Origin of the sequence: Pollutimonas rozaliensis, from assembly GCF_048751585.1 — a bacterium.
GTDB lineage: Bacteria > Pseudomonadota > Gammaproteobacteria > Burkholderiales > Burkholderiaceae_B.
This window is the reverse complement of sequence record NZ_JAZHOB010000005.1, coordinates 1-226580: the sequence shown is the minus strand read 5'-3', so window position 1 is coordinate 226580 and position 226580 is coordinate 1. Positions and strand designations below refer to the sequence as shown.

The window sequence follows — 226580 nt, the reverse complement described above, 5'->3', positions numbered from 1 at the left end:
TCATTTGAGCATAGGCTTCGGGGTCGCTTCTTCATGGACCAATCTCCTGGTGGCGGCGCTCGGCTCCTTTTTCGGCACGCTGGTTGGCGTATTGCCCGGCCTGGGTCCGATCAATGGCGTGGCGATGCTGATTCCCATCGCCTTCGCCATGAATTTGCCCCCCGAGACGGCGCTCATCCTGCTGGCGGCCGTCTATGTCGGCGCGGAGTATGGCGGGCGGATCACGTCCATTCTGATCAACGTCCCTGGCGAGGCCAGCGCCATCATGACCACGCTGGACGGCTATCCTCTGGCTCGTCAGGGACTGGCCAATGTGGCGCTGTCCCTGTCGGCCTGGTCGGCCTTCTTCGGCTCCATCGTTTCGGTGGTCGGCATCATTCTTCTGGCTCCTTTGCTGGCCAAGTGGGCGCTGGCTTTCGGGCCGGCCGAGTACTTCGTGCTGATGATCTTCGCTTTCTGCTGCCTGACCAGCCTGCTGAGCGACCAGCCGGTCAAGGGCGTGCTGTCCGCGATGATAGGGCTGGCGATTGCGACCGTGGGCGTGGACGCCAATTCGGGCGTCTATCGCTATACCTTCGACTCCGTGCACCTGTTCGATGGCATCCAGTTCGTGGTGGTCGTCATCGCGCTGTTTGCCGTGTCCGAGTTGCTGGAGATGCTGGAAAGAGTCATGGGCGGCCACAAGGTCGAAGTCCAGTCCAGCGGCCGCAAGATCTTCAACCTGAAGGAAATGGCCTATACATGGTGGAGCGTGGTGCGCAGCGCGTTCCTGGGTTTCGGCGTCGGCGTGCTGCCCGGCGCCGGCGCCAGTGTGGCGGCGGCGGTGGCTTATTCCAACGAGAAACGCATCTGCGAAGAGAAAGATCCGGACGCCAAGTTCGGCCGGGGCGATATGCGCGGGTTGGTTGCGCCGGAAGCGGCCGCCACCTCGTCGGCCATCGGTTCCTTTGTTCCGATGCTGACCTTGGGCGTGCCCGGTTCGGGCACGACGGCGGTCATGATGGGGGCGTTGACCTTATACAACATCACACCGGGCCCGGTGCTGTTCGAGTCCAAGCCCGAACTGGTCTGGGGCTTGATCGCCTCGCTGTTCATTGCCAATGTCATGTTGTTCATCATGAACGTGCCCATGGTGCGCATATTCTCCAAGGTGCTCTCCGTGCCGGGTTGGTTGATGGTGCCGGGCATCCTGGCCGTCAGCTACATAGGCGTTTACGCCATCAATGCGGGCAGCTTCGATCTGCTGATGGTGGCGTGCATCGGCGGACTGGGCTACCTGATGCGCAAAGGAGGCCTTCCCATGGCACCCTTGGTGCTGGGCGTGGTGCTGGGCGACATGATGGAACAGAACCTGCGGCGCGCTTTGTCCATAACCAACGGCGAATTGCATGTGCTGTACGACAGCAATATCTCCAAAGGCCTGTGGCTGGTATCGATTTCGATAGTGCTTGTTCCACCGCTATTGCGGTACGTGAAGCGGCGCAAGAGACAGGCTGCCGCAGCGTAAGGTCCGACAGTTCGCGCAATACGGAAAGGGGCTGCCGACATTGAAGGCAGCCCTTTTTTATAGCCAGCTGGCGGGACTGCTGCCAAGCGCACGTGCGGGATGATCCCAGTGCATCGCGGCGCCTTCGACATCGCAAGGCGGCTTGAGCCGATGCGCCGGCCCCCATTGAGTCTGCTCCAGCGCTTCCGTCCAGTCGTCTTCGCTTTCGGGTGCCAGTGTGTCCGATGCGTCCCCCGTTAGCGTCATCAGCAGATTGGCGGTTCGGGCCAGGGACAGGCGGGTGCATGATCCGCGCCCTTCCCGCCAGCGAGTGGAGAGCCCGTCCAGCGCCGCCGCCGCCATCAGGTAGCCGGTAGCCTGATCCAGGGCCTGCACCGGCAGTGGCGTGGGACGGGATGCGCCGAAATGCCTCATGCCGGCTTCCGCGATGCCGCAACTCATCTGGACAAGACTGTCGAAGCCGCGCCGGGTGTTCCATGGGCCCGTCCAGCCATAGGCGTCCAGGCACACATCGACGAGGCCGGGCCGGATGCGCTGGCGCGCGCTTGGGTCCAGCCCGATACGTTCCAGGGCATCGGCGCGATAGCCATGCACCAGGATGTCGGCGCCCGCCATCAGCGATTTGAGTTGCTCCAACTGATCGCTTGCACGCAGGTCCAGTTGTGCGCAGCGTTTTCCCAATGTGACTTCGGGCACCATGCCGGGTTCGGTCCAGAACGGAGGGTCTATGCGCAGGACTTGCGCACCGTAGCCGGCAAGATAGCGGGTCGATACCGGCCCCGCCAGCACCCGGGTCAGGTCCAGCACTTTGATGCCGGCAAGAGGGCGTTCCGGCCGGGCGGCGGCATGGTCGGAGGGGCCGGAATCGCCCTTGGCGTAGTGAAACAGCGGTTCGGTTTGCAGTGCCCGGCCTTGCGGATGTTGCTCCCAGGCGGCCCGGCTGCGCATGGCGGCCGCGCAGCCGCCGGCGGCCACGATGGCGTCTTCCAGCTCGCCGGCATGCCAGCCCGCTATGGCCCGCTCGACGCTGTCATGCGACGCGGGACAGCCCAGCACGGCCAGCGCGGCAGCGCGATGATGCGGCGCATTGGCGTGCAGGCGTATCCATCCATCGCCGGCAGCATAATCGCCGGTGACCGGATCGCGTACCGATGGAAGCTGCCAGCCCACAGGCCTTAAGGACGTGGCGAACCACATGGAAGCCAGACGGCGATCGACTGAAATGGAGGGCCGCGAGGCGAAGCGCAGTTCCATGTAGCGGCTCAGCGCCAGCGCCGCCGTGCCTATCGATGCGGCGGCCAGCTCGGTAACCGGAAAAGCCGCGGGCAAGCTGCCGCTGCCGATCAAGTCGGGAAGGTCGCCGCCGGTGACGGCGGGGCTCGCCGATGAGGCCGGAGGCTGCATGGCTCGCAGGAAGGCGGCATAGGAGCAAGTATTAATCATCGAAGGGTCCGGCTGCTGAAAATTCAATGTTTTCATCATACTTTCTTGCTCGGAGTACAGCCACTTTCGGCGCCTTGATCATCGCCTTATTGGTAACCGCTGTGGACTTGTCGCGCACACAGTACTACAATGCAAGGCTTGCGCTGCCTGGATAAGCAGCCGCGCCAGAGGCTTCTGGCGGGTTTCCAGGCAGAAATTTCAGGAAGCTATTTTCCTATCACATGGCCGCTACGCGGTGGCCCGGCTGGTTTAGCCGAAACAAATATACCCGGCCGGATTCGGCCGCGGAACAACACGTCGACCTGCATGGTCGACACCGCAGCTTACAGGCGCTTGCAACCTTTGCCGATACTCGGCGTTTCGCCATTGCCTGTTGATGCTGCAACAAGGCACCTGATTTGTGTCTTTCAACCAGTCCGCTCTGGGGCCTAGGCGTTCCCGGCGCGGGCGGGATTGACTGCGCGCGTCGATATCGGGGGCCACGCACATAAGGATTGCTACACAGATGCAAGAAGCTGATTTTTTCAAACTGTCGACATCCACGGCGTTGATGCTGCTGGTCGGTTTTTACGGACTGACGTTCCTGCTGTCCCTGCTGATCGGTAAAAAGAAAGAGAACGTCGATGGCTATATGGTGTCGAACAACGCCATAGGCTTCGGCCTGTCGGCCGCCAGCATGATCGCCACCTGGATATGGGCGGCATCGTTCTATGCCAGCGCGACATCGGGATATCGCTACGGTCTTTCCGGTCCGCTGCATTACGGCTTGTGGGGCGCCTTGATGATACTGTTCATCTACCCCTTCGGCCGGCGATTCCGCCAGTTGGCGCCCAAGGCGCATACGCTGGCCGAAGTGATACAGGCGCGCCATGGGACATCAAGCCAGCTCATCATGGCGGTCTCCAACCTGATCGGCAGTTGCATCAGCCTTATGGTCAACTTCACCGCGGCCGGCGCGCTGGTTTCCATACTGAGCCCGCTCAGCTTCATACAAGGGGTGCTCATTGCGGGCCTGGGCGTGCTGTCTTACACCCTGTGGTCGGGTTTCCGCGCTTCGGTCATGACGGATTTTGCCCAGTTGATCGCGATGATACTGGCGGCAGTGGTGATTATTCCCCTGATTTTCTTCAATGCCGGCGGCACCGATATGCTGATGGCGAACTTGGGAAATCTAAGCGCCCAGCAAGCCGATTTTTTCTCGACCAAGGCCATACTTGAACAGGGTGCTCCCTACTTCGTTGCGGTCCTGGCCTATGCGATCGGCAACCAGACTATTGCGCAGCGCTTGTTTGCCGTGCGTGAAGACTTGATCAAGTCCACTTTCCTGACGGCGACCATCGGCTATGGCGCGGTGGTCATCGGCCTGGGCATGCTGGGGCTGCTGGCACTGCTGGTTGGATTGGAGCCGGCCAACGGCAACATGAACAACATCATTCCCCAGATGGCATCGACCTATTTGCCGCCATTCGGCATAGCGCTGTTTTTCATACTGGTGGTCGGTTCGCTGTCATCCACGGCGGATTCCGATCTGTCGGCCCTGTCGGCCATCATGATGACCGACGTCTATGGCAAGAACCTGGCGCGCGGCAAGCCTTGTCCCAAGCGCATGCTGTGGTGGGGACGCGCCACCATGGTGGTCGCCACGATGCTGGGCGTGGTATTTGCCAGCCTGCGGCTGGACATCCTGGTCATGCTGGTATTTGTGGGCGCGCTGTGGGGAGCCATCGTCTTTCCCGTGATCGTCAGCTTCTATTGGAACAGGGTCACCAACAAGGCCTTTACCTCATCCGTCGTCGCCGCGGTTCTGCTGTTCACAACGGCGCGTTTTGAACTGGTGCCGCTTGAAGGCATCGTAGCCGTGTTCTTCGAGTTGTGCGCGTCGTTGGGTGCGGGCGTGGTGATCGGCCTGATGGCCTTCGCTTTCTTCAACCGCCGCATCGCAATCGCGGTGGGCGTCGGGGCGGCCCTGGTATCCATGCCTTTTACTGTCGGATTCCTGCGCGACTATGTCGTGCTGCTCAGTTCGCTGACCGCTTATGGCGTAAGCGCCGCGGTATGCGTGGCCATGAGCCTGCGCAGCAACGAGCGTTTCGATTTCAGTCTGTTGGCGGAGCGGGTTACCTCGTTCCATCAGGACGACGAAGCGGCCGCGGCGGAACCCGGCCTTGTATCAACCGGCGGCGGCCGTATCGCGGCCGTCCGCGCTTAAAAGGAGAAAAAATGACAAGTATGCTTTTGACCGGCTATATCCTGATTTGGCCCGTTGCCTCGGCCGCTGTCCTGCTGGCATTGATTGTCGCGCTGATCCGCGACATGCGTGCCGCCGGCAGAGACGGCGACAGCATGATCTAACCTGAGTTCCTGAGCCCGGCCGCAATGCCATTGATGGTCATGTGTATGGCCCGCTGGCTGCGGCTTTCTTCACCGCCCGCCTTGGCGGGCTTTTCATCCGCCTGGCGATGGCGCCGCAATAGTTCGACCTGCAGGTGATTGAGCGGGTCGATATAGGCGAAGCGCTCGCTCAGCGCCGCGCCTAGCAAGGGATCGTTGGCCAGCAGCTCGTGGCCGCTGACGCGCTTGAACATTTCCAGCGTCAGTTCGAATTCGGCCTGGATGCGGCCGAATATTTCTTCACGCAATTTCCGGCTGGGCACCAGCCCCGCGTAACGCCGGGCGATATCCAGATCGGTCTTGGCCAGGACCTGCTCCATATTGGATAGCAGCGTCTTGAAGAAAGGCCATACCGCCGCCATTTCACGCAATTGCGCCAAGCGGTCGGCCGCCTTGGCGGGACTCTTCTTGCAGCCTTGCTCCACATAGGCATGCAACGCCGTGCCGACGCCATACCAGCCGGTCAGCATAAGCCGGCATTGCGCCCAGGAGAATCCCCAGGGAATCGCCCGCAGATCTTCGATTTTTTGACTGGCTTTGCGCGAAGCGGGGCGCGAACCGATGTTCAGGCCGGCGATTTCCAGTATGGGAGTGGAGGCGAAGAAATAATCGTTGAAGCCCGGGGTACCGTAGACCAGGTCGCGGTAGCTTTGCTGGGCGGCGTCCGACATGAAGTCCAGGATGGCGCCGAAGCGAGCCATGTTTTCGTCCTCGGACTGCGATATCGAGGTATTGGCCGCCAGGCTGGTCTCGAGCGTGGCCGCCACGAAATTTTCCAAGTGCCAACGGCCCACTTCGGCGTCTTTATATTTGCCCTGTATGACCTCGCCCTGTTCGGTCAGGCGGATTTGTCCATTGACCGTTCCTGGAGGCTGGGCCAGGATGGCATCGAAGCTGGAGCCGCCGCCGCGTGCCACCGACCCGCCCCGGCCATGGAAAAGACGCAGGCGCACCTTGCGCTTCTTGAACTCCTGCACCAATTGCCGCTCGGCGCAGTACAGCGACCAGTTCGAGGTCAGGTAGCCGCCGTCCTTGTTACTGTCGGAGTAGCCCAGCATGACTTCCTGTATCCCGTCCTGCGCATGCCGCACGCGTTGCGCGACTTCGGGAAGATCGAGCCAGGCGGCCATGATCTGCGGCCCGCGCACCAGGTCGGGGATGGTTTCGAACAGGGGCACCACCATCAGGCCCGCGCCGGCCTTCCGGTCCTGGGGCGAGATCAGGCCCGTTTCCTGTTGCAGCACCAGGATCTCCAGCAGGTCGCTAAGCGTTTCGGTATGCGACACAATGGCTTGCTTGATGGCGGCCGATCCATATTTTTTTCGGCAGGCGGCGGCCATGCGCAAGATAGCCAGTTCCTTCTCGGTTTCGGGCGAATAGTGCAGCCATGGGGACACCAGGGGACGGACCTGCTGGATTTCCTGGCGCAGCAATTCGATGCGGTCTTCCTCGGACAACTTCCGATAGTCCACCGGCTTGCCTTTGAATAGGGTCTTGGCCGCCTTGAACAGCTCGGCCAGCACGCGTTCGTGCACATCGGAGCTTTGGCGCAAGTCGACCGTGGCCAGGTGGAAGCCGAAAATGCTGACGGCCTGCAGCAGCCCGGACAGGCGCAATTGGCCGATAAGGCTGCCGTGATGCTTGTCCAGCGATTCGGCAATGATCCGCAGGTCGCGCTGGAATTCCTGAGGGTCGGCGTAGGCGAGAGCCGGGTAGGTGGGGCGCTGGGCCAGCTGGCGGCCCGTCAGGGCCACGGAAGTGGCGGCCAGGCGCGCATACAGATGTATGAATGCGCGGCGATAGGGCTCATCGATCCGGTGCTCGGACGTGTCCTGGCTGGCCATCGACAAGGCAAGCAGATCGGGGCTGGCCGCGCTCAGGGTATGCGACAGCGATATTTCGGTGCCCAGGGATTTGACCTCTTGCAGATAGTGCCGCAGCACGTGTGCGGATTGGCGCAGCAGGGCCTGTTCCAGTGTGGAAGCATCGACATTCGGGTTGCCGTCGCGGTCGCCGCCTATCCAGCTGCCCATCTGCAGGAAGGGCGGCAGGGGCCGGGCGTTCACCTCGAACAGCGTGCGCCCGGGCGGCTGCAGGCGTATGGCCAGGTCTTGGTACAGGCGCGGGATGGCGGTCAGGAAAGTGCTGGTGTAGTAGGTCAGCGCATTGTCGATTTCATCGTGTACCGTCAATTTCTGGCGGCGCAGCATGCGGGTTTGCCAAAGCGTGGCCACCAGCCCGGCCAGCGTGCGCTGCAACTGCATTTTTTCGCCAGGGGTTTGCGTGGCATCGGAGAGCGCCATCTGCCGCGCGATCTCGCGATGCAGATCCAGTGTGCTTTTGCGCTGGACTTCGGTGGGATGGGCGGTCAGAACCGGCACAATGCAAGCCTGCTCCAGGTAGCGCAATATCTTGCGATTGCCCACGCCTTTGCTTTGCAGCAGATCCAGCGCATGCTGAAGGCTGCCGCGCATGGGTGTATCGGCGTGCAGTTCGTGCTGGCGTTGGCGCCTGTTCTGGTCGCGGTCTTCGGCAATGTTCGACAGATGCAGAAAATAACTGAAGGCGCGTGCCACCGAAGACGCTTCCTCGTCTTGCAGGCGGGCGATCTGCCGTTCCAGTATGCGGCTGTCCTTGATATTGCCTTCGCGGCGGAACTTCACGGCGGCGCGGCGCAGTTTTTCGATGACATCGTAAATGGCCTTGCCTTCGCATTCCTTGATGACATCGCCCAGCGTTTTGCCAAGGGTGCGGATGTCGTTGCGCAGGGCGCCGGGTTCCAGGTTTGAAGGCAGGGCTTGATTCACGAAGTCTCCGAAAAAAATGTTTGGTTTGAATTGTCTGTATTTGGACTGCGGACTGCCACGTCCCGCCCCGGCATTGCCGCGCAGTCCTTTTTGCTTGCGGTCAGGCCGGTTCGGTCTTGCCTTCCGGCCACCAGAATATGGATTGATCCGCCTCGGTCACCTTCAGGGCGGAAAGCTTGCTGGGCTGGCACGGTCCGCCGGTGCATTCGCCGGTGTCGGGCTTGAAGGTGGCGCCGTGCCGCGCGCACATCAGTTGATCGCCGGCGCGCGTGAATACATGGCCTTCCCAGTCCAGTTGCGAACCCATGTGCGGGCAGCGGTTCAGGTAGCCGTAGGCGCGTCCCTGATAGCGGACGAAGAAAGCGGTGGTCGTTTCGCCGCCGTGCCGTACCGGCAGCTTGCGGGCCAGGCCGCCGTCCACGAGATCGGTGGACGGACAGACCTTGACGGAGGATGTGATCATGCGTTCTGGAAAAGAGATGTGCCAACCGCCAGTTTAGGGCCTGTCGGCGTTAAAAGGGAAGCCGCGCCGCCCTGTAACGAGCAGGCCGCGTTGTGCTGCACGTTTCTCGCGCGCGCATGCAGGGCCGTCTCGCTTACGCCTGGGGCCTGCGCATTACAGGCCTCCCGCGCATTGGACCACGGTGCCGGTTATGTATGAAGCCGCCGGCGACAGCAGCCAGACCACGGTTTCGGCGACTTCTTCGGGCCTGGCCAGCCTGCCCATGGGTATCTTCGGCGCGACCCGTTCGGGGCGGCCGGGCTCGCCCGCCGTGGCGTGGATCTCCGTCAGCGTCGAGCCGGGCGAGACGGTGCATACCCGCACGCCCGAGGTGGCGACTTCACGCGCCAGCCCCAGGGAAAAGGCCTCCAGTGCGGCCTTGCTTGCCGCATAGTGGATGTATTCGCCGGGGCTGCCGGTACGGGCTGCGACCGAAGATACATTGACAATGACTCCGCCATTCCCGCTACGCTCGAAGCAGGCCAGCGCGGCACGCGCGCATTGGATGGCTCCGAATACATTCACCTGGAAGACGCGCTCTATGGTGGCGTCGGTGGTTTTCGAAAACGGTCCGATGGGTCCGGTGATGCCGGTGTTGTTGACCAGAGCCGTCAGGGGGCCCAGCTGCCGCTCGGCTTCCTGGAACAGGCGGGGGATGTCTTCCGGCTTGCCAATGTCGGCCTGGATGATGGCGGCCTTGCGGCCATGCTGCGCAACGGCTTGGGCCACGCGGCTGGCCGCGTCCGCATTTTTCACATAATTGATGGCGACATTGAAGCCGTCGCGCGCGGCCGCGATGGCGGTGGCGGCACCGATTCCCCGGCTGGCGCCGGTAATAAGTACAGTGGGCGTGTTTGCTGTCATGCATGCACCTGGCTGGTTTATGTCCAGGTGCATTATGCGTCAAATCAGAACGCGTAGCGCAGTCCAGCGGTGTGCGCCACGCAGCAGGCCGGGAGCCGGAAATGCCGCCAGGCGGGCGCGCAAGACTCGGTAATAGCGATTTTCAATTGCACATGGCCGCGCTATTTTCCATCTGTTTTCCATGATCCGCATCAAGTTTTGGAAGATATCCATCCCCGGCGGTGGCGACTCCAAGCAGCGAAGGAGGTAAACTGCTTTCAAAAATAAATGCTTGGCCCCTCAATATCCGGGCTACGAATTCATGAAAGGAAGAAAATGAGTACACCCAAACGCCTGCGTTCCGCCAACATCACCCAGGGTCCGGCCCGCGCGCCGAACCGCTCCATGTATTACGCGCTGGGCTACAAGGAAGAAGACTTCGACAAGCCCATGATCGGGGTGGCCAACGGACACAGCACCATCACGCCTTGCAACAGCGGGCTGCAAAAGCTGGCCGACGCGGCGATCGAAGCCATTGAGGCATCGGGCGGCAACGCGCAGGTGTTCGGCACGCCGACGATTTCCGACGGCATGGCCATGGGCACGGAAGGCATGAAGTATTCCCTGGTCTCGCGCGAGGTCATCGCCGATTGCGTCGAAACCTGTGTGCAAGGGCAATGGATGGACGGCGTCGTGGTCATCGGCGGCTGCGACAAGAACATGCCCGGCGGCATGATGGGCATGCTGCGCGCCAATGTGCCGGCCATCTACGTCTACGGCGGAACGATTCTTCCGGGGCGCCTGCACGGCAAGGATTTGAATATCGTCAGCGTGTTCGAGGCGGTCGGTGAAAACGCCGCCGGACGCATGAGCGACCACGAACTGAAGCAGATCGAGCTGCACGCCATCCCCGGACCCGGCTCTTGCGGCGGCATGTATACGGCCAACACCATGAGCTCGGCGTTCGAAGCCCTGGGCATGAGCCTGCCGTACTCATCAACCATGGCCAACGTGCACGACGAAAAAACCCAATCGGCGGCCGAGTCGGCCCGCGTATTGCTGAAGGCCGTCGAACTGGACCTGAAGCCGCGCGATATCGTGACCCGCAAGTCCATCGAAAATGCCGTCAGCGTGGTCATGGCCACGGGCGGTTCGACCAATGCCGTCCTGCACATACTGGCCATCGCCCATGCCGCCGGCGTCGAATGGACGATCGACGACTTCGAGCGCGTGCGTCAGCGCGTGCCGGTCATCTGCGATCTGAAGCCCAGCGGCCATTTCCTGGCGGTGGATTTCCATAAGGCCGGCGGCGTGCCGCAAGTCATGAAGTTGCTGCTGAACGCGGGACTCATCAACGGCGATTGCATGACCATTACCGGAAAGACGATTGCCGAGCAGTTGAAAGACATACCCGATGTGCCCAGCGCGGACCAGAACGTCATCTTCCCGCTGGACAAGGCGCTGTACAAGCAGGGCCACCTGGCCATCCTGAAGGGCAACCTGTCGCCGGAAGGTGCCGTTGCCAAGATCACCGGCCTGAAGAATCCCGTCATCACCGGACCCGCGCGCGTCTTCGACGACGAGCAATCGGCGCTCAAGGCCATCCTGGACGGCAAGATCAAGGCCGGCGACGTCATGGTGCTGCGCTACCTGGGTCCCAAGGGCGGTCCGGGCATGCCCGAGATGCTGGCCCCCACCGGCGCTCTCATCGGCGCGGGCCTGGGCGATTCCGTGGGCCTGATTACCGATGGCCGGTTTTCGGGCGGCACCTGGGGCATGGTGGTGGGTCACGTGGCGCCCGAGGCCGCTGTGGGCGGCACCATAGGCCTGGTGCACGAGGGCGATTCCATCACCATCGACGCTCACCAACTGCTGCTGCAACTGCATGTTGACGAGGCCGAGCTGGCCAAGCGCCGCCAGGCATGGAAGGCGCCTGCCCCGCGTTATACGCGCGGCGTGCAGGCCAAATTCGCCTTCAATGCCTCGACGGCCAGCACCGGCGCCGTGCTGGACAACTTTTAAGGCAGGTCGAACACCAGTACTTCGGCGTCCTTGCCGTCGGCCAGCGTCAGCAGCGACTCATCCGCGATCTTGACGCCGTCGCCGGCGGACAGCGGCTGGCCATTAAGCGTCAATTGGCCGCGGGCGACATGCACATAGGCATGCCGGCCCGCCGCCAAAGGCTGCTCGATCTTTTCATCCCCGTCCAGCAGCCCGGCGAACATGCGCGCATCCTGCACGATGGTCAGCGAGCCGTCCTGGCCGTCGGGTGAAACGACCAGGCGCAGCTTGCCGCGCTTGTCTTCCTCGGGATAGCGCTTTTCCTGGTAGTTGGGCTTCACGCCCGAAAACTTGGGCACGATCCAGATTTGCAGGAAATGCACCGGATCGGTACGCGAATGATTGAATTCGCTGTGCTGGACACCAGTACCCGCACTCATCAATTGCACATCCCCCGGGCGTATGACCGAGCCCGAACCCATCGAATCCTTGTGTTCCAGTGCGCCTTCCAGCACATAGGAAATAATCTCCATGTCGCGGTGGCCATGGGTGCCGAAGCCTTCGCCTGCCTGGACTGTGTCGTCATTGATGACGCGCAGGGCGCTCCAGCCCATCTGCTGGCGATCGTAGTATTCGGCAAAGGAAAACGTGTGGTGGCTGTTCAGCCAGCCGTGCTGGGCGTGGCCGCGATCGGCGGCGTTCCGGATTTCAAGCATGTTTCGCTCCTGTCTATGATGAAGCCATGGCTTCGATGTAATCCATTCTATGATTTATTTTTTCTATAAAAAAGCGCAAAATACTACTAATTAATATCTAATTATTAGATGTATTAAAGAAGAATGAGCGCCACGGCGCAGCAGTGCGCACATCAGGCAGAAAAGCAATGCACACATTGAAAACCACCTTGGAACAATGGCGCGTCCTGCAAGCCATCGTCGAACACGGCGGCTATGCCCAGGCGGCGGAGGCCCTGCATCGCAGCCAATCGTCCGTCAGCTACATGGCGGCTCGCCTGCAGCAGCAGGTCGGGGTGCCGCTGTTGACGATAGAAGGGCGCAAGGCCAGATTGACCGAGAGCGGGAAGGCATTGTTGGCGCAAGCGTCGGACCTGCTCAGCGATGCTTCCAAGCTTGAGCAAAGGGCGGCTCAGCTGGAACGCGGCTGGGAGGCCGAGCTTAGGCTGGTGGTCGACGCCGCGTTGCCCACTCCCTTGCTATTGCAAGCCTTGACGCAATTCACGCAGGTGGCGGGCCAGACGCGCCTGCAACTGACCGAGGTGGTGCTTTCGGGCGCCGAGGAAGCCCTGGCCGGGCAGCGCGCCGATATTCTGGTCGGCACGCGCGTCCCCGCCGGCTATTTGGGCGATCTTTTGCTGGACGTGGATTTCATCGCCGTGGCGCATCCGTCGCATGCGCTGCACCGCTTGGGGCGCGAATTGACCGGCGATGACCTGAGGCGCGAGATGCAAGTGGTGCTGCGCGATTCGGGCACGATAAGGCCGCGCGATGAAGGCTGGCTGGGTTCCACCCAGCGCTGGACGGTAAGCAGCCTGGAGACCTCGGCGGCCATGGTGGCCGACGGCCTGGGTTTTGCCTGGTTGCCGCGCCACCTGATACAACGACGCCTGGACGAAGGCGCTCTTTGGCCGTTGCCATTGACCGAAGGCCAGGTGCGCCGGGTGTCGCTATACCTGACCTTCGGCAATCAAGAACAGGCCGGGCCGGCTGCCCGTCACCTAGCGCAAGTTCTGAGCCAGGCAGCGCGCCATCATGCGGCGTCGGCCGAAAACGCCTTGCGATAGCGCCACAGCAGCCATAGGCAGATGCCGGCGGGCACGATCAACGATGCGAAGGCAAGGCCGTAGCTGCCGAAAGCGCTGGCTATCAAGCCGAATATCGGAGGCCCGATGACGATGCCCAGAAAGGTCATGGACAGCGTTCCGCCGGTGGCGATGCTGGCTTGCCCGGGCGGCGCCTGGCGCGCGACTTCGGCCAGATAGACGCCATTCCAGCCTACGGCGCTGCTGCCGAAGAGCGACAGCACGATCAGGGTCAGAGCTTGCGAGTCGAAATACTGCAGGAAAGGCGTCGCCAGGGAACATATGGCTATCAGTACGGCCAGCAGGCCCAGCATGGCGATAGGGCCCAGGTAGCGGTCCGATAGATAACCCCACAGCAGCCGCCCGGCCACACCCGCCGCCTGAGCGACGGCCAGTGTGAATCCGGCCACGATCAATCCCATGCCCAGGTCATCGTGCAGGAACGTCACCATATAGGTGATCAAAGACAACTGGGTAATTGAAAACATGAAGGATACAGCCGCCAGGACTGCCAGGCTGCGCTGGCTGAATACCAGGCGCAACGGAGCCGCCAGCCCATTGCCGAATGACACGGCTTGGGTTCTGTCCTTGTCGGCATCCAGGTCCGCGCACAAGGGCTGGATCGCCACGGCGCACAGCAGGGTGACGGCGGCGATGGTCAGAAAGGCCGCTTGCCAACCGGCGATGTCGGCCAGGCCCGGCACGATGACGCCGGCCAGCACCCCGCCCAGCGGCACGCCGGTCTGCTTGATGGAAAACACAAAGGACATGCGGTGGGCCGGTGTGCTGCGCGCCAGTAAATGCGAGCTTGCCGGCGTAATGGGACCATAGCCCAAGCCCACGAATACCGCCCCGAGCGCCGTGGCGACGGGCGATTCGATGGCGCATAGCGCCACGCCCGTGGCACACAGTATCAGGCCCAGTTGGCTGGCACGTATGGCGCCGTAGCGGCGTACGACCCCGCCCGACAGCAAGCTGGCCGCCATGGCGCCGGCATAAGCGAAGGCAATATACAAGCCCAGATACACCGTCGAGATCCCCAGCGCCTGGGCAACGGTCGGGGCCACCACCGGCAAGGTCAGCAGGCACATGGCCACCAGGGACTGCACCGTCAGGGTGGCGACGAGTACCACGGTCGCCGATATGGGTTTGCTCATGCGGGAGGGAGATCCTTCTTGCTTTTTGACCAGAGGCGGCCGGATGCCATATACGGAGGCGACACCTGTCGTATCATAATCCTTCAAGGCCAAGGCGGCTTTCCGCCAGGCTCGTCAATGGATTTCAACCGGAAGGAATAGATCGTGCTAACACCGGAACAGCGCGCCACGCAGCGCGACATCATCAAGGAACTGGGCGTGGATACCGATTTCGATGCCGAGCGCGAGATCGAAAGACGGGTCAAATTCCTGGCTGATTACCTGGTGGAAACCGGCAGCAGCGCGCTGGTACTTGGCATCAGCGGGGGCGTCGACTCGCTGGTCGGGGGCTGCCTGTCGCAGCGCGCCGCCGTCCTGGCCCGCAACCGGGGGCGCGAAGCCAGCTTTATCGCCATGCGCCTGCCATACGGCGAGCAGCGCGACGAGCACGATGCGCAAGCCTCGCTGGATGTCATCCAGCCGGACAAGCAGCTTGCCGTCAACGTCAAGCCGGCCAGCGACGCCATGCTGGCCGCCCTGCTGCAGGGCGGAGCGGAATTTCGCGACGACAGGCAGCAGGACTTCCTGTTGGGCAACATCAAGGCCCGTCAGCGGATGATCGCGCAATACGCGGTTGCCGGGGCGCATCGCGGACTGGTCGTGGGAACCGACCATGCCGCCGAAGCGTTGATGGGCTTCTTCACCAAATTCGGCGATGGGGCGGCCGACCTTACGCCGCTTGCGGGCCTGAGCAAGCGGCGCGTCCGCGCTCTGGCCAGCGCCATGGGCGCTCCCGAGGCCCTGGTCATGAAAATCCCCACAGCCGACCTGGAATCGCTTTCGCCGTTGAAGCCCGATGAAGATGCATTCGGAGTGACTTACGGTGAAATCGACGATTTCCTGGAAGGGAAGGACGTTTCCCCGGAAGCCTTCGAGATCATTGTGCGCACGCATCGGAATTCGGCGCATAAAAGAGCCTTGCCTTATTCTCCTTCTTGAAATTAGTTGATTTAGGCAACTAAAAGTTTGACAATGGCATTCATTCAGGAGAATGCCATGTCGCCGGAATCCGATGTCCTTGAACGGCAAATTGCCGCTGTCCGTGGTTTCAGCCGCTTCTATACGCGCCAATTGGGACTGCTCAACAAAGGCTTGTACAAAACGCGGTATTCCTTGACCGAGGCGCGGGTCATCTTCGAGCTGGCGCAACGGGACGGCCTGACCGCCAGCGACCTGGCGCGCGGGCTCAGCCTGGATGCCGGCTACCTAAGCCGGCTGCTCAAGAAATTCCACACCATGGGCTTGCTGGAGCGCAGCGCCTCGCCGCAAGACGGGCGGCAGGCCGTGCTGTCCCTGACGGCTCAGGGACATGGTCTTTTTCAGGAGTTGAACCGGTATTCCCACGACGAGGTGGCGGGCATGCTGGCGGAGCTGTCCGAGGACGAACGCCAGTCGCTGGCCGACGCCATGCGCAAAGTGCAAGGCCTGCTGGGGGATGGGGATGCCTGCGAAGTGCCATGCATTATCCGTTCGCTTGAACCGGGGGATATAGGCTGGATCACGCGCCAGCAAGGCCTGCTTTATCATCGGGAATACGGCTGGGACATCCGCTTCGAAGCGCTGGTGGCTGAAATACTTTCCCATTTCGTCAGTTCGTTCGACGAGCGCCGGGAACGCGCCTGGGTGGTCGAAAAAGAAGGCATGGTGGTCGGCTCGGTCTTTGTCGTGCAGGAGTCGGAAACCGTTGCCAAGCTGCGCCTGCTGTATGTGGACCAGGCGGCGCGCGGCCTGGGCCTGGGCCGCCGCCTGGTGGACGAATGCATAGATTTCGCGCGCTCCAGGCATTACAGCAAACTCACCTTGTGGACCAACGATGTGCTGGCTTCGGCGCGGCGCATTTATCAGGCGGCGGGCTTCAGGCTTGTCCGGGAAGAGCAGCACCATTCCTTTGGAAAAGACCTGGTCGGCCAGCACTGGGACCTGGACTTGTGATACCGCCGCGCGAAGCGCTGGCGCTGGCCGCCGCCGCGGCAACCGGCGTGCAGGTGGGCGCCGCCATGGTGGCGACACGCTATGTGGTCAACGACATCGGCCCGCTGTCGCTGGGCCTGCTGCGCTATGCCATTGCCTTGTTGTGCCTTTTGCCTTTCGCGGTAATGCGCCGGCGCGTGAGCTACGCCGGGCGCGATCTGCTGGCCATCATCGGGCTGGGCATCGTTCAGTTCGCCGTCCTTATCATCTTGATCAATCTGGGCTTGCAGTACATCAGCTCTACCCGCGCGGCCTTGCTGTTTGCCACGATGCCGCTGTTGACCATGGTGGTCGCCGCCGCGGTCGGGAGCGAAAGCCTGAGCGTGCCCAAGACGGTGGGCGCCGTGCTTGCCCTGGCGGGCGTTGCCGCCACGCTGGGCGAGAATCTGCTTGCGGGGTCGGGGCGCAATGAATGGACGGGCATTGCGATGGTGCTGGGCGCGGCGCTTTGCGGAGCTGCCTGTTCCGTCTGCTACCGTCCTTACCTTGCCCGATACCCGACCTTGTCCCTGGCCACCGTTGCCATGCTGGCTTCGGTCGTGTTCCTGGCCGTGCTGGCGCAGACCGAAGGCTTTTTCACGCAATGGCCTTCCCTGCATGCCAAGGGATGGGCCGCCGTGGTGTTTATCGGCATCTCCAGCGGCTCGGGCTACATGCTGCTGCTGTGGGCGCTCAAGCATGCCAGCCCCACGCGCGTCACCGTTTTTCTGTCGCTCAGTCCCGTAACCGCCGCTTGGCTGGGTGTGGCGTTCCTGGGTGAATCGATCACGCCCGGCATTGTGCTGGGCATGCTTGGTGTCGCCGGCGGCTTGTGGGCCGCGACCCGTTAAAGCGGGCCGCGCGGCATGGCGGCGCTGGGCTTGTCACACAATAGTCATATAATCTGGCGCTATCTTCTTCGCGCAACCCGGTAAGTAATCTTGCAAATCGCTCTCCTGTCCATATTGGCTGTCTCGGTGTTGGGCACATCGTTCGTCTCCGGCGTATTCGGGATGGCGGGCGGCATGATACTCATGGGCATCCTGATCGCCTACCTGCCGGTTTCCGCCGCCATGGTGCTGCATGGCACGGCGCAAATGACGTCCAATGGATGGCGAGCGCTGCTGTGGCGGCGCCATACGCATTACGGAATTTTCGGCCGCTACATTCTGGGGCTGCTGACGGCGGGGCTGCTGTTCGCCTTCGTCGGCTTCGTGCCCGATCGGGCCATGGTCCTGATCGCCCTGGGCATCATTCCTTTTCTGGCTGTGCTGATCCCCGCCCGATTCGTACCGCAGGCCAACAGCCGCTTTGGCGCGGAGGCTTGCGGCTTCATGAACACCTGCATGCAGTTCATTGCCGGCGTGTCGGGGCCTTTGCTGGATGTGTTCTTCGTGCGCTGCCATATGGACAGGCGCAGCGTAGTGGCGACCAAGGCCGCCTGCCAGACTTTCTCGCATCTGGCCAAGCTTATCTACTTCACCCACATCATGGGCGGCGACAGCGAGGTCGAGCGCTGGGCGATGGCGGTGGCCATCGCGATGGCCATCCTGGGCACCAGCTTGAGCAAGTTCGTATTGGAAAAGCTGACCGATCATCAGTTCCGGCGCTGGACTCAGGCCCTGGTGATGACGATAGGCGTGGTCTATCTCTCGCAGGGCGCCTACGTTCTCCTTACCCGCTGACGCATCAACCCGATCGCGGGTCGGCCGCGCTCTTGGCCTGGATCAGAAAATAATGAGGGATGCGTTCCAGCGCATACCGGGCAGCGGCGGTCCGAATTTCCGTCCTGTCCCCCGCGAACCGGCGCGTTTCGCTGAAAAGGGCCGATCGCGACGGCTGCCCGCTGGCCTCCGCCTTGAAAGCCCAAGCAAAGCATTGCGTCCCGGCCGGAATATCGCGGTCGGTGCCATCGACGACTCCCGTATTCGAAACCGCGACATTTGCCCGGCTGTTCTTCAAGGCGCCCACGGCCATTTCCCGGGCAACCGCTTCGCTGGTCAGGTTGCAGCTCTCCAGCGTTTCGGGCTTGACCGACAGGCAGCGTTTCTTCGCCTCGGGCGAGTAGGTGACGAAAGCGCAATCCAGAAGCTGGCCCGCGCCGGGCATATCGGCCAGCGTGGCGGCGATCAGCCCGCCGGTGCAGGATTCGGCCGTTACCAGCATCAGGGAGCGATCGCACATGAAACTGGCGACGTCCTCGATGCCGGGCTGCGGGTCAGCCACGCTCCTTTCCTTCTTGCGCGGCCTTTTCCAGATCCTGCTCGCTCAGCATCCTTATGTCCGGGTCGGCCGTATTGTTGTCTCCGGGTGTGAATCGCAAGCCCTGCATATAAGGCGTGGGCTTCTTGCGGCGGTAGTCGGCAAATTCCTTGGCGTAATAGCTTCGCGCCTGCTCCACGTCCTTTACGCCGGTGGCGATGTCGTGCATCAGGTTCAGCGCCAGGAAGTTCGCTTCCTCATCGTGGCAGCGCGCCGAGACTTCGCCCTTTGTGCGATTGATGACGACACTGCCGTCGAACAGGCAGGCCTCGGTCGCCTTGTCGGGCGGGAAGCGATAATCGATAACGGATTCCACCGAGTCATAGTGGGGTGCCGGAAAATCGTGTTGAGTGACTGTCCGGGATGCGACGATCCGTTTCCAGGGACCTGGCCGATGCCAAGTGATCAGCGTATCGGTAATTTCATCCGGTTCGCCGTATTTATCGACGACCAATTGCGCGGCCTCCTGGGCGTCTTCGGGCCAGTCCGCTATGCTGGGTGACAGGTGTTGTGCTTGCATGGGTTTTCCTCCGGGCTGTGGCAAGTGACTTCCGCCAGCAATCTGCGTGCCGTTTGCGCGGAACTAGCCGCTACAATCGCTCGTATGGAAATCCGTCAACTTCGTTACTTCACCTGCGTGGTCGAAGCGGGCAGCATGGGCAAGGCGGCCCGCGAACTGGGTGTGGTCACTTCCGCGCTCAGTCAGCAGATCAGCCGCCTGGAGTCCGAGCTGGCCACCCGCCTGCTCCAGCGCACCGGCACAGGCGTCGTGCCCACCGATGCCGGCCTGGCATTCTTCAGGCAAGCGCAGTTGGCCCTGCGCCATGTTGACGAAGCGGCTCGCGCGGCGCAGCAGGCCCGGCTTTCGGGGCATGTCAGCGTAGGCATGGCGCCCACGACTTCGGCGGTCATGGGGCTGCCGCTCATGCTGGCGATGCGCGAGCGCTATCCCGATGTGCGTTTCCATCTGGTCGAATCCCTGTCCGGGCATTTGATGAATATGCTCAATGCGCGGCAACTGGACCTGGCCATAGTGTTCAACAGCGAAGCCGGCCGAAGGTGGTCGGTCATGCCCTTGCTGGACGAGCGCTTGTTTGTGATCGCCGTCAAGGGCTTCAAGGGATTCCCCAGGCAGAAGAAGGTCCGCTTGGCCGGCCTGACCGGACTGCCTCTGGTCATGCCCACCAACATGCACGGATTGCGCTCCCTACTGGCGGGGGCCATAGGTCAGCAGGATCTCAGCATCAACATTGCCATGGAAATCGATTCGCTGGCGATGCTGATGGATGCCGTCGGCGCGGGGCTGGTGGCGACCATACAGCCCGGCGCCGCCATAGCGCGCTTGCCCGACCAGGCTTTTCTGATGTCCGAGATATCTGATCCGGGCCTGGTGCGCCGCAATCTGCTGGTCAGCCTGTCCGACGACGAGCTTTCGCCGGCGGGGCTGGCGACAAGGGTCGTGATGCGCGACGTCGCCTTGCGGCTGGTGCGCGAAGGACGCTGGGTGGGGGCCTCCGTTCACGAATCATGAAGGGCTGTTGCGATACATCCCACTAGCGGGCAGGGCATATTGTTTCTATTCTTGTCGCTTCGGCACGCGACCCCAGCGAATGGGGCCTGCCTTCGACTATCCCTGGAAAGTGAACGATGCTGGATGTACTCGTAATCGGCGGCGGAAATGCCGCCTTGTGCGCCGCCCTGATGGCGCGCGAAGCGGGCGCAAGCGTCATGATCCTGGAATCCGCCCCCAAGGAATGGCGCGGCGGCAATTCCCAGCACACGCGCAATCTGCGCTGCATGCATGACGCGCCCCAGGATGTGCTGGTGGACGCCTACCCCGAAGAAGAATTCTGGCAGGACCTGCTCAAGGTAACGGGGGGCATCACGAACGAGAAGCTCGCCCGGATGGTGATACGCGCCTCATCCTCCTGTCGCGATTGGATGCGCAAGCACGGCGTGCGCTTCCAGCCCTCGCTGTCGGGAACCTTGCATGTCGCCCGCACCAATGCCTTTTTCATGGGAGGAGGCAAAGCGCTCGTCAACGCCTACTACCGCAGCGCCGAAAACCTGGGCGTGCAGATACGCTACGACGCACCGGTCGATGCGCTGGAGCTGGACGGCGACCGTTTCGTCGCGGCCCGCATCGGCGATGAGCGCATCGAGGCGCGTGCCTGCGTGGTGGCCAGCGGGGGGTTCGAGTCGAATCGGGAATGGCTGCGCGAGGCTTGGGGACAGAACGAGGCGGGCGAATGGCCGGCCGATAATTTCCTGATACGCGGCACCCGCTTCAACATGGGCGTGCTGCTCAAGTTTCTGCTTGATGCGGGCGCCGATTCCATCGGCGATCCGACGCAGTCCCACTCGGTGGCCATCGACGCGCGGGCGCCGCTGTACGATGGCGGAATCTGTACGCGAGTCGATTGCGTATCGTTGGGCATTGTGGTCAACCGCGATGCGCAACGCTTTTACGACGAGGGCGAAGACTTCTGGCCCAAGCGCTACGCCATCTGGGGCCGGCTGGTTGCCAAGCAGCCCGGCCAGATCGCCTATTCCATCATCGATGCAAAAGCCGTGGGCCGCTTCATGCCGCCGGTATTCCCGGGCGAGAAGGCCGACACCCTGCCGGAACTAGCGCGGCAGCTGGGTCTGGACGAGCAAACATTCATGGAAACGGTCAACAGCTATAACGCGTCCTGCCGCATGGGCCAGTTCAACCACGAAGTCCTGGACGATTGCCATACCGAAGGCCTGACGCCGGCCAAGACGCACTGGGCTCGCCCGCTGGATACCGCGCCGTACTATGCCTATGCCTTGCGGCCCGGAATTACGTTTACCTATCTTGGCGTCAAGGTGGACGAGAACGCCGCCGTGCATTTCAACGGCCGTCCCAGCGGCAATCTGTTCGCCGCGGGCGAAGTGATGGCCGGCAATGTGCTGGGGCAGGGCTATACCGCTGGCGTGGGCATGAGCATAGGCACAGCCTTCGGCCGCATCGCCGGAACGCAGGCCGCCGCCGCGGCTCTCGAAGCCGGCCAAACGCTGGACGCAACATCGGTAAACGCAGGAAAAGAACATGCAGCAGCTTGAAGCACTGACCCGGGAAGCGGTATCGCTGGCCCAGCCCGGCATTCCCCCCCTGACCGCCGACGAAGCGGAAGTCGACCGCATCATGACCATCTGCAATGCCTGTCGCTATTGCGAAGGTTTTTGCGCCGTCTTTCCCGCCATGACGCGCCTGCTTGAATTCAACAAGGCCGATATCCATTACCTGGCAAACTTGTGCCACAACTGCGGCGCCTGTTTGCATTCCTGTCAGTACGCGCCGCCCCACGAGTTCGCCGTCAATGTGCCCAAGGCCATGGCCACCGTGCGGGTGCAGACCTACTCCGACTATGCCTGGCCGCCTGCCCTGGGAGCACTTTACAAGCGCGCCGGGCTGACCTTGTCGCTGGCCGTCGCGGGCGGCTTGTCCTTGTTCCTGATCCTGACGCTGCTGGTGAATGGCTCCCTGTTCCACGAGCCGCTGGCGGGCAATTTTTACGCCATCTTTCCCCACAACACGCTGGCGTTGATGTTCGGCCTGGTTTTCCTGTATTCGGTTGTTGCCCTGGGCATAGGCGTTGCGCGGTTCTGGCGCCGGGTTTCGCCCCCGACGCCGGTTCAGGGCGGGAAGACCGAAGTAGCGGTCGAGGCCACGCGCAATGCGCTGACCCTTAAGTACCTGGACGGCGGGCACGGCGATGGCTGCAACGATGAAGACGACCGGTTTTCGCTGTGGCGGCGGCGCTTCCATCACTTGACGTTCTACGGTTTCCTGCTTTGTTTTGCGGCCACGTCGGTGGCCACGCTGTATCACTATCTGCTTGGCTATCAGGCGCCGTATCCGGTGTTCAGCCTGCCTGTTCAGTTAGGAATATTCGGCGGCATCGGCCTGCTGATCGGCCCGGCTGGCTTGCTGTGGCTGAACATCAGGCGCCACCCGCTGCATGGCGATGCGGCGCAGCGGCCCATGGATCGCGGATTCATCGCCTTGCTGTTCCTGACCAGCCTTAGCGGCCTGGCCCTGCTGGCTTGGCGCGACACCGGCGCTATGGCACTATTGCTGGCGGTGCATCTGGGCATTGTCATGGCTTTCTTTTTAACCATGCCTTACGGTAAATTCGCTCACGGCATTTTCAGGTGCGCGGCGTTGCTGAAAAGCTCAATAGAAAAGCGGCAGCCCAACCGCCTGGGCCTGGGCGACTGACCCAGACCCATTTTTACTCTTTAGACACTGGAGACAAAATGATCAGATCACGCTTTTTTGCGGGACTGTGCGCCGCCGGACTCATCGCGGCACTGGCCGGTACGTCCGTGTCGGCACAGGAATTCCCCAAGGACAGGCCCATTACCTTGATGGTCGGATTCGCGGCGGGGGGCGGCACCGATACGGCCGCACGCATCATCGCCAAGAAACTGTCCGAGAACCTTGGCATGTCGGTTGTGGTGGAGAACAAGCCGGGCGCCGGCGGCAATATCGCCCACCAATTGATGACCAACGCCAAGCCGGACGGCAGCACGATCCTGCTGGGTTCCATCGGCCCCTTGTCGATCGCTCCCCACCTGATGAAGCTGCCCTACGATCCGGTGAAAGACCTGGCGCCGATCACCATGGGCGTCAACTTCCCCAACGTGTTGGTGGTCAACCCCACGCTGAAGGTCAAGACCTTGGCCGAGTACATCGCATTGGCAAAATCCAAGCCCGGCGGCCTGGATTATGCGTCGACCGGCGTCGGATCGGCCTCGCATATGGCGGGCGAATTGTTCAACCAGCGTGCAGGCGTTGACATCCTTCACGTACCCTATAAGGGCGGCAATCCCGCCCTGGTAGACGTGGTGGGAGGCCGGGTGGGCGCTTATTACTCCACGCCGTCGTCGGCCGCGCCCCATATCGCCACCGGCAAGGTCATCGCACTGGCCACCACCGGTCTGGAACGCTCCGAAGCCCTGCCCGATGTACCGACGATTGCCGAATCCGGCTTTCCGGGCTTCAACGCCACGAACTGGTACGCTTTCGTCGCGCCCGGCAAGACGCCCGAAAACATACTGGAGCGCTGGAATCAGGAATTGGTCAAAGTTCTGAAATCGCCTGATGTGCACGACGAACTCGTCAAGATAGGCCTCACGCCCATGCCCGGCACGCGCCAGGAGCTCAAGGACTACATCGCCAGCGAATCGGCGACATGGGCCAAGGTTATAAAAGAGCGTAATATCACCATAGAATAAACCGGGCGGCGAACTCTGTTCATCCCCCGACCGGCAAGCTTGCGGGTCTTCAGCCCGCGGGCTTTTTTAGGTCGGGCAGGAGCAAAGTCAAGAAAGGTAAAGTCGCGGTTTTTCAGCTTGTGTCCCGCCTGCTTTGGTTTCAATATACAGGCGCCGATTTGCCACTTATCCGAGGTGATGACATGAAAGTTTTAAGCCGGTTTTTGATAAGCGCCGCTGTTCTGGGTAGTATGGCCGCAATGCCCGCCTACTCGGCGGAAACCGCCGCTCCTTCCAAGGCCAAGACCGCGCAGCAGGAACGCATGGTCAGCTGCAATAAAGACGCGAAGGGCAAAACCGGGGACGAGCGCAAGGCGTTCATGAGCAGTTGCCTGAAGGGCGAGGCTCCGGGGCAGAAGAAAGAGCTCAGCGCTTCGCAGCAGCGCATGAAGTCGTGCAATGCCGAAGCGTCCGCAAAGAGCCTGAAGGGCGACAAGCGCAGTGCTTTCATGAGCACCTGCCTGAAAGCCAAATAAGCGGCTTCTTTCCCGTTGTCGCCAACCCCGTGCGTGTTTTCACGCCGGGGTTTTTCTTGCTTGATCCTAAATGCCGCCGTATGCCAGGCGCGCCGCCAGCCACGCCATTACAAAGGCGATGACGCCATCCAGAATCCGCCAGGCCCGTGGGTTGGAAAACGCCGGCGCGAACAAGCGCGAGCCCGCTCCCAGCACGGCCAGCCAGATGATGCTGGCCGACAGCGCGCCCGCCGCAAACCACAGGCGGGATTCGGCGAAGCCGTAAGCCAGCGATCCCACCACCATCATGTCCAGCCAGAAATGGGGATTCAGCAAAGTAAAGCCCACTGCCCCCAGCAGCGCGGCCCGGCGCGACGGCACCGCATGGCGCGCCGCGGCCAAGCCGCTTTCGGACCGCAGGGCGCGCCTTGCCGAGGCAAGCGCGTACCAGGCAAGAAAGGCGACGCCGAACCACAAGATGACACCGGTCAACCAGGGGAACTTGTCGGCCAGGGTTTGCAGGCCCCAAACGCTGGCGAAGATGAAGACCGCGTCGATCAGCGCGCAGATCAGCAGGATGCTGAGCAGATGGGCGCGCATCAGGCCTTGCCGCAGGATGAAGGCGCTTTGCGCGCCCACCACGGCGAACAACCCAAGCCCGGTGGCGGCGCCGCTGGCCCAGGCGGCAAGCGATGGAAGGGAAACGAGAGAAAGCATGGCCGAAATTCCAGTTGAAGGGAGTATCCATACGCCCGTAGGCGTTAAGGTACCGGGGGCCATTCTGGCTTGTATTCCTTATAAAATAAAGCTAAATTAATTTAACTATATTAAGTAAAGCTAATTTAAATACGGTATGAAGATCGATCATGGCAATCTAAGAGCATTGGCCGCCGTGGTGCGCGAAGGCAGCTTCGAACGCGCGGCCGCTTCGCTTAGCGTGACGCCGTCGGCCATTTCGCAACGCATCAAGGCGTTGGAGGAACGCATGGGGCGCTTGCTGGTTCAGCGCGGCGTGCCTGCCGAAGCCACGCCTGACGGGCGGGTCCTGGTGCAGCTTGCCGAACAGACCGCACTGCTGGAGCATGACGCCCTGGGCCGCCTGGGCCTGGATGACGCCGCCACAGCGGCCAGCATTGCGGTGGCGGTCAATCACGACAGCCTGGAAACCTGGTTCATGCGGGCGGCGGAATTGTTCGCGGCGGGGACGAGGGCGACGCTGGACCTGCAGTCCGAAGACCAGGACCACACGGCCGCGCTGCTGCGCAACGGCGCCGTGCTTGGCGCGGTAACCACCTTGGCCGATCCGGTGCAGGGCTGCCGTATTCATGCGCTGGGCAGCATGCGTTATATCGCCACATGCTCGCCGCAGTTCCACGAAAGGTATTTTGCCCAAGGGGTCAATGCGCGTACCCTGGCCGCGGCGCCCGTGCTGGTGTTCAATCGCAAGGACGCCATGCAGGCGCGGTTTGCCCGCAGAGTCATGGGCGGCGCATCGTGGCAGCCCCCGGTCTGGTGGCTGCCGTCATCGCGGGCTTTCGTCCACGCCACATTGGGCGGCCTGGGCTGGACCATGAATCCCTTGCCGCTGGTGCAGCGGGAACTGGACGAAGGCCGCCTGGTGCCCCTGCGCACCCGGGCGACGGAAGATGTCCCGCTGTATTGGCAGCATTGGCGGGTACACTCGCAAGCCATGGATGTTCTGACCGATTCAATATTGGAGGCCGCCGGGGGCCTGGTGAAGAAAGGCGGAAAACATGCTTAGATGGCTTTTGGGCCGGGGCGCCACGCAACGGCGTGTGGAGCGTGAATTGGCGCTTATCAATGCGGATGAATGGCAAGACGCGGTGCAGCGCCATGCCTTCCTGGCGGGCCTGGACCCGGAAGAAGACCAGGCCCTGCGTCAGCGTGCGGCCTGGCTATTGGCCAGCAAGGCATTCAGCGGGGCACACGGCCTGGAGGTCACCGACGAGATCATGCTTTCCATTGCCATCCAGGCCGCGTTGCCCATATTGAAACTGGATCCGGTCCTGTACGAAGGCTGGACGGAAATCATCGTGTACCCAGGCGGTTTTCTCATACCCCGCAACGATGTCGATGAAAGCGGCGTCGTCCACGAATATATACAAGAGGCATCCGGCGAAGCCTGGGAGGGCGGCCCCCTTATCCTGTCCTGGGAGGACGCCGCGCCCGGCGGATCGCCGGGGATGAATGTCGTCATACACGAGTTCGCGCACAAAATCGATCTTTACGCCGGTTCGGCCGACGGCATGCCCAGCCTGTCGGCGCATCCCGAACTTCGGCCCGGGCATTGGCAACGAGTGCTGAACGAATCCTTCGATGATTTCAATGCGGCGCTGGATGCGGTCGAAGGGGCGATTCCCAGGGATGTCGATCCCGAGTCCGAGGACGCGGCGGCCTGGTACGAGACCTTGCCGATGGATCCATACGCCGCCACCGACACGGCCGAATTCTTCGCCGTCAGCACCGAGGCCTTCTTCATCGCTCCCGGGCCGCTGGCCCGATCTCTGCCTGAATGGTATGAGTTGCTTGCACGGTTTTACCGGCAAGACCCGCTGTCTCGCCTGCCTCGTGCCGCTCATCTTGGCGGGCGTTAGCCTGCTTCAAAGTCAGCACTTATTTCAAGCCGGCTGGCAAAAAGGCGCTGCTACATTGATGAGCGGATCTGCGCCGCGGCATTCCTCAAGGAACCAAGGTAGCGCGCAACCGCCTGCTCTTCGTCGATCTGTCCGGCGGGAAGGCTCACATTGACGGCGCCGATGGCTTTTCCTTCCAGGTTCTTCACCGCGATAGCCAGGCCGCAAATGGACTCGTCCAGTTCCCCTTTTACCCATGCATAGCCTTTTGCACGGACCGCATGGATTTCATCCCGTAGGGCGTCCTTGCTTACGATGGTCTGGTTCGTCAGGCGATGCAGCGGCGCTGCCTCAAGATACTGCTCCAGCTCCGTCTCGGATTGCTCTGCCAGCAGGATGCGGCCCATGGAAACGGCATTGGCCGGCAGCCTGCTTCCCAATGTCGGGCTGGCGCGAAGAATTTTGTATTTGGGTATACGCACGACATAGATGATGTCGGTGTGATCAAGTATGGACATCGCGCAGGACTGCTCAATAGCTTGTGACAGCTCTTCCAGCGCGAACTGAGCATGCCGCCAGTATGGAAGCGAATACAGATACGACAACCCAAGGCTCAGCACCTTGGGTGTAAGCGAATGGGTTTTTCCGTCGCTTTCCATATACCCGATCTCGATCAGGGTCAGAAGATAACGCTTGACCACCGACCTGCTCAAGCCTGTGGATTCGGCAAGTTCGGCAATCGTCATGCCTTGCTTGCTCTTGCCCAAGGTTTCGATAATCAGGAGGCCTCGGGCAAAGGTCCGCACAAAACTTTCACTGTCAGAAGACGCCATTATTCTTTTTCCATACACGTTGACACATACGCTTAGCACGCATAAAATGTTCGTACAGCGGTTGTTAATAACCGCACAGCGGTCATTTTAGGGCTTTAGGGATGGCTTTGTAAAGCCTCCCCCGTTTACAACTGGAGAGTATGCATGAGCTACAAGTACGAAAAGGATTTCTGGGCGGATAATGCCGCTCGAAAAATCTGGGACGACATCGTCCCGGGTGAACCTAGAAAAACTATACCTTACACATTGACCAAAGAAGATATCTACAAGCTTTGCCATGCGGTGGACGATATGAATCCGCTATACATCGACGAAGAGTACGCGAAGACCACCGTTCACGGCGGCATCATCGCTCCACCGTCGATCCATGTGTTGTTGATGTTTTCCTGCACACCGAACGACGACTGGATGAGAAGCCCGGGCACCATCAACGCCGGACAGTCATGGAGCTATAACAAGCCCGCCCGTCCGGGCGACGTTATTACCTTGCACGCCAGGGCGTTGGACAAGTTCATCAAGGGCGATCGCTTGTTCGCCATCCATGACAATGTATTTTTCAATCAGAACAATGAAGTGATCTGTTCCGGCCGAGGCTGGACCATCCGTCCCGTGTGAGGAAAGAAATGGAAAACAAGTTTGATGTAAAAGAAGGTCTGGTCATTGAAGGCAAGGCATTCAGCCCCACTCGCGAAACGATCTGGGAATTCTGCGAAGCATCGCTGGACTACAACCCGCTGCATTGGGACGATGAGTACATGAAGTCCGATTTCGGTAAAACGAACTTTGGAGGGATCATCATGCATGGCATGTCCAACTTCAGCCTGATCACGAAAATGCTGACCGATTGGGCATACCCTCAGGGCGGCAATCACCGGCGCCTGGAAACGCGATGGAAGTCGCCCGTGAAACCAGGCGATACGATACGGCCGACCGGCGTCGTCAAAAAAATAAAGAAAACTGAAAAGGCCAACTGGATAGTTGTTGCGGTGCAGGTTAAGAACCAAAGCGACAGCCTGGTTGCCGAAGGCGAGGCATTGCTCGAATTTCCCTTATAAGAAATAACGGCGGGCTCCCAGGCGGGGCCCGTACGACAGTGTGTATTCACTATCATACGGAGACTTTAATGAAGAAAATATTCCAAGTATTGACGGGACTGACTTTAAGTGTGGTTGCGGCGGCTTCGCTCGCTGCGGGCTTTCCCGATCGCAGCGTAACGGTTGTTGTCCCGTTTCCTGCGGGCGGAACCACCGACGTCCTGGCCAGGCAACTGGGAAAAGGGCTGTCGGATAAATGGGGCGTTCCCGTCGTGATCGACAACAAGAGCGGCGCCAGCGGCACCATCGGTTCGGCGTACGTGGCGCGCAGCAAGGATGACGGCTACACCTTGCTGCTGACGGCAACCCACCATGTCATCAACCCCACATTGCTGAAAGACACTATCGCCTACGACACCAAGTCTTCGTTTACTTCGCTGGCATTGGTCGCGACTGTCCCGAACGTATTGGTGGTGAACAAGAATTTTGCGCCCAAGACTGTAAGCGAGCTGATTGAGCTGGCCAAGAGCAAGCCAGGCGAAATCAACTTCGGTTCAGCCGGAATAGGCGGTGCAAACCACTTGTCGGGCGAGCTGTTCGCACACGAAGCGGGCATAAAGCTGACGCATATTCCCTATCGCGGCGCGGCGCCATCGCTTAGCGACCTGTTGGCGGGCCAGATACCCATGATGTTCGATTCGCTTCCCGGCGTCATGGCGCACATTGAATCGGGCCAGCTTAGGGCACTGGGCGTAACGACCTCGTCGCGGGTTGCACAGCTTCCCAATGTGCCGACCATAGCAGAGGAAGGTCTGAAGGGATTCGAGGCCACGGCGTGGTTCGGTCTCTATGGCCCGAAGGGCATGTCGGCTGACGTCATCACGAAAATCTCCAAGGACGTCGATCAGGTGCTGGCCTCTGATGAACTCAAGAAGAGCTTCGCCAGCCTGGGCGCTACGCCGGGCCAGATGACACAGTTGGAGTTCGCCAAGTTCGTCGATGCGGAAATCGCCAAGTGGGGCAACGTCATAGAAGCGGCGAACATTTCAGTGAAATAAAGTGTTGCAGGCAACGTCTTGCGTTAAGGATATTTTGTGGCAGAAAAAGCATTATCCAACTTGCGTGTCCTGGACATGTCGCGCATTTTGGCCGGACCTTGGTGTACGCAGAACCTTGCGGACATGGGCGCCGAGGTCATCAAAGTGGAGCGCCCGGGCGTTGGTGACGATACCCGCGCCTGGGGACCTCCCTGGCTGCCAATGGCAGACGGTACGCCAGCCGCGGACTCGTCTTACTACTCGTCGGCCAACCGGGGCAAGAAGTCGGTCACCATCGACTTCACCACGAAACAAGGTCAAGCCCTTATCAAGGAGCTCGCCCGGACCAGCGACGTGTTCATCGAGAATTTCAAGGTCGGCAACCTGAAAAAATATGGCCTTGATTATGAGTCAATCAAGCAAGTGAAGCCCGACATCATCTATTGTTCGATAACTGGCTTTGGTCAGGACGGGCCGTATGCCGATCGCCCGGGTTACGACTTTGTCTTCCAGGGGATGGGCGGCATGATGAGCATAACGGGAGAGCGCGACGACCTTGAAGGAGGCGGTCCCCAAAAGGTGGGCATTGCCCTGGCCGACCTCATTACCGGCATGTACTCGACCATCGCCATACTTTCCGCAGTCAATCATCGACACAAATCCGGCGAAGGCCAGCATATCGATATGGCCCTGTTGGACTGCATAGTTGCGCTGGGCAGCAACCAGGTCACCAGCTACTTTGCCAGCGGCAAGGTTCCGGGCCGGATGGGCAACGCCCATATGAGCCTAGTTCCTTATGGCGTCTATCCCACGCGGGATGGACACGTCATCATTGCTGTGGGCAACGATGAACAGTGGCGCCGGTACTGCAAGGTGATGGGACGCGAGGACCTGCTGGCCAACGAGGATTACAGCAAAGTGACGGGGCGGATCGTCAATCGCGACACACTGGACGTTGAGCTTAAACGGACCATGAAAACCCGCGATACCCAGGAATGGCTGGAAATCCTGGAGAAGAATGGCGTGCCCTGCGGCCCGATCAACGACTACGGACAGGTATTTGAAGACGCGCAGGTAAAGCACCGGGGACTTCGCGTCGACCTGCAACGCAAGGACGGCACTCGGATAGGAACCGCGGCTTCGCCTTTGCGGCTCGGCATCACGCCCCCGCACTATGAGCTGGCGCCGCCTTCCGTGGGCGAGCACACCCAAGAGGTGCTCAGATCATTGCCTGGCGTGGACGACGATATGCTTTCGATCCTGCGCGGCAAGGGAATCATCTAGGCGTGTTACGGCCGTCCGCGGGCCGCGCGGTCGGGACACGTCAATCATACGGAACACATATGGAAAATGCATACATTTGCGATGGAGTTCGCACACCATTCGGCCGGTATGGCGGAGCATTGTCGTCGGTACGCACTGACGACCTGGCGGCCATGCCTATTCGTGAACTGGTTCGCCGGTATGCGTCGGTCGATTGGGACCAGGTCGACGACGTCATCTACGGTTGCGCCAACCAGGCGGGCGAGGACAATCGCAACGTGGCCCGCATGGCAACGCTGCTTGCAGGGTTGCCGGTCGGCGTTCCCGCGTCGACCATAAACCGTTTGTGTGCGTCCGGGCTGGACGCGATCGGCACTGCGGCAAGGGCCATCAAGAGCGGTGAAGCCGGCTTGATGATCGCAGGAGGCGTGGAAAGCATGTCCCGCTCGCCCTATGTAATGGGCAAGGCGGCTGAGCCGTTTTCCCGTAAGACCGAAATGTTTGATACGACGCTGGGCTGGCGCTTCGTCAATCCTCTCATGCAAAAAACCTTCGGCATAGATTCCATGCCCGAAACGGCGGAAAACGTGGCCGAACAGTTCAATATCAGCCGCGCCGATCAGGACGCCTTTGCTTTGCGCAGCCAGCAGCGCACGGCCCGTGCGATGTCCGAGGGCCTGTTCAGCCCCGAAATCATCGACGTGCACGTGCCGCAGAAACGTGGTGAACCCGCCATCGTGAACACCGATGAGCATCCGCGCGCTACGGATTCCGCAAGCCTGGCCCGCCTCAAACCCGTGGTGCATGCGCAGGGCACGGTTACGGCGGGCAATGCGTCGGGGGTCAACGATGGGGCTTGCGCTGTGCTGGTGGCGTCCGAGCAGGCAATGAGGCTGCACGGGCTGCAACCCCGCGCGCGTGTTGTGGGCATGGCTTTTGCGGGAATCGAACCTCGCATCATGGGCTTTGGGCCGGCCCCCGCAGTAAGAAAAGTCCTGCAGCAGACTGGACTGTCGCTGCAGCAGATGGATGTCATTGAACTGAATGAAGCTTTTGCCGCACAAGCCCTGGCGGTGCTGCGTGACCTGGGGCTGCCGGATGATGCCGAAAACGTGAATCCCAATGGCGGGGCCATTGCCCTGGGCCATCCATTGGGTGCGTCGGGGACCCGCTTGGCCATTACCGCCATCAATCAGCTGCATCGGACCAAGGGCCGCTATGCACTGTGCACGATGTGCATAGGCGTGGGGCAAGGTGTCGCCCTCATCCTGGAGCGAGTCTGAGACGCAGTGCATCTACATGGGGATGGCAATGGACAAGCGATGGAATAGTGCCGAGGAAGCGGTCAGCGATGTCGTCGACGGCGCGACGCTTCTTGTCGGCGGCTTCAGTGGCGCCGGCGTACCGGAAATGCTAATCGACGCCCTTTTGCGCCAGGGAGCAAAGGATCTCACTCTGGTGCACAACAACGCGGGGAACGCGCATTTGGGGGTGGCAAAGCTGCTGGCCGCTAATCGTGTCAGGAAAGTCATTTGTTCTTTTCCCCGCTCATGGGAATCGCATATATTCGAAGGCTTGTACAACACCGGCAAGGTGGAACTCGAATGTGTCCCGCAGGGAACGCTGGCCGAGCGCTTGCGCGCAGGAGGTGCCGGCTTGGGCGGCTTCTTCACCCCCACAGGATTCGGCACTCCGCTTGCCGAAGGAAAAGAGACCCGGGTTGTGGATGGTCGTGGCTATGTGCTCGAGCAGCCGCTGAAAGGGGATTTTGCCCTGGTCAAGGCCAAGCGGGCCGATCGATGGGGAAATCTGCAGTACCGGATGACCGCCCGGAACTTCGGACCGGTCATGTGCATGGCGGCCGGCACGGCCATCGTCGAAGTGGACGAGATCATGCCGCTGGGCACGCTGGATCCTGAAAACATCGTGACCTCGGGGGTTTTCGTCCAGCGTGTGGTGCAAGTGATGCAGCGGAGCGATCGCAATGTTTGAAACGATAAACAGGATATCGCGCCCGGGCATGGCCCGGCGCGTTGCGCAGGATATCAAGCCCGCATGGGTCGTCAACCTTGGCATAGGCATGCCCGAACTTGTCGGCAACTACATTCCGCCTCAGGATGAGGTGGTGATTCACACCGAGAACGGAATCATCGGAGCGGGGCCAACGGTTGACGGCAGCCAGGTGGACTTCGATTTGATAAACGCCGGCCGAAAGCCGGTCAGCCTTAGGCAGGGCGGGCACTTTGTAGACCATGCGGATTCATTCGCACTGGTACGCGGGGGGCATCTGGACGTCACGGTGCTGGGGGCATTCCAAGTGTCCATGCGTGGCGATCTTGCCAATTGGTCTACGGGTGCTAGAGATGGCATTCCGTCGCCAGGAGGCGCCATGGATCTGGCCGTGGGCGCCCGCCAGGTGTTTGTCATGATGGAACTGTTCGGACGCAATGGGCAGGCCAAGCTAGTGGCTGACTGCACTCTGCCACTAACCGGGGCCAGGGTCGTCAAGCGCCTGTATACCGATATGGCGGTATTCGATCTGTCCGGCGGCAATGTGGAAGTCGTGGATCTGGTTCCAGGCTTGACGCTTAGCAGTTTGCAGGACGCGCTGAAAATGCCGCTGACGACGGCCAGTTCAGGTACAGGCATATACGCTGATTGAGCGCAGGCTGGCTACGCATCAGTTGTGCTAGCATTTCGTCCATGTTTTCCGGACGCACAACCTCCCGCTCCTCGGTTGGCCGGCAGCTTTTGCTGTGGCTGACGGTTGCGGCATTTGTGTGCCGGGCATTCCTGCCTGTGGGGTTCATGCCCGACGCCAAGGCATTGCAGGACGGCAAGCTGGTCCTGACACTGTGTACGGCGGGCGGCGGCACAGCATTCACCACGCTTGACCTGTCCGATGATTCGGACAGCCCCGCCGGGCAGAAGCTTTCCCCTGCGGACAACTGCCCCTTTGGGCTGCTTGCCGCTCAAGCCATGATCCCCGCCATGCTGGTGCTTGTCCTGCCGGGCGCCATGCCGCGGGAATTGCCTTCCACGGTTTATTTCACGGCCTTGCCGCCGTTGGCGGCGCATGGCCCGCCGTTGGGGTCGCGCGCTCCTCCCGCAAACCTCGGTTGATTCGTCTTTATGGTGCCGGCATCAGGCGATGCCGGTGATCACTATCGAAAATCCCGAGGTTTTTTCATGCTTCGCAAACCTGCACATCTCGTGCGCGCCGCGGCGCGCGCTCTGCCGTTTTTTCTGGTATCCGCTTCCTTGCACGCCGCCGAATCCGTACCCGTGCTTCCGGCCATTTCCATCACCGCGGGCGGCGCGGGCGAACTGGCCACGGAAACATCCACCGGTTCGGGACTCGACCTTACCGTGCTTCAAACACCGGCCAGCGTCGGCGTCATCACCCGCGAACAATTAGACGAGAAGGGCGATGCCAGCCTTGCGGACGCCATCAGCCGCTCGCCGGGGATAAGCGCCGTCGGCCATCCGGGCAATGGCGGCCAGGCACTATCCGCGCGCGGTTTCACCGGCTCGTCTTCCGTCATGCAGCTATACGACGGCAAACGCCAGTATGGCGGCATCGGCATCACCTATCCCTTCGATACCTGGGCGGTCGAACGCATCGAAGTGCTGCGCGGGCCGGCCTCGGTCATCTATGGAGAGGGGGCCATAGGCGGTGTGGTCAACGTCATACCCAAGAAGCCCAGCCGCGGTCCGATCGAGAATGAGATTCAAGGGACGATAGGCAGCGACAATACGCAGCGGCTGGGTTTGGGCAGCGGCGGCGCCATCGACGACAAATGGTCCTACCGTTTCGATGCCAGCGGCAATCATTCGGATGGATGGGTCGACATGGGCAGGTCCCGCAATCTCTCGCTGTCGGGCGCCTTGCGGCTGGATGTGTCGCCGGAGTTCAGCCTGACGTTCAGCCTGGCCCAGGGATGGCAAAAGCCCCAGCGGTATTTCGGCACGCCGTTGATAAACGGAGAGCTGGACGACTCGTTGCGCAAGAAGAACTACAACGTCGGCGACGCATCCATAGACTACAAGGACCAATGGGCCGAGCTGTCGGCGCTTTGGACTCCCAACGACAAGACCACGGTGCAAAGCCGCCTTTATCATATAGAAAGCAATCGCCACTGGCGCAATGCCGAGTATTACGATTACCTGCCCGCCAGCCGGCAGATCCGGCGCAGCAGCTACACCGACATACGCCACGAGCAAACGCAGCTCGGAAACACCACCGACCTGACATTCGATACGCATGTTTTTGGGCTGCCCAGCCAGATGTCTATAGGCTTCGACGTAAGTCAAAGCGCCTTCAAGCACTCCAATAATTCGCCGTATTCGGGTTCCAGCCTCGTCGATCCTTACGATTTCGACCGGGGCGAATTCCTGGACATTGTCACGGCGGCGCCGAAGTATCGCAACAAGGCCGTCCAGTATTCGCTGTTCGCGGAGAACCGGCTGGAACTGACCGACAAGTGGTCCATTCTGGGCGGCCTGCGCTACGACCATGCCGATATCAAGCGGCGCGACCTGACGCTGGGGCAAGAGGTGCTGGACAAGCGATTCTCCAATGTGGGATGGCGAGTGGGAACCGTCTACGAAATTGTGCCGGACCTGGCCGTCTACGCCCAGTATTCCGAGGCGGCCGATCCTGTCAGCGGCTTGCTGATGTTGTCGCCGGCGAATCAGGATTTCGACCTGTCCACCGGCCGGCAGATCGAGATCGGCGCCAAACAGGCATTCTGGGACGGCAAGGGCGAATGGACACTGGCAGCCTACCGCATTGTCAAGAACGGCCTGGTAAGCCGCGACGTGTCCGATCCGACCAAGAGCGTGCAGGTCGGCGAGCAGTCGTCGCAAGGCATAGAAGCCACGGTGGGGTTTGAATTTGCATCCGACTGGCGCATCGATGCCAACGTGGCCATGCTGCGCGCCCGCTACGACGATTTTTCAGATTCGGTGAACGGCGCGGCGGTTTCGCGCAACGGCAACGTGCCGACCGATATCCCCGAGCGCCTGGCCAATGCGTGGCTAAGCTGGCGCTTCCTGCCCGGCTGGACCGCCAGCGCGGGACTGCGCTATGTCGGCAAGCGCTACGGCGACCGCGCCAATACGCTGGAACTGCCGGCCTACACCACCACCGATCTGGCATTGCAATGGAAGCCCAGGCGCGACCTGACCTTGTCGCTGCGCGGCTTCAATGTGTTCGACAAGCATTACGTCGAAACGGTGTACTACAACCAGACTCAATGGTTCCAGGGGCCGGGGCGCCGCGTCGAACTGACCGCCGCCTACCGATTCTAAGGCCGGGATGCAATCATGAGCACATTCTGGATGCGCTTCAAGCGCATGGTTTACCTGGTCCATCGATGGACGGGCGTGGCCGCGTGCGCGCTGATGGCGCTTTGGTTCCTTAGCGGCATCGTCATGCTGTTTGTCGGCTATCCCAAACTGATGCCCCTGGAGCGGCTGCACTCGCTGCCGGCGCTGCATGCCGGCGCTTGCTGCATATCGGTGGAGCAAGCGCTGCAACAGGCCGACAAGCCCGACGCCGTCCAGGAAATCGTGCTGACCTCGATCGCGGGCAAGCCCCACTATCGCCTGCGCCAGGGCAATGGCCGCTACTTGACCGTCGATGCCGCTACGGGCCGGTCCGAGGGGCTCGTCGACGGGCAGCGGGCCCTGCTGGCGGCAAGCGCCTACCTTCCCGGCGATGAACCGTCGTATCGGGGAATGGTGGCGGAAGACCGCTGGACCCACTCGGGATCGTTGAATGCCCATCGGCCCTTGCATCGCATTCAGATGAGCGATCCCGCCCACACGCTGCTTTATGTGTCATCCACGACGGGCCAGATCGTCATGGATGCGCCGCGCGCCGAGCGGCTCTGGAACTATGTCGGGGCCTGGCTGCACTGGTTGTATATGTTTCGCGATCGCCCCGCCGACCCCGTCTGGTCCTGGATAGTCATTATCCTGTCCGCGGCAGGGGTGGTCGCGGCGGCAACCGGCACGCTGGCGGGATTATGGCGCTGGCGTTTCAGCCAGCCTTATAAATCCGGTTCCCATTCACCCTATCGAGCGGGGTATCTGCGCTGGCACCATCTGCTGGGCCTGGCTTTCGCCGCCATCACCTGCACCTGGATCTTCAGCGGCTTGATGTCGATGAATCCCCTTGCCGTCTTCGATGCCAAAGTACGGCCCAGTTTGGCGGCGTATCAGGGCGGTGCGCCAGGCGCCGAGCGGGTGGCGCTGGATGTACCCACGGCACTGTCCTTGCTGGAGCGGCAAGGCTTTCATGCGGTGGAAATCGAATGGCGCGTCCTGGCCGGAACGCCTTTCCTGCTGGCACGCGACGGCGGCAATTCGACCCGGCTGATTATCCAGGATGGAAATTCCGGCAAGGTCCTTGAGCAGTGGCCCGAAAATCTGCTGCTGAGGGCGGGCCGGCGTGCGATCGAAGCCCCGATGGCGTCGGCGCGATGGTTCTTTCAGTACGACCGGTATTATTTTCATCGCGATCAGGCATCGATGTACGGCGGCGCCGAGCGGCGCCTGCCGGTGCTGCGCATTGCATTCGAGAACAGCGACCGGACCTGGCTTTATCTGGACCCGCACACCGGCGGGATCGAACTGGCTTCCAGCGGGGCTCAGCGAACCGGCCGCTGGCTGTTCAATTTCCTGCACAGCTGGGACATGCCGTCCATGCTGCGGGCGGATGCGGCACGCAAGATTGCGTTGATCCTGTTCAGCATGGGTGGAGTGGCGTTAAGCGTGACCAGTATGGTGATCGCTTATGCACGCTTGAAGATATGGGCATCGCGCCTGCGCCGCAAGCGCGATGCCGCGGCGGCCGGATAAGAAGCCGGCCGCCCGCCGTGAATTAGTCTTCGCGGCTGGTGACTTCCACCAGGTGGTAGCCGAATTGCGTCTTGACGGGACCTTGCACCACATTGACGGGGGCGCTGAACACCACTTCGTCGAACTCCCTGACCATCTGGCCGGGGCCGAAAGTGCCCAGGTTGCCGCCATCGCGGCTGGAGGGGCAGCTGGAATTATCTTTTGCCACTTGGGCGAAATCCGCGCCGCCTTCAATTGCGGCTTTCAGTTCACTGCACTTTTCTTCGGTGGATACGAGGATGTGCCGGGCCGAGGCTTGTGCCATAAATAAGTACTCCTTCTTGAAAGAACCAACAGAGTAACCCAGGCTGATTATGGCTTCAAATCGATTTCCAGCCGTATGCCATCGCCCCGGTAGACGACTTCAGCGTAGTACAGGATGGTGTCGTCGGGCGCTTTGAACGTCCGCGTTACGTTGGCGATCGGAGCATCGACCGGTATGCCCAGCAAGGAGGCGGTCTCGGCATCCGCGGTCCCGATGCTGAGTGTTTGCCGGGCCTGCGCAATGTGCACCGAGGGGCTGGCCAGCATCAGCGGAATAACGGCCTGGTTGCGAAATTTTTCCGGTGCCAGATTGAATACATGCTGGACGATGTACAGCGAAATCACGCAGTAAGGGCGGCCATTCAGGGAATGCAGCCGGCGCATGTGGATATAGTCGGGAGCCTGTCCCGGCGCTATGGGCAGCGCGCAGGGCGCGTCGTTGATCTGCAGGATGCGTGGCACCAGGGACCGGTAGGTCTGGGCAAGCGCCGACAACGATGTTTCCAGCGGTGTGGTCTTGATCGGCGTGGCCGCTTGGGTAACGAATGTTCCTTGGCCCCGCTGACTGGACAGCAAGCCTTCCTGTACGAGCAATTGCACGGCCTGCCTGGCAGTGGGGCGGGCGACTCCAAATTCCTCTGCCAGGCTGTGCAGCGACGGCAGCAGCTCGCCGGCAGGCCAGATGCCGCTTTCGACGCGTTGGCGCAGGCGGTCCGCAATCATGACATAGCGCGGAATCGGTCCCGCAGGCAGACGCTTGTGGTCGCCGCTGGCGGGAGAAGGAGGGCTTGGTTCCAAACTGGACACTTCCGTATCGGTCATGTGTGGCGAAGGAGCCTTGTCGCGCAAGGCGGCAATTTTTTATATGCGGGCTAGTGTAAGCCACATTGGGCAGCGGCTGAATTAACTTATGGTCATAAAGTATAGTATTATTTACTTATGTACTTTAAAATGTGATTCCTGTGCCGGCATCCATTTATGGATGCGAAGCGCGGCAGCCAGAGGTTCACATAACAACCGCCATTCTCCAGGAGGGCCAAGCGTGCGGCAGGAGCAAGAAACAGAGACTTCATTTGAAATAGCCAGGATCGAGGCATTTGTCTTTCGCGCTCCCGCGGACCCGCCTGTACGCACTTCTTTCGGCATCATGCATAACCGGCCGGCACTCCTTATACGCCTGACCGACCGCGATGGTGTGACGGGCTGGGGGGAAGTCTGGTGCAACTTTCCCTCGGTCGGCGCGGATCACCGGGCCAGGCTGGTGGCCAGCACCTTGGCCCCCTTGCTATGCGGGCAGGCGTGGCCTTCTCCGCGGGCATGCTTCGATGCGTTGACCGCCCGCTTGCGCATCCTTGCCATCCAGTCCGGCGAACCCGGTCCCTTGGCTCAGATCATTGCGGGTGTGGATATCGCGGTGTGGGACATTCTGGGAAAGCGGGCTGGCCAGCCTTTATGGCGCCTGTTCGGTGGACGTCCCCGCGTCGCCGTCTATGCCTCCGGCATTAATCCGGACGATCCGCTGCGCATGGTGGAAGCGAAAGCCCGGGAAGGCTATGACGCGTTCAAGCTGAAAGTCGGATTCGACCCGAGGCAGGATATCGAAAATGTAAATACCGTGCGGTCCGTGCTGGGGGCGGGCGGGACCTTGATGGTCGATGCCAATCAGGGCTGGAGCCCGGAGCAGGCCGGCGAAATGCTTGCCCGGCTGGAACCCTGCGACTTGACCTGGATAGAAGAGCCGGTCTCCGCCGATACGCCTTGGGCGGCTTGGAAATCGCTGTCCGAAGGCACATCCACCCGGCTGGCCGGAGGGGAAAACCTGCGCGGCGAAGACAGCTTCCGGGCAGCCGGCGATGAAGGCGGCTTGCGGGTAATACAGCCGGACCTGGGCAAATGGGGCGGCTTCAGCGGCTGCTTGCCGGTGGGGCGTTATGCGCAGCAGTCCGGGTTGTGGTTCTGTCCGCACTGGCTTGGGGCCGGTATCGGCTTGATGGCTTCCATGCATCTGAAGGCGGCGCTGGGCGGCGCGGGCTATGTGGAAATCGATTCCAATCCGAATCCGTTGCGCGACATGCTGGCTCAGCCGGCTTTTGTCGTGGAAGGCGGAAGCGTTACCTTGTCCGATCGGCCGGGCCTGGGTGTGGAGCCCTTGCTGGACGAGGCGGGAAAGTATCTTGTTGCTGTGCCTTTGGACTGAAATCATGCGCAATAGAATCGTTATCTCCGAATTCATGGATCAGGCCGCCGTCGACTGGCTGGGCGAGCGCTTCAGTGTGCATTATCAGCCCGACCTGCATGAGCGGCGCGACGCCCTGATCGAACTGCTGGCCGATGCCGACGCGCTGATTGTGCGCAACCGGACTCGCGTGGATGCGGATTTGCTTCAGCGGCAGACGCGGCTGAAGGCGGTGGGCCGTCTCGGTGTGGGTCTGGAAAACATCGACCTGGACGTCTGCCATAGCCAAGGGCTCGCCGTCATCCCCGCGATCGGCGCCAATGCGGCGGCCGTCGCTGAATACGTGGTGTGCTGCGCCATGCAATTGCTGCGTCCGGCCTACTGCTCTTCGCCGGAAGTGGCGAGCGGCGCCTGGCCGCGCGACCGGCTTGCGACGGGGCGCGAGATAGGCGGAAAGGTCCTGGGTATCGTGGGGCTGGGTTCTGTGGGGCGCATAACCGCAAACCTTGCGCAGGCGATGGGCATGCGCGTCATCGCCTACGACCCGACACTGGACGGCGCGAACCCGGCGTGGAGCACGGTAAAGCGCATTGACGAGCTGGACGACGTTTTTCGCGATGCCGATGTCGTATCGCTGCATGTGCCCCTGACCGCAAACACCAGAAACCTGGCCGATGCGCGGCGCCTTGGGCTGATGCGCCAAGGCGGCATATTGATCAATGTGGCGCGCGGCGGCGTTGTCGATGAAGCAGCGTTGGCCAGGGCGCTGTCCAGTGGCCAACTGGGCGGCGCCGCGCTGGATGTCTATGACCAGGAACCCCTGCCTCCCGATTCGGTATTCGCGGGAGTGCCCAACCTGATACTTACCCCCCACATAGCGGGCGTCACCGCGGAATCGAACGTGCGCGTGTCTTTCTTCATTGCGCAGCACATTGCCGACCGTATTCACCAAATCCAAAACGAGGAGAAATGAGGATGAAGCTGAAAAAATTTGCCATGGCTGGACTGCTCATCGCGGGCAGCATGACGGGTGCCCAAGCGGCGCAATGGCCGGACAAGCCGGTAACGATCGTGGTGCCGTATTCGGCAGGCGGAGGCACCGACTCGGTGGCCCGGCTGTTGGCGGAAAAGCTGACCCAACGCTGGGACCAGACGGTCGTGGTCACCAACAAGGATGGAGCCAGCGGAACGATAGGAGCCGCCTACGTCGCCAGGGCCAAGCCGGACGGCTACACCATCATGCTCTCGGCGACGGCGGAAGTCGTCATCAGCCAGCACATGATGGACAAGATGCCCTACGACCCCGAGACCGACCTGAAGCCGGTCACCTTGGCGGTAAAGCTGCCTTTCCTGCTGGTTTCCAATCCCAGCAAGCCCTATAAGACCACGGAAGAACTGGTGGCCTACGCCGCCAAGAATCCTGAAACGGTAACCTATGCCTCATCGGGTTCGGGCACGCCCCAGCATTTGGCCGCGGCGCTTCTGGAGCAGCTAAGCGGTACCAAGATGATGCATATCCCCTATAAAGGGGTCGCCCCGTCCATCAGCGCGTTGCTGGCGGATCAGATCGACATTGGCTTCGTAGGCCTGCCCATCGGCTTGACCCATGTCAAGGCGGGCAAGCTGCACCCCATAGCGATATCTTCGAAGACGGCGTCGCCCACTGTGCCGGATGTTCCACCGGTTTCCAAAACCAAGGGCCTGGAAGCCTTCGACCTGACGCAATGGTTCGGCATTTTTGTGCCGGGCGGCACACCTGACGACATCGTGCAGAAGATACAGCAGGATATTGCCGCGGTGCTGCAATTGCCTGACCTGCGCGCCACGCTGGAAGGGCAGGGCGCGGAACCCAGCGGCATGCCGACGGCGGAGTTTGTGAAATTCGTACAGGCCGAGCGCGAGAAATTCGGCCGCATCGTCAAGGCGGCGAATCTGTAGCAAGGCGGTACACGCGAGCCCGCCCTCAGGCGGGCTCCGATATCTCGATCAGATTCAGGTCGGGATCGCGCAGATAAATCGAACGGATCGGGCCGGTAGCCCCAGTGCGCATGACCGGTCCTTCGATGATTTCAACGCCCTTGTTGCGTAGCGCGGCCAGCACCTCGTCCAGGGGACGGCTGGCAATAAAACATAAATCGAGCGCGCCCGGGACCGGCGTATGCGCTTTCGGTTCGAACTCGCGCCCTTTTACATGCAAGTTTATTTTCTGCCGGCCGAAACGGAAGGCTTTCCGGCCGTGGCCGAATGTCTCCAGCTGCATGCCCAGCAGATCGACGTAGAAGTGGACGCAGGCCTGTTCGTCCACTGTGGTTAAAACGAGATGGTCCAGATGGTCAATCATGAATGGGTCTCCTTTTTGAAAGGATAACGCGCCCGCATGGATTCCGCGGGTCCAATGCAAGCGGCAACCCTTTGCGTTCCATGTCATGGTTTTCCCCTAATCTTTATGAGTGGAAAATTAGCGAACGGCATTTCTTCCCTATGTACTCATAGACAGATGCCGAAAAGCGAACGCAACTTCGCAATAATTCAATAGACACCCATGGCGGCTTAAGTAAGACTGATTCAAACGAGGAGCCGCATTAGATGAGTGCGAAAAAAGAAACATGAACTACGGATTCGATTTCAGTTTTGTCGAGGAGTTCTGGCATAGCCTGCTGGTGGGGGCCTGGTTGACCACAAAGATGGCCGTGGTTTCCCTGTTGCTTGGGTTCCTGCTTGGAGTTGCATTGGCCATCGCCCGGACGGAGGGCGGCGCGGTGCCTAGAAAGCTTGCCGCCGCCTTTGTCGATCTGACGCGCAATACGCCCCTAATCGTGCAGACCTTCTGGCTGTTCTTTGGTCTGGCATCCATCGATATCCGGGTGCCCGCATTCTATGCGGCCATTGCCGCACTTACCATCAACACCTCGGGCTATACCTGCGAAATCATTCGTGCCGGCATGGAGTCCGTCCATCGGGGTCAGAAAGAAGCGGCCGCGTGCCTTAGCTTCAACAAGGCCCAGGTCCTGGCTTACATCGTGCTGCCGCAGGCCATCGAGAAGATGTATCCGGCCCTCGTCAGCCAGTTCGTGCTGATGATGCTGGCCACGTCCATCATGTCCGAAATATCAGCCGAGGAATTGACCGCCGTCGGCTATCAGATCCAGAGCCAGACCTTCCGGGGATTCGAAGTCTATCTGGTGATCGCCGTGATTTATCTCTTCCTTTCCTGGCTGCTGCGCATAGTGATGAATGCCTGCTACGACATGGCATTTCCCCGAAGCAGGGACATCCGCAAGGGCGGCAGGAAAACACCGCAGGGGTGCAAGTCATGATTTTCGGAGTCAGCTATAGCCAGTGGCAGTTCGTCCTGATCGGCGCGGGCTGGACGATTGTTCTTTCGTTGTTGGGGTTCATCGGAGGCACCTTGCTGGGCCTGCCGATTGCCATTGCACGCGCTTCCAGGAGCCGCATACTCCGCATCCTGTCGGGCTTGTTCGTCAAACTGATACAAGGCATTCCGCTGCCCGTAGTGATGTTCATTGTGTACTTCGGGATCAGCATAGCGGGATACGACGTGCCGGCGTTGATAGCGGCCGGGGTCGCCATGACCCTGTATTCCAGCGCCTTCCTGGGTGAGATATGGCGAGGCTGCATCGAGTCCATCCCAAGGACGCAGTGGGAGGCCTCGGATTGCCTGGCGTTCAACAAGGCGCAGACGCTGGCCTACATTATTCTGCCGCAGGCTTTCAGGGTGGCCATTCCGCCCACCGTGGGCTTCCTGGTGCAGATCGTCAAGAATTCGTCCTATGCGGTCGTCATCGGTTTCTTCGACCTTACCTACTCGGCCCGGGTCATCAACAACTCCACCTTCAAGCCCTTTGCCGTCTTCACCGTGGCCGCGCTGATTTACTTTGCCATGTGCTATCCGCTGTCCATCCTGTCGTACCGGCTGGAAAAGAAATTGAAAGACAAGACCAACCCATGAGCGTCGCCATGAATCCAGTTGTCAGTTTCAAGAATGTCAAGAAATCCTATGGGGATGATCCCGTCCTGAAGGGCATCTCATTTGACGTGTGCAAGGGCAATGTCGTTGCCCTGATCGGCCAGAGCGGGTCGGGCAAGAGCACGGCCTTGCGGTGCATAAACGGCCTGGAGCCGATCAACGAGGGCGAACTTCACGTATGCGGGCGCATGCTGCATGACAAGGCTTGCGATATTCCCGCCTTGCGCAAGGAAGTCGGCATCGTGTTCCAAAGCTACAACCTCTTTCCCCATTTGAGCGTCGAGCAGAACATAACGATCGCGCCGCGCAAGGTCAAGAAGATCAAGGCGAAAGAGGCGCGGGAGCTGGCGCTGCATGTGCTGAACCAGGTTGGACTGGCTGACAAGGCCAGTGCCTATCCCGACCAGTTGTCGGGCGGCCAGCAGCAGCGCGTGGCGATTGCCCGGTCGCTGGCCATGCAGCCTCAGTTGATGTTGTTCGATGAAGTCACCTCCGCGCTGGATCCCCAGATTACCGGCGAGGTTTTGAAGGTTATCGAAAATCTTGCCAAGGGCGGCATGACCATGGTTTTGGTCACGCATGAAATGGCATTCGCCCAGGCGGTGGCCGATCAGATTCTCTACGTCCGGGACGGGGTGATCTGGGAAGCGGGCAGCGGCGATCTTCTAAAGAATCCTCAGACGGCCGAATTGCGGCAGTTTGTCGGTAATGGCCTATAGGGCCCATGAACTATTAATGATTATCCGGAGATGACTATGATTGCTAAAAAGATTGCCTTGCTTACCGTGGCTGGCGCGGCGATGATGACCGCGGCGGGCGCTCAGGCCAACGCCCTGGAAGACATTCAGAAGCGCGGCACCTTGCTTGTCGGTGTCGATATCGGTGCGCCGCCATATGGCATGGTCGACAGCAATGCCAAGCAGACGGGCTTCGACATCGATTCCGCCCAGTCGCTGGCTAAGCACCTTGGCGTGAAGCTGCAGGTGGTCCCGGTGACCGGACCCACTCGCGTCCAGTTCTTGCGCACCAACAAGGTCGACGCAATCATGGCGTCGTTCTCGATTACCGACGAGCGCAAGAAGGTCATTGATTTCTCCGAGCCCTATGGCGTTGTTCCCGTGGTGGTCGGCGGCCCCAAGGCCGCCAAGGTTGAATCGGCCAAGGACCTTGCCGGCAAGGCCATTGCGGTAACGCGTGGCACGACCAGCGACCAGGCCATCACGAAAAGCACTAAAGATGTGTCCGGCGTGTCGATAGTCCGCTACCAGGACGACGCGACGACGAACACGGCGGTACTGACCGGCCAGCAAGACTACATCGTTGCCGCCGCCAGTGTGCTGCCTGAAATCGTCAAGTCGGACCCCAAGCGGGACGTCGTCTATAAGTACACAGCCATCAGCTTTCCCATGGGAGTCGGCCTTCGCCAGGGCGAGCCGGAGTTGAAGGCGAAGGTGAACGAATGGGTTTCCAAGAACCTGAAGAACGGCAGCCTGAACGATATTTACAAGAAGTACTTCATCGGCCAGTCCTTGCCGGCGGAGATGCTGAAATAAAAGCTCAGGTAGGGGCTTTGGCCCCTTTCTGGCATTGAAGAGATGGCGGTCATGTTGAAGAAAGCACAGTTTTTACTTCTGAACCCTCAGGACGATGTAGTGGTGGCTCTTGAGCAATTGATCAGCGGCGCGCAGCTGGTCGATGGCGTGCAGGTATCGGGACTGATACCCGCGGGCCACAAGGCGGCTATCCGGCCGATAGCCCAAGGCCAGCCCATCAGGCGTTATGGCCAGATAATCGGCTTCGCCAAGAAGGCCATATCGGCGGGGCAGCATGTCCATACCCATAACCTGGCGGTAGGCGAATTCGAGAAGGACTATCGGTTCTCCGAAGACTATGTGCCCACTGCCATGGCCCAGGCCGGAGACACTTTCCAGGGCATCGTGCGTGAGGATGGCCAGGTCGCCACGCGCAACTACATAGGCATACTGACGTCGGTGAACTGCTCCGCGACCGTCGCCCGCGCCATTGCCGACCATTTCCGGCGCGACCTGCGCCCCGACGTCCTGGAGCCGTTTCCCCATGTCGATGGCGTGGTGGCGTTGACGCATGGCGCCGGCTGCGCGGTCGATGCGCAAGGCGAAGGCCTGGCCGTCCTGCAAAGAACCCTGGCGGGCTATGCGCGGCATCCCAACTTTTCCAGTTTGCTCATCATCGGACTGGGTTGCGAAACAAACCAGATCGCGACCCTGATGAAATCGCAAAACCTGGCCGAAGGCGGACGGCTTCGGACATTCAATATTCAGGACAGCGGCGGAACGCCCAAAAGCATTGCAAAGGGAATACAGCTTATTGAAGACATGCTGCCCGCCGCCAATCAGGTTTCGCGCGTGGCTGTGCCGGTCAGCCACCTGAAAGTCGGCCTTCAATGCGGCGGCTCGGACAGCTATTCCGGCATCACCGCCAATCCGGTGCTTGGTGCGGCGGTCGATCTGCTGGTGCGCAACGGGGGCACCGCCATCCTTTCGGAAACTCCCGAAATCTATGGGGCGGAGCATTTGCTGACCAGCCGTGCCGTGACCCCCCGGATCGGCCGCAAGCTGGTCGATGTCATCGATTGGTGGAAGGAACTGTGCGAGCGCAATAACGCGGCTCTCGACAACAACCCCTCGGCCGGCAACAAGGCCGGCGGTCTGACCACCGTATTCGAAAAATCCCTGGGCGGCATTGCCAAAGGCGGAACGACCGGCTTGATGGAGGTCTATCAGTATGCCGAGCCGGTTGAACAGACTGGTTTGGTTTTCATGAATACGCCCGGCTACGATCCCATCTCCGCCACCGGACAAGTCGCCGGCGGCGCGAATCTGATCTGTTTCACGACTGGCCGGGGGTCGGCATACGGGTGTGCGCCCTCGCCCTCGCTGAAGCTGGCCACCAATACGATATTGTGGAACCGCCAGCAAGATGACATGGACATCAACTGCGGATCGGTGATCGACGAGGGCGTCGACATTGCGCAGTTGGGCCGCGAGTTCTACCAAATGATGCTTGACTGCGCGTCGGGGCAGCGCTCCAAAAGCGAAATCCACGGTTACGGCCAGAACGAATTCGTGCCGTGGCAATTAAGCGTTATCACGTGAGCCCCCTGGGCTTGTTTCCTATCGTTTATTTCCTGATCTGAATCTCTTATGAATACAAACTACAGCAAGGCCCGCTACAAGGGCGTGTACCCGGTCGTCCCGACGATCTTCCACGACAACGGCGAACTGGACCTGGAAGGGCAGATGCGCTGCGTCGACTTCATGATCGACGCGGGCTCCGATGGGTTGAGCATCTTGGCCAACTTCTCCGAGCAATTCGCCATCAGCGATGAAGAGCGGCGAGTCTTGACCGAAGCCATCCTGAAGCGGGTAGCCGGCCGCATTCCCGTCATTGTGACCACCTCGCACTACAGCACCGATATCTGCAAGGCGCGCAATCAGCATGCGCTGGATCATGGCGCCGCCATGGTCATGCTCTTGCCGCCGTATCACGGCGCAACGATACGCTGCGGCGAAAGCATGATCTTCGAATTCTTCGATCGCCTGTCCTCGTCCGTGAATATTCCCATCATGATTCAGGACGCGCCCATGAGCGGCGCCAACCTGACAGCCCCCTTCCTTGCCCGGATGGCGCGCGAGATCGAGCATGTTTCCTATTTCAAGATCGAGATGCCCGGCACGGCCAACAAGTTAAGAGAGCTGATACGCCTGGGCGGCGATGCCATCGAGGGTCCCTGGGACGGTGAGGAAGCCATTACGCTGCTGCCCGACCTGGACGCGGGCGCCACCGGCGCCATGACGGGCGGTGCCTATCCCGATGGCATCAAGCTGATCTTCGACGCCTATTTTTCGGGCGACCGCGAGCGGGCCGTGCATCTTTACCAGCAATGGCTGCTGCTGATCAACTACGAGAACCGCCAAGGCGGCATCCTGACCAGCAAGGCGCTCATGCAGGAAGGCGGCATCATCAAGTCAGCCGTCGGCCGGCACCCCTTCCCGGCCATGACGGAAGAAACCCGCGTCGGACTGATTGAAACCGCCAAAAGGCTGGATCCGCTCGTGTTGCGTTGGGGCAAGTAAGACCCGGCCTATGTCCTTGCGTCCTGCATCACGGGCGCCGCCCGTGATGCAAGAATGGCCTCGATCAGCAGTTTCGCCGCGCGCGACAGATTATCCTGCTTGCGGGTAATCAAGCCGAACGGTTGCGAGCGTGACGGCAGCCGTATGGGCAGTATGGTGACGGCGCCATGGGCGGCAAAGAAAGCCGCGACGTCCGTGGGAATCAGCGCGACAAAGTCATCGCTGCCGCTGAGCATCGTGATGGTGACGAATGTGGATGCCGTTTCGATCGGGCTCGTGAAAGTATTGATGTCGGCGCGTTCCAGTTCCTGCTTCAGCAGGATATTAAGCGGCGAGCGGTGCGGATAGGCCAGCCAGCGCGCATCCTTAAGGTCGGAAAGCGCCAGCTCCTTCTTTCGGGCCAGAGGATTGCTGTTCCCGGCCACGATCGAAACGTTCTCTTCAGCCAGATGGACATAGTCGTAGTTGTCGGCGTGCTGGCTTACGCTGGTCCGTCCAATGACGATGTCCAGCTTGTCGCTGTTCAGCATGCCCAGCATCGTGGCGCTGGTGCTTTCATGGATCTCAACCACGATATCCTTGTTCAGGCCGCATACCTTGGTGACGGCGTCCCGCAGTATTTTCGGGACGCCGCCCATTATGACGCCCACCCGTATCCTGCCGCCCTGTCCCGTCTTGATCTCCGTCAGTTCGTCGGACAGCGCAATGACGTCCTTGCGGATGATGTGGGCGTAATTGATGGCGCATTCGCCGAACCGGTTCGCATACAGGCCGTCGCGCCGTCGTTCAAATAGAGGGTCGCCCAGGATCAGCTCCGCTTCCCGCAAGGCCTTGCTGGCGGCGGATTGCGTCATGGACAGTTCCGCCGCTGCCTTGCGCAGCGAATTATGCTTGCCGATGGCGATGATCAAATTAAGCTGCTTGAGCCGCAGGCGCCCAAACAGTGTATTTATATTTCCGTTCATCCAAGAGCCTTGTGGATTTCGATGGGGATAGCGGTAAATGATACTCACGCAATGGCGAGGCCGTTTCACTCCATGCGCGGCGCAACGCTGTGCTAGCATTTAACACCATGAAGAACAACGATGATTCGACATTGGCCACTCCTGCGCTTGCTCCCGCTCCCCAGGGGGCGCGGAACGCTTTTCAAGGCGATCTGTTCGCCCATCTGGCAGCGCTGCCGAAAAATTGGCGGGATGCCTTTTCGGGCGAGCGCGAGCAACAAACGCTGCGCGATCTGAACAGCTTTCTGGATGAGCGCCTTGCCGTCGGCGTTCAGATATTTCCCTTGCGCCCCTTCCGGGCCCTGCTGGAAATTGCTCCGCAGGATGTGCAGGTGGTCATTCTGGGACAGGATCCCTACCATGGACCCAACCAGGCGCAAGGGCTGGCGTTTTCGGTGCCCGATTTCTGCCCTATCCCGCCCAGTTTGCGAAATATGTTCGCCGAACTGGCCAAGGAATACCCCGATACGTTCGTAAAGCAGCGCCACAGTCTTTTGCGCTGGGCCAGGCGCGGCGTGCTGCTGCTCAATACCTCGTTGACCGTCGAAGCCCACACGCCCGCATCGCATGCCAAGCGGGGCTGGGAAACCATAACCGACGCCATCATCGAATGCGTCCTGCGCGAGCCTCGCCCCAAGGTGTTTTTATTGTGGGGCGCGCATGCCCAATCCAAAGAGGCCTTGTTGCGCTCGCACCCGCCCGTCGGCCCGGTTCTTGTGCTCAAGGCCAACCATCCTTCGCCGCTTTCGGCCTTGCGTCCGCCACGGCCGTTCATAGGTTGCGGGCATTTCCGCAAAGCGAACGAATGGCTGGTGGAGCACGGCGAATCCGGCGTTGATTGGCTGGAAGGCAGTACCCCTGGAAGCGCCGGAAAATCGCCGCAGGCATAGCTGAAAAACGTTTATTTGGCTGGAATGGCGCTTGCCAAATATATGACGATCATCATAAATCGGATCGGCCTTTGATGAAATCCCAGGGAGAGGGGTTAAAAATTTATTGACTCCGAATTTTGCGTCTTATATTATGAGAACAAATCCCGATTAATGAGATATACGGGATTGCCAAAGGATCAGCCATCAGGGTGAATTCTTTGGCTTATTAATAAAAAACAGACGCAGACAGAAGGAGACATCATGAGCCGTATACGACGCGCCCTTACCGCCATCGCTGGCGCCCTGGCCTTGACCGCTGGGTTCCCAGCGCTTGCAAGCGCCGCGAATTATCCCGAAAGGCCCATCAAGATCGTCATTCCCTATTCGGCCGGAGGCGGAACGGATCAGTTCATACGCATCGTGGCCAAGCGGGCTTCGGAAACCCTGGGCCAGCCCATCACCATCATCAACAAGCCGGGCGGCAGCACTGTCATCGGAATGAAAAGCGTGATTGCCGCCGAGCCCGATGGATACACGCTGCTGGTATCGACCAATACCAGCTATACCCTTATTCCCTACGTCATGACGCCCAAGCCCTATTCGCCGGAGGAATCGCTGGACTATATCGGCGTGGTGGGCGAGACGGCCATGGTGATCACCGCCCATTCCTCCATGCCCGATACGCTCGCCCAGGTCATGGCCAATGCCAAGAAAGATCCAGGGGGCTATACCTACGCCACATACGGCGTGGGTTCGTCGACGCACCTGGCGGGTGAAATGTTCATGAACGACACTGGCGTCAGCTTTCAGCATATTCCGTACAAGGGCGTCGAAGCGGTAGCGGCGCTGGCGGGCGGGCAAGTCAACCTGATGGTGGATGGCGTGAATGCGGCCAGCGCCATGATCAAGGCCGGCAAGACGAAGCCCTTGGTGGTTCTGCAGCACAAGCGGTCGGAATTCCTGCCGGACACGCCCACCTTGACCGAAGCGGGTTATCCATCGGTCAACGCCAGCACGATCTCATACGTAATGTCCGCGCCCAAGGGCACACCCGTTCCCATCATCAACAAGCTTCATGCGACGTTTTCCGAGGCGCTACGCGACCCCGATGTCCTGAAACAAATCCGTAGCGTGCAGACTTCTCCGGCCTATCTGGGCCCCGAGGAAGCAAAGCTCTTTGTAGCTCGGCAATCGGAGGCGTTCATCGATCTGGTGAAAAAGAAGGGTATCGCCTTTTAAATGGATAAGGATATGAAGCTAGTGGATATCTACGCCGCCAACAGTACCTGGTCCGACGCCATACTGGGCCATGCCTTGAACTTTCCCGACCGCCCGGCCCTGGCGTTCAAGGACACCTCGATCAACTACGGCCAATTGAACGCCATGGTCGAGGAGTGCGCGGGGTATTTAAGCCGGATGGGCTTGGGCAAGGGGGATTGCATGGCGCTGCTTTCCCCGCCCAGGCAAGAGGCGATGATCACTTTCCTGGCCGCCGCCAGGCTGGGCGCGCTGTGGGTTGGCTTGAATCCGCGTTATCAGGTGCGCGAACTGAACTATGTCATCCAGCACGCCAGGCCCAAGCTGGTGCTGTCGGTATCCGGCTTTGAGGGCCGAGATTATCGGGTCGACATCCAGGCATCCCTGCATGGCGTGGATGACGGCGCCGTCCCGGAAATCGTTTTCTACGATGCGGCCGAGCCCACGGCGGACGCCTTGTTCGATGCTTTGGCGCGGCATGCCGAACGGAAGGGACCGTTGGCGGGCGCGGTCCCTTGCCTTGGCAAGGCCATGGACCCCTGCATGTTGGTATATACCTCGGGCACCACGGGTAAGCCCAAGGGCGTGCTGCTGCGCCAACGCGACCTGGTGTTCCGGTCGACGGTGCAGGCCCGCATGTTCAAGACGTCAAACTATCCGGTCGTCATCAATTTCGCCCCCATCAATCATATCGGCGGCATGCATTTCCGGGGGCTCAGCCAGATTCTGGCCGGCGGCACCATTGTTTATCAAGATCGATACCGGACCGCCGATGTCATGGGACTGATCGCCAGGCATCGGGTCAACATGCTGATGCTGGGATCCACGATGTTGCAGATGCTGCTGGCGGAGCCGACTTTCGACATTCAGGTGCTTAAGAAAATGGAATGGTTCATTTTCTCGGGCTCGGCCATTCCCATGCCCATCCTCAAGGCCATCAGGCAATATTGCCCGAACACGGGCTCCACCTACGGCCTGACCGAATCCTGCGGGTCGGTCAGTTATATCGACGGATCCGACTCCATCGAAGACACGGCCTACACCGTGGGGCGCCCCATACCAGACGGTGAACTGCGCGTTGCCGATGAGCAGGGAATGCCGCTCGCCGATGGGGAGCAGGGCGAACTGCAAGTCCGGATGGAGCATTGCATGGCCGGCTATCTGCGCGACGAGGCGGCCACGCACGCCGCGTTCACGGCGGACGGATGGTTGAAGACGGGCGATATGGCGGTCCGCCAAGGCAATGGCTATTACAAGCTGGTGGGCCGGATCAAGGAAATGTACAAGTCGGGCGGCTATAACGTGTATCCGCGGGAAGTTGAGCTGGTGCTGGAGCAGCACCCCTCTGTCTTGCTGTCGGCGGTCATCGCCGTGGATGACCCTTTGTACCAGCAGGTCGGACACGCCTATCTGATCATCAAGCCCGACACGAATGTCTCGGAAGGCGAACTGGCGGGCTGGTGCCGCGAACGCATGGCTAACTATAAACTGCCCAAGAAAATACACATCCGGTCATCGCTTCCCATGTTGTCCATCGGCAAGGTAGACAAGATCGCTCTTCGTTCCTCATGTTAATGGCGCTGCCCCATGTCCAATCCACTCCATCGTTACCATTTCATCCTGCACGCGATCGCTTCAAGCCTGAGCGGACTGTCCCTGCCTGAGCTGGCCACGGCGACGGGCCTGCCTCGCAGCACGGCCCACCGCATGGCGGCGTCGCTGCGCGAGATCGAATACGTCGATCTGGATCCCGCTTCCGGCAACTACGTGCTGGGCAAGGCCATCGTGCGGTTGATGCGCCAAAGCCTCGTGCAGGACAAGAAACTGTCGTCTTTCAGGCCCGCGCTCAGCTTCATCGTCAACAACCTGTCGGAGACGGCCTTCTTTGCGCGCTTTACGGGTACGGAGGTGGACCTGGTCGAGGCCATGACCCCCGTCGGCAAAGACCGCCTGTACATCTATCCCGGCGTCGGCAGCAGGCCGTTGGATAAATGTTCCTCCAGCAAGGCCATCCTGGCCTATCTGGATAGCGAAAGCCTGAATGCGGTGCTGCGCCCGGGCAATGCCCTCCACGAGGGCTCGTCCATGGATGCTGTCATACGGGAACTGGAGCAGGTCAACAAGCAGGGATTCGCCGTGTGCGATGGCGAGATCGAAGAAGGCGTCTACAGCGTGGCCTGTCCGGTGGTGCTGGGCAAGGTGGGGCCTTTGTACAGCATCGGGATCGTCGGCCCCGCGGCGCGCATGAAAGAACGCGGCATGGACGAGATCGTTGACGTGCTGCGCGCGGGCGCCGATATGGCAATGGAAGCACTGCTTCAGGACGACTGAGCGGTTTCGACTCTTTCACGAAGACAAGGATTACATGAACGACATCATTTCAGTGGAACGGCAAGGAGCCGTCGCGACGGTCCGGATAGATCGGGGCGAAAAGCGCAATGCGCTTACCCAGGATATGGTGCTTTCGCTTACGCGGATCGCCATGGAGTTCCAGGATGACACCCGGACCGCTTGTGTGGTGCTCACCGGCAACGCCAACGAGTTCTCCGCCGGGATCGACCTTGGCGATCCGGCGCGTTGGGATCTGAACGACAAGAGCTTCATTGAGCGCAGAGCCATCGCCCAGCGGGGCGCCAGGATGTGCCGCGCCTGGGAAGAGATGCCTCAGCTGACCATTGCCGCCACCGAAGGTTTGAATGTCGGCGGAGGCATCGCCTTGACGCTGGCTTGCGACTGGCGCGTGATGGCCGAATCCGCCTTTCTGTACGTTCCCGAGGTGCAGATCGGCATTCCGCTGGGATGGCAGACCATTCCCCGCCTGGTCAATCTGGTCGGGCCGTCGCGCGCCAAGCAGATTGTCCTTCTGGGCGACAAGATGAGCGCCGCCCAGGCCCGGGAATGGGGCATTGTCGATTTTGTGGTGCCCGACGGCAGCGCGCGGGACTATGCGCACGAGCTGGCCGAACGCATCGCCCGCATGCCCGACGTGGCGGTAAGGATGACCAAGCAAAGCATCAACAGCTATGTGAATGCGCTGAACCACTTGTCATCCCATATGGATGTGGACCAGGCCATGCTGTGCGGACTCAGTTCCGAAGCGGCGGACAGCCGGACGAAGTTCAAGAAGTAACGTTTTTATCGACCAACCTTGTTAACTGAATTGGAAAAGGTGTTTTTATGTTGAATTGGGAAGAATATCGCACTCAGCTCATGGGACAAATCGGCAACATTGCCGAACTGAGCCCCGATACGGTGAAAGGCTACAGCACGCTTTCGGGCGCCGGAGCCAAGACCAACCGGCTTGACGCCAAGGTGCGCGAACTTATCGCCATCGCCGTGGCGGTGACCACGCGTTGCGACGGCTGCATCGCGGTGCATTCTAAAAGGGCGCTCGAAAATGGAGCCACGCGGGAAGAGATCGCCGAGGCGCTGGGTGTCGCCGTGTCCCTCAATGCCGGCGCGGCACTGGTGTATTCGGCGCGTGTCATGGATGCCATAGCCGCCGGCGACGCGAGCTAGATAAAGCCAAACTCAAAGGAGACGGGAATGTTCCGATCGCTTTTTCTTGCTGTAGCGAGTATCTGTACTTTATGGCTGGCATCATCCGTCCATGCGCAAGGCTGGCCGGAAAAACCGGTGACATTCATCGTCCCTTTTCCGGCGGGCGGATCCATGGATACCTTTGCCCGGCCCGTGGCCCGCAAGCTGGGGGAAAGCCTGGGCGTGCCGGTAATTGTTTCCAACCGCGCCGGCGCGGGTGGGAGCGTGGGCTTGTCCTCGCTGGCCCGCGCAACGCCCGACGGCTACACAATCGGCCTGAGCAGCGTTGGCAACCTGGCCATCAACCCGCATATCTACCCCGATCTTCCTTACGATTCCCTGAAGGACTTCACCCCTATCGGCCTGGCCGGGAAATTCGTCAACGTGCTGGTGGCCAATCCAGGCGTCCCCGCCCACAGCGTAAAGGAACTGGTTGCTCTGGCCAACAAGAAACCGGGCTCCATTACCTACGCCTCGGCAGGCAATGGGTCCACCAATCACATGTCGGGCGAAGTGCTGCGCCAGCTTACTGGCGCCAGCCTGCTCCATATACCTTATCGCGGTAGCGGCCCTGCGCTGATCGATGTCCTGGGCGGCACGGTCAGCTTTATGTTCGATACCCTTAATACCTCGCTGCCTCACATCCAGGCCGGCAAGTTGCGCGCCCTGGCAGTGGCCAGTCCGCAACGCAGCCCATTCGCGCCCGATATCCCCACCATGGACGAGGCGGGTGTAAAAGGCTATGCGGGCGCCGGGGAGGACCTGTGGTGGGGCGTAATCGCGCCCGCCCAGATCCCGGACGATGTCAGGCAAAAACTGAATGCCGCCCTGGTCAAGGCGCTGACCTCGCCGGATCTCGTGCAGCAAGTCAAGGCTCAGTATGTTGAAACGCTTACGTCCACGCCCGAGGAATTCGCCGCGGTCCTGAAGCGGGATCACGCCCGCTGGGGCGAAATTGTAAAAAGGGCCGATATCAATCTGAAATAGGTACACGCCTGCGGCGGCAGGGCAAGTACAATACCGTCGCATGAATCCATCCACCCTGATCGGTATTGTCGGTAGCGTTCTTCTCCTGGCCGCGGTATTGGCCTTCTCGGCGGAAGACGCTGCCTTATTCGTCGATTTTCCCAGCCTGGGCATCGTCGTGCTGGGCACGCTGGCGGCCACGTTCATCAGCTACCCATTAAGCGAAGTGCTGCGCATCTTCCGGCTGATCGGCACGGTGCTGCGCAACGAGCGCATGTACACCGAACAGGACATCGACGACCTTATCGCCATTTCCCGGCTCTGGATGAAGGGCGATATACGCAAGGTCGAAAGCGCGCTCGAAAACGTGTCCAACCCTTTCCTGAAGACAGGGGTGCAACTGGTCATCGACATGACGCCGGAACAGGATATCGTCGATCTGCTCCAGTGGCGCATTTCGCGGCTGCGCGCCAAGGAGCGCGCCGAGGCCCAGCTGTTCCGCACCATGGCGGGGTTTGCGCCCGCATTCGGCATGGTGGGAACGCTGGTCGGCCTGGTAAACCTGCTGTTCCTGCTGGGCGATGGCGACATGACCGCCATCGGCCAGCAGATGGCGCTTGCGCTGATGACGACGTTCTACGGCATTCTGTTCGCCAACCTGCTGCTCAAGCCCGTGGCCGTCAAGCTCGAGCGGCGCACCGAACAGCGCATGATCGTGATGAACATGATCATGCAGGGCATTTCCATGATGTGCCAGAAGCGCAGCCCCGCCCTGATGCGCGAAACACTGAATTCCTTCATGCACCAGCACGAAGACGAAATCAACGACCACGCGGGCCGCCGCGCCCAGGCGCAAGCCAAGTCGCCATGAATCCCGCCATTCATAACAAATGGTATGTAGAGCCCGAGCCTCAGGAAGAGACCGAGAGCTGGCTGCTTACTTACCTGGACATGATCACCTTGCTGCTGGTGCTGCTGGTCGCCATGCTGACCCTGTCGGGGCAGGTGCCCAAGAATGCATCGCTGCCGACGACCACCGGTTTGCTGCCCGCCCACAGCGGCTTGTTTCCCGGCCAGTCGGAGCTGGCGGCGGCGCCCGCGGCGCTGCCGCCCGGGGCATTGCCGGCGCCGCCTCTTGCGCAGCCGCCCGCGGAATCCATCAGTCAGCCGGAAATGAAAGCGGGGCAAGCGCCCCCGGCCGACGAGCCTGACGCCGATATGTTTTCCAATGTGCCGGACTATGTGTTGGGCCAGACCGATCCGGATGCCATTCTGGGGCATGTCTTGGCCCAGTCCGCTGGGCCGGAGGATGAAGCCGCCGCGGTCGCCGAGCCCGAGAGCCATTTACCGGACCCGGAGCCCATGGCGCTGGCCCGATCCGCATTGCCCGAGCTGGGCGACGATATCGAGATCATCCGCAACAAGGAATCGATCAGCTTCCGTATCAATAGCGAGATTCTGTACAGTTCCGCCAAAGCCGATCTTAGCCTGGCCGGCCTGGCTGTCTTGCGGCGCCTCGTTCCCGTGTTCAAGGACAGCGCCTACGCCATCACGGTGGAAGGCCATACCGACTCGGTGCCGGTGCGCGCGGGGCGCTATGCCTCCAATTGGGAGCTATCGGGCGCGCGCGCCGGAAGCGTGGTGCGCTACCTGGAAGCCAATGGCATAGACAGCACGCGCCTGCGCGCCATCGGCTATGCGGATACCCGCCCTCTGGCTGGCAACGACACCGACCGGGGGCGCGCCGCCAATCGCCGGGTGGAGCTTATTCTGGATCAGCCTGCGGCTGCCGAGGGGCGCTGACGCGCCCTGGCGAGGTCTTGAAGGCCCGCCGCCAATCCCTATTGAAATACCGGGTTTTCCATGCTTCACATTGTGTGAACACCCGTTGCCGTGCCGTGCACTAGTACGGCGCGGTAATGCGCTTTAGTCTTCAAAGATTCGCCGTTGGCACGAATGCGGGCGGCCGCGCTTTCGCGCAGGCGTTCGGATCGGATATCGTTCGCGGATGGCCGTCAAGATACATAAAACAGGAGACAGCAATGAGCGGTTTGGAAATCGCTTCGATGCGATCGAAGTGTTCCCCGGAGGAATGGCAGGCGCGCATCGATTTGGCCGCCTGTTACCGGCTTGTTGAGCTTTACGGCATGGCCGATATGATGGCGAATCATATTTCGATGCGGGTGCCCGGAGGCGAAGAGGCTTTTCTCATCAATCCCTACGGCATGATGTACGAGGAAATCACCGCTTCCAGTCTCATCAAGATCGACCTGGCCGGCAACATTCTTTCTTCACCCGACTTCGGCGAATTCAATTACGGCATCAACCGGGCGGGCTATGTCATACACAGCGCCATCCACGAGGCCCGGCCTGACGTTGCCTGCATCATCCATACGCACAGTTGGGCTTCCATGGCCGTGTCGGCGCTGGAGTGCGGCCTGCTTCCCATTACTCAAACGGCAATGCGTTTCCTGAAGATCCGCTATCACGATTATGTCGGCGTGGTGCTCAAGGATGATGAAAAGAAATCCCTGGTAAGCGACCTGGGCGACGGCGAAGCGATGATCCTGCGCAATCACGGCGCGCTGGTCGCGGGCCGCAGCGTGGGTGAAACCTTCAATTGGATGCACAGGCTGGAACTGGCCTGCCGTTCGCAGGTGGCGGCGATGTCATGCAATACGCCGCTGCGCGGCGTCGCACCCGAAATACTTGAGGAAACCTGGAACAACTACCAACCCGGTACGCGTCGCCCCTATGGCCTGATGGAATGGCCGGCACTGTTGCGCAAGCTCGACCGCCTGGACCCTTCCTACAAGACCTGAGCGGCAAACCCCATAATCCAAAACCACAATAAATCAGTTCGGAGACAATCCATGCAAGACAAGAACAAGATCAACGCTCCATTTTTCCGGATCAAGGCCATGCTGCGCAGTTCGCTGGCCGCTTGCGCGATGCTGGCTGCCGGCCTGGCTTTGGCGGCATCGCCCGCAAGCGCCGCGTATCCCGAGCAGCCGGTGCGCATCGTTGTGGCTTTTTCCGCCGGGGGAACCACCGACATCCTCGCGCGCCTCGTCGCCGATCACATGAGCAAGGAGTTCGGCAAGGCCTTCGTGGTCGAGAACAAGCCGGGCGCCGGCGGCAATATAGGCACCGCCTATGTGGTCAACGCCAAGCCCGACGGCTACACCCTCATCATCGATTCCGTCGGCCCTATCGCCATCAATCCCACGCTGACCAAGCTTCCCTACGATCCGCTGACCGACCTGATTGCGGTTGCCCAGGTCGCCGATGTGCCCAATGTGCTGGTCGTTGCTCCCGAGCACCTGAAAATCGACAGCATCGCCGAGCTGACCAAGCAGATCAAGAAGAAGCCCGGCGAGTTCAACTACAGTTCCACCGGTGTCGGCACGTCGTCCCATCTGTCGGGCTACCTGATGGGCAAGCTCCAGAACCTGGACATCACCCATATCCCGTATAAAGGCGCCGAGGCGCTTAACGATTTGCTGGCCGGACGCGTGCACTTCATGTTTGCCACCATTCCGTCCGTGCGCGCGCTGATCGAATCGGGCAAATTGAAGCCCCTGGCGGTTTCCAGCCCGGAGCGCTCCCGGTCCTTGCCCGACGTTCCCACCATGGACGAAGCGGGCTTCAAGGGATTCCGCGCGGGCTCCTGGTTTGGCATGTTCGCGCCCAAGGGCACGCCGCCCGAAATCGTGGCGACACTGCGCGACAGCGTCAACCGCATCATTCAACTGCCCGATGTCTCCAAGCAGATGGTTCTGCAGGGCGCCGATCCAATGCCTGGCAGTTCCGAGCAGTTCCGCGACTTCGTCAAGGAAGAGCACGATCGTTGGAAACAGGTGCTGATCGAATCGGGCGTGGTCAAGCCATAAAGCGGCAAAACGCAAAAGAAAGCCGATTAACTTTCCGGGGAAACACCCGATGCGGTGCATCAATATTCTTGTATCGGCCCGGGCCGCCTCTTGCCTGCAGCCAGGCTTGGCGGCATTGCCCGACAGCTCGCGTTATCGGCTGGTCGAATTCGAGCATGCCGACGATCCGTCGCTGTTGGGGATAGACGCGGCCCTGGTCAGCCGCGACATTACCGGCTCCTCGACCAAGTATGTGCTGGACGACTTTACGGCCCGCTACTATGACGCGTTGCGCAAAGCTCACGGCCTGCAATGGGTGCATATCCATTCGGCCGGCCTGGACCGGCCGATCTTCGGGGAACTCCAGGCGCGCGGAGTCGAGGTCACGCCCTCGTCGGGCGTCAATGCCCAATCGGTTGCTCACACCGTCGTTGCGGGCGTGCTGGCCTTGAACCGGCGCTTCCCGCAGATCATGCGACAGCAGGCGCAGCATACATGGCGCTCGCTTGCGGCATCGACGCTGCCGGCCGACCTTGCCGGCCAGACCGCTGTGATCGTGGGCTGGGGCCCCATAGGGCGTTTGATAGGCGAATTCCTGGCAGCCTTGGGCCTGCGCATCGTCGTTGCCCGACACAGCCCCCAGCCCGTTCCGCAGGCGATGGCGACGGTCACTTACCGCGATCTGGCCGGCGTGCTTCCCCAGGCGGATTGGCTGATCCTGGCCTGCCCCTTGACGGCCGCGACCAAGCGGCTCATCGGTCCCGACCTGCTGGATGCGCTGCCGGCGGGCGCCAGTCTGGTGAATGTCAGTCGAGGAGAAGTGGTGGTGGAGCAGGCATTGGTCGGCGCGTTACGATCCGGCCGTCTTGCCGGCGCCTTCCTGGATGTGTTTGAGCAGGAGCCTTTGCCGCCGGACTCTCCGCTGTGGGATATGGAGAACGTCATTGTCTCGCCTCATTCCGCGGGACATGCGGATGGCAATTACCAGCGCGTGATCGACCTGTTCCTGGAAAAGCTGAAAGACCGGAAGTGATGCCGCATCGGACCGGGCAGCTCAGCACAAGGCCGCCAGGCCGGCGCGCAGGGCGTCGGCATTGTGCGGAAGCAGTTCGGCCTCGATGGTTTGATGCGTGCTGCGCCAGATGGGCACCGCCGTCGCAAGTTTTGCTTCGCCCAGCGCGGTAAGCCTTAACAAGCGGCTGCGGCCGTCCTGCGGATTGGCACAGCCTTGGACCAGCCCATCGCGTTGCAGCGGCTTCAGCGCGGCGGTAAGTGTGGTTCTGTCCATTGCAAGAAATCTGGACAGCGGGGTAAGGCTGACAGGCTCGGGACGGTTCAGTGCCATGAGCAGGGAGAACTGGCCATTTGTAAGTCCGAACGGGCGCAAGGCCTCGTCGAAACGACGCGCCAGCGCTCGGGCCGCCCGTTGCGCATGCAGGCACAGGCAAGCGTCGCGCACTTCCAGCGTCGTTTCAAATGCAACCTTCTTTTTCATGCGCGGATAATAGGTTGATATCAACGCTAATGTCAAATATAGTGGCTTTTCGCGGTCGGCGCCACGCGGGCGTCCATGCCGTTTCAAGGGATAAAGGAGACACCATGAAGTATGTAGAAGGGTTTGTCTGCGCGGTGCCCGCCGCCAATAAAGAGGCCTACCGCAAGCACGCGCTGGGCGCGGCGAAGCTGCTCAAGGAGTTTGGCGTGAGCCGCATGGTGGAGTGCTGGGGCGACGACGTGCCCGACGGGAAGGTCACTGACTTCCGGGGTGCTGTAAAAGCCAAGGACGGCGAAGTGGTGGTATTCAGCTGGTTCGAATACCCCTCCAAAGAGGTGCGCGATACCGTCATGAAGAAAATGATGGAAGATCCCCGCATGAAGGACATGGGCAAGGACATGCCTTTCGATGGAATGCGGATGATCTATGGGGGCTTCGTGCCCATCGTCGACGAGTAAGCCCTTAAGCCCCCACGCCGGTCTCCGGCTGGCGCGAGGGCTGCTTCAACTGTTCGTAGATATATGCCCCAGCCTCGGTGATATCCATGCGGATGCTTTCCGCCACTTTCTTGGCGTTGCCTTCCTTCAGGTGAGCGACGGCTTCATTGTGAAAATCGCGCTGCTTCAGGCTGGGCACATATTCGCCCAGGACCGCGTTGAGCGCCGGGCCGCAGCGCAGCCACAGTGTTTCGGTAATGTCGTTGACGACATCCATGCGCGCATGCGCGTACAGCGAAAAATGAAAGCGCCGGTGCCAATCCAGATAGGTGTTCTTGTTGTCCCGATCGATGGATTCGCGCATCTTCTGCACGATGGTTTCCAATTGCCGGACCGCAAGGCCGTCGATGTTCTCCGTGGCGGCGGCGGCCAGGCGGGATTCCAGGTCGGCCCGCAATAGCATCAACTGCCGAAACTGCTCGGCATTCAGCCGTGGCACGGACGCTCCCCCTTTCTGCCCGCCGGGCCCGCGATCGAGCACCCGTTCGGCAATCAGGTGATTTATAGCATCGCGCACCGGTGTCAGGCTGATGCCCAGTTCGCCTGCGACATCGCGCAGGACGATGCGCTCGCCCGGCTGGAATCGGCCGGACAACAGTGCCTGTTTGAGCGCGTCGTAGGCCCGATCCGAGAGGTTGTTTTTCTCGAGGGGTGCCAGGGGAGTAAGCATATTGCGTAAGCCTTTTATAGATGCCTCTATGTTAACGGAAGCATGGCCACAAGACCAATATTTGTTATTTGTTGTTTGTTATAACAAACTTGTGTAGAATTCATTCCAGAGGTTCAAGAGGTTTGTTTTACAGCCCACACCACGTTCAGGAGACAACATGAAATACCCACGCATCGCGGTCTTGGCGCTCGCCGCCATCATTCCCCTTGCCGCTCAATCCGCAGGCAAGGACTTCCCTCAGCGCGACATACAGTTCGTCATTCCATGGAATGCCGGCGGCTCCAACGACATTGCGGCGCGCCAGCTCCAGAACATCATGCAACAGCAATCGGGCGTCAGCCTGATTGTGGAGAATGTGCCGGGGGCCACGGGCTCCATAGGCATGACCCGTGTTGCGCGTTCGGCACCGGACGGCTATACCGTCGGCATGGGGACCAGTTCCACGCTGGCCCAGATTGCGCAAAAGCTGACGCCGCTGCAAAACGACCAGTTCACCCCCATTGCGCGGGTATCGGTAGACCCCTTGATCCTGCTGGTGCCGCAAGACAGCCCCGCCAAGGATCTGAAGGGTTTCCTGGAATACATGAAGAAGAATCCCGGGGTGTCGATCGGCACGCCAGGCACCCATAACCTTAATCACATCTTTGCCGAGATGACCGCGCGCGCTGCGGGCACCAAATACATCAATGTTCCGTATACCGGCGGCGCCAAGGTCATCATCGACCTGGCGGGGAAGCAGATTCAGGCGGCGGTCCTGAAGCCTTCCGAAAGCAAGGGCCAGATCGATGCCGGCAAGGTTCGTCCGCTGGGTGTATTCGCGAACGAGCGGCTGGAAGTCATGCCCGACATACCCACGTTCAAGGAACTGGGCTACGACGTCTTCCCGTTCGGACCTTTGGTGCAGATGGCCTACGTCGTGGCGCCGGCGGGCATCCCTGACGACGCCAAGGCGAAGCTGATCTCGCTGTTCTCCAAAGCCATCGAAAGCAAGGAGTTCAAGTCGTTCGCCGACAAGAACGGCGTCGTCATCAGTCCGCTGGCCGGGGACGACCTGACCAAGGAGATCAACGGCGTGCAGAACACGCTTAACAGCGTCGCCGCCAAGGTATTCACGAAGGACGAAGGAAAGAAATGAGCATCATCAAGAAAGTGACCTGCCACGTCGTCAGCGCGCCGGTGGAGCGGCCCTTCACCTCTTCCAGGGGCTGGCTCTATAAGACGCGGGGGTCTTGCATTGTCGAAATCGAGACCCAGGACGGCATGGTGGGATGGGGCGAATGCTACGGTCCGGCGCATGTGTCCCGCGCTTTCATCGATACGCAATTCGGGCCGCGCATCATAGGCCGCGACGCTTTCGATGTGGAAGTGATCTGGGAAGACTTGTACAACCGGATCAAGGATTACGGTTCCAGTGGAATGGCCATCGCAGCCATCAGCGGCATCGATATCGCCTTGTGGGACATCATCGGCAAGTCTTGCGGCAAGCCTGTGCACAAGCTGATTGGCGGCGCGTTCCGGGACAAGGTGCAGGCTTATGCGACTGGCCTGTATTTCATCGATATGGATCGGCTGATCGAAGAAGCCGTCGAAGAGGCGCAAGGCTACGTCGAGGAAGGCTTTGCCGCCATCAAGATGAAAATCGGCCTGGGCTCGCCCAAGCTGGATATCGCGCGGGTGGAAGCGGTCCGCAAGGCGATCGGCGACGATGTCCGCCTTATGGTCGACGCTAATCATTGCTTCACGGTGCCCGCTGCAATACGTCTGGGCCGCGAGTTGGAGAAGTTGGATGTCGAGTGGTTCGAAGAGCCCATTTCACCGGAAGACCTGGATGGTTATGTGGAAGTGACGCGCGCACTCGACATGGCGGTTGCGGGTGGCGAAAACGAGTACACCCGCTGGGGCTTTCGCGACATAGTCACGCGCAAGGCCATGGACATCGTGCAGCCGGATGTTTGCGCCGCGGGCGGCTTCAGCGAATGCCGCAAGATTGCCGCGCTGGCCACCGCGCATGGGGTGGAGTGCGTACCCCACGCATGGGGTTCGGTCATCGGCGTGGCGGCGACGCTGCATTTCATCGCGGCGCTGCCCGATCAGCCGCCCAGCTTCCGCCCGATGCCGCCGCTCTTTGAGTTCGAGCAGTGCGAAAACCCCTTCCGCGACCATCTGGCGACGGAGCCTATCGTGCAGCACAAGGGCGTCGTGGCCATTCCGACGGGGGCGGGCCTGGGCATCGAAATCGACCGCGGTGTCCTTGCGAAATACTCGGTATAGCACCATGCGTTTCATAAGCTTCGAGTACCAAGGACAGGCAAGGGCGGGAATACTGCTGTCGGTAGACGATTCCGGACAGCCGGCCCTGCTGATCGATGGCGGCCATCCCGACCGGCCCCAACCCTTGCAGGCACTGGAGCCGACCATGATGGCGTGGATCGAATCCGGCCTCGTGGAGCTATCCAGGGCGCTCAAACGCATCGTCCCGGACAAGGCCTGCCTGCTGCCGCTGTCTGCCGTCCGCCTGCTGGCGCCCTTGCCCAGGCCGGGAAAGGTAGTCGGCGCAGCCTTCAACTATCGGGACGGCCTGGCCGTTTCCAACCGGCCCACTCCCGAAGAGCCCGTCATTTTCGTGAAGTCGCATTCAACAGTGGTGGGGCCGGGCGTGACCATTCCGCTGGCCGGCGGAAACCAGGTAACCTACGAAGCCGAGCTGGCCGCCGTCATCGGCACGCCCGCACTGAAGACGGGGCGGGACGAGGCCGCATCCCATGTATGCGGCTATGCGATATTCAACGACGTCAGCTATACGAACATGGTCCGCGAGGACGGCGGTTTCGTACGGGGCAAGAACCAGGTCGCCACAGGTCCGCTGGGCCCCTGGATCGTATCGGCCGACGACATCGCCGACCCCTACGATTTGCGCATCGAGCTCGATGTGGACGGAGTTTCATTGCAATCGTCCAGCACTGCGCAAATGCTGTTCCGTATCGATGAGCTCATCGCCTATGCTTCGGAACGCATGCCGCTGGATCCCGGCGATATCATTGCCACAGGCACGCCTGCCGGTGTGGCTGCCAACCATAAGCCCGCCGCCTGGCTCAGGCATGGCCAGCGCGTAACGCTGCGCATCCAGGAGCTGGGCGAGCTCAGCAACCCTGTTGTGGAGATCTGACCGAATGAGCCCCGTATTGCCTAAAGTACTGCTGACCAATCCCATGCAAGAGGCCGAGCGGATTCGCCTGGCCGCGCATGCGCAGGTCATTGTGGCGCCTCGCGCCGACGCGGATACCTTGCGCGCCCTGGTCGCGGACGCCGATGTGCTCGTCGTGCGGGCAAAATTGCCCGACGACATCTTTGACCATCAGACGCGCTTGAAAGGGGTCGTTCGGCATGGGGTCGGGCTGGACATGATACCGATGGAGCAGGCTACCGCCCGCAAGATTCCGGTGGCGAACATGCCGGGATCCAACACGGCCTCGGTGGTCGAGTACTGCATCAACGCCATGTTCTATTTGCAGCGCAATATGGGCTCGCTCGCGCTGCGAGACCCGGTGGGCGATTGGCCGGTTAACCGGCCCCGCGCGGACAGCATGCGGGAACTGAATGGTCAGATATTGGGCATCGTCGGGGTCGGAACCATAGGCGGCGCGCTCGCCAAGGTGGCCGGCGCCCTGGGCATGCGGGTCATCGGGCTGTCGCGGCGACCCGAGAACCTGCCCAAAGGCGTGGAGTTTGCCGACAAGCAGGCCTTGTTTTCAAAGGCCGACATCGTCGTGCTTGCGTGTCCCCTTACGGCCCAGACGCGCAAGCTGGTCGACGCGCCGACGCTTGGGTTGATGAAGCCCGGCGCCTTGCTGATCAACGTCTCGCGTGGACCTGTCGTGGATACCGCCGCCCTGATGGCGGCCTTGCAGGCGGGACGGCTGGGCGGGGCCGCCCTGGACGTGCACGATGTGCAGCCCATTCCGGAAGGCCTGTATCCGCCGGGACTAGGAAATCTTCTGTTGACGCCTCATGTGGCCGGCATTACCGAATCCAGCATGACGAACATGAGCCGGGGCACGGTCGATGAGGTTTTGCGCTTGCTGCGGGGACAGCGCTTCGCCAATCTGGTCAACCCGGAAATATTCGAATAATCCGCACAGGTACGCCATTATGAAAATCGCGCATATACAAGCTTTTCCCGTTTCCTTTCCTGTGCCGGCCGACAAGTCGGTGACCTTGGGCATAGGCCGCAGCGTCAAGCGCGACGCGGTTCTGGTTGCTGTCGAAACCGATGAAGGCCTTATCGGATGGGGCGAGGCCCATCATGGCAGGTGCCCTGGCGCCATCGCACGCTTGATAGACACCACGCTGCGCGAACTGGTGGTCGGCATGGACGCGCTGGACGTTTCCGGCGTGTGGGCCCGCGTCTACAAGATGCAGATAGGCAGCCATGGCATGGGGGCGGCGGCGGCCCTTGCGCTTAGCGGCCTGGACCTTGCCTTGTGGGACATTCGCTGCCAAGTCGCCAAGATGCCTCTTTACCGCATGCTGGGCGGCAAGAGCCGACCCATCAAGGCTTATGCGGGCGGTATTTCGCTGGGCTGGCAAGCGCCCGAATCCTTGGCGGAAGAAGCCATGGGTTATGTCGAGCAGGGCTATCGCGCCGTGAAACTGCGCGTGGGCGACACGGTGGCGCGCGATATCGCTCGGGTCTCGGCCGTGCGCGCGGCTCTGGGATCGGAGATCGACATCCTGGTGGATGCCAACACCAATTACACGCTGGACGATACGCGCCGCGTATTGCCGGCCTACGATGAGCTGAATGTGGGCTGGCTGGAAGAGCCTTTTCCCGCGCACGACCTGGGACTGTATCGCCGTGCCGCCAAGCTCGGCCGCACGCCGCTTGCCGCCGGCGAGAATCACTACACGCGCTATGAATTCGATCCGCTGATTGCATCCGAATCCATCGGTTTCGTCCAGCCCGATCTTTCCAAGACGGGCGGCATTACCGAATCGCTGAAGATCGCGGCAATCGCCGGCGCCCGCCGCCTTAGCATCAACCCCCACACATCGGCCACGGCGGTCAACATGGCCACGTCGATAAGCTTTCTGTGCGGCATCGACAATCCGGGTTATTTCGAGGCCGACCTGACCGCCTACAACCCCTTCCGGGACGATATGACGGACAAGCCGCCCTACAAGCTGGACCAAAACGGGTGCGTCAGCGCCTTGGAGGGGATAGGAATAGGGCTGAAGATAGACCAGGCCTTCGTGGCGGCCCATCCCTTGATCGAAGGCCCGTGCTACGTCTAGAACAACGGCACCGGCGATCGGCGGCTGGCCTGGCAAGTGCCGGGCCCGCTCCCCGTTCTTAGAAGCTGCCGAACATTGTGCCCAGGGTGATGACACTGATCAATGCGACCAGCGGTACGCCCATGGTCACGGCAGCGATATTAAGGTAGGACTGCCGGTGGGTCAGGTTGCAAATGGACAGCAGGGTAATGATGGCGCCGCAATGCGGCAGCGTATCGAACCCGCCGGCCGCCATCACCGCAACACGGTGCAGCAGTTCGGGGCTGATGCCGGCTTCCTGCGCCATGCGCAGGTAGTCGGACCCCAGCGTTTGCAGGGCGATGCTCAGGCCGCCGGACGATGAACCGGTAATACCGGCAAGCACGTTCATCGCAACGGCTTCCGAGATAAGCGGATTGCCGGGAGCCACATTAAGCACGGCATCCCTGATGATCGCAAAGCCAGCCAGGCTTGCGATGACGGCGCCATAGCCGACTTCGGACGCGGTATTGAATAGCGGCAGCATGAAGCCGAACACGCCTTTGTTGACGGTTTCGCGAAGGTCGCGCCAATGGCCCAGCCGCGACACGATCAAGGTGGCGCAAGCGACCATCAGGGCGACGATAAGCGCCCACAGGCCCGTCATTTTCTCAGGCGATACGTTGGGGAAACGCTCCGTCAGGAAGGCCAGAGCCATGTTGGGGAATACGATATAGGTAAACAAGGCGTTGATGCCCACCACCAGCAAAAGCGGCAATATCGCCAGGAACAGCGGCATGCGCGACATCGGGCCGCTCTCTTCCTCGCCTTTTTCATCGGCGGCGCTGTCCACTTCGGTGTGGTGTCCGTAACCTTCGCTCCGCAGGCGCGCGGCGGCTTCGCGTGAGCGCAGCCACCACAGGCCGCCGCCCAGCATGATGGCGGCCCCGATAATGCCCAATCCCGGCGCCGCGAACACATTCGTCCCGTAATAGGGAATAGGGATGGCGTTCTGTATGGCTGGCGTGCCCGGCAATGCCGTCATCGTGAAGGTGAATGATCCCAATGCAACGGAGGCGGGCACCAGCCGTTTGGGAATATCCGCCGTGCGGAACAGATCGCGCGCAATCGGATAGATGGCGAAGGCCACCACGAACAGGGAAACGCCGCCGTAGGTAAGCACGCTGCATGCCAGGACGACGGTGACGATGGCGTGTTTGTGGCCCAGGCGCTCGACTATCCAGCGCGAGATCGTGTGCGCGGCGCCGGAGTCGGCCATCAGTTGCCCAAACAGCGCGCCAAGCAGGAAGATGGGCAGGAACTGCAACACATAGCCGCTCAGCGCCTTCATGAAGGTGTCGGTGTAGATGGGCAGGAAAAACGAGATATCGCCCGAGAGCAGCACCGCCAGCGCGGCCATCAGCGGAGCCAGCAGCAAAACCGTAATGCCCCTATAGGCCAGGTACATCAATAGAAGAAGTGAAACAACGATTGCAAGCGTACTGGTCATGCCTTGGATATGCCTTTTGAAACAATAAGTTGCGCACGTCCTGAAGTGCGCGATGGGAATAGCGCCACAGTTTAGCAGGCGCTTGTGACGTTCCCGAATTGATCGGGCGCGCTATCATAAAGGTCTCCAAGGAAGCCATTCATGCAAGACTCAATTTCCATACAACCCAAGCCGCGCCTGACTTCGCTGTCCCACGGAGGCGGCTGCGGTTGCAAGATCGCTCCCGGCGTACTGGCCGAATTGCTGGCCGGCATACCTGCGGCGCAGCCCTTTGGCAACCTGATGGTGGGCAGCGAAACGTCCGATGACGCGGCGGTGTACCGGCTGAACGATCAGCAGGCCCTGATCGCCACCACCGACTTCTTCATGCCCATTGTCGATGATCCCTACGACTTTGGACGCATCGCCGCCGCCAACGCGTTGTCGGACGTCTATGCCATGGGCGGCTCGCCCATCATGGCGCTGGCCATCGTCGGCATGCCCATCAATGTGCTGCCCAAGTCCGATATTGCCGCCATCCTGCAAGGCGGCGCCGCCGTCTGCGCCCAGGCGGGCATACCGGTGGCGGGCGGGCACTCCATCGATTCCATAGAGCCCATCTACGGCCTGGCGGCCATGGGCCTGGCCCATCCTGACCACATAAAGCGCAACGCCGATGCCAAGGCGGGTGATGTGCTTATCCTGGGTAAGGCCTTGGGCGTGGGCATTCTGTCGGCGGCCCTGAAAAAAGACATGCTGAATGCCGACGGTTACCGCGCCATGGTGGACAGCACGACGCAACTGAATCGGCCGGGCGCGATCCTGGGCGGTTTGCAGGGCGTACACGCCGTGACGGACGTCACCGGTTTCGGCCTGCTGGGCCACACGCTGGAAGTCGCCCGGGCTTCGGGCCTGTCCGCGCGGCTGCGCCATGCGGATCTTCCCTGGCTGCCCGGCGTGCGCCAGTTGGCCGCACAGGGTGCCGTCACCGGCGCCTCGGGGCGCAATTGGGCATCCTACGGCGCTTCCATCGCGCTGGCCGGACACGTGGACGACACCATGCGGGCACTGCTGTGCGATCCCCAGACTTCGGGCGGCCTGCTGGTTTCCTGCTCGCCCGGCGTTGCGGAACAGGTCCTGGACATGTTCCATTCCGAGGGTTTCGGGCAGGCTGCGGTCATCGGAGAATTGCGCGATGGCGGACCGGCGGTACAGGTGGAGTAAGCATCTCCGTGAGTATGGCGTGATCCGTCATTGCCGGCGCGCGCCAGGCGTTGCTTCAATCGAAGGTAATGCCTTGCGCCAAGGGCAACTCACGAGAATAGTTGATGGTATTGGTTTGACGGCGCATATAAGCCTTCCAGGCATCCGATCCGGACTCTCGTCCCCCGCCTGTTTCTTTTTCGCCGCCGAACGCTCCGCCAATCTCGGCGCCGCTTGTGCCAATATTGACGTTTGCAATGCCGCAGTCGCTACCCGCCGCGCTTTGAAACAGTTCGGCCTCGCGCACATCGGTAGTGAAAATGCAAGATGACAGGCCTTGCGGTACGTCATTATTCAGACGAATTGCTTCGCTGAAGTCGCCATACGCCATCACGTAAAGAATGGGTGCAAAGGTTTCGTGACGCACCACATCGGTTTGGCGAGGCATCTCTGCAATAGCCGGCGAGACGTAAAAGGCGTCGGGGTAGTCGTTTTGCAATTGACGCTCGCCGCCATATACCTTGCCGCCTTCCCGGCGTGCCTGTGACAGCGCTTCCCGCATGGCCTCGTAACTGGCTTTATCGATCAACGGCCCGACAAGATTTCCTTGGAGAGGATGACCAATGCTTACCTTGGCGTAGGCTGATTTCAAACGCGCCACAATCTCGTCTTTAATCGACTCGTGGGCGATAAGTCGACGCAGGGTAGTGCATCGTTGGCCTGCGGTGCCCACTGCCGAAAACACAATGGCGCGCACTGCCAGATCCAGGTCCGCGCTCGGTGCGAGGATCATGGCATTGTTTCCGCCAAGTTCAAGAATGCTGCGCCCAAAGCGGGCCGCCACGCGGGGCCCGACCTCTCTGCCCATTCGGGTACTGCCGGTTGCACTGATCAAGGCTACCCGCGGGTCGTCAACCAGCGCCTGCCCTGCCGCACGGTCGCCCACTGTTAGCTGGCTGATGTATTGAGGGGCATCGCCAAACTCACGCATGGCATGCTCCAGCAGCGCTTGGCAGGCCAAGGCGGTAAGCGGCGTTTTCTCGGACGGTTTCCAGAGCACTGCGTTGCCGGCAACCAGGGCCAGAGTGGTATTCCATGCCCAGACCGCCACCGGGAAATTAAATGCGCTAATCACGCCGACGACCCCCAGCGGGTGCCAGGTTTCGCGCATATGGTGGCCTGGGCGTTCGGATGCAATGGTCAAACCGTATAACTGCCGCGACAGCCCCACTGCGAAGTCGCAAATGTCGATCATCTCCTGCACTTCGCCTAGGCCTTCCTGGGTGATTTTCCCAGCCTCCCAAGACACGAGCTCACCCAACGCCTGCTTGTTGCGACGAAGAACTTCTCCGAATAAACGCAGCAATTCCCCTCTTCGTGGGGCAGGCAGCGTGCGCCAGGTTTCGAAAGCCTGTTGCGCCCGTTCGATTTTTTCGGTAACGATAGCCGGCGAATCCAGATGGACCGCGCCGATACGGCTTCCATCGATAGGAGTATGAATGAAGTGCGAGCCTTCGGTGTAGCTGGATCGCTCCACACCGAGGCTGGCGAGCAATTTATCGACCATAACTTATCCTTTACATGAATGGCGCGTACACGCCACGCTTTGCCTGCTCTGATATTCCCAAGGGGTAGTCCGGCTATGCCGGCGCACGCGCTTCTACTTCCGCCCTTGTTTTTGTTCTTTAAAGCGGCGAGCGCCTTCGGTATAGGCCCCCGAGGCAAAGTTCAGGGCATGGCCTTCGGCAGCCTCCCGGGCAGCAGCCTCAAACTGTGCGTCGGACATTTTTTTCCACCATTTCTTGGTAATGCTGATAGCCATGGGCTGCCAGTCCGCAAACTTTGCGGCGAGCGCGGCAACGCGAGCGTCCATTTGAGGTTCATCGGGATAAACTTCATCCAGGATGCCCAAATGCTGCGCATGTTGTGCATCAATGATGTCGGCCGTCAGCACGAGTTTTTTCATGACCGCTTCCCCGACGATGGGCTGCATCAAGGCGCTGCCGACAATTGCCGCGGAACCGACATTGAGTTCCGGCATGCCTAATTTGGCGCTCGCTGATGCAATGCGTATATCGCACAACAAGGCTATTTGCAGGCCCGATCCTGTGGCGTAGCCATTGATGCGGGCAATCAGCGGTTTGTTCAGCGAACGGATGCTGCGGTAGAGCCCCATATAGTCGCTGATGCGCCGGGCGGAATCCTCAGCGGTCATCCCGGCGCTTTCGTTCTGGTCCTGGCCTGCACAGAAGGCACGGCCTTCGCCTGTCAGAATGATGACGCGCACGTCGTCGCGGGCGTCCAGCGCCCGCAGCGCCTGGTCCAGCCGTTGGCGCTGAGGACGATCCAGCGCATTCAAGACCTTGGGGCGCTTGAGTGTGATGGTAGCGATACGTTCGGCACAGACTACCGACAAGGTGTCGCTGCTAAGGTCGCTTATAAGCATAACTAAGGATTCCCGGTTAATGGGCATCACCCCCATTGGGTGATGCGATTCAATTGCTTGACAGGTTCAGGGCTTTTATTGCGCGTGGCCACTTGGCCGCTTCGTCCGCCAATTGGCGCGACGACTCCTCCAGCGTGCCGGGCTGTACCTTGACGCCCAACTGCATCAGCTTGTCTTGCAGGGCGGTAGACTGAAAGGCCTTTTCCAGGGCGGCATTAAGCTTTTCGAGTACGGCGGTTGGTGTGCCGGAAGGGAGCAATATGCTATAAATTGAAGCGGCTTCGAAGTCCTTCAGACCTTGCTCGTCCAAGGTGGGTACGTCGGCCAAAATGGGTAGGCGCTGCGGGCTGGCGATACCGATGGCAGTCAGTCGCCCCGAGGCCAGATTCGCCAGTGCGGTTGGTGTGGTTGCCATGAACAACTGGATCTCGCCCGACAGCAGATCAGCCATGGCGGGCGAGGAGCCGCGGTAGGGCACATGCAGCATGCCCATTTTGGCTTTTTGCAGGAACAATTCAGTAATGATATGTTCGGTCGAACCGTTTCCTGACGAACCATAAGCCAACTTTTTGTCCTTGGCGTTGGCCGCCGAAACCAGCTCCTGCAATGTGTTGACACCCAGGGAACGATTGACGATCACCACCAGTGGCAGAATCCCGACCGTGCCGGCGGATTTGAAATCTTTAACCAGGTCATATCCCACCTGTTTGGTGCCCAGCATGGTTTGCACCAGGGCATACGAGGTGGTCGGAGCCATCAGTAATGTGTAGCCGTCCGGGTCAGACTGCTTGACTTGCTGAGCGGCAATATTGCCTGAGAAGCCAGACTTGTTCTCCACGACCACGGTGGTATTCAACTGCTCCCCCAAGGCTTGGGCCATGATGCGCCCCACGACATCGACACCGCCGCCCGGCGAGAAGCCGACGACCATGCGTATGGGCTTATCGGGATACGCCGCCAGTGCCGGGGCGCTGCTTGCGAAAGCTAGGGCTGCCAGTGCGGCCAGGGGCAGAGCAGACATCTGTTTCAGCATTTTCATGGGTAGTTCCTTTATCGTTATTTGTGGGCGTGACCACTAATGAGGAGACTGCTTTTTGCTTCTGATGTTGTAGTTGGTGACGTGAAGATCCCAGACGTTCAGAGTGTCGCGTGGCAGCGCCTTTTTCTGTATGCGTTGCGTCGGTGTTTTAGGAAACTCGTTGATAAATTCGATATAGCGGGGGATTTGAAAGTAGGGCAGCCGTGTTTCGCTCCATTGGATCAGCGCCAGCGGATCCGGTACGGCGCCGTCACGCGGCCTTACGAAGAGCTTCAGCTCGTCTTCGCCAAGTTCGCTGGGAACACCCACTAGGGCGGCTTCCTCGATGTCGGCATGTTGGAGAAAAACCTGCTCGACTTCCCAGGCTGAAATATTGATGCCTCGACGACGAAGCATTTCCTTCTTTCGGCCTGCATAGAATAAATAGCCATCCGCGTCGGCATAGGCCAAGTCCCCGGTGCGCAGCCACTGCCCATCGAGCGCTTCGGCGGTGTTTTCAGGGCAGCGAAAATAGCCTAGAAATTGCAGGCCCGGTACGCGGCTGCGAATGAGGACTTCTCCGGTTTGGCCAGACGCAACAGGGGTGCCGATATCGTCCACCAACTTAAGGTCGTAGTAGCCAATGGGCTTGCCGATCGAGCCGGCTGGTCCGTCAAGGTTTAGCGTGACGAAGGTCAGAAGCTCGGATAGGCCATAGCCCTGGCGCATACTGACACCGAACCGTTCGGCAAACGCGTTCCACGTCTCGGGCGAGCACCCTCCTCCCCACGCGATACGTACACTGTGATCTTTATCGCGCCGAGATGGCGGTTGGTTCAACAGCATGGGCAGCACACTGCCCAGGTAATGTATATGTGTTGCCTGAAGACGCCGTGCGTCTTCCCAGAATCGGGAAGCACTGAAGCGCTCGATCATCGCAAGCCGAAAGCCTCCCATCAGCGCGGCAATTGCCACGGCGACGCCCGAGCCGTGATGCAGCGACTCCCAGAACAGGAATACGTCTCCGGGTTGGGCGCCAGTCAGGCGCAACACTGTATGAGGGCCGGCACGTAAGTGTCGGTCGGACTTGAGGACGCCTTTGGGTGCGCCCGTCGTGCCGGAGCTGGGCGTTAAGCCGATGATGTCATCCGCATCTGGCGAGATGGCATGCGGCACTTGCGTCGATTCTCGCAGGCTGTCCTCAAACGGATCGGCTTCTGGATCTCCTTCCCAGAGACACAGGTCTAGCGATGCACTGATATCGGCTAACACGTCACGATAGGCCACATGTGCGATCAGCACCTTGGGATCAAGGTGGGTAAAGGCGTGCTGTAAGGGCGCGCCCAATAAATGAATGTTGATGGGCACGCGCACGGCGCCGAGTTTGGCAAGGGCGAAGAATGCGATCAGATGATTGGGGTGGCTGGGCAGCATTAGAGCAACCCTGTCTCCGGGCCTGATGCCGCGGGCCCATAGCAGATTGGCGAACTGGTTGACGCGCTTTTCCAGATCTCGCAGCGTCAGAGAGGTGTCCCGATAGCTGCAATAGACCGTGTTCGGAGATTCGGCAGCGCGCTGCGTCAAAAGGCTAGCCAGGGTATGAGCCGGAAGGGGCTCTAGCGAAACATGGGTGTTTTCGTCGGAAATCCCGCCGGCTGGCTTTTGACACGAGTAGATATGATCCATATAAAAATTATTATGCAATTTATATGGAGCAAAATATAGCGCATATTCGAATAAAACAAACAAAAATCTATTAAAAAATATGGTTTATACTTATTTAAATTGAATAGCAATTTATTTGAGCGGTCCTCGGACCGGCTGGGAGAAGTTCGGAGCAAGCGTCATTCCGATGCCGCTTGCGCAGCCTTAATCAAAAGAGGCAATAAGTGGTTGTACAACGCTTCTTGATTATGTCGGGCGGCGATGGTCGACAGGTTCAGTGCCGCGACGATCTGCCCGGCCTTATCAAAGACAGGCGCCGAGATCGACAAAGTGCCGATGCCCATGTTTTTCTCGGTCATTGAATAGCCTTGCCGTCGGGTCCGGGCGAACAGAGCGAGAATTTCTTCAGTATCGCGATCGCCAAAGCGCCGCCTGACTTCAGGAGGCAGACGGCCAAGCGTTTCCAGCAATTGATCAATCGGCGCGCGCGACAGCAAGACTTGGCCGGAAGATGAAGTCAGGGCCGGGTAGCGTGCGTCGATAGGCAGTTCGACAGAGGCTGCGTGAACGGATGGAATGCCATCGATAATGACGATGTCGTCGCCATCGAGTTCGACCCAGGCAACGGTTTCGCCCGTATCTTGCGCCAATTGCATCAGCACTGGGCGCTTTTGCGCGGCAAGCATGTCGGTTCTGCGGGTGTGGTGCGCCAACTCATAGAATTTGGGCGATATGCCGTAACGGCGGCTGACGGGATCGCGCGTCAGGTAGCCCAGCCAATGCAATGTGTAGACAAATCGCTGGGTGGCGCTACGGCCCAGGCCTGTGCGTTCCGCGATTTCAGTGATGGGCAGCATGCCCGAGACGGGATCGAAGGCGGTAAGCACACGGATGGCCTTTTCGACCGAATTGACAAAGAGCCGGGCGTCAGGCGTCGATCCGCTGGTGTTGCGCTTGCCGGCAAGTGCGGTACCAGTAAGAGGGGAATCAGTGTTGGGCATACGCATAATTATCGCCCATGAAACCATGGATGGCGAAGACTTGCACCGATGATATCAATAGAGCGGGACAAAGGACCGGCACTGGGCGGATCAAGGGGTAAAGTGGGGGTGGTTGGTATTCTTGCAAACGCCTCTACGTCCATACTACCGGGTTAAGTCCTATGCGATATTTGATTTCGGCCAGCCTGCTGGCATTGCTTGCGGCACTCCTGATTGCCTTCTTGTACAAGCCTAAGCCCCTGGACGCGCAACTGCTGCATCTGCAGGTCGAGCAGGCGATGCCGGAATACGCCCGGACGCTCGCTACCGAGCCGGCCGAGCTCCAGGCGCTGTTCCTGGTGTATGCCGACGATCCTGTGTTGGCCACGAAGGCAAGGCTGGCCTTGCAGCGCTATCCGGAAATGGCCAGGTCCATCTTATTGATGTACGGAGATAGCCGGGATTTTCAACTGGTGCTTGGCAAGTATGGCGAAGATGTAATCCTGCCCATTCATTACTTTCTGACGCATGAGGTCTTCACCTTGGAACTGATGCGCGGCATGAGCGAGTCCGCCCGCTCTGCCTTGAATGCCATCCGGGGATTGTGGCGGGCTGGCGAGCCTGCTGAAGCAAGCGCCACTGGGGCTCTATCAAGCGAGGAGCGGGGGTGGTATGCCGTTCAATTCATCACGGCGGAGGGATATGACTTCCTGGGCCAGTTTGTCATGAACCCTGGCGGGGACGTGGGCTGGGTCCAGACAGAACGTGTGCTTGAAGGCATCAATGGCTTTTTCGCGGGCGGCTTGAAAGCGCTGGAGACCAAGTTTCGTCGCGATGAAACGATTGTCGCCGGCGACGTGGGATGGGCGGCGCTGGATGTGGCGATTGGCGTGGGGGCCCTTAAAGTGCTGCGCATGGGCAAGGCCGGCGCGGCAGGCGGCCGCAGCCTGACATTTTCCCAACGCTCGGCCGCGCTTGGGTCCGGTTTGTGGCGGGCAAGCGCGGTCGGCACGCGAATGCTCAAGTACGGAGCGCCGGCTGTGCTGGCCTATATTGCCATCCGGCACCCCAGTGTGATCAATTCCATGCTTGGAAGCGTCGCCGAGAAGCTGGGCCTGCCTGTTGGCCTGGTGCAGGTCATAGGCTGGTCTCTGGTATTGCTTCCCTTCATGCTGCTGCTGCGATTCGCGCTGGGGCCGCTGGCCTGGGTAATGGCAGCGGCCGCAAGTTTGCTTCGATGGGGGCAAATCGTGCTGCGAGGGCGTCCGGCTGCTTTGTGACGATCAGTCCTGAAGCCGCATGCCTATCTTCAATACAACCTGCCAGTGCGCTATCTTGCCGTCCTTGATATGGCCCCTGATCTGGGTGACTTCGAACCAGTCCAGTTCCCGGAGCGTGCTGGATGCGCGCGCGATGGCCTGCGAAATGGCGTCATCCGACGATACCGTCGATGAGCCCACCAACTCGATTTGTTTGTAGACATGATCGTTCGCCATGGTTGCCTCCTTGCGAATGGAAAACGTGGTGCAAAAACGATGGTCCGTACATGGCAGTCTACGCCAAACTAGGGCAGCGCAACAGGTATGGGCATGTTTCAATAAAACCTGTTGCGGAAAGGCCGGCGCCTTGGAATGCCATGCTTTCAAGGCTGCGCCTTACATCACGCCCGCATTGCCTTCAAGTTGATTCTAGGCGGCTGGCCTGGCTCCGTGCTTTCCAGCTTTGGTCTGCTTGCGGATAAGGGCGGTAAAGGCCATGCTGGCCCGCGTCTGTTGATGTTTGTCCATGAACAGCAGGCCATGGGTCCGGATGGGGGTTGGACCTTCCAGCGGGATGACGCGCAGGGGCTTGTTGTGCTCCGCGATGGCGCTGGGCGCCGCAATGGTTCCCACGTGTTTGCGCACCATCAGTCCCAGCATAGCCGGAATGGTGTTCATCTCGGCGATGATATTGGGTTCGGCGCCGGCGGCATTGAAGCACTCGTCCAGCAAGCGGCGCGTCGAGAAGCTTTGCGGCAAAAGAACCAGCGATTCGCGATGAAGCTCGGCGATCCGCATTCGCTTGCGCTTGGCCAGCGGGTGCGTTTGCGCGACGATCAGTGCGAGCTCTTCATTGAACAGGGGCTCGAAACGTATGTCTTTCTGCATTTCAGGCCGATAGCCGATACCGATATCCAACTGCTCGGCCTGCAGCCCGTCGGTGATGGCGTCGCCCGAAAGCTCTTCGATCACGATCTTGACGGTAGGGTTTTGCTTCAGAAACAGTGCGACGCAATCCGGAAGAAAGCCCAGGTTGAACGTATGCGTGGTGCCTATGCGCACCGTGCCCGAAATGGGGGCGACGGTTTGCTTAAGTTCGCCCAGGCCCTGATCGATGACGGCCAGGGCACGGTCCGCATAGGCCAGGAAAGACTCACCGGCTTCGGTCAGCATGACCCGTTTGCCGTGGCGGTCGAACAGGCGTTGACCCACTTCGTCCTCCAGTTGGCGTATCTGATGCGACAGGGTGGATTGAGTCACATGGACCCGTTCCGCTGCCCGCGTGAAATTCAGCGAGCCCGCCAGCGCGATGAAATACCGCAAGTGCCTGAGTTCCATGATTCCCTTTACTATCGATATCATCGATGATAACCGACGAAATCAATCATTTCTATGTTTTGTCGCGGCCGTATAGACTGCATTGGCATTCACCCAAATACCAACTACAGAATGAAGTTGGAGTCTTCAATACAGGAAGGGACAATAATGAATATGTTTAAAGAAAAGGCGCTCCATGGCCGTGCATGGCAACGCGCTATGGCGGCGCTGATCGCGGCGCCCTTTGTCTTCATGGCTGCGCCAGCCCAGTCTTCGGACTATCCGTCCAAGGCGGTGCGCATGGTCGTGCCATTCGGCCCCGGGACCACGACTGACACGATTTCACGCTTGATCGCCGAAAAAATGTCGCAGCAATTGGGCCAGTCCATCGTCATCGACAACCGGGCGGGCGCGGGCGGCACGATAGGGACCGCCCAGGTAGGGCGCAGCACGCCCGATGGCTACACCATCGTCATGGGCACCGTGGGTACGCATGCGATCAATAAAGAGCTTTACTCCAAGCGCGGCTATGATCCCCAAGTGGACTTCGAACCCATTGCCTTCGTCGGCCAAACGCCTACGATACTGGTGGTGGGCGGCGATTCCCCCTACCATTCGGTAAAGGACCTGGGCACGGCGGCGGCAAAGCCCCCGGGCATCACATTCTCGTCGGCGGGTAGCGGCACGTCCGGCCATCTTGCGGGCGAACTGCTGAAGGACAGGCTGGGCGGGGAAATGATCCATGTTCCCTACAAGGAAGGCAGCATGGCCCTGCAGGACGTCATGTCTGGAGAGGTCCAGTTCATGTTCTACCATCCGGCGGCGGTCCTGCCGCACGTGAAGGCCGGAAAACTGCGGGCCATTGGCGTTTCCAGCAGCCGGCGCAGCATTGCGGCGCCCGATGTCCCCAGCGTTGCGGACCAGACCAACAGCGATTTCGATCTGGTGGCATGGTTCATGATGTACGCGCCCGCCGGAACGCCCGAGCCCGTCATGGCCGCATTGAAAAAGGCCGCTGAAGTGGCTCTGGCCGATCCCGAACTGGCCGCAAAGCTGAAGGCCCAGGGCGTGGAACCCGGCGGTGAAGCCACCAAGGACTTGGCAAAGTTCGAGACCGCCGAAATTCAGAAATGGGCCGCGCTGGTCAAGAAGTCGGGCGCGAAGGTCAACTAGCCAAGCCCGGCGGAGGGCAGGCAATCAATGTGCGGGCACGGCGGAACGCATCAGTCCTTGTGCCGGCACGGACGCCTTGAAGGTAAAGCGATGCAAGAGTTCGTATATGCGGCGCAGTCGGTTCGCGTGGTATTCGGTGTGGATGTATGGAGCAAGCTGAACACCGAGGCTGGCCTGCTTGGCGCTGAGAAAGCGCTTGTGCTTTGCACGCCGCGGCAGCGCACGCTGGCCCAGCGGGCTCTTGACGCGCTTGCGGAGCGGGGCGCCGGTATTTACGACCAGGCCATCATGCATGTGCCCACGGCCGCCGTGCAAGGCGCCATGGCGGCCGTGGCACGGACCGCTGCGGACTGCATCGTGGCGATAGGAGGCGGTTCCACCATAGGCCTGGCCAAGGCGCTGGCCCTGGAAAGCGGGCTGCCCATATTGGCCGTACCGACGACGTATTCCGGATCCGAAATGACATCCATCTATGGGGTGACGGAAGGAGGCGTAAAGAAAACCGGTAAGGATCGTCGGGCATTGCCGCGCACGGTCATTTACGATCCAACGCTGACCTTGAAGCTGCCCTTCGATATTTCAGTGGCCAGCGGCATGAATGCCATAGCGCACGCCGCGGAAGGCCTGTATGCCCAGGACGGCAATCCCGTTCTGGCATTGATGTCGGAAGAAGGCATCCGGGCCATGGCCAGCGGTTTGCGCCAATTGAAGAAGCAGCCGGACGAGCTAGGCGCCCGAAGCGAATCCCTATATGGAGCCTGGCTTTGCGGCACCGTTCTCGGGAGCACGGGCATGGCTTTGCATCACAAGCTCTGCCATACCCTGGGCGGCAGTTTCAACCTGCCGCATGCGCAGACGCATTCCATCGTGCTTCCGCATGCCATGGCCTATAACGCCGTCTCGGCCGAGCGGGCAATGCAGCGCATTTCCAATGCCCTGGAACGGCCCGGCCAGCCGGCCGCCATGGCCTTGTACGATTTGGCGCAAGAGCTGGGCGCGCCATTGGCCTTGCGCGATATCGGCATGCGGGCGGCGGATATTGACCGGGCGGCGGATATGGCGGCGTCAAAGCCATACTGGAATCCCCGGCCCGTCGACCGCGATGGCATACGCGCCTTGTTGCAGGCTGCGTTCGAAGGCATCAGGCCGGCCTGATGCGGCCAGTATGTTTGACGATTGATACGATCGATTTAATTCGATCCAGATTTTTTCTTGCAGACCTCACGCCTGCATCGTGCGACAGCACGGCGCGGTGCGAACACTCTATTGGAACGATATGAAAATAGGTAAAGAAACCATTCCCCGCTCGGCCATCTGCACGTCCAATTCGGAAACCATCGTGGTGCGGGGCAAGGACCTGGCTCGGGAACTCATCGGGAAAATGTCCTTCACGGATTATTTTTACCTGCTGGTCACCGGCCAGGAGCCGACAAAGGCCGCCACCATCGTGCTGAACGCCACATTGGTTGCCATTGCCGAGCATGGCCTGGTGCCCAGCGTGCAAGCCAGCCGCATGACGCTGGCCGCGGCGCCCGATGCCTTGCAGGGCGCGGTGGCTGCCGGCATCCTGGGCTGCGGCTCGGTAATCCTTGGCGCGTCTGAAACTTGCGGCATTCTTCTTGATGAAATCCGGACGCGGGCGGGCGACGGCAGGGACTACGTGGCGGCGGCCAGGCAAGTTGTCGGCGAATATCGCGCGGCCAAGCGCGCCATTCCAGGCTATGGCCATCCGCTGCATAAAGAGCGCGATCCCAGGGTAACGGCGCTGTTCAATGTTGCCGAGCAGGCCGGCGCCGATATGACTTATGTGCGGATTGCCGACGCAGTCGAAAAAGCGATTCCCGAGATCGTGGGCAAGAACCTGATGCTGAATGTCTCGGCTGCGATTCCCGCGGTCTTGCTGGGCGTGGGCTTTCCATTGACCGCCTTAAGGGGCGTCCCCATTCTTGCGCGTACGGCGGGTCTTATCGGCCATCTGACCGAAGAGCTTCAGAAGCCCATCGGCTTTGCCTTGTCGTATCAAGCCACACGCAATTACGTCTATGACGGCGAAGCCCCGGACGGCTTCACCCCCGATCACGCCTAGCCTGCGATTCATACTGGAGCTTTATCATGATCAAAGTGCTGAATGGCATACGGGTACTCGAACAAGGAACCTTCATCACGGGCCCGGCGGCGGGGATGCTGCTGGGCGACCTTGGCGCCGATGTCGTCAAGATCGAGCAGCCCGGCGCCGGCGATCCTTTCCGCGCCTTCAAGGGCGGCCTGTACAGCCCTCATTTCCAGACCTATAACCGCAACAAGCGCAGCATCACGCTGAACACCAAGAACGCCGACGATCTGGCGGCGTTCGACGAACTGATCAGTACAGCCGATGTCTATATACAGAACTTCCGCCCGGGCGCGGCCGAGCGGCTCAACGTTGGCGAAGAGCGTTTGCGCAAGATCAATCCGCGCCTGATCTATTGCTCGATCAGCGGCTTCGGGCCGACGGGACCGGCCGCGGGCCGGCCCGCTTACGACTCGGTGGCCCAGGCCGCCAGCGGTTTCCTGGGCCTGTTGATCAATCCCGAGAACCCGCGAGTTGTCGGCCCAGCCCTGGCCGATTCCATTACCGGCTTCTATGCCGCCTATGGCGTGCTGGGCGCGCTGCACGAGCGCAATCAAACCGGTGTTGGCCGCAAGGTGGAGGTTTCCATGCTGGAAGCCATGAGCCACTTCAACCTGGATGCATTCACGCATTATTATTCGGCCGGTGAAATCATGGGCCCCTACAGCCGGCCCAGCGTTTCCCAGTCTTATGTCATGAAATGCGCGGATGGCAAATGGCTGGCGCTGCATATGTCCTCGCCGGAAAAGTTCTGGCAGGGCCTGGCCAATGCCATGGAGCAGTCCACCTTGTTCCAGGATCCCCGATTTTCTGACCGCAATGGGCGTATCCAGAACCAGGAAGTCCTGATCGATATCCTTGGGCCGATATTCGCCAAGCGCACGCGCGCCGAATGGTGCCGCCGGCTGGAGGCCGAGGACGTGCCGCACGCGCCCATGTACGACACCAGCGAAGCCCTGGAAGATCCCCAGGCCAAGCATCTGGAGATACTGGTTTCCGCCAGGCACAAGACCATGGGCGAATTCCGGACCGTTCGCCCGCCGGTCTCGTTCGATGGGCAGCGCAGTACCGAAGTGGTGCCGCCGCCTGTATTGGGCGAGCACAATGACGAGGTGCTGGGCCGGTTGCGCGAGCGGCTGAATGCAAGGGATGGCGAATAACAGGCGCCGCCGGAATGCGGTCCTGGCCCGCGCTATTTAAGGCCGACGTTTTCCCAGGCGCGCAGTTCCTGCTTCAAGTGTTTCAGGAACTCGGTGGCCGCCAACGATGAATGCCTGCCGCGCCTGACCACGATGGCCCCGGTTGTGGACCGGAACATGGCGTTGGCCAGCGGATGCGCCCGCAGCTTTCCCTCTTTCAATTCCTGGGCTACCGAAAAATAGGGGAACAGGGATACGCCGTTGCGGTCCATGATGAACGACTTGAGAACTTCGTAGGAATTGCTCTCCATCGCCGGCCGGAGCCGGACGCCCTCGGCCATTTCCACCTGGTGCACCAGGCGGCGTATGCCATGATTGAACCGGGGCAAGGCCAGCGGAGTCTTCGATAGTTCGTCTATGGAAACACCTCCGCTGGACTTTTTATACGATCTTTGCGAAGACGTGATCGCCAGCAGAGGAGCCCTGAAGGAACTGACGTTTTCGATGGCGGGATGGGGAGGCGGGTTGAAGGTAAGGCCTATGTCGGCCCGGTCTTCCGCGATGCTGCGCATGACCTCGTCGCCGGGCTCGACGGCGACCGTATACGTGACGCCGGGGTGAAGCTCATAGAATTCCGGGAGAACCAGGTTTGCCAGGCTGGTTGCGAAGCCGTTGCCGCAGGCAATGCGTATATGGCCGAATTGCAGATTGCCCAGATCCGCCAGGTCTCCCTTCAAAGCGTGTTCCTGGCGGAGCAGCGAGTGGATGTGGCGTAAAAGTATGTCGCCGGCGGCGGTCAGTTCCACGCCGTTCGCCTTGCGGGTCAAGAGCGGCTGCCCGTATTCCGCTTCAAGCAGCATGACCTGGCGGCTAAGGGCGGAAGGCGATATGTGCACGCGCTCTGCCGCCTTGCGTATCGACAAGTCCTCTGAAATTGCCACGAAGTAGCGGTAGCTAGAACTGATCATTGTTCCATCCTTGTCAGGCCGGAGCGAAGCAGTACAGGCAGGCGCGCAGCCGCGAGGCGATCGAACCGATCAATGGTTCCATATCCCCCGGCCTGCCTTCCAGCAGATGGCGAAAGCAGGCGGCAATTTCGGCGATGTCCTGTTCAGCGGCTCCCTGCCGGCTGATTACCTGGGTGCCGATGCGCAGTCCGCCAGCCGCGGGCTGTCCGGGTACGCTGGCCGTGCCGACATAGAGTCCCGCCTGCCCCGCCTGCTGCGAGAAACGGCGCGCCGCTTCGGCGCTGGGAACCGGAATGATGAGGTGGTGGGAGGTGGGCGGCGCATCGCCCGGAGCCGCGCTGCCGATTGCGGCAATCCCCTCGCCCCTAAGGGCCGCGGCCAGATCCTGAGCCGTTGCCAGCATTTTTCTTGCGTACTCCGGCATGAATGCGGCGGCCTCTTCCAGCGCAACCGACAGCCCCGCAAGGCGGGATGCATCGTAGTTAGAGGCCCATCCTCCGACAATATGCCGGCGCAATGCCTCGTGGTGCCTTGGATGCCGGCCTATCAGTATCCCGCCTGGAGGGCCGGCGAGTGTCTTGTAGGTTGAGGCCGTCATGATATCGAAACCCATGTCCATGGGGTTCTGGTAGGCCTTTCCAGCGATCAGGCCGGCAACGTGCGACGCGTCGTAGACCAGCAGGGCGCCGCAGTCGCGAGCGGCCGAAATGGTGGATTCCACCGTATAGGGGTCCAGCATCACGCTGGCGCCCAGCATTACGATCTTGGGCCGCTCCCGGGAAATGATGCGTGCCGAGGCCTCGTCATCATATAGCCCGTTGCTGAACGCAAGAGGAAGATTCCTTCGGCTCAGCAAACCTACCGTGCCCTCACCATGGTGGCTGACATGCCCGCCTTCCTGGGCGCTGATCGATGCGATCGAGTCGCCGGGTTCTGAAAAGGCCGCATAGACAGCCGCATTTGCGTACGTGCAGCTTTGCAGCCTGGGCTCCGCCCATGCGCCGCCAAACAGGTTGATCAGTTGCCCGCTTACCAGAACCTCCAGCGCTGATATCTCGTCCGTTCCGGGCTGCTGCTTGCTGTATGCGTCCCCCATGGCCGGCATCAAGCCCATCGTGTTGGCGAGTGCGCGCTCGACAGTCGGTGAAAGCATGCATGAGCCGGCATAGAGCTGTATGCCGCTCTCCATGCGGTTCTTGTGCGCCTCCACGAGATCCAATGCACGCCTGGCGCCGCTGGATATTTGGTGGTTAGTGGTAATCATGGCTGTCTGGCTTGGAGTTGATGTGGCTATGAATGTACCTGAATACGCAATGGCCTGGTGTTTCAAAAATAAGAACGGAACGTTCGATTTTTAAAGTTATACATAATTGGCGAACCGCCTCATAATTAGCTCCGAAGGGCGCCAGGACACGTTCTGGCATAAGCGAGTGATCCACAGGAAGAAACAAAAGATGTCGCAAGATGAGCAAAACAGAACACTAGAGCTGATGCGTGAATTCATCTCCATCGATTCGCAGAGCCACAAGGCCAGCCAGCCGATATTCGATTCCGCTGCGGGCGCGCTTGAGGGCTGGGATCTGGAGTATGTCGATTACAAGGATGCGGCGGGAACGCCCAAGCGCAACATGGTCGCGCGCCATCCTGGCAGCCGGTCCAGGCTTGCCTTCGCGGGCCACCTGGACACCGTTTCCTCCACCGGATGGGTTAGGGATCCGTTCAAGGCCACCATAGAGGGCAATCGGCTCTATGGCCTGGGGTCGTCCGATATGAAAGGGCCTATCGCCTCGTTCATCGTGGCGTCCAATTCGCTGCCAGAGGCCGATCGGCCGATGATAGTGCTGACCTCTGACGAAGAGGCCGGAAAGCAGGGCGTCCGCGAGGTGGTGGCAAACAGCCGGACGTTGAAGGAGTTGACTCCCGCGTGCTTCATCGTGGCGGAGCCCACCGCGCTGGAGATACTGCGCGGGCACAGGGTGGACGTGGCCTTCTCGGTTCATGCCCAAGGCATACAGGCGCACTCGTCGACGGGACGCGGGGTAAATGCCAACATTGCACTGGTACCCTTCCTTAACGAAATGCGAGAGCTGCATCTGCACTTGCGCACCAATCCCGCGCTATTTGACATGCAATACGACCCTCCGTACTGCGACCTGAACTTCGTCATCGACAACTACGGCGCATTCCCCAATATGACGGTCGGGCTGGCGACCTGCAATATCAAGTTCCGATATTCCAAATCCTTCGACCCTGAAATGGTCATCACCCGCGTCCGGGAAGCGGCCAACCGGTACAACCTGAAAGTCCAGGTCCGGCCCGAAGCGCCACCCCCGGAACTTGCCGCGGATCACCCGCTGGTCAAGCAGGCGGAAGATATCCTAGGTTCCACCGCAAGGGTAGCCGGATTGGGAACGGAAGCCTCGGAATACTCCAAGCTTGCTCCCTGCCTGGTATTTGGCCCTGGCGATATCGATCATGCCCATAAGCCAACGGAGTACATCGATTTGCCACAACTGCATCTTTCCACCCATCTCTTCAGAAAAATCGCTTTGCAGCTTGGGCGTCAGTAAGAATCCAACGCTGTTTCAGCGTAACGATAAAGGAGCGTTATATGCGACATTCAACCGGTCGTCGAAAAAATAAGAAATCACTTGTGCTGCTTGGTCCAACCTTCCTGGCGCTGATGGCGCTTTCCGTGGCAATGCCATCATGGGCGAAATTTCCAGAGCGCTCCATCGAGTTGGTGGCGGGTTCGCCGCCCGGAGGCTCCACCGACTTCGTGGCCAGGGTCATGGCCGATGGCATGAGCAAAGTCCTTGATCAGCCGGTTGTTGTCGTGAACCAGGGTGGAGCCGGGGGAAATATCGCCACCCGGACGTTGGCCAAGACCAAGGGCGACGGCTATACGCTGATGGTTGGAGGAAACTTCAGCCATGGCATCAATCCGGCTCTTTATAAGGACACGACCTACGACCCAATCAGCGATTTCACCGCGATTGCGCGCATCGCCAACATTCCTTCCGTCATTGCTGCAAACAAGCAAACCGGAATCAAGACCTTGGCTGAGCTCATAGAGCGGGCCCGCAAGGCGCCGGGGACCTTGAACTACGCCACCGGAGGGAATGGCACCCCGGCCCATATATCGGCGGAAACGTTCAAGCGCGCCGCAGGTATCGATATCACGCACATTCCCTTTCGGGGCGGCTCGCCCGCGGTCGTCGCCGTGATGAGCGGCGACGTGGAGCTTATCGTCGGCACGCCTCCCGTAGTCATGCCTCAAGTGGCCAACGGCAAGCTGACCGCGCTGGCGGTCACCTGGCCGGAGCGCTACAGCGTCATGCCGGATGTGCCAGGCATGGCAGAATCCGGCTTGCCTGGCCTGGGAGTGCAGGGCTGGTTCGGGATATGGGGGCCGGCGGGCATTCCGGCGGAGGACCAGCAAGTTTTGTTTTCGGCGATAAGCAAAGTGCTGGCGGATCCTGAAACTGTCAAGAAGCTCGAAGGCCAGGGCCTGATCGTCGAGCCGGCGCCGTCGCTACAGGCATTCCGGGATTTTGTCGAAAAGGAAGTCCCGATCTGGAAGCAGTATGTGCTTGATTCCGGAGCGTCCGTGAATTGAAGCCGGCGCTGGTTCCGGCACGGTATCTTTTCTTTCGTTGTGGCTAAGGACGACAACTCGTCCACAAGACCGACACTTTTGCATTATTGGGCCGCTCCCCGTGGGGATGCGGCCTCTCTTTTTTCTACATTCCCGGCGCGGCACTGCCGACCAGCTTGCGTTCTTTTTTTGAATACTATAGGATTGTATTATTGACTGCTTGTGTTCTTGGTTTGATGTTCTGATCCTGTAACGCAAGGGCATCGACAATAAAGGAGACAGCATGAACCCACGCTCGGCCGCATTCCGCGAACTTTTCAAAAAAGGCCCCTTCGTCTGCATGGGCGCGCATGACGCGGTGTCGGCCAAGCTTGCCGAGCAGGCTGGGGCGCCTGCCCTCTTCGTCAGCGGATTTGCCGCTTCCGCCATCCTTTTGGGCAAGGCGGACATCGGCCTGCTGACGCAGACAGAGATGTTCGATCACATCCGTCGCATCTGCCGGGCCTCGACGGTTCCTGTTTTCGCCGATGCCGACACCGGCTATGGCGGCATCCTGGATGTGCAAAGAACGATGGAACTCTGGGAAGAGGCGGGCGCTTCCTGTCTGCACCTTGAAGACCAGGCCTTGCCTAAAAAATGTGGACACTTCGCCGGAAAGCAACTGATCTCCAAACTGGAGATGCGGCTGAAGCTGCGCGCCATGCTGGAGGCGCGGCGCGATCCGAACTTTTTCATCGTGGCCCGTACCGATGCGGTGGCCGTGAACGGCCTGGACGATGCGCTGGACCGGCTGGAGGCGTATGCGCAAGAGGGGGCCGACGGACTTTACGTGGATGCCCCGGAAAGCATGGATCAACTGCGGGAGATCGGGCGCCGGCTGAAGCCTTTGGGAAAGCCCATACTCTTCAATATGGCACGGTCCGGCAAGACGCCGTTTCTATCGCTGGACGAGGTGCACGAGCTGGGCTTCTCGTTTGCGATCTGCCCGATAGAGCCCATGTTCGCCATGCATAAGGCGGTGAAGGAAATGATGGAGACCTTTATGCAGAAGGGCTGCTCCACGAACGCCATTGCCGATCAGATCACTTCGTTTCAGGATTTCAACCGGTTCGTGGGCCTGGATGAGTCCGTGGCGATTGAACGCAAGTTCGCCGGCGCCGATTAAGGCGTCGACCTATTTCATCAACGATACCGTATAAAACAGGAGAGACAAATGAAGTTATCAAAACTGGCCCTGGGGCTGGGCATTGCCTTGGCAATGGGAGCGAACGCGCAAGCCGATGCGAGCAAGTTTCCGGAAAAGAATGTTGTGATCATCGTGCCGTATTCGCCCGGCGGCGGCAGCGACAATGTGTCACGCGCCATGGCCCGCTACCTGTCCCAAGAATGGGGAAAAACCGTCGTCGTCGAGAACAAGCCGGGGGCGGATGGCCTGATCGCCACCAATGAAACGATCAGGGCCAAGCCGGACGGCTATACCCTTCTGGTGTCCATTCCAGCCATTGCCATGCTCAAGCACACCAACAAATCCATCAAGGTCGATCCGCTGACTCAACTGACGCCCGTGACCATGATGGCGACAGGTCCGACCGCGATCGTGGTGAAGGGCAAAACCGACATCAAGACGGTGGCGGACTATAAGCGCCATTGCTCCAACGAGGCGAACAACTGCAGTTGGGCCAGCGGCGAGCCGTTCACGCTGATGGTGGGGACCGGCCTGATGTCCTCCCTGGGCTTGAACGACAAGGTGACCAATGTGCGCTACGCCGGCACGTCGGCGGCGGTCAGCGATGTCATCGGCGGGCACGTTACCTCGCTGGTTACCGGCACATCCTCGGTACTGTCGGCCCATAAATCCGGAGACCTTCGGATACTTGCCGTCAGCGCCGCCAAGCGCCTTCCGGAACTTCCCGATGTGCCCACCTATGCGGAAGCCGGCATGAGCGACGTGAAATTCAGCAATAACTGGTACGGGGTATTCGCACCGGCCGGAACGCCGGAGGATGTCAAGAAGAAAATCGCCGATGGCTTCCACAAGGCGGCCAATGCGCCCGAAGTGGTAAAGGTGCTGAAGCCCTTGCTGCTGTCGCCGGTGGGCAGTTCGCCGGAAGAATTTGCCAAGCAGCTGGCGCAAGACCAGAAGATCATCGACGCGGCGGCGCCCTCGGTGTTCACCGAGAAAAGCAAATAAGCCTAGATGCTCCAGGGAACGCCGCCGGCATAGGTTTTATAGCTGACGGCGGCGGCCCACCCGGAATCCACCGGAAGCAGCACGCCCGTAATCTTCGAGGCGGATTCGGAGCATAAGAAAGAAACAGCTTGCGAGATATCGTCGCCGTCCGGCAGCGCATCCAGGGCATGCACGCCCATGATCTTGTCCGGATCCCGCTGGCCCGCGTCGATTTTCTCTTGCAAGCCCTCGGTCAGCACATAAGTGGGAGCCACCGAGTTTACGCGGATCCCATGGCGCCCAAGCTCCACGGCAAGCAGTTGCGTCAAACGCTGAATGGCCGCCTTCCCCGGGTTGTAGGCGGGCAGCGGCAGCGGCAAAAGACTATTGATGGACCCCAAGGTCACGATCGCGCCCCGGCCCTGCTCGCGCATTTGGCGCCCAAAGGCGATGCAGGCGTGCAAGGTGCCATGGTAGTTGACCTGCCACATGCGATCGTGAAGGTCCATGTCCATATCCAGTATGGATTCCGTGTTGGGGATCAGCGCGGCGGAAGTCACCAGGATGTCCGCCGGGCCCATTTCACGCTGTACGGTGGCGGCGACTTTCAGGACTTCGGCACGGTCGGCCACATCGCAGGGATAGAAGCTGGCGGGCACCCCTTGACGGGCGATTTGCCGTACCGCGTCTTTGCCCTTGCGTTCATCGACATCCAGGACGGCGATTGAACATCCCTCGCTTGCAAAACGAATCGCGCACGATAGGCCGATGCCGCCGGCGCCGCCTGTGATGACGGCGGTTCGGCGATCCGTCATGCCGGTCCGGCCGCCTTGCCGCGGACTTCGACGCCCACTTGGTCCTCGATCACGCGGATCATTTCGGTCATGTCGGCCTGGTAGCCCAGCTTCTCGGCGGCGGAGTTCAGGAAGGCCCGCACGGATTGCGCGACAGGCATGGGTATGCCCAAGCTGTCCGCCTCTTCCATGCACAGGCGCACGTCCTTGGCCGACAGGCCGACAGAGAAACCGAAGTCGAAGCTGCGCGACAGGACAAAATTGGGAATCTTCACTTCAGAGGCATTGGATCGGCCCGATCCGGCATTGATCACTTGGGTCATGATGTCGGCGTCCAGGCCTGCCTTGGTGCCCATGACCAGCGCTTCGGACGTGACAACCAGGGCAGTGACGGAAACCAGATTGTTGATGACTTTCAGGGTCTGCGCCATGCCGGGTTCGGCGCCGACATAGATCTGCTTGCCCAGATGATCCAGTATGGGCTTGACCTCCTGGACGCGATCCTTGTCGCCGGCCACCATCAAGGCCAGCGTGCCTTTTGTCGCCCCCGCCACGCCGCCGCTGACCGGGCAGTCTATGGTGGCTATGGAGCGATCGGCCAGGCCTTGCGCCAGTTTCTTTGCCACGCCTGGGCCGGTGGTGGACAGGTCGATGACCGTGCGCACGGCGGCGCCCTGGACCAAGCCGTTTTCCCCCAGCCCAACCAGTGCCACCACATCGGGGGTGGGCAGGGAAATCAGGACGACGGACGCCTGATCCGCTACGGCCTTGGGAGAGTCCGCGCGGATGGCGCCCTTGTTCAACAGTGGGGTCAGCGCGTCCTGGTTGGCGTCGCAGATGACCAGTTCGTATCCCGCGTCGATCAGGCGGCCGGCGATGGGTCCGCCCATTCGTCCCAGACCCACGAAACCCAAGCGCTTGTTTGCGGCTTCACTCATGCTTGCTCCTTGCTTTTTCGATTCGATTGTTGATAGTCAAAATGGGAATCATGCAGCCGTCCAGCCGCCGTCTATGGGCAGGACCGAGCCGGTGATGTCCCGGCCCGCCTCGCTGCACAGGAAACGAACCATGGCGGCGACGCTTTGCATCGCGACAAACCTGCCGGTGGGCTGGCGCTCGGCCAGGTAGTCATGGGTGGCCCGCTCTTGCGATACGCCGGCCTTGGCCGCGATGTCCGCGATGCGTTCCAGGATGGCTGGTGTAGGGACCGTGCCGGGACATACCGCATTGCAGGTGATGCCGCTGGTCGCTGTTTCCAGCGCAATGGCGCGGGTCATGCCGATAAGCCCGGTCTTTGTCGTGACGTAGCCCACGCGGTTGGCCGCGGCCGACGAGCCGTAGACGGAGGACATGTTTATGATGCGGCCCCAGGCGCGCTTGCGCATCCCCGGTATGGCCAGCCGGCAGGTGTGGAAGGCGGCGGACAGATTCACGGCGATGGACTCGTCCCAATGCACGGCGGGCAGTTCTTCGGCCGGAGAGAAGTGCCTGACCACGGCGTTGTTGACGACGATATCGACACGGCCGAACTGCCGCTGGGCCGCGGCCATCAACTCTTCGATCTGGTCGACTCGCGCAAGGTCGGCGCGGCTGAGCAGCACATCGCGCCCCGATGTCCGGCGCAGCCTGTCGGCGGCATCGGCGGCAAGATCCTCCGGTTCCAGTCCATGCAGCACGATATCGCAGCCGGCCATGGCAAGGTCTTCGGCGATGGCATATCCCAGGCCGCGGATGGACCCGGTTATCAAGGCGCATTTGTTTTCTAGCATCATGGAGGAATGGATAGTCAGGCGCCTGTTTACTCGGCGGGGTTGTTGGGCGCCACATCCAGCCGGACCACCTTCCCCGCGGTCTGGGGCGACAGGGCGGGGTAGCGCTGCATGACCTGGGGGTCATGCCCGGGAATAATGTGCCGCGACGAATCGGCCAGACTGCGCACCCGCTTATGGCCTTCCAGCATGTCGCCCACGTTATAGACGGCCGGAAAGGGAATCTGGCGTTCGATGTTGCCATACAGATGAGTGGCGTCGGAAGCGATGACCACCCACCCGCGCTTGGTCCAGACCCTGACGACCTGGAGGCCGGCCGTATGGCCCCCGATCAGGTGCAGTGTCAAGCCTGGCGCCAATTCAGTGTCGCCGCGATGGAACTCCACCTGCCCGCCGTATAGCTTGCGCACGAAACTGACAATGTCTTCCACATTGAAGGGTTGGCGCAAGGCGGAATGGCACATGCATCGGCCGGTGGCATAGGCGGGCTCCGCATCCTGGATATGGAACCTGGCTTTGGGGAACTGGTCCAGCGTGCCGGCGTGGTCGTAATGCAAATGGGTAAGGATGACGTGCTCGACGCTTTCGGCGGCCACGCCCACAAGAGCCAGGCCGTCTTTGACGGATATGAGCAACTCGCGCCCGCGTTCCAGCGCCGATCGCTCTTCGAAGCCGGTATCGATGACGTATACCTCGCTGTTGCGCCGGGCCACCCACACGTAATACTCGAGATCCGACTCGGCGTCGTGGAAGTCCACGGCGCCGATATAGTTGTCATGGGCCTTCCGGCCGCTATGGCGTGCATATCGGATGGCGTAGAGTTCGAAGGGTGCAATGCCTTGGGCATCCATGGGTTTGTCTCCGGAATCGTGTTCAATCATGGGCCAGCAGGCTGGCGTGTCATCTTGCGGTCTTATTGTTCTGGGCGGTCGGGCAGGGCATCAGGCTTTCTTTCGGGCGGCTTCCTCGTCTTGCTGGCGCAGTAGTGCGATGGCCACCGCCGACGCGTTCCGTACATGCCGGCTTCCCGCCTTGCGGGCGGCTTTTTCATCCTTGGCCTCCAGCGCTTTCAGCAGGTCGCCCAGTTCGGCAAGGCTTTTGTTGGCGCGTCCCGGCGCCGCCATCGACATCGACCGCAGCAGCATGATTTGCGAGTTCAGCAGACGCAGGCTGTTCGATAGCGCTTCGTTGCCGGCGCCGTCCAGAAGGCAGCGGTAAAAATGGTTCTTGGCCTTGAGCTGGCTCAAGCCGTCGTCCTTGGTATGCGACGCCTTGAGATCCGTGTAGGCCTGTTTCAGGGCCTTCAGGTGATCCGGCGTCGCGCGTTCTGCAAACAATTGACTGGCCAGGCCTTCGAGTTCCTCGCGGACCCTATAGATGCCGTCGGCCTGTTCGGGCGTGATGGTCTCGACCACCGGCCCGCGATGCGGGATGACCTTGATCAGTCGCTCGGTCTCGAGCTGGCGCAGCGCTTCACGCACCAGGGTGCGGCTGACGCCGGTCATTTCACATAGCTCTCGTTCCGGCAGGCGGTCCCCTGGCTGAAAACGGCCAGCCAGAATGGCGTTGCGTATGCTTTCCGTAACGCTGTGGCGCAGCACCGCGGCAACACGATGCACCTTGAAATCACCATCGGCTTCTTCAGGCTTCATATGTTTCTCTGTTTTATTAGCGAATGTTAAAAAGGTGGGCACGTCCCAGGTGGTCGCTTCCTTCCCCCGGAACGTGCATGGACACCAAGTTTAGTCCAGCCGCCGTTTTTTCAGCCGCCCTATTGTTTTCCAAGTACGCTTCTTACCTTTTCGATGTATGCCTTGCCGTCGAAACCGACCTCTTGAGCCCGCTTGTACCAGGCGTCGTAGGAAGGTCCGATGTACTGGGGCTGCATCAGCTTGTCGCGTTCGGAGTCGGGCGCCACCCAGAAGGTAACGCCCTCGGACTCCATCTTCTTCATGGCGTTGCCGACGAATTCGCTATAGCGCGAAAAGGCTTCTTCCTGGATTTGGTCCATGACGCCCGCCACTTGCTTCTGTACATCGGGCGGCAGCTTGTTCCAGCTGGCGGGGTTGGCCAGTATCGCCCAGCCGTTCAGGGGGCCAAGGCTCCAGTTCTGGACGTGTTTTGCGAGCCGCCAGTATTCCAGGGCATTGCCCACGCAGGTCGATGTAAACAGGCCGTCTATCACGCCGCGCTCCAGCGCCGGATAAATCTCGGGAACCGGCAGGGGAACCGGCTTTCCGCCCAGTGCATTGACCACTTCGGCCGTTTGGGGGTTATGCACCCGCAGCCGCTTGCCCTTGAAGTCCGCAAGCGTCTTGATCGGTTCTTTCGAGAAGAGCTGCTGCGTGCACCACACGCCGTTTGCCAGCACGATGGCGTCCCATTTTTCCTTCCAGATTTTCTTGGTGTCTTCGAACCAGAACGCATCGCCCACTTTTTTGTATTCCTGGACGTTGTTGATCAGGCCCGGCAGGTTGAATATGCCCATGCGAGGCTCGTCGGCGGCCAGATAGGTGTGCAGGGCGGCGCTCATGTCGACGCGGCCTTCACGGATGGCGGTTGCGATCTGGGCCGCCGGAACCAGGGAATCGCTGACCGTGACCTTGACCTTTCCATTTGTAGCCTTCTTGACCCGCTCGGGAACGGACTGGGTCAGTATGGAATAGCCATCGCCGGGCGAGACGATGACCGACATCGTCAGGTCATATTCCTGGGCGGAGGCGGGTGAGGCGGCAAAAAGAATGCCGGCGCATAGCGCGGCATGAGCAAACGTGCGAACAAGACTCTGTTTGCAAGCATTTGACAGTGACTGCGGTGCAGCGGTGTGCTGATATGAACGCTTCATTGTCTTCTCCGTATTAAATGCTTTTTTGGTTGGATGGAATGACATCGCGACGGGATTGGGCGCCGCGATCGCGGTCCAGCCGCTAGAGGCGATGCCGAAAATATTATATGATCGTCATTCCATAATTCGATAATACAATATACGTTCAAAAACAGCAATGGCTTGCAGCACCGCCAGATAAGGAGACGCAATGACAGTAACGAATCCCGGCGAGAAGGCGCCGCAGGACGGCGCGCCCGCCGCCTCGCTGTATCCCTTGCCCAGCAATGACGATTTCATCGTGGTGCGCGCCGCGAATCATCTTGTTCAGGCTAGCGGCGTATTGGCCGGCCTGGCTTTATTGGCCATGGCTGCGATCATGTGTTTCGAGATCGGTTCCCGTTCGCTGTTCAACTCGCCGACATCCTGGGCCACGGAAATCTCGACGTATTTGCTGGTGGCCGTCGTATTCCTGGGCCTGGGCATTGCCCAGAGCGGCAACAGCCATGTGCAGGTCGAATTGTGGGTGGACAGGCTTTCCATTGAGGCCAGGCGCAAGGTCGAGCTTATCTGCCAATGGATAGGCCTGTTCTTCGTCCTGATGTCCGCATGGCAGATGGCATCCTTCAATGCCAGGGAGTTCTTTAACGGCACGCGGGACTGGGGCTTGCTTTCAACGCCCCAGTGGATACCGGAGCTGCCGGTGTCCGTGGGGCTGCTGATCTATGCATTGGCTATCCTGGTCGATATCTATCGTCTGAAGCCTCCCAAGGGCGATGCCCGCCGATGGGCGCTGCCCATACTGGCCTTGCTGTTGCTGGCGGTGTTGATTGTCCTGGGCCGGCATGGCGTACCGGCATTCGGCAATCGCCACGACTGGGGAACGATCGCGATAGCCGCTTTCATGGTGCCGGCCATGCTGGCGTGGAGCGGCTTGCGCACCATGCTTCTTACGGTGGCCCTGTTGGGAGTGTTGTGCTTGCTGTACTGGCTGATGCGCGGACAGCCCTTGGCCGTGGTTGGTGTGCTGCTCGTGGCATCCATGATATTCCTGCTGCTGTTCGGCGTCCGGATCGCGCTTGCCCTGGGGCTCGTCGGCATGCTTGGGGTGTACTTCCTGCTCTCCAGGCCGCAACTGTCCCTGCTGGCGGAGCGGGCATGGAGCAGCACCAACACCTTCACCCTGTCGGCGGTACCCATGTTCATCTTCATGGGAGGCCTGCTTTTGCGCAGCGGAATCGTCGCCGGGATGTTCGATTCGCTGGTCCGCTGGTTCGGACGCACACCGGGAGGCCTGGCGCATGCCAGCGCCGGCGCATCGGCGATATTCGCGGCTGTCTCGGGCTCGAGCATCGCAACCGCCGCAACCTTGGGCAAAGTGGCCTGCCCCGAAATGATAGAGCGCGGCTACAGTCCGCGCCTTACCTACGGGGTGACGGGAGCGGGTGCCACCCTGGGTATCCTGATTCCTCCCAGCATCCCGATGATCATCTACGGCACGACCGTCGGCGCGTCGGTGACCCACCTGTTCATGGGCGGCATCCTGCCTGGCTTGCTGCTGATGTCCCTGTTCATGCTGACCGCCCTGGTATGGGCCTTGGGATGGCGCGGATCGGCTCCTGCCGCCCGCGCCTACACCATGAAGGAGAAGCTGGTCAGCTCCACGGGGATGGTGCCGTTCGCCGCCATCATATTCGTCGTCCTGGGTTCGATGTATGCGGGTATCGCAACACCGACCGAAGCCGCCGCCATTGGGGCGCTCGCGGCATATATCCTGTGCCTGATACGCAAGAAAATCGACGTGGGCGGGCTGTTTGCCGTCGCCCTGGATACCGCCAAGGTCACCGCCATGCTGCTGCTCATCGTGGTGGGAGCGTCGATATTCAGCTGGGTATTCGACTACATTCGCCTGCCCCGCGAGGTCGTTGCCCTGATCACCAATGCCGGCTTGGAGCCGTGGGTGGTTCTGGTCTTGATGACCTTGGTGTACCTGGTGCTGGGCATGTTCATCGAATCGATCGCCATGATGCTGATGACGCTGCCCGTTACCTTTCCCATTGCCATGGCGCTGGGCATGGATCCGATCTGGTTCGGCATCTTTCTTGTGCTGATGATAGAGATCGGCTTGATCACGCCGCCGCTGGGCATGGTGCTGTTTGTCTTGAGCAGCATGAGCGAAAAAGTGAGCTTCGTCCAGATATCCCTGGGCGTGCTTCCATTTGTGATCGTCATGCTGGTGTTCCTGGCCATACTGTATGCGTTTCCGGACATCGTGCTTTGGCTGCCGCAGCAGGCGAAATGATGCAAGCGTTCAGCCGGGCGCCGCGGCCAGCGCGGCCAGGCGCCCCATGTCTTCGGCATCTTCCATGGTCCAGACGGCTTCGATCAGCGGGCCGGCATCGCAGCCTGAACGCCCATAACGGCAAAGGTCGCGCAGCTTGGCTTCCAGTTCATCGTCCGTCAGCGGCCGCTGCAAGGAGCCTCGAGCCATTTGCACGTGTTCCTGTTCGGTCGTCTGGTCGCGAAATCGCAATACCACTTTGGCGCTGTCTATCGAATAGGCCGGATCGTCCTGGAAGCGCAGCAGCGACCCAAGCGCCCGCAGCTTCGGATCGCTGACGGCCGCATCGGAGAAGGCATCCAGGCCTGCGCGGCCGCGCAACAATGCGACGGGGACGGCGTGCTGGGCGCTGACTTGCGACTCGCGCCCCGTCTTGATGTTGGGACGGTCGGTGCGCTGGCGCAACAGCGGATGGCCGGTCAATTCGATGGATTCGATGGCGTCTAGCCGGCGCGGTTCTATGCGGGCGGACAGCGCCAGGCAGGCATCCAGGACGGGATTGAGCACGACTCCGCAGGGGTAGGGCTTGTAGGCGACCTTGGCGATCTCCCACTCTTCGCCCAGATTGCGGATCACGGCGTCGAAATCGGGCGCATCGCCAAAAACCTGAAGAAAGCCATTCACGCCTTCCAGCGGCCGTGCCGGGCCGTCAAAGCCATCCTGTGCCAGAAGTGCGGCCAGCATGCCGTTGCGGGCCGCATTGCCGACGCTCACGCTCTTGGACATGGTCCCCAGGGATTCCACCAGCCCTCCCGCCTGGCACGCGGCCGAGCCCAATGCCCAGCGGAGTTGGGTGTGGGACAGCTTCAATACCTTGCCGACGGCCATGGCGGAGCCGAACACTCCGCAGGTGGAGGTGATGTGCCAGCCCCTGTCGTAATGAAAGGGTGAGATGGCCACACCGATCCGGCATTGCGCCTCCACCCCCAGCAGAAAGGCCAGCATGAAATCCTTGCCGGACAGGGGCCGGCTCTGGCTTAGGGCGAACAGGGCGGGCGCGAGGGGCGATATCGGATGAATGATGGTTGGGATATGCGTCTCGTCATAGTCGTACACATTGGCGCTCATGGCATTCAAGGCCGCGGCGTTAAGCATGTCCATGCGCTCGGGCCGGCCCACCAGTGTTGCCGCCGATCCCGCGGAGAAGCGCGCATAAGTCCGCACGGCACGATCCAGAGTGGGATCGTTGCATCCGGCCAGCGCCACGGCAAAATAGTTCAGCACCGACCGCTTGACCTCATGGCGGATGCGGCCGGGGATCTGCTCCCACGAAGTGTCGCCGATGAAGGCCGCCAGTACGGTGGACACTGGACTCGATCGGGTCGTTTTCTTTGTGTTTTCCATAGGTCGATGGCATCTCTGTCGGTGGGAGGGAAGAAGATATGATAACTGCAAATAAGGGAAAGATTGTATGACGATATGATTGACAGATTGTAGTTCTATCATCATACTTTGCTGCATATTTCCCCTTCTACTCAGGAGTCAGAACGACTATGCGCAAAGAATTCAATACAGAGCTGTTTGCCAAGGGCTTGAAAAACCGCCAAGAGGTACTCGGCGCCGAACATGTGCAGAAGTCCCTGGATGCGGCGGACGATTTCACGGCGGATATGCAAAAGCTGGTCACCGAGTGGTGCTGGGGAGAACTCTGGGGGCGTCCGGGCCTGGATCGCCGCACGCGCAGCATCATCAATCTGTCGATGCTGTCCGCCCTGAATCGGCCGCACGAGATACGCCTGCATGTGCGCGGCGCCCTGAATAACGGCCTGACCCAGGATGACATCAAGGAAATCTTCCTTCAGGTGGCTATTTATTGCGGCGTCCCGGCGGCCCTGGACGGCATGAAGGTCGCCGCGGAAGTCATCGCCGAGGAAAAAGCCAAAGGCAACAAGGCGGGAGCCAAATAATGGCGGGGGCTCTACCTCGAATCGGCTTCGTGGGCGTCGGCGCCATGGGCGCTCCCATGGCCGGGTGCCTGATCAAGGCCGGCTATCCGCTTGCGGCGTTCGACAGCAGCCCGGACCGCACTGCCGCCTTTGCCAAGCAGCACGGCCTGAAGCCGGCTGCGACACTTGCCGAACTGGGCAAAGAATCGGATGTGATCATAACCATCCTGCCCAATAGCGCCATTGTCCAGGATGTGCTGTTCGGACCGCAGGGCCTGGCTTCCAGTTTGCGCTCCGGGGCGGTCGTCATCGAGATGACCTCGGGCATTCCAAGCCAGACTGTGGCGTTCAGCGAGCGGCTTGCGAAGCAGGGCGTCGTGTTGTTCGATGCGCCCGTTTCAGGCGGCGTGCCGCGTGCCCGTACGGGCGAACTGACCATCATGGCGGGCGGTGAGCAGGCTGATATCGATGCCGCCATGCCTATCCTGAATGCCCTGGGCAAGGTCATCCCCACGGGAAAAGTGGGCACCGGCCATGCGATGAAGGCGCTCAACAATCTGGTGTCCTCCGCCGGCTTCCTGATCGGCATCGAGGCGCTCATCATTGGATCGCGTTTCGGCATCGACCCGGAAACCATGGTTGATGTATTGAATGTTTCAACGGGCATGAACAACAGCACGCAAAAGAAGTTCAAGCAGTATGTGCTTTCGCGCAAGTTCGATTCGGGTTTCGCCATGAATCTCATGGTCAAGGATCTGACCATAGCGCTGGGTATCGCTCACGAGAACAACGTGAACGCGCCTTTCGCGGACCTGTGCCGCAACCTGTGGGCCGGCGCCAACGCCGTCCTGGGCCCCCAGGCCGACCACACCGCCGTCGCCTTGCTCAGCGAGCAACTGGCCGGCATGCAGATAGGCAAACCTCCAAAGCAATAACGCTGTGCCTGTCGAAGGACAGTGGACGGCAAATAGTCAGGAGGCGCAGTACCACCACCAAAGGAGAAGACAATGAAGAAGCATGTAAGCATGGTTTTACTTGCCGCCGCGGGCCTGATGCCCCTGGGCGCGCACGCGGAAGTCAGCACGCTCAATATCCCCCTGGGGGCGGGCGGCTTCGGTTTCCTACCCCTTCACATGATGAAGGAACACAAGCTCATTGAGAAACACGCCGAAAAGGCCGGTCAAAAAGTTACCATCAACTGGGCCAATATCGGCGGACCTTCGGTAATGATAGATGCATTGCTGTCGGGCTCGGCCGATTTCATTTCGGCCGGCCCCCCGTCCTTCCTGCTGTTGTGGGACCGGACCAAGGGCACGGCCAACGTCAAGGGTGTCGCGGCCATCAGCTCCATGCCCATGTTCCTGAACACGCGCGCGCCGCATCTGAAGTCCATCGACGACCTGAAGGACGGCGACAAAATGGCGGTGACCTCGGTCAAGTCGTCCATACCATCCATCATCATGCAGATGTACGCCACCGAAAAGTACGGCAAGGACCAGGCATTCAAGTTCGACCCGTATACCGTTACCATGAACCACGCCGACGCCGCGTCGTCGCTGATATCGGGCAGCGGGAACATAGTTGCCCACTATGCTTCATCGCCGCTGGCCCAGCGTGAACTGAAAACCAAGGGCATACGGACCATCCAGAATACGGATGACGTCATGGGCGGATCCACCACCTTCACCATGGTGTCCACCACAACCCGCTTCCATGATCAGAATCCCAAGGTCTACGCCGCTTTCGTGGCCGCGCTTCAAGAAGCCCAGGAAATGATCAAGGCCGACAAACAGGGCGCCGCCAAGGTGCTGATCGCCTCGATGGGCGGCAGCGGCGACGTCGCCGACATGGTCGAGATCCTGAACGACCCGTCCACCAAGTACACGGCCAAGCCGGAAAACGTCATGAAGTATGCGAAATTCATGAACGACATCAAGACCATAAAGAATCGGCCCGACACGCTCGCCGATCTATTCTTCCCCGGTCCCGCCATTTCCGCCGGCAACTGACGCGCCGGAAACAACGCATCCGGCCGTGGCCGGATGCGGATGCAAAAAAATGTTTGGAGACAGCCTTTCATGGGTCAAACCGCAACACCTTTGCTGTCGGTTCAGGGAGTCACCCTGCGCTACCGCACAAAAGACCACATCATCACCGCAACCTACCGCGTCAGCTTCGACGTTTACCGCTCCGACCGATACGTTATCGTGGGCCCGTCGGGCTGCGGCAAGTCGACGCTGTTGAAGGCTGTTGGCGGCTACCTGCCCGCGGTCGAAGGCCACATCAAGCTGAACAACCAGGAAATCATCAAGCCCGGTCCCGACAGGGTTATGGTGTTCCAGGAATTCGACCAACTGCTGCCATGGAAAACGGTCAAGGAAAATGTCGTCTTCGCCCTGACCGCCAGTGGGCGCCTGCAGCGCAAGGCGGCTGAGGAAAAGGCCATGCACTACATAGACAAGGTCAACTTGTCGGGGTTTGCCGACAGCTATCCACATACCCTTTCCGGCGGCATGAAGCAGCGCGTGGCCATTGCGCGCGGCATGGCCATGGAGCCGGACATCCTCTTGATGGACGAGCCGTTTGCCGCGCTGGATGCGCTCACGCGCGCCAAGATGCAGGATGAACTCTTGCAGTTGTGGGAGGACACCCGCTTTACCGTGCTGTTCGTTACCCACTCAATATCCGAAGCCGTCAAGATCGGCAGCCGTATTCTGCTGCTCAGCCCGCATCCCGGCCGGGTTCGGGCCGAGCTGAACAGCGAGGGCGCCGATACCGCGGGCCCGGATGGCAGGCGGCTGACGCAACGCATCGAAGAGCTGCTCTTTCAAGAGAGCGCAACGCAAGGGGGAATCGCTCATGACTGAAGCAAACTCGGCGCCCACCGTCTACCGGGACGAGGTCATCAATACGGTCGAGGAAGAGGATTTCGGCATCATCGAGAAACCGCTAAGCCTGTGGGAACGCCTGCTGGACAACGGGATTTTCCGCAAGGCCGTCATGCTGGTCGCGCTGGCCATTGTGTGGGAAGTCTACGCGCGGTGGTCGGGCAACCCCTTGCTGTTTCCCACCTTCGTGTCGACGATACAGGCATTTTTCTCGGGTGTTGTTTCGGGCACGCTGCTGTCGGCGACCTGGACTTCGATTTCTCTGCTGCTGCAAGGGTATGCCGTGGGCCTGCTGATCGCCGCGCTGTTCACCGCCTTTGCCAGCGCCACGCGTGTGGGCGCCGATCTGCTGGAAACGCTGACGTCCATGTTCAACCCGCTGCCTTCCATTGCCTTGCTGCCGCTGTCGATGATCTGGTTTGGGCTGGGCAATGCCAGCATCATCTTTGTCCTGGTCCACGCCGTCCTGTGGGCCGTCGCCCTTAACACGCATTCCGGATTCCGTTCGGTCAGCCTGACCTGGCGCATGGTGGGCCGCAACTACGGCCTGTCGCGCATGGGCTATGTGTGCAGGATACTGGTTCCGGGCGCCTTTCCCAGCATATTGACGGGCATGAAGATAGGCTGGGCCTTCGCGTGGCGCACACTGATCGCGGCGGAACTCGTGTTCGGTTCCAGCTCCGGCTCCGGCGGCCTGGGCTGGTATATCTTCCAGAACAAGAACATGCTGGACATACCCAATGTATTCGCAGGACTGCTGACCGTGATCCTGTTCGGCCTGCTGGTCGAAAACCTGATCTTCCGGGTGCTGGAGCGGCGCACGATCGGGCGCTGGGGCATGCAAACCTGAGCCGCGACATGACGACTATTGCCCAGACCCTGGCCGCTTTCGCAACCGGCATCCCGGCCGACGCCATTCCCGCGCAGGCCATCGAGCGCGCAAAAATGAGCCTGGCCAGCACCATCGCCAGCGCGGCCATGGGCCACGGCATCGACTCGGCCCGCATCCTGCGATCCCTCGAGCTGGAAGAAGGCGGGACGGGACAGGCCACCGCATGGTTTGACGGAAGCCGCCTGCCCTTGACGAGGGCGGTCAGGGTAAACGCCGTCGCCAGCGACGCGGCGGCGTCCGACGACAGCGACCTGCGCAGCATCGCCCATATCGGCACCATCGTTTCCACGACTGCCGTTGCCTTGGGCGAGCACACGGGCAGGCCGGGCCGCGATCTTCTGGCCGCCATGGCGCTTGGTTATGAGGTGGCCGGCCGAATCGATGAATCGCTTACGCCGGGCCGTATGCAGCGCGGTTTTCATGGCTCGGTGTCAACGGTGTTCGGCGCGGCCGTCAGCGCGGGCCGCCTGCTTGGCCTGGACGCGGGCCGTATGGCGCACGCCATTGCGCTTGCCGCCACGTCCATAGGCGGCATGGCCGTGGCCGCCGATACCAGCTGTGCGCGCGAATACCATGCCGGCAACGCCGCCATGACGGGCGTGCAGGCCGCACTGGCCGCAAGGCGCGATTTCCAGGCCGACCTGAGCATTCTGGAAACGCCTCGGGGATTCCTTAGCGCAATGAACGGCCAGGCCATCGAGGACATCACGCGGGACCTGGGCGAGGACTGGGATATCGTCACCGATATGGCGATCAAGCTCATGCCCGGCGCCCATCCCTTTCATGCCACCGCCGAAGCGGCGGCGGACGCGGCCCGCGCCGGCGCTGTGCATCCCGATGACATCGAACGCGTCACCATTTCGGCGGCGGTGCAATGGACCAACTTCAAGGGCGAGCCGCACCCGCGAAGTCTTGTAGATGCCGCGCACAGCCTGGTGTATTTTGTGGCGGCCTCTATCGTCGACAGGGAATTCGGCTGGGACGCCATGAGCCTGGCCAAAATGAGCGACCCCATTATCGCCCGCATCCAGGACAAAATCGTATTCGACCCTTCGCCGGCCCCCTTGCCCGACAGGTTTCCGCATCGCCACGGCGGCGGCGTCACCATCCTGCTTAAGGACGGCCGCCAATTCGCCAGCACCTGCGTGGCCCCGCGCGGCTCCGGCCCGCGAGGCGTAAGCTGGGATGATATCGACGCCAAATACCGGCGCCTGGTCCCTTTGGCGGGATTGGGGGCCGAGCAGGTGGAAAGCAGCCTGGCCTTGCTACATGGCTTTGACACGCAGGGGAAGGCGGGAGCGCTGACGGGCCTGTTAAGGCGAGCATCGTCGCAGCTTGCTGCTTGTAGGGGTTAGAAACCCGCCCACAGCTTGGCGAAATCAAACGAAAGCTGACGATGATGGCGGATGGACAATAAATGGATGATTGCCTCGGTTTCCATTGCCACGTAAAGAATCAGGTAATCACCATGCAGGTATTCGCGCAGGGCGTTAGCGGTGCCGGCGGGCAAGGCGGCAAGTTGGACCAGGGCTTCGGCCGACTGCGGAAGCCGGTCCAGATAGCTACGGCCGATACGGGAGAAGTTGCCCAGATTGGGTATGACAGTCGAACGCAGTTCGGCCAGCAAGTCGTCGAAGGCAAAAGGAGCGTCCGCTTCGATCAGGAATTGTTCGATGACATCCAGTTGGTCTAGAAAACTGGCTGTGAGCTTGACCTGGTAACGATTTTTAGCCACGCTTTTTGGCGGTCTTGGTTGGGCGGTTGCCATGGGCGCCGGCTTTTGAACGGACTGCACGGTCTTGTTGAAGCTGGGCGATGGCGGCGTCGGCTTCGTAGCTGCGTCCCGCTGCGATGTCTTCCAAGCCGCGCCGGGCATCGTCGATCAATAGCAGGTGAATACGTTCGCGCTCGAGCCGATGGTAATAGTCCAGCCGATCGGCATCGATCAGGGCGACATAGCTTTCGCCGTTTTTTGTGATGATCTTTTCCGCCCCGGCCTTGGCCTGGTCGGCAAGGTCGGACAGGTTTGCGCGAGCTTGGGTGAACGGCACCACGTCATTGACGGAAAAACCCATGATTGGCCTCCTTGAATGGTGATTACAGAATTCTGTACATTCTACAGCGAAGAGCTCCAGTTTTCGAGAGCCTCGTCCATCGGCACATGCCGCGCGCGCGCTCAAGATAATGCATTTCACGATGCCAACGGCAGCGGTAGAGGTAAACTCTTGCATGCATATCATGCCTGGGGAATATCAATGAACCGCAGAACACTGTTGGGCACGGCCGCTTTTGGCGCATTATCGTTTTCGCTTTCTTCATGCGGGGGCGCGCAGCCCCTGCGCAAGGCGGACATCGAGCAAGGCCTGCGTGAATTCGGCGACTTGTCGCCAAACGCCGCCGTCAGCATTTCCATCCAGGGCGAAGGCGGCCGGCGGCAACACTATGCGCACAAGGCGCAGCAGCCGCTATTCGTCGGCAGCGCCGTGAAGACATTCATTCTTGGGCAGTACCTGAAAGAGGTCGAGGCGGGCCGGCTGGCCGAAGACACTCAGGTCGAGATCGGGCCGCGGGTATGGTCGCCCGGCAGCCCGGTATTCATCGGCCTGCAAGGCAGCACCACCGCAAAGAGCGTATTGGAGGCCATGATCGCGCACAGCGACAATACCGCAACCGATGTGGCCATGAATGCCGTGGGCGCGGATAAGGTTCGCGAGCTGATCAAGGCGGCGGGGCTGAACGAAACCCGTATCCCAGATTCCACCCGCAAGCTGTTTTCCTACCTGGCCGGCGCGCCCAGCGGTACCGACATCGGCTGGAGCGGCATGCTGGACATGCAGAACGGGAAGAGTCCCGGCTCGTCCCGCCCGCCCATCAACCCGCATCAAACCATGCTAAGCACGGCAAGCGACATGACGCGCTGGTACGATCAGGTCCTGGCCGGCGGGATATTCAAGAAACCCGAAACCTTGGCCGAGTTCAAGCGGATCTCGGCCATGGCCGATGCCATGCCCATGATGGTGCCTGCGGACACCATGGCCTACGGCAAGGGCGGCAGTATAGATTGGGAAGATTTCCATTGCTTTTGCGTGGCGGGCCAGATGGTGCAGCCCACCCAGCGCAGCAGCTTCTGCTTCATCGTCAACTGGAAGGGAAGCGACGAGAGCGTTCCGGGCATGTTCAAGGAATTCAAGGAAAGGGGCCGGCGATTGCTGCAAGGAGTCGCTGCCTAGGCCCGCGCCGCAGCGCCCCGGACCGGTGCCTGGCAAATCATGGAAAACATACTTAGAAAACTTGACCTGACCTCGCTGCGCCTGTTTGCCGCCGTGTGCCAGGAAAGCAGCATTGCCCGGGCGGCTCAGCGCGAGTTCATCGCGCCGTCGGCGGTAAGCCGGCGCATTGCCGATATGGAATCCCTGATCGGACTGCCATTGATCGAGCGGCATACCCGCGGCGTGAAAATCACGGCGGCGGGCCAGACGGTCCTGCGCCATGCGCACCGCATCATCGGCGACGTCGAAGCCATGGGGGCGGAGCTGTCCCGCCTGTATGCCGGTGTCAAAGGATCTGTCCGGGTGGTGGCCAACCTGTCGGCCATCGTCCAGTTCCTGCCGGAAGACATCGCCGCTTTCCAGCGGGTGTTTCCCGAAGTGGATATCGACCTGGAAGAGCAGCACAGCCCGGACGTCCAGCGCCTGGTGCGTGAGCGGGCCGCCGACTTCGGCATCTGCAATCACATGGCCGGGTTGGACGGGCTGGAGCAACTACCCTATCGGGAGGATCGCCTGGCGGTCATGATGCCCGCCGGACATTCCATGGCCAGCTGCCGAAACCCTAGCTTGAAGGACATTGCGCGGGAGACCTTCGTCAGCCTGCGCGAGAACAGCGCGCTAACTCAGATGCTGGCTGCCCAGGCCGATGCGCTGGGCATTTCATTGTCGATAAAAATACGCGTCGCCAGCCTGGACGCCTTGTGCCGCATGGTGCATGCCGGACTTGGCATGGCCATCATGCCCCAGCAGGTGGCAGAGCTGCATCTGCAGTCGCTGAACGTGGTGGTTCATCCTTTGTCGGACGCCTGGGCGGAGCGCAAGATCAGCATCGTGTTTCCCGACAGGCGGCAGCTTTCCGCCACGGCCGAAACCCTGTTGAAGTTTCTTACGCAGCGCAACTGAACCCGTTGCCGATTTGCGATGGCCGGCATGCCCAGAAGGCACTTCGGGCGCTGGCTTCCCTTCCCTATACTGACGGCGCATCCCATGAGTTCATAAGGGTTGCGGGCCTTTGCGCCTTACTACTATCAGGGAGACGACATGTTCACGCATAAATTCCTGGCCGGCTGCATGCTGGCCTTCGGCGCCGCTAGCATCGCCGCAACAGCCGTCGCGGCCGATTACCCCGATCGCTCCATCCGCTTGATCGTGCCCACATCGCCCGGCTCGACCGCCGATGTGGTGGCCAGGGTGGTCGCCGACAACATGGGCAAGACACTGGGGCAGACCTTGGTCGTGGAGAACCTGTCGGGAGCCGCCGGCGTTCCGGGAACGCGCCAATTGGTCGCCGGCAAGCCGGACGGCTATACGCTGGGTATTGTATCTTCCAACCATGCCATCAACCCCAGCCTGCATAAAAGCCTGCCTTACGATTCGGTAAAGGACATCACGCCGATATCCATCATCGGCACGACGCCGCTGGTCATGGTGGTGGCGGAAAATTCCCCCTATCGCACGATTCAAGACCTGCTGAAGGCGGCGCGCGACCAGCCGGGAACCATCAATTACGGCTCGGCCGGATCCGGCAGCGTGCTGCACCTGGCCGGCGAGATGCTCAAGGCCAAGGCCAAGGTCGACATGGCGCACATACCGTATCGGGGCGGAAGCGCCTTGGCCACGGATGTGATGTCCGGGCAGATACACACCGCCTTCCTTGCCGTGCCTTCCGTACTGGGGCAGATCAAGGCGGGCAAGCTCAGGGCCCTGGCCGTCAGCACGGCCCAGCCCATCGCCGCGCTTCCCGGCGTGCCTTCCCTGAACGAAGCGGGCGTGCGGGGCTATGCCTACGATGCATGGATCGCCCTTATCGGCCCGGCGGGCCTGCCCGCCGATGTCGTCCAGAAACTTCAGGCCGCAACCGCCAAAGCCATGAAGGATGACGCCGTGCTGAAGGCGCTTTCCCCGCAGGGCTTCGTTTCCAACGGCAGCGGAACCGACGAAGCGCGCCGGACCATCGTGGACGAGATCGCCCGAAGCGCCGAACTGGTCAAGGCCGCCGGCATCACGCCTCAGCAGTAATTGCCCATGCCGTCGCCCAAGCTCCTGTCCGCCGGCCAGCCGCGCCTGTTGTTTCTGTCGCAAAGGGCCGATGCCATCAGCGCGCAACTGCAAGGCGCGGCGCTGTCCTTGCCGCAGGCCGCGCCGTTGCGGGACGACATATCCACCGACGAAATCACGCCGGTGGCGATCATGACTCATTTCGACGAGGCGCTGGGCCGCTATCCCTATACCGGCTTCCAGGTCGAAGGTTTGCGGCCCATAGCGGTGGATGCGATAAAGGCGGCCGGTTTCAATGTTGTGGTGGCGGGCAAGCGCTATGGGAAAGGATCATCGCGCGAGCACAGCCCCGTGGCCGAGAAGTCCGCCGGCATACAGCTGGTGATCGCCGAAAGCTTCGAGCGCATCTACCGCCAGAATGCCGACAACATCGGTCTGTATACCAGCACCGACATGGGGCTGCTCGAACGCCTGCTGCGCGGCGAATCCATCACCGTGGACGAAATCGTCGAAGGGCGCGATGCGCTTGCCGCCTCCATCGTTCGCGCGGGCGGCTTGCTTGCCTTTGGCCAAGCGCATTTGAAGGAGGCCGCAGCCGGCGGGCGGGATGAACCCGATGGCCGGCCGCGCACCCTGTTTGAAAAAATCGTGCGGCGCAACCGCCTGCGCACCCCCGTGACGCCGGACGATCCGCGGGTTGGCGACGGTGTCTTCGTCCACGCGGATTGGCGCTTCATCCACGAGTACTACACGGGCATGGCCGCGCATATGCTGCATGCCCGCTACGGGAAACCCCTGTCGCTGGTGGACCCCGAGCACATAGTGGTCTTTGAAGACCACACGTCCTACATAGAGGAAAGTCCCAACCATGTCCGCGCCGGCACCGTTCCGAATGTCAGGGCCATGTGCCAGGCGCAGCGCGACTTCGTCGGCGAGTACCAATTGCGGCAGCACCGTACACTGACTGAAGCCGAGGCCGCCGAAAATCCGGTATCGGACGCGGCGGGAATCTCGCACGCCATGATGGCGGAGCACTACGTGCTGCCGGGGCAAATCGCGGCCGGCACCGATTCGCACACGCCGCACAGCGGCGCGCTGGGCTGCCTTGCTTTCGGTGTGGGCACGACGGACATGGCCAACGCCTTCGTCACCGGCGCGGTCAGGCTGACCATGCCGGCATCCCTGCGCGTCGAGTTGTCCGGCGCCTTGCGGCCGGGCGTAACAGCCAAGGATGTCGTGCTGCATATTCTGGCGCTGCCTGAGATCCGCGCGGGCGCCGGCGTAGGAAAAGTCTTTGAATTCTGCGGTGAAGTCGTCGGCAATTTCTCTATCGACGAGCGTGCCACGCTGACCAACATGACCGCCGAGCTGGGCGGCCTGACCGGCATTGTGGCGCCCGACCAGGAGACCCTGCGCTTTCTGCGGGAAAGGCGCGGCGTCGACATCCAGCTGGAACCGTGGATGCATAGCGACCCCGGCGCATCTTATGCCGCCAGGTTGCATATCGATTGCGGCGGCCTGGCTCCCATGGTGGCCGCGCCGGGCGACCCCGGCAACGGCCTGCCCCTGTCCGGCGTCAAGGACAGGCCTCGTGTCCATATCGCCTACGGCGGGTCATGCACCGCCGGCAAGCGCGAGGACTTCGACCATTATCACGTTGTGCTGTCCTGGGCGGTGGAGCATGGGCTGCGGGTACCGGCCGGCGTAACCCTGTACTTGCAATACGGCACCACGGCGGTGCGCGACTACTGCGTCCAGAAGGGCTACGACCGCACGTTCGCGGCGGTGGGCGCCCGTATTCTTCAGCCTTCTTGCGGCGCTTGCGCAAATTGCGGTCCGGGGTCGTCGACCGATGCCTCGCAGGTGACCGTCAGTGCGATCAACCGGAATTTCCCGGGCCGCTCGGGGCCGGGGCAGGTCTGGCTGGCCAGCCCGCCGACTGTGGCGGCCAGCGCGCTGCTGGGAGAACTGGTCTCTTTCGAAGAGCTCAAGGGGCGCTGTGCTTCTTGAAGGCACGGGATATGCGGCGGGGGCTCACCGAGCCCGCCCGCGAAGAGCTACGTCTTTGTCTTGTCCGAAGAGGTGAACGCCGCGACGCCGTCGCGGAACGCCTGGCTTGCGTAGACCTTTTCGATCAGATCGTCGTCGTTCAGCGATTGTTCCATCACCAGGCGCCGCAGGCTTTCCTTGACCGCCACTTGCGTGACGGAGGACAGACCCATCAGCCTGTGTGCCAGTTCATGGGCGGCGCCTTCAAGCTCCTGCTTTGGGCAAACCTGATAGGCGTATCCGCAAGACAAGGCCTCATCGGCCAAAACGTAGTCGGCCAGCAGCAGCATCTTCTTCACGCGGGGAAGGCCGAACGCGGCGGTCAGGCGAGCCAGGTTCCGCGACGACAGTGTGTTCGACAAGGTCTTGGCGATGGGAATGCCAAACTTGGACGTGTCGCTGCACACGCGAAAATCGCATACGGTGGCCAACGCCAGGCCGCCGCCCACCGCCCATCCATCGACAACGGCGATGGTTGGCACGGCGATGCGCTCGACGGCGTCAACGACCCGCTCGACAAAGGCCTCGTAGTCCAGGCCTTGTTTTCCGCTGGTGAAGTCCTTGAAGTAGGAAATATCCGTTCCAGCGATGAATGACTTCCCGCCCACGCCCCGGAACAGTATGCATCCCGCGCCCTGTTCCTGGGACGATTCGATCAGTGCAAGCACGTCTTCGTACATGGGCAGCGTCATGGCGTTATGGCGCTCGGGCCTGTCGACGATGATCTCGGCGACGCCCGTCGGATGCATGATGAGGTCGACGGATTTTTTCATGATGCCGCCTGACCGGAGGCATTCAGCGCCTTGATTTCGGCGAGGATCTCTTCATTGTGCTCGCCCAGCAGGGGCGGGTGGCGGCGCACCTGCTGCGGCGTACCCAGCATCTTGACCGGAAAGCCGATATTCTTGACCTTGCCCTCGATGGGGTGGTCGATGTCCATGGCCATGCGCCGGTAAGTGCCGTGTTCGCCTTCGAAGGCTTCGGGATAGGTCAGGATGGGACCGGCGGGGATGCCGGCCTCAAGCATGACGTCTATCCATTCGGCGCTGTCGCGCTTGGCGAATTCGCGCTCCAGCTCTTCAATCAAGGCCTCGCGGTTCTTGAGCCGCAGCGGAATCGTTCCGTATTCCGGGTGGTCGATCAGATCGGGACGCTCCAGCAAGTGGCAAAGCCTGGTCCAGAGCTTCTGGTTGGTCGCGCCCATGACCAGGTAGCCGTCACGGGCCTTCACCGCCTGATACGGGGCGCTCATTTTATTGCTGGTGCCCAGCGGCGCGGGTGGTACCCCGGTCCCCCAGTATTCCGACATGTCCCAGATGGAAAACGCCATGGCCGAATCGAAGAGCGAGGCGTCGATGTGCTGGCCGACCCCTGTCTTCTGCGCGCCGATGTAGGCGGACAACAGGCCGTATACCGCGAACAAGGCGCATCCGATGTCGGCCACCGGCACACCGGCTTTCACCGGCTTTTCGCCTTTGTAGCCGGTCACGCTCATGATGCCCGACATGGCCTGGGCCATCAGGTCGAAGCCGGGACGATGGGCCCAGGGCCCGCTTTGCCCGAAGCCGGAAATGCTGACATAGACGATTTTCGGGTTGACCGCCTTGATGCTCTCGTAATCGATGCCAAGGCGCTTGACCGCGCCGGGACGGTAATTCTCGACGATGACGTCCGCCGTCTTGGCCAGCTCGTAGAAGGTCTTTCTTCCTTCTTCGTCTTTAAGGTCCAGCGTCAGCGAACGCTTGTTGCGGTTCATGTTCAGGAAGCCCATGCTGTCGGGCCCCTTCATCTTGAACCCCATGGCGCCCCGTGTCTGGTCTCCGGTGGGAGGCTCGACCTTGATGACGTCGGCGCCCATGTCGGCCAGCAGCATGCAGGCAAAGGGCCCCGCCATGACCTGGCTGACATCCAGGACGCGTATGCCGTTCAGCGGCAGATTGTTTGCAGTATTCATATCAGCTGTCCGCGCGAATGTTGGCGGCACGTACGACCTTGCCCCATTTTTCGTATTCTACGGCCATGAAGGACGCAAAGTCATCGACCGAGCCGCCGCCATCCTCGACGCCGTAGCTGTCGAAGCGCTGGACTACGTCGGGCATGAGCAACACCTTGTTGATGTCCGCATTGATGGCCATCGCCAGGTCCTTGGGCATGTCGGCGGGTCCCACGACGCCGTACCAGCTGGATGCATCGAAGCCCTTGAAGCCCCGCTCGTCCATGGTGGGCACGTCGGGGAAGCCCTTGGCGCGCTTGAGCCGGGTCTGGGCGATGGCATACAGCTTGCCGCCTTTGACCTGCGCCGTCGAGGCCGTCATGGTGTCGAAGCTGAAATCGATCTGGCCGCCGATCAGGTCCGTATGCATCGGGCCGGATCCGCGGTAGGGCACGTGTATGCTTTCCACCTTGGCCGCCATGTTGAACATTTCGGCGGCAAGATGCTGGACCGAGCCCGTGCCCGATGAGCCGAAAGAGACGGTGCCCGGATTCTGCCTGCACTGCTGGACCACGTCATCGACCGATTTGTCCTTGTATCTGTCGTTGGCCACCAAAAGATGCGGCGTTGCGCCAATCAGGGCCACCGGCGCGAAATCCTTCAGCGGATCGTAGCTGACGGTCTTGAAAATGTGCGGGGCGATGGCATGCGTATTGACGTGCGCCATCAGCAAGTTCAGGTCTTTGGAATGGCGCATCTTCGAGAACTGCTCCGCCGCCAGCATGCCGGTGGCGCCCGGCTTGTTCTCAACGACCACCGGACGGTCCCAAAGCTCGCTTAGCTTGCTGCCCACGATGCGCGCAAACACATCGGTGCCCCCGCCCGGCGCCCAGCCTACAGTAATCTTGATCGTGCCTTGAGGTAGCGGCGAAGCCATAAGCATGGGCGAAGCCAGCAGGGCTGTTGCGCCCAGAAGGAATGAACGGCGTTTCATGGTGTCTCCGATAATAGGAATAGTGTCGTTCATTGTTCCCGGCTGGCGGCAGGGCGGCAAGAATGCCCGAAGCATGCCTGGTTTCGCAAATTGCGAAACCGGCCTGCCGGGCAGCGCCGTGCCAGTCAATGAAGCAAGGCGGGAAGGCGGCTGGCTAGCTGTCGCCCAGCAAGATATCCAGCACATTGCGCAGGGCCAGCGGCTGCGCATTGATGTCGACGGAAGACAGCATATAGCGGCGTTCGTGCCAGTCGCCCTGGATCTGGGCGGTCTCCAGCGAAGGATCGATACGGAAATCCTCCAGGACGCCGGGCGGTATCAGGCCCACGCCCAGCCCTTGCCTGACCAGGGCCAGCATCGTGTCGAAGCCGCTGACGATAAAGCTGGACTGGAACTGCCGGCCACGGCTGCGGTAGGCCCTTTGCACGGCGGCCAGGATGGCCGAGCCTTTTCCCAAGGTGACCAGGGGCACACCGAGCACCTCTTCCAGGGACACCGGTTCGCTGTGGAAATGAAAATGCGCGCGGCTGTAGACCAGTACCAGCCGGTCCTGGCGATAGTTCAAGGCCTCCAGCGACATGAAGCCGCTGGTTTTTTCGTAGATGCCGATGTCGATGATCTTGTCGCGCAGCAGTTGCTGTACGACCTTGCTGTTTTCTTCGAATACCTGAATGGCGATGCCGGGATGCCGTCTTTTGATGCGCGCAATGTCCTGGGCCAGGAACTGGATGATGGCGGTTTTAGGGGCGCCGATGATGATGCGCCCGTCCTGCCCGCGGCTGATCGCGTCGGCGTCATCCTTCAGGCGCAGAATCAGGCTGTCGATCTGGCGCATGTGTTGCAGCAATTTGCTGCCCGGCTCGGTAATCCTGACCCCATGGGGCACACGCTGGAATATCTTGGCGCCGCATTGGGCTTCCAGTTCCGATATCCGGCGGGAGGCCGCCGCGACCGCCAGATTCAGCTTGTCGGCCGCGCGCGATATGCTTCCTTCGTCCGCAACAGCCAAGACCAGCTGCACAGTGGTGGAATCGATCTTCACATAGCCGCCCGCGGGACGTCAGCCCTGCGAGGCCTCCGCATTGGCGGCCGCTTGCTCGGCAAGCCGTGCAAGCTTGCGCGACTCTTTCAGGACAGCGTTGGCGTAATTGCGCGCATTGCCCGAGTACTTTGCCAAGGCGGCGGACAGCTTGCCGCCGGCCATTTCCAGATACTCTTCCAGGACGTCTGCGCCGACGCGTATGTTTACCGCCGGATCGAAAAGCGATTCCGACGGATGCAGCTTGTCACGGTGCCAGCGGCGAACCACTTGCATCAGGCCCTGCGCGCCATAACGGCTTTGCACCCGGGGGCTCAAGGAGCTTTCCTTCTGCATGATGGCGATCAATAGCTCGGGCTCCAGCCCTTCGCGCTTGTCCGCCTCCGCCCAGGCCAGGTTCACATACTTGCGTACCGTAGCGGGGGGCTGCCCCCATTTCTTCGACAAATACTTGACCTGCGCCTGCTTGCTGGCCTCTTCGGCAAGCGACTGCAGTTGCACATCGTCGAGCGGGTCGGAAATCAGTTCGGGCAGATCGGCGGGACTGGTCCACTGTTGCAGCGCGATCTGCATGGATATCGTCGCCATGGGATCCCACTCGCCGGCCAATTTTTTGGCGGAGGCGCCGGTGGGCGCAAGCAAGCAACCGGCCAGGCCAAGGATGCCAAAGGCCTGGCGGGTATTGCGGATAAGCGTGATATTACGAAAAGGCTTAAGGAGGGCGGTTATTGAATTATTAAGTGTCATCGGTCCATGGCATCCGTGGCCATGGAAGGGCCGGGCACAGGGTGGATGCGGTTTACTATTGATTAATGGCGCCGGAGGCGCGTTTCTTTTCCTTAATAATCATAACATTGCATGTATTCAAAGACGGGCCAAGGTGTAAGACGAAGCAACGGGTAAAGGCGTGAAGTTACGTTATGAAGCATTTTGGAGCGATGTTGAACCCGGCTCTTGCAGGGATAATTCGCGGATCCCACAGCTCATTATTTCAGATAGATATAAGAAAACAATAAATTAGTCTATATGCTTATATAAAAGTTTGAGAAAATGAACGCATTCTTCTTTGTGGCTCTCGACATGAAAATTTTCCTATCCATCGCGTCCGCTATTGCGGCAGTGGCCATCAGCGCCGCCAGCCAGGCGGCCCCCTTGCTGGCGCCCGCGCAGCTTAATGATGTCCGCGCTGACGCCACCGTGCGCATTATCGACATTCGCCCCGCCCCGGCATATGGCGCCAACCATATCCCGGGAGCCCTGAGCGCGCCTTATGGTTCCTGGCGAGGTCCGGAAAGCAACCCGGGCCAGTTGCCCCCGCTGGAAAAACTGACTGCACTGGTGCAGGGCCTGGGCCTGGACGAGAACACGCACGCGGTGGTGGTTTCCTCCGGTGCCGATTCCACCGATTTTGGCGCCTCGGCCCGTGTCTACTGGACGTTGAAGTATCTGGGGCTGACCAATCTGTCGATTTTGAATGGCGGTCTGAAGGCCTGGGCCGATGCGGGTCTGCCGCAAGACAAAAGCGCGGCCGCTGTGGCTGCCAGCCAATATAAGCCTGTGCTGAACAACGCGCTTATCGCAACCAAGGAAGACGTCCAGTCCAAGATCGACAGCCCGCAAACCCTGTTGGTGGACGCCCGCCCGGCCAAGTTCTTCCTGGGCGAGGTCAAGGCGCCGGCCGTGAGTATTCCCGGCACGATTCACAATGCCATCAATCTGGAAAACGACAAGTGGTTCAAGCCGGGTACTTCCCAGTTTGTCTCGACCGAAGAGGCCAAGAAGATTGCGGCGCGCGAGCTGACCAAACCGGCCGAAGAGACGATTTCCTTCTGCAATACCGGGCACTGGGCGGCGACTGACTGGTTCGCGCTTTCAGAAGTCGTTGGCCAAAAGAATGTCAAGCTGTATCCTGCCTCCCTTGTCGAATGGACGCAATCGCCGACAGCCCTTCCCATGGATAATGTGCCTGGACGCGGTCAGCAGATCCTGAACGATCTAAAGAGTCTTATAAGCAAGGCAACTTCCTGAGCAGTCATATGAAACGTCTCCCTATTGCGGCCGTGATGGCCGCATTTTTTGTATTCCTGGTCTGGTTCGTATCCGTGCGCCAGGCGGCTTTGTTTCTTGTAGGCATAGGCATGGGCAGCGTGCTGGCGGGAGCCCGCTTCGGGTTTACGACCGGTTGGCGCCGCCTTATCGAACAGCGCGATCCCAGCGGTGTGCTGGCGCAACTGTTCCTGCTGGCTCTCGCCGCCGCGGTGTCCATGCCTTTGCTGGCCGCGTTTCCCACCGACCTGGGCGCCGCCCTTGGACCTCCAAGCATCAGCCTTCTTGTGGGCGCCTTCGTTTTCGGCGCCTGCATGCAGATTGCGGACGGCTGCGGCTCCGGAACCTTGTACAAGGCGGGGATGGGCGTGCCATTGAACATGGCGATTTTGCCCGTTTTCGCGTTTGGCAGCTTCATGGGTTCGGTGCAGCTTGAGCAGTGGCTGCAGTTGGGGGCGGTCAAGCCGGTGGGGCTGGTTGCCCAATATGGACCGCTTGATGCCTTTTTGCTGACGCTGGCCGGATTGGCCGTCTTCGCCGCGGCGGCTGTGCTCTGGTCCGGCAAATCGGCTCGCTGGTTTGATCGCAAGCTGTTTATCGGCGCGATCCTGCTGGCGGTGCTGGCTGTGTTGAATCTGGTGATTGCGGGTCAGCCCTGGGGCGTTGTATATGGCTTTGGGTTATGGTTCGGCAAAATCGCGACGGCGGCCGGCATTTTCGATCCCGCCTCCAATCCGTTCTGGAGCCAACCGGTGAACATGGCGAACCTGTCGCAATCGGTGTTCATGGATGTGACGTCCATCACGAATATCGGCATCCTGGCGGGAGCCCTGTACATCGCCGCACGCAAGTCGTCGTCCAAGCCTTCGGCTCCGCTGACCGGTACTCAATGGCTGGTCGGGATTGTCGCGGGGTTCTTATTGGGCTACAGCTCGCGCCTGGCCTTTGGCTGCAACATAGGGGCCATGGTCAGCGGTATTTCGACCGGCAGCCTTCATGGCTGGATCTGGGTGCCCATGGCATTCATGGGTTCACTGATCGGCGTGCGCCTGCGTCGCCATTTTCAGTTCTGAGGTCGGAGGCGATATGAAACGTCCGATAGTATTGATCGCGTTCTGGATTGCGCTGCTTGGGTTTTTTGCATGGGATTGGGCGGCTTCCGATCCGGTCAACGTGCACATGGAACCGCCGCTGATCGCGGCGGGTTCGGGGCAGGCTCCGTCTGGGGGGCATTGCGCGTCCACGTTCTGATCGCTTCGGGTCGGAGGCGCCGCGCAAGCCCGCGTACTAGTTCACACTCGCTCCGGCCACCTCGACCGTTTCCTTCCATTGCTGGTATTCGGCCTCCTGCATTTTCGCAAGCTCCTCCGGGCCTTCGGTCATGACGGACATGCCCAAGCCCTGGAAGAGTTCTTTGGTCTTGGGGTCGGACAAGGCGGCTTGCGCTGTTTTGTGCAGTTTATCGATGACGGGCCCGGGTGTGCCCGCGGGGGCATAAAGGGCCACCCACATTTCACTTCGGAAGCCGGGGATTTTCTCGCTGATCGCGGGCACATCGGGCAGGACTCCGGTGCGCTGAGCGCTGGACACACCCAAGGCGCGTAGCTTGCCCGCCTTGATGTTCTCCAGCACCGAAGACAGGCTGCCGAAAATAATGGGGACCCGGCCGCTCAATACGTCGGCCATGGCCGGCGCCACGCCGCGGTAAGGTATGTGCTCCATGCGGGTGCCTATCGTGTGGGTAAGCATCTCTGGAATAAGGTGGTTCAATGTACCGGCTCCCGCCGATGCGTACTGATACTGGCCCGGGTTCTTCTTGATCAGCGCCAGGAATTCATCCAGGTTCTTCGCGGGAAAATCGGGATAAACCGCCAGCACGTAAGGAACCACCCCCAAAGCGGCGATAGGCGCGTAGTCCTTGATTGGGTCGAAGTTGGCGTTCTTGAAGACCCACGGAACGATCAACTGGTTGCTGTTGGCCGTGATGAACAGGCTGTACCCGTCATTCTTTTCGCGCAGCATGGCCTGATTGCCGATCACGCCGCCCGCGCCCGGTTTGTTGCTGATCACGATGGGCTGGCCAAGCAGCGCCGACATTTTTTCCGACACAATGCGCGCAACGATATCGGTGCCGCCGCCGGCGGCCGTCGGGGTCGTTACCGTGATGGGTCGCGTCGGATAATCGGATACGGCATCGGCGGCCGCGCTTGCCGTCATGAAAAAGCCGGCGCCTGCCAGCGCGATGGCTACGGTCTTGCCTAGAATTTTTCGGGTCTTGATCACTGCAGTCTCCTTTAGGGTTTTAACTTGCTTTCTATCGTTGCGGCCAATTCGAGCAGCCTGAAATCGTCATGCCAATCGGCAATCATCTGTACGCCCATGGGCAATCCGTCGGCGGCCAGCCTTACCGGAAGATGCAGGCATGGCCAGCCCAGCACGGACCACATTTTGTTGAATGACGGCGTGCCGGTGTGGGCATGGCCGGCCGGCGCGGTGCCGGAAGCGCTAGGCGTCAGGATGAGATCCGCGCCGTTTGATAATTGATGCCAAGCGCTTCTGAGTTCGCGCTGGACGGCGCGCATTTCAAGATACAAGCTGTCCGGAACCGCAAATCCTTCCGCTACGTTGCTCAGCAGGGAAGGGCTCAATACCTGTCGGTCATGGCGCAGTACGGGGGCAAGGTTGCGGGCGAATTCGTATCGCATGATTGCCGCATGCGCCTGCGCCAGAAGGTCAAGTTCCTTGCCCATCGCAACGTCCTCGCAATGGGCTCCCTCGCGCTCGAGCAGCTGCCGCAAATGCTGTATTGAAGCGACCGCCTGTGCATCGGGCGGCAGCTCCGCGCCATGCAATGTGATGGCGACCTTAAGTTGGCGCGGATCGCCGCCTTTTTTGCCGGGGCCATGCGGCAGCAGCGCCTGGGCGGCCGCGCGGGCATAGTCCACCGACGCGGCATGCCAGCCTATGGTGTCCAGGGATTCGCTGGTCAATTTCAGGCCGTCGCGGCTGACCAGCCCGAAGGACGGCTTGAACCCGACGACCCCGCAATACGACGCGGGGCGGATGATGGAGCCGCCGGTTTGCGTACTGAGCGCCAGCGGCACCATGCCTGCGGCCACCGCCGCCGCTGAACCGCTGGAAGAGCCTCCCGGCGTATGGTCAAGGTTCCATGGGTTGCGCGTCGGTCCAGGTTGGCGGAAGGCATACTCCGCCGTCACGGTTTTACCAATGGGAATCCCGCCCGCGCAGCGCAACTGTTCAACGCAGGCCGCGTCGTACGGCGCCGCTTGTTTGATGTCCCCCGCAGCGCCGCATTGCGTAGGCAGCCCGCGAAGGTCGATCACGTCCTTCACGCCAAAAGGCAGCGCCCGAAGCGCTTGCGCCGCGGCGTCCGCCACGTCGGCTTCAAGGTCTTGCCGGGATCGCAGTCCCGCCCAGGCCCGCACATCCGCTTCCCTTCGTTCTATGGCATCCATGCTGATGCGCAGGGCGGTGTCGGGCGCGCTTTTGGAAAGCTCTTCCCTGCCAGGAAAGTACCCGGCCAATAACTCAAGGTCCCGCTCAACTTTCATAACGACTCTTCTTATCCCTTTGTGGGAGTTCAACAAATTCTTGGTTCCATCGAAGCGCAAATGGTAAAGTGCACATTGATGCGCGTCCAATACCATTTTTGCCTGAATTAATGACTAAATCGGAAATAATAAAATTCGACGGGCGTAGCCTGTTCGCCTTCTGCGTAGTGGCCGAGGAACTGCACTTCGGCAGGGCGGCGGAGCGGCTGTCGACCAGCCAACCGCCGCTTAGCCGGCAGATCAAGCAACTGGAAGAATGGGTGGGCACCCCGCTGTTCCTGCGTTCGACCCGGGTTGTAAGCCTGACGCCCGCCGGCGCGGTGATGTACGAACAGGCGCGGCGGATATGCGCGGACCTTGAGCACATGCTCAGGGCGACTCGCCAAGTGGCACGGGGCGATGCCGGTTCACTGTCCATCGGCATCACACCCAGCGCGGCGCACTCGCCCCTGGTGGAGTCGCTGCATTCCTTCCGGCGTAACCACCCCACCATAGAATTGGATCTTCGCGAAATGGATTCGGTCGACATGACGGCCGCGCTGCTGGCACGGCAACTGGATGCGGCGCTTATGCGCCCCATCGTCCAGAGCGACAAGATCCGGACGACGCTGGTCTACGAAGAGCCCATCGTGCTGGTATCAAGGACGGAAAGCATCTTTGCGGGAAAGAGCGTAAGACTGGAGGACATTGCGCGCCATCCCTTGATCGGCTATGACGGGTCGGTGTCTCCGTACTTTGCCGAGATGGTGGAAGGGTTATTCGCCCAGGCGAACATAAGGCCGAATATCGTGCAGAAAAGCCGGCTGCCGTCCATACTGACGCTGGTGGAGGCGGGCGTGGGCGTGGCTATTGCCCCCGCATCCATGGCCCAAGCGCATACCGCGGCCCTGACATGCCGCCCCATCAGCGCCATGAACCTGCCGCGCGCGCAAGTCGTCGTGGCTGTTTCACAGGATGCGACAAACCCTGCCATCCACAATCTGGTGGCGGCTTTGCTGGCCAGGCGAAGTCGAGGTTAAAGGACGGCAAAGCCTGCCGCGGGGCAGGTCGCCCGCAAGGTCATGGCAACTGTAGTGCTTTATATCCGTTTTTCGTTCTACTCTTACAGGAAACAGGTGCTCTATGTCTCGGAATGTTGGCGTAATCGGTCTCGGTGCAATGGGGTTCGGCATGGCTCGCAGCCTGCTGCGCGGCGGCTTCAAGGTTCATGGCTATGACGTCAGGGCATCGGCGCTGGAGCAGCTTGCCGCTGAGAACGGCATCGCATGCGACACGCCTGCGCAGTTGGCGCAGCATTGCGATGTACTGGTCATTGTCGTCGTCAATGCGGAACAGACCGAAGAGGTCTTGTTCGGTGCCAACGGTGCCTGCGCCGGCCTGAAGCCGGGTAGCGTGGTATTGGCCTGCGCCACCGTTGCCCCCGGTTTTGCCGCAAGCCTTGCCCAGCGCTTGGCGGAACGGCAAGTCCTGATGCTTGATTCGCCGATCTCGGGCGGAGCGGCTCGCGCGGCATCGGGCGAATTAAGCATGATGACCTCTGGGGTGCCCGAAGCCTACGCCAAAGTGGAAGATGTGCTGGCTGCCATGGCAAAGAACGTCTATCGGTTGGGCGATCAATATGGCACCGGCTCCAAGGTGAAGATCATCAATCAACTGCTGGCCGGCGTGCATATAGCCGCCGCCGCGGAAGCCATGGCCCTGGGCATGCGCGAGGGCGTCGACCCCGCCGCCTTGTACGAAGTCATTACCCACAGCGCCGGCAATTCCTGGATGTTCGAAAACCGCGTGCCGCATATTCTGGACGGCGACTACACGCCCTTGTCGGCCGTCGATATCTTCGTCAAGGACCTGGGGTTGGTGCTGGATACCGCAAGGGGAAGCAAGTTCCCCTTGCCCCTGTCCGCGACGGCGCATCAGATGTTCATGATGGCGTCCGCCGCCGGACACGGCAAGGAAGACGACTCGGCCGTCATCAAGGTCTTTCCGGGCATTGATTTGCCTGGATCGGCGGTGAAGTAAAAATTATTCGCTCCTCCGGATTTTTGGTGATGCCATGAGTACCAAGCCAGGCAGAATTGTAGTAACATATGTACATACCATCGGTTTATGGAGGTTCCATGTCCATCACCACAATATCAAGCCGCGAGTTCAATCAGGGGGCGAGCGAGGCAAAACGCGCCGCAAATGATGGACCGGTGTTCATTACAGACCGAGGCCGGCCGGCTCATGTTCTCATGAGCATCGAGCTTTACCAGCGCATTACCGGAAGTCACAAGAAGATCGCTGATTTGCTGGCAATGCCGGGGGTCGCCGATGCTGATTTTGAGACGCCTCGCTCGCGCGACCTTGCCAGGCCGGCGGACTTTTCCTGATGTTCCTTCTTGACACCAATGTGGTCTCTGAATTGCGCAAGGTTCGCCTTGGCCGAGCCGATAAAAATGTGGCTCAATGGGCCGACAGCGTGGATGCCGCGGATCTCTACTTATCGGCCATCACCGTGCAGGAACTGGAACTGGGCGTGTTATTGCTCGAGCGTCGCGACTCTGCACAAGGCGCTATCTTCCGGACTTGGCTGGAGAACCATGTTTTGCCTGCATTCGCCGGTCGCGTCCTGCCGGTTGACACAGCAATTGCCCAGCGTTGTGCAACGCTTCATGTTCCCGACCCAGGCCCGGCCATGGATAGCCTGATTGCGGCAACCGCCCTCGTTCATGGCATGACCCTGGTCACGAGAAACGTGGATGATTTTCAATCAACCGGCGTGGCTATTCTTAATCCATGGGACGTGCGCTAGAGGCCAAACGCTCCGCTTGTGCGCTGTACATAGCGCCGCCGAAGTACAATTTTCGTCTTTGCCGCACCCATCACCTCTTAAGGACACATCCCATGTTTCCCAGACTATTCCCGCGCGCGCTGGCCGCAGTCATCCTGGCCGCCGCTTCCGCGACCGCCCTTGCGGCCGCCTGGCCCGAGAAAGCCGTACGCGTCATTGTTGCCTATCCTCCGGGCGGCGTCAGCGATGCCGTCACGCGCGCCATCTCGGAAAAGCTGGGCGAACGCCTGGGTGTCTCGTTCGTTGTCGAGAACAAGGGCGGGGCGGGCGGCACGATAGGGATGAACGAAGTGGCAAGGGCGACGCCCGACGGCTACACCATCGGATTCTCGTCCGTCAGTCCCTTGGTCCTGTCCCCGGCCATCCGCAAAACGCCTTACGATCCACAAAGCGATATCGCCCCCATCGGCAGCGTGATGGTTTCTCCGGTGGTGCTGCTGGGCATCAAAGCCTTTAAGGGAAAGGATGTCGCCGATCTGATTTCCTTGTCCAAGGCGTCGCCCGGATCCTTGCGCTGGGCGACCTCGGGGCAAGGCTCGCTGGGGCACTTGATGCTGGAGCAGATGCAGCAGGCCGGCAAGATAGAAGTCACGCACGTTCCCTACAAGGGAGCCGGCCAGCAATTGACCGATGCCCTGGGCGGACAGTTTGAACTGATCTCCACCAACATGAGCCCCGCGCTGACGACGCATGTGGCCGAAGGCACCTTTGTGCCGCTGGCGATCGCCGCGCCCGCGCGCATCGCCTCGCTACCCAAGGTACCCACCTTCAACGAACTGGGTTATGCCGCCGCCAACAAAATGTCGGTGTTCGGTTTCTTTGCGCCGGGCGCAACGCCGGCAGCCATCGTCGCAAAGCTCAATACGGAACTCAACCAGGTTGTGGCCACGCCTGAAATCCAGAAGTTGCTGGTGGACAGCAACAATATCCCCGCCACCAGCACCCCGCAGCAGTTTGCCCAAGACATACGGGACGAGCTGGCGTCCAACCGGCAGTTGGTCGAAAAGGTTGCGAACTTGAAGCAGCAGTGACAGCCGGCTACCGGCAAGCCAGCAAGCGCGGCGGCGTACGTTGCGCCTACCGCGCAACCACTCCGCCGCGCTTGATCACCTCTGTCCATTTGCCGACTTCATCCTGAATGCGGCGCTGGAATTCGGCGGGTGTGCTGCCCACGGGAATAAAGCCCATTTGAGTCAGCTTTTCGCGCATCTCGCCGGATCGTATCGATGTTGCGATGGTGGTGGACAGTGTCTGGATGATGTCGTCCGGGACGCCGGCCGGCGCTATCAGCCCAAACAGCGGTGTCAGGTCGACGCCCGGCAGGCCCAGTTCGGCAAAGGTCGGAACGTCGGGCAGCAAGTCCACGCGCTGGCTGGTGGTGACGGCGATGGCGCGCAGGCGCCCGGCCTTGATGTGCCCGGCCAAGGTGGGAACCGTGGCGAAGGCGAACTGCACTTGTCCGCCCAGAAGATCGGTGATGACCGTGCCGCCGCCGCGGTAAGGGATATGCTGAATGTCGATGCCGGCACTCTGGCGCAATTGCTCGCCGGCCAGGTGCGGACCGCTGCCGACGCCCGCCGAGCCATAGGACAGCATGCCGGGCTTGGCCTTGGCCAGCTCAATGAATGACTTCAGGTCTTTGGCGGCAACGGAAGGGTGAACCACCATGACGAAGGGCGCGGTGGCGATCTGCGAAATGGGCTTGAAGTCTTTCAGGGTGTCGTAGGGAACCTCGGTGCCGCGCAGTCCGGGGTTGATGACGAAGGCCGAATCCACCATGCCCAGCGTATAGCCGTCGGGCGCCGACGTTGCCAAAGCTCGCGTGCCTATCATCGTGCCTCCGCCGCCCTTGTTTTCCACGACGAACGATTGCTTGAGCGCCTTGGACCATACGTCGGCGGCCAGGCGCCCCAGGTTGTCGGTCGCCCCGCCGGGAGGATAGGGAACCATCAGGTGCACAGGCTTGTCGGGATAGCCGGCGGCATGTGCGGAGGATGCCCAGGGGCTTGCGGCGGTGCCCAGCATCAGGGCGGCAGTGCCAATTACAAACGAGCGGCGTCCAGTTTTCATGTGTGTCTCCTTCACCTTTTATGGGTGCTTGTCGGTTCTAAGCGGCATAGCGGCCGTTGGCCAATTCGGGCTCGGGATCGGCGCCCAGTCCCGGCGTATCCGGAACGTGTATCCATCCATGCTCTATCGGCACGGTATGCTGGTAAGGCGTATGCGCAAGATGCACGTAAAGCCGTTCCAGCGAGACGTCCTGCCGCTGCGCGGCGATCAGATGCAGGCTGGCAAGATAGCCCGGGCCGAAAAAAGCGACTTGCGGCGCGCAGACCACGGATGTTCCATGACACCGCCGCGCAATGTCCTGTGCTGCGGTGAGTCCAAGCTTGATGACGCTGGGCTGCACATAGCGCACCGATTCCTTGTCAACCAGGTCCATCAAGGCATGCGCGCTGCTGGCGTTCTCGCCCACGGCCAAGGGGACGCCGCAGGATTGCTGCAATCGTGCCAGCGCTCCAGCGTCCTCCGGCGGCCACAAGGGCTCTTCGATCCAGAACGGATCATGTTCGCGCATGGCCGCAATGGCTTCCGGGGCTTCATCGGGCAGCCATGCGCAATTCGTGTCGACCATGATGGGAATCCCTGCGCCGGCCGCGCCCCGTGCCGCCGAAAGCGCCGCGCTGCTGCGCTCATGCAGCTTGATTTCGGTATAGCCCTCCTGCAAGGCCTGAGTCGTCACGGAGTCCAGAAGACGGGCATCTTCGTAGTATTGCAACAGCGATGCATAGGCGCGGACACGTTCGCGGCGCTTGCCGCCCAGCAGCTCGTAAAGCGGAACCCCCGAGCGCTTGGCGCGCAGGTCCCACAAAGCGATGTCCAGGCCGGCCAGGGCATGCACCACCGGGCCCGAGCGGCCCAGATTGTGCAGTGTCCGCTGCATCGATGGCAGCAGCGCCGGATCGGAAGCGGACTTGTCCCTGGCCAGCGGCTCTATCAAGGTCTTGAATATGGCTTCAAGCGCGCGAGGCTCCACGCAATACGATTCGCCCCACGCCACCGTCCCGTCCCGCGTTTCCAGGCGAACCAGGGCGCTGTCCAGAGTCGTGCGCGGCCGTCCCGCGAACAGCGGCGGGTCGGTCCAATGGTGAAAGGGCAGGCGCATCGGGATGCAGGCCACCGAGCGGATGATGTCATGGTTCATCCACGCATTGTCGAGGCGGGAATGTATGTGGTCAAATAGATAGATTGAATGATTTCATAAGAAAAATCACATGCTAAGCAGACGTGAGCTGAGCTTGCTGCGCGCGATGTATCAATGCGGGACCGTGACCGCCGCCGCGGCATCCATACACATGACGCAACCGGCCGCAAGCGCATTGCTGCGCACGATGGAAACCCGCCTGGGCTTTGCATTGTTCAGCCGCCAGAACCGCCGCCTGCAACTGACCAGCCAGGGTCGCGCCCTGATTCCCGACGCCTTGAACGCCTTGGCGGGAATGGAGGCCGTGGACAAGCTGGCGGGCGATATCCGGCAGGGTTCAGTGAGCCGGCTGGTGATAGGCGCGGTGGCCATTGCGGCGTCCAGCATATTACCGCCAGCGCTGGCCGTGGTGCGCCGCGAGCATCCGGGCATTGCCGTAACGGTTCGGGCTGGCACAGCGCTTGAGATCATCGAGATGGCGGTCGATCAGCGCATAGATCTGGGCATCATCGTGGGGACCCTGGTCGAGAAAGACAGGGTGGCCAGCCATGCGCTGGCTCCCATGAGCTTGTACGCCGTGATGCATTCCACGCATCCGTGGGCTGACAGGAAAAAACTGAATCTGAAAGACCTTGCCCATGCAGGCCCCATCGTATTGGCGACCACATTACCGGCAGGGCGCGTCACGCGGCAGGCCATGGAAGCGGCTCGGCTTCCTTATCAGCCCATCATGGAAGTGGGCCAGTCTTCGGCCGCTTGCGCGCTGGCGGCACAGGGGCTGGGCATCGCCATCGTGGAGACGCTGGGCGCCCGCTACGCGCAGCGCCAGGGACTGGTTGCCCGTCATCTGTTGGCGGTGCCTGAAATCGGCCTTGGATTGGTGTGGTCGCATGAGCGGACATTGAGCCAGCCCGCTGAAACGCTGCGATCCAGTTTGGTTGCTGAAGCGGCTAGCGTTGTTTGATCAATGCCTGCGGACGCCAAGGCGGCGGCTAAGTTAATATAACTATAGACCATAAGCTTATTCCAACCGAGGTATATCTTGTCAGACGCCGCAACGCCGCACGAACATATAGAGCTTCCCGCATTGTCTGAACGAGAGCAGCGCGGCAATATCGCGCGTCTTACGGTAGCCCAGGCATTGGCAGGGGCGAACTCGGTGGTCGTCTACGCCACGGGCGCCATCATCGGCCACACGCTTGCGCCGGACAAAACGCTGGCGACCTTGCCGATTTCCATTTTCGTGGTGGGCATGGCCGCCTGCATACTTCCCGCCGGCGCGATCGCGCGGCGGTATGGCCGCCGCATGGCTTTTCTGGCGGGGGCCGGCTGCGGCGTCCTGGTCGGCTTGCTGGCGGCGCTTGCGGTCATGATCGGATCGTTCTGGCTGTTCTGCCTGGCGACCTTCTTCGGCGGGGCCTACGCGGCCGTCGTGCTCTCCTTCCGTTTTGCCGCGGCCGATGGCGTCAGTCCGGCCAAGCGGGCTCGCGCGTTGTCGTTCGTGATGGGCGGGGGCGTGGTGGCGGGTGTCGTGGGGCCGCAGTTGGTCAACTACACCATGTACCTGTGGCCGGCGCATATGTTCGCGGCCACCTTTATCGCGCAAGCTGTCGTCGCCGCGCTATCCGCCATCGTGCTGCTGGGGGTGAAGCTGCCCAAGCCCACCGCGGCCGAGATCGCGGGGGGAAGGCCGTTGGGACTCATCGTCCGCCAGCCTCTGTTCATCACGGCGATGATCTGCGGCGCGGTCTCGTACATGCTCATGAATTTCCTGATGACGGCGGCGCCGCTCGCGATGCAGCTGTGCGGCCATTCGCAGGAAAGCTCCAATCTTGGGCTGCAATGGCACGTGATCGCGATGTATGCGCCAAGCTTCTTCACGGGCCGGCTCATCACTCGCTTTGGCGCCGGACGGGTCGTGTCGGCCGGGCTATTGCTTACGGGCCTGGCCACCGCTGTGGGCTTGACCGGCATCGATGTCGCGCATTTCTGGCTGACCCTGATCCTGCTTGGCATCGGCTGGAATTTCGGCTTCATTGGCGCCTCGGCGCTGGTGCTGGAATGCCATCGCCCCGAAGAAAAAACGCGGGTTCAGTCATTCAACGACTTCATCGTTTTTGGCACGATGGCTGTGGGCTCCTTTGCATCGGGCGGATTGCTGGCCGCCTATGACTGGAACATGGTGCTTTGGGTTTCGTTCGCCCCGCTCGTCCTGGCAGTGCTGGCGCTGAGCATGGCTGCAGTGAACATGCGGCGGGTTCCCGCGATGCAGGATCATGGCAAGTAAGGCGGCGTCAGGAAGCAGGCGGCCGGCGCCATTGACGGCCATGTTGGCTTGCCTGTTCTTGTGTTCAGGACCGGCCTTTGCCGCGCAAGGCATGGAGCCCGAGACTGTCAATGGCCGGGCCGGTCCCGAAGCGTCAGTCTTCGCGGCGGGCGACATCCAGGCCAAGGCCTGGGCCTATTCCTGCGCGACCTGCCATGGCGTCGACCGCTCCGCGGTGCAAGGGATCCCGACGCTGGCCGGCATGCCGGCGGACGACATTGTCAAGGCCATGCTGGCGTATGCCAGCGGCGAGCGGCCCGGAGCCCTGAAGGGCCAGATTGCCCGAGGCTACGACGAAGCGGTGCTGCGGCGTATCGGCCAATGGTACGAAAGCCTGCCCCGCGGCAAGGCGGGCCAGCCATGAGGCGCCGTTCCTTCATCAAGTCTCTGGCGGGACTGGCGGCGGTGTCCTATCCGATGCTGGCAAGGGCCGGAAGCGCCGGCCAGCCGCATGTGGTCGTGGTCGGAGGCGGCTTTGGCGGCGCGACAGCGGCAAAGTACCTGCACTTGTTCGGTGCCGGGCGCATACGCGTAACACTGGTCGAACCGAAAGCCGAGTTCGTTTCCGCTCCCATGTCCAATCTGGTGCTTGAAGGCAGGCTGTCCATGGCGGACATTTCACGCAGCTATGGCGGGCTGGCGAACTACGGCGTAAACCATGTGCGGGACGAGGCCGTCGGCATCGAGGCCGGGCAGCGCAAGCTGCTGCTCAAACGCGGCCAGCCCTTATCCTGGGACAGGCTGATACTGGCGCCCGGAATAGACTTCATGTGGGATCACATTCCGGGCCTGAAGACGGAAAGCGCGCGCAACCTTATGCCGCATGCCTGGAAAGCGGGCCCGCAGACGCTCTTGCTAAGGCAGCAGCTCGAGGCCATGCCCGATGGCGGCCGCTACATCCTTGCCATTCCCGAGGCTCCCTATCGTTGCCCGCCGGCTCCTTACGAGCGGGCATGCCTGGTGGCCGCTTATTTCCAGCGGCACAAGCCTCGCGCCAAAGTGCATATTTTCGATGCCAACGCGGGCATCACCTCCGAAGCCGAGCAGTTTCGCCAGGCGTGGGACGATCGCTACCCCGGCATGATCGAGTACAACCCCGCTTTCAAGGCGGTGGATGTGGATGCCGCCAGCCGCAGCGTCATCTTTGAATTGGGCGAGCAGGAGCAGGGCGACGTGGTCAACGTGCTGCCTCCCATGCGGGCCGGCAATATCGCCAAAGACGCCGGATTGACCACAGCCAACGACCGCTGGTGCGAGGTCGATTTCCTGACGTTTTCTTCCATTGTCGACGAACGCATCCATGTGCTGGGCGATGCTGTCCAGATCGCACCGGTCATGCCCAAGTCGGGCCATATGGCCAACCAGCACGGCAAGACATGCGCGGCGGCGGTGGCTGCCTTGCTGCTGGGCCAGGACGTGAACCCGGTCCCCATCTATTCCAGCACCTGCTACAGCTTCGTGGGGTCGGAAGATGCCATGCATGTGGCCAGCGTCCACCGCTATAGCCCGGAAGAACGCACCATGCTGCCCGTCACGGGCGCCGGCGGCGTCTCGGAAAGCGCGACGGCGCGAGAGGGCCGGATGGCCATGGACTGGGCGCACGCCATATGGGCGGACATGCTGATCTAAGGGAAATGTCCCTGCGGATTTGATGTTTGTCAAGAATAAAGGAGGGGGGAATTTCCCTGGTTTATAACTATTAGCTATTGGCTTATATTCAATTCCCTAGGATCAACCCGGGAGAATGAGTGTGAGTGGTAGCAGGGAGCAGCGATCAGTGCCCATTGGTCGCCTGAAAAAAGCGCCCGAGAATTTCGTGCCGCCCGCATTGGCGAACGAAATCAGCGCCGGCGGCATGAGCGAGAATCGACGCGGCTTTCTGAAGAACAGCTTTATGGCGGCCGCGGCGGCATTGGCGGCGGGACCGTCGCTGGCGCAGGCGGCCAAGCAGGCGGCCGGCGATCCCATGATTCTTGAGCCGCGTCCATGGAGCACCAAGCTGGGCCATCCCGTGGCATCCAAGCCATACGGCCAGCCTTCGCCCTTCGAAGCCAATCTGCAGCGCCGGCAGTCGCCGGGGCTGACACAGACGCCTCAGGCCTCGGTGGCATTCGCGCCGCTGCAAGGCTTTTTCGGCATCATTACCCCTTCGGGCCTGCACTTCGAGCGCCACCACCAAGGCTGGGTCGATGTGAACCCCGAAGAACATCGGCTCATGGTCAACGGCATGGTCAAAGAGGCCAAGGTCTACACCATGGACGACTTGATGCGCCTGCCGGCTGTGTCGAAAATCCACTTTATCGAGTGCGGCGCCAATACCGGCATGGAATGGGGAAACGCCGCCGTGCCGACGGTGCAGTACACCCACGGCATGCTGTCCTGTTGCGAGTTCACCGGCGTGCCGCTCAAGGTGCTGCTGGACGACTGCGGCGCGGATATCAAGAATGCGCGCTTTGTCCTGGCCGAGGGCAACGACGGATCCAGCATGACGCGGACCATCTCCATGGATGCCGCGCTGGACGATGTACTGGTGGCCTGGGGCATGAATGGCGAAATGCTGCGCCCGGAGAATGGCTATCCGCTACGGCTGGTGGTGCCCGGCGTGCAGGGCGTGTCCTGGGTGAAATGGCTGCGCCGCATCGAAGTCGGCGACAAACCCTGGAACTCCAAGGACGAGACTTCTCATTACGTTGACATGATGCCCGACGGCATCCATCGCCAATACACATCGATCCAGGAATGCAAATCGGTGATCACTTCGCCTTCGGGCGGCCAGGCCTTGATGGGCAAGGGCTTCTATAACGTCAGCGGGCTGGCGTGGTCCGGACGCGGCAAGATCAAGCAAGTCGATGTGTCCTTCGATGGCGGTAAAAGCTGGAAGGCCGCCCGGCTGGAAACGCCGGTGCTGGACAAGTGCCTTACCCGGTTCAATATCGATTGGGTGTGGGACGGCTCGCCCGTCATCCTGCAAAGCCGTGCCATCGACAGCACAGGCTTCGTTCAACCGCGTTACCGCCAACTGCGGGAAGTGCGCGGCACGCGTTCCACTTATCACAACAATGCAATCCAGTCCTGGCAAATCGCCCAAAGCGGGGAGGTCTTCAATGTTCAGATGGACTAAGCGCGCCTTGCTGGCATGCGCGCTGGGCGCCGCGTTCTGCACCACCGCGTTTGCCGAGAGCGCCAGGACAAAGTACGACATTGGCCGGCCCGCGAGCGAGGCCGAACTGAAGGCCTGGGATATCGACGTGCGGCCGGACTTCAAGGGAATACCCAAAGGCAGCGGCACGGTCGACCAGGGGGCGGATATCTGGGATGCCACCTGTGCGTCCTGCCACGGCTCCTTCGGCGAAAGCAATTCGGTATTCACGCCGCTGGTGGGCGGCACGACGGCGGAGGATATCAAGAACGGCCGTGTGGCGGGATTGACGGCGGGCGGGCAACCATCGCGCACGACTCTCATGAAGGTGTCCACGGTCTCCACGCTGTGGGACTACATTCACCGCGCTATGCCCTGGGACAACCCCAAGTCGCTGCAACCCGACGAAGTCTATGCCGTGCTGGCCTACCTGCTCAACCTGGCGGAAATCGTTCCGTCCGACTTTACCTTGTCGGACGAGAACATCGCACAGGTCCAGGACAAAATGCCCAATCGCAAAGGCATGAAATTCTGGGACGGCTTATGGAAGGTCGACGGCAAGCCGGACACAAGCAATGTCGCCTGCATGAATGACTGCGTCACCACCGGCAAGCCATCGTCGACGCTTCCGCCTCATGCGCGGGATGCGCATGGCGACCTGGCTGCCCAAATGCGGATCGTGGGCCCTGTGCGCGGCGTCAATACGCAGGCGCCGGCCTTGTCCGGTCCGGTGGATGGCAACCTGGAAAAAATACGCGAGCACGCCCGCGCCACCTTGGCGGCGGCGCCTGCCGCCAATGCTCCGGATGGCGGCAAGGAAGGCGGCAAGGAAGATGCGGCCGATGTGTCGCAGCAAGCCATGGCCCTTTTGAACGGCAGCGGCTGCATGGCCTGCCACGCCAAAGACAAAAAAGTGCTTGGCCCTTCGTTTGTGGACATCGCCGCCAAATACAAGGGACAGGACGGCGCCGTCGACAAGCTGATCGCCAAGGTGCAAAAGGGGGGCGCCGGCGCATGGGGAGCGATTCCGATGCCGCCCCATCCGGCCTTATCCGACAAAGATGCCAAGACCATGGTCGAGTCGATACTCGCCGCCGCGGGTCAGTAAACATAAGCGTTCAACAAACATACCCGATTCAACAGAGGAGCAGGAAATGAACAAGCAGCGTAGAAATGTGCTCAAGCTGGGCACGGTGCTCAGCCTTGCGGTCACCGCTGGGATTTTGCGTCCGGAGCAGGCGTGGGCCGTGCAGCAGGAATGGAACAAGGCGGCCTTTACCGCCACCAAAGTGGATGAGGTGATCAAGGCCTTCGGCGGCGACCAGGCCGCCCAGAGCGACAAGATCACATTGGTCGCGCCCGATATCGCCGAGAACGGCGCCGTGGTGCCGGTGGGCGTGAACAGCGACCTGCCCAACACCACGCAGATCTCGATCCTGGTGCCCAAGAACCCGAACGCGCTGGCCGCTCATTTCGATATGGCCGACGGCACGCTGCCCGAAGTGGCGACGCGCATCAAGATGGGCGGAACGTCCGACGTCTATGCCCTGGTCAAGGCCGACGGCAAGTTCTACACCGTGCACAAGGAAATCAAGGTAACGCTGGGCGGCTGCGGCGGCTGATACCCCCCGCCTTGCGGTCCACCATACTGAATCAACGATATACGAGGAAAAATCATGGCAAGCAGACCAATGCGCATCCGCGCTGTACAGAAAGACGGCGTCACCGAAGTCAAGGCGTTGATGAGTCACATCATGGAAACCGGCCAGCGCAAGGACAGCTCCGGCAATGTCGTTCCGGCCCACTTCATCGACCTGGTCGAAGCCAAATGCAACGACAAGACCGTGCTGTCGGCCCAGTGGGGCCCGGCGGTATCGCGCGATCCCTTCCTTTCCTTCAAGTTCAAGGGCGGCAACAAGGGCGACAAGGTGGCGATCACCTGGAAGGACAACAAGGGTGAAAGCCGTACCGACACGACAGAGATTCGCTAGGTTCGCTGCTGCGTAAAAGAAGAGAGCGACAAGGCTGTACGCATCCAACAGAGAGGTGGGAGACATGAAGAAAAAACTGAGCAGCGCCGCGGCGCTAGTGCTTGCCGCCGGCGCCGTGCTGGCGGTCCAGCCAGCTACCGCGCAGGAAAGCACATCGGCCGGCATCGAGCAATATCGCGAGATGCTGGGTGAGGGCGGCAATCCGGCCGAACTGATCGAGATGACGGGCGAAGAACTGTGGGCCGAAAAACGCGGACCCAAGAGCGCATCGCTCGAGCAGTGCGATCTGGGGCAAGGTCCCGGCGTGGTCAAGAATGCCTACGCGCAGCTGCCGCGCTATTTCGAGGATGCCGGGCGCGTCATGGACCTGGAATCCCGCCTTGTGTACTGCATGGTCAACCTGCAAGGCATGGACCAGAAAGAAATCACCAAGAAACCGTTCTCGGGCAGGGGTGATTATTCGACCGACATGGAAGCGCTGGTGGGATACGTTGTCGGCCAGTCGCGCGGCACACCGCTGGCGGTGCCGCAGAGCCATCCCCAGGAGAAGGCCGCGTTCGAGCGCGGCAAGCAGATTTTCTTCTTTCGCGGCGGCCCCTATGACTTTGCCTGCGCCTCCTGCCATAGCGTGGACAAGCAGCGCATCCGCTTGCAAGAACTGCCCAACCTGACCAAGACCGATTCGGCCCGCGCCGCTTATACCTCGTGGCCGGCCTATCGGGTCTCGCAAGGCGCATTGCGCTCCATGCAATGGCGGCTCAATGACTGTTTCCGGCAGCAGCGCATGCCCTACCTGAAGTATGGCTCGCAGGCCTCCGTCGATCTAACGGTATTCCTGGCGGTCAATGCAAACGGTGGCGAGATGGCTGCGCCTGGTCTCAAACGGTAAGCGGAGAAGCTCATGAAAAAATCGACAATCGCGCCGCTCGCCGTCCTGGCCGGGCTGCTATTGACCGCTGCCGCCGCGCAGGCGGACCAACCGGTAACCGGCACCAGCCCGCAAGACGTGCAGGCTGTGCTCCAGGCTTCGTTCGAGCCCAAGGGCATTGCCAAGATGGACAGGCTGGAGCAGTCGGCCATGCAGAAAGCCTGCTCGCAGGCGGATATGACGGGCAAGCCCCTGACCAAGGAAGAAGCCTCCGCAATCACCAAAGAGGCGCTGGCCTCGGTCAAGTATCCGGCCGACGGCAAGTACCTGGGCGACTGGAAAGCGGGCGAGAAAGTGGCGCAGAGCGGACGCGGCATGCAATTGAGCGACAAGGCCGGCGCCGCCAACGGCGGCAACTGCTATGCCTGCCACCAGATGACCAAGGCCGAGATCTCCTTCGGCAACATCGGGCCTTCACTGCTGCATTACGGCAAGCAGCGCGGGACCACCGAAGCGATCATGAAGTACACCTGGAACAAGGTCTACAACTCCCACGCCTATGCGGCATGTTCCATCATGCCGCGCTTTGGCGCCGCCGGGATTCTGACTGAAGCCCAGTTGAAGGACGTCATGGCGCTGTTGTTCGACCCGGAATCGCCGGTGAACAAGGACGGCGTCGCGCAATAGCCAGGCATAAGGAAACGGATCATGTGGAGCTCAAGATTCGCCACGGTGCTGGCGGGGTTCGGACTGGCAGCCAGCATCGCCGTTGCGGCGCCGGCGCACTCCGACGTCGCGGTCGGCGATCTTGTGGCGCTTCCCGAAATCCGCCTGCTGGATGGCAGGGTATTGCCGCAGGGATACTTCAATGGCAAACCCGTCATCGTCGAATATTGGGCATCGTGGTGCCCCTATTGCAGCCGCCAGAATCCTTATCTGCAGAAACTGTGGGAACAGGCGCGCGATAAGGGCCTGGAAGTGCTCGCGGTCAGCATAGACCGGAACGACGCGGACGCCGCCGCCTATCTGCGCAAGCATGGCTACACCTTCCCCGTCGCCATGGAAACCCCGGCCTTGCGTCAGGTGCTGGGCAAAAGAAAGGTCATTCCCTACATTCTTGTCATCAAGGCCGATGGCAAGGTCGCCGAAAGAATACCGGGCGAGATGTTCGAGGAAGACGTGCTGGATCTTATCAAGTACGCCCCGGCGCCCGGCAGCGCCAAGTAATCACGGCCTCTCGGTCCGGCGGCTGCATGCGCAACCGGATGGACCAGGGGCCAATTTTTTATCTTCAATCAGCAGGAAGCCGTTTATATGATCAGTCGCCGCGAGTTCCTACAAGTGCTGGGCATTGCCGCGGCCGGAGGGATGACGTTTTCGCATTCCGCCCGCGCCGCCGAACAGGCTGCCGCCGCCTTCTATGACTTGCCGCGCTTCGGCAATGTGCATTTTCTGCACTTCACGGATTGCCATGCGCAGCTGCAGCCCATTTACTTTCGCGAACCCAGCGTCAACATCGGCTTGGGCTCGGCACTGAACCGGCCGCCCCATCTTGTGGGCGAACACTTTCTGTCGCACTACGGCCTGAAGCCGGACACGGCGCAGGCCTATGCCTTTACCTGCCTGGACTTCGAGAACGCCGCGCGCCAGTACGGAAAAGTCGGCGGGTTCGCGCACATGGCGACCTTGGTCAAACGGTTGAAGGCCGGCCGGCCGGGCGCGCTGCTGCTCGATGGCGGAGACACCTGGCAAGGATCGGCCACGGCCTTGTGGACCAAGGGCCAGGACATGGTGGACGCCTGCCTGGCGCTGGGCGTGGATATCATGACCGCGCACTGGGAATTCACGCTGGGATCCGAGCGCGTCGAAGAAATCATCGCCAACGATCTCAAGGACAAGGTCGAATTCATTGCGCAGAATGTCCAGACGTCCGATTTTGGCGATCCCGTCTTCCCGCCTTACTCCATGCGCGAAATGAATGGCGTGCAAGTGGCCATCATAGGCCAGGCATTTCCCTACACCCCCATCGCCAATCCGGGATATCTGGTGCCGGACTGGACATTCGGCATACAGGAAAGCCAGCTTCAGGGCGTAATAGACGAAGTGCGCGGCAAGGGCGCCAAGGCCGTGGTGCTGCTCTCGCATAACGGCATGGATGTGGACCTGAAACTGGCATCACGGGTGCGCGGCCTGGACGCCATCCTGGGCGGACATACGCACGACGGCATGCCCGCGCCCGTGATCGTGGAAAACAGCGGCGGCAAGACCCTGGTGACCAACGCGGGAAGCAATGGAAAATTCCTGGGTGTGCTGGACTTCGATGTCAGGGACGGCAAGGTGGCCGATTTCCGCTACAAGCTGATGCCGGTGTTCGCCAACTTCCTGGATGCCGACCCCGACATGGCCGCGCTTATCGAGAAGATCCGCTCGCCCTTCGCCGAGAAGCTGGCGGAAACGCTGGCGACCACCGACGACATGCTGTATCGCCGGGGCAATTTCAACGGTACATTCGATCAGTTGATCCTTGATGCGCTCATCACCCAGAAGGAAGCCCAGATCGCGTTTTCGCCCGGCTTCCGCTGGGGCACCAGCCTGCTGCCCGGTTCGGACATCACGATGGAGCACCTGATGGACCAGACGGCAATCACCTATCCCTATACAACGCTCAGCGATCTTCCGGGCAGCCAGCTGAAGGTGATTCTTGAAGATGTGGCCGACAATCTCTTCAATCCCGATCCTTATTACCAGCAGGGGGGAGACATGGTGCGCGTGGGCGGCATGCAATACACCATCGATCCGCTCAAAGAGGCCGGGCACCGCATCAGCGACATGATGCTCGACGGCAAGCCGATCGAGGCGGACAAGACCTACAAGGTCGCGGGATGGGCGCCGGTTGCCGAAGGTGCGAAAGGCGAACCGGTGTGGGATGTCGTGTCCCGCCACCTGCGCGACAAGAAAACCATCAGCAAGATACAGTTGAACGAACCCCGAATCAAAGGGGTGGATGGAAACCAGGGCCTTGTGTAAGGCCTTGTTGGATACCGTTCATTTTTCAGGAGATACGCCATGAATAGATTTGCCACGCTTACGTTTGCCCTGGGGCTTTCCCTGTCCGGCGCCGTGCTTCCAGTATTGGCCCAGGGGCCGGCCGCGGCCGGCGGCGAACCGGCCAAGGTCATCTATCACATCAACGATTCCGCGGGGCAGGCCTTGGCCGCGTTGCGCAATATGCGCAATCAACTGGACACCGATCCCAAAACCAAGATCGTTGCGGTCGCGCACGCGGATGGCATCGAGTTTCTTGAAACCGACTACCAGGACGCCGCCACGGTCGGTCCGCTGATCTCGGGATTGGCGGCGCGCGGCGTGCGGTTCGAAGTTTGCCAGATCACCATGAAGCGCAAGAACCAGACCAACGACGATTTTGTGATGGAGGCGGAATTCGTGCCGTCCGGCGTGGTGCGCATTACAGAGCTGCAGAACAAAGAAGGCTATGCCTATATCAAGCCTTAGGCGGATAAAGCGCCCAAGCCTGTCTTGGGCGCTTTGCGCCGTGCCGAGGCCCCGGCATCGAGACATCGCCAGCCCCTATACCGCCACCAGAAGGAAGCATCACATGGCGCATATCCTGCAAAGAGGCTTTGCCGCCCTGATCGCCTGCCTGGCGCTGGGGTCCGCCGCTGCCACGGCGGCCGAACCGGTGATCGAGCTTAAGCCGATACAGGTCAGTCCCCATGTGTATTACTTCGGCGGCGAGTCCGGCATGGCAAGCGCGGCGAACAAAGGCTTTATGTCCAATGCCGGCTTTGTCGTCACCGGCGACGGTGTCGTCGCGTTCGACACCCTGGGCACACCGGCGCTGGGCCAAGCCATGCTGGCCGCGATTGCCAAGATCACCGATCAGCCGGTCAAGCGGGTGATCGTCAGCCACTACCATGCCGATCACATCTACGGCCTGCAGGCCTTCCAGAAGGCGGGGGCGGAGATCTGGGCGCACACCAAGGGCCGGGGCTACCTGAATTCCGATATTGCGCAAGAGCGCCTGGAACAGCGCCGCGCCGACCTGGCCCCCTGGGTGGACGACAACACCAGGGTGCTGCCGGCGGACCGCTGGCTGGAGTTCACCGACGGCAAGATCATTCCGTTCACCCTGGGCGGCATGCGCTTCCAGCTTATCGATGTCAGCGGCGCGCATTCCGATGACGACATCATGATGTATGTGGACCAGGATCAAGTCCTGTTCGCCGGCGACCTGTATTTCACAGGCCGCATCCCGTTTGTGGGTGATGCCGACAGCAAGGCCTGGCTTGCCGCCTTGGACAGCATGCTGGACGTGAAGCCCAAGATCGTCATTCCGGGCCATGGCGCATCGTCAACCAATACCCAGGAAGACATGGCGCTGACGCGCAGGTACCTGGAATACCTGCGCCAGGAAATGGGCGCCGCCGTCGAGGATATGGTGGGGTTCGAAGAAGCCTATGCCGCCACGGACTGGAGCCGGTTCGAATCCTATCCCGCGTTTGGCGACGCCAACCGCATCAACGCCTATGGACAATACCTGGTCATGGAGCGGGAAAGCCTGGAAGGCAAGCCGTAGCGCGCATCGCCACGGCCTTCAGCGACGATGCGGCCGCAAGGCGGAGCTACCTACTGAAAGTCCAGGTCCGCCTGAATGGCTTCGATGCCGGCGCGGGCGCAGGCTTCATCGGCGTCGCCTCCGGGCGCGCCCGATATGCCTATGGCGCCCACCATTGAGCCGGCGGTTTCGATCGGCAAGCCGCCGCCCAATGCCAGAATCTGATCCAGATGGCGGATGCCGGACGTTGCCTTCCCCGCTTGGGTGGCTTCCGCCAAGTCGGCCGACGACATGCGGAAACTGGCCGAGGTATAGGCCTTGCGTGTGGCGGTGTCCGGCGTATGCGGGCCCGCATAGCGGTCACGCAGCACGACGATAGGCACCCCCGATCGATCGGTAACGCTGACAGCCACCTGGTATCCGCCTTCACGGCAAGAGGCAAGGGCCGCTTGCGCCGCGGCCAGGGCGGTCTCGGTGGTCAGGTTGGAACTGGTGTAGGTGGCTTCCGCCGCCTGGACGCTGCCCCAGGCCAAACAAGCCATGCCCAATGCGGCCATGTAGCGGTGTTGTCTCTTCATTACGCTCCTCTCCTGATGTCGCCCGCGTTGAGCTAATTCTAAATTACTTTTTGGTATTAGCTAATATTACTATAGGCATGTAAGGAAGTGGCGCGATATCGGCAGGCAGCGAATGAGTCCGCCCCGATGCGCCAGGCCTGCGGCCATCGTCAAGACGATTCAGTGTCGTGGCTCATCCAGCTATGCAGGCCGGCGACCCAGGTTTCCGCCGGAAGGCCCAGCGTCGCGTGTATTTCCTTGGCGCGTACATAAAGATCGTCAAAATCCACCGAGGGCGACCGCTTGAATGCAATCGCCACCATGTTGCCGTCGTGCACTTCAGGCAGCCAGGCCACCGCTTCGAAGGACTTCTCTATCATCTGAAGATGGTTCAGGTGATCCGGCCAGTCGCAATACAGGTTCACGGTCATCATGCCGTTGGCGGTCAAGCAGTTGGCGCAGGCGGCATAAAAAGCATCATTGCTCAGCAGGGGGCCTTTCGCTTGCGCGTCGTACAGATCGACCTGCAGCACGTCGATGGAACGGCGGCGGGAAAAGTCCGTCACGTAATCCAGGGCGTCCATGTTCAATACGCTCAAGCGGTCATCGTCGGGCGGCAGCGCAAAGTGACTGCGGCACACATCGATGACGCCGGCGTCAAGCTCCACGGCGGCGACCGCGGCCGGAGCCAGGCGGTGGTAGCAAAACTTGGTCAGAGCCGCCGCGCCCAGGCCAAGCTGCACAATGTGCGCGGCATCGCCGCGAAACAGCAGCCACATCATCATTTGCTGGACGTATTCCAGTTCAATGTCGTTGGGCCGGTCGGTGCGCATGGCGCCCTGCACGGCGGATGAACCGAAGTGCAGCGTGCGCACGCCGTCGCTTTCCAGGATGTTCAGCATGGTTTTATCAGTGAAGAGGGTATGGCATTATCGCAGCGCCCAGAAGTCGACGTATCACGATGCGTGCATACCTTCCATGTTCCATGCAGTCAGATCATTTCAAGAAAGTACGGGCGCCAGCGCGCACGCGAACGTACGATGTGCTCCTCCATGGCGGCGCGAGCGCCGGCGGAGTCGGCTGCCGCCATCGCACTGATAATCTTTGCGTGTTCCTCGACAGCGCCTTCTGTGGCCGCGGCATGGTAGCGCAGGCGAAACAAATGCGAGTGCGCATAGGAACGCGCCAAGGCCTCGGCCACCAGCAGGTTGCCGCTTTGCGTTGCTATCAGTGCGTGGAATTTGGCGTCATGCAGTGCAAACTTTCCATAAGCACGCTCGGCATCATTGGGTTCGGGCTCGGTCATGGCAAGCGCCAATTCAGCCAGCTCGGCGCGCGCCGCATTGTTCAGCTTCCGACAAGCCTGCTCGGCCGCATAAGGTTCAAGCAACAGGCGCAAATCATAGATTTGCTCGAATTTTTCCTGCGAAGGCAGCGGGGCGGCGCTATAGCCAACGTTATGGGTCTTGACGACCAAGCCCTCGTTCTCAAGCCGTATAAGCGCCGCACGGATCGGCGTCTGCGAAACGCCAAGTTCGCGCACCAGCGCGTCTACCGAAATCCGCGCATTCGGCGGAATCCGCAAGGCAACGAGTTGCGCCAACAGCGTTTCATAGACCTCATCACCCAGGGAAGTTCGACGGGCAATACTTAATCGTTTATCGGGCTCCGCGGCTCGGGCAAAGCGGTCTGCCTTTATCTCGCTGGACATAACTCCACTCCTTTAATTGCTTGACGCGGGCATACTCGCACTGTAGAGTTGCCGATATGATTTCCGATCTGATCGTACATTGGAAGACGACATAGCTCAAGTTTAGTCAGGTTTTTGTAGGTATTTCCTGCTAAACAGCATGGACCGATTCCTGGTTTTGCTTTATCCGCTGTACCCCCCTGAAGTGTTTGCACCGCAACGGTTGTTTGTAAAGATACACCGGTCTTGAGCCGCCCCATATGGGTTCATGCCATGTTGTTCTGACAGAAAACAATGACCAGCCCCTCGAAAGGCGGTGCTGGCACAGGAAAGGAGGAGAAGCTTTGGATTTCTTGGCCATGAATTTCCAGGTGCTGTTTGCCGGCCTCGCGCTTGGATCAATCTATTCCCTTGTAGCCCTCGGATTCGTGCTGATCATTCGCGCGACCAATGTGGTCAATTTCGCGCAAGGCGATTTTGCGATGCTGGGTGGTTTCGCCATGGTGGCCTTCATGAGCGCCGGCCTGCCTTACTGGTTGAGCATCATCATGGCGCTACTGATCATGGGGGTGATCGGCATGATCTTCAACCTGGGGGTCTACTATCCCCTGCGCCACCGCTCATTCCTGCCGGTCATCATCAGCACGCTGGGCGCTTCGATCTTCATGCAGAACACGGTGCTCTATTTCTTCGGGCCGCAACCCAAGCCCATGCAGCGCGTGTTCGAGACGCAAGGCATCGAAGTGGGCGGTGTGTTCATGGATACACAATACCTGGTGATACTGGCCGTCACCGCAATTGCGGTGGCCTTCCAGTACTTCCTGTTCGAACATACGCTGTTGGGTAAAAAACTGCAGGCCACTTCGCAAGACAAAGACATGGCCCGCCTGGTCGGCATCCCGGTCGCGGGGATGATCGCCTTTACTTTCATCTACAGCGCCACCCTGGGCGGCATCGCCGGCATACTGGTTTCACCCGTCTTGTTCGTTTCCATCGGAATGGGGGCAATCATCGCGCTCAAGGCTTTCGCGGCCACGATCATCGGCGGCTTCGGCGACATAACGGGCGCCATCGTCGGTGGACTGCTTCTGGGAGTCGTGGAAAGCTTCGGCGCAGCCTACATTTCGGTTCCCTATAAAGACGCCTTTGCCTTTCTGCTGCTGTTCATCTTCCTGCTTGTCAGGCCTCAAGGGATCTTCGGCGAAAAAATATCGGAGAAAGCATGAAAGACACGCAATCTACCGATGTCGCTACCATGGCCGCCCCGCAATCCGCCAAGACACGGGCCCCATTTAGCACAGGCACCAAAATCGCGTTCTTCACTGTACTGGGCTTGCTGGTGGCCATAGCGCCGCTGTTCCTGAACCTGAGCCCCTACATATTGAATATTTTCATGCAGGCCGCGACCTATTCCGTCGCCGTGCTGGGCATGACGATCGTGCTGGGCTATGCCGGGCAGATCAATCTGGCCCAGGCTACCTTCTTCGGGCTTGGCGCCTATGCCGTGGCCATTGGAACGGTAGTGCTAGGCTTGAACTTCTGGATTGCCCTGCTAATGGGTATCGGGATGGCCGTTGTAGCGGGTTTCGTGCTGGGGCTGACCACGCTGCGCCTGGGCGGCCATTACCTGGCCATGATCACCATCAGTTTTCAAATAATCTTCGATCTGGTCCTGGTGAACTGGTCGCAGGTCACGCAAGGCCCGGACGGCGTGGCCGGCATCGAGCGACCGTCGCTGTTCGGCTTCGAACTGATCGACGACCGCTACTATCTTTTGTTGTGCATGGCCATACTGTATGCGGCGATCTTCATGGTCTGGTGGCTGCCGCAAACCCGCACCGGGCGCGGCATGCGCGCCGTACGCGAGAACGAGCTGGCAGCCGAAGTCAGCGGCATCAACACCCTGCGCGTCAAGGTCGTCGCCTTTACCATGAGCGCGGGCCTGGCCGGCGTAGGCGGGGCTTTCTACGCAGCCGGTTTTGCCTACATCAGCCCGGACAACTTCAACTTCACACGCTCCATCGAGTTCCTGACGATGGTGTTGCTGGGCGGCGCGCAATCGGCGTTTGGCGGCGTGCTGGGCACCAGTCTTCTTATCCTGCTGCCCGAATGGCTGCGCTTCCTGAAAGAGGTTTACCTGGCGGTATACGGCCTGGCGGTCATACTGATCATGGTATTCCTTCCGGCCGGCATCTGGGGGCTGTTGCGAGCACCGTTCGACCGGCGCCGCAAGCGCCTGGCCATCGACACGGATGCCATCGCGGCGCTGGACCTGACCGTACCGATAGACGACCAGTCGCCCATCCTGCAGATCAACGATGTACGCAAGTACTTCGGCGGAGTCAAGGCCGTGGACGGCGTGTCGCTGCAAGTGGCGCGCGGCACCGTGCATGCCTTGATCGGGCCCAACGGATCGGGCAAGACCACGACGCTGAATGTGCTCAATGGCATTTATAGCGCCACGAGCGGCAGCGTTACCTTTGACGGCACCGACATCACCGGCATGTCTCCTCATGAGCGTGCCGGACTGGGCATAGGGCGCACATTCCAGAATATTCGCCTGTTCCCCACGATGTCGGTGGTCGAAAACGTGATGATAGGCGCGCAGCGGGCCAACAATCCCATCAAACCGGGCCGCGAGGCGTTACGGCAGCGAGCCTTGTCGGCACTCAAGTTCGTCGAAATGGCCGACAAGGCCGAACTGATTGTGCAGAACCTGCCCTACGGCCATCAGCGCCTGGTCGAGATTGCGCGCGCCCTGGCCGGCCATCCCCGCTTCCTGCTGCTGGACGAGCCCGCGGCCGGCCTGAACCAGACAGAGAAAAAAGAACTCGGCGATCTCCTTAAACGCCTGAGCGGCCATGGCCTGACGATTTTCCTGATCGAACACGATATTGGCCTGATCGAGCAGATATCGGACAAGATCACAGTACTGAACTTTGGCAAGAAAATTGCGGAAGGCACGCCTCAGGAAGTCCTGCGTCACCCCGATGTCATCACCGCCTATCTGGGAGAGCCCGCGCATGCCGCTACTTGAACTTAAAAACGTCCATAGCGCCTACGGAAATGTGCAGGCGCTGAAGGGCATATCGCTTCATGTCGAAGCAGGCGAAATCGTCACCCTGCTGGGCGCCAATGGCGCCGGCAAGAGCACGACCTTGCGCAGCATCTCCGGCCTGACGTCCGTCAGCGATGGCGACATCCTGTTCGAAGGCAAATCGCTCAAAAGCACAAAGGCGGAACACATTGTGCGCCAGGGCATCGCGCACGTGCCCGAGGGCAGGCGCATCTTCGCGGGCCTGACCGTCAAAGAGAACATCATGATAGGCACTTCCGGCAGGGGCCGCTTGTCCCGACGCCAAATGGACGCCGAAGTCGAGGAAATGTACGAAATATTTCCCGACCTGAAGCGCCTGACCGGTGCGCTGGGCTGGAGCCTGTCCGGCGGACAGCAGCAGATGCTGGCTGTTGCCCGGGGCCTGATGTCCAGGCCCAAGCTGCTTCTTCTGGACGAGCCCTCGCTAGGCCTGGCCCCCATCATCGTACAGCAGCTTTTTGCCACCATCCGCAATATACGCAGCCACGGCACGACGGTATTGCTGGTGGAACAAAACGCCAATATGGCGCTATCGGTGGCGGATCGAGGCTACGTGCTGGCTACGGGCAACCTTATCGTGGAAGGCACACCCGCACAGTTGCAAGACAACGAGGAAGTGCAGGCCGCCTACCTGGGCGGCGGCAAATAACCCTATACCGCGGGCGGCGTACCGCAACCATCCAGGCATGGCCCAACTGATATCCGAAGGACGAAAAATTCATGGAAAAGATTGCAATCATTGGGGCCGGACTTATTGGATGTGCATGGGCATCGGTATTTTCACGGGCGGGCCACCCCGTCGCGCTGTACGACGCGCAGGCCTCGGCGCTGGAGGCAGCGCTGCCCGCCATACAGACGAGCCTGGCATCGCAGCGCGACGCCGGCCTTATCAGCGAAGACCCAAAGCAAATCATGCAGCGTGTCAGCGTCAATGCTGACTTGAAAGAAGCATTGCGCGGCGCGTCGCTGGTACAAGAAAATATCCGCGAAACGGTCGATGCAAAGCAGGCAATCTTCGCCCTGCTGGACGAAGCGGCCGATCCGGACACGATACTGGCCAGCTCGACCTCCGGCATACCCGCTTCCAGCTTTACCGAAAACCTGAAAGGCCGTTCCCGCTGCCTGGTGGCGCATCCGATCAACCCGCCCTCGTTGGTGCCGTTGGTGGAGCTGGTGCCCGCGCCATGGACAGACGCCGCGGTCATGGAGCGCGCCCGAGCTCTGTACGAAAATGCAGGCCAGGTGCCCATCATGGTGCATCGGGAAATCCAGGGCTTTATCGTCAATCGGCTGCAGGGGGCGCTGTTGGCCGAGGCATTCCGCCTGGTCGAAGACGGCTATATCGACAGCCCCGATGTCGACAAGGCCGTCAAGGATGGCCTGGGGCTGCGCTGGGCATTCATGGGCCCGTTCGAGACTATCGACTTGAACGCACCAGGCGGGATTCGCGACTACTGCAACCGCTACGGGCCGCTATACCTGGACATTGCCCGTCAGGCCCAGCCGCGTGAATGGAACGAAACGCTGCTCGCCAGGCTGGAAGGCGAACGACAACAGGAATTGCCGGCCGCGCAACGACCGGCACGTCAGCAGTGGCGTGACGAGCGATTGACCGACTTGATTGCTCATAAGCGCCGCACATCATAAAAATGACTCTAGGAGATACAAATGAAAAAAAGATTGGCTTCAATCTGCACCATTGCGACCCTGGCCATGATGTCGTCCTACGCCCAGGCCGCGGATCCGATCAAGATAGGGATGGTGACCGAAAGCACCGGCGCCAATGCCGAGGCGGGCGTCTACCAGAACAACGGCGCCAAGATGGCCGTCGAAGAGATCAACAAGGCAGGCGGCGTGCTGGGACGGCAGCTTGAACTGCATATCGAAGACAACGGCAGTACGAACCCGGGCTCGATACTGGCTTTGTCCAAGCTAACCAGCCGCGGCGACATCACGGCCATGATAGGCACGGTGCGCAGCACCCAGGTGCAGGCGATGTCGCCCACCGTCAAGAAAACCGGCCTACCCATGATGGTCGGCGGCACCGACGTGGGCCTGACCCACAGCGGCAACCCCTGGATCTTCCGGGCCCGGCCCAACGATGGGTATTCGGCCAAAGTGATCGCGTCTTTCGGCGTCGATACACTGAAGCTGAAAAAATGGGCAATCGTGCATTCCACGGATGCGTTTGGCAATGGCGGCGCCAAGGCCCTGACGGCCGCGCTGAAAGAGCACGGCCTGGAGCCGGTCACCGTGCAAGGCTTCACCAGCAACTCGCAGGACTTCACCCCCATCGTGCTGGCCATCAAAAAATCCGGCGCGGACGTCGTGTCGACTTATATCGCCAATTCCACCGACGTGGGCATCTTTGCCAAGCAACTGCGTCAACTGGGCCTGAACATTGCATGGGTGGGATCCCCGTCGATTTCAACCGACACGGCGATGAAACTGGCGCAGAACGCCTTGTACGGCACCTATTCGATCGCCGACTATGCGGTGGGCTCCAGCCCGGAAACACAGGCCTATGCAGACCGCTACAAAGCGGCATACAACATGGAACCCGACCTGTATTCAGCCTGGGCGTACGATTCCGTACAGATACTGGCCCTGGGCATGAAAAACGCCAACAGCACCGATCCGACAGCCGTACAGAAAGCCATTCGGGCCATCAAGGGCTACAAGGGCGTGGAAGGCACCTACACCTATGACGAGAACGGCGACGGACTGCACGGCTATAACATCGTCAAGAATGAAGAGGGCAAAATCAAGTTTGTGAAACACATAGACTTTGCGCCGGGGAAATAGCGCGCATTCTGCCTTCGCGCTATCACGTTCGCGATTCATCACCGTTCGTCACGGATGATTGGGACTCGGGTGAGTTGTTGAGCAAGGATGCATGGCTTGCCGTTCCAGACTCCGAGGTGATACGAGATGCTCCGGCCTAGTGGCCGGAGCAGGGCAGGATGTCTCCCGGATACCTTTGTATCAACGTCCGTCGCGATCCCGATAATCGACCGGCACAAAAGTGAAACCACCGCCAGTTTCCGCCCGGATATGACCCAGGCCAGGGAAAGGTAGGTGGGCACCAGCTACCAGCTCACGCTGCGAGGCAGCAATAGCGAACTGCTTCTTGCGTTCCGCTGCAGCCTCCTTCGGCGACACATCGTAAACGATAGTGATCCTGGGCTTGGGAAACTGCACCGACGCAACATGAACGATGTCGCCGATGAATTCGATGGCCTCGCCTTTGCTTTCGATCCGATAGAAACTATGACCGGGCGTATGGCCGGGTGTAGGGATTGCCGTTATGCCGGGGTATAACTGCGTAACACCACTGAAGGGCACGACCTTGCCCGCTTTGGCATAGGGCCCGACTGTCTTCACGGCTTCTTCAAAATATTTTTTGTCGTAGCCGCTAACCCCATGAATGTTTGCCGGGTCCAGGAATAAGTCGACATCCGGCTTGCCCACATGGATGGTTGCATTGGGGAAAACCAACTGACCCTCGCTCGTCAGGCCGCCGCTGTGGTCGGTATGGATGTGAGTGAGCAGGACATCATCGATTTGTGCGGGCGAGTAGCCCGCTGCCTTCAAATTACCAATCAGCTTGCCACCATTACCGGGACCAAAAAGCGAACCCGAGCCGGTATCAACCAACAAAAGTCGTGTGCCCGTGTCGATCAGATAAGCATTGATTGATGCCTCAACCGGGTTGGACAGAAACGAATGCCGGAGTAACCCGTCTATTTCATTGGGGGAGGTATTGGTCAGCAACGTATGCAGATCCTGAGGTACCGTCCCATCGGACAGTGCAGTCACTTGAACGTCACCTACCCGGTAACGGTAAACGCCGGGAGCCTGAGCACGAACTTGTGCGGCGGCGTGCATCGGTGTCACCTGAGTATCACCGGCGGCATTTACTGTTGAAGGAAGCAACCCAGCCATCAATAGCGAGACCGCCATTACACTAGGGATAAAAAAACTGTTAACTCGCATATATCATTCCATAATCCAAGACTTACAAGCACATTCGAGTGCGACTGCCCGGATCGAAAAACGCGCCGGGTTCAGTCAGGGATCCACTCTAAACTTACGCGGCCATTGATAGTGAGTTACCTTTTCTTATACGAGGTATATAGAATATGAATATCCGGCGGTCGGATCTGCCTTTGCTTATCTCCCTGGACGTTCTTCTTGAAGAGCGAAACGTCACTCGAGCCGCCAAGCGCCTGAACATTAGCCAGCCAGCCCTATCAACTCAGCTTGGTCGGCTAAGAGATATTTTTGGCGACTCGCTCTTGGTGCCGTCCGAAGAGGGACGAGGGATGGTACCCACAGAACGCGGCTTGGCAATTCAGTCGCGTCTGCACCAGGCATTGCTGGACCTTCAAGGAGCGGTTGTGTCGCCCGACGATTTCCGGCCGCACAATACCCAGCGCGACTTCGTAGTGGCTGTGAACGACAATGTCTTCACTTTGGTGGGGCTATCTGTTGTGCAGTCCATTTTGGCACTGCGAGCGCCAGGCATACGCTTGAGCTTCATCGCACCGGTAGAAGCCAACCTTACCTATAGAATGGAACGAGGTGAAATCGATCTGTATGTAGGGCTTGCGCAACAAATACCAGAAGCCTTAAAGGCCAGGTTCTTATTGAGGGACGAGTTTTGGCTGGCGCAACGCAAGGCTCACCCTCGAGGAATAAGCCCCCCCAATATCGATGAGTACTGCGATCTTGCGCATGTGATGGTTTCCAAGGAAGGCAAGTTCAGAAGCAGCGTGGACGAGGCGCTGGAAACCATGAACCGGAAACGCCGTGTGGCGCTGACTGTCTCTGGCTACAACCAGATACCTCTCGTGCTGGGCCATACCGACTGCGTGGCAACGCTACCGAGCAGGCTGTTGCAACGCTATGCATCCAGTCTGGATGTTCTACCGCTACCTTTCCATCTGCCCGCTTTTGACGTGGCTATGGCATGGCACCCGCGGTCGCATGGAGACCCGGGGCATCAATGGCTGCGCGAGAATTTTATTCGTGCGGCTCCTAACCCTTGTATGCCACCCAGCCTTTGAATGTTAAGGCGGCGTAGAACAGTTCCACCTGCGAGAACCCGGCCTCGTACAGGGCCGAGACATCCTCCTCGGGCGAGAGGACTGGCAACCGCTCTTTCATGGCCTGGATGTTCGGACTGGCCTGCACGCCGTTGATCTCAAACGCTGCGACGTAGGCGGCGAAGCGCGCGAGCCACTTGTTCTTTTCCGCATCATCATTCGGGAAGCTATGGTGAACGATTACGAGCGGAGCGCCGGGTTTGAGCCGCCGGTATAACTCCTTCAAAGTGCGAACCCGCTCTTCCTTTGCAAGGAAATGCAGCGTCAGGAGACAGGTCGCACCATCGAAAGGGCCTTGCTGCGCGTCCTCGATGTAGCCTTCGTGAAACCTTATGCGGTCTGTGAAGCCGCTCGTGGTTACCCGCGCTTGATCAAGCATCTGCGTGGAAGGATCAACGCCATCGAAGTGCCAGCCCGAATGCATTCCGGCCAGGGCACGAAGTTCCAACCCGCCGCCCGCACCCAGAACGAGGACGCGGCCATCGGCCGGCACTTTCTCCGCAAGGAGCACACCCACCATTCTGTGAAGATCACGCAGGGCGGGAACATTGCGTTCCGCCATTTTCGCGTAGGCGTCTACAGCCTTGGGATCAGAGAAGGATGTCATAGTGATTTCCTGTCACGCGCCTGCATCGGGCCAGACCCGCGAGCGGTGCAGTTGGACCCCAGCCATCGGCCCGTCTTGCTCGGCCATGTGGAGCAAGGCGTGCAGGACGGAGGAGAGGCGGCTGTCACATTTCATGTAACTTATGTTGTTCTCTTTAGGCGCGGATGTCAAGCGTCCAATTCTCGGCATATACGTGCAAATTCTTAATAGAGCCTTGTAGAAAAGAATAGTCACTTTCATTCAAGGTATTTATAATTACTACAAATTGTCACGTCACCAATCAGGCTGTGCGACATAGGGCGGATAGGCGGTTTCCTGCCTGGCGTCGGGTGTCATGCGCAGCCCTAACAATAAAGGGTGCGCGGCGCATGAACCACATTTACCGATTGATCTGGAACCGGGCTACGAGCGCCTGGGTGGTCGCTTCTGAAATCACCCACGGCCGCGGCAAACGCGGCTCAGGCATGGTCACCAAGGGCGTGCTTTCCACCGCGTCTTTCGCGTTCGTTCTGGGTACCGGCCAAGCTTGGGCGCAAACCGTGCCCAGCGGCACCTTCGACGTCGGTGCCGGCACGACCCAGACGGAATTGCGTGTGATTTCCGGCGCGGATGCGCTGACCAAGACCGGCGCGGGAACGCTTATCCTGAGCGGCGCCAATGACTATAGCGGCGGCACGGAGCTGAACGCCGGGGTGCTGTCGGTGTCCTCAAATGTCAATCTCGGCGATGCGGCCGGCGGCTTGATCTTCAACGGAGGCACGCTGCAGACCACCGCAACCATGTCCATGAGCCGCGCCACCATCGTGAATGCCGGCGGCGGCACCTTCGACGTCGGCACCGGCACGACACTGACGCAGTCGGGCGCGATTTCAGGCGCGGGCGCACTGACCAAGAGCGGAACTGGCACGCTGATTCTGACCGGCGCCAACAACAGCGAATTGACTGGCACCGGTGCATCCGTCACCGCCGGCAGCCTTGTGCTCGACGGGGGCAGCCTGGACCTTAGTTTAAACACCGCCAAGCTGATCGTTTCGGCCACAGGCGGCGATACTGCCGACCTCAGGTTGCAAAACGGCAGCAGGGTGACGGTCAGCGCCAGTGGTCTCGCAGAGGCCAGAGTGGGCAACAGCGGCGGCAGTGGCAGCCTCACCGTCACGGGTAGTGGTTCGGAGTTCTTTGCTATCAATATCAGCATCGGCAATGCGAGTACCGGCGCGCTGAACATCACCGATGGCGGCGCACTGAGCGGCTCGGCCGTGAACATCGGCGTTGCCGCCGGCAGCGCCACGGCGACCGTCAGCGGCGCTGGCTCGACCTTAATGGCCTTCACAGGCATGGATCATGGCGGCGGCAGGGGCCTGGCGATCGCGGTAAGCGGGGCAACCGGAACGCTGACCATCGCGGACGGCGCGGTGGCCACCGCCGGCAACACCTATCTCGCGGTCGGGGGCGGTCACGCCACGCTGAACCTGAATGGCACGAGCGGCAGCCGCGGCGTGCTGCTGACCGATAGCGTCGAGGCCGGCTACAACAACGTTTTCACGGGCGGCTCGACGGCCAGTCTCGTGTTCGACGGCGGCATCCTGCGCGCCAATGCCGACACCGTTAGCACGAGCACAGGCGATCTCCTCAAGAACTTCACGACGGGCAAAGGCACGATCACCATCGATAGCGGCGGCGCGTTCCTAGACACCAACGGCCATGCCGTCTCCACTGCCGCCATATTCGGCGGTTCGGGCGGTTTCACCAAGCAGGGCACGGGCACGCTGACACTCTCGGGTGCAAGCACCTACACCGGCGGCACCACCGTCGAAGGCGGCACGCTGACCGCGGGCGCGGCAGGTGCCTTCGTCGGCAAGGCCGCCTACTCTGTCAACAGCGGCACGCTTGACCTTAATAACTTCGACCTTACCATGTCGTCGCTGTCGGGCACCGGCGGAACCGTGGCGGTTGGCACGGCGGCGCTTACCGTCGATCAAGCGACAAACACCAGCTTCGCCGGCGTCATTTCCGGCGCGGGCGACTTCACCAAGGCGGGCGCGGGCTCCTTGAAGCTGACCGGCGATAGCAGCGCCTTTACCGGCACCACCAATATCGTGGACGGATTGCTCTCGGTGAACGGCAAGCTCGGCGGTGATCTGAACATCATAGGCGGCAAGCTGGGCGGCAGCGGCATCATCAACAATCTTTCTGTCTCGGGGGGCGTCGTCGCACCGGGCAATTCCATCGGCACGCTTCATGTAGGCAATATCAGCCTCAACCCCGGCTCGGTTTATCAGGTCGAGGTCAACGCGGCAGGACAGTCGGACCAGATCGTTGCCTCGGGCACGGCCACGATCAACGGCAGCTCGGTGCAGGTGCTGGCAGGAGCGGGCAACTATGCGCTGCAGACCGAATACACGATCCTGACCGCCAGCGGCGGGCGCACCGGCCAGTTTTCCGGTGTGACCTCGAACTTCGCCTTCCTTGATCCCTTTTTGAGCTACGACGCCCACAACGCTTATCTGACGTTGATGCGCAACGACGCGACGCTTGTATCTGTCGGCCGAACGCCCAACCAGATTGCCACCGGCGGTGGCGTCAATAGCCTTGGAGCAGGAAACGCGGTGCATGACGCTGTGCTCGGCCTCTCGCCAGATCAGGCGCGCAATGCCTTCGATCAGCTTTCGGGCGAAATCCAGGCATCGGCGCAAACGGCGATGATGGAAGACAGCCGTTTCGTGCGCAATGCCGCCAATGACCGCCTGCGTTCCGCCGTCGGGGCGGCGGGCGCGTCCAGCGCGACCGTGGCGGCTTATGGTGCCAACGGCCAGCCCCAGCAAGTGACCGCGACCCACTCGGGGCCGGTGTTCTGGTCCACTGTGTATGGTTCCTGGGGCAGGACCGACGGTGACGGCAACGCCGCGGGCCTGGATCGCTCCAGTAACGGGCTGCTAATCGGCGTGGACAGCAATGTGGGCGCCTGGCGTCTGGGCGCCCTGGCGGGTTACGGCCAGACCAAGTTCGACACGTCCAACCCGTCGGCCTCGGGCACCAGCACGGACTATCACCTGGGCGCCTACGGCGGCACTGTCTGGGGCAACTTGTCATTGCGCACCGGCATGGCGTACACCTGGCACGACATCAACACCAAACGCTCGGTCGCCATACCAGGCCTGATAAATTCGCTTAAGGACGACTATCACGGCGGTGCCCTCCAGGCGTTCGGCGAGCTGGCCTATGGTGCGGATATCAACGGCTTGCGCGTCGAACCTTTCGCCAATGTCTCGCATGTGCGCCTGCGCATCGATGGTAACGGCGAATATGGCGGCGTTACCGCGTTGCAGACCGACACTTCGACCAGCAACGTCACGTTCTCGACCCTGGGCCTGCGCGGCGAACACACCTTCGATCTCGGTTCGACGAAGGCCACACTGATCGGCAGCGTGGGTTGGCGCCATGCCATGGGCGACATCACGCCGACGGCGACGCAACGCTTTGCCGGCGGCAGCGCCTTTACCGTCAGCGGCGTACCGATCGCCAAGAACAGCGCCGTCATCGAAACCGGCCTGGACGTGGCTATCTCGCCCAAGGCCACGCTGAATGTTTCTTATATGGGGCAGCTTGCCTCCGGCGGGCGGGATCATGGCGTGAGGGGGAGCTTGTCGGTGAGTTTTTAGTGGTGGGTCGCAGTTATTGGCTGATTTGAGATCGTGTTGTGCGCATTTGGGGCGTTGCCACCGAACTTGCGAGTTGGGTGTAGGAAACGGGGAGGCAGCTGGGGTCTGTCCAGATGGGGATTGTCTGGTAAGGGTATATAAAATCAAAGGGTGATTCTGTAATGACCCAGCAGCATCTGCTTAGTTTATGCGGCTAATGCAAATGCCTGTCCGTGCAAGCTCAATACCCTTCCGAACGCAAATTCGATAAGAATCGAACGGCTTGCAGATGAACTTAGCTTGCTACAAAAGTGGATGCGGGGCGGTTGCCAACCCTTGCTGAAGAAGACCGACACCCATGAAGCCTATTGTCGTGCCGCCAAGCAGACCCAGCACGTCGAAAACAATGCCCGTGTGATGCGAAGAGATGCGGTCGGGCTGGAAAAATCGCAGCGCGGCATGCCGAAATGACACGGCAAGGGTGGCCAGCAGGCTGACGGTTGCCGCCGTGCCGAGCCACATGGCCAGTACGGCGGCAATGCCGACCCAGCGCAAGCCGAGCGAGTAGGCGACAAGCAGAACTAGGATTGCGCCCGTGCACGGGCGCATCCCGATCGCCAGGATGATTGGCAGTGCGGTACGCCAGCTCAGAGGTTGATTCAGTTGCTCGCCAGCCAATTGGTGCGGGCCGCCGCAATCGGCACAATACGGCTGTAATTGGCCGCCGTTTGAAAACAGGGAATCTGTGTTGCGTTTCGGTTCGCGCCACCGTCGATATAGTCCTTTGGCGCTACGAAGGGCCAGCACCGCGCCCAGCAGCGCGACCAGTGCAAAGCTGACATTTTCCAACTGGCCGGCAACGCCCTGGGTGCGTCGCAGCGAATAGCCCAGCAGGTTTGCCACCACTTCGACAAGGATTACCGCCACTAGCCCTTGGACGATGGCTGATGATATCGATAAGAACAGGCCGCGACGCAGCCTGGTACCGCTTGTGCCCAGATAGGTCGTAATCACCGCTTTGCCGTGACCAGGCCCAGCGGCATGGAAGATGCCGTAGAGCAGGCTAATGGCAATGAGCGGCCAGGTTGCCGTCCAGCCTTGCTCCGCCACCAAGCGCATGGTAGCGGCTAGTTGCTGGTGCAACACGGCTTGCGTTTTCATTATCCAGACCAGCAGTTGGTTCCAGACGGTGAAGCGACTGAACAGCACCCACACGACGGCTATCAATACGCCTGCGAGCGTGTATCCGACCAGCAGGCGCACAAACGGCCCGCGGCTCATTCGCATTGGATACTCACCTTTTCCGCGAACACATCACCCAGGCCTTCTTCGGGCGTTGCGGCACGATCAAGGGCGAATGCGCGCGCAATGTCTTCAGGGGTCGGATTGGGCGGTTTTACCCGCGCCCGGCAAGAATGGTTTTTCTCGCTTCTGATGGTGGGCGGATCCTGCGGGCGATGCGTCATATGGATGAAATAAGTGGGGTCATACACGGAAAAACTGACGTCACTACGCATGGGGTCTAAAGGTTCGGCAAGGGGGGCGGTAAAAGACAGCCGCAGTTGCTGGTCCTTCATTTCACTCTTGAACTGGGTGACGGTGTTCAATTTAATCGGACGGCCATTGGCTGTGATGCGCATGAAATAGCCATACGGGCCCAGGTTCTCGATGACCTCGGCGGCAAAGTCGCTCACCACCGCTTTTTTCTCGGGGCTGTCCTCCTTCAAGCCTTCGAGTATGGCCGCACTGTACAAGTCATCGAACAGCCATTCTTCCTCAATGGCTGAAATCAACCCCTCGGCCGACAGGACGATCGTGCTGCGTACGTCGATCCAGGCATGCGGATGCGCGTACAGGCCAAACGGTGCAAGTGCTAACGTCAGCGTCGCGAGTGGTCTTTTCATGTTTTCATGGTCTGATCGGCGGGGCCTTATCGCCTCAACACGGCATCCCGGATCGTGCTGACATTATGCCGCATCATATCGATATAGGTAGCAGCGGGTCCATCGGCGGGTGACAGGGCGTCGGAATAAAGCTTGCCCCCGATTTTCATTCCTGTTTCGCTTGCTATTTGCTGGATCAGCCGAGGATTGCTGACATTTTCAAGAAAGATGGCGGATGCCTTTTGCTTCTTGATCTGCTGTATCAATGCGGCAACGCCTGCCGCGGAAGCCTCTGACCCGGTGCTAAGGCCTTGTGGCGCCAGAAACTGAAGACCGTATGCGCTTCCCAGATAGCCGAAGGCGTCGTGCGAGGTGATGACCGTACGCTGGCTGGCTGGAATCTGAGCGACCGCGGCCTTAAGTTCCGTTTCCAGCGCCTGAAGCTTCTCATCATAGGACTTGGCGTTGGCTTGGTAGCTGGGGCAACCCGCCGCATCGGCGGCGCAAAAAGCCTTGGCGATGTTGGTCACGTATACCCGCGCATTACGCACAGACTGCCACGCATGCGGATCATATTCGCCATGGTGATGATCGTGAGCATGCTCCTTTGCGTGGTCGTGATCGTGTGAGTCGGCGTGTTCCTGCGCATGATCATGGTCGTGGCCGTGGTCCTCATGATCGTGGTCTTCATGGCTGTCGTGCTCGTCCTTGGCATTGCGCAGCAGCTCGACGCCTCGGGTAAGCGCGCTCACCGGCGCCGTACTGTTGGAAGCCCGGACGAGGCGGTCAAGAAAACTTTCAAAATGCAGGCCGTTGGCCAACACCACGTCGGCCTGGCCCAAAGCGACGGCGTCAGTCGGCTTGGGTTCATACGAATGGACGTCGCCGTCGGGGCCGACCAGTGTGGTCAACGCAATCCGTTCACCACCCACATTCCTGGCGAAATCGCTGATGACGGAAAACGTGGAGACGACTTGCAATTCGTGGGCGTTGGCATGTGACCACGTCAGTAACGCCAGGGCGGCGACGCAGCCCGCAGCGGCACGTTTTGTTGAAATGGACATGAGATACCTTTCTTCGATCACAGAGTTATAAGATCATTAATTGATATGTTATAACATAACACTTTTATTGAAAATTGAAGGGCCTTACATGACAACGCAAGCCGCTGAACCGCGTCGGCGCATCGGTATCGAGTTGCGGGTAGGGGCGTTGGCCGCCGCACTATGCGCCGCTTTTGGGGCGCAGGCCGCCGAGACAGGCACGAAGGTGATAGGCGCGAGCCGGGCTGCTGCGCCGCAACCAAACATTGCCCTCTCCGCTCAGGCTCAGCCTGTCGAATTGAACTCGATCGTGGTGACGGCAACGCGCAATGCCCAGCGTCGCGACGAAGTCGCATCTTCGATGGAGGTTGTCGAGGGCAAAGTTCTGGAAGAGACTGTTGGCAATACCTTTCTGGATCAGCTCAAGAAAAATGCCAGCGTGGACGTCATCCAATATCCGAACGGTCTGGCTGGCGTCGGCCTGCGTGGCATGCGACCGAACTTCGAGTTCACCATCAATCCGCGTACCTTGATTTTGATAGATGGACGGCCTTCGGGCTCAACCAGCTTCACCACGCTTTCGCCCGAAAGCATCGAGCGCGTCGAAGTGCTAAAAGGACCCGCATCGTCTCTGTATGGCGCGTCAGCCATGGGCGGCGTGGTCAACATCATCACGCGCCGTTCCACCGGCCCCATCGGTGGCAGCGTAAGCCTGGGCTATGGCTCGTTCGATACCCGCCAGGCAGATGTGGCGCTGGGAGGCTCCTTGTCCGACAGAACGGATTTTGATCTGGCTGTCGGTTATGTGAACCAGCATGGCGACTTTCGCACAGGTGGGGGCGACACGCGGTCCAACAGCGATTTCCGTCGCGTGTCGGGCAAGGCGCGGCTGGGCAGTGATCTGACCGATATGGTTAGGGTGGATGTGACGCTGGACTGGGCCGATCTGAACAACAACGCACCCGGACCGCTCAGCTACGATCCGCCCAACGCATCGGCCAATGAAACCAGCCGTTTCGGGGGTGATGTCAGGCTCACGCTGACACCGCGGGATCACGAGATCACGGCGGTAGCCTATGCTTCCCGGGAGATCTACAACTACATCACCGTGCCCGCGCGGGCGCCACGCTATCGCTCCAGTCGTACAGAGTCAAGCTACACGGGCCTGCAATTGCAGGACGTCTGGAGCCTGAATGAACGGATGACGCTGACCTATGGCCTGGACTGGCAGCGCGTCGAGGCCGACCGTTTTTCCTTCAATGCGGCAGGCGGGAGCCTGGCGCCTTACAGCCCGAACGAGCGGCGCGACAGTCGGGGAATTTTCGCCGAATGGGGCAGCAAGTGGCTGGACGATCGCCTGATCCTGACCTTGGGCGGCAGGGTGGACTGGATTGACGCCAGCACGCTTGTCACGCCCGACAAGGACACATTTACCCCGGGCTCATCCAGCTTCACCAGCTTCAACCCGCGCGGCGGCGTGGTCTACAAGCTGACGGACAATTGGCGCGTGCATGGTTCGGCCGGAACGGCCTTCGCGCCGCCGCAAGGCAGTGAGCTGGCGGGCGAGAACGTGGAGTATGCGGGCATCCAGCGGCGCGTCAGCATCGGCAATGCGGGCCTGAATCCCGAGCGCAGCAAAAGCTGGGATCTGGGCGTGGGCTATGCCGACGGCTATCTGGACGCGGATCTGACCTACTTCCAGGCGAACATCAGCGACCGCATTCGTTCGGTCATCGTCAGCGAATCGCCCACTGAGCGCATCAGCAGCTACGAGAACGCTGACGATTCTCGCATGCGCGGTGTCGAGGCCAGGCTGGCGCTCGATGCCGGGCGGCTGTTCGGCCTGCCCGCTGGTCGGGTTGGCCTGTCCTCCAGTCTGACGCGGCTGATACAGGCGGAGGATTTCGACGCCAGCGGCCCGGTGCCGATACGCAATGTGGCCAAGTGGAAGGGCAATGTGTCCCTGACGGTCAGCGACGGCCAGGCATGGTGGGCGACGCTGACGGCGCGCCATGTGGACGCGCGCTACGACAACGACAACAGCCAGGGCCGCATCTATACCGGCGGTCAGGGCGGGCTGTTCGAGAACGAGCCCTTTACGGTTGTGGATTTCAGCGCCCGCTGGAAGCTCACGCGTCATGACACGCTACGCTTTGACGTCTCCAATCTGCTCGACCGCGACTACTACGAGAAGGCGGACTACACCATGCCGGGCCGCGCTTTCTACCTACGCTACACAAGGACTCTGTAATCATGACATTGAAGTTCATACTGGAGCAGGTTTCTCAATTGCTGTTCGAGCCGGTGCTGGCTTTGCTGGTGGCACTGGTGGCCTGGATGCTGGTGGCACTAGGCATGTTTTTGCGCAGCTTGGCGAGCCGCTGGCGCGGGCACAGGCCGGCGGTGGGTCGGTTCACGCGGTTGATCGACGCGGCGGCGGCCCAGGAGGCCGCCGATCCCGATCTTCGCATCGAGAAATTGCTGGCGCAAGCCGAGCACGGCGGCCTGCGCAACCTGAACAGCGTGCGCTTTGCCGTGCGCGCCGGTCCTTCACTGGGCCTGATGGGTACGCTGATCCCGATGGCGGCCGGCCTGAGCGGTCTGGCCCGCGGCGACTTACCCGCCTTGGCCGAGCACATGGTGGTGGCCTTCTCCGCCACCATTGTCGGCATCGCGATCGGCGTCGTGGCGCACATGATCGCGATGGTGCGCGAAGGCTGGCTGCGCCAGGACTTGGACGACATTCGCCTGCATGCCGAGCGCGTGCTGCGCGCGCATGAGACCGCTGGTGCAAAGGAAGGCGCATGAGACCACGTCTGCGCTTTACCCGTTCGCGGCTGGACACGAACCGTCACGACGACCCGCTGTCCGGCGTGGCCAATCTGTTCGATGCCAGCCTGGCCTTCATCGTGGCAATGGCGTTGGCGTTGTTTTCCGTGATGGGCTCGACCGATATGCTCAGCGCCGACGCCAATTGGACATTGACCCGCATGACCGCCGATGGCGAGTTGGAGGTCGTAAGCAAAGAGCAGCAGCAGATCAAGGTCGAGCGGGTGTCCGACCGGAAGCTGTCGGGGCAGGGCGAGCGCCTGGGTACGGCCTACCGCCTGCCGGACGGGCAGGTTGTGTACGTGCCGGAAGCAGAGAATGGAAAGCCTTGACATGATCCACGATCTGAACATCCCCGGCGCACGTGGACGGGGTGGTCGCCTGGCCCGTCGCCGGATGCGAGATGAGTGCGTATGGCTCTGCCTGCTGTGTTTGCTATGCCTTTGGTCCATGCAGGCGAATGCGGCCCAAGCTTCCCGTCCTCGTATCGCCGTGATTTCCATAGAACTGGCGCAGCAGCCCACATTGATGCGCGAGGCGGCGGCGCGCCGGGCGCCTGCCATGCGGATCGACCTGTTCGGCCTGGGAGGCGGGCATTTGCCTTCGGTGAACGAGGCGGACTTGGCCGGCTACGATCTCGTCGTCGTCGAAGGCATAGGCCCCAGGCTGGCGCAATATCGTGCGCGCCTGGACGAAGCCGCGCGGCATACGAAGGTGCTGGTGCTGAACGGCCATGAATGGGTGCGCGGCAATGTGGACCCGGCCTCGGTGCCGGACGCCATCAAGTATTGGCGCAACGCCACCGCGGACAACTACACCCGCCTGTTCGACTATCTGGGCGCGCGGCTGCTGGACCTGGACAGGCCGGTTGCCGCGCCGGTCGAATACGCCGACCACGCCTATTATCACCCCAGCCATCCCCAGGGCTTTACCGATCTGCAAGCCTATCTGGACTGGATGGGCCAGCGTCATGCCGACGCCGCCGGACGCCCGCGTGTGGGCATTGTGTTCTACCGCAGCCTGGCGCTGGCCGGCAACACCGCCGTGATCGATGCGCTGATCGAGGAAACAGAGCGCCAGGGCGGACTGCCCGTTGCGCTTTGGCGCAGTGGCAGCCGCGATTCCCTGCGCAGCCTGCTAGGCAAGGATGGCCAGCCTGGGGTCGACGCCTTGATTCTGTGCGCCAGTCAGATCGACTACGCCGACCATCGTGCGGGGGTAGATGAAGCCAAGGCGCTTGGCGTCGCCGTGCTCAATTGCACGACTGACTATAGCCGCACGCCGCAGGAGTGGCGGGCGGACCTGGGCGGCTTTGCGCCCGATCGCAGCGGCCAGCTGGCCATGAGCGAAGCCAGTGGCATCGTCGAGCCAATGATGATCGGCGCCCGTGTAGTGCATGGCGACGGCGCTGTACGGCACGAAGCGTTGCCGGGGCAGGTGGTCTGGCGCATGGAGCGGGCCATGGCCTGGGCGCGATTGCATCGGATGCCCAACGCCGACAAACGCCTGGTGGTGACTTATCACAGCGAAGCGGCCGATCGGGCCGACGTCGGCAGCGACCCCGATACCTATCTGGACGCCCAGGCCAGCCTGGCGGCGCTGTTGCGCCGGCTCAGGGACGAAGGTTATGACGTCGGCGAGAGCCCCTTGCCCGATGCGCAAGAGTTGGCGCGGCGCATGGCGCGCGACGGCACGAATGTCAGCGCGGGCATGTGGGGCGCCGCCGGCCATCGGGGTGAAGAGGATACGCAGGCGGCGAACGCGCAGGCAGAATTGGACCGCCGTCTGAAAGAGGGCAACGCCGTGGCTATTCCCGAGGCGCGGTATCGGCAGTGGTATGGGCAATTGCCGCAGTCCCTGCGCGAGCAGACCGAGGCGCGCTGGGGGCCGCCGCCGGGCAGATTGATGGTGCACGTCGATGAGACGGGCGCGCGTTCCATCGTCATCCCCCTGCTGCGCTTTGGCAAGGTGGCGCTGGCCCCGCATCCTGTCTGGGGGTATCTGCAAGATGAGGGAGCCTTGTCTTCCACAGGCGCCTTGCCGCCGCACCATCAATACATTGCCTTCTACTTATGGATGGCTCGAGGCTGGCACGCTGACGCCTATGTGCCGTTCTTCACCCAGCTTTCACTCATGCCGGGCAAGCAGCAGGGGCCCGCGCGCGACGATTGGATAGGGACGTTGATCGGCGGCTTGCCGCATATACAGCCCACGCCATTGCAGGCCAACGGCGGCATCGGCAACAAGCGGCGTGCCCAGGCAGTGACGCTGGGCTTCATGCCGCCGTTGATGCAGGGCGGCTTGCGGCCGGCGCTGGCGGACTTGCGTGATGACTTGGCCAGGACGGCGGCATCCGGCCCGGAGCGGGAGGCGACCCGGCAGGCCGTGCGCGACACGGCGTCGGCCCACGAGCGAGCGCTGGGTATCGATCCGGCCTCGGCCCCGTGGCCGGTGCTGGAAACGGCGCTGGACCGTTATCTTGCCGAGGTGGCGGCCGCCGTCATGCCGGTGGGCGGGCACGTGCTGGGCCAGGCGCCTGACGAAGCCACGACCGCAGGCAGGGTACACGCCATGCTGGCAGGCGATGATGCCGATGCGCCGGACGAAGAAACCGTGAGCGCTGTGTTGCAAGGCGATGTGGCCCAGGCGGCGCCCGGCCAACTGGCCCGCATTCGTGACTACGCGGCACGCGTCGCCGCCGCGCCCCGCGAAATGGATGCCTTGTTGCAAGCACTGTCGGGCGGCTACATCGAGCCAGGCCCCATGGCGGACGCCGTGCGCAATCCGGACGCCTTGCCGCCGGGACGCAACCCCTATACGCTGGCCACGCGCCGCCTGCCGACGCCCGAGTCCTGGGAGATCGGCGCCCGGCTGGCCGACGAGTTGATCGACACTTACCGCCAGGAACACGGCACCATGCCGCGCAAGGTGGCCTTCGTGTTGTGGTCCGGTGAATCCACGCAGAACGAAGCGGCAATAGAAGCCCAGATTCTGCGCTTGCTGGGCGCCAGGCCAGTGTGGAATCCGCGCGGCGAAGTTGTCGATGTGACACTGGATGATCGAGCAACTCTGGGCCGGCCGCGCGTGGATGTGCTGATCACGACCTCGGGCACCTACCGCGACCACTTCCGCGACAAGATCGCCCTGCTGGCCAAGGCCGCCAGGCTGGCCGCGCAAGCGCGCGAAGACGACAACCCCGTTTTTCTATACAGTCGGGCGCAGGCCCAGCGCCTGCGCGCTGAGGGCCTGGATGCCGACACGGCCGCACAAAGATCACAGCGGCGCATTTATTCGACAGCGCCCGGCGCGTATTCGCCTTCGACGCAATTCGCCATTCGTGCGGGCGCCGAATGGAGTGACGCCCGCCTGTCGCAGCTTTACACGGACAGGCTGGGCCATGCCTATGGCGAAAACGACGACGGTGCGGCCGACGCGGCGGGCTTTGTCGCCCAGTTGTCATCCGTCGAGGCTGCCGTCTTCAGCCGCAGCTCGAATGCCTATGGCCTGCTGGATACCAGCATGCCGGCCGCCTACCTGGGCGGCATCGGCATGGCGGTACGCGAGCATACGGGTCGCCAGGTAAGCAACTACGTCGCCGACCTGAAAGCCTCGCAAGCCGGCCAGGCCCACCTGGAACCTCTGGCGCGCACTTTCGGGCGTGAGCTGCAATCGCGCTACTTCAATCCCGAATGGATACGCGCCATGCAGGACAGCGGCTACAACGGCGCGCGCTACATGGCCGATCTGCCCGCCCACATGCTGCTGTGGGACGTCACCACGCCGGAACTCGTCGCCGACGCCGACTGGGCCGAGGTCAAGGCGGTGTATGTCGAAGACAAGTACGGTCTGGATCTGGAAGCTTACTTTGAGCAGCACAACCCGCATGCGCGGCAGCATCTGCTGGAAACTTTGCTGGATGCCATCGAACGCGGTGCCTGGCGGACCAATGAGGCCGATCGTACGCAACTGGAGCAGGCGCTGGCCGAAAGCATAGCCCGGCATGGGTCGGATTGTGCGTTGCCTTCGTGCCAGGCCACGGAACTTGTGAAGATGGAACAGCCCGCGCCCGGCTCCGGCGCGGCCCCTGTCGTGGCGGCGCCGGGTGCCGCAGCGGTACCGGCTGAAGCGTCGCTGGTGAGTGTGGAGGGTTATGTGCTGGAGCCGCGTGCCGCTACGCCGGTTCAACCGGTGCAGCAAGGGGTTTGGCTCTGGCTGCTGGCTATGGCAGTGTTAGTTGCGGCGGGGTGGGGGCGTCGACCGCGTTGGTAGCGTGTTTGATTTCTTTTCGTTAGGCTGGATCGGCGTGGTTCATCAGTTGCAATCCGGCTTTACTTCTTAGAGGCTGGATGCCATGAGGATACGTCCTCTGGTGCGCCGCGAAACTCCTTTACAGAGATCCGAAAAATAAAAAGCCGTCTCTGTGTAAACAGAGACGGCCCTCCAAAATCGGTGCGGGGCCGGAACCGAACCGGCATGCCTTGCGGCGGGGGATTTTGAGTTGGCGTGCGAAAGTGTTTGTCTAGGGAAGCGGGGCGAAGCTAAGAGTAGTTTGAGGTAGATAAAAGTATTTGTTAATCAGTTGGTTAGCGTAACTTAGTGAAGTTAGCGAAAACTGATTCGTGTACCTGTACTGTACCGAAATGACTACCTTCGGTACAGTCAAAATCCAATATGCCGTATTCCAGATAGGCCTATGCAGATGGGCAGGACTACTTTGTTCTTACCTATCTGGTCATAGAAGAGGTTGGCTGTTATTGATGATCTCCACTCTATTATCAATAATAACTAAAAACTCTTATTTTTCAAAAAGTTAGTAATTAAAAGTCGTTCAATACCATTAAAAATACCATGTATAGATGAGTGAGTTTCATTCTCGCAATCCGTAGCCGTGATCGGCACTGATCCTGACTTGACTATCGGTCATCGACCGTAAGATTACTCGGGTTAATCACAACTGCAATGTCGTTCTCAAACGCGAGCTCAGCCCCATAGCCACTTAGGTCGGTGACGCCGGGCCGGATATCGAGCATATCGAACCGGGATGAGACAAAGGCCATCGAGGATGCGCTCTCGCGCGAGAGCGTGACTTTGACCGCGAAGGTGATCGTCGAACCGGCGAATGTCACCGAGTTGAAATAGAGCGCATCAAGCGATTGCTCTCCTTCGGCCCCTTCAATCACGTCGAATTCAAGACGGGCACGTGGCTCCCGGCTGAACATCATATCGAGAGCCATTTGGGCGGCGCGTGCCTTCCAGATGTCATCGAGTAAAAAGGCCGACCCCGGTACCACGCCGGCAAGGCTAAGCGCTTCGCCCCAGCGCTCTACGAACTCGAGCAGCCATGGGAGCGCATCAATATGGGGACCAGTCAGCCCCCCTTCGGGAATGGCTACCGGAGGCATACGGATCCCCCGCCACTCAAGTTCGATCGTTGCCGTCCCGCTGGCAAGGTAGCTCAGACCGCGGAGCAGCAAGGTCCAGGCTTCGAGGTCGCGCTCGTCGCCATTGACCGCGCCGCTGCTCTGAAACTCAAGCCGGTCCTCCTTGAACAGCACGGTAAGCGCATCGTGTCGGATCACGAGCAGCGGCGCGCCATCAATCGGCGGAGGAACAGACGCCTCACACCGAAACAAGGCAGCCGGCCTTCGTGGCCCGTTACGAATGACTATCTCGCAAGGCCCCACACCGGGCAGCTCGATTGGGAACTCCTCGATGCCGTCGAGTAATGTTCCTTGATACGGTACACGAATGCCGAAACGCCGATCGAATGCTCGCATCTGCAGAGGCTTCATCGGAGCCAAGCCAGAGAGGACTTTGATCAGGTGGTCCTTGCTTTCGACCCACATCAAGGCTTCGGCTTCGATACCGCCACCCTCGTAGCCAAGATTCGCGAGTTGGTTCCGCTTCCGCTCGGCGTAGGCGGCAACATCTTCCTCGCACACCTCCGACAAGGCCTGACCGAGTCCCCCCGCCGTGAGTTCGAAACGCCTGCCCTTGCGATAGTCGAATGAAATGGACATCCGATTGATGTCCTTTCGACCCTTAGCCTCCGCGCGTCGCAGACTCCGTAGGACGCGAGCAAGTTCGTCGCCGATAAGGTGGATCATATAGCCAGCGATAGGAGAGCCATCGGACCGCATTCGCATCACGACAACCGCAGCAGGAGCCACATCTTTTGCCAGGCGTTCGATCGCGGACAACTTTGCGACGACCCGACTGCCGCTTTCGCCAGCAGTGGTCTTGATTTGGATTTGACACACGCGAGGCGATCTTTGATCAAGGGTCATCCCAGCCACTGCGGCGATCGGAAACTCGACGCGAAAGTCCCAGCCAGTCCGATCTCGGTCGCTCTTATTGGCGGTCAATCGTGCCTGAGAGCACAGCGTCCGAAACAAATCCTCTCCCACGTCGCCGAGCTCTTCCGGCGTAAGCGCGGCTGTCATTGATCACCTACGGGGATGAGGGCCGACCGGCCAAGTCTTGCACGGTGCAGCCCTTCCGGCTCTCCTTCTATGGCCGTCGTGATCAAGCGACGCAGGGTCACAGCCTTACAGCCGTTCGGCCATGCCCACGCCTCAAACCACTCGGCGGGAACATAGGTTCCGATCATCTTGTGACCGGGCAATGCCGGCATAGGCTCCACCTCCGTTTTATACCTGCCGCCACTAGACATATCCTGCCCCAATCCCAAAATAAAGGCATCGCCTTCCGCCGTTGATCCTCCTGAGCAAGAGAAAAGAAGTAGGCACGAAGCGATCGGTTTTGCACCGTGCAAGCGTCGTTGGATAATAATACCAACTGTTTCAACAAATACTCTAGGTAACCACCATTCCACCCATAAAGAAAGCCCTAGGTCTCACGCCCACCGAGCAGTATCTAGCTAAGCTGGCTGATGATACGTTTCTCGACCTCTGGTCCTGGCCTAACGTGTTCAAGAAGGCAGGTAAGGAGCTATGTGACCTTCTTGTTGTCTGCGGTGACGATGTGCTGATGTTTAGTGACAAGCATATCGCGTGGCCGGATGCCCCTTTTGAACTCGCATGGAAACGCTGGTACAACCGGGCGATCGGGGAATCCGCCGAGCAGATTCGCAAGGCGGATCGCTGGCTAAAAACGAATCCGCAAACGATATTTGCGGATGGCAAATGCGAACAACCGATCCCGCTGAAGTTGCCATCGGTCGGGCAAAGGCGCGTCCATGGCATCTGCATTGCCTCCGGCGGAGAGCAAGCTGCTTCAGCCTACTTCAATGACCCGGACGGTACATTCATGATCGTGCCTCACCTTCGCGGAAAGGATCATATTGACTTCACTCTGCCGCTCCATTGGCCTTTCTGCGTTGGCGACGTCGATCCTAATGGTCCCTTCGTCCATGTGTTCAACATGGCAGCCCTTGATATCGTCATGTCGGAATTCGACACAATTACCGACTTCACGAGATACCTCAATGCGCGTGCAGATCTCATTCGATCGGGAAAGCTGTCGTTCTCACCTAGTGAAGCTGAGCTAGTGGCTAACTATCTGTTGATGACGGAGCCGAACGGGGAGCATCGATTCCCTATGATTTCGGATGTGAAGGGCGCCAACGCGGATGGGGACACGGCGATAGCATTTGTGCAGGGCGAATATGCCTATCTCGTCCGCTCCCCAGAGTATCAAAGGCGACGGACGGCGAACCGTATTTCGTATGAGTGGGACAGGCTGATAGGTCTTTTCACCCACGGGGTCCTGAACGACACCCAATTCCGAATCCTAGACACCGATCCAACCGTCGAATTTGCGGAACGGGCACTTCGGATTATGGCGAGAGAAGACCGTGTGCAGCGGCGAGTGCTCGCTGAGGCGATCATCGGTGCGCGGGAATCACTCGAAGCGCAGAAGATGGAACGGCTTGCCCGCATCGTCGTGACACGTGATCGGTCCACGGGTGAAAAGGTAGCCTATGTCTTTCTTGTTCTCGCCGGCGCCAACACAATGGCGCAGGAAGATTATCGCCGTGTCAGGGCAACTATGTTGCAGACATATTGCCTCGCAGCCTTACACGACGACCGCGATCTGAAACTCTGCACTGGAATCGCTGTGATGGCGATCTCCGATACAGGCGATTCGGAGGATCTCGTTGCCTATCCGCAGCTAGAATGGACACCGGAATTAATCGAGAACTTGCGCGTGGATCGCGAGAATTTCGAAGTTCTGCAAAAACCCCTCGAATTGAAAACCACATCTATTCCCGCAAGCAGCTTCCCTCCCGATCCTGCATTTGAAGGCATGAGCCGGCAGCAGCGTCGAGCGTTGCAGCGTAAACGGGAGAAGCAGCAGCGACCCAGCACTAATCGAAGCCGCACGCGATGACATTGCCCGCGCGCTCGGATCCCCCCAGCCCTCATCTTGTACCCGGAAAATCGGCACATGAATGCCGAGGTACAGGGGACGAGCATTTGTTCATTGGTGGTTGAGATATCTGCCAAGTTTGATGACAGGACAGCGGCCAGGGCCAATGATGCGCTAGCGCAAAGATTTCTTAGGTGACAGCTACCTGGACCGATACCTTAGCCACGTTGTAGAGCATCACGCTCCCACCAACCGCCTGCGTGGGGTTAAACAACGCGAGATTGATGCCGTCGCTAACGGAACTACGATAGACGACTCCGTCAAAGCCACTCTTCTTAATGAATTCACAAAGATATTGGCTCGGAATGTAGTCAATCGCCGCCCCCGTCGGCTGAACTGGTCGCGTCAACTCATCACCTAGGCGTTCAAGAAAAGGCAAGTCGGCACGCAGCTGGCCGATCTCACTCGCGTCGGTCAGGATGAAAGGCGACACGAGCTTGCGCGGATTGCGCAAGTCCACAGCCTTGATCTCGGGGATAGTGAAATCCGCAACACAAGCGAATTCGCCGGTATGAGGTCTTATCTCAGCAACGGCCGTATCGGGAAGCGACCCCAAATAAAGGTAAGGGATACCCGCCGGATTGGCCCTGCCATGTGACGAGCGCCGCTTCGGTGGTGCTCCCATTTCTTCGACCGGGAAACCCTTATCCTCGGTACGAATTCGCGCACGATACCATTGTTGGGGCAATTTCGGCGCCAATAGCATGTCGAGCAGTTGGCGGAGACGATCCAGATCAATGGCAACATCGAGGAACCAGCGATTGGCATACATCATCTCGTCGCGCAACTTGTCCCACTGCGCCAGTCCTTCGCTGATATAACTTGCCGACGGAGAAAAACTGCTCCGAACGATCTCGCCGTCATCGAGAATCTCGCCAAGAAGCTCTTTAGCGTGGGCAATGTCCATGCGCTGATGACTGAAGAGTTGCCAGTCGTCCTTCATCCACTCCACCAGCGATTTCCCATCCTCACTCGGCTCGTAGACATTGACTAGCAGCTCGAAATAGTTCGCAAGCTTGCTTGGCTCCACAAGCTGGGTATCTGTGGTTCCGCAGAAATCGCATGTCCCATGACCAGGATCGAGCGAGGGGAAAAGCTGATCGCGCAAGGCACGATCATCGAAGCATTCCGGGCAGCAAAAACGCTTTGCCATGTGGCTCAGCCAAGATAGTTGGCAAGGGTCTCAATGTGATGTTTCATCGAGAGCTTTTTGACGTAGCCAAGACCGGGGAAATGGCCCTTAGCGTGGAAGTCACGGAGCTCCTTGATCGCGTTTGTCTCAAGAATGTGGGAGGTTCCGCTGTCCAATTTCTTTATCAATTTCGTCAACGCCTGAGCGAATTTCCCAGCAGGGTCAGTCGGCGTGTCCTTCGTGTCCGAGACGAAATGATAGATGTACATGACATCATCCTTGTCAGGGTCAATGAAGGTCAGATGGATTGCTACGGCATAGGCAGGACCTCCACCCTCGCTGTAGACGTCGCCGACAACCAGAAAATCTCCAAAGCCAGTCATGCCAAGGTCGTCATAGGTAACATGAAGATCAGAGAACTCCTCCATCGCAGGATAATCGGCATTGCGCAGCCGCTTAAACCCATCACGCACGAGAATGCGAGTGCTCTGATCGAAATGTTTCCGATAGAGCAGCTTGGCATGATCTTCAATGAAGACGTTGGTGAGGCCGGACATGCTGTCCTCCAGTTCAGCCGCCAAAGCCTTGGGTTCGGTGAAACCCGCGTGGATAAGAACAGGACGGTGATTGGCATGTTGGCCATGGCAGGCCATTACTTCCTCCACTGTCATGTCACTCCGCAGCAAGATGCCAGCGGAAATATTGTCAACGTCCTTAAAGCCTTCTTGTAGAAGACCTGTGATGCTCGCTCCGTCTTCCTGATGGTCCCCGTGGTAGGGATTCACAATAACAATTGCGCGCCCACCGGCATCACATACCGCACTCAAGGTCTTCTTAAGGCCGCCGAGCGACTCGCGCACAGGCTCAATCACGGGCACGAAATTCTTTTCGGCGAGCAACTTTGCCATCTCGCGGATCGTGATGAGTTCAAATTGTTTTCCGCGAACATAGGGATGGTACATACGTCGGTCAACTCCAAGTCATGGCCGCACGTAGCGGGGTCGCTATAGCGTCAATCAGTCTCGAATGATCTGAACGGCGCACCGATATCGACAACGCCGCAGCCTGCAAGGATTTAGGTAACCGGTCGACAAAGTCGCCGAGCGGTGCAAGATCACGAGTCCGCTTGAGCGTCCGCACCATCTCTACATGTAGCGTAATCGGGTCAAGCCTGGCGAAGAGATCACGCATCGCAGCGTGCTTCTGCGTATTGGGAAGCTCCGGTATCCCCACGCCCATCGCCTGCAAGATTGCGATGCCTTCGGCCATGCGCAACGACTCGAACACAGTCACCGGACAGATTCGCGCCGGACAGTCGACCGCTTCGCGCACCGTTGTAATCCGATAGCGCTTGGAAAGACACATCACCCCCACATCGTCCGGAATCGTATCCAGTACACCTTCGATATGGTCCTCACTCGCGATCACATTCACTTTGGCGAAAACTCGCTTGTAGTTCTCGACCTGATTGACAAGCCGTGCAAGCGAATCCCGCTCCGACTTAATCTCATAGACGGTCGCAGTGCCATTCAAGATGACGAGATCAGCTTTGCAGCTACCAACACGAAATTCATTGAGCATCGATGCAGTACGGAGCGAATGTGTTCCCATCAGAATCTTCTGACTGATCGCTGCTCGATAGATATATTCGTCACGGTGCCCCGCGATTTTCAGAATATCAAACGCAGAGTCGAAAGTGTCACCAACAGTCGCGGACGGACCAACATGCCCGATCAGCTCGGTTTGCCCGAGCAACCGACTGAATAAGCCGGATCGGCCTTTCTTCGCCATTTCACGGAAAACGGTGGCGGAGAACAGCCGAGTCAAAGCGGAAAGTTCCGCTGCGCTGTAATTCTTCATTCCCCCACCTGAACCGTGCGGATTTCTTTTGTAGGCATCCTGTGTCCTCATTGCCTTGGAGCGATGACGCCCACGTGCTTATACAAGGTGGTTCGAGACACGCCATAACGACGAGCCACATCAGCTACCTGAATGCCAGGGTCGCGCAACAACACCTTGATTTCACGCACCTGCTGTTCGTCCAGTTTCGGCCTACGACCACCGGCTCGGCCTCGAGCACGAGCAGCAGCTAGCCCAGCCTGGGTGCGCTCCCGGATCAAGCCACGCTCGAATTCGGCCAATGCTGCGAAGACATGGAAAACCAACTTGCCCGCCGCACTGCCTGTTTCGATCTTCTCCGTCAAACTCTCAAAGCCCACGCCTTGCCGCTTAAGGTCGGCCACGATTTGCACCAGATCGGGCAAACTGCGACCGAGCCGGTCTAGCCTCCAGACTACAAGAGTATCCCCTGCTCGGAGCGCCTTCCGACACTGATCAAGCTCCAGACGGATCGCGCTCTTACCGCTGGTCGCCTCCTCGTAGATCACACTGCACCCAGCCTGCGTAAGCGCGTCGCGTTGCAGGTCTAGGTGCTGGTCATCGGTCGATACCCGGGCGTATCCTATGCGTTGATTCATTGACGGAATCAGAACATTGAAAAGTTGACGAGTATATTAACAGCCAACAACCGATTCGGCGACCCCAAATCAGGGCATTACAGAATGTTCAGAAAACCACCGTTTTGTGAACAGCTTTTGCAGCACAAACTGCTTCGCCGCAACGTCGCTCCAGCGCTGCGCTTTCTGGATTGTGCAACCCAAAAATGACTGTGAACGGATGTGCCACGCAATCCAATGCCATGAGAAACACCACGTTCCTACTTCCTCGATTTTCGCGCGGCCAGCTCGGCCCGTATCCAGGCCGATGACCCTGCCATGTCCCGGCGCAGTTCGACCAGCTCGTCTCGGGATAGCTCCATGACTTGCCGGCGTTTCAGCTCAGCTTGTGCCCATCCGATAGACCGGCCCATGTCCTCGCGTAGCGCCTCGATCTCAGCCGGCGTCAGCTCCCGAGGCTCATTTATCATCATCTTCCGGTCGGCTTGGTCGTGATCGCCCCTACCCTCGCTCATGAAGTTGGACGAGGAACGTGCGAGCACAATGGCGTGCTGACCCTGTTGCCCGTGGCTCTTAGGCGTCGTCATGCTCTTTCCCCCGGCGTTTATCCTCGCCAATGGACGCCAAGGCGTCCCTCTCGGTCAATGCGTCTTCTTGAAAAGCCCCCATGCGTTCCGCCTCGGCCTGGCTGACCTCGGCCCATATCCGTTTAACCTGAGCCGGGCTGTAGCCGGCCAACTCGGCCGTCCTGGTGATGCTATGGCCGGAGCGGCGCAACGCGATCACCTGGGCGCGGCGCTTTGGATCGGCACGACGTCCCCGGTACTTGCCTGCCCCCTTCGCAAGCTCAATACCCTGGCGCTGACGCTCGCGGCGGTCCTCGTAGTCATCGCGGGCCATCTGTAGGGCGAGCTTCAAAAGCATGTCCTGAACCGATTCCAGCACGACCTTGGCGACGCCTTTTGCCTCGGCGGTCAGCTCGGACAGGTCCACCACACCGGGAACGGCCAGGCGAGCGCCCTTGCCCCGAATCGCGTCAACCAGACGCTCGGCCTCGGCGCGCGGCAAGCGGCTGATACGGTCGATTTTCTCCGCAATGACCACCTCGCCCGGATCTAGGTCTGCGATCATACGCAGCAGCTCAGGCCGATCAGGACGGGCACCAGATGCCTTCTCGCGGTAGACACCGGCAACGTAGTAGCCGGCCGTCCGCGCGGCCTCGATGATGCTTTCTTGACGCTCCAGGTCCTGCGCGTCAGTGCTGACGCGCAGATAGACGCGGGCGACTTTGAGGACAGGGTCGTCGTCAAACCTCATCGGCTCGGCCGGCATCTTGTCGCGCAGATCGTCGAAGCTTTCGGCCTCGGCATCGGTTAGCCGGCCCGCCTCGTGTGCGATTCCGGCCAATATCGAACCGACGCGCCGGGCCTTCTTTGTATTCATGCCAGCTCCTTTGGGTATAGGCTAATGTGCCTATCTTAGCTGGCCCGGCTCGATGTTTTAACCCCGATTTATATGCGCCTAGCGCATTCTGCCGGCCCTATTGAGCTTTCAAGACAACTTCAGCGCCGCTAGGCAGGCGGTGGCTTCTCAACTACGTATGTGCTAATTTGCCTGCCACGCGAGCGAGCGCCCGCATTGGTCGTCGTGATTTTTCATGAACGCATAGATCTCATGACGCGATTGGCGGGCAGCCGCTTGTTCTCTACAGGCGTTAGACGACGATTGCGACCAGCGCCGGGAGCAGGGCGTCGAATCTGGGAGACGGGATTGAAAGGCAGGCCGAGCCCCCATTCCTTGATGGCGATTGTGTACAGGTGGCTCAGCAACGCGAGTTCCAGGCGGACGGTGTTATTGCTGCGCGGAACCAGTTTGCCGTTCTCGTCTGGGTCGCCGGCCAGGCGCATGTCGCGGTACTGCGCCACGATATCGGCGCTCAGGGCGGCTAGTGAGTATTTCCCAAGGTGCTTCAGCAGAGGCTGAGCTTTTTTGTGCTCAGAGGCGCGTGTCGATTCCCGCTTGGAAGGCGTGACTTCCCGTAGGTAGCGTGTCAGTGCCGACTCAAGTGTCATGCGCTCACCGGGAGCTCGCTGGATGTAGACCCCGCGTACCATCTCATCCTCCGTCCGGCGCGCCCAGTCCTCAGCATCCCGCTTGGTTCTGAATGTTTTAGACGAAGTCGGCCAGCCGGTCTTGCGAATGACGGCTTTCCAGGTACCAGAGGGGGTCTTAACGATAGTAGCCATGCGTGTTAAAGCTCCGAAAGTACACTCGGTGCTTCGCCACTGTACCGAAACTGTACCTGGCTCACAAACTTGGATAATCCCCTGGTGTCAGGGCAAGACAAAAAATCGCGCTAGATGCTTGTAAATACTAGGGATTTTTGAATGGTGCCCGGGGCCGGAATCGAACCGGCACGCCTTGCGGCGGGGGATTTTGAGTCCCCTGCGTCTACCAATTTCACCACCCGGGCAATCGAGCATGTCGCGCCGCAGAACACGGCGCGTGGCAGGAAGGCGTAATTATACGCAGGGTCGAAAATTTTTGCACAAAACCGCCTGTTGCCTTGAAAATCCCCGCCTCACCCCCATTTTCTTTAAGATGCCTCGGCCTTGCGTTCGCCGCCGCCGTGGGCCGCTGTTGACGGGATTGCAAGCAATCCCTTGTTTTTATTGAATTTACTTTATCCAGGTTGGACCATGACTCAAACCGACACACAAGCCAATTCGGAAACCTTGGGCTTTCAGGCCGAAGTGAAGCAGTTGCTGCACCTGATGATTCATTCGCTGTACAGCAACAAGGAAATCTTCCTGCGCGAGCTGGTTTCCAACGCCTCCGATGCTTGCGACAAGCTTCGTTTCGAGGCCATCGACAATCCCGATCTGTTCCAGGGCGATTCCGACCTGCGCATCCGCGTGGAATACGACAAGGACCAGCGCACGGTCACCATTTCCGACAATGGCATAGGCATGACGCGCGACGAAGCGGTGTCCAATCTGGGCACCATTGCGCGTTCGGGCACCAAGGAATTCTTCTCGCAGCTTACGGGCGACAAGCAGAAGGATGCGCAGCTTATCGGCCAGTTCGGTGTGGGGTTTTATTCGTCGTTCATCGTGGCCAAGAAGGTGTCGGTGCTTAGCCGCCGCGCCGGCGTGGCAGAAACCGACGCCATCTTGTGGGAATCCGACGGCCAGGGCGAGTTCTCGGTGACGCAGGTGGAAAAGGCCGATCGCGGCACGTCGGTAACGCTGTACCTGCGCGAGGACGAAGACGATTTCCTTAGCGGCTGGAAGCTGCGCGAGGTGCTGCGCCGCTATTCCGACCATATCTCGCTGCCCATCCAGATGCAAAAGGAAGAATGGGACGCCGAGAAGTCCGAGCAGGTCAAGAAGAACGAATGGGAAACCGTAAACCAGGCCAATGCCTTGTGGACGCGTTCCAAGTCGGACATCAGCGACGAGCAGTACCAAGAGTTCTATAAGCATATCGGGCACGACTACGACGACCCGCTGGCCTGGACGCATAATCGTGTGGAAGGGCGCAGCGAATACACGCAGTTGCTGTACATCCCCAAGCATGCGCCCATGGATCTGTGGGATCGCGAAGGGCGGCGCGGGGTCAAGCTGTATGTGAAGCGGGTGTTCATCATGGATGACGCCGAGCAGTTGCTGCCGACCTATCTGCGCTTTGTTCGCGGCGTGATTGATTCGGCCGACCTGCCCTTGAACGTATCGCGCGAGATTCTGCAGGAAAGCCGCGATGTTCGGGTGATACGCGAAGGTTCCGCCAAGCGCATTCTGTCCTTGCTGGAAGACCTGGCCGAGAACAAGCCGGAGCAGTACGCCGATTTCTGGAAGGAGTTCGGCCAGGTGCTGAAGGAAGGCGTGGGCGAGGACGCCGCCAACAAGGAACGCATTGCCAAGCTGCTGCGCTTTGCCTCCACGCAGGCCGAGGGTTCGGCGCAGACGGTGTCCCTGGCCGACTATGTGTCGCGCATGAAGGAAGGCCAGGACAAGATCTACTACGTCAGCGCCGATTCGTTTGCCGCCGCCAGCAACAGCCCGCATCTGGAGATCTTCCGCAAGAAGGGGCTGGAAGTCCTGCTGCTGTCGGATCGCGTGGACGAGTGGATGCTGTCCTATCTGCGCGATTTCGACGGCAAGACGCTGGTGTCTATCGCCAAGGGCGGCCTGGATCTTGATCAACTGGCCGACGAGGAGGAAAAGAAGCACCAGGCCGAAGTGGCCGAGACCTTCAAGCCTTTGGTCGAGCGCCTGAAGGCCTCGCTGGGCGACAAGGTGAAGGAAGTGCGCGTGACCGGCCGGCTGGTGGATTCGCCCGCTTGCGTGGTGGTCGACGAGCACGAGCTTAGCCCGCACTTGCTGCGCATGCTGCAGGCGGCTGGCCAGTCGGCGCCCGAGGTCAAGCCCATTCTGGAGATCAATCCCGAGCACGCCTTGATAACGCGCGTGCAAGACGCCCCGGAGGCGGATTTCGAGGAGTGGTCCTTGCTGTTGCTGGATCAGGCCATGCTGGCCGAGGGCGCCAGCCTGTCGGACCCCGCCGCCTTCGTCAAACGCATGAATCGCCTGTTGCTGAATAAGTAAGCAAGCAAAGCAGCGAGGCCCGTTCTTGCCCTTATCGCGGCAAGGACGGGCCTCTTTTTTTATATAGGGAGCAGCACGGTACGCCTCATGGCAAGACCTGGTCCCGCCTGTTTAAACAGGCGGCAATTGCCTTGCGGGCCAGCCGGTTTCGCGGCCGAAGCGCCGCCAGTCGAAGGCCGGGCCGGGGTCGGTCTTGCGGCCGGGGGCAATGTGTTCGTGGCCGCGCACCGCCTTCAGCGGATGCTGTGCGCGCAGCGCGGGCACCAGGGCGCGCAGCGCCTGGTACTGCTGATCGGTGTAGGGCAGGTTGTCGGTGCCTTCCATTTCGATGCCTATCGAAAAGTCGTTGCAGCGCTCGCGGCCTTCAAAGGACGATACGCCGGCATGCCAGGCGCGTTTCCGGGTGGACACGAACTGCACGATGCCGCCGTCGCGCCGCACAAAGAAGTGCGCCGATACGCGCAAGGGCCGTAGGCGGTCCAGCCAGGGATGCGAGTCGTAATCCAGGGTGTTGGTGAACAGGCCGGCCACTTCCGGGCCGCCGAAGATCCCGGGCGGCAGGCTGATGTTGTGCATGACCAGCAGCACGATGTCGTCCGGGACGGGCCTGTCGTCATGGTTGGGCGAGGGCGCGCGCAGGACGCCCGCCGCGGGCTTCAGCCAGCCATGGCGATCCAGGATCAGGGTGTTCACTGGCGCATGCCCAGCTTGGCGTGATCCTGGCTGCACCAGATGCGGCCGTCGGCCATGACGGCCTCGGACCGGGGCAGGTGGATGCCGCAATGTTCGCAGCGCACCATGGATTCAAGCGGTTTTTTTTCGGCGCGGCGCTGTTTTGCCGGTTTGGGTTCGCCTTCTTCCATCCGGTTTTGCACGTTGTAGTGCGCCAGGAGGCGCGCCGCCAGCAGGCCGCCGATGATGACCACGACCCAGAACAGTATTTTTCCCACATTAACTCCGATGCAGAATGACGTCGAGCACGAAGCGGCTGCCGGTGTAGGCCAGCAGCAGGAAGGCGAAGCCGACCAGCGTCCAGCGCAGGGCGATGCGCCCGCGCCAGCCGCGCGTGTAGCGGCCGACCAGCAGGCCCCCGAAGGTCAGCCAGGACAGCAGCGTGAAGATGGTCTTGTGGTCCATGGGGACCAGTTCGGTGGTCAGGCGCATCGAAACGATGGCGCCGGTGATCACGGTCAGTGTCAGGATGGCGAAGCCTATCCAGATAAGGCGGAACAGCAGGACTTCCTGGATAAGCAGCGGCGGCATGGAATCCAGCGCGCGGCCCAGGACGTTGCGGCTGGCCAGGGGCTCGACGGGGCGGTGCAGTTGCCGGTCCAGCGCGGTCATCAGCATGGCCTGCAGGGCGGCCACGGTGATCAGTCCGTATGCCGTCAGGGCGATAAGCAGGTGCACCCGCAGCCATTCGCTGCTGGCATGGGCAACGATGTGTCCGGTGGGAAACAGGCCAGCCAGGCCGGCGGCGATGGCCGAGGCGGGGAGTAGAATGAGCAGCAGGCCGTCTATGCGCATGACCAGGTTTTCCAGCCAGAATACGACCATGCCCAGCCAGACGGCGGCCGAAAGGGCCAGCGCCCACCCAAGCACCAGGCTGTGGTTGGGCACGATGGCCTGCGTCAGGCCTATGCCGTGCAGCACGATGGCGCCGGCCAGGCATATACGGCGTACGTTTCCGGCGCTGACCTGTTCGCCGCCCCGGGTCAATGGCCGCCAAAGCGAGATAGCCAGCACGGCGTACGCCAGAGCCGCCAGCAAGTGAAATACAATGCCTGCAGACATAGTCCCTTAAGTTCTCGTTATACAGTTCGGGGCAAGCCCCGGAATCGGACTATTTTAGTCCGTATACCGAAAGATCAATTAGTTTAAGCGAAACCATCCTTATGCTCGACAATCTGACCCAGCGACTTTCGCGCGTTGTCAAAACAATGCGCGGCGAGGCTCGTTTAACCGAAGCCAATACGCAAGACATGCTGCGCGAGGTGCGCATGGCCCTGCTCGAGGCCGATGTGTCCCTGCCCGTGGTGCGCGACCTGGTGGCCCGTGTTAAGGAACGCGCGCTGGGCCAGGACGTGGCAGGCAGCCTGAACCCCGGCCAGGCTCTGGTGGGCGTGGTCCACAAGGAATTGACCGCCCTGATGGGTGGCGACCTGGGCGACGAGGCCGGCGAGCTTTCCCTGGCCGCCCAGCCGCCCGCGGTGATACTGATGGCGGGCCTGCAGGGCGCCGGCAAGACCACCACCACCGGCAAACTGGCCAAATGGCTTAGCGAAGGCGGCCATATCCAGAATGGCCGCAAGACGGGCAAGAAGAAAGTGCTGGTGGTCAGCGCCGACGTTTACCGTCCGGCCGCCATCGAGCAGTTGAAGACCGCGGCGGCGCAGGTCAAGGTGGATTTCCTGCCCTCCGACACGTCGCAGAAGCCCGAGCAGATCGCGCACGCGGCGCTGGATCACGCGAAAAAGCATCATTACGACGTGCTTATCGTCGATACGGCCGGCCGCCTGGGCATAGACGAAGCCATGATGCGCGAGATCCGCGCCTTGCACGACTTGCTGAATCCCATCGAGACCCTGTTCGTGGTGGACGCCATGCAGGGCCAGGATGCGGTCAATGTGGCGCGCGCCTTTGCCGATGCCTTGCCGCTGACCGGCGTGGTGCTGACCAAGCTGGACGGCGATGCGCGCGGGGGCGCGGCCTTGTCGGTGCGCCATGTAACGGGCAAGCCGCTGAAGTTCGTGGGCGTGTCCGAAAAGCTGGACGGCCTGGAACCCTTCCACCCCGAACGCATGGCGCAGCGCGTGCTGGGCATGGGTGACATCGTTGCCCTGGTGGAGCAGGCGCAAAAGAATATCGACGTGGCCGAGGCCGAGAAGCTGGCGGCCAAGATGAAGTCGGGGTCGCGCTTCGACCTGAATGATTTCCGCGACCAGTTGCAGCAGGTCAAGAAGATGGGCGATATGGGTTCGCTGCTGGAAAAACTGCCGGCCCAGTTCGCCCAGGCGGCGGGGCAGTTGCAAAGCGGCCAGGCCGAAAAGCAGCTGCGCCGTAGCGAAGGCATTCTTAATTCCATGACGCCGGCCGAGCGCGCCAAGCCCGAGCTGCTGAAGGCCTCGCGCAAGCGCCGCATCGCGGCGGGCGCGGGCGTGCCCGTGCAAGAGGTCAACCGCCTGCTGGCGCAGTACGATCAGATGCAGGGCATGATGAAGCAGATGAAGAAAGGCGGCATGGCCAAGATGATGCGCGCCATGGGCGGCCTGAAGGGTCTGGGCAAGGGCGGCGGTTTCGGCGGCTTCCGCTAACCGGCCGCCAAGCGGCGGTGGGCTAGGTCAGCCCCCGCCGACCGCCACCACGATTTCCAGCTGGTCGCCATCGGCCAGGCCGGTTTGGCCGTGCTGGCTTTTAGGCACGATGTCGCCATTGCATTCCACGGCAATGCGCTTGTCCTGATAGCCCAGGTGCGCGATAAGCTCGGCAATGGTATTGACCTGTTCAAGCTGCAACGGTTTGCCATTGAGGGTGATGTTCATTTTCCAAAATCCTGCTGAAAGACGGTAAAAAGGCCGGCGGCCTTACTGGCTGAACTTGTCGGTGGCGGCAAGCAGCTGCTTCAGTATGCCGGGCTCGTCAAAGGCATGGCCGGCGTCGGGAACCATATGGAACTCGGCCTGCGGCCAGGCCCGGTGCAATTCCCATGCTGTCTTGGCCGGTGTGCACATATCGTAGCGCCCCTGCACAATGACGCCCGGAATGCCATGCAGCAAATGCGCATCGCGTATCAGCTGGCCTTCGTCCATGAAGCCGTTGTGCACGAAGTAGTGGTTTTCTATTCGCGCGAAAGCCAGGGCGGAATCATCGGCCGAATGCGCCTTTTCGTGCTCCGCGCTGGGCAGCAGCGTAATGCTGCGGCTTTCCCAAAGGCTCCAGGCATGGGCCGCCTGCAATTGCGCCTGGCGGTCGGTGCCGGTTAGCCGGCGCCGATAGGCCGCCATCAGGTCGTGCCGTTCCGCTTCCGGTATCGGGGTAAGGTAGTCTTCCCAATAATCGGGATAGATCCGCGATGCGCCTTCTTGATAGAACCATAGCAGTTCTTCGCGGCGGATGGCGAAGATGCCGCGCAGTATCATCTCGCTGACCCGATCCGGATGCTTCTGGCCGTAGGCCAGGCCCAGCGTGGAACCCCACGATCCGCCAAACACCAATATCTTCTCAGCCTTCAGCACGTCGCTGCGCAGGCGCTCGATGTCGGCCACCAGGTGCCAAGTCGTGTTGTTTTCCAGGCCCGCATGCGGCGTGGACCGGCCGCAGCCGCGCTGGTCGAACAGCAGGATGTTGTAGCGTTCCGGATTGAACAGCCGCCGGTGAGCCGCCGAGCAACCGCTGCCAGGGCCGCCATGCAGAAATACCGCGGGCTTGCCTTGCGGATTGCCGCAGAGCTCCCAGTACACCTGGTGACCGTCTCCGGTGTCCAGGAAACCGTGGGCATAGGGTTGTATTTCCGGATACACGTCGGCATTCCTTTATTGTGAAAGATTGAAAGACGCGCGCCGAAAGGCGGCGGGCGTCCCTTGTTTACTTGCGCGTAAAGATCAGGTCCCAGACGCCGTGGCCCAGCCGCAGGCCGCGCGTCTCGAACTTGGTCTGCGGACGGAAGTCGGGGCGCGGCGCATAGCCGTCCGCCGTATTGACCAGGCTGGGCTCGCCGCTAAGCACTTCCAGCATCTGCTCGGCGTAGTTTTCCCAGTCGGTCGCGCAATGTATATAGCCGCCCGGCTTGATGCGGCTGGCCAGCAGCGCGATGAAGGCCGGCTGGATCAGGCGGCGCTTGTGATGGCGCTTCTTGGGCCATGGGTCGGGAAAGTAGATGTGGACGCCGGCAAGTGAATCCGGGGCGATCATGTCGCGGGCCACCTCCACCGCATCGTGCTGGATGATCCGTATATTGCTGGGCCCCGATTCGTCGATGCGCTTGAGCAGCGCGCCCACGCCGGCGTTGAATACCTCCACACCCAGGAAGTTGTCCTCTGGCCTGGCTTGGGCGATTTTCTGCGTGGTCTCGCCCATGCCGAAACCGATCTCCAGCACGGTGGGCGCCTGCCGGCCGAACACCTTGCCGAAATCCAGCTGCGCATTGCGATAAGGCAGGGACCACAGCGGCAGCAGGCGCTCCAGCGCTTCTTTCTGGCCCGGGGTGATATGGGCGCGCCGGTGTACGAAGCTGCGTATATGGCTGGTTCCCGAAGGAGACGTGGACGTCGTGACGAAATCGGCGGCATCCGCCTCGGCCAAGGCAGAGGGCGTGCCGGCCACCAGGCCAGCCGGGGGCGGTGTGGGGGAATTGGATTGGGAATTCATGTTCATAGCCTGGATTGTAGTGATTGCCGCCGCTTATTTCATGCGGCAACCGCAAGCAATTGTAGTGTCCAGGGCGCAGTTGCGGGCGGGGCGCTATAATTCAAACCCTTCCGATCTGCGGAAGCGACCCAGGCGGGTGTAGTTCAATGGTAGAACGGCAGCTTCCCAAGCTGCATACGAGGGTTCGATTCCCTTCACCCGCTCCACCGCATCAATCTGCGGACTTCCGCAGAAGTCCAAGAGAGTCTGTAAGTCGTTGCCACGCAAAGACTTTTCCTCTCTTTGATGTTCTGCTGTGGTCCACTGCGATCCGCCTACAGCCGGGACTTTTAAGTCCACAAACAAGTCCATTTTTGCGGGCGCGGCTGATTCCGGATTGTTGATGGAGGGGCGAGGTCGACGTGACCAGCATCTGGTTCCTGACTCATGTTCAGGAGCAAGAGCATGGCACTCTCAGACCTGGCCGTTCGACAGGCCAAGGCAACTGGCAAGGCATACACCCTCCCTGACTTGGATGGCCTCTCCCTGGCCGTCACGGCGGCAGGGGGCAGGACTTGGCACTTCCGCTACTACTGGGCGGGCAAGCAGAAGCGGATGTCGCTCGGCACCTACCCGGAGGTGACGCTTCGAGAGGCCCGCAGCCTACGCGATGACGGCCGCGCCCTGCTGGCCAAAGGCATCAATCCTCGCGTTCACCGCAAGCAGAAGCGCACCGCTGTCCGGCTCGCCGACGAAAACACTTTCGAGGCGGTGTATCGCAAGTGGCTCAAGCATCGCGGGCTCAGCCTCAAGGAAGGCCGGCAGACGACTCTCTCGATCCTTCCGCGCATCTTCGACAAGGATGTGCTGCCGACCTTGGGCAAGCGGTCGATCTATGAGATTAAGCGTCCCGACCTCTTGGAGGTGATCGCCAAAATCGAGAAGCGCAGGGCGCTCTCCGTCGCCGAGAAAGTCAGGACGTGGTTCAACCAACTGTTCCGCTACGCGCTGGTGATCGTGCCGGGCCTGGAGCAGAACCCTGCCTCCGATCTCGATGTGGTGGCGCTGCCACTGCCACCCGTCAACCACAACCCGTTCCTGCGCATGGCCGAGCTGCCCAAGCTGTTGCAGCGGCTGCGGAGCTATCGCGGCCGGCGGCAGACCCAGCTCGGGCTGCGGCTATTGCTGCTGACGGGCGTGCGAACCGGTGAGCTGCGGCAGGCGACGCCGGATCAATTCGATCTGGACCGTGGGCTGTGGATCATCCCGCCCGAGGTCGTGAAGCAACTCCAGGTGGACATGCGCAAAAAGCGGCAGCAGCCGAAGGACATCCCGCCATACATCGTGCCACTGTCGATTCAGGCCATGGAGATCGTCCGGCACCTGCTGGATGAGTTCAAGCCGGCCCAGCGCTACCTGTTCCGGCACGACAGCGACTTGAAGAAGCGCATCAGCGAGAACACGCTCAATGGTGCGCTCAAACGCATGGGCTATCAGGAACGCCTGACCGGACACGGTATCCGTGGCACGATGTCCACTGCGCTCAACGAGATCGGCTACCCGAAGGTCTGGGTGGATGCACAGCTCTCGCACGTCGATCCCAACAAGGTCAGCGCGACCTACAACCATGCCGAGTACGTGGAGCAGCGTCGCCGCATGATGCAGGACTGGGCCGATCGGCTCGACCTCTTCGAGCAGAACCAGGTCGAGGCGGCCAGCATGCCGCTCACCGTGCATCTGGAAGGCGTGCCCGCGTTCCCGAATGAGCAAACCGCAAGCGCACCCTCCACGCCGGTTGCCGCTTCGCCAATCCTGCTCGTGACGAAGCCGGGTGACGCCATGCCGTTGGTTTCTGCCGCCACACATCGGCTGCCGGCGGTTCCGCCCCCTCGATCAGCCGCGCCGCTGGTGCCTTCGGACATTCAGCGCGAGAGGATGGAGCTGTTCGATGTCTTCGAAGCGCCGCACAACCTTCCCGTCGCTGCGTTTGCCAAGATGGCGGGCAAATCCCGCAGGTGGATCAGCTACGAGATCAAGGCGGGCAACTTGCTGGCGTTGAACGTAGGCAACCGCGGCCAGCGCGTGCCGGACTGGCACCTCGACCCACTCAAGCACGAGCTGATCCAGTCCGTCCTGAAGCTGACCAGGGGTGCGGACCCTTGGCAGATCTACCATGCACTGCTGCAACCGCGCTCGATGCTGCGGGGGTGTTCGGCACTGGAGGGCGTGACGGCCGGCAATCTCGACAAGCTCGTGATGGCGGTGAGCACGACCGTAAAGGAAAACGAGTGGTCCCCGCAGCAGGCGAGGTTGGCCTGAGCGGCGCGCGGCGAACGCCGGCCTCTCGGGCTTGGCATGCATCCCGGTAAGATGCCTATCGAACTGCGCGTCGAGAATGCAGACTCTGATCGCTCATGACCACCCAGTCTGATTGATCTTGGTTAGTAATTCAGACAGCGTGATCGAGCCAACGGCGGGACTCGACCCGAAGCGGCCGGAAGGAATACGCAAGCCCAACCGCTGGTTCGCCCTATGGGGCAACAATCTAGTCACAATGAATGAACTGTCCTAATAGCGTTGCGTATGGGACTTTAGCGTCATTACTTGCTGCGAGTCACTGTGAGGAAGAGAGGGCGGGATGATTCTCACGGACAATGAGACAAAGGTCGACCTCCTCAACAACGAGGCGATCGCCAAGACCATCATCGAGCTGCTGTGCGAAAAGCCCGAGCGCGCCGTGACGATCGGCGTTCACGGCGACTGGGGCGCCGGAAAATCCAGCATCTTGGAGATGATCGAGAACGGCCTCGGTTCGGATGAGGACGTGCTCTGCGTCAAATTCAACGGATGGCGTTTTCAAGGATTCGAAGACGCCAAGATCGCGCTGATTGAGGGCATCGTCACCGGGCTTATCGAAAAACGCCCGTTGCTCACCCAGGCCGGCATGGCCGTGAAAGACATCTTCCGGCGGATCGACTGGCTCAAGATCGCGCGACACGGGGGCGGTCTGGCTTTCACTGCGTTCACCGGCATCCCCACAGCCGATCAGGTCGGCGCGGTGGTCGGCACCTTGAAGGGCATCTTCTCCGATCCCGCGAAACTCGCCACGCAGGAGAATTACGACAAGGCCATCGACGGTGTGCAGGGTCTGCTGAAACCAGGTGAGTCGAAGAATGTGCCGGAAGAGATCGAGGCGTTCCGAAAAGCCTTTGACGACCTGCTCAAGCAGGCGGGCGTCAAGCAACTGATCGTTCTCATCGACGATCTCGACCGCTGCCTGCCCGACACGGCGATTGAAACCCTCGAAGCCGTCCGCCTGTTCGTATTCACCGCCCGCACCGCGTTCATCGTCGCGGCCGACGAGGCGATGATCGAATATTCGGTGCGCAAGCATTTCCCCGAACTGCCGGACACGACCGGCCCCCGCGACTATGCACGCAACTATCTCGAAAAGCTGATCCAAATTCCGTTCCGGATTCCGGCTTTGGGCGAGACCGAAACTCGTATCTATGTCACCCTGTTGCTCATCGGTGCCGAGCTGGGCGAGGACGATGTCGATTACTCGGCGCTCATCATCGTCGCGCGTGAATTGCTCAAACGCCCTTGGCAAACGGCGGGGCTCGACGCGCAGACGGTCAAAACCGCCTTGGGCGACAAAGCCGGCAAGGTCCAGAACGCGCTAACCTTGAGCGATCAGATCGGTCCGATCCTAGCCAGCGGCACTCAGGGCAATCCCCGGCAGATCAAGCGCTTCCTGAACACCCTGCTCCTGCGCCATCAGACCGCACTCGCGCGCGGCTTTGGGGACGAGGTGAAGCTGCCCGTCTTGGCGAAGCTTATGCTGGCCGAACGGTTCCTCTCCAGATTGTTCGACCAGATCGCCAGCGCCGCCGCCCGCGATCCGGAAGGCCGCTGCGTAGATTTGGCGGCGCTTGAAGCCGCCGCATCGGAGGAGAAGCCAGCCCCCAAAGCGAAGCGGGCCGGGCCGAAGATCAGTTCCACCGATGACGCCAAGGCGACCGCCGTGCCGGACTCCCAGGACAGCGCCATCCTCACCGAATGGAAGGCGGCCGACGCGATACGGTCTTGGGCGCGGCTGTCACCGGCCTTGGCCGAAGTCGATCTGCGCCCCTATCTGTTCGTGACCAAGGATCGGAAAGACTATTTTGGCGCGGCCTCCGTCCTCGGGCGTCTCGCCGCGGTGGTCGAAAAGTTGCTCGGCCCGAAACTTGCCGTCCAGGCGTTCGAAGGTGAACTCAAACAGCTCGTTCCGGCCGAGGCCGCGCAGATCTTCGAGGAGCTGCGCGGGCGCGTCATGGGCGGAGACACCTTCGATACCGTGCCGCCGGGGGTCGATGGGCTCGCGGTGCTGGTTCGCGCGCATCCAACGCTTCAAGCTAATCTTCTCGATCTGCTGGAAGCCTTGCCGGTGGATCGGTGCGGGCCGTGGCCCGCGTCGGGTTGGGAGGGCGTTATCAAGGATTCCGACGCCGTGGCGCGCTTCGAGAAGCTACTCCAAAAATGGTCCACCTCCGGTTCGTCCTTCTTGAAGCCTACGGCGAGCGCCGCGCTTCGCACGCGGAAGGGTGGGCGCTGATGGGCACATCGAACGCCTATGGGGGTGCGGGTGGAGCCACCCCGCTCATTCCGAGTTGGTTGCAGGGTGACGGCGACGGCGGGGCCGGCGCGGCCGGGGGCGATGGCAACGGGACACAATCCCCGTCACCCGATGGATCGCCCTCAGCCGTTCCTCCCGCGCCAGCGCCTCGGCCAATCGCGCCGGTAGGGGCATCGGATCGGTTCACGTCCGCCCGAAACAATTTCACTCGCTTCGTGAGTTCGGGCGGCAGCGACCGCAGAAGTCTCGGCCGTGCTGTCTCGCAATATGTGTCCAAGTCGGCGGGTGGCTCACGCCAAGCCTCGCAGCGCATGGGCTCATCGCGCGGCGTGGGTGCCGGGCTCGTCCGATTCCTCAACGACGCCAGCGCCAATGGCGTTCGCGAAGCGCTGCGAACGCTCAACCTCGAAAGCCTCGCGGGGCGGCCGATCGAGGAAGTGTTCGCGGGGCTCGCCGACTACATCTGCCCCGAAGGCGGGTCGATCGACGAGGGAATCGCGCGAGACGCCTTCGTCGAGACGATCGCCGATCTCGCCGGTGCGGGCATTACCGACATCGACGCGCTCACACCCGGCCAGATCCAGACCGTCTTCGAACTATATGCGACGCACGCGATCGAGGCGCGCATCTGCAACGACATCGGCACCAAGGTCGTTATCTTGCCCACCGATCCGCGCGCGGCCGAGAGGGTTCAGGCGCAACTGCGTGATTTCATCCAGCGCGGCGTCAGCGATGCGATCAACGCCGCGGGTGTCAACATCCAGTCGCTGACCCCTGATGCGGTGATGGGCTTCGTGACCGACGTCTACCAATCTGCATTCGACGTGTTGCAGACGATGGGCGACGGGGAGGCCGCAAAATGAGGCGCCATGTCATCATCGGCCGTTTCGGGCCGGACGATAAGACCCGCGTCCCGAAGGCGCGCGACGAGGTTGCATCGACCTTGCAGTTGGTGACGAGCAAGCGTCTCGATCATGGAATCGGCCGCGCCTTGGCCGACCTCAAGGCGCTGCACCTTACCCCGAGCGAGATCGGCGCGGACATGCTCGTCGTCGCGGCCCATGTCCACGCGGCAGACACCCGCATCTCCCGCTCCACGGAATCGCAGGACGCCTGGACGCGCGAGATTCGTCTGGTCATCCCTGTGAGCGATCCGGTGCGATGGACGGCCGCCGCGCCCATCCTGGTCCGCGCCCTGAACTTCCTGACCGGCGACAGATGGGATGTGGGCTTCCGCAAACGGGCCAAGGGCTATGCGAAGCTGGTTCCCGCCGCGGCACCCACACTTATTCCCGCCCCGTTCGATGGCGTGAGTCTGTTCTCCGGTGGCTTGGACAGTCTGATCGGCGCGATCGACAGCTTGAATGATGGCGAGATGCCGCTCCTGGTCAGCCACGCGGGCGAAGGGTTGGTGAGCAAGTCGCAGGAGCAGTGCTTCGAAGGTTTGAAAGCCGCTTACAAATCATCCGCCTTCGATCGGCTGCGGGTGTGGATGAGCTTCGATAGCGGGCTCGTCGAGGATGTCGGATCGGAGGACACCACGCGCGGCCGCTCGTTCCTGTTCTTCTCCCTGGGCGTCGCCGCCGGCACCGCGCTCGGCCGCGACTTCGTGCTCAAGGTTCCAGAGAACGGGCTGATCGCGCTAAATGTGCCGCTCGATCGGCTTCGGCTCGGCGCGTTAAGCACCCGGACGACGCATCCTTTCTACATGACCCGGTGGAACGATTTGCTCCAGGCGCTCGGCGTCGGAGGGAAGGTCGAGAATCCCTATTGGGACAAGACCAAAGGGGAGATGGTGGCCCAATGCGCCAATCCGGCCCTATTGAAGCAACTCGCCCCGCTGTCGCTATCATGTTCGTCGCCGACGAAGGGGCGCTGGACCAAGAAGCCGCAGGGTCACTGCGGATACTGCCTGCCATGTCTCATCCGGCGAGCCTCTCTGCGAGGCAAGGATTCGACGGTTTACGGCGTACCCGACCTGAATGCTGCCACGTTGGACACCAGGCAGGCCGAAGGTCAGCAGGTCCGATCCTTCCAGATCGCAATCGCGCGGCTATCGAAGCGCCCGGAACTCGCCAAGGCCCTCATCCACAAGCCGGGGCCACTCTATGACGACCCCTCCCGCCACGATGACTTGGCCGATGTCTATCGCCGTGGATTAGAAGAGGTCGGGCGCTTGCTGACTGGCGTTCGCGCCGCACCGTCGTGAGAGGCCTCATGCGATCGGGTCTCGTCGATTTTCATTGCCACCTCGATCTCTACCCCGACCACGCGGCCGCGGTGGAGCGTTGCGAGCGCGATGGCGTCTTCACCCTTACCGTGACCACCACGCCCAAGGCTTGGCCGCGGAACCACGAACTGGCGTCCGCCACCCGTCATGTCCGGGCGGCCCTCGGACTGCATCCTCAACTGGTCGCTGACCGCGCCCACGAGATCGAACTTTGGGAGGAGTTCTTGCCTAGAACCCGCTATGTGGGAGAGGTCGGGTTGGACGCCGGCCCGCGGTTCTATAAGTCTTTCGAGACGCAGAAGGAGATTTTCGCTCGCGTGTTGTCGCTCTGCGCAGCGGCGGGGAACAAGATCGTCACGATGCATAGCGTCCGAGCGACCAAGGCCGTGCTCGATATGATCGAGAAATACATGCCGCCTTCGCGCGGTCGCGTGGTGCTTCATTGGTTCACCGGCACCGCAGCGGAGGCCAGGAGGGCGGTTGATCTCGGCTGCTACTTTTCGGTGAACGCGGAAATGCTCGCCAATGAAAAGCGCGCCGCGATAACCAAGACGCTGCCGTTGGATCGCGTTCTGACGGAGACAGATGGGCCGTTTACAAAGACCGATGCTCGTCCGACCACACCGAGCGATGTCTGGATCGCTGCGGAAGGTTTGGCGCGTCTGCATGGAATCCCGCCCATTGATATGTCCGCCACCATATTGCGGAATCTGAAAAGCCTGCTCGAAGAACAGGGCTAGTTTGCGCGCTGCGCACTTACGCCCAGTGCTCTTCGCGCCCGGAACGCATGGTATGCATGCGGCTTGCAACACCGCTTTCGCGGGTAGTTTCGCCCGCTCTATACCCGACAGCGGTTCCAAAGCCCCAAAACTCGGGCCAGAGGGCAGTTTCGAACGTCGGCTTCTGGCCGCGTGCCGCCGGCTACAGGCGATGACTATGATCGTCGGGCCACGTGCTCACGTGGCCGGATGGCCTGTTCAGTAACAGTGGTATCCGCAGAGCACGACGTTGCTCAGTAGGTACTTCGAGGTCCCCGGACACGCTGCGAGCACGTTGGATGAACCTCGCCATGGGTTCGGTCAGGCGCGCCAGGGGATGCAGGAGGTAAGCCATCACGACGGTCGGTGCGCCAGCCAGCGGCCGCGCGGCGATGCCGCGGTTCAGGTAGCCAGCAAGCCTCGCAGACGGCGCGACGACGAGGCCGTACCCGGCTGACACGAGCGTCATCGCGATGTCGAAGGAGCTGACCAGCTGCTCCCGATCCTGCAGCGCATCCCCGAGGACACGCTGCGCCACAGCGCGCCACGGCTCGCCGGCCGTTGACTGCGCACGGATCAACGGCTGCTTGAGCACTTCCTGGCACGGCACTTCACGGTAGGCCAGCAAGTGGGAGCGCTTGGCCACGGCGACCGCCAGCGTGTCATGCCACAGCGGTTCGCATACCCAGCCAGGCCACTGCCGGGCAACCGCAGACAAGGCGAAGTCGAAGCCGTCGCCCGGCAGCTCCGCGCCCCGACCGGGATCTGTCCATCCAGCCAGGACGGCATGGGTCTCCGGCTCTTCGGCGCGCTGCAGGGCTAGCACGTCGGCGAGCTGGGGAGGCACCCATTCGCCGAGGACGGCCATGCGAATTTCGGCGGTGATGTCGCTCGATTCCACGTCCAGCTCCCCCCAGGCGGTGAATGTCGTGGCAACTGATCTCGGAGCCATTGAATGAGTTAAGTTTAACGTGGTTTAAATCGTGACCTTGTTCGACGCTTTTGGCAATGCAAAAGCGTTCGATCCAAAGAGGCCGCCCCGTCGGCACTACTACCTACGAAGCGGAACCAGCCATCGCGTTTGGGGCCGCCGTGCGGGAAGAAAGAACCAACCAGGGTATCGCTCAGGAAACGCTGGCCCACTTGGCTGGCATCGAACGGTCGCACATGGGCAAGATCGAACGCGGAGAGCACGTCCCCACGCTTCCCCTCATCCTCAAGATCGCCCGCGCGCTGAAATGCAGTTCTGCTCACTTGATGACTCTGACCGAAGCCAAGCTGGCGGAGTCGGCCCCATCCGCAGATTGAAGCCGGCCTTACCCCTGATCGTCGTTGTCCTTGCCGCCAAAGGCTGAATCTTCGCGCTTTGCGGCCTCGTTGAGGAGCCGCAGGTATGGGTTGTCTGGCGGCGTCTCCTGGAACAGCGCATCCGGGCTGGCGAGCAGATAGCCGTGCAGCCGGCGCGACTTGCGCGGCCCCGTGACTTCGCAGGTCCAGATGTTCAGCCCGCTGGGCTGCTTGCGGTGCTGCCCCAGCTTCTCGAACCGCTTCTGCACCCACTGCCACCCCTCCAGCTTCTCCTGCTTGGCCAGCGCGGCGACTTGAAGGTACTCCTGTGCATAGCGCTGAAACACGCCGGGGCTGACGAGGTAGGCCGTGCCGGCGACGGTATGCACCAGAGCCTTGGCGTCGTTGATGATCAGCTTGCGCGTCTGGATGCTCTGACGCAGCCAGGCCATGAAGTGCGCCCCGGAGGGCTCCGCGCGATCCTGGGAAGGCACGAGGTTCATCTGCGGCGGTGGCACGGTCAAAGGGGCCGGCTCGGGCTCGGCAACAGGGCAACTCGGGATCTCCGGTGCTGTAGGTGCAGTGGTGTCGCCCAGCAGGTCGAGCAGCGCGGCCACGCCCGGGTCTGTGGCTGCGGATGCGATCGGCGCCGTGCTCGCGGGTGCAGCATCGATGCCTTCCGCGCGCGGCACATCGGCCACCGCCGGCGCCTGCGGCTCCGCTTGTTCCTCTTCGACCTGCACACGGCCTGCGAACGGCGCCGGCCGATCGGCGGCATCCCAGATCATCGCCGGCGAGAGTTTCAGGAAGGTGAAGGCGTGCGACCAGCCGGCGTCGCTGGTGACGGTAGCCTTCCAGATCGCCTTGCCATCCGGCGTCGGTTGCACGATGCCGTGATCCTGCAGCACGTTGAACACGGCCGTATTGCTCGCCGGGATGCCGTCGATGCCCTGCGACAGCAGATGTGCGCGCAGCTTGTCGGAGACGGTCTTGCTCACCAGCCACAAAGCCTCTTGGGTCAGCCAACCGTCCGCCGGGCCGCCCTGGTTCAACTTGAACTCTTCCTTGAGCAGGTAGCGCAAGCCGTCGAGCAATTTGCGTTGCAGCGCATGCTTGGGTGCCGCCAGCGCCTTGCTGGGATCGCCGCCGAGTTCCTGGGCGACCGATGCCTGGTCGGCCTGCACGACCAGCTCGCCGAGCGTGCCGGCGTGCTCGTACTGGCCGGCCAGCACGTACAGCAGCGCGGCCCAGAGGTCGGGATAGCCGCTGAGCCAGTCGAAGATGTCCCGATCGAGAAGGCGCGCGTAGAGCAGCCCGGTGGCGGCGCTGTGCAGGCGGTACTCACGCTCCTTTCGGTAACGAAAGCGGTAGGGCTTTCGCACCGGGCCGTGCCAGGGATGCCAGGCGCTGCCGTCGGCATGCTCGACGTGCAGATCGACCGCTATCTTGCCGATGTCGTGCAGCAGGGCCGCGTAGGCCGTGCCTGCGGTCCAGGCTTCGGCCTGCGCCGCCTGTGCCTCTGGCGTGACGCCCGCAGGCAGCAGGTAAGACTGCCGCAATTTCAGCGCGTAGGCGACGATCTCCAGGCCGTGGTCCAGCATGCCGCCCGGATAGGCGTGGTGGTGGCTTTCGGACGCAGGGAACTGCTGGACCAGTTCGGCGTAGCGTTCCAGCGGCGCCAGGTACAGCGTGGCGAATTGCCCGCGCGACAGCGAGGTGCGCTGCCAGATGTGTTCCAGCAGCTTCTGCCGGCGCGGTGTTGCCAGCAGCGATGCGGCCGACTCGGGCCGCGTCAGCCCTTTGGGTGTCTCGGTGGAGGGAGTGGATGGTGCGCCGGAGGCCGGCAGCATCCGTTTGCGAAACAGCGAGAGCATGGCGAACCTCGGATGAGAGGCTGCTCAGGGGTGCCTTTCGGCCTTTTCGGGTAGGGCCTTTCCCCTTGGCCCCATTCCCTTGCCCCTTCCCAGCCCTTGCGGCCTTTTTGGAAGCCTTTGGGTATAGGGGCAGCGCGTGTCGCGTGCCGCAATCAATGCGGCATGGGGCAACCCCGGCAAGCCGGGAATACTTCTGCCGCCGCGTCAGATCTGGCCCAGGCCGGCATCGAGCGCAGCGGCTTGCGCGGCGAAGTCCTTGGGGCGCTTTTTGCGAAAGGTCTCCAGGTTGTTGAGCTTCCAGCGCAGTGCCGGCAGTTGCGCGGCGTGCTGGCATTGCACCAGCGACCAGTCCGGTTCTGCGCGTACCAGGCCGCTCAGGAACCGCCTGTGCGCCTTCGTCAGCCGTTGCTGCAACTCGCTTCGCAACTGCGCGCGAGCGTCCAGCAGCGTGTCCAAGGGGCAGTCCACTTCGGCCATACCGACAAAGGCCCGTTCGTACTCGCCGGCGATGTCCTTGTCGTTGCCGAACAGCACTTCGTGGGGCGGCCGGTTGTGCCCGGCCAGGTAGACCACGAAGCACTCGACCATGCCATCGCTGATGCCGCCCGATTCGTAGAGCTGCCACACGTCGAACAGATCGCGCGGATGCTGTCGATCCAGCGCAGCCACCAGCTTGCTGGCGTACAGCTCGTCCGGCGCCAGGATCGGCAGCTCGAACTCGACGCCGAACAGATCGCGGGTCTTGGCGCTCAGTGGTCGCCGCTCGACGGGCAGCACACTGCCACGGAACACGACATTGACCTCGATCTTCACCTGGCCGACGTCGTTCTCGACGATCAGCTTGGTGTCCCCCAGGTCCTTGGCGCGAACCAGGCGTGTCTGCACACCCAGTGGTGCAACGCGCGCGGCGATGGCGGCCAGTTCCTGGTTGATGGCTTGCAGCGCTTCGTCGCGCGGCGTCTGCCACGGGAGGTACACCACGTCGATGTCCACCGACAGGCGTGGCATGTCCTGCACGAAGAGATTGATGGCCGTGCCGCCCTTCATAGCGAAGATGCCATTCGCGAAAACATCGGGCGCGACAGCCAGCAGCAGGCGAACGGTGTCCGCGTAGGTCTTATCCATGGGACTTCAGACTCAACAGGCTGCCGTCGTCGAGTCGGCTCATCCAGCGCGTGGCGCTGCCGGTGCGAACCGGGTACTGTTCCAGCAAGGCATCGACGTCCACGAGGCTTGTTTCCCGCGCCCAGGTGAGGAACAGGCGCACGGCCTTGACGCTGGTACAGCAGGACAGCAGTTGTCCGAGCATGTCCTTGCGGGGCGAGCGCAGTCCGTCGAAGACGTTGCGCGCTTCTTCGAGGCTCTGCTTGACACCGGCTTCGTACAGCAGCTCCAGAACGGCACGCTCGGGGGCTGCCACCCGCAGATCCTCGGGCAGGCCAGGCGGCGTGGACAGGGTCTTGCTGGCCAGCGCCGTGTCCGGCCAGTCGAACAGGCGGGCATGGACGTAGCGGGCCGGGAAGCGCGAGGTGAACCAGACCGGCAGCGCGTAGCGGTTGTCGCCCCACAGCACCAGCGTGTCGCGGCTGCTCAGGTTGTGCCGCACGCCCTGCAGGGCCAGGGCGCTCTTGCCGCCGACATGCAGGCCGGGCACGCGCTGCCGCAGGAACTTCAGCGCACCGTAGACCCCAAAGTCATCGTTCGGGAATGCATAGATACCCTGGGCCAGGCGCACGAGCCAGCCCCCGTCGGCGTAGTGGGCAGCGAGCTGGGGCGACACCCCGAACTGGCTCAGGGTGGCCAGATCGAACGGTGCTCCGCGGGGAAGCTCCGCCTGCAGACGCTTGATTACTTGGTGCTTGGAATTTCCATCCATGTTATAAAAATAACACGAAATCCAATCACGCCCTAGCGCTGCCACAGACATTTGCACAGAAAGTAGCATCATGTTTTACTTTTGGAGCATAATCTAATCATGATCGGCAGCCCAGGCCAATCCGACTCGCCGATCGCAACCTCGCCTTCTGGATCGCGGTCTATGCTGGAGGGCGAACGACAACGCCTCCCCCCATGAGGTGAGGCACCACTGAAACCGAGGCACATGAGCATGACCACCAACACGCACAACGGGCGCTGGAGCCACCGGCTGGGCCGGGGGGCTGGCCGCGCCTGGCGTGGCTACCTGCGTCGTGAGCAACGTGCCGCCGGCTGGCTGGTGGCGCGTGGAGTGCCTGCAGATGCGGCCAAGGCGGTGCTCTGGATCGTCAAGCTCGCCGTGTTCGGTGTCCTGCTCTACGCTGCATCCTGGCTGGCCTTGCTGCTGGTCTTTGCGGTGGCCGCCGCATGGCTTGCGCGGAACGCCGATGCGGATGATGAGAACCAGCCAGAGTGGCGTGAAGGACACTCCGGCCATGGTCTGTACGACAAGAACGAGTGGCGCCACGACATGGGCGACTCTGACGAGTCGTAGCTGCCCCATCGGTACGAAAGGATGCGTTTTACTTCGCGCCGCCTTTCGATGCAGCTGTCATCGCAAGGCGAGAACCACTACCTCCAGCCGCCTTTGCGTCGCCGGTAGCGACGGTAAGCGCACCAAGGATATTGCCTGCCCGTACACCAGCCCAGGCCAGTGCCATCACCCAGAACGTCGGCAGCACGATGAACATCATCGCCATGACGAAGTTCAGCAGCATGTCCCCGAACGCATTGTTCAGACCGATCAAAGGATCGAAGTTGCTGTGCGGCCGGTTCGCGCCGAAGCCCCAGCCGTAGAGCGCGTCGAGGATCGTGCTGTCGATCCAGCGCGCGAGCTGGAACCAGAAGTCCACGAAGAACAGCGCGAACTTCACGCAGCTCACCGTCACCGTCGTCTTGAGGTCGTAGGTGCCCACCAAGAGCACCAACGGGATGCAGATGACGAGCGCCATCTTGAGCATCGTCAGCACCATCGGCAGCGCCTGACGCACCACGTCCATCGCCGGGAAGAAGCCCAGCGAGCCCACGGTCAGCCCCAGGTCGCTCGCGCCGCGCGTGACGATGTTCGGCAAGGTCTTGTCGATCTGCCCGCCGTAGTCGGTGTAGACGGCGCCCTGGTTCATCTTCTGCTGTCGCGGTGAGACCACGGCGCGGATCACCGAATCATTGACCTCGCTCTGCGACAGGAAGCCCGCCCAGCGGCCGATGCGGGTCAGCAGGTCCGGGTCGACCTGTGCCAGCAGCCGGCTGCGCAGTCCCTGGCTGCCATCGGCCCACCACTGCCGGCAGGACGGATAGCCGCCGCCACTGTCCACCTGAGCCAGCCCCGCATCGCGCGTGGCGTCATAGGGCCAGACGATGCGCGGCGTCTTGGAGCGGTAGGTGTCGTAGAAGCCCGGCGTGCTGAGGAAGTAGCTCGACCCGATCCATGTCACGTCGTTCATCTGCTCCTCGGTGAGCGTCGGCCGATTCATGAACAGCTTGGCGCGCGAAGGCCCGTAGCAGTCGTGTGTGAAGTCTGCGACCTCCTGGGCCAGCACCGGGTCGTCGGTGCGCGTGGCATCCACATCCATCCGTATTTGCCGCAGGTCCGTGCCGCAGGGAATCGCTGCAACCGCCGCGCCCGTCACGGCTTTCGACAGCGCGTGCATGGCGAACCACCACACCGGCACGAGCGCGCTCTGGTTGTTGAGCGTGGTGTAGGCGTTGGACCAGCCCGTGTCCTGGGGCTGCGGGACATTGACCTGGCATTGTGCGGAGCGGGTCGTGTCGAAGCGGATGATACTGAGGTCGACCGGAACGAACGGGATGCCGGCGAACAGGATCACCACGATGGCCACCCACACACGGTTCTCGATGCGCAGCGAGGACAGCACGCCCTTGTTGCCTTCGTCCGCGCCCTCGCTGCGCGCCCGGAGCCATTCGTGGATGACGATGACAACGAACGGCAGCGCGAACACGCCGCTGGCCACCAGCAGGTTCCAGATGCCGTTGTTGACGATCCAGCCCACCAGCGTGAGGTAGTACTCCAGATAGTCCGTCGTGTAGAGCGTCATGCCCGTCTCCCGGTCTCAGCCGTGCCGCAGCAACTGACTGCCTTCCAGCAGCACGAGGGCTGTCACGGCCGCGATCTCCGTGCGCCGCAGGCGCTGATGCGCCTCGGCCGACGGTTCACGTTGCCGCAGGCGCCCGCGCATCCACCACCAGCCGTAGGCTGTTGCTGCGTAGAGCAGAAGCCGCCACAGGAAGAAGTGGCCCGCATGCGCCCTCAACCAGTTCTCCCAGCCATCGACGCCGCCGACCACGTGGATGCCCGCGATGTTCACCGCCACCGCGGCGGCGACCACCAGCAAGGTCCACAGCAGCGCCACGCCAACGCGGCGGTTGAACAGCCACGGCAGCCGCAGCCAGGCCAGCCGGCTCATGGCGTACCGCTCCGCGGCTTCTCGATCTCCCGCAGCCGGTCGCGTGTGGTGTCGCCCTCGAAGACACCGCGCGAGCCGGCGGCGCGGGTGCTGTGGCGCTGGATGATCGCCATCGCCGAGTTGCCGGCCAACGTGCGCCGCAGCTCCAGCTCGGTCTTGAGGTTGTTGATCTCTTGCTCCAGCGCGGCGTTCTCCTGATCGACCGCCTGCACGGCCAGCTCGTTGGCTGCGACGTTGGGCTCCTTCTTGCCCGTCAGCAGCGTGCGCTGCAGCAGCAAGGCTTTTTCCAGCACGCTCGACAGTGCGGCCTCGGATGCGAGACGCCGGCCCAGCACGTCCTGATCGGGCTCGTCGCGTAGCGCTTCGATCACGCCACGGGTGATCGGCAGCGAGCTGCTGCCGGCGGCTTCGAGATGGGCCGGCGTCGTCGGCCGCGCCCCTGTCACCAGCTCTTGCAGCGACTGCAGCTTGGTTTCGTACTCTTCCTGGATCATCGGCGTGAGCCCGACGCCTGGGGTGGTCTGCGTCTTGGTGCAGCTCTCGCAGGTGCGCTGCTCACGCTCGCCCAGCACGCGGATCGCCCAGGCCGAGGCCGCCTGCGGCGATGGCCAAGTCTGGCAGGTCAGGCGGTTGCCGCAGGCGCTGGACGCAATCGGCGACGCATCGCCGACGCTGCGGCCGTTGAGCAGGTTGTAGCCCGCACGCGTCACGTCGCCCACCACCTTGATCGAGCTTTGGCCGTTGCCGCCGGCATTGCTGCCGCCAACCCAGGGCACGCCGTTGTTGCCCCGGTTGGTCTCGGCCTGCTCGATGGCGGACACGGCATCGGTGCTGGCGACCGCATCGCGCAGCGCCAGGCCCTCGGCGAGCTGGTTCCAGCCGGCTTGACCGCCAGCCATGTCGGCCATCCGCTCGGCGATCGCACGGCAGGTCATCTTGGAGCGGTCGAAGTCCAGCCGCGCCTGCAAGATGCCGTTGGTGAGCAGGTTGTAGAGCCCGGGATCTGCGCGCTGGATGATCAGCGCCGGCAGCGACGCCACCGCGGCAGTAGCGTTCTGGATCACGTTCGACATGATCGTCTGGAAGCCATTGGTGAGGCCGTTCAACTGGTTCTGCAGCGTCGTGGTGATGCTCATGTCGCCGCAGATGAGGTTGCTGTTCCAGCCGATGCCGACACCGATGCTCTGCATGTTCCCCGCACCGCCCATGGACACGGCGCGGCCACCGCCGATGCTGTAGAGCACGTCGTCGCCGATCACGCTGCCGCTGACATTCACGCCATTGGGGTCGATGCGGGTCTGCGCCCAGGCGGCGCCGACGGCCAGCGTGATGGCCGCCACGAGCAGCGTGGCCCGCAGGTGCGACTTCGCGCGGCGCAGGAAGTCAGGGAGGGAGGCGTTCATCGTGGGTTCCTCACATGAAATCGACGCTGCCGAGGAAGACCTGGCCACGGCGCCGGCAGCAGGAGTACGGCCGCCACAAGGCCCAGGCGTAGTCGCCTTGCTGGGCCTGCACGCGGGTGCGGCTGTGCGGGAAGACCACGCAACTGTTCGAGAGCGTGGGCGTCAGCTCCTGCCACTTGCCCGTCGAGGCGTCGGTCTCCATCAGCGCGCCGGCCGGCCAGTAGCCGTCGCGGGCGTTGGCCAGCAGCGGCTGGTACACGTGGATCTGGCCGCGGCGCGTCACGATGTCACCCGCACGCTGCGCGACCACGGCACCGCTCTTGTAGTCGTCGGTCTGGTGCAGGAAACCGCCACGCGGATAGACGTTGCCCCACAGGTTCAGGCCGGCGCGCGTGCCGATCTCGCGCCGTCCGGGAATCAGAGCTTCGGGGTAGAACGCTTCGGGGATGTTGTAGCGCCAGGCGATGGTATCGAGCGTGCTCAGCAGGTAGGGCATGAAGGCCGTGCCCGCACCCTCGCAGGAGTAGCCGGAGGTGGCGGCGAACTGGCTGAACACCAGGCCGGCGGGGTGGCCGATCACGTCAGCGTTCTTGAACTTCGCCAGGTTGTTCTCGTTGTCGTGGTTGGTGGTGCCGTCGCCGCCGGCCTTGGCGGTCGGATTCGGCATGCTCATCGCCCGCACTTCCAGCCAGGGGTTCTCACCCGTGTTGCTGTAGCTCGACACGACGGCATCGGGCACGTAGTGGCGTACCTTCACCGAGGTGCGCACCGAGCAGCCGAACGGCGTGCAGTACAGCCAGTAGCAGATGCCGACGACACGGTACTCCAGGCAGTCGGGCGACAACGCCGAAGAGACGATGGTGGCGGTGTTCAGGGCGAACGCCGAGGTGGCCGCGCCCAGCATCAGCGAGGCGACGATGGCGCGCAGGCGCCGGGAAGTCATCAGGCGGCTCATGGGCGTGCGCTCCGGTAGGCGTCGATGCGCGCGACGGCGCGGGCCACGTCGGGCTCGCCGTAGACCACGTAGCGCCGATCGACCACCACAGCAGGGATCTTGACGATGCCCAGTCCCCAGGCATCGGCGACGCCCTGGTAGGCCTGGCCGATTCGGCGCTGCAGGTCGGCGCCGCCATCGAGCAGCCGCTGCCGTACCAGGGCCTCCGCCTGGGCTGGGTCAGCGGGCAGGTGCGCCGTGAGTTCGGCCTCGATGTGCGCCGGCTGGTCCAGCTCGATGACACGCACGCCGGCCAGGGCCTGCACCGGATGACGGCTGTCGGTGACGACGAGCACGTCCGCCGCCACCGCAGCCTGGCTGAACATGAACAGAACTGCCCACAGTCCGGGGGCAATGCTGATGATCAGCAGCTGGGGCGAAGCCCTGAAGAAGGGGGCCGGCATATCGGGTGTCCTTGAAATCGATCAAGGTCGCAGTCGACTTCAAGTGCCGATGTGGCGCGACAAAGAAACCGCAGTCGGGCCCTGCCGGTTTCATGCCTATGCCGTTGTGAGCATTGCGTTTGCCTCCTGTAGGAGGCGGAGGTCAGGCGCGCGACGCTGAGGTGCCCGCGAACCCAAGAAACGCATGATGCAAGCGAATCGGCATCGACGGCTTGGAGCGCGCATGTAGGCTCTGCCAAGTCCCTTCACTGATGTCGCTCGGGGCGAGGCGATCTACCGAGCGCGAAACTCGTCTCAAGTAAGCGTTGACGCCATCCGCGGAGTCCGGAGGCGAGCCGGAGAGAACATAGCCCACCATGAAGCCGATTGCGTGGTTCTCCCCGTACGGAGGTGGATATTCTTGGTGGTCAGCAGCGGGAGCCGTGCCGACAGGTCGAAGCGCATCTGATGGCCGAACAGGCTCAACGTCCCGGTGCCGGTGCGGTCGCTTTTTTTAGCGCCCCATGCGCGAGGACGTGACGCAACAACCGCAGGAATTGCCGCTCCATCGAGTCGCCGCTTCCGCTCATCGCATTGCCCCACGTCCATCGATCTCCGACAGGACGCGCCGAACCGCGCCCGTCAATAGCGAAAGGTCCTGCGGCTCGATCACGTAGGCCGGCATCATGTAGACCAGGCGGCCGAAAGGACGCAGCCAGATCCCGGCCTCCACGAATCGCGGCGTCAGCGCGCGCAGGTCCACCGGCGCATGCATCTCGATGACGCCGATCGCGCCCAGCACCCGCACCTCCCGCACCGTCGCCAGCGCGGCACAGGGGGCCAGTTCCGCGCGCAATTGGCGCTCGATGTCCCGCACCCGCGCCTGCCAGTCCTGATCCAGCAGCAGGTCGACACTCGCCACGGCCACGGCGCAGGCGAGCGGATTGGCCATGAAGGTCGGCCCGTGCATGAAACAGCCGGCGCCGCCGCGGGAGATGGTCTCCGCGACCTCGGCGGTGGTGAGCGTGGCGGCGAGCGTCAGGTAGCCGCCGGTGAGCGCCTTGCCCAGGCACAGGATGTCCGGGGCGATGCCGGCGTGCTCGCAGGCGAACAGCCTCCCGCTGCGCCCGAAGCCGGTGGCGATCTCGTCGGCGATCAGCAGCACGCCGTGCGCGTCGCACAGGGCGCGCACCTGGCGCAGGTACTCGGGGTGGTAGAACCACATGCCGCCCGCGCCCTGCACGACGGGCTCCAGAATCACCGCCGCGAGTTCGTCGCGGTGCGTCTCGATCAGGCGCGCGAACCCGGCGATGTCGGACGGATTCCAGGCGTCGTCGAACCGGCAGCCGGGGCGCGGCGCGAAGAGCTGCTCGGGCAGTGTCCCTCTGAAGAGGTGGTGCATGCCGGTTACCGGGTCGCACACCGACATGGCGGCGAAGGTGTCACCGTGATAGCCACCACGCAGAGCGAGCAACCGGCGCTTGTCCGGGCGGCCCCGGGCCTGCCAGTACTGGATCGCCATCTTGATGGCCACCTCCACCGCCACCGAACCCGAGTCGCACAAAAATACCTTTTCGAGCGGAGCGGGCGTCAGCGCCACCAGCCGCCGCGACAGTTCGATCGCCGGCGCGTGGGTCAAACCGCCGAACATCACGTGCGCCATGCCCCGTAGTTGATCCTCCACCGCGCGGTTGAGCCGGGGGTGGTTATAGCCGTGGATCGCCGCCCACCACGAGGCCATGCCGTCGACCAGTTCGCGCCCGTCGGCGAGCTTCAAGCGCACCCCCTCGGCACCGATCACCGGCCACGCCGGCAGCGGATCGGTCATCGAGCCATAGGGATGCCAGAGATGGGCGCGGTCGAAGGCCAGCGCGTCCGCCCAGTCCGGCCCAACCTTGACTTCGCTGTCAATTCCCATCGGCAGCCTGTGCCAGGGCGGCTCCCATCGCTCGAGTCAGATCTGTCATGGCTTCAATCGGTCACCGCCCCCTTGCTCGCCGACGATACCTGCTTGGCGTACTTCGCCAATACGCCCCGCGTGTAGCGGGGTGCAGGCGGTTGCCAAGCTTTGCTTCGGCGCGCGATTTCGTCCTCGGGCACGTTGAGTTGCAGCAAGCGTTGTTCCGCGTCCAGGGTAATCGAGTCGCCCTCCTCGACCAGCGCGATCGTGCCGCCCACAAAGGCCTCGGGTGCAACGTGACCGACCACCATGCCGTAGGTGCCGCCGGAGAAACGGCCGTCGGTGATCAAACCCACGCTGTCACCCATGCCCGCGCCGACCAGGGCGGAGGTGGGCGAGAGCATCTCGCGCATGCCGGGGCCGCCCCTCGGGCCTTCGTAACGGATCACCACCACGTCGCCCGCCTTGATTTTCTGCGCCAGGATCGCTTCCATGCACGCCTCTTCCGAGTCGAACACACGTGCGGGGCCTGTGATCCTCGGAACCTTCACCCCGCTGGTCTTGGCCACCGCCCCCTCGATGGCAAGATTGCCTTTGAGGATGGCGAGATGGCCGTGCGGATACATGGGCCGGCCCCAGGGCCGGATGACATCCTGATCATGGCGCGGCTCTTCGGGCACGCTCTCGAGCGCCTCGGCCAGAGTCTGGCCGGTCACGGTCAGCGCGTCTCCGTGCAACAGGCCGTGGGCGAGCAGCATCTTCATCACTTGCGGGATGCCGCCCGCTTGGTGTAGATCGGTGGCGACGTAGCGTCCGGACGGTTTCAGATCGCACAGCACCGGCACGCGCCTGCTGAATGCATCGAAATCATCGAGTGTCAGCTTCACTCCCGCGGCGTGCGCGATGGCGGGCAGGTGCAGCACGGCGTTGGTGGAGCCGCCCAGCGCCATCAACACGGCGATGGCGTTCTCGAACGCCCGGCGGGTGAGGAGGTCGCGCGGCAGGATTTGTTTACGGATCGCCTGCACCAGCACCTCGGCCGATTTCGCCGCGCTGTCGGCCTTTTCCGCGTCCTCCGCGGCCATGGTCGAGGAATACGGCAGGCTCATGCCCATGGCCTCGAAGAGCGAGGCCATGGTGTTGGCGGTATACATGCCGCCGCAGGAGCCCGCGCCCGGGCAGGCGCGGCGCTCGATCTCCAGTAACTCGTTTTGGTCAATTTTATGCGCGGTGTACTCACCGACCGCTTCGAAGGCGCTCACAATGGTGAGATTGCAGCCCTTATAGTGGCCCGGCTTGATGGTGCCGCCATAAACAAAGATCGCCGGGATGTTGAGGCGCGCGATGGCGATCATCGCCCCCGGCATATTCTTGTCGCAGCCGCCGAGGGCGAGCACCCCGTCCATGCTCTGGCCGTTGCACACGGTTTCGATGGAATCCGCGATCACCTCGCGCGACACCAGTGAATATTTCATGCCCTCGGTGCCCATCGAAATGCCATCCGAGATGGTGATGGTGCCGAACATCTGCGGCATGGCACCGGCTTTTTTCAACGCGGCATCGGCGCGCGCGGCGAGCGCGCCGATGCCCATGTTGCACGGCGTGACGGTGCTGTGCGCGTTCGCCACGCCGACGATGGGTTTGTCGAAATCCCCATCGTCGAACCCCGTGGCGCGCAACAGGGCGCGGTTGGGCGAGCGCTGCACGCCTTGGGTGACGGTTTTGCTTCTGCGGTTGTCGGGCATGATTTATCTCCTGATATGAGCCGTGCCCAAAGCGCCGTGACCGGGGACATTGGGTGTGGAATCTTGCAAACGAATGCCTTACGAGTTCACTCTGCCAACCGCCACGCAATCGTTTCCCCGGCGCGCAGCGGCACGCCTGTTTCCTTTCCGAAACGCAGCTCCTCGGGCACGGTCCAGTCCTGGCGCTCCAGTGTGATGCGCCCCGTATTGCGCGGCAGCCCATAGAAATCGGGGCCGTGGAAACTGGCGAACGCCTCCAGCCGGTCGAGCGCGCCGGCCTGCTCGAAGGCCTCTGCATACAGTTCGATGGCGGCGTGCGCGGTGTAGATGCCGGCGCAACCGCAGGCCGACTCCTTGGCGCGGCGCAGGTGCGGGGCGCTGTCGGTGCCGAGGAAGAATTTCGGGTTGCCGCTGGTGGCGGCGGCAATCAGCACCTGGCGGTGCGGCTCGCGCTTCAATACCGGCAGGCAGTAGGCATGCGGGCGGATGCCGCCGGCGAACATCGCGTTGCGATTCAGCAATAAATGGTGCGCAGTGATGGTGGCGGCCACGTTGGGGCCGGCCCGCTCGACGAACGTGACCACCTCGCGCGTGGTGATGTGTTCCAGTACCACCTTGAGGCGCGGAAAACGCTCGATGATGCGCTGCAGATGTCGCTCGATGAACACCGCCTCGCGGTCGAACACGTCGATCTCGGGATCGGTCACCTCGCCATGCAGCAGCAGCGGCAGACCGGTCTCCTCCATGGCCGCGAACACCGCGTCGCAGCGCGCGAAATCGGTGACGCCAAATGAAGAGTTGGTTGTTGCGCCAACGAGAAAGGCTTCACCCACCGCGTGCACGAAACCGCTCGCCCTGGCCCGCAGGATCTCTTCGGGCGTGGTGTGGTCGGTGAGATAGAGCGTCATCAACGGCTCGAAGGCCATGCCCGCCGGCAGCGCTGCCAGGATGCGCGCGCGGTAGGCGCGGGCCTCGTCCACCGTGCGCACGGGTGGATCGAGATTGGGCATGACCATGGCGCGCGCAAACCGCCGCGCGGTGTCGGGCAGGACCGCGGCCAGTGCATCACCGTCGCGCAGGTGCAGGTGCCAGTCGTCGGGACGGGTGAGGGTCAGGCGTGCTGTGGCCATTGATGGGATCTCATGGATTGCAGTAATCGCAGCGCCCCGGATCGGCGTACTGCGGCTCGGGGCGCTCGCGCGTTTCGCGATGCGCGCACTTCAGGCAGCCGTACACCTCGGCGCGGGTCTCGCGGGTCGGGGCGCCGCAGTCGCCACAGAGCAGGCCCGCAATGCGCTCGACGAGCCAGAACCCCGGCGCGCCGCAGGCCGGACAGGGCGAGCCGAGCTTGGCGACCAGGTCCTCGGCCGCAAGCCGGATCATCTCCATGCGCGTGGGGTTGGCGTGGGCCCGCAGGTCGGTCTCCAGGAACACCTGGCCGCTCGCCGATTGCGCCTGCGCCCAGGCGAACGCGGCTTTAAGCTCCTCCCAGGCGGCGATCCCCTTGCGCAGGCGCGGGTCGTTCTCGCCCTCGGGGCGCACGACCAGATGGTGCGCGGGAAACGCCGCCTGCCGGGCGAAGGCCTCGGCCGCCGTCCAGTCGCCGGTCAGAAGATGCGCGTGGATCGCCTTGCCCTGCGCGACGCCGACGATCTCGAGCCCCTGCTCGTCGTCGATGAAGATGAGGAACTCCACGTTCCAGGGGAACATCCCCACCATCGGGTCCGGCCCGAACGAGCCCTCGCTGGCGAGCCCGAGCGAAAGTCCGGACATCTCCATGCCGAGGCGCGCCTTCTTGCGCGCCGCCTCGAGCTGCTTGCCGGCGCGCGGGATCTCGCGGGTGAAGGTGCCGAGGAGATCGGTGTCGTAGCCGCCGACCCGTTCCACCTGGCAGCCGAGCGCTGTGTCGAGCACCGAGGCAATCACGCGCTCCTTGCCGTGCTGGGTGAGCAGGGCGATGCGTGTTCCGGCGTAGACAACGCGGGTCATGGCGCCGCAGCGGTCGGCAGCGTCCGATGGCGCGCCAGCAGCACAATCAGCGTGATGACTGTGAGCGGCAGCACGAAGCCCAGCATGGTGGCGCTGTACGCCGGCAGTGCCATGTGCTGCGTGGCCGCAAGAATCAGGTACGACACATAGACGGCGTAATAGCCGAGGAACAGCGCCCCCTCCCAGCGCGCGATCCGGTGGCCGGTGGCGAAGATGGGCAGGCACGCGAGCGCCACCGCGATCATCACCGGCAGATCGAAGCGGACCAGCGCGGCGGCCACGTCGAGCCCGCCGGGCGTGACCAAGGCGGCGATGCCGGCGATTGCCAGGAGATTGAACAGGCTGCTGCCGATCACGTTGCCCACGGCGATGTCGCGCTCGCCGCGCAGCGCGGCCACCAGGGAAGTGGCCAGCTCGGGCAGGCTGGTGCCGACGGCGACGATGGTCAGGCCGATGACGATCTCGCTCACCCCGAAGGCGTGCGCGATCGCCACCGCGCTGTCGACCAGCCAGGTGGCGCCGAGCACGAGCAGCGCCAGGCCCGCGGCGATGAAGACGATCTGGACCGGCAACCGGTCGATCCATGCGCTCGCGCCGCCGTCGAACTCCCGCGCATATTCGGCCTGTATTTCCGGGCTTTCCTGGCGACTCTGGCGGATAGCGAAGACCGTATAAGCCACGATGCCGGCCGTGAGCAGCAGACCATCGAACAGGCCGATGCGGCCATCGAGCGCCATGACCCAAAACAGCACCGACACACCGATCACCAGCGGCACGTCGAAGCGGACGAGCTGCTGCTGAACCACCAGCGGCGCGATGAGCGCAGAAAGCCCGAGCACCACCAGCACGTTGAAGATGTTGCTGCCAACGATGTTGCCGACGGCGATGTCTGCCTGTCCCGAAAGACCGGACTGAACGCTGACCGCCAGCTCCGGCGAACTGGTGCCGAAGGCGACCACGGTGAGTCCGATCACCAGCGGCGAAATCCCGAAACGGGCCGCGAGGCGCGCGGCGCCGCGCACCAGCAACTCGGCGCCAGCCACCAGCAGCACCAGGCCCAGCACCAGAAAAACAACAACCGTAAGCGTCATGAAATCAAAGCCTCAAGAAGTCTGACCAAAAGATGCGCGCACTGTGGGGAAAACCCGCATCGCCGATCACCGCCCGCGCACCATGGCCATGACCCGCCCCATATCGAGCGTTGCAGCCTGTTGCTGGATCTGGGGCAGGTATTGCGTTTGCATCTGCTTGGCGGGGCCGAGCAGGTTCTGGAACGTATCCTTAAGCATCACCGTATTCATCACCCGGCCGCCGGCGTAATAGCGTTTGGCGAGCTGCCCCAGGGCGTAGGTGGTGGCGAAGGAGAACGCCATGCCGGTGGCCGCGCTTCCCACCTTGCCGAAGGTCCTGCCCGCTGCCTTGCCGAGCAGGCCGCCCAGCAGCTTGCGGCCGAACTGCTCCAGATATTGCGAGGTGAGGCCGACCCCGGCGGCGGCGATGAATTCCTTGATGTGGCCCTGGTCGAGCTGGACGCCGTGGGCGCTGCCGATGCCGTAGACCATCTTGATCTGCAGCGGGATGATGGCCATCGATGCCCAGGACTGCGGCAGTAGTTCCAGCGCACCGTTCATCAAGGCGTAGTTGAGGATGGACTTGTCGAGTTCCGCCTCGGACACGTTCGGCTGCGCCGCCACCACCGGCCCGGGCGCGGCGGCTACAGCGGCGGCGCCTGCCGCGGCTACGGGGGCCGCGGCCTCGCTGAGCTCGACAATGGCGTCGGCCTCGCGCTCGAAGGCGGCGGTCTGCCCCGCATCGAGCTTCAACAGGGCTTTCAGCTCGTTCAGGAAGCGCTGCTCGGCCTCGCTCTGGCGACCGTCGGCGTCGCACACGCACACCGCCATTTCATAGGCCAGCTGGCGTTCATGCCCTTCAGGGTGCTCGCCGGGGTCTTGCAACGCGGTAACGGCGGCATCCAGGCTGATGCGCTTGAGCAGCACGTCCTGATAGAGGCGGGCGAGATCAGGCGCGCCCGCTTCGCCGCCCAGCGACTCGGCGATGCGGCGGATTTCCTCGCGCTCGCGGTCGTGCTTGGCGCCGTCGGCGAAGGCGGCGTGGAGGGCGATGGCGAGGATGGCTTTCTGCTGTTCGGGGTTCATTGCGGGTTCTTCCATCTGATCTGGAATTCGATTTCTTCCGACTCGCCTTCCCGTTCGTGTTCGATGTTGCAGACCGCCCGCACCGGCACCGAGATTCTTTCGCCCGCGATCTGGATTTCAAAGCGTTCGCCCTGTTCGAGCGCATCGGCCAGGCGCCGCAATTTCGCAATGAACTCCGGCAGGGGGTAGGTTTTTTCCACATCGCGTTCAGGTTTGCTGTTCATGCGTGTCCTTTCAGTGCTTCGGTGAGTTTCAGTCCGGCCAACTCGCGGAGGGAGCGCGCCAGGAAATAGAGCGCGGCCATCATGATCAACATGGAGGGCAGCGCGATCATGGGATAGCTAAACAGGGTGAGCCGCCCCAGCTCTTCGTTGAAGGCGGGGGAGCCGGATGGACTGGTGACGATCCAGGTGGCGAGAAAGTAGTTCATGACGGAGGAAAAAAAGAACGAGCCGGCCAGCATCCAGGTGGCGGCCCGCAGGCGCGTCTTGAAGGCGGCACGCTTGCCGCGTTCGTCCAGGCCGCGCTGAATCCGCTCGACATCCATCAGCGCCGGCGTGAACAGCAGCACCCGCACCAGCGGGTAGCGGCTATGGGCGGAAATGGCCACGGCCAGACCGATCAGGCCGGGAATGGCGGCTTCCTTGATGGCCAGCCACCGCGTGTCCAGTTGCAGCAGGCCGATCCCGCCGGTAAGCAGGATGCTGACCAGACCGAGCACGGCGAACAGGTTGAGCTTGCGCCGGGTAAGCAAATCCCGCGCGCCCCAGGCCAGCGGGAAAGCCAGCGCCAGCAGCAGCGCGTTGACGGCGCCCAGGTCTTCCGGGCCGCTCAGCTTCATCAGGATCAGAGAGGGAATGACGATAGCGATCAGCAGTTCGATCAGTGGGTTGTTTTTCCCGGATGCCGAAGAAGGTGCAGTGGAATGGCACGCCGCCCCCCGGCGCGCCCCGTGCTTGATTTCAGCCACGATTTCGCCACCACTTCTCGAGACCGATCACCGGCAGGATGAGGGCGCCGACAACGATGCTCAAAAGCACGTCGCCAGCGGAGAGGGGCGCGGACGCGAAGATCTCGTGCATGAACGGGGCGTAGACGAACAGCGCCTGCAGCACGAGGATCGCCGCGATCCCGACGAACACGGTCTTGTTGCTGAACACCCCGATCTTCAGCATCGAGTCACGCAGCGAGCGGCAGTTGAGCAGGTAGAAGATCTGGAACATGATCACCGTGGTGACGGCCATCGTTTGCGCCTTGGCGAGCGCTGCGGGTCCGCTGTCTCCCGCGGCTCGGAACTCGTAGAGGAAGAGCCCGAGCGCCCCGGCGGTCATCAGGATCGCCACCACGAAGGTGCGCATGACGACGAACCCGCTCAGCACTGGCGCGGCCGGGTTGCGCGGTGGGCGCCTCATGACGTTGGGCTCTTTCGCCTCGAACGCGAGCGGCAGCGCCAGCGCCACCGCCGCTACCAGATTGATCCATAGCAACTGCGCCGGCGTCATCGGCATCAGCAGCTCGCGCATCGTATGGGCGACGCCGTCGATGACGTGCGTGACATCGGCGAACGGGAAAAAGGCTACCGCCCACATCAGGATCAGCGCCAGCCCGAGGTTGGTCGGCAGCACGAAGGCGAGCGACTTGATGAGGTTGTCGTAGACGCGCCGCCCTTCCTCGACCGCCGCGGCGATGGAAGCGAAGTTGTCGTCGGCGAGCACGATCCCCGCCGCCTCCTTGGAGACGCTGGTCCCGGTGATCCCCATCGCCACGCCGATATTCGCCTGCTTGAGCGCGGGCGCATCGTTGACGCCGTCGCCGGTCATCGCGACCACTTCGTTGCGGCTCTGCAGGGCACGCACCAGGCCGAGCTTGTGCTCCGGCGCGACGCGCGCAAAGACGTTGCACGCGCCCGCCGCATCACGCAGCTGCACTTCGGACATCTGCGCGAGCTGGGCCCCGGCGATCGCCTTGGGTGCTGCGGGATTCTTAGGGAGGATGTTGAGCTGGTCCGCGATCGCCTGCGCCGTGCCCTGGTGGTCGCCGGTGATCATCTTCACGGTAATCCCGGCCTGATGGCAGAGCGCGATCGCCGCGATTGCCTCGGGACGCGGCGGGTCGATCATGCCCTGGAGCCCGAGGAAGGTGAACCCGCTTTGCGTGTCGTGCATCTCGATGCCAGTCTGCCCGCGCGCGGGCTGGGCGGCGAACGCCAGCACCCGCATCCCCTTGGCGGCCAGCTTTTCGACCTCGCGTAGCACCGCCTCCATATCGAGCACACGGCCGCCCGGCGTCGTGGCGCAACGCTTTAGCACGGCCTCCGGCGCACCCTTGAGCAGGATGCGTCCGCCGTCCTGCGCGTGGAGTGTGGCCATGAACTGGTTCTCGGACTCGAACGGAATCGTATCCAGGCGCTTGTGTTGCGCCCGCGCTTTCTCCACGTCCAGCGCGACCTTTTCCGCGGCGACAACGAGCGCGCCCTCCGTCGGATCGCCATGGATCTTCCACTGCCCCTCCTCGTTCGCGAGCGAGGCGTCGTTGCACAGCACCCCGGCGAGCAGCAGATCAGTCAGGTCCGCAGGCGCCGTCTTGACGAGCGTTCCCTCGCGCTGCAGTTGCCCCTTGGGCGCGTAGCCGACGCCCGACACGGCAAAGGCGCCGGAGGCGGGCGTCCAGAGCTCCTGCACGGTCATCTCGTTGCGGGTAAGGGTCCCGGTCTTGTCAGAGCAGATGACGGTGGTCGAGCCGAGGGTCTCGACGGCGGGGAGCTTGCGCACCACGGCACGGCGCGTCGCCATGCGCTGCACGCCGATCGCCAGCGCGATGGTCACGATCGCCGGCAGCCCCTCGGGGATGGCGCCCACCGCCAGCGCGATGGCGAAGATGACCGTCTCGCGCAGGGCCGGAAGCCACTCGACCCCGGTCTCGGCCATGGTTCGCCAGGTCCCGAGCAAGAGGATTCCGATCGCGATGACAACGATCGCGATGGTGATGTACCAGCCGATTTTGGCCAGCGCCTTGGTGAGCGGAGTCTGCAGATCGGTCGTTTCCCTCAGCATGGTGGAGATGCGGCCGAGCTCGGTCCTGGCGCCGGTCTCGACCACCACCGCGGTCCCCGTCCCGTAGGTGACCAGCGTGCCGCCAAAGACCATGCAGGTTCGGTCGCCGATGCCCGCCTCGGATGCCACCGGGGCGAGCCGTTTCTCCGTCGGCACCGACTCGCCGGTGAGCGCCGCCTCCTCGATCTGCAGGTTGCGCAACTGGATCAGGCGCATGTCCGCGGGCACCTTGTCTCCGCTGGCGAGCAGGACCATGTCGCCGGGGACGAGATCCGCTGCCGGGAGGGTGAGTTTGCGGCCCTCGCGCAAGGCGGAAACATTCTCCGGCACCATGCGGCTGAGCGCCTCGATCGCCTTGCCGGCCTTGAACTCCTGCACGAAGCCGATGATCGTGTTGAGCACCACCACCGCCAGGATCACCAGCCCGTTCTTGACCCCGCCGGTGGGGTCGACAGCCATCGCCACCAGCGCCGACACGATCAGCACCCAGATCAAGGGGTTGTTGACCTGCCGCCAGATCAGGTCGAGGGCGGTGTCCCCTTTGCCCCGGGGGATCACATTGGACCCGTAGGTCTTCAGACGCTGCACGGCTTCCGCGTTGGTGAGGCCATCCGGACGCGTCTCCATACGCGCGACCGTCTCGTCCACGCCCAGTGCGTGCCACGGCTGCCGATCCGGCATGCCCGCAGCGCCGCTGGAACCACCATTCATAGCAGACGCGTTGCTCGTGATGGCTTGTTGCGCCGTTGCTTTCATGCTCAGCTTGTGCACGCGTTCTTCTTGGTTGCCAGGGAGTCGACTCATGGCAATCATTCGGCGGCTGCAAAGAACAACGATGCCAAGCCCGTGCCGACGCCGGCTGGAATGCCGTAGCGTTCCAGCGGGGACACCGGGTCTCCTGCCACAACCTTGACCGGGACGGTCGTCAGCTCAATCACCTTGTTGATCGTCGAGTTCTCGACCATCCGGATCAGCGAGCTCTTGCGTGCGGCACCCACCACGATATGGTCGCAGTGGAGGCGGCGCGCCGCGTCGGTAATGACGTATGCCTTTTCCCCAAGTTCCATGTGCGCTTCATAGGGCACCCCGAACCTGTCTAGCATCTGTCTGCTTGGCAGCAGCGCCAACTCGGCCTGATCGCGATGGAAATCGTGGCGATCTCTTCTGCTCACGAATCGTGAAACGTATTGGGAAAATGGCGTCTGAACATTCAATAGATGAATTTCCAACGCCGCGTTCTTCCTGAATTCATTGACGACGTGCCGCACCGCATGGAGCGAGTTGCTTGAGCCGTCGACCGGAACGAGTATTTTCAACATGGCGCGGGTTCCTTTCCAATGGCCAGCTATAGTCGGGAAATCAGATCGAACGGCAGTAGGACTCAGACCACCACCGCGCCCAGCAACAGGCGGGCTGCAAGCCGCGTGCGCATTCATTGCGCTGCCTTGAGCGCCGAGATGCGTTTGGTCAGCGGCGGGTGGGTCATGAACAGGCGCTTGAGACCCGACGCACCTCCGCCGGCGATGCCGAAGGCCGTCATCTTGTCGGGCAGGGACGCAGGCTGCAGCGCACTGAGCCGCTCCAACGCTGCAATCATGGCGCCGCGCCCGGCCAGTGACGCGCCGCCCGCGTCGGCGCGGAACTCCCGTTGGCGCGAGAACCACATGACGATGAGGGAGGCCAGGATGCCCAGCACCAAGTCGGCGATGATGACCGTCACCCAGAATGCCGGGCCGTGCCCGTTCTCGCTCTTGAAGATTATCCGGTCCACCGTGTGGCCGATCACCCGCGAGAGGAACAGCACGAAGGTGTTCACCACGCCCTGGATCAGCGCCAGCGTCACCATGTCGCCATTGGCGGCGTGCGCGACTTCATGGCCCAGCACGGCTTCTGCCTCCTCGCGCGTCATCTGCTGCAAGAGGCCGGTGGAGACGGCGATCAGCGCCTTGTTCCTGCTCATCCCGGTGGCGAAGGCGTTGACGTCGGGCGCGTCGTAAATGCCTACCTCGGGCATGCCTATGCCCGCCTGCCGCGCGTACTTGCGAACCGTATCTACCAGCCAGGCTTCGGTCGTATTCGATGGCGCCTTGATCACCCGCACGCCCATCATCTTCTTGGCCATCCACTTGGAGACGGCCAGCGAGATGAGCGATCCGCCGAAGCCCATCACCGCGGCGAAGATCAGCAGCGCCGTCAAGTTCAGTCCCTGTTCGTTCAGCCATGGCTCCACCCCCAGCAGGCGCATGCTGACCGAGAGCACCAGCAAAATGGCCAGGTTGGTGGCGAGAAACAGGACGATGCGCTTCATGCTCGGCTCCCTGGCATCATTGCCGTGAGGAATGTTGCAAACGAACTTCGATCAAACCGCCCGGGCGGCGCATCAGCGCGAACTCGATGGACTCCTGACTATGTCGAAACCGGTGCCTTTCCTCCTCTGGCATGGCGGAAATCACCTCCTGGACGAACCCGGCGTCGGCGAAGCCCCGGACATAGTGCGCCAGCGCCGCGTCGAAACCCGCGCGGCCGGCGTAACGCACTTCGGTCGTCTCGCCATCGCGCGCGTAATGACTGCGCACCAGGCCTGGGAAGCGCGGGACCGGGCCGAGGTCGGTGCCGCTGACATCGCGCGCGGGCGGCGCTTCGCCGAGGCCCGGCAGCCACCGGTCCGCCTGCTCCTGAATGCCCGGCAGCCAGCGCTCCGCCTGCTCTTTGAGACCGGGCGCTGCCTGTTCAACCGTTGCCGCCGCCTCGTCGGCCAAACGCTTGCCGGTCTCCGTCGCCACCGGCGCCTGCGCCCACAGCCAGGACAACAGCGCGATGCCGGCCCAGACGAGCAGGCCGACGATGGCGAAGGCGAGCCCGCCCAGGATCAGCCAGGTGCGCGCCCGAATATTTCCCAGCCACGATGCGGCCTGCGCCAAGTTTCTTTTTGCCATCAGAACTTCTCCGGCCGCAGCACCGCGACGTCGGACACGAACAGGATCATGGCGTAGTTCTCGTAGTAGCGGGCCTGCAGATGTGCGGCGATGGCCTCGGCGGTCGCCGCATCGCATACGACCTCGATGCGGATGTTGCTGCTCGCATCCCACGCGGAGCTGCGCACGCCCCGGCTGCCCTTGCCGCGGGCGTCGGTAATGGTGTAGCCCCGGACTCCCAGGCGTTCGAGGTCCTTGATCAAGACGCTCTCCAGGGCGGCCTCGGTGATGATGGTCAGCAGTTTGCGCATCGAACTGTTCATGAACCTAGCCTCCGGTCAGGGCGAATGCTTGCGTCGCCATGGCGTGATAGAGCGGAATGCCGACCAGGACGTTGAACGGGAAAGTGACGCCCAAGGAAGCGGCCAGCGACAGCGTCGGGTTGGCCTCCGGCACCGAAATGCGCATGGCGGCGGGCACGGCGATGTAGGACGCACTCGCTGCCAGGATGGCCAGCATGGCCGTGCCCCCCAGCGACAGCCCGAGTCCGTAACCCAGCGCGATGCCCACCACGGAGGAGAACAGCGGCATGCCGATGCCGAACAGCACGAGGAACAGGCCGTGCCGCCGCAGGCTGCCGAACTGGGCGGCCGTGATCAGCCCCATTTCCAGGAGGAACAGGGCAAGGATTCCCTTGAACAGATCGAAGAACAGCGGCTTGACGGAAGTCAGTCCCTCCGGGCCGGCGGCCCAGCCGATCAGCAGCCCGCCGACGAGCAGCACGATGCCCTTGCCCAGAAACACCTCATGCGCGACCGTGCCGATCCGCATGTCACGGGAGAACCCGCGGGCCAGCAGGATCCCCACCAGGATGGCCGGGATCTCCAGCACGGCGAGCAGGAACGGCATGTGCGACTCGAACTCGATCTGCCGGCTGGCGAAATAGGTGGTGGCGACGGCATAGGTGCCGACGCTCACCGAGCCATAGTGGGCGGCAACGGATGCCGCGTCCGCACGGGGGAAACGCCCCATGAACCGCAGCACCGGAAAGGCGACCAGCGGCAACAGTACGCCCATCGCCATGACCGCGAGGGCTTGCAGCGCGAGGTCACCGAAGGGTTGCCTGGCGAGTTCGATGCCGCCCTTGAGGCCGATGGCGAGCAGCAGCAGCATGCTCACCAGTTCATAGACGGCCGCGGGCAGTCGCAGCTCCGAGCGCAGCAGGCCAGCGGCCAAGCCGAGCAGGAAGAACAGCAGGACGGGGTCGAGGGTGCTCAAGATGGCGTTCCTTCATCGTGCGGCTGCGCCGATGGCAGGACCAGGCTGCCGCCGGCGTCCTGGTAGATCGGCGGCAGCACGAGTTCCGGGTAGCGTGCTTCGAGCACCTGCAGCTCCGCGCTCACGCTGGAGTCGGGCGCATTGCCTGCGAAGACCGGGATGAAGCGTGCGGCGAGCGTGGTCGCGTCTTCATGGCCGAAGCAGTCCAACAGCGCCGCCACCAGGTCGACGCGGGAGACGGCGCTTGCCGCCGTCTCGAGCCAGCACAGCATCCAGATCCCGTTGATCCCTGTTGTCTCCAGGATACGGACGGTTCGCCGCGCGCCGGCCGCATCCGGCAGAACCAGCGCGCACGGCAAGTTCGCCACGCCTTCTTCGTCGATCCAGATGCCTTGCACGGTTTCAACGTCGCTGGCGGGCAACCGGCGGCGCAGAATCGACAGGTAAGCGGCCAGATCTTCGCTGGCGCGCTCCAGATCCCCATCGCTGCGCACGAGCAAGAAGGCGCTTCTGGACTCGGTCGGCATGTCTTCATCCCCTGCGTAGGTGGCGGGCACTGGACGCTTCTCACCACGAGCGCCTGAGGCGCGAAAGGCCGTGCAGGACCCGTCCTGTTGTTACCCGGAAGGTAACCTGGTGAATTTTGACGGTCTGGATGATTCATATAAAGTCGAATATAATTCACAGACACTTCGTAAAAAGTTGCGAATAGCAGATAATGAATCTCAAACACCTGCGCTACTTCTGGGCGGTGGCCCACGCCGGGAGTGTGGCGGCGGCGTCCAATAAGTTGCATCTGACGCCGCAAACCGTCAGCGCCCAAATCAAGCTGCTCGAGGACGACCTCGGAACGGCCTTGTTCAAGCCTGCCGGACGCGGACTCGAACTCACCGAGGCGGGGCGCGTTGCGCTGTCCTACGCCGACGAGATCTTCGCGCTGGGTCACGAGATGGTCTCCTCGCTGCGGGCGAACGCAATCCCGGAGCAGACGATGGCTACGTTTCGCGTCGGTATTTCCGATGCGATCCCCAAGTCGCTGACACACCGGTTGCTGGCTTCGCTGAAGAGGGTGGAGAAGCCGATACGGCTGGTGTGCCACGAGGGCACGATCGACTGGTTGCTCGGGGAATTGGCACTGCACCGGCTGGAGATGGTGCTGGCCGATCGCCCGATGCCGGCAGGGTTGGCGGTCCGCGGCCACAGCCGCAAGCTGGGTGAAAGTGCCGTCGCCTTTTTTGCCGCGCCCGAGCTGGCGCGGCGCGGCGCGGCTTTTCCAGCCTGTCTGAACGGGGCGCCACTGCTGCTGCCCGGTCAGAACGCGGCGGTACGGGGCGAGATCGACCTCTGGCTGGGCGAGTCACGCCTGTACCCACGGGTCATCGGGGAGTTCGATGACAGCGCCCTGATGAAGGTCTTTGCACAGGCGGGTGAAGGCTATTTCCCCGCGCCCGCGATCCTCTCGGACGAGATCTGCGCGCGCTACGGCGTCAGCGAGGTGGGGCGGCTGGAGGAGGTGCGCGAGGCATTCTGGCTGATCAGCACGGAACGGCGCATCCAGCATCCGGAGGTTCGCGCCGTCCTGGAAGCCGCCCGCGGCGCGGTCTTCGTTCCGCAGGGCGACGGCCAAATGGCGCGGTAAATGCGGGAGTCCTGATCATGTTGCAACTTACTTCCCACCCGGACGATCTGTCCACCGCCGTGAACCTGCTGCGGGCGGGGGAACTCGTGGCGCTGCCTTTCGAGACCGTTTATGGGTTGGCCGCCGATGCGACCAACCCCGATGCCTTGCGCGCGATCTTTCGCGCCAAAGGCCGCCCGGCCGATCACCCGCTGATCGTGCATCTCGCCGCCACCGAGCAACTGTCGGACTGGGTCACCGAGGTACCGGAGGTGGTCTGGCGGCTGGCTTCGGCCTTTTGGCCAGGTCCGCTCACCCTGGTGCTGCCTGCCGCGCGAACGGTTTCGCCGCTGGTGACCGGCGGCCAAACGACCGTCGCGCTACGCGTGCCGGCACATCCGGTACCGCAGGCCGTCTTGCGACAGTTCGGTCGGGGCCTGGCCGCGCCATCCGCGAATCCTTTTGGTCAAATCAGTCCGACCACGGCGGCGCATGTGCGGCGACACCTGGCCGGAAAGATCGCGGCGGTGGTCGATGGCGGCCCCTGCCTGGTCGGCATCGAGTCGACCATCGTCGATCTCAGTCGTGAACATCCGCGCATTCTGCGTCCCGGCGCCATCACCACCGATATGCTCGCGCGCCACCTGTTTCTTGCGGGCACCGTTGCTGCGGCAGCGCCTCGCGTGCCAGGCGCCCTGGCCTCGCATTACGCGCCGCGCACGCCGTGCTACCGGATCCCGGCCGGGCTGGCCGAGGCGCCGTTTCCAGGCCGGCGTACCGGGCTGCTTGCGCAGCGCCCCGCAAATTGGCCGGTGGCGAAGTTCTGGCCGATGCCCTCGCAGTCCGAAGACTATGCGCGCGCGCTTTACGCGGCTTTGCACGAGGCCGATGCCACCAGTTGCGAGGTCTTGCTGATTGCGCTGCCGCCGGACGAACCGGCATGGGCGGCCATACACGACCGCTTGCGCCGTGCGACCCGATCTCTTTAGCGGACGGTGGCAGCGCAGCTTGGCGGAACGCCGCCTCAATGCGTGCGGGAGCGAGCAGTTCACGAGGGCACGCAACTAAAGCAGGGGCGCGCGGACGCCTGAACGCAGCGACGCAAATCGCGGCTTCGCTGATGTCCACGCCATAGACTCGCCCGTAGAGCGTCGAGCGAATCACCTCCCTCGTGGACGGCTGACCTTGCGAGCGAAGATGAACGAAGCGCCACAACGCTTCGGCCTGGAAGACACCGGAGCAGCACGTCAAATCCAGCACCGCTCCCGTCCAGATAGGCCATCCATGACCTCATCGAGGATCAGCGAGACGACGACGGACAGTCGCGTGTAGTGCACGCCGTTTTGCAACGCTTCTGTGCGCTTTCCATCTGTCCACGGCTCAGCGTGCGCGAACTGCTCGTAGATCGAGCTGATGAGCTCGATCGGAATCACCTCGAACTGGTAGGGGAAGAAGCTGAGCTGCCCGCTTTCAGGATCGACAGCCGCCAGGAACTCCGCAACCCGCGTCAAGTGGTGAGCGGCCGGTGTCGTTTTCACCAAAGAAGGCGGAAACATATCGCCGTTGAGGGTCTGGGCCAGCCATGCGAACAGCTTGCTGGTCGCTGGCCGGTCGCGCAGTCCCGCCGGCAACGCCGTGCGGCCGCATACCCGCTTCAACCGCGTCGCACTAACGATCTGGCGGTCTGGCCCAGCGAGCACACTCCTATCACCCGTCGGTCTTAGGCGGAGTCTCGTTAGAAAATTTGCTATTTTCTTCCACGTATGGGCGTGCTTCTCAACAGGGATAGGCCGGTTCAGCCGCCTATCCCACAAGCTTTCCAAGCATCCGAAAATTGTGACCATCAGAGCGCATCGCGAACGTGGCAACCGGAGCCTTCCAGAGCAGTTCTTGTGGAGATGGGCAAGAGGCACAGGCGCCCCCGGAAGGGGCGCCTGCGGACTACAACAAGCCGGCTTCGGCGAACGAGTACGGACTGCCCTTGCCGACGATGAAGTGATCCAGCACCCGGACATCGACGGTGGCCAGGGCGCTCTTCAGCCGCTCGGTGATCGCACGATCAGCGGCCGAGGGCTCGGTGTTCCCCGAGGGGTGCTGATGCGCCAGGATCAGCGCCGAAGCGTTGAGCGTCAGCGCACGCTGGACAACCACCCTTGGATACACCGAAGTCTGGTCGACCGTGCCCTTGAACAGCGGCTCAAACGCGAGCACCTGGTGCTGGCTGTCGAGAAACACGACGGCGAAGATTTCGTTCGGCTCCGCGACCAGTTTCAGGCGCAGGTAGTCGCGCACGGCGGCGGGACTGCCCAGCGCCGGACCGGCCTTGAACACGCGGTTCTCCAGCAGGGTGATGGCCTGCCGGATGATCCAGTCTTCGTGCTGGGCGGCGATCAGGGCGAGCGACTCCGGGCGGGAGTCGGCGATGACAAGAGACATGGCGAACCTCCAATGGATGAGATCGGAGGGCGCCTGCCCCTGGAGGGCAAACCCTCCTGGGGACGATGGGGATGAAACAGGTGACGAGCGGGCATCCACCACCGCGGATGCAGTGGCCGTTCGCGTCAAGGGATGCGATGCGAACGGGTTTCGATCAACGCGGACAAGCCGCGCCGTAGCCTTGAAGATCGATGGCTACCTGGGCATGTCGCCAGCAACGCTGGCGGGCATGTCTGGGAGATGTGAGGACTCGGCGCTCGCCGTGTCGCCGGCAGCCAGCAGGTCAAGCGCCGAGAGCAAGGCGTCGCCGTCCAAGGGGCCGTGCAGCAGGAGGGTCTTGCCAGTGTCGCGATCGCGCAGTAGCAGGGCCGGCGTGGCGGCAATGCTCTGTCGTGCCGCCTCCGCGGCCTGGGCGCGGATCACGGCGTCGGGCCGCTCGCTGTCGAGGCACTGCTGCAGCGTTGGCGTGAGGTCGGGATAGCGCAGGCCCTCCGGCAGGCCCTGGCCGTCGCCGCGGGTGTGCGCGTAGAGCCAGGCCACCGCCTGCCAGAACGCGGCATGTCCACCAGTCTCGCCCGCGCACTCGGCCAGGCGTGCCCCGGCGGTCGCGGCTGGCTCGTGCATGGACAGCGGCAGGTGATGCCACTGCCAGTTCGCCTCGGGGTGGGTGTCGATCCAGCGCTGGAGCGTCGGGAAGTACGCCCGGCAGTACGGGCACTCCAGGTCGGCGTAACCGACCACCGTGAAGCGGGCATCGCTGCGGCCGTACAGCCACGGCGGCCCGGCCGGCTTCGGTGGCTCGGGCACGGTCGTGATCGGATGCATGAACTCCGGGGCCTCATCGGGCGTGCGCAGGAGCAACCACCCGGCGGCACCCACCGCCGCGACCAGCAGCGCGATCAGGGTATGGCGTCGAGTGAACAAAGGCAGGCGCATGGTGTTCCTCATTCAGGCCAATGCATCCAGCGCCAGCGGCTCGATGCCCCGCGCACGATCGATCTTCTCGGCCACGCGGAAGGCGGCATCCAGCTCGCCGATGCCGTGCTGCTGCATCAACTGGAAGCGTTCGGCCTTCTCCTCGGGCTCGGTCATCGCCATCGCCAAGTAGAGGCTGGGCGGCACGGCGCGGAACAGCACTTCCATGCTCTTGGAGAGGATGACGCCCTCCGAGAAGGCGCCGGCCTGCTTGCGCGCCGACAGCATCAGCGCCTTCTGCGAAGCGTTGAGTTCGCGGAAACGCGCGACCTTCTCCACCTCGTCCGGCGGCATCGACAGGCAGATCCACCACTCGATCATGTTGAGCATGGGCTCGGCCGCCTTGGGCAAGTCGTCGAGGTTTTGCGTGGCCAGCCAGAACCAGGCACCGAGCTTGCGCCACATCTTGGTGATCTTGACGATGTACGGCGAGAGCAGCGGGTTCTTGGTGATGATGTGGCCTTCGTCCGTCACATTGACGATGGGTCGGCCCAGGTACTGGTCCCGCTCGGCGATGTTGTTCACCGTGTTGATCAGCGAGATGTAGGCAATGGAGAGCTGCGCGTTGTAGCCCTCGCGGGCGAAGGTGGCGAGATCCACGATCGTGATGTCCGCCTCGGGCCACGGTGTTCCCGGACGGTCGAACATCTCACCGTCCACGCCCTGGCAGAACATATCCATCGCGTCCGCCATCTCCTGCAGCCGCGCCCGCCGGGTCTCCGGCAGCGTGGCATCGCGGCTGCGCTCGCGCAGCGCGTCGCGCACGTCGCGCGTGAGCACCGTGCGTTGCTCGGCCACGCAGCGCCGCGCCGCGTCGAGGATGCACTGGCGGATCAGGCTGCGGTCGGCGCGCGTCATGCGCGCTTCCTCGCGCTCTTCACCGCCCGTGATCATCAGCCGCGCCGTGATCTCCAACTCGCCGAGCACGTCGCGCTGCTCGTCGCCGTCCATCGCCGCAGCAGTTTCGGCGCGGTCCTCGTCGAGCGCGTCGGCGTCGAGGGTCTGCACCTGGCCCGGCGTGTCGACCAGGCGCCAGGCATCGGCAAACGGGGCCAGGCTGACGCCCGAGCCTGGTGCGAGCTTCACGCGGTTGACGCTGAGCCCAAGGCGCGCGGCGAAGTCGCCAAACAGCCCGAACGAGTTGCCCGCTTCGACGATGAACAGCCGCGGCCGGTAGATGGCGGTGACCTGGTTGAGCAGGTTGTTGAGGGTCGCGGATTTGCCGGAACCCGTGGGACCGAACAAGAACAGATGCGCATTCATCTGCCGGTCGAGCCGGTTCAGTGGGTCGAAGCTGATCGTGCCGCCGCCGCGATTGAAGAAGGTGATGCCGGGGTGGCCTGTGCCCTGGCTGCGGCCCCAGACCGGCGCCAGGTTCGCAGCGTGCTGCGCGAACATGAGCTGCGTGTACCACCCGCGCTTATCGGCGGCCGGGTCGTAGACGCAGGGCAGCCAGCGCAAGTAGCTGTTCAGCGGCGCCACCTCGTCTTCCTCGCGCACCGGCTGCAGGCCCGCGTTGAGCATCACGTTGACGAGCTGCAGTCCGCGCGCGTCGAGCTGGGCCTGATCTCGACCACGCAGGTAGAACGCCAGTGCGCCACGGTAAAGCTTGTGGGAGCTGCCGATCAGGCCGCGCGCCTGCTGCACGTCCGCACGCGTCTGTTCGGAGGCCAGGGTTTCGCCGACGGCCTTCTTGGCCAGGTGATTGAGATGGCTTTCCAGCACGTCCTGCGGTGTCGCCACCACGGTCAGGCACATCACCGTGTCTTCCGGCATCTGGTCGAACAGCGCGTTCATGGAGTCGCCGCCCTTGCGCGTCTCGCCCGTCAGGTGTCCGGTCGCCGGCGACATGCGAAGGCGATCCATCACGATGACGCGATGCGGGAGCCCATCGAAGAACCACAGGCCCTGCTCGACATCCGAGCGCGGCGGGCCGAAGAACAGCCGCTGCGCGAAGTCGGTGCCGCTGGCGAGTTCGACTTCGCCCTCCTCGGGCTCGTCGGGGTAGCGGGTCAGCGCATAGAAGCGCTCGCGGTCTTCGGCGCTCGGGCCGAGCAGGGTCGGATGCGGGTTGAACCAGCGCAGCAGCCAGGCGTGGATGTCCGCCGCGCCGAGACGCCGGGCTTTCACGCCGGCATTCGCCAGCCCGCCAGCGAGGCGGTCGCAGATCGTGGTCAGCGCCTGCTCGGGCGACTGGCCGCGCCGCGAGGCCGGGGCCGCGGACGTGCGGCGATAGACCACCATGCGCACGCGCCGGACTTGGCCGCGCCACGGCAGACGCGTCACCGTAGTGTCCTCGAACAGGCCACCCGGCTTGGCGATGGCCCGCAGGTGATGGGTGAAGAAGCGCAGGTAGAAGTCGCTGAACGCGCTGCCCTGCGCACGCGGCTGCACGTAGCCCGCCAAGTTACTCAGGTAGTGGTTCCAATCGGCTTCGTCCTGGGCATAGAGCTGCACCACCCAGGGGTTCTCATCGAGTTCGTCGAAGGAGTCCTGCAGGGCGTTCTCCAGCGCATCGCGGGCCTGCCACAGCCAAGCCAGCTCACGGCCTTCAGTGCCCACCGGCAGCAGCTCGAAGAACGCGGCCACCGACTGCCCGTCTTCGAGCAGCATGGCCTTCGAGCCCGGCAGGTACTCGACCCACGGCAGCATGTCCGCGAACGACGGCGCGACGGTGTAGAGCGCGTCGTGGTCGGCCTGGGTCGCGGGCCGGCGCTGGCCGGCGAGCGCGCCGCCGGGCTCGGGTATGCCCTGTGCGGCCAGCGTCGACAAATGCCGTTCCCAGGCGTCGGCTGCACGAGACCCTGCGGCGGGCGACGGGGCCGCCTTCCGCGGCCATGGCAGCGACCAGGCCATCAATAGTCCTCCACCCGCTCGCCGGGCATTGCGTACTGCACGCGCTGGTACAACGGGAACGCCGTGCTGTAGCCAGGCACCGGCACCGGGTCGGTGCCGGCCAGATGCGGGTACACGTACATCACCAGGTCGGGATTCGGCAGGCGATGAAACTGCCGGTAGATTTCGTTGCCCGCGGTGCGCGTGTAGCGCTCCTGCACGGCGGGCGCGGCCTGCACGTCGGCTTCGGTCAACGGCCGACGCAGGCCCTGGCGTGCGTCGAGCAGTTGCCGTGCGATGGGGCCGCCGCCTTCGCCGCCGCCGGTCTCCTGCTGCCAGATGTCGAGCATGGTGTTGTGGCCGTGGGGCAGCAGCTTCTCCTTGCTGGTCGCACAGCCGCCGAGCAAGACGGCCGCCAGCAGCACGGCAGTCGCGTCAATCCAGGTCCGAAGCATGGGCTTCTCCGATGCGGTGGTTCACCCGACGCCCCTGGGCGTCGTGGTCGATGTGGAGCGGCTGCTCCAGATGCACGGCGACCCTGGCGCCGGGCTGCACGTAGACGGCCGCGAAGGCCTGGCCATACAACTTGTTGACCCAATCGGCCATATCGCGCACGCCACCGGCCAGGATGCGGCCCATCGCTTCGTTGCCGCCGATGCCGACCGTACCGAGCGAGCCGTTGCCGTTGGCGACCACGGCCACGCTGCCGCTGTCGGATTTGATGAGCGAGGCCGCGCCCGCGCCGGCCGCGGTGATCAGCGCCTGGCTGCCGAGGTACTGCTGCGCGTTGCTGCGCCGCTCGCCGCTGACGCAGGGAATGCCGTAGGGATCGCTGATCCAGCCGAGGCCGCCTTGCGTGGCACTCGTCGTGCTGTTGGCGCTGGCTTGCCCGCCGCGCTGGTCCCGGTTGCCGTCCTCGGGCACGGTGCGGATGGTGCCGTCGTGGAACACGAAAGTGACCGAACGGATTTGCCCGCGCACGCACGAAAGCGTCCAGTCGCCCGAGGCCGTGCCGCTGACCACGGCGCCGGCCACGTCGGGGATGTCGATGCCGTTTGCCGTCAGGTTGTCCGGGCCGATCAGCACCTTGAAGGGGTACGGGTCATTGACCGTGCCGTCGATGGGCACGCGGCCGATCAGCGCCGTCATCGCCACCGAACCCATCAGCGTTGCATTGCGCGGCACCGTGTAGAACGGCGTCGTGGTCGCGCCCACGGCGCCGACCACCGCACGCCCGCCGGCATCGGCGACGGACTCCACGGCGGCCGACAGGGTTTTCTGCGCCGGGCCGAAGCTCAGCGGAAAGCTCGGTTCCTTGCTGCTGTTGCGGGCATCGGTCTTGGCATCGCCCGGTTCGACCCAATGTGTGCCGTTGCCTGCGCCGCTGCCGTCATTGCTGCCGAAGCGCTTGCCGTCGCCTTCTTCCAGGCCCAGCCCGACGGGCAGGTCGACCTGGCCGCCTTTGCCGGAGAGGCCATCGAGCCGCTGCTGCAGATCCTGCAGCAACCCCTGCGTCTGCTGCTTCTCGCTCGCCACCTGCTCGCGTTCCTGCTGCAAGCGGCTGCGTTCGCTTTCGAGCGCGGTCTGGATGCGCTGGTCGATCGCGCTCTCGCGGGTGCGCAGGCGCTCGTTCTCGGCCTTCTGCTGCCGGTTGTCGCCCAGCGCGGTCTGCAGCTCGGTGCGCAACTGTTTCACCTGCGCGACCAGCGTGGCCACCGTGTCGCGCGGCGTGTCGCCCTCGATGCCCAGGGCCTTCATCTCCTCGGGCGTGAGCGGGTTGGCCGTGCCCGACAGCGCGGGCCGCTGGCCGGCGGGGCCGGAGAACAGCTTGATGCCGACGAACACCAGCAGCAGGATCACGGGGATCAGCAGCCACTTGAGCAGCGGGTTACTCTTCATCGGACGCTCCTCCTGCCGTGCCGGCGGCACCGGACGGCGGCAGGTTCACGCTGGCGTCGATGGGGCTCAGCCTGGGAAGCAGCGCCTCGGCCAGACCGCGGCCGCGCGTGACCAGGTAGACCACGGTGGTGTCGGCCGCCTGGCCGGCCGGGCCCAGGTTCGGGTGCTGGAAGGTGGCCGCCACGAAATCGCCCTGCAGCGCACGCGGATCGAGGTCCAGCCAGTGCACCGCCGTGTTGGTGAGCCGCACCGCCGTCACCCACTGGTCTTCGAGCCGCCAGGCGGCCAAGGCCCGCGCCTGCACCGGCAGCGTCGGCAGCAGGGTGTCCAGCGGGAGGTCGCGGCGCAGGTTCACGCGGCCGATCCCGGCGACCGGCTCGACGGTACGCAACGGCGCGTACAGGTTCTGCGCGGCGTAACGCGTCAGCACGACCGGGATGGGTGTTTCGCGCTTGCGCACTGGCCGATCCGGTGCGGCGGCTTCCGTGGCGCTGGCCGTCTCGCCGCCGTAGCGCGTGGCGGGCGACCGCTCCGCGTCCACGATCCGCACCGGCTCCAGCGGGGGCTGTCCGTCCTGCGCTGGTTCGGCGGCGATGTCGAGTAGGATCAGCTCGCCGGACTCCACGTCCTGCAACTGCAGCCGCGTCGGCGGCAACGGTTCGCCCGCCCGCAGGTAGATCGCGCCGCCCGCGCTCTGCACCCGCAGGTGTGCGGACGCACTGTCCGGTACGCCGACACGCACGTTGCGGTCGATGAAGATCACCCGCTCCTGACCGACCACCAGCGGCACCGCCAGCGGCAGACGTTCCCAGCGCAGGATTTCCACAGCCTGGGCCGGCGCGAGCGCAAGCCACAGCAAGACGCCGGCCAAGGCCGACAAGGCATGGCGTTTCATGGGGAGTCTCCCTGCGAGTGACCGGCTGCGGTGCCGGGCGTCGGCGACGTCTCGATGCGCTGAGGTGCGCTGGCATGGCAGTCCAGCGCCAGGCCGAAGGGGTTGCGCTCGGGATCGACGTCCATGCGCACAACCTTGAGGGCGTAGCGCACCAGAGCACGTTTGACCTGCTCGGAGCCGTGGTACTCGTCGGCGCTCACGTCCAGCGTGACGATCCAATCGCGGTCGGAGACAGCCTTGACGCGCGTGCTGGGGCTGTCGCCATAGCCGCGGCCGGGAATCTCGTAGATGCCGCGCACGCGCTGCCGCAGCTCGCCGCTCGAGCGACGGTACTCGTAGTCCTGTGCCAGAAAGGCCCGGCAGCTCGGCGTGAGGTAAGCCGACAGCGCGTGCAGGTTGCGCGGGTAGTCGATCTCGCCGTTGGTGGGCCAGCGCTGCACCTGCTGCCAGATGTAGAAGCTGAACGCATACACGCTCTCGGGCGGCACGTCCCACCACTTGCGCACGCTGCCCGAGCGCAGGTCGGGGGGCACGTGGATCGTCAGATCGCGCGGCGCGCTCCACCAGCCGAAGCCGAGCAGCAGCGCCACCACGAACAGCCCCCAGTGTCAGCATAGTTGTCGCATTCTTTTGAAAGCGATTTTTATCGATGAGCCCCTACAGCCTTGCCATCAG

Annotated in this window: 214 protein-coding genes, 2 tRNA genes and 5 pseudogenes (1 of these 221 running past the window's edge); 120 read left to right on the top strand and 101 right to left on the bottom strand. The window is 61.6% G+C overall.

What is annotated here, in order from left to right; translation table 11 throughout:
• Positions 1 to 1507, top strand: partial view of a tripartite tricarboxylate transporter permease gene (locus V0R37_RS11220; protein WP_420374589.1) — the 3' portion only. The gene continues 17 nt to the left of window position 1, outside the view; 1507 of the gene's 1524 nt are visible here — the last part of the coding sequence; its start codon lies beyond the left edge, outside the window; its stop codon occupies positions 1505 to 1507.
• A 57-nt stretch (positions 1508 to 1564) separates the two neighbouring features.
• On the opposite strand, the gene V0R37_RS11215 is transcribed toward V0R37_RS11220, so the two are convergent.
• Positions 1565 to 2950: a CoA transferase gene (locus V0R37_RS11215; RefSeq protein ID WP_420374588.1), complete on the bottom strand. Its 1386-nt coding sequence runs from the start codon at positions 2948 to 2950 to the stop codon at positions 1565 to 1567.
• 505 nt (positions 2951 to 3455) lie between these two features.
• Here V0R37_RS11215 and V0R37_RS11210 point away from each other — a divergent pair.
• Together V0R37_RS11210 and V0R37_RS11205 are read left to right on the top strand one after the other, a co-directional pair.
• A complete protein-coding gene (locus V0R37_RS11210; RefSeq protein WP_420374587.1) occupies positions 3456 to 5159 on the top strand; it encodes a sodium:solute symporter family protein in 1704 nt (567 codons plus the stop codon).
• 11 nt (positions 5160 to 5170) lie between these two features.
• Positions 5171 to 5302: a putative transporter small subunit gene (locus V0R37_RS11205; RefSeq protein WP_420374586.1), complete on the top strand. Its 132-nt coding sequence runs from the start codon at positions 5171 to 5173 to the stop codon at positions 5300 to 5302.
• Here the strand turns inward: V0R37_RS11205 and ppc are convergent.
• The 3 genes from ppc to V0R37_RS11190 form a co-directional block, all read right to left on the bottom strand.
• On the bottom strand, positions 5299 to 8148 hold the full coding sequence (gene ppc / locus V0R37_RS11200; protein WP_420374585.1) for a phosphoenolpyruvate carboxylase: 2850 nt from the start codon (positions 8146 to 8148) through the stop codon (positions 5299 to 5301). The genes V0R37_RS11205 and ppc overlap by 4 nt on opposite strands.
• A gap of 100 nt (positions 8149 to 8248) precedes the next feature.
• Positions 8249 to 8611, bottom strand: a complete 363-nt coding sequence (locus V0R37_RS11195; protein ID WP_420374584.1) for a Rieske (2Fe-2S) protein — start codon at positions 8609 to 8611, stop codon at positions 8249 to 8251.
• A 153-nt stretch (positions 8612 to 8764) separates the two neighbouring features.
• Positions 8765 to 9514 (bottom strand): SDR family oxidoreductase, encoded by a 750-nt coding sequence (locus V0R37_RS11190; RefSeq protein ID WP_420374583.1) that lies wholly within the window; start codon positions 9512 to 9514, stop codon positions 8765 to 8767.
• A 315-nt stretch (positions 9515 to 9829) separates the two neighbouring features.
• Between V0R37_RS11190 and ilvD (V0R37_RS11185) the strand changes: the two genes are divergently transcribed.
• A complete protein-coding gene (gene ilvD / locus V0R37_RS11185) occupies positions 9830 to 11515 on the top strand; it encodes a dihydroxy-acid dehydratase (RefSeq protein ID WP_420374582.1) in 1686 nt (561 codons plus the stop codon).
• Here ilvD (V0R37_RS11185) and V0R37_RS11180 read toward each other — a convergent pair.
• Complete coding sequence (locus V0R37_RS11180) at positions 11512 to 12210, bottom strand: pirin family protein (RefSeq protein ID WP_420374581.1); 699 nt, start codon at positions 12208 to 12210, stop codon at positions 11512 to 11514. The two genes, ilvD (V0R37_RS11185) and V0R37_RS11180, sit on opposite strands and share 4 nt — an antisense overlap.
• Before the next feature lie 167 nt (positions 12211 to 12377).
• Here V0R37_RS11180 and V0R37_RS11175 point away from each other — a divergent pair, with 167 nt between their 5' ends.
• Positions 12378 to 13295 (top strand): LysR family transcriptional regulator, encoded by a 918-nt coding sequence (locus V0R37_RS11175; RefSeq protein ID WP_420374580.1) that lies wholly within the window; start codon positions 12378 to 12380, stop codon positions 13293 to 13295.
• Here the strand turns inward: V0R37_RS11175 and V0R37_RS11170 are convergent.
• Positions 13262 to 14470 carry an MFS transporter gene (locus V0R37_RS11170; protein ID WP_420374579.1) on the bottom strand — a complete coding sequence of 403 codons (1209 nt, stop codon included), beginning with the start codon at positions 14468 to 14470 and terminating at the stop codon, positions 13262 to 13264. The two genes, V0R37_RS11175 and V0R37_RS11170, sit on opposite strands and share 34 nt — an antisense overlap.
• A gap of 144 nt (positions 14471 to 14614) precedes the next feature.
• On the opposite strand from V0R37_RS11170, the gene nadE reads away from it, so the two are divergent.
• The 4 genes from nadE to V0R37_RS11150 all read left to right on the top strand — a co-directional run bounded on the left by nadE (position 14615) and on the right by V0R37_RS11150 (position 18144).
• Positions 14615 to 15448, top strand: coding sequence for an NAD(+) synthase (gene nadE / locus V0R37_RS11165; RefSeq protein ID WP_420374578.1), 834 nt, complete (start codon positions 14615 to 14617; stop codon positions 15446 to 15448).
• Between the two features lie 57 nt (positions 15449 to 15505).
• Positions 15506 to 16441 (top strand): bifunctional helix-turn-helix transcriptional regulator/GNAT family N-acetyltransferase, encoded by a 936-nt coding sequence (locus V0R37_RS11160; protein ID WP_420374577.1) that lies wholly within the window; start codon positions 15506 to 15508, stop codon positions 16439 to 16441.
• The gene (locus V0R37_RS11155) at positions 16438 to 17310 is read left to right on the top strand and encodes a DMT family transporter (RefSeq protein ID WP_420374576.1); all 873 of its coding nucleotides are present in this window, start codon (positions 16438 to 16440) and stop codon (positions 17308 to 17310) included. The genes V0R37_RS11160 and V0R37_RS11155 overlap by 4 nt, the downstream gene beginning before the upstream one ends.
• A 90-nt stretch (positions 17311 to 17400) precedes the next feature.
• Positions 17401 to 18144 (top strand): TSUP family transporter, encoded by a 744-nt coding sequence (locus V0R37_RS11150; protein WP_420374575.1) that lies wholly within the window; start codon positions 17401 to 17403, stop codon positions 18142 to 18144.
• 4 nt (positions 18145 to 18148) lie between these two features.
• Here V0R37_RS11150 and V0R37_RS11145 read toward each other — a convergent pair whose 3' ends face one another.
• Positions 18149 to 18685 (bottom strand): CinA family protein, encoded by a 537-nt coding sequence (locus V0R37_RS11145; RefSeq protein ID WP_420374574.1) that lies wholly within the window; start codon positions 18683 to 18685, stop codon positions 18149 to 18151.
• Positions 18678 to 19241, bottom strand: coding sequence for a hypothetical protein (locus V0R37_RS11140; protein WP_420374573.1), 564 nt, complete (start codon positions 19239 to 19241; stop codon positions 18678 to 18680). The genes V0R37_RS11145 and V0R37_RS11140 overlap by 8 nt, the downstream gene beginning before the upstream one ends.
• Before the next feature lie 84 nt (positions 19242 to 19325).
• Here V0R37_RS11140 and V0R37_RS11135 point away from each other — a divergent pair, with 84 nt between their 5' ends.
• The 5 genes from V0R37_RS11135 to V0R37_RS11115 all read left to right on the top strand — a co-directional run bounded on the left by V0R37_RS11135 (position 19326) and on the right by V0R37_RS11115 (position 24501).
• A complete protein-coding gene (locus V0R37_RS11135) occupies positions 19326 to 20252 on the top strand; it encodes a LysR family transcriptional regulator (protein ID WP_420374572.1) in 927 nt (308 codons plus the stop codon).
• A 116-nt stretch (positions 20253 to 20368) separates the two neighbouring features.
• On the top strand, positions 20369 to 21808 hold the full coding sequence (gene tcuA, locus V0R37_RS11130; RefSeq protein ID WP_420374571.1) for an FAD-dependent tricarballylate dehydrogenase TcuA: 1440 nt from the start codon (positions 20369 to 20371) through the stop codon (positions 21806 to 21808).
• A complete protein-coding gene (gene tcuB / locus V0R37_RS11125; RefSeq protein WP_420374570.1) occupies positions 21795 to 22967 on the top strand; it encodes a tricarballylate utilization 4Fe-4S protein TcuB in 1173 nt (390 codons plus the stop codon). Before tcuA ends, tcuB begins: the two co-directional genes overlap by 14 nt.
• 38 nt (positions 22968 to 23005) lie before the next feature.
• Positions 23006 to 23986 carry a Bug family tripartite tricarboxylate transporter substrate binding protein gene (locus V0R37_RS11120; RefSeq protein WP_420374569.1) on the top strand — a complete coding sequence of 327 codons (981 nt, stop codon included), beginning with the start codon at positions 23006 to 23008 and terminating at the stop codon, positions 23984 to 23986.
• 182 nt (positions 23987 to 24168) lie between these two features.
• A complete protein-coding gene (locus V0R37_RS11115) occupies positions 24169 to 24501 on the top strand; it encodes a PsiF family protein (protein WP_420374568.1) in 333 nt (110 codons plus the stop codon).
• A 66-nt stretch (positions 24502 to 24567) separates the two neighbouring features.
• On the opposite strand, the gene V0R37_RS11110 is transcribed toward V0R37_RS11115, so the two are convergent.
• Complete coding sequence (locus V0R37_RS11110) at positions 24568 to 25197, bottom strand: LysE/ArgO family amino acid transporter (protein WP_420374567.1); 630 nt, start codon at positions 25195 to 25197, stop codon at positions 24568 to 24570.
• 136 nt (positions 25198 to 25333) lie between these two features.
• On the opposite strand from V0R37_RS11110, the gene V0R37_RS11105 reads away from it, so the two are divergent.
• Positions 25334 to 26242, top strand: a complete 909-nt coding sequence (locus V0R37_RS11105; protein WP_420374566.1) for a LysR family transcriptional regulator ArgP — start codon at positions 25334 to 25336, stop codon at positions 26240 to 26242.
• The gene (locus tag V0R37_RS11100; protein WP_420374565.1) at positions 26235 to 27095 is read left to right on the top strand and encodes a M90 family metallopeptidase; all 861 of its coding nucleotides are present in this window, start codon (positions 26235 to 26237) and stop codon (positions 27093 to 27095) included. Before V0R37_RS11105 ends, V0R37_RS11100 begins: the two co-directional genes overlap by 8 nt.
• Positions 27096 to 27145: 50 nt before the next feature.
• Here V0R37_RS11100 and V0R37_RS11095 read toward each other — a convergent pair whose 3' ends face one another.
• Positions 27146 to 27907 (bottom strand): IclR family transcriptional regulator domain-containing protein, encoded by a 762-nt coding sequence (locus V0R37_RS11095; RefSeq protein ID WP_420374564.1) that lies wholly within the window; start codon positions 27905 to 27907, stop codon positions 27146 to 27148.
• 144 nt (positions 27908 to 28051) lie between these two features.
• Between V0R37_RS11095 and V0R37_RS11090 the strand changes: the two genes are divergently transcribed.
• The 10 genes from V0R37_RS11090 (at position 28052) to V0R37_RS11045 (ending at position 38108) form a co-directional block, all read left to right on the top strand.
• Positions 28052 to 28522, top strand: a complete 471-nt coding sequence (locus V0R37_RS11090) for a MaoC family dehydratase (protein ID WP_420374563.1) — start codon at positions 28052 to 28054, stop codon at positions 28520 to 28522.
• A gap of 8 nt (positions 28523 to 28530) precedes the next feature.
• A complete protein-coding gene (locus V0R37_RS11085; protein WP_420374562.1) occupies positions 28531 to 28962 on the top strand; it encodes a MaoC family dehydratase in 432 nt (143 codons plus the stop codon).
• 68 nt (positions 28963 to 29030) lie between these two features.
• Positions 29031 to 29999, top strand: a complete 969-nt coding sequence (locus V0R37_RS11080; RefSeq protein ID WP_420374561.1) for a Bug family tripartite tricarboxylate transporter substrate binding protein — start codon at positions 29031 to 29033, stop codon at positions 29997 to 29999.
• Between the two features lie 36 nt (positions 30000 to 30035).
• Positions 30036 to 31262 (top strand): CaiB/BaiF CoA transferase family protein, encoded by a 1227-nt coding sequence (locus V0R37_RS11075; protein WP_420374560.1) that lies wholly within the window; start codon positions 30036 to 30038, stop codon positions 31260 to 31262.
• A 59-nt stretch (positions 31263 to 31321) separates the two neighbouring features.
• The gene (gene pcaF / locus V0R37_RS11070; protein WP_420374559.1) at positions 31322 to 32524 is read left to right on the top strand and encodes a 3-oxoadipyl-CoA thiolase; all 1203 of its coding nucleotides are present in this window, start codon (positions 31322 to 31324) and stop codon (positions 32522 to 32524) included.
• A 28-nt stretch (positions 32525 to 32552) separates the two neighbouring features.
• Complete coding sequence (locus V0R37_RS11065; protein WP_420374558.1) at positions 32553 to 33233, top strand: 3-oxoacid CoA-transferase subunit A; 681 nt, start codon at positions 32553 to 32555, stop codon at positions 33231 to 33233.
• Positions 33226 to 33903 (top strand): 3-oxoacid CoA-transferase subunit B, encoded by a 678-nt coding sequence (locus tag V0R37_RS11060; RefSeq protein WP_420374557.1) that lies wholly within the window; start codon positions 33226 to 33228, stop codon positions 33901 to 33903. The genes V0R37_RS11065 and V0R37_RS11060 overlap by 8 nt, the downstream gene beginning before the upstream one ends.
• A gap of 41 nt (positions 33904 to 33944) precedes the next feature.
• Positions 33945 to 34364 (top strand): DUF2946 family protein, encoded by a 420-nt coding sequence (locus tag V0R37_RS11055; RefSeq protein ID WP_420374556.1) that lies wholly within the window; start codon positions 33945 to 33947, stop codon positions 34362 to 34364.
• 66 nt (positions 34365 to 34430) lie between these two features.
• Positions 34431 to 36554 carry a TonB-dependent receptor gene (locus V0R37_RS11050; RefSeq protein WP_420374555.1) on the top strand — a complete coding sequence of 708 codons (2124 nt, stop codon included), beginning with the start codon at positions 34431 to 34433 and terminating at the stop codon, positions 36552 to 36554.
• A gap of 15 nt (positions 36555 to 36569) precedes the next feature.
• On the top strand, positions 36570 to 38108 hold the full coding sequence (locus V0R37_RS11045; RefSeq protein ID WP_420374554.1) for a PepSY domain-containing protein: 1539 nt from the start codon (positions 36570 to 36572) through the stop codon (positions 38106 to 38108).
• Between the two features lie 22 nt (positions 38109 to 38130).
• On the opposite strand, the gene V0R37_RS11040 is transcribed toward V0R37_RS11045, so the two are convergent.
• The gene (locus V0R37_RS11040; RefSeq protein ID WP_420374553.1) at positions 38131 to 38412 is read right to left on the bottom strand and encodes a peptidylprolyl isomerase; all 282 of its coding nucleotides are present in this window, start codon (positions 38410 to 38412) and stop codon (positions 38131 to 38133) included.
• A 47-nt stretch (positions 38413 to 38459) separates the two neighbouring features.
• Positions 38460 to 39233: a GntR family transcriptional regulator gene (locus tag V0R37_RS11035; RefSeq protein WP_420374552.1), complete on the bottom strand. Its 774-nt coding sequence runs from the start codon at positions 39231 to 39233 to the stop codon at positions 38460 to 38462.
• A 220-nt stretch (positions 39234 to 39453) separates the two neighbouring features.
• On the opposite strand from V0R37_RS11035, the gene V0R37_RS11030 reads away from it, so the two are divergent.
• From V0R37_RS11030 to V0R37_RS11020, 3 genes are read left to right on the top strand one after another with little or no spacing between them, the layout of a single operon-like run.
• Positions 39454 to 40608: a mandelate racemase/muconate lactonizing enzyme family protein gene (locus V0R37_RS11030; protein WP_420374551.1), complete on the top strand. Its 1155-nt coding sequence runs from the start codon at positions 39454 to 39456 to the stop codon at positions 40606 to 40608.
• Between the two features lie 4 nt (positions 40609 to 40612).
• Positions 40613 to 41560, top strand: a complete 948-nt coding sequence (locus V0R37_RS11025; RefSeq protein WP_420374550.1) for a hydroxyacid dehydrogenase — start codon at positions 40613 to 40615, stop codon at positions 41558 to 41560.
• 2 nt (positions 41561 to 41562) lie between these two features.
• Positions 41563 to 42525, top strand: a complete 963-nt coding sequence (locus V0R37_RS11020; RefSeq protein ID WP_420374549.1) for a Bug family tripartite tricarboxylate transporter substrate binding protein — start codon at positions 41563 to 41565, stop codon at positions 42523 to 42525.
• Positions 42526 to 42550: 25 nt separating this feature from the next.
• Here V0R37_RS11020 and V0R37_RS11015 read toward each other — a convergent pair whose 3' ends face one another.
• A complete protein-coding gene (locus tag V0R37_RS11015; protein ID WP_420374548.1) occupies positions 42551 to 42928 on the bottom strand; it encodes a VOC family protein in 378 nt (125 codons plus the stop codon).
• Between the two features lie 265 nt (positions 42929 to 43193).
• Between V0R37_RS11015 and V0R37_RS11010 the strand changes: the two genes are divergently transcribed.
• The 6 genes from V0R37_RS11010 to V0R37_RS10985 are packed head-to-tail and all read left to right on the top strand — an operon-like array spanning position 43194 to position 48690.
• Positions 43194 to 43904, top strand: a complete 711-nt coding sequence (locus V0R37_RS11010; RefSeq protein ID WP_420374547.1) for an amino acid ABC transporter permease — start codon at positions 43194 to 43196, stop codon at positions 43902 to 43904.
• Positions 43901 to 44557 carry an amino acid ABC transporter permease gene (locus tag V0R37_RS11005; RefSeq protein WP_420374546.1) on the top strand — a complete coding sequence of 219 codons (657 nt, stop codon included), beginning with the start codon at positions 43901 to 43903 and terminating at the stop codon, positions 44555 to 44557. The genes V0R37_RS11010 and V0R37_RS11005 overlap by 4 nt, the downstream gene beginning before the upstream one ends.
• 8 nt (positions 44558 to 44565) lie before the next feature.
• A complete protein-coding gene (locus V0R37_RS11000; RefSeq protein WP_420374545.1) occupies positions 44566 to 45294 on the top strand; it encodes an amino acid ABC transporter ATP-binding protein in 729 nt (242 codons plus the stop codon).
• Positions 45295 to 45330: 36 nt separating this feature from the next.
• A complete protein-coding gene (locus tag V0R37_RS10995) occupies positions 45331 to 46128 on the top strand; it encodes a transporter substrate-binding domain-containing protein (RefSeq protein WP_420374544.1) in 798 nt (265 codons plus the stop codon).
• A 51-nt stretch (positions 46129 to 46179) separates the two neighbouring features.
• Positions 46180 to 47709, top strand: a complete 1530-nt coding sequence (locus V0R37_RS10990) for a UxaA family hydrolase (protein ID WP_420374543.1) — start codon at positions 46180 to 46182, stop codon at positions 47707 to 47709.
• 48 nt (positions 47710 to 47757) lie between these two features.
• Positions 47758 to 48690, top strand: a complete 933-nt coding sequence (locus tag V0R37_RS10985; protein WP_420374542.1) for a dihydrodipicolinate synthase family protein — start codon at positions 47758 to 47760, stop codon at positions 48688 to 48690.
• Between the two features lie 8 nt (positions 48691 to 48698).
• Here V0R37_RS10985 and V0R37_RS10980 read toward each other — a convergent pair whose 3' ends face one another.
• Positions 48699 to 49370 (bottom strand): LysR substrate-binding domain-containing protein, encoded by a 672-nt coding sequence (locus V0R37_RS10980; protein ID WP_420374718.1) that lies wholly within the window; start codon positions 49368 to 49370, stop codon positions 48699 to 48701.
• A 129-nt stretch (positions 49371 to 49499) separates the two neighbouring features.
• Positions 49500 to 49655, bottom strand: a pseudogene (locus tag V0R37_RS10975) (helix-turn-helix domain-containing protein); the annotation flags it as partial.
• Between the two features lie 107 nt (positions 49656 to 49762).
• Here V0R37_RS10975 and V0R37_RS10970 point away from each other — a divergent pair.
• The 12 genes from V0R37_RS10970 to V0R37_RS10915 all read left to right on the top strand — a co-directional run bounded on the left by V0R37_RS10970 (position 49763) and on the right by V0R37_RS10915 (position 61234).
• Positions 49763 to 50584, top strand: a complete 822-nt coding sequence (locus tag V0R37_RS10970; protein WP_420374541.1) for a uracil-DNA glycosylase — start codon at positions 49763 to 49765, stop codon at positions 50582 to 50584.
• A 243-nt stretch (positions 50585 to 50827) separates the two neighbouring features.
• On the top strand, positions 50828 to 51805 hold the full coding sequence (locus V0R37_RS10965; RefSeq protein WP_420374540.1) for a Bug family tripartite tricarboxylate transporter substrate binding protein: 978 nt from the start codon (positions 50828 to 50830) through the stop codon (positions 51803 to 51805).
• Positions 51806 to 51817: 12 nt separating this feature from the next.
• Complete coding sequence (locus V0R37_RS10960) at positions 51818 to 53398, top strand: class I adenylate-forming enzyme family protein (protein WP_420374539.1); 1581 nt, start codon at positions 51818 to 51820, stop codon at positions 53396 to 53398.
• Between the two features lie 12 nt (positions 53399 to 53410).
• Positions 53411 to 54154, top strand: coding sequence for an IclR family transcriptional regulator (locus tag V0R37_RS10955; protein WP_420374538.1), 744 nt, complete (start codon positions 53411 to 53413; stop codon positions 54152 to 54154).
• A 34-nt stretch (positions 54155 to 54188) separates the two neighbouring features.
• Complete coding sequence (locus tag V0R37_RS10950) at positions 54189 to 54953, top strand: enoyl-CoA hydratase/isomerase family protein (RefSeq protein WP_420374537.1); 765 nt, start codon at positions 54189 to 54191, stop codon at positions 54951 to 54953.
• Positions 54954 to 55000: 47 nt separating this feature from the next.
• Positions 55001 to 55342, top strand: coding sequence for a carboxymuconolactone decarboxylase family protein (locus V0R37_RS10945; protein WP_420374536.1), 342 nt, complete (start codon positions 55001 to 55003; stop codon positions 55340 to 55342).
• A 27-nt stretch (positions 55343 to 55369) separates the two neighbouring features.
• Positions 55370 to 56350 carry a Bug family tripartite tricarboxylate transporter substrate binding protein gene (locus V0R37_RS10940; RefSeq protein ID WP_420374535.1) on the top strand — a complete coding sequence of 327 codons (981 nt, stop codon included), beginning with the start codon at positions 55370 to 55372 and terminating at the stop codon, positions 56348 to 56350.
• Between the two features lie 40 nt (positions 56351 to 56390).
• Positions 56391 to 57200, top strand: a complete 810-nt coding sequence (locus V0R37_RS10935) for a motility protein A (protein WP_420374534.1) — start codon at positions 56391 to 56393, stop codon at positions 57198 to 57200.
• The gene (locus tag V0R37_RS10930; protein WP_420374533.1) at positions 57197 to 58132 is read left to right on the top strand and encodes an OmpA/MotB family protein; all 936 of its coding nucleotides are present in this window, start codon (positions 57197 to 57199) and stop codon (positions 58130 to 58132) included. The genes V0R37_RS10935 and V0R37_RS10930 overlap by 4 nt, the downstream gene beginning before the upstream one ends.
• 239 nt (positions 58133 to 58371) lie before the next feature.
• On the top strand, positions 58372 to 59151 hold the full coding sequence (locus V0R37_RS10925) for a class II aldolase/adducin family protein (RefSeq protein ID WP_420374532.1): 780 nt from the start codon (positions 58372 to 58374) through the stop codon (positions 59149 to 59151).
• Positions 59152 to 59202: 51 nt separating this feature from the next.
• On the top strand, positions 59203 to 60222 hold the full coding sequence (locus V0R37_RS10920) for a Bug family tripartite tricarboxylate transporter substrate binding protein (protein ID WP_420374531.1): 1020 nt from the start codon (positions 59203 to 59205) through the stop codon (positions 60220 to 60222).
• A 49-nt stretch (positions 60223 to 60271) separates the two neighbouring features.
• Positions 60272 to 61234 (top strand): D-2-hydroxyacid dehydrogenase, encoded by a 963-nt coding sequence (locus V0R37_RS10915; protein ID WP_420374530.1) that lies wholly within the window; start codon positions 60272 to 60274, stop codon positions 61232 to 61234.
• A gap of 21 nt (positions 61235 to 61255) precedes the next feature.
• Here V0R37_RS10915 and V0R37_RS10910 read toward each other — a convergent pair whose 3' ends face one another.
• On the bottom strand, positions 61256 to 61696 hold the full coding sequence (locus tag V0R37_RS10910; protein ID WP_420374529.1) for a MarR family winged helix-turn-helix transcriptional regulator: 441 nt from the start codon (positions 61694 to 61696) through the stop codon (positions 61256 to 61258).
• A 104-nt stretch (positions 61697 to 61800) separates the two neighbouring features.
• On the opposite strand from V0R37_RS10910, the gene V0R37_RS10905 reads away from it, so the two are divergent.
• Complete coding sequence (locus tag V0R37_RS10905; RefSeq protein WP_420374528.1) at positions 61801 to 62154, top strand: DUF1428 domain-containing protein; 354 nt, start codon at positions 61801 to 61803, stop codon at positions 62152 to 62154.
• Between the two features lie 4 nt (positions 62155 to 62158).
• Here V0R37_RS10905 and V0R37_RS10900 read toward each other — a convergent pair whose 3' ends face one another.
• On the bottom strand, positions 62159 to 62863 hold the full coding sequence (locus tag V0R37_RS10900) for a GntR family transcriptional regulator (protein ID WP_420374527.1): 705 nt from the start codon (positions 62861 to 62863) through the stop codon (positions 62159 to 62161).
• A gap of 157 nt (positions 62864 to 63020) precedes the next feature.
• Between V0R37_RS10900 and V0R37_RS10895 the strand changes: the two genes are divergently transcribed.
• From V0R37_RS10895 to V0R37_RS10875, 5 genes are read left to right on the top strand one after another with little or no spacing between them, the layout of a single operon-like run.
• Entirely contained in the window at positions 63021 to 63998 is a 978-nt protein-coding gene (locus V0R37_RS10895) for a Bug family tripartite tricarboxylate transporter substrate binding protein (RefSeq protein WP_420374526.1), read from the top strand.
• On the top strand, positions 63995 to 65134 hold the full coding sequence (locus V0R37_RS10890) for a mandelate racemase/muconate lactonizing enzyme family protein (protein ID WP_420374525.1): 1140 nt from the start codon (positions 63995 to 63997) through the stop codon (positions 65132 to 65134). Before V0R37_RS10895 ends, V0R37_RS10890 begins: the two co-directional genes overlap by 4 nt.
• A gap of 4 nt (positions 65135 to 65138) precedes the next feature.
• Positions 65139 to 66029 carry a fumarylacetoacetate hydrolase family protein gene (locus V0R37_RS10885; protein WP_420374524.1) on the top strand — a complete coding sequence of 297 codons (891 nt, stop codon included), beginning with the start codon at positions 65139 to 65141 and terminating at the stop codon, positions 66027 to 66029.
• Between the two features lie 4 nt (positions 66030 to 66033).
• The gene (locus V0R37_RS10880; protein WP_420374523.1) at positions 66034 to 66993 is read left to right on the top strand and encodes an NAD(P)-dependent oxidoreductase; all 960 of its coding nucleotides are present in this window, start codon (positions 66034 to 66036) and stop codon (positions 66991 to 66993) included.
• Positions 66994 to 67012: 19 nt separating this feature from the next.
• A complete protein-coding gene (locus V0R37_RS10875) occupies positions 67013 to 68155 on the top strand; it encodes a mandelate racemase/muconate lactonizing enzyme family protein (protein WP_420374522.1) in 1143 nt (380 codons plus the stop codon).
• 58 nt (positions 68156 to 68213) lie between these two features.
• Here V0R37_RS10875 and V0R37_RS10870 read toward each other — a convergent pair whose 3' ends face one another.
• Positions 68214 to 69623: a GntP family permease gene (locus V0R37_RS10870; protein ID WP_420374521.1), complete on the bottom strand. Its 1410-nt coding sequence runs from the start codon at positions 69621 to 69623 to the stop codon at positions 68214 to 68216.
• A 141-nt stretch (positions 69624 to 69764) separates the two neighbouring features.
• On the opposite strand from V0R37_RS10870, the gene selD reads away from it, so the two are divergent.
• Positions 69765 to 70826 carry a selenide, water dikinase SelD gene (gene selD / locus V0R37_RS10865; protein WP_420374520.1) on the top strand — a complete coding sequence of 354 codons (1062 nt, stop codon included), beginning with the start codon at positions 69765 to 69767 and terminating at the stop codon, positions 70824 to 70826.
• 55 nt (positions 70827 to 70881) lie between these two features.
• Here the strand turns inward: selD and amaB are convergent, their stop codons facing one another.
• The 5 genes from amaB to V0R37_RS10840 form a co-directional block, all read right to left on the bottom strand.
• Positions 70882 to 72372 carry an L-piperidine-6-carboxylate dehydrogenase gene (gene amaB, locus V0R37_RS10860; protein ID WP_420374519.1) on the bottom strand — a complete coding sequence of 497 codons (1491 nt, stop codon included), beginning with the start codon at positions 72370 to 72372 and terminating at the stop codon, positions 70882 to 70884.
• A gap of 93 nt (positions 72373 to 72465) precedes the next feature.
• Positions 72466 to 73251 carry an enoyl-CoA hydratase/isomerase family protein gene (locus V0R37_RS10855; protein WP_420374518.1) on the bottom strand — a complete coding sequence of 262 codons (786 nt, stop codon included), beginning with the start codon at positions 73249 to 73251 and terminating at the stop codon, positions 72466 to 72468.
• Positions 73252 to 73300: 49 nt separating this feature from the next.
• On the bottom strand, positions 73301 to 74290 hold the full coding sequence (locus V0R37_RS10850; protein WP_420374517.1) for a Bug family tripartite tricarboxylate transporter substrate binding protein: 990 nt from the start codon (positions 74288 to 74290) through the stop codon (positions 73301 to 73303).
• A 36-nt stretch (positions 74291 to 74326) separates the two neighbouring features.
• Entirely contained in the window at positions 74327 to 75955 is a 1629-nt protein-coding gene (locus V0R37_RS10845; protein ID WP_420374516.1) for an AMP-binding protein, read from the bottom strand.
• A gap of 158 nt (positions 75956 to 76113) precedes the next feature.
• Positions 76114 to 76941: an IclR family transcriptional regulator gene (locus V0R37_RS10840; protein WP_420374515.1), complete on the bottom strand. Its 828-nt coding sequence runs from the start codon at positions 76939 to 76941 to the stop codon at positions 76114 to 76116.
• 155 nt (positions 76942 to 77096) lie between these two features.
• Between V0R37_RS10840 and V0R37_RS10835 the strand changes: the two genes are divergently transcribed.
• Complete coding sequence (locus V0R37_RS10835) at positions 77097 to 78194, top strand: hypothetical protein (protein ID WP_420374514.1); 1098 nt, start codon at positions 77097 to 77099, stop codon at positions 78192 to 78194.
• 3 nt (positions 78195 to 78197) lie between these two features.
• Here the strand turns inward: V0R37_RS10835 and V0R37_RS10830 are convergent, their stop codons facing one another.
• Complete coding sequence (locus V0R37_RS10830; RefSeq protein WP_420374513.1) at positions 78198 to 78410, bottom strand: dodecin; 213 nt, start codon at positions 78408 to 78410, stop codon at positions 78198 to 78200.
• A 192-nt stretch (positions 78411 to 78602) separates the two neighbouring features.
• Positions 78603 to 79511 carry a LysR substrate-binding domain-containing protein gene (locus V0R37_RS10825; protein ID WP_420374717.1) on the bottom strand — a complete coding sequence of 303 codons (909 nt, stop codon included), beginning with the start codon at positions 79509 to 79511 and terminating at the stop codon, positions 78603 to 78605.
• A gap of 147 nt (positions 79512 to 79658) precedes the next feature.
• Between V0R37_RS10825 and V0R37_RS10820 the strand changes: the two genes are divergently transcribed.
• From V0R37_RS10820 to V0R37_RS10805, 4 genes are all read left to right on the top strand, one after another.
• A complete protein-coding gene (locus V0R37_RS10820; RefSeq protein WP_420374512.1) occupies positions 79659 to 80663 on the top strand; it encodes a Bug family tripartite tricarboxylate transporter substrate binding protein in 1005 nt (334 codons plus the stop codon).
• A 90-nt stretch (positions 80664 to 80753) separates the two neighbouring features.
• Positions 80754 to 81818 carry a maleylacetate reductase gene (locus tag V0R37_RS10815; protein ID WP_420374511.1) on the top strand — a complete coding sequence of 355 codons (1065 nt, stop codon included), beginning with the start codon at positions 80754 to 80756 and terminating at the stop codon, positions 81816 to 81818.
• Positions 81819 to 81939: 121 nt separating this feature from the next.
• Complete coding sequence (locus V0R37_RS10810) at positions 81940 to 82749, top strand: citryl-CoA lyase (protein WP_420374510.1); 810 nt, start codon at positions 81940 to 81942, stop codon at positions 82747 to 82749.
• A 26-nt stretch (positions 82750 to 82775) separates the two neighbouring features.
• A complete protein-coding gene (locus V0R37_RS10805; protein WP_420374509.1) occupies positions 82776 to 83933 on the top strand; it encodes a CaiB/BaiF CoA transferase family protein in 1158 nt (385 codons plus the stop codon).
• Positions 83934 to 83965: 32 nt separating this feature from the next.
• Here V0R37_RS10805 and V0R37_RS10800 read toward each other — a convergent pair whose 3' ends face one another.
• Positions 83966 to 84880: a LysR family transcriptional regulator gene (locus V0R37_RS10800; protein WP_420374508.1), complete on the bottom strand. Its 915-nt coding sequence runs from the start codon at positions 84878 to 84880 to the stop codon at positions 83966 to 83968.
• Positions 84881 to 84893: 13 nt separating this feature from the next.
• Positions 84894 to 86144: a hypothetical protein gene (locus V0R37_RS10795; RefSeq protein WP_420374507.1), complete on the bottom strand. Its 1251-nt coding sequence runs from the start codon at positions 86142 to 86144 to the stop codon at positions 84894 to 84896.
• Positions 86145 to 86334: 190 nt separating this feature from the next.
• Between V0R37_RS10795 and V0R37_RS10790 the strand changes: the two genes are divergently transcribed.
• The 4 genes from V0R37_RS10790 (at position 86335) to V0R37_RS10775 (ending at position 90669) form a co-directional block, all read left to right on the top strand.
• Positions 86335 to 87450 carry a M20/M25/M40 family metallo-hydrolase gene (locus V0R37_RS10790; protein WP_420374506.1) on the top strand — a complete coding sequence of 372 codons (1116 nt, stop codon included), beginning with the start codon at positions 86335 to 86337 and terminating at the stop codon, positions 87448 to 87450.
• Between the two features lie 83 nt (positions 87451 to 87533).
• Positions 87534 to 88499 carry a Bug family tripartite tricarboxylate transporter substrate binding protein gene (locus tag V0R37_RS10785; RefSeq protein WP_420374505.1) on the top strand — a complete coding sequence of 322 codons (966 nt, stop codon included), beginning with the start codon at positions 87534 to 87536 and terminating at the stop codon, positions 88497 to 88499.
• Positions 88500 to 88761: 262 nt separating this feature from the next.
• Positions 88762 to 89643, top strand: coding sequence for an isocitrate lyase/PEP mutase family protein (locus V0R37_RS10780; RefSeq protein ID WP_420374504.1), 882 nt, complete (start codon positions 88762 to 88764; stop codon positions 89641 to 89643).
• A gap of 48 nt (positions 89644 to 89691) precedes the next feature.
• Positions 89692 to 90669: a Bug family tripartite tricarboxylate transporter substrate binding protein gene (locus tag V0R37_RS10775; RefSeq protein ID WP_420374503.1), complete on the top strand. Its 978-nt coding sequence runs from the start codon at positions 89692 to 89694 to the stop codon at positions 90667 to 90669.
• 2 nt (positions 90670 to 90671) lie between these two features.
• Here the strand turns inward: V0R37_RS10775 and V0R37_RS10770 are convergent, their stop codons facing one another.
• The 6 genes from V0R37_RS10770 to V0R37_RS10745 form a co-directional block, all read right to left on the bottom strand.
• Entirely contained in the window at positions 90672 to 91463 is a 792-nt protein-coding gene (locus V0R37_RS10770; protein WP_420374502.1) for an SDR family NAD(P)-dependent oxidoreductase, read from the bottom strand.
• The gene (locus V0R37_RS10765; protein WP_420374501.1) at positions 91460 to 92380 is read right to left on the bottom strand and encodes an NAD(P)-dependent oxidoreductase; all 921 of its coding nucleotides are present in this window, start codon (positions 92378 to 92380) and stop codon (positions 91460 to 91462) included. The genes V0R37_RS10770 and V0R37_RS10765 overlap by 4 nt, the downstream gene beginning before the upstream one ends.
• A gap of 48 nt (positions 92381 to 92428) precedes the next feature.
• A complete protein-coding gene (locus tag V0R37_RS10760) occupies positions 92429 to 93214 on the bottom strand; it encodes a 3-hydroxybutyrate dehydrogenase (RefSeq protein WP_420374500.1) in 786 nt (261 codons plus the stop codon).
• 26 nt (positions 93215 to 93240) lie between these two features.
• Positions 93241 to 94092: an N-acyl homoserine lactonase family protein gene (locus V0R37_RS10755; RefSeq protein ID WP_420374499.1), complete on the bottom strand. Its 852-nt coding sequence runs from the start codon at positions 94090 to 94092 to the stop codon at positions 93241 to 93243.
• 60 nt (positions 94093 to 94152) lie between these two features.
• Positions 94153 to 94863 carry a GntR family transcriptional regulator gene (locus V0R37_RS10750; protein WP_420374498.1) on the bottom strand — a complete coding sequence of 237 codons (711 nt, stop codon included), beginning with the start codon at positions 94861 to 94863 and terminating at the stop codon, positions 94153 to 94155.
• A gap of 119 nt (positions 94864 to 94982) precedes the next feature.
• Entirely contained in the window at positions 94983 to 96056 is a 1074-nt protein-coding gene (locus V0R37_RS10745) for a TRAP transporter substrate-binding protein (protein WP_420374497.1), read from the bottom strand.
• A 190-nt stretch (positions 96057 to 96246) separates the two neighbouring features.
• On the opposite strand from V0R37_RS10745, the gene V0R37_RS10740 reads away from it, so the two are divergent.
• Positions 96247 to 98337 (top strand): TRAP transporter large permease subunit, encoded by a 2091-nt coding sequence (locus tag V0R37_RS10740; protein ID WP_420374496.1) that lies wholly within the window; start codon positions 96247 to 96249, stop codon positions 98335 to 98337.
• A gap of 9 nt (positions 98338 to 98346) precedes the next feature.
• Here V0R37_RS10740 and V0R37_RS10735 read toward each other — a convergent pair whose 3' ends face one another.
• Positions 98347 to 99720, bottom strand: coding sequence for an MmgE/PrpD family protein (locus V0R37_RS10735; protein WP_420374495.1), 1374 nt, complete (start codon positions 99718 to 99720; stop codon positions 98347 to 98349).
• Between the two features lie 149 nt (positions 99721 to 99869).
• On the opposite strand from V0R37_RS10735, the gene V0R37_RS10730 reads away from it, so the two are divergent.
• The 6 genes from V0R37_RS10730 to V0R37_RS10705 all read left to right on the top strand — a co-directional run bounded on the left by V0R37_RS10730 (position 99870) and on the right by V0R37_RS10705 (position 105397).
• A complete protein-coding gene (locus tag V0R37_RS10730) occupies positions 99870 to 100283 on the top strand; it encodes a carboxymuconolactone decarboxylase family protein (protein WP_420374494.1) in 414 nt (137 codons plus the stop codon).
• Positions 100283 to 101197 carry an NAD(P)-dependent oxidoreductase gene (locus tag V0R37_RS10725; RefSeq protein WP_420374493.1) on the top strand — a complete coding sequence of 305 codons (915 nt, stop codon included), beginning with the start codon at positions 100283 to 100285 and terminating at the stop codon, positions 101195 to 101197. The genes V0R37_RS10730 and V0R37_RS10725 overlap by 1 nt, the downstream gene beginning before the upstream one ends.
• Before the next feature lie 72 nt (positions 101198 to 101269).
• The gene (locus V0R37_RS10720) at positions 101270 to 102271 is read left to right on the top strand and encodes an ABC transporter substrate-binding protein (protein WP_420374492.1); all 1002 of its coding nucleotides are present in this window, start codon (positions 101270 to 101272) and stop codon (positions 102269 to 102271) included.
• A gap of 69 nt (positions 102272 to 102340) precedes the next feature.
• Positions 102341 to 103129, top strand: coding sequence for an ABC transporter ATP-binding protein (locus V0R37_RS10715; protein WP_420374491.1), 789 nt, complete (start codon positions 102341 to 102343; stop codon positions 103127 to 103129).
• Complete coding sequence (locus tag V0R37_RS10710; RefSeq protein ID WP_420374490.1) at positions 103122 to 104000, top strand: ABC transporter permease; 879 nt, start codon at positions 103122 to 103124, stop codon at positions 103998 to 104000. The genes V0R37_RS10715 and V0R37_RS10710 overlap by 8 nt, the downstream gene beginning before the upstream one ends.
• An 8-nt stretch (positions 104001 to 104008) precedes the next feature.
• Positions 104009 to 105397, top strand: coding sequence for an MmgE/PrpD family protein (locus tag V0R37_RS10705; protein WP_420374489.1), 1389 nt, complete (start codon positions 104009 to 104011; stop codon positions 105395 to 105397).
• Here the strand turns inward: V0R37_RS10705 and V0R37_RS10700 are convergent.
• Together V0R37_RS10700 and V0R37_RS10695 are read right to left on the bottom strand one after the other, a co-directional pair.
• Complete coding sequence (locus V0R37_RS10700; protein ID WP_420374488.1) at positions 105394 to 105777, bottom strand: type II toxin-antitoxin system RelE/ParE family toxin; 384 nt, start codon at positions 105775 to 105777, stop codon at positions 105394 to 105396. The genes V0R37_RS10705 and V0R37_RS10700 overlap by 4 nt on opposite strands.
• Entirely contained in the window at positions 105770 to 106117 is a 348-nt protein-coding gene (locus V0R37_RS10695; protein ID WP_420374487.1) for a type II toxin-antitoxin system Phd/YefM family antitoxin, read from the bottom strand. Before V0R37_RS10695 ends, V0R37_RS10700 begins: the two co-directional genes overlap by 8 nt.
• A 180-nt stretch (positions 106118 to 106297) precedes the next feature.
• Between V0R37_RS10695 and V0R37_RS10690 the strand changes: the two genes are divergently transcribed.
• The 4 genes from V0R37_RS10690 (at position 106298) to V0R37_RS10675 (ending at position 111319) form a co-directional block, all read left to right on the top strand.
• Positions 106298 to 107272: a serine hydrolase gene (locus V0R37_RS10690; RefSeq protein ID WP_420374486.1), complete on the top strand. Its 975-nt coding sequence runs from the start codon at positions 106298 to 106300 to the stop codon at positions 107270 to 107272.
• Positions 107273 to 107311: 39 nt separating this feature from the next.
• Positions 107312 to 108214 (top strand): LysR family transcriptional regulator, encoded by a 903-nt coding sequence (locus V0R37_RS10685; protein WP_420374485.1) that lies wholly within the window; start codon positions 107312 to 107314, stop codon positions 108212 to 108214.
• A 138-nt stretch (positions 108215 to 108352) separates the two neighbouring features.
• Complete coding sequence (locus tag V0R37_RS10680; RefSeq protein ID WP_420374484.1) at positions 108353 to 109330, top strand: Bug family tripartite tricarboxylate transporter substrate binding protein; 978 nt, start codon at positions 108353 to 108355, stop codon at positions 109328 to 109330.
• A 6-nt stretch (positions 109331 to 109336) separates the two neighbouring features.
• Positions 109337 to 111319, top strand: coding sequence for an aconitase family protein (locus V0R37_RS10675; RefSeq protein WP_420374483.1), 1983 nt, complete (start codon positions 109337 to 109339; stop codon positions 111317 to 111319).
• 47 nt (positions 111320 to 111366) lie between these two features.
• Here V0R37_RS10675 and V0R37_RS10670 read toward each other — a convergent pair whose 3' ends face one another.
• The 5 genes from V0R37_RS10670 to V0R37_RS10650 form a co-directional block, all read right to left on the bottom strand.
• Positions 111367 to 112131: an enoyl-CoA hydratase gene (locus V0R37_RS10670; RefSeq protein WP_420374482.1), complete on the bottom strand. Its 765-nt coding sequence runs from the start codon at positions 112129 to 112131 to the stop codon at positions 111367 to 111369.
• A complete protein-coding gene (locus V0R37_RS10665; RefSeq protein WP_420374481.1) occupies positions 112128 to 113312 on the bottom strand; it encodes a CaiB/BaiF CoA transferase family protein in 1185 nt (394 codons plus the stop codon). Before V0R37_RS10665 ends, V0R37_RS10670 begins: the two co-directional genes overlap by 4 nt.
• Before the next feature lies 1 nt (position 113313).
• Entirely contained in the window at positions 113314 to 114285 is a 972-nt protein-coding gene (locus V0R37_RS10660; protein ID WP_420374480.1) for a Bug family tripartite tricarboxylate transporter substrate binding protein, read from the bottom strand.
• Between the two features lie 154 nt (positions 114286 to 114439).
• Positions 114440 to 115327 carry a LysR family transcriptional regulator gene (locus tag V0R37_RS10655; RefSeq protein WP_420374479.1) on the bottom strand — a complete coding sequence of 296 codons (888 nt, stop codon included), beginning with the start codon at positions 115325 to 115327 and terminating at the stop codon, positions 114440 to 114442.
• An 18-nt stretch (positions 115328 to 115345) separates the two neighbouring features.
• Entirely contained in the window at positions 115346 to 116071 is a 726-nt protein-coding gene (locus V0R37_RS10650; protein WP_420374478.1) for a transglycosylase SLT domain-containing protein, read from the bottom strand.
• 333 nt (positions 116072 to 116404) lie between these two features.
• Between V0R37_RS10650 and V0R37_RS10645 the strand changes: the two genes are divergently transcribed.
• From V0R37_RS10645 to V0R37_RS10635, 3 genes are read left to right on the top strand one after another with little or no spacing between them, the layout of a single operon-like run.
• Positions 116405 to 117352 carry a sulfurtransferase gene (locus V0R37_RS10645; RefSeq protein WP_420374477.1) on the top strand — a complete coding sequence of 316 codons (948 nt, stop codon included), beginning with the start codon at positions 116405 to 116407 and terminating at the stop codon, positions 117350 to 117352.
• A gap of 8 nt (positions 117353 to 117360) precedes the next feature.
• Positions 117361 to 118443: a YeeE/YedE thiosulfate transporter family protein gene (locus V0R37_RS10640; protein ID WP_420374476.1), complete on the top strand. Its 1083-nt coding sequence runs from the start codon at positions 117361 to 117363 to the stop codon at positions 118441 to 118443.
• Positions 118444 to 118456: 13 nt separating this feature from the next.
• Positions 118457 to 118621: a hypothetical protein gene (locus V0R37_RS10635; RefSeq protein ID WP_420374475.1), complete on the top strand. Its 165-nt coding sequence runs from the start codon at positions 118457 to 118459 to the stop codon at positions 118619 to 118621.
• Positions 118622 to 118657: 36 nt separating this feature from the next.
• Here the strand turns inward: V0R37_RS10635 and V0R37_RS10630 are convergent, their stop codons facing one another.
• Together V0R37_RS10630 and V0R37_RS10625 are read right to left on the bottom strand one after the other, a co-directional pair.
• Positions 118658 to 119653 (bottom strand): Bug family tripartite tricarboxylate transporter substrate binding protein, encoded by a 996-nt coding sequence (locus V0R37_RS10630; protein WP_420374474.1) that lies wholly within the window; start codon positions 119651 to 119653, stop codon positions 118658 to 118660.
• Between the two features lie 11 nt (positions 119654 to 119664).
• Entirely contained in the window at positions 119665 to 120942 is a 1278-nt protein-coding gene (locus tag V0R37_RS10625; protein ID WP_420374473.1) for an amidase, read from the bottom strand.
• A 110-nt stretch (positions 120943 to 121052) separates the two neighbouring features.
• Here V0R37_RS10625 and V0R37_RS10620 point away from each other — a divergent pair, with 110 nt between their 5' ends.
• The 5 genes from V0R37_RS10620 to V0R37_RS10600 all read left to right on the top strand — a co-directional run bounded on the left by V0R37_RS10620 (position 121053) and on the right by V0R37_RS10600 (position 124806).
• Complete coding sequence (locus V0R37_RS10620) at positions 121053 to 121961, top strand: LysR substrate-binding domain-containing protein (RefSeq protein WP_420374472.1); 909 nt, start codon at positions 121053 to 121055, stop codon at positions 121959 to 121961.
• 103 nt (positions 121962 to 122064) lie between these two features.
• Complete coding sequence (ltnD, locus tag V0R37_RS10615) at positions 122065 to 122961, top strand: L-threonate dehydrogenase (RefSeq protein WP_420374471.1); 897 nt, start codon at positions 122065 to 122067, stop codon at positions 122959 to 122961.
• Between the two features lie 98 nt (positions 122962 to 123059).
• Entirely contained in the window at positions 123060 to 123314 is a 255-nt protein-coding gene (locus V0R37_RS10610) for a type II toxin-antitoxin system Phd/YefM family antitoxin (RefSeq protein ID WP_420374470.1), read from the top strand.
• Positions 123311 to 123736 carry a type II toxin-antitoxin system VapC family toxin gene (locus V0R37_RS10605; RefSeq protein WP_420374716.1) on the top strand — a complete coding sequence of 142 codons (426 nt, stop codon included), beginning with the start codon at positions 123311 to 123313 and terminating at the stop codon, positions 123734 to 123736. Before V0R37_RS10610 ends, V0R37_RS10605 begins: the two co-directional genes overlap by 4 nt.
• A 92-nt stretch (positions 123737 to 123828) precedes the next feature.
• Complete coding sequence (locus V0R37_RS10600; RefSeq protein WP_420374469.1) at positions 123829 to 124806, top strand: Bug family tripartite tricarboxylate transporter substrate binding protein; 978 nt, start codon at positions 123829 to 123831, stop codon at positions 124804 to 124806.
• A gap of 46 nt (positions 124807 to 124852) precedes the next feature.
• Here V0R37_RS10600 and V0R37_RS10595 read toward each other — a convergent pair whose 3' ends face one another.
• The gene (locus tag V0R37_RS10595; RefSeq protein ID WP_420374468.1) at positions 124853 to 125845 is read right to left on the bottom strand and encodes a Bug family tripartite tricarboxylate transporter substrate binding protein; all 993 of its coding nucleotides are present in this window, start codon (positions 125843 to 125845) and stop codon (positions 124853 to 124855) included.
• A gap of 37 nt (positions 125846 to 125882) precedes the next feature.
• Positions 125883 to 126980: a mandelate racemase/muconate lactonizing enzyme family protein gene (locus tag V0R37_RS10590; protein ID WP_420374467.1), complete on the bottom strand. Its 1098-nt coding sequence runs from the start codon at positions 126978 to 126980 to the stop codon at positions 125883 to 125885.
• Between the two features lie 70 nt (positions 126981 to 127050).
• Here V0R37_RS10590 and V0R37_RS10585 point away from each other — a divergent pair, with 70 nt between their 5' ends.
• The 14 genes from V0R37_RS10585 (at position 127051) to V0R37_RS10520 (ending at position 139901) form a co-directional block, all read left to right on the top strand.
• Positions 127051 to 127944: a LysR family transcriptional regulator gene (locus V0R37_RS10585; RefSeq protein ID WP_420374466.1), complete on the top strand. Its 894-nt coding sequence runs from the start codon at positions 127051 to 127053 to the stop codon at positions 127942 to 127944.
• Between the two features lie 78 nt (positions 127945 to 128022).
• Positions 128023 to 129267, top strand: a complete 1245-nt coding sequence (locus tag V0R37_RS10580; RefSeq protein ID WP_420374465.1) for an MFS transporter — start codon at positions 128023 to 128025, stop codon at positions 129265 to 129267.
• Positions 129257 to 129670 carry a c-type cytochrome gene (locus V0R37_RS10575; RefSeq protein ID WP_420374464.1) on the top strand — a complete coding sequence of 138 codons (414 nt, stop codon included), beginning with the start codon at positions 129257 to 129259 and terminating at the stop codon, positions 129668 to 129670. Before V0R37_RS10580 ends, V0R37_RS10575 begins: the two co-directional genes overlap by 11 nt.
• A complete protein-coding gene (locus tag V0R37_RS10570) occupies positions 129667 to 130935 on the top strand; it encodes an FCSD flavin-binding domain-containing protein (RefSeq protein ID WP_420374463.1) in 1269 nt (422 codons plus the stop codon). The genes V0R37_RS10575 and V0R37_RS10570 overlap by 4 nt, the downstream gene beginning before the upstream one ends.
• A gap of 115 nt (positions 130936 to 131050) precedes the next feature.
• Positions 131051 to 132427, top strand: coding sequence for a sulfite dehydrogenase (gene soxC / locus V0R37_RS10565; RefSeq protein WP_420374462.1), 1377 nt, complete (start codon positions 131051 to 131053; stop codon positions 132425 to 132427).
• Positions 132411 to 133553, top strand: coding sequence for a c-type cytochrome (locus V0R37_RS10560; protein ID WP_420374461.1), 1143 nt, complete (start codon positions 132411 to 132413; stop codon positions 133551 to 133553). Before soxC ends, V0R37_RS10560 begins: the two co-directional genes overlap by 17 nt.
• A gap of 46 nt (positions 133554 to 133599) precedes the next feature.
• The gene (gene soxY, locus V0R37_RS10555; RefSeq protein ID WP_420374460.1) at positions 133600 to 134067 is read left to right on the top strand and encodes a thiosulfate oxidation carrier protein SoxY; all 468 of its coding nucleotides are present in this window, start codon (positions 133600 to 133602) and stop codon (positions 134065 to 134067) included.
• A 54-nt stretch (positions 134068 to 134121) separates the two neighbouring features.
• The gene (soxZ, locus tag V0R37_RS10550) at positions 134122 to 134436 is read left to right on the top strand and encodes a thiosulfate oxidation carrier complex protein SoxZ (RefSeq protein WP_420374459.1); all 315 of its coding nucleotides are present in this window, start codon (positions 134122 to 134124) and stop codon (positions 134434 to 134436) included.
• 64 nt (positions 134437 to 134500) lie between these two features.
• Complete coding sequence (soxA, locus tag V0R37_RS10545; RefSeq protein ID WP_420374458.1) at positions 134501 to 135325, top strand: sulfur oxidation c-type cytochrome SoxA; 825 nt, start codon at positions 134501 to 134503, stop codon at positions 135323 to 135325.
• A gap of 12 nt (positions 135326 to 135337) precedes the next feature.
• Positions 135338 to 135991, top strand: coding sequence for a sulfur oxidation c-type cytochrome SoxX (gene soxX / locus V0R37_RS10540; RefSeq protein WP_420374457.1), 654 nt, complete (start codon positions 135338 to 135340; stop codon positions 135989 to 135991).
• 21 nt (positions 135992 to 136012) lie between these two features.
• Positions 136013 to 136531: a TlpA family protein disulfide reductase gene (locus tag V0R37_RS10535; protein ID WP_420374456.1), complete on the top strand. Its 519-nt coding sequence runs from the start codon at positions 136013 to 136015 to the stop codon at positions 136529 to 136531.
• Between the two features lie 90 nt (positions 136532 to 136621).
• Positions 136622 to 138331 (top strand): thiosulfohydrolase SoxB, encoded by a 1710-nt coding sequence (soxB, locus tag V0R37_RS10530; protein ID WP_420374715.1) that lies wholly within the window; start codon positions 136622 to 136624, stop codon positions 138329 to 138331.
• Between the two features lie 39 nt (positions 138332 to 138370).
• Positions 138371 to 138817, top strand: coding sequence for a DsrE family protein (locus tag V0R37_RS10525; protein ID WP_420374455.1), 447 nt, complete (start codon positions 138371 to 138373; stop codon positions 138815 to 138817).
• Positions 138818 to 138920: 103 nt separating this feature from the next.
• Positions 138921 to 139901, top strand: coding sequence for an MBL fold metallo-hydrolase (locus V0R37_RS10520; RefSeq protein ID WP_420374454.1), 981 nt, complete (start codon positions 138921 to 138923; stop codon positions 139899 to 139901).
• A 50-nt stretch (positions 139902 to 139951) separates the two neighbouring features.
• On the opposite strand, the gene V0R37_RS10515 is transcribed toward V0R37_RS10520, so the two are convergent.
• From V0R37_RS10515 to V0R37_RS10505, 3 genes are all read right to left on the bottom strand, one after another.
• A complete protein-coding gene (locus tag V0R37_RS10515; RefSeq protein ID WP_420374453.1) occupies positions 139952 to 140458 on the bottom strand; it encodes a GlcG/HbpS family heme-binding protein in 507 nt (168 codons plus the stop codon).
• Between the two features lie 149 nt (positions 140459 to 140607).
• The gene (locus V0R37_RS10510) at positions 140608 to 141339 is read right to left on the bottom strand and encodes a spermine/spermidine synthase domain-containing protein (protein ID WP_420374452.1); all 732 of its coding nucleotides are present in this window, start codon (positions 141337 to 141339) and stop codon (positions 140608 to 140610) included.
• Between the two features lie 89 nt (positions 141340 to 141428).
• Positions 141429 to 142148 (bottom strand): GntR family transcriptional regulator, encoded by a 720-nt coding sequence (locus V0R37_RS10505; RefSeq protein ID WP_420374451.1) that lies wholly within the window; start codon positions 142146 to 142148, stop codon positions 141429 to 141431.
• A gap of 323 nt (positions 142149 to 142471) precedes the next feature.
• On the opposite strand from V0R37_RS10505, the gene V0R37_RS10500 reads away from it, so the two are divergent.
• From V0R37_RS10500 to V0R37_RS10480, 5 genes are all read left to right on the top strand, one after another.
• Entirely contained in the window at positions 142472 to 143353 is an 882-nt protein-coding gene (locus V0R37_RS10500) for a branched-chain amino acid ABC transporter permease (protein ID WP_420374450.1), read from the top strand.
• Positions 143350 to 145164 carry a branched-chain amino acid ABC transporter ATP-binding protein/permease gene (locus tag V0R37_RS10495; RefSeq protein ID WP_420374449.1) on the top strand — a complete coding sequence of 605 codons (1815 nt, stop codon included), beginning with the start codon at positions 143350 to 143352 and terminating at the stop codon, positions 145162 to 145164. The genes V0R37_RS10500 and V0R37_RS10495 overlap by 4 nt, the downstream gene beginning before the upstream one ends.
• Positions 145151 to 145873 (top strand): ABC transporter ATP-binding protein, encoded by a 723-nt coding sequence (locus tag V0R37_RS10490; RefSeq protein WP_420374448.1) that lies wholly within the window; start codon positions 145151 to 145153, stop codon positions 145871 to 145873. Before V0R37_RS10495 ends, V0R37_RS10490 begins: the two co-directional genes overlap by 14 nt.
• Positions 145874 to 145944: 71 nt before the next feature.
• A complete protein-coding gene (locus V0R37_RS10485; RefSeq protein ID WP_420374447.1) occupies positions 145945 to 146871 on the top strand; it encodes a 3-hydroxyacyl-CoA dehydrogenase in 927 nt (308 codons plus the stop codon).
• Positions 146872 to 146892: 21 nt separating this feature from the next.
• Complete coding sequence (locus V0R37_RS10480) at positions 146893 to 148029, top strand: ABC transporter substrate-binding protein (RefSeq protein WP_420374446.1); 1137 nt, start codon at positions 146893 to 146895, stop codon at positions 148027 to 148029.
• A gap of 180 nt (positions 148030 to 148209) precedes the next feature.
• On the opposite strand, the gene V0R37_RS10475 is transcribed toward V0R37_RS10480, so the two are convergent.
• Complete coding sequence (locus V0R37_RS10475) at positions 148210 to 149220, bottom strand: MBL fold metallo-hydrolase (RefSeq protein WP_420374445.1); 1011 nt, start codon at positions 149218 to 149220, stop codon at positions 148210 to 148212.
• 173 nt (positions 149221 to 149393) lie between these two features.
• On the opposite strand from V0R37_RS10475, the gene V0R37_RS10470 reads away from it, so the two are divergent.
• The gene (locus V0R37_RS10470) at positions 149394 to 150293 is read left to right on the top strand and encodes a LysR family transcriptional regulator (protein WP_420374444.1); all 900 of its coding nucleotides are present in this window, start codon (positions 149394 to 149396) and stop codon (positions 150291 to 150293) included.
• On the opposite strand, the gene V0R37_RS10465 is transcribed toward V0R37_RS10470, so the two are convergent.
• Complete coding sequence (locus tag V0R37_RS10465; RefSeq protein WP_420374443.1) at positions 150265 to 150939, bottom strand: class I SAM-dependent methyltransferase; 675 nt, start codon at positions 150937 to 150939, stop codon at positions 150265 to 150267. The genes V0R37_RS10470 and V0R37_RS10465 overlap by 29 nt on opposite strands.
• 329 nt (positions 150940 to 151268) lie before the next feature.
• On the opposite strand from V0R37_RS10465, the gene V0R37_RS10455 reads away from it, so the two are divergent.
• The gene (locus tag V0R37_RS10455) at positions 151269 to 154598 is read left to right on the top strand and encodes an autotransporter domain-containing protein (protein WP_420374442.1); all 3330 of its coding nucleotides are present in this window, start codon (positions 151269 to 151271) and stop codon (positions 154596 to 154598) included.
• Between the two features lie 282 nt (positions 154599 to 154880).
• Here the strand turns inward: V0R37_RS10455 and V0R37_RS10450 are convergent, their stop codons facing one another.
• From V0R37_RS10450 to V0R37_RS10440, 3 genes are read right to left on the bottom strand one after another with little or no spacing between them, the layout of a single operon-like run.
• Positions 154881 to 155840, bottom strand: coding sequence for a nickel/cobalt transporter (locus V0R37_RS10450; protein ID WP_420374441.1), 960 nt, complete (start codon positions 155838 to 155840; stop codon positions 154881 to 154883).
• 14 nt (positions 155841 to 155854) lie between these two features.
• Positions 155855 to 156481: a DUF1007 family protein gene (locus tag V0R37_RS10445; RefSeq protein WP_420374440.1), complete on the bottom strand. Its 627-nt coding sequence runs from the start codon at positions 156479 to 156481 to the stop codon at positions 155855 to 155857.
• Between the two features lie 26 nt (positions 156482 to 156507).
• Complete coding sequence (locus tag V0R37_RS10440) at positions 156508 to 157524, bottom strand: metal ABC transporter solute-binding protein, Zn/Mn family (RefSeq protein WP_420374439.1); 1017 nt, start codon at positions 157522 to 157524, stop codon at positions 156508 to 156510.
• A gap of 88 nt (positions 157525 to 157612) precedes the next feature.
• On the opposite strand from V0R37_RS10440, the gene V0R37_RS10435 reads away from it, so the two are divergent.
• The 4 genes from V0R37_RS10435 to V0R37_RS10420 are packed head-to-tail and all read left to right on the top strand — an operon-like array spanning position 157613 to position 164601.
• Entirely contained in the window at positions 157613 to 159754 is a 2142-nt protein-coding gene (locus V0R37_RS10435) for a TonB-dependent receptor (protein WP_420374438.1), read from the top strand.
• A 2-nt stretch (positions 159755 to 159756) separates the two neighbouring features.
• Positions 159757 to 160311 carry a MotA/TolQ/ExbB proton channel family protein gene (locus V0R37_RS10430; RefSeq protein WP_420374437.1) on the top strand — a complete coding sequence of 185 codons (555 nt, stop codon included), beginning with the start codon at positions 159757 to 159759 and terminating at the stop codon, positions 160309 to 160311.
• Complete coding sequence (locus V0R37_RS10425; RefSeq protein WP_420374436.1) at positions 160308 to 160664, top strand: DUF2149 domain-containing protein; 357 nt, start codon at positions 160308 to 160310, stop codon at positions 160662 to 160664. Before V0R37_RS10430 ends, V0R37_RS10425 begins: the two co-directional genes overlap by 4 nt.
• Positions 160651 to 164601, top strand: coding sequence for a cobaltochelatase subunit CobN (locus V0R37_RS10420; RefSeq protein ID WP_420374435.1), 3951 nt, complete (start codon positions 160651 to 160653; stop codon positions 164599 to 164601). Before V0R37_RS10425 ends, V0R37_RS10420 begins: the two co-directional genes overlap by 14 nt.
• A 644-nt stretch (positions 164602 to 165245) precedes the next feature.
• Here V0R37_RS10420 and V0R37_RS10415 read toward each other — a convergent pair.
• Entirely contained in the window at positions 165246 to 166775 is a 1530-nt protein-coding gene (locus V0R37_RS10415; RefSeq protein WP_420374434.1) for a hypothetical protein, read from the bottom strand.
• 484 nt (positions 166776 to 167259) lie between these two features.
• Here V0R37_RS10415 and V0R37_RS10410 point away from each other — a divergent pair, with 484 nt between their 5' ends.
• The gene (locus V0R37_RS10410) at positions 167260 to 168684 is read left to right on the top strand and encodes a hypothetical protein (protein ID WP_420374433.1); all 1425 of its coding nucleotides are present in this window, start codon (positions 167260 to 167262) and stop codon (positions 168682 to 168684) included.
• Positions 168685 to 168853: 169 nt separating this feature from the next.
• Here V0R37_RS10410 and V0R37_RS10405 read toward each other — a convergent pair whose 3' ends face one another.
• From V0R37_RS10405 to V0R37_RS10370, 8 genes and pseudogenes are all read right to left on the bottom strand, one after another.
• Positions 168854 to 169876 carry an RES family NAD+ phosphorylase gene (locus tag V0R37_RS10405; protein ID WP_420374432.1) on the bottom strand — a complete coding sequence of 341 codons (1023 nt, stop codon included), beginning with the start codon at positions 169874 to 169876 and terminating at the stop codon, positions 168854 to 168856.
• A 5-nt stretch (positions 169877 to 169881) separates the two neighbouring features.
• Positions 169882 to 170817, bottom strand: coding sequence for a sce7725 family protein (locus V0R37_RS10400; RefSeq protein ID WP_420374431.1), 936 nt, complete (start codon positions 170815 to 170817; stop codon positions 169882 to 169884).
• Between the two features lie 7 nt (positions 170818 to 170824).
• The gene (locus V0R37_RS10395; RefSeq protein WP_420374430.1) at positions 170825 to 171715 is read right to left on the bottom strand and encodes a sce7726 family protein; all 891 of its coding nucleotides are present in this window, start codon (positions 171713 to 171715) and stop codon (positions 170825 to 170827) included.
• A gap of 47 nt (positions 171716 to 171762) precedes the next feature.
• Complete coding sequence (locus tag V0R37_RS10390; RefSeq protein WP_420374429.1) at positions 171763 to 172332, bottom strand: recombinase family protein; 570 nt, start codon at positions 172330 to 172332, stop codon at positions 171763 to 171765.
• Positions 172333 to 172571: 239 nt separating this feature from the next.
• The gene (locus V0R37_RS10385; RefSeq protein WP_420374428.1) at positions 172572 to 172898 is read right to left on the bottom strand and encodes a hypothetical protein; all 327 of its coding nucleotides are present in this window, start codon (positions 172896 to 172898) and stop codon (positions 172572 to 172574) included.
• Entirely contained in the window at positions 172885 to 173754 is an 870-nt protein-coding gene (locus V0R37_RS10380) for a recombinase family protein (RefSeq protein WP_489685800.1), read from the bottom strand. The genes V0R37_RS10385 and V0R37_RS10380 overlap by 14 nt, the downstream gene beginning before the upstream one ends.
• 248 nt (positions 173755 to 174002) lie before the next feature.
• A pseudogene (locus V0R37_RS10375) lies at positions 174003 to 174557 on the bottom strand (site-specific integrase); the annotation flags it as partial.
• Positions 174558 to 174699: 142 nt separating this feature from the next.
• Positions 174700 to 174784: transfer RNA gene (locus tag V0R37_RS10370), tRNA-Leu, on the bottom strand.
• Between the two features lie 226 nt (positions 174785 to 175010).
• Here V0R37_RS10370 and htpG point away from each other — a divergent pair.
• Positions 175011 to 176918: a molecular chaperone HtpG gene (gene htpG / locus V0R37_RS10365; RefSeq protein WP_420374427.1), complete on the top strand. Its 1908-nt coding sequence runs from the start codon at positions 175011 to 175013 to the stop codon at positions 176916 to 176918.
• Between the two features lie 111 nt (positions 176919 to 177029).
• Here htpG and ampD read toward each other — a convergent pair whose 3' ends face one another.
• Genes ampD through V0R37_RS10350 form a run of 3 tightly spaced genes read right to left on the bottom strand, consistent with a single transcriptional unit; the run spans position 177030 to position 178712 of the window.
• Positions 177030 to 177611: a 1,6-anhydro-N-acetylmuramyl-L-alanine amidase AmpD gene (gene ampD, locus V0R37_RS10360; protein WP_420374426.1), complete on the bottom strand. Its 582-nt coding sequence runs from the start codon at positions 177609 to 177611 to the stop codon at positions 177030 to 177032.
• Entirely contained in the window at positions 177608 to 177868 is a 261-nt protein-coding gene (locus V0R37_RS10355) for a PP0621 family protein (protein ID WP_420374425.1), read from the bottom strand. The genes ampD and V0R37_RS10355 overlap by 4 nt, the downstream gene beginning before the upstream one ends.
• A 1-nt stretch (position 177869) precedes the next feature.
• Entirely contained in the window at positions 177870 to 178712 is an 843-nt protein-coding gene (locus tag V0R37_RS10350; protein WP_420374424.1) for a cytochrome C assembly family protein, read from the bottom strand.
• A 101-nt stretch (positions 178713 to 178813) separates the two neighbouring features.
• Here V0R37_RS10350 and ffh point away from each other — a divergent pair, with 101 nt between their 5' ends.
• Positions 178814 to 180232: a signal recognition particle protein gene (gene ffh, locus V0R37_RS10345; protein ID WP_420374423.1), complete on the top strand. Its 1419-nt coding sequence runs from the start codon at positions 178814 to 178816 to the stop codon at positions 180230 to 180232.
• A gap of 27 nt (positions 180233 to 180259) precedes the next feature.
• Here the strand turns inward: ffh and thiS are convergent, their stop codons facing one another.
• The 3 genes from thiS to trmB all read right to left on the bottom strand — a co-directional run bounded on the left by thiS (position 180260) and on the right by trmB (position 182291).
• On the bottom strand, positions 180260 to 180460 hold the full coding sequence (gene thiS, locus V0R37_RS10340; RefSeq protein ID WP_420374422.1) for a sulfur carrier protein ThiS: 201 nt from the start codon (positions 180458 to 180460) through the stop codon (positions 180260 to 180262).
• 42 nt (positions 180461 to 180502) lie between these two features.
• Positions 180503 to 181438, bottom strand: a complete 936-nt coding sequence (pip, locus tag V0R37_RS10335; RefSeq protein WP_420374421.1) for a prolyl aminopeptidase — start codon at positions 181436 to 181438, stop codon at positions 180503 to 180505.
• A gap of 64 nt (positions 181439 to 181502) precedes the next feature.
• On the bottom strand, positions 181503 to 182291 hold the full coding sequence (gene trmB, locus V0R37_RS10330) for a tRNA (guanosine(46)-N7)-methyltransferase TrmB (protein ID WP_420374420.1): 789 nt from the start codon (positions 182289 to 182291) through the stop codon (positions 181503 to 181505).
• A gap of 126 nt (positions 182292 to 182417) precedes the next feature.
• On the opposite strand from trmB, the gene V0R37_RS10325 reads away from it, so the two are divergent.
• The 6 genes from V0R37_RS10325 (at position 182418) to qatD (ending at position 189852) form a co-directional block, all read left to right on the top strand.
• Positions 182418 to 182491 (top strand) — tRNA-Gly (locus tag V0R37_RS10325).
• A 238-nt stretch (positions 182492 to 182729) separates the two neighbouring features.
• Positions 182730 to 184583: a tyrosine-type recombinase/integrase gene (locus V0R37_RS10320; RefSeq protein WP_033470438.1), complete on the top strand. Its 1854-nt coding sequence runs from the start codon at positions 182730 to 182732 to the stop codon at positions 184581 to 184583.
• A gap of 319 nt (positions 184584 to 184902) precedes the next feature.
• Positions 184903 to 186861 (top strand): Qat anti-phage system ATPase QatA, encoded by a 1959-nt coding sequence (gene qatA, locus V0R37_RS10315; RefSeq protein WP_033470440.1) that lies wholly within the window; start codon positions 184903 to 184905, stop codon positions 186859 to 186861.
• On the top strand, positions 186786 to 187745 hold the full coding sequence (gene qatB, locus V0R37_RS10310) for a Qat anti-phage system associated protein QatB (RefSeq protein ID WP_324777699.1): 960 nt from the start codon (positions 186786 to 186788) through the stop codon (positions 187743 to 187745). The genes qatA and qatB overlap by 76 nt, the downstream gene beginning before the upstream one ends.
• Positions 187742 to 189091 (top strand): Qat anti-phage system QueC-like protein QatC, encoded by a 1350-nt coding sequence (gene qatC / locus V0R37_RS10305; protein ID WP_033470447.1) that lies wholly within the window; start codon positions 187742 to 187744, stop codon positions 189089 to 189091. Before qatB ends, qatC begins: the two co-directional genes overlap by 4 nt.
• An 8-nt stretch (positions 189092 to 189099) precedes the next feature.
• Positions 189100 to 189852 (top strand): Qat anti-phage system TatD family nuclease QatD, encoded by a 753-nt coding sequence (qatD, locus tag V0R37_RS10300; RefSeq protein ID WP_033470450.1) that lies wholly within the window; start codon positions 189100 to 189102, stop codon positions 189850 to 189852.
• A gap of 295 nt (positions 189853 to 190147) precedes the next feature.
• On the opposite strand, the pseudogene V0R37_RS10295 reads toward qatD, so the two are convergent.
• Positions 190148 to 190771: pseudogene (locus V0R37_RS10295) on the bottom strand (substrate-binding domain-containing protein); the annotation flags it as partial.
• Between the two features lie 107 nt (positions 190772 to 190878).
• Between V0R37_RS10295 and V0R37_RS10290 the strand changes: the two are divergent.
• Entirely contained in the window at positions 190879 to 191178 is a 300-nt protein-coding gene (locus tag V0R37_RS10290) for a helix-turn-helix domain-containing protein (protein WP_033470452.1), read from the top strand.
• A gap of 8 nt (positions 191179 to 191186) precedes the next feature.
• Here V0R37_RS10290 and mobH read toward each other — a convergent pair whose 3' ends face one another.
• The 3 genes from mobH to V0R37_RS10275 form a co-directional block, all read right to left on the bottom strand.
• Positions 191187 to 193031 carry a MobH family relaxase gene (mobH, locus tag V0R37_RS10285; RefSeq protein WP_033470454.1) on the bottom strand — a complete coding sequence of 615 codons (1845 nt, stop codon included), beginning with the start codon at positions 193029 to 193031 and terminating at the stop codon, positions 191187 to 191189.
• Between the two features lie 204 nt (positions 193032 to 193235).
• Complete coding sequence (locus V0R37_RS10280) at positions 193236 to 194156, bottom strand: nucleotidyl transferase AbiEii/AbiGii toxin family protein (protein ID WP_033470456.1); 921 nt, start codon at positions 194154 to 194156, stop codon at positions 193236 to 193238.
• Positions 194149 to 194907, bottom strand: coding sequence for a type IV toxin-antitoxin system AbiEi family antitoxin domain-containing protein (locus V0R37_RS10275; RefSeq protein ID WP_420374419.1), 759 nt, complete (start codon positions 194905 to 194907; stop codon positions 194149 to 194151). Before V0R37_RS10275 ends, V0R37_RS10280 begins: the two co-directional genes overlap by 8 nt.
• Before the next feature lie 231 nt (positions 194908 to 195138).
• Between V0R37_RS10275 and V0R37_RS10270 the strand changes: the two genes are divergently transcribed.
• Positions 195139 to 195501: a DUF3742 family protein gene (locus V0R37_RS10270; protein WP_439650516.1), complete on the top strand. Its 363-nt coding sequence runs from the start codon at positions 195139 to 195141 to the stop codon at positions 195499 to 195501.
• Between the two features lie 28 nt (positions 195502 to 195529).
• Here the strand turns inward: V0R37_RS10270 and V0R37_RS10265 are convergent, their stop codons facing one another.
• From V0R37_RS10265 to V0R37_RS10165, 21 genes and pseudogenes are all read right to left on the bottom strand, one after another.
• Entirely contained in the window at positions 195530 to 197062 is a 1533-nt protein-coding gene (locus tag V0R37_RS10265; RefSeq protein ID WP_033470462.1) for a conjugal transfer protein TraG N-terminal domain-containing protein, read from the bottom strand.
• A 15-nt stretch (positions 197063 to 197077) separates the two neighbouring features.
• Positions 197078 to 197431: a hypothetical protein gene (locus V0R37_RS10260; RefSeq protein WP_033470464.1), complete on the bottom strand. Its 354-nt coding sequence runs from the start codon at positions 197429 to 197431 to the stop codon at positions 197078 to 197080.
• Complete coding sequence (locus V0R37_RS10255; protein ID WP_033470466.1) at positions 197428 to 198834, bottom strand: integrating conjugative element protein; 1407 nt, start codon at positions 198832 to 198834, stop codon at positions 197428 to 197430. The genes V0R37_RS10260 and V0R37_RS10255 overlap by 4 nt, the downstream gene beginning before the upstream one ends.
• A gap of 10 nt (positions 198835 to 198844) precedes the next feature.
• A complete protein-coding gene (locus V0R37_RS10250) occupies positions 198845 to 199789 on the bottom strand; it encodes a TIGR03756 family integrating conjugative element protein (protein WP_033470467.1) in 945 nt (314 codons plus the stop codon).
• A complete protein-coding gene (locus tag V0R37_RS10245) occupies positions 199786 to 200232 on the bottom strand; it encodes a TIGR03757 family integrating conjugative element protein (protein ID WP_033470469.1) in 447 nt (148 codons plus the stop codon). The genes V0R37_RS10250 and V0R37_RS10245 overlap by 4 nt, the downstream gene beginning before the upstream one ends.
• A gap of 381 nt (positions 200233 to 200613) precedes the next feature.
• Positions 200614 to 200780 (bottom strand): annotated as a pseudogene (locus tag V0R37_RS10240) (thymidylate synthase); the annotation flags it as partial.
• A gap of 17 nt (positions 200781 to 200797) precedes the next feature.
• Positions 200798 to 202129, bottom strand: coding sequence for an adenosylmethionine--8-amino-7-oxononanoate transaminase (bioA, locus tag V0R37_RS10235; protein ID WP_086077261.1), 1332 nt, complete (start codon positions 202127 to 202129; stop codon positions 200798 to 200800).
• A gap of 53 nt (positions 202130 to 202182) precedes the next feature.
• Complete coding sequence (gene ilvD / locus V0R37_RS10230) at positions 202183 to 203856, bottom strand: dihydroxy-acid dehydratase (protein WP_086077262.1); 1674 nt, start codon at positions 203854 to 203856, stop codon at positions 202183 to 202185.
• Positions 203857 to 203942: 86 nt separating this feature from the next.
• Positions 203943 to 204986, bottom strand: coding sequence for a dihydroorotase (pyrC, locus tag V0R37_RS10225; protein WP_033470473.1), 1044 nt, complete (start codon positions 204984 to 204986; stop codon positions 203943 to 203945).
• Positions 204987 to 204996: 10 nt separating this feature from the next.
• On the bottom strand, positions 204997 to 205845 hold the full coding sequence (locus V0R37_RS10220) for a DUF6671 family protein (protein WP_042928636.1): 849 nt from the start codon (positions 205843 to 205845) through the stop codon (positions 204997 to 204999).
• Positions 205842 to 206936, bottom strand: coding sequence for a calcium/sodium antiporter (locus V0R37_RS10215; RefSeq protein WP_042928637.1), 1095 nt, complete (start codon positions 206934 to 206936; stop codon positions 205842 to 205844). The genes V0R37_RS10220 and V0R37_RS10215 overlap by 4 nt, the downstream gene beginning before the upstream one ends.
• A gap of 66 nt (positions 206937 to 207002) precedes the next feature.
• Positions 207003 to 208001, bottom strand: coding sequence for a YcjF family protein (locus V0R37_RS10210; RefSeq protein WP_033470479.1), 999 nt, complete (start codon positions 207999 to 208001; stop codon positions 207003 to 207005).
• A complete protein-coding gene (locus tag V0R37_RS10205) occupies positions 207998 to 208225 on the bottom strand; it encodes an amphi-Trp domain-containing protein (protein ID WP_042928639.1) in 228 nt (75 codons plus the stop codon). The genes V0R37_RS10210 and V0R37_RS10205 overlap by 4 nt, the downstream gene beginning before the upstream one ends.
• Positions 208222 to 208971 carry a VC0807 family protein gene (locus V0R37_RS10200; protein ID WP_207949512.1) on the bottom strand — a complete coding sequence of 250 codons (750 nt, stop codon included), beginning with the start codon at positions 208969 to 208971 and terminating at the stop codon, positions 208222 to 208224. Before V0R37_RS10200 ends, V0R37_RS10205 begins: the two co-directional genes overlap by 4 nt.
• Positions 208964 to 211867 (bottom strand): cation-translocating P-type ATPase, encoded by a 2904-nt coding sequence (locus tag V0R37_RS10195; protein WP_199173282.1) that lies wholly within the window; start codon positions 211865 to 211867, stop codon positions 208964 to 208966. The genes V0R37_RS10200 and V0R37_RS10195 overlap by 8 nt, the downstream gene beginning before the upstream one ends.
• Positions 211864 to 212373 carry a universal stress protein gene (locus V0R37_RS10190; protein ID WP_042928640.1) on the bottom strand — a complete coding sequence of 170 codons (510 nt, stop codon included), beginning with the start codon at positions 212371 to 212373 and terminating at the stop codon, positions 211864 to 211866. Before V0R37_RS10190 ends, V0R37_RS10195 begins: the two co-directional genes overlap by 4 nt.
• A gap of 113 nt (positions 212374 to 212486) precedes the next feature.
• Positions 212487 to 213362, bottom strand: a complete 876-nt coding sequence (gene htpX / locus V0R37_RS10185; RefSeq protein ID WP_420374418.1) for a protease HtpX — start codon at positions 213360 to 213362, stop codon at positions 212487 to 212489.
• 16 nt (positions 213363 to 213378) lie between these two features.
• Complete coding sequence (locus tag V0R37_RS10180; protein ID WP_048512751.1) at positions 213379 to 213990, bottom strand: hypothetical protein; 612 nt, start codon at positions 213988 to 213990, stop codon at positions 213379 to 213381.
• A complete protein-coding gene (locus V0R37_RS10175) occupies positions 213990 to 214292 on the bottom strand; it encodes a P-II family nitrogen regulator (protein ID WP_042928643.1) in 303 nt (100 codons plus the stop codon). Before V0R37_RS10175 ends, V0R37_RS10180 begins: the two co-directional genes overlap by 1 nt.
• A gap of 4 nt (positions 214293 to 214296) precedes the next feature.
• Positions 214297 to 215247: a sodium-dependent bicarbonate transport family permease gene (locus V0R37_RS10170; protein WP_042928645.1), complete on the bottom strand. Its 951-nt coding sequence runs from the start codon at positions 215245 to 215247 to the stop codon at positions 214297 to 214299.
• On the bottom strand, positions 215244 to 215774 hold the full coding sequence (locus V0R37_RS10165) for a hypothetical protein (protein WP_042928646.1): 531 nt from the start codon (positions 215772 to 215774) through the stop codon (positions 215244 to 215246). The genes V0R37_RS10170 and V0R37_RS10165 overlap by 4 nt, the downstream gene beginning before the upstream one ends.
• Before the next feature lie 191 nt (positions 215775 to 215965).
• Here V0R37_RS10165 and nhaR point away from each other — a divergent pair, with 191 nt between their 5' ends.
• Both nhaR and V0R37_RS10155 read left to right on the top strand, forming a co-directional pair.
• Positions 215966 to 216886: a transcriptional activator NhaR gene (gene nhaR, locus V0R37_RS10160; protein WP_050485079.1), complete on the top strand. Its 921-nt coding sequence runs from the start codon at positions 215966 to 215968 to the stop codon at positions 216884 to 216886.
• A gap of 17 nt (positions 216887 to 216903) precedes the next feature.
• The gene (locus V0R37_RS10155; RefSeq protein WP_033470498.1) at positions 216904 to 217854 is read left to right on the top strand and encodes an L-threonylcarbamoyladenylate synthase; all 951 of its coding nucleotides are present in this window, start codon (positions 216904 to 216906) and stop codon (positions 217852 to 217854) included.
• A gap of 258 nt (positions 217855 to 218112) precedes the next feature.
• Here V0R37_RS10155 and V0R37_RS10150 read toward each other — a convergent pair whose 3' ends face one another.
• The 8 genes and pseudogenes from V0R37_RS10150 to V0R37_RS10115 form a co-directional block, all read right to left on the bottom strand.
• A complete protein-coding gene (locus V0R37_RS10150; RefSeq protein WP_033470501.1) occupies positions 218113 to 218565 on the bottom strand; it encodes a hypothetical protein in 453 nt (150 codons plus the stop codon).
• A 241-nt stretch (positions 218566 to 218806) separates the two neighbouring features.
• A complete protein-coding gene (gene radC / locus V0R37_RS10145; RefSeq protein ID WP_033470504.1) occupies positions 218807 to 219301 on the bottom strand; it encodes a RadC family protein in 495 nt (164 codons plus the stop codon).
• 195 nt (positions 219302 to 219496) lie between these two features.
• Entirely contained in the window at positions 219497 to 220237 is a 741-nt protein-coding gene (locus V0R37_RS10140; RefSeq protein ID WP_042928649.1) for a DsbA family protein, read from the bottom strand.
• A gap of 12 nt (positions 220238 to 220249) precedes the next feature.
• A complete protein-coding gene (locus V0R37_RS10135; RefSeq protein ID WP_420374417.1) occupies positions 220250 to 223132 on the bottom strand; it encodes a conjugative transfer ATPase in 2883 nt (960 codons plus the stop codon).
• The gene (locus V0R37_RS10130) at positions 223132 to 223566 is read right to left on the bottom strand and encodes a TIGR03751 family conjugal transfer lipoprotein (protein WP_033470513.1); all 435 of its coding nucleotides are present in this window, start codon (positions 223564 to 223566) and stop codon (positions 223132 to 223134) included. Before V0R37_RS10130 ends, V0R37_RS10135 begins: the two co-directional genes overlap by 1 nt.
• Positions 223547 to 225010 (bottom strand): TIGR03752 family integrating conjugative element protein, encoded by a 1464-nt coding sequence (locus tag V0R37_RS10125; protein WP_033470516.1) that lies wholly within the window; start codon positions 225008 to 225010, stop codon positions 223547 to 223549. Before V0R37_RS10125 ends, V0R37_RS10130 begins: the two co-directional genes overlap by 20 nt.
• Positions 225000 to 225905, bottom strand: coding sequence for a TIGR03749 family integrating conjugative element protein (locus V0R37_RS10120; protein ID WP_033470518.1), 906 nt, complete (start codon positions 225903 to 225905; stop codon positions 225000 to 225002). The genes V0R37_RS10125 and V0R37_RS10120 overlap by 11 nt, the downstream gene beginning before the upstream one ends.
• Positions 225902 to 226504: pseudogene (locus tag V0R37_RS10115) on the bottom strand (PFL_4703 family integrating conjugative element protein); the annotation flags it as partial. The gene V0R37_RS10120 and the pseudogene V0R37_RS10115, both read right to left, overlap by 4 nt.
• Positions 226505 to 226580 lie beyond the last annotated feature (76 nt).

Coding starts and splice junctions, on each gene's coding strand:
- tcuA (WP_420374571.1), top strand. CDS start 20,369: ATGCTGGATGTACTCGTAATCGGCGGCGGAAATGCCGCCTTGTGCGCC.
- V0R37_RS11210 (WP_420374587.1), top strand. CDS start 3,456: ATGCAAGAAGCTGATTTTTTCAAACTGTCGACATCCACGGCGTTGATG.
- V0R37_RS10925 (WP_420374532.1), top strand. CDS start 58,372: ATGAGCGGTTTGGAAATCGCTTCGATGCGATCGAAGTGTTCCCCGGAG.
- V0R37_RS10715 (WP_420374491.1), top strand. CDS start 102,341: ATGGGTCAAACCGCAACACCTTTGCTGTCGGTTCAGGGAGTCACCCTG.
- V0R37_RS10885 (WP_420374524.1), top strand. CDS start 65,139: ATGCGTTTCATAAGCTTCGAGTACCAAGGACAGGCAAGGGCGGGAATA.
- htpG (WP_420374427.1), top strand. CDS start 175,011: ATGACTCAAACCGACACACAAGCCAATTCGGAAACCTTGGGCTTTCAG.
- V0R37_RS10495 (WP_420374449.1), top strand. CDS start 143,350: ATGAAAGACACGCAATCTACCGATGTCGCTACCATGGCCGCCCCGCAA.
- V0R37_RS10415 (WP_420374434.1), bottom strand. CDS start 166,775: ATGACAGCCGCGCTTACGCCGGAAGAGCTCGGCGACGTGGGAGAGGAT.
- V0R37_RS10525 (WP_420374455.1), top strand. CDS start 138,371: ATGAATAGATTTGCCACGCTTACGTTTGCCCTGGGGCTTTCCCTGTCC.
- V0R37_RS10575 (WP_420374464.1), top strand. CDS start 129,257: ATGGCAAGTAAGGCGGCGTCAGGAAGCAGGCGGCCGGCGCCATTGACG.
- htpX (WP_420374418.1), bottom strand. CDS start 213,362: ATGAAGCGCATCGTCCTGTTTCTCGCCACCAACCTGGCCATTTTGCTG.
- V0R37_RS10465 (WP_420374443.1), bottom strand. CDS start 150,939: ATGACATCCTTCTCTGATCCCAAGGCTGTAGACGCCTACGCGAAAATG.
- V0R37_RS11020 (WP_420374549.1), top strand. CDS start 41,563: ATGAAGCTGAAAAAATTTGCCATGGCTGGACTGCTCATCGCGGGCAGC.
- qatA (WP_033470440.1), top strand. CDS start 184,903: ATGATTCTCACGGACAATGAGACAAAGGTCGACCTCCTCAACAACGAG.
- V0R37_RS10645 (WP_420374477.1), top strand. CDS start 116,405: ATGAAAATTTTCCTATCCATCGCGTCCGCTATTGCGGCAGTGGCCATC.
- V0R37_RS10960 (WP_420374539.1), top strand. CDS start 51,818: ATGAAGCTAGTGGATATCTACGCCGCCAACAGTACCTGGTCCGACGCC.
- V0R37_RS10990 (WP_420374543.1), top strand. CDS start 46,180: ATGTTGAAGAAAGCACAGTTTTTACTTCTGAACCCTCAGGACGATGTA.
- V0R37_RS10660 (WP_420374480.1), bottom strand. CDS start 114,285: ATGAAACGCCGTTCATTCCTTCTGGGCGCAACAGCCCTGCTGGCTTCG.
- V0R37_RS11045 (WP_420374554.1), top strand. CDS start 36,570: ATGAGCACATTCTGGATGCGCTTCAAGCGCATGGTTTACCTGGTCCAT.
- V0R37_RS11110 (WP_420374567.1), bottom strand. CDS start 25,197: ATGCTTTCTCTCGTTTCCCTTCCATCGCTTGCCGCCTGGGCCAGCGGC.
- V0R37_RS10485 (WP_420374447.1), top strand. CDS start 145,945: ATGGAAAAGATTGCAATCATTGGGGCCGGACTTATTGGATGTGCATGG.
- V0R37_RS10750 (WP_420374498.1), bottom strand. CDS start 94,863: ATGAAGCCTGAAGAAGCCGATGGTGATTTCAAGGTGCATCGTGTTGCC.
- soxX (WP_420374457.1), top strand. CDS start 135,338: ATGAAAAAATCGACAATCGCGCCGCTCGCCGTCCTGGCCGGGCTGCTA.
- V0R37_RS11140 (WP_420374573.1), bottom strand. CDS start 19,241: ATGCAAGCACAACACCTGTCACCCAGCATAGCGGACTGGCCCGAAGAC.
- V0R37_RS10815 (WP_420374511.1), top strand. CDS start 80,754: ATGCAAGAGTTCGTATATGCGGCGCAGTCGGTTCGCGTGGTATTCGGT.
- V0R37_RS10245 (WP_033470469.1), bottom strand. CDS start 200,232: ATGCCGGCCCCCTTCTTCAGGGCTTCGCCCCAGCTGCTGATCATCAGC.
- V0R37_RS11195 (WP_420374584.1), bottom strand. CDS start 8,611: ATGATCACATCCTCCGTCAAGGTCTGTCCGTCCACCGATCTCGTGGAC.
- V0R37_RS10935 (WP_420374534.1), top strand. CDS start 56,391: ATGAATCCATCCACCCTGATCGGTATTGTCGGTAGCGTTCTTCTCCTG.
- tcuB (WP_420374570.1), top strand. CDS start 21,795: ATGCAGCAGCTTGAAGCACTGACCCGGGAAGCGGTATCGCTGGCCCAG.
- V0R37_RS10820 (WP_420374512.1), top strand. CDS start 79,659: ATGAATATGTTTAAAGAAAAGGCGCTCCATGGCCGTGCATGGCAACGC.
- V0R37_RS10640 (WP_420374476.1), top strand. CDS start 117,361: ATGAAACGTCTCCCTATTGCGGCCGTGATGGCCGCATTTTTTGTATTC.
- V0R37_RS10995 (WP_420374544.1), top strand. CDS start 45,331: ATGATTGCTAAAAAGATTGCCTTGCTTACCGTGGCTGGCGCGGCGATG.
- V0R37_RS10755 (WP_420374499.1), bottom strand. CDS start 94,092: ATGATTGAACACGATTCCGGAGACAAACCCATGGATGCCCAAGGCATT.
- ilvD (WP_086077262.1), bottom strand. CDS start 203,856: ATGCCCGACAACCGCAGAAGCAAAACCGTCACCCAAGGCGTGCAGCGC.
- V0R37_RS11035 (WP_420374552.1), bottom strand. CDS start 39,233: ATGACCGATACGGAAGTGTCCAGTTTGGAACCAAGCCCTCCTTCTCCC.
- V0R37_RS11190 (WP_420374583.1), bottom strand. CDS start 9,514: ATGACAGCAAACACGCCCACTGTACTTATTACCGGCGCCAGCCGGGGA.
- V0R37_RS10955 (WP_420374538.1), top strand. CDS start 53,411: ATGTCCAATCCACTCCATCGTTACCATTTCATCCTGCACGCGATCGCT.
- V0R37_RS10780 (WP_420374504.1), top strand. CDS start 88,762: ATGAACCCACGCTCGGCCGCATTCCGCGAACTTTTCAAAAAAGGCCCC.
- V0R37_RS10855 (WP_420374518.1), bottom strand. CDS start 73,251: ATGCTTATAAGCGACCTTAGCAGCGACACCTTGTCGGTAGTCTGTGCC.
- soxZ (WP_420374459.1), top strand. CDS start 134,122: ATGGCAAGCAGACCAATGCGCATCCGCGCTGTACAGAAAGACGGCGTC.
- V0R37_RS10190 (WP_042928640.1), bottom strand. CDS start 212,373: ATGTTGAAAATACTCGTTCCGGTCGACGGCTCAAGCAACTCGCTCCAT.
- V0R37_RS10835 (WP_420374514.1), top strand. CDS start 77,097: ATGCGATATTTGATTTCGGCCAGCCTGCTGGCATTGCTTGCGGCACTC.
- V0R37_RS11205 (WP_420374586.1), top strand. CDS start 5,171: ATGACAAGTATGCTTTTGACCGGCTATATCCTGATTTGGCCCGTTGCC.
- V0R37_RS10930 (WP_420374533.1), top strand. CDS start 57,197: ATGAATCCCGCCATTCATAACAAATGGTATGTAGAGCCCGAGCCTCAG.
- V0R37_RS10790 (WP_420374506.1), top strand. CDS start 86,335: ATGTCGCAAGATGAGCAAAACAGAACACTAGAGCTGATGCGTGAATTC.
- V0R37_RS10480 (WP_420374446.1), top strand. CDS start 146,893: ATGAAAAAAAGATTGGCTTCAATCTGCACCATTGCGACCCTGGCCATG.
- V0R37_RS10720 (WP_420374492.1), top strand. CDS start 101,270: ATGAAGAAGCATGTAAGCATGGTTTTACTTGCCGCCGCGGGCCTGATG.
- pyrC (WP_033470473.1), bottom strand. CDS start 204,986: ATGGCCACAGCACGCCTGACCCTCACCCGTCCCGACGACTGGCACCTG.
- V0R37_RS11065 (WP_420374558.1), top strand. CDS start 32,553: ATGGACAAGCGATGGAATAGTGCCGAGGAAGCGGTCAGCGATGTCGTC.
- V0R37_RS10260 (WP_033470464.1), bottom strand. CDS start 197,431: ATGAGCCGGCTGGCCTGGCTGCGGCTGCCGTGGCTGTTCAACCGCCGC.
- V0R37_RS11050 (WP_420374555.1), top strand. CDS start 34,431: ATGCTTCGCAAACCTGCACATCTCGTGCGCGCCGCGGCGCGCGCTCTG.
- V0R37_RS11060 (WP_420374557.1), top strand. CDS start 33,226: ATGTTTGAAACGATAAACAGGATATCGCGCCCGGGCATGGCCCGGCGC.
- V0R37_RS10590 (WP_420374467.1), bottom strand. CDS start 126,980: ATGAACCATGACATCATCCGCTCGGTGGCCTGCATCCCGATGCGCCTG.
- thiS (WP_420374422.1), bottom strand. CDS start 180,460: ATGAACATCACCCTCAATGGCAAACCGTTGCAGCTTGAACAGGTCAAT.
- V0R37_RS11090 (WP_420374563.1), top strand. CDS start 28,052: ATGAGCTACAAGTACGAAAAGGATTTCTGGGCGGATAATGCCGCTCGA.
- V0R37_RS10205 (WP_042928639.1), bottom strand. CDS start 208,225: ATGAACAGCAAACCTGAACGCGATGTGGAAAAAACCTACCCCCTGCCG.
- ltnD (WP_420374471.1), top strand. CDS start 122,065: ATGTCTCGGAATGTTGGCGTAATCGGTCTCGGTGCAATGGGGTTCGGC.
- V0R37_RS10430 (WP_420374437.1), top strand. CDS start 159,757: ATGACATTGAAGTTCATACTGGAGCAGGTTTCTCAATTGCTGTTCGAG.
- V0R37_RS10805 (WP_420374509.1), top strand. CDS start 82,776: ATGATCAAAGTGCTGAATGGCATACGGGTACTCGAACAAGGAACCTTC.
- V0R37_RS10840 (WP_420374515.1), bottom strand. CDS start 76,941: ATGCGTATGCCCAACACTGATTCCCCTCTTACTGGTACCGCACTTGCC.
- bioA (WP_086077261.1), bottom strand. CDS start 202,129: ATGGGAATTGACAGCGAAGTCAAGGTTGGGCCGGACTGGGCGGACGCG.
- V0R37_RS10625 (WP_420374473.1), bottom strand. CDS start 120,942: ATGAAAGTTGAGCGGGACCTTGAGTTATTGGCCGGGTACTTTCCTGGC.
- V0R37_RS10685 (WP_420374485.1), top strand. CDS start 107,312: ATGGAAAACATACTTAGAAAACTTGACCTGACCTCGCTGCGCCTGTTT.
- V0R37_RS10620 (WP_420374472.1), top strand. CDS start 121,053: ATGACTAAATCGGAAATAATAAAATTCGACGGGCGTAGCCTGTTCGCC.
- V0R37_RS11135 (WP_420374572.1), top strand. CDS start 19,326: ATGGAAATCCGTCAACTTCGTTACTTCACCTGCGTGGTCGAAGCGGGC.
- V0R37_RS10775 (WP_420374503.1), top strand. CDS start 89,692: ATGAAGTTATCAAAACTGGCCCTGGGGCTGGGCATTGCCTTGGCAATG.
- V0R37_RS10490 (WP_420374448.1), top strand. CDS start 145,151: ATGCCGCTACTTGAACTTAAAAACGTCCATAGCGCCTACGGAAATGTG.
- V0R37_RS11180 (WP_420374581.1), bottom strand. CDS start 12,210: ATGCTTGAAATCCGGAACGCCGCCGATCGCGGCCACGCCCAGCACGGC.
- V0R37_RS11085 (WP_420374562.1), top strand. CDS start 28,531: ATGGAAAACAAGTTTGATGTAAAAGAAGGTCTGGTCATTGAAGGCAAG.
- V0R37_RS10535 (WP_420374456.1), top strand. CDS start 136,013: ATGTGGAGCTCAAGATTCGCCACGGTGCTGGCGGGGTTCGGACTGGCA.
- V0R37_RS10875 (WP_420374522.1), top strand. CDS start 67,013: ATGAAAATCGCGCATATACAAGCTTTTCCCGTTTCCTTTCCTGTGCCG.
- V0R37_RS10135 (WP_420374417.1), bottom strand. CDS start 223,132: ATGGCCTGGTCGCTGCCATGGCCGCGGAAGGCGGCCCCGTCGCCCGCC.
- V0R37_RS11095 (WP_420374564.1), bottom strand. CDS start 27,907: ATGGCGTCTTCTGACAGTGAAAGTTTTGTGCGGACCTTTGCCCGAGGC.
- V0R37_RS10690 (WP_420374486.1), top strand. CDS start 106,298: ATGAACCGCAGAACACTGTTGGGCACGGCCGCTTTTGGCGCATTATCG.
- V0R37_RS10905 (WP_420374528.1), top strand. CDS start 61,801: ATGAAGTATGTAGAAGGGTTTGTCTGCGCGGTGCCCGCCGCCAATAAA.
- V0R37_RS10670 (WP_420374482.1), bottom strand. CDS start 112,131: ATGAAAAAATCCGTCGACCTCATCATGCATCCGACGGGCGTCGCCGAG.
- V0R37_RS10970 (WP_420374541.1), top strand. CDS start 49,763: ATGAAGAACAACGATGATTCGACATTGGCCACTCCTGCGCTTGCTCCC.
- qatB (WP_324777699.1), top strand. CDS start 186,786: ATGGTCCACCTCCGGTTCGTCCTTCTTGAAGCCTACGGCGAGCGCCGC.
- V0R37_RS10255 (WP_033470466.1), bottom strand. CDS start 198,834: ATGAACGCCTCCCTCCCTGACTTCCTGCGCCGCGCGAAGTCGCACCTG.
- V0R37_RS10155 (WP_033470498.1), top strand. CDS start 216,904: ATGTTGCAACTTACTTCCCACCCGGACGATCTGTCCACCGCCGTGAAC.
- V0R37_RS10795 (WP_420374507.1), bottom strand. CDS start 86,144: ATGATTACCACTAACCACCAAATATCCAGCGGCGCCAGGCGTGCATTG.
- V0R37_RS10910 (WP_420374529.1), bottom strand. CDS start 61,696: ATGAAAAAGAAGGTTGCATTTGAAACGACGCTGGAAGTGCGCGACGCT.
- V0R37_RS10220 (WP_042928636.1), bottom strand. CDS start 205,845: ATGACCCGCGTTGTCTACGCCGGAACACGCATCGCCCTGCTCACCCAG.
- qatC (WP_033470447.1), top strand. CDS start 187,742: ATGAGGCGCCATGTCATCATCGGCCGTTTCGGGCCGGACGATAAGACC.
- V0R37_RS10380 (WP_489685800.1), bottom strand. CDS start 173,754: ATGAATACAAAGAAGGCCCGGCGCGTCGGTTCGATATTGGCCGGAATC.
- V0R37_RS10900 (WP_420374527.1), bottom strand. CDS start 62,863: ATGCTTACTCCCCTGGCACCCCTCGAGAAAAACAACCTCTCGGATCGG.
- V0R37_RS10515 (WP_420374453.1), bottom strand. CDS start 140,458: ATGAAGAGACAACACCGCTACATGGCCGCATTGGGCATGGCTTGTTTG.
- V0R37_RS10275 (WP_420374419.1), bottom strand. CDS start 194,907: ATGGATGGAAATTCCAAGCACCAAGTAATCAAGCGTCTGCAGGCGGAG.
- V0R37_RS10140 (WP_042928649.1), bottom strand. CDS start 220,237: ATGCGCCTGCCTTTGTTCACTCGACGCCATACCCTGATCGCGCTGCTG.
- V0R37_RS10280 (WP_033470456.1), bottom strand. CDS start 194,156: ATGGATAAGACCTACGCGGACACCGTTCGCCTGCTGCTGGCTGTCGCG.
- V0R37_RS10920 (WP_420374531.1), top strand. CDS start 59,203: ATGCAAGACAAGAACAAGATCAACGCTCCATTTTTCCGGATCAAGGCC.
- V0R37_RS10830 (WP_420374513.1), bottom strand. CDS start 78,410: ATGGCGAACGATCATGTCTACAAACAAATCGAGTTGGTGGGCTCATCG.
- V0R37_RS10915 (WP_420374530.1), top strand. CDS start 60,272: ATGCGGTGCATCAATATTCTTGTATCGGCCCGGGCCGCCTCTTGCCTG.
- V0R37_RS10400 (WP_420374431.1), bottom strand. CDS start 170,817: ATGTACCATCCCTATGTTCGCGGAAAACAATTTGAACTCATCACGATC.
- V0R37_RS10610 (WP_420374470.1), top strand. CDS start 123,060: ATGTCCATCACCACAATATCAAGCCGCGAGTTCAATCAGGGGGCGAGC.
- V0R37_RS10725 (WP_420374493.1), top strand. CDS start 100,283: ATGGCGGGGGCTCTACCTCGAATCGGCTTCGTGGGCGTCGGCGCCATG.
- V0R37_RS10320 (WP_033470438.1), top strand. CDS start 182,730: ATGGCACTCTCAGACCTGGCCGTTCGACAGGCCAAGGCAACTGGCAAG.
- V0R37_RS10695 (WP_420374487.1), bottom strand. CDS start 106,117: ATGGGTTTTTCCGTCAATGACGTGGTGCCGTTCACCCAAGCTCGCGCA.
- V0R37_RS10445 (WP_420374440.1), bottom strand. CDS start 156,481: ATGAAAAGACCACTCGCGACGCTGACGTTAGCACTTGCACCGTTTGGC.
- V0R37_RS10265 (WP_033470462.1), bottom strand. CDS start 197,062: ATGACGCTCTACACGACGGACTATCTGGAGTACTACCTCACGCTGGTG.
- V0R37_RS10740 (WP_420374496.1), top strand. CDS start 96,247: ATGACAGTAACGAATCCCGGCGAGAAGGCGCCGCAGGACGGCGCGCCC.
- V0R37_RS11025 (WP_420374550.1), top strand. CDS start 40,613: ATGCGCAATAGAATCGTTATCTCCGAATTCATGGATCAGGCCGCCGTC.
- V0R37_RS10560 (WP_420374461.1), top strand. CDS start 132,411: ATGTTCAGATGGACTAAGCGCGCCTTGCTGGCATGCGCGCTGGGCGCC.
- V0R37_RS10770 (WP_420374502.1), bottom strand. CDS start 91,463: ATGACGGATCGCCGAACCGCCGTCATCACAGGCGGCGCCGGCGGCATC.
- V0R37_RS10250 (WP_033470467.1), bottom strand. CDS start 199,789: ATGAGCCGCCTGATGACTTCCCGGCGCCTGCGCGCCATCGTCGCCTCG.
- V0R37_RS10705 (WP_420374489.1), top strand. CDS start 104,009: ATGACGACTATTGCCCAGACCCTGGCCGCTTTCGCAACCGGCATCCCG.
- V0R37_RS10125 (WP_033470516.1), bottom strand. CDS start 225,010: ATGAAGAGTAACCCGCTGCTCAAGTGGCTGCTGATCCCCGTGATCCTG.
- ilvD (WP_420374582.1), top strand. CDS start 9,830: ATGAGTACACCCAAACGCCTGCGTTCCGCCAACATCACCCAGGGTCCG.
- V0R37_RS10195 (WP_199173282.1), bottom strand. CDS start 211,867: ATGATTGCCATGAGTCGACTCCCTGGCAACCAAGAAGAACGCGTGCAC.
- pcaF (WP_420374559.1), top strand. CDS start 31,322: ATGGAAAATGCATACATTTGCGATGGAGTTCGCACACCATTCGGCCGG.
- trmB (WP_420374420.1), bottom strand. CDS start 182,291: ATGAACATGAATTCCCAATCCAATTCCCCCACACCGCCCCCGGCTGGC.
- selD (WP_420374520.1), top strand. CDS start 69,765: ATGCAAGACTCAATTTCCATACAACCCAAGCCGCGCCTGACTTCGCTG.
- V0R37_RS10760 (WP_420374500.1), bottom strand. CDS start 93,214: ATGATGCTAGAAAACAAATGCGCCTTGATAACCGGGTCCATCCGCGGC.
- V0R37_RS10425 (WP_420374436.1), top strand. CDS start 160,308: ATGAGACCACGTCTGCGCTTTACCCGTTCGCGGCTGGACACGAACCGT.
- V0R37_RS11115 (WP_420374568.1), top strand. CDS start 24,169: ATGAAAGTTTTAAGCCGGTTTTTGATAAGCGCCGCTGTTCTGGGTAGT.
- V0R37_RS10520 (WP_420374454.1), top strand. CDS start 138,921: ATGGCGCATATCCTGCAAAGAGGCTTTGCCGCCCTGATCGCCTGCCTG.
- V0R37_RS10395 (WP_420374430.1), bottom strand. CDS start 171,715: ATGAAGAATTACAGCGCAGCGGAACTTTCCGCTTTGACTCGGCTGTTC.
- V0R37_RS10665 (WP_420374481.1), bottom strand. CDS start 113,312: ATGAATACTGCAAACAATCTGCCGCTGAACGGCATACGCGTCCTGGAT.
- soxC (WP_420374462.1), top strand. CDS start 131,051: ATGAGTGTGAGTGGTAGCAGGGAGCAGCGATCAGTGCCCATTGGTCGC.
- radC (WP_033470504.1), bottom strand. CDS start 219,301: ATGTCTCTTGTCATCGCCGACTCCCGCCCGGAGTCGCTCGCCCTGATC.
- V0R37_RS10180 (WP_048512751.1), bottom strand. CDS start 213,990: ATGGCAAAAAGAAACTTGGCGCAGGCCGCATCGTGGCTGGGAAATATT.
- V0R37_RS10600 (WP_420374469.1), top strand. CDS start 123,829: ATGTTTCCCAGACTATTCCCGCGCGCGCTGGCCGCAGTCATCCTGGCC.
- V0R37_RS10635 (WP_420374475.1), top strand. CDS start 118,457: ATGAAACGTCCGATAGTATTGATCGCGTTCTGGATTGCGCTGCTTGGG.
- V0R37_RS10870 (WP_420374521.1), bottom strand. CDS start 69,623: ATGACCAGTACGCTTGCAATCGTTGTTTCACTTCTTCTATTGATGTAC.
- V0R37_RS11160 (WP_420374577.1), top strand. CDS start 15,506: ATGTCGCCGGAATCCGATGTCCTTGAACGGCAAATTGCCGCTGTCCGT.
- V0R37_RS10950 (WP_420374537.1), top strand. CDS start 54,189: ATGAACGACATCATTTCAGTGGAACGGCAAGGAGCCGTCGCGACGGTC.
- V0R37_RS10650 (WP_420374478.1), bottom strand. CDS start 116,071: ATGACACTTAATAATTCAATAACCGCCCTCCTTAAGCCTTTTCGTAAT.
- qatD (WP_033470450.1), top strand. CDS start 189,100: ATGCGATCGGGTCTCGTCGATTTTCATTGCCACCTCGATCTCTACCCC.
- V0R37_RS10175 (WP_042928643.1), bottom strand. CDS start 214,292: ATGAACAGTTCGATGCGCAAACTGCTGACCATCATCACCGAGGCCGCC.
- V0R37_RS11105 (WP_420374566.1), top strand. CDS start 25,334: ATGAAGATCGATCATGGCAATCTAAGAGCATTGGCCGCCGTGGTGCGC.
- V0R37_RS11010 (WP_420374547.1), top strand. CDS start 43,194: ATGAACTACGGATTCGATTTCAGTTTTGTCGAGGAGTTCTGGCATAGC.
- soxY (WP_420374460.1), top strand. CDS start 133,600: ATGAACAAGCAGCGTAGAAATGTGCTCAAGCTGGGCACGGTGCTCAGC.
- V0R37_RS10215 (WP_042928637.1), bottom strand. CDS start 206,936: ATGACGCTTACGGTTGTTGTTTTTCTGGTGCTGGGCCTGGTGCTGCTG.
- V0R37_RS10890 (WP_420374525.1), top strand. CDS start 63,995: ATGAGCATCATCAAGAAAGTGACCTGCCACGTCGTCAGCGCGCCGGTG.
- V0R37_RS11080 (WP_420374561.1), top strand. CDS start 29,031: ATGAAGAAAATATTCCAAGTATTGACGGGACTGACTTTAAGTGTGGTT.
- V0R37_RS10210 (WP_033470479.1), bottom strand. CDS start 208,001: ATGAACCCCGAACAGCAGAAAGCCATCCTCGCCATCGCCCTCCACGCC.
- V0R37_RS10680 (WP_420374484.1), top strand. CDS start 108,353: ATGTTCACGCATAAATTCCTGGCCGGCTGCATGCTGGCCTTCGGCGCC.
- V0R37_RS10675 (WP_420374483.1), top strand. CDS start 109,337: ATGCCGTCGCCCAAGCTCCTGTCCGCCGGCCAGCCGCGCCTGTTGTTT.
- V0R37_RS10880 (WP_420374523.1), top strand. CDS start 66,034: ATGAGCCCCGTATTGCCTAAAGTACTGCTGACCAATCCCATGCAAGAG.
- V0R37_RS10965 (WP_420374540.1), top strand. CDS start 50,828: ATGAGCCGTATACGACGCGCCCTTACCGCCATCGCTGGCGCCCTGGCC.
- V0R37_RS10825 (WP_420374717.1), bottom strand. CDS start 79,511: ATGGAACTCAGGCACTTGCGGTATTTCATCGCGCTGGCGGGCTCGCTG.
- mobH (WP_033470454.1), bottom strand. CDS start 193,031: ATGCTCTCGCTGTTTCGCAAACGGATGCTGCCGGCCTCCGGCGCACCA.
- V0R37_RS10440 (WP_420374439.1), bottom strand. CDS start 157,524: ATGTCCATTTCAACAAAACGTGCCGCTGCGGGCTGCGTCGCCGCCCTG.
- amaB (WP_420374519.1), bottom strand. CDS start 72,372: ATGGTCGATAAATTGCTCGCCAGCCTCGGTGTGGAGCGATCCAGCTAC.
- V0R37_RS10945 (WP_420374536.1), top strand. CDS start 55,001: ATGTTGAATTGGGAAGAATATCGCACTCAGCTCATGGGACAAATCGGC.
- V0R37_RS10850 (WP_420374517.1), bottom strand. CDS start 74,290: ATGAAAATGCTGAAACAGATGTCTGCTCTGCCCCTGGCCGCACTGGCA.
- V0R37_RS10510 (WP_420374452.1), bottom strand. CDS start 141,339: ATGCTGAACATCCTGGAAAGCGACGGCGTGCGCACGCTGCACTTCGGT.
- V0R37_RS10745 (WP_420374497.1), bottom strand. CDS start 96,056: ATGAAGCGTTCATATCAGCACACCGCTGCACCGCAGTCACTGTCAAAT.
- V0R37_RS10505 (WP_420374451.1), bottom strand. CDS start 142,148: ATGTCCAGCGAGATAAAGGCAGACCGCTTTGCCCGAGCCGCGGAGCCC.
- V0R37_RS10120 (WP_033470518.1), bottom strand. CDS start 225,905: ATGAAACGCCATGCCTTGTCGGCCTTGGCCGGCGTCTTGCTGTGGCTT.
- V0R37_RS11120 (WP_420374569.1), top strand. CDS start 23,006: ATGATCAGATCACGCTTTTTTGCGGGACTGTGCGCCGCCGGACTCATC.
- V0R37_RS10735 (WP_420374495.1), bottom strand. CDS start 99,720: ATGGAAAACACAAAGAAAACGACCCGATCGAGTCCAGTGTCCACCGTA.
- V0R37_RS10270 (WP_439650516.1), top strand. CDS start 195,139: ATGACCACCAACACGCACAACGGGCGCTGGAGCCACCGGCTGGGCCGG.
- V0R37_RS11100 (WP_420374565.1), top strand. CDS start 26,235: ATGCTTAGATGGCTTTTGGGCCGGGGCGCCACGCAACGGCGTGTGGAG.
- V0R37_RS11170 (WP_420374579.1), bottom strand. CDS start 14,470: ATGAGCAAACCCATATCGGCGACCGTGGTACTCGTCGCCACCCTGACG.
- V0R37_RS11175 (WP_420374580.1), top strand. CDS start 12,378: ATGCACACATTGAAAACCACCTTGGAACAATGGCGCGTCCTGCAAGCC.
- V0R37_RS11000 (WP_420374545.1), top strand. CDS start 44,566: ATGAATCCAGTTGTCAGTTTCAAGAATGTCAAGAAATCCTATGGGGAT.
- V0R37_RS11005 (WP_420374546.1), top strand. CDS start 43,901: ATGATTTTCGGAGTCAGCTATAGCCAGTGGCAGTTCGTCCTGATCGGC.
- V0R37_RS10810 (WP_420374510.1), top strand. CDS start 81,940: ATGAAAATAGGTAAAGAAACCATTCCCCGCTCGGCCATCTGCACGTCC.
- ffh (WP_420374423.1), top strand. CDS start 178,814: ATGCTCGACAATCTGACCCAGCGACTTTCGCGCGTTGTCAAAACAATG.
- V0R37_RS10765 (WP_420374501.1), bottom strand. CDS start 92,380: ATGAGTGAAGCCGCAAACAAGCGCTTGGGTTTCGTGGGTCTGGGACGA.
- V0R37_RS10385 (WP_420374428.1), bottom strand. CDS start 172,898: ATGACGACGCCTAAGAGCCACGGGCAACAGGGTCAGCACGCCATTGTG.
- V0R37_RS10570 (WP_420374463.1), top strand. CDS start 129,667: ATGAGGCGCCGTTCCTTCATCAAGTCTCTGGCGGGACTGGCGGCGGTG.
- V0R37_RS10475 (WP_420374445.1), bottom strand. CDS start 149,220: ATGCGAGTTAACAGTTTTTTTATCCCTAGTGTAATGGCGGTCTCGCTA.
- V0R37_RS11215 (WP_420374588.1), bottom strand. CDS start 2,950: ATGATTAATACTTGCTCCTATGCCGCCTTCCTGCGAGCCATGCAGCCT.
- V0R37_RS10435 (WP_420374438.1), top strand. CDS start 157,613: ATGACAACGCAAGCCGCTGAACCGCGTCGGCGCATCGGTATCGAGTTG.
- V0R37_RS10595 (WP_420374468.1), bottom strand. CDS start 125,845: ATGAAAACTGGACGCCGCTCGTTTGTAATTGGCACTGCCGCCCTGATG.
- V0R37_RS10420 (WP_420374435.1), top strand. CDS start 160,651: ATGGAAAGCCTTGACATGATCCACGATCTGAACATCCCCGGCGCACGT.
- V0R37_RS11015 (WP_420374548.1), bottom strand. CDS start 42,928: ATGATTGACCATCTGGACCATCTCGTTTTAACCACAGTGGACGAACAG.
- V0R37_RS10165 (WP_042928646.1), bottom strand. CDS start 215,774: ATGCCGACCGAGTCCAGAAGCGCCTTCTTGCTCGTGCGCAGCGATGGG.
- V0R37_RS10130 (WP_033470513.1), bottom strand. CDS start 223,566: ATGCTTCGGACCTGGATTGACGCGACTGCCGTGCTGCTGGCGGCCGTC.
- V0R37_RS10985 (WP_420374542.1), top strand. CDS start 47,758: ATGAATACAAACTACAGCAAGGCCCGCTACAAGGGCGTGTACCCGGTC.
- nhaR (WP_050485079.1), top strand. CDS start 215,966: ATGAATCTCAAACACCTGCGCTACTTCTGGGCGGTGGCCCACGCCGGG.
- V0R37_RS10390 (WP_420374429.1), bottom strand. CDS start 172,332: ATGAATCAACGCATAGGATACGCCCGGGTATCGACCGATGACCAGCAC.
- V0R37_RS10800 (WP_420374508.1), bottom strand. CDS start 84,880: ATGATCAGTTCTAGCTACCGCTACTTCGTGGCAATTTCAGAGGACTTG.
- V0R37_RS10405 (WP_420374432.1), bottom strand. CDS start 169,876: ATGGCAAAGCGTTTTTGCTGCCCGGAATGCTTCGATGATCGTGCCTTG.
- V0R37_RS10845 (WP_420374516.1), bottom strand. CDS start 75,955: ATGGATCATATCTACTCGTGTCAAAAGCCAGCCGGCGGGATTTCCGAC.
- V0R37_RS10895 (WP_420374526.1), top strand. CDS start 63,021: ATGAAATACCCACGCATCGCGGTCTTGGCGCTCGCCGCCATCATTCCC.
- V0R37_RS11055 (WP_420374556.1), top strand. CDS start 33,945: ATGTTTTCCGGACGCACAACCTCCCGCTCCTCGGTTGGCCGGCAGCTT.
- V0R37_RS10290 (WP_033470452.1), top strand. CDS start 190,879: ATGCAAAAGCGTTCGATCCAAAGAGGCCGCCCCGTCGGCACTACTACC.
- V0R37_RS10585 (WP_420374466.1), top strand. CDS start 127,051: ATGCTAAGCAGACGTGAGCTGAGCTTGCTGCGCGCGATGTATCAATGC.
- V0R37_RS10350 (WP_420374424.1), bottom strand. CDS start 178,712: ATGTCTGCAGGCATTGTATTTCACTTGCTGGCGGCTCTGGCGTACGCC.
- V0R37_RS10940 (WP_420374535.1), top strand. CDS start 55,370: ATGTTCCGATCGCTTTTTCTTGCTGTAGCGAGTATCTGTACTTTATGG.
- V0R37_RS10730 (WP_420374494.1), top strand. CDS start 99,870: ATGCGCAAAGAATTCAATACAGAGCTGTTTGCCAAGGGCTTGAAAAAC.
- V0R37_RS10710 (WP_420374490.1), top strand. CDS start 103,122: ATGACTGAAGCAAACTCGGCGCCCACCGTCTACCGGGACGAGGTCATC.
- soxA (WP_420374458.1), top strand. CDS start 134,501: ATGAAGAAAAAACTGAGCAGCGCCGCGGCGCTAGTGCTTGCCGCCGGC.
- V0R37_RS11040 (WP_420374553.1), bottom strand. CDS start 38,412: ATGGCACAAGCCTCGGCCCGGCACATCCTCGTATCCACCGAAGAAAAG.